This is a genomic window from Ralstonia sp. GX3-BWBA, assembly GCF_003290055.1.
Classification (GTDB): domain Bacteria; phylum Pseudomonadota; class Gammaproteobacteria; order Burkholderiales; family Burkholderiaceae; genus Ralstonia; species Ralstonia holmesii.
Map to the genome: position 1 here is coordinate 227,404 of NZ_QMKS01000009.1, position 225,273 is coordinate 452,676.

General features: G+C 64.1%; 214 protein-coding genes, 9 tRNA genes, 1 other RNA gene and 3 pseudogenes (1 of these 227 only partly in view). 104 read left to right on the forward strand and 123 right to left on the reverse strand.

The window, feature by feature from the left end:
- Positions 1 to 95 precede the first annotated feature (95 nt).
- Entirely contained in the window at positions 96 to 1,511 is a 1,416-nt protein-coding gene (locus DOD19_RS08565) for a 3-hydroxylaminophenol mutase (RefSeq protein WP_024975941.1), read from the reverse strand.
- A 470-nt stretch (positions 1,512 to 1,981) separates the two neighbouring features.
- On the opposite strand from DOD19_RS08565, the gene DOD19_RS08570 reads away from it, so the two are divergent.
- Positions 1,982 to 2,458 (forward strand): rhodanese-like domain-containing protein, encoded by a 477-nt coding sequence (locus DOD19_RS08570; RefSeq protein WP_024975942.1) that lies wholly within the window; start codon positions 1,982 to 1,984, stop codon positions 2,456 to 2,458.
- A gap of 16 nt (positions 2,459 to 2,474) precedes the next feature.
- On the opposite strand, the gene DOD19_RS08575 is transcribed toward DOD19_RS08570, so the two are convergent.
- From DOD19_RS08575 to hrpA, 6 genes are all read right to left on the reverse strand, one after another.
- Positions 2,475 to 3,293, reverse strand: coding sequence for a competence/damage-inducible protein A (locus tag DOD19_RS08575; RefSeq protein ID WP_112185117.1), 819 nt, complete (start codon positions 3,291 to 3,293; stop codon positions 2,475 to 2,477).
- A gap of 21 nt (positions 3,294 to 3,314) precedes the next feature.
- Positions 3,315 to 4,172 (reverse strand): EI24 domain-containing protein, encoded by an 858-nt coding sequence (locus DOD19_RS08580; protein WP_112185119.1) that lies wholly within the window; start codon positions 4,170 to 4,172, stop codon positions 3,315 to 3,317.
- Between the two features lie 77 nt (positions 4,173 to 4,249).
- Entirely contained in the window at positions 4,250 to 5,224 is a 975-nt protein-coding gene (locus DOD19_RS08585) for a sterol desaturase family protein (protein ID WP_024975945.1), read from the reverse strand.
- 1 nt (position 5,225) lies between these two features.
- Positions 5,226 to 6,056 carry a polysaccharide deacetylase family protein gene (locus DOD19_RS08590; RefSeq protein WP_112185121.1) on the reverse strand — a complete coding sequence of 277 codons (831 nt, stop codon included), beginning with the start codon at positions 6,054 to 6,056 and terminating at the stop codon, positions 5,226 to 5,228.
- Between the two features lie 11 nt (positions 6,057 to 6,067).
- Positions 6,068 to 7,063: a YncE family protein gene (locus tag DOD19_RS08595; protein WP_024975947.1), complete on the reverse strand. Its 996-nt coding sequence runs from the start codon at positions 7,061 to 7,063 to the stop codon at positions 6,068 to 6,070.
- A gap of 115 nt (positions 7,064 to 7,178) precedes the next feature.
- Positions 7,179 to 11,171 (reverse strand): ATP-dependent RNA helicase HrpA, encoded by a 3,993-nt coding sequence (gene hrpA, locus DOD19_RS08600; RefSeq protein WP_112185123.1) that lies wholly within the window; start codon positions 11,169 to 11,171, stop codon positions 7,179 to 7,181.
- Between the two features lie 71 nt (positions 11,172 to 11,242).
- Between hrpA and argA the strand changes: the two genes are divergently transcribed.
- Both argA and DOD19_RS08610 read left to right on the forward strand, forming a co-directional pair.
- On the forward strand, positions 11,243 to 12,640 hold the full coding sequence (gene argA, locus DOD19_RS08605; RefSeq protein ID WP_024975949.1) for an amino-acid N-acetyltransferase: 1,398 nt from the start codon (positions 11,243 to 11,245) through the stop codon (positions 12,638 to 12,640).
- A 107-nt stretch (positions 12,641 to 12,747) separates the two neighbouring features.
- Positions 12,748 to 13,023, forward strand: a complete 276-nt coding sequence (locus DOD19_RS08610) for an oxidative damage protection protein (protein ID WP_004626344.1) — start codon at positions 12,748 to 12,750, stop codon at positions 13,021 to 13,023.
- 138 nt (positions 13,024 to 13,161) lie between these two features.
- Here the strand turns inward: DOD19_RS08610 and rpiA are convergent, their stop codons facing one another.
- Positions 13,162 to 13,848, reverse strand: coding sequence for a ribose-5-phosphate isomerase RpiA (rpiA, locus tag DOD19_RS08615; protein WP_024975950.1), 687 nt, complete (start codon positions 13,846 to 13,848; stop codon positions 13,162 to 13,164).
- A gap of 149 nt (positions 13,849 to 13,997) precedes the next feature.
- Between rpiA and tal the strand changes: the two genes are divergently transcribed.
- Positions 13,998 to 14,957, forward strand: coding sequence for a transaldolase (gene tal / locus DOD19_RS08620; RefSeq protein ID WP_024975951.1), 960 nt, complete (start codon positions 13,998 to 14,000; stop codon positions 14,955 to 14,957).
- Between the two features lie 15 nt (positions 14,958 to 14,972).
- Here tal and DOD19_RS08625 read toward each other — a convergent pair whose 3' ends face one another.
- Genes DOD19_RS08625 through rnr form a run of 3 tightly spaced genes read right to left on the reverse strand, consistent with a single transcriptional unit; the run spans position 14,973 to position 19,108 of the window.
- Positions 14,973 to 15,722 (reverse strand): NAD-dependent deacylase, encoded by a 750-nt coding sequence (locus DOD19_RS08625; RefSeq protein ID WP_024975952.1) that lies wholly within the window; start codon positions 15,720 to 15,722, stop codon positions 14,973 to 14,975.
- Complete coding sequence (gene rlmB, locus DOD19_RS08630; RefSeq protein ID WP_012761781.1) at positions 15,722 to 16,474, reverse strand: 23S rRNA (guanosine(2251)-2'-O)-methyltransferase RlmB; 753 nt, start codon at positions 16,472 to 16,474, stop codon at positions 15,722 to 15,724. Before rlmB ends, DOD19_RS08625 begins: the two co-directional genes overlap by 1 nt.
- Positions 16,475 to 16,513: 39 nt before the next feature.
- Positions 16,514 to 19,108, reverse strand: coding sequence for a ribonuclease R (gene rnr / locus DOD19_RS08635; protein ID WP_112185125.1), 2,595 nt, complete (start codon positions 19,106 to 19,108; stop codon positions 16,514 to 16,516).
- A gap of 70 nt (positions 19,109 to 19,178) precedes the next feature.
- Here rnr and DOD19_RS08640 point away from each other — a divergent pair.
- A tRNA-Leu gene (locus DOD19_RS08640) sits at positions 19,179 to 19,263 on the forward strand.
- Between the two features lie 375 nt (positions 19,264 to 19,638).
- Here DOD19_RS08640 and DOD19_RS08645 read toward each other — a convergent pair.
- The 17 genes from DOD19_RS08645 to ndk form a co-directional block, all read right to left on the reverse strand.
- Positions 19,639 to 20,211, reverse strand: coding sequence for a phosphoribosyltransferase (locus DOD19_RS08645; RefSeq protein ID WP_024975954.1), 573 nt, complete (start codon positions 20,209 to 20,211; stop codon positions 19,639 to 19,641).
- Between the two features lie 117 nt (positions 20,212 to 20,328).
- Entirely contained in the window at positions 20,329 to 21,669 is a 1,341-nt protein-coding gene (locus DOD19_RS08650; RefSeq protein ID WP_024975955.1) for an adenylosuccinate synthase, read from the reverse strand.
- Between the two features lie 95 nt (positions 21,670 to 21,764).
- Entirely contained in the window at positions 21,765 to 22,928 is a 1,164-nt protein-coding gene (locus DOD19_RS08655) for an ATP phosphoribosyltransferase regulatory subunit (RefSeq protein WP_024975956.1), read from the reverse strand.
- Positions 22,929 to 22,987: 59 nt separating this feature from the next.
- Positions 22,988 to 23,188 carry a DUF2065 domain-containing protein gene (locus tag DOD19_RS08660; RefSeq protein WP_024975957.1) on the reverse strand — a complete coding sequence of 67 codons (201 nt, stop codon included), beginning with the start codon at positions 23,186 to 23,188 and terminating at the stop codon, positions 22,988 to 22,990.
- Between the two features lie 76 nt (positions 23,189 to 23,264).
- Positions 23,265 to 24,179 (reverse strand): protease modulator HflC, encoded by a 915-nt coding sequence (hflC, locus tag DOD19_RS08665; protein ID WP_024975958.1) that lies wholly within the window; start codon positions 24,177 to 24,179, stop codon positions 23,265 to 23,267.
- Between the two features lie 12 nt (positions 24,180 to 24,191).
- On the reverse strand, positions 24,192 to 25,568 hold the full coding sequence (hflK, locus tag DOD19_RS08670; protein WP_112185127.1) for an FtsH protease activity modulator HflK: 1,377 nt from the start codon (positions 25,566 to 25,568) through the stop codon (positions 24,192 to 24,194).
- A gap of 55 nt (positions 25,569 to 25,623) precedes the next feature.
- Positions 25,624 to 26,877: a GTPase HflX gene (gene hflX, locus DOD19_RS08675; protein WP_112185129.1), complete on the reverse strand. Its 1,254-nt coding sequence runs from the start codon at positions 26,875 to 26,877 to the stop codon at positions 25,624 to 25,626.
- Between the two features lie 72 nt (positions 26,878 to 26,949).
- Positions 26,950 to 27,189, reverse strand: a complete 240-nt coding sequence (gene hfq, locus DOD19_RS08680; RefSeq protein ID WP_004626316.1) for an RNA chaperone Hfq — start codon at positions 27,187 to 27,189, stop codon at positions 26,950 to 26,952.
- A gap of 301 nt (positions 27,190 to 27,490) precedes the next feature.
- Complete coding sequence (der, locus tag DOD19_RS08685) at positions 27,491 to 28,834, reverse strand: ribosome biogenesis GTPase Der (RefSeq protein WP_024975961.1); 1,344 nt, start codon at positions 28,832 to 28,834, stop codon at positions 27,491 to 27,493.
- A gap of 195 nt (positions 28,835 to 29,029) precedes the next feature.
- Positions 29,030 to 30,208 (reverse strand): outer membrane protein assembly factor BamB, encoded by a 1,179-nt coding sequence (gene bamB / locus DOD19_RS08690; protein WP_112185131.1) that lies wholly within the window; start codon positions 30,206 to 30,208, stop codon positions 29,030 to 29,032.
- 48 nt (positions 30,209 to 30,256) lie between these two features.
- Positions 30,257 to 30,892 carry a tetratricopeptide repeat protein gene (locus DOD19_RS08695; RefSeq protein ID WP_024975963.1) on the reverse strand — a complete coding sequence of 212 codons (636 nt, stop codon included), beginning with the start codon at positions 30,890 to 30,892 and terminating at the stop codon, positions 30,257 to 30,259.
- A 64-nt stretch (positions 30,893 to 30,956) separates the two neighbouring features.
- Positions 30,957 to 32,279 (reverse strand): histidine--tRNA ligase, encoded by a 1,323-nt coding sequence (gene hisS / locus DOD19_RS08700; RefSeq protein ID WP_024975964.1) that lies wholly within the window; start codon positions 32,277 to 32,279, stop codon positions 30,957 to 30,959.
- A gap of 95 nt (positions 32,280 to 32,374) precedes the next feature.
- Positions 32,375 to 33,661, reverse strand: a complete 1,287-nt coding sequence (gene ispG, locus DOD19_RS08705) for a flavodoxin-dependent (E)-4-hydroxy-3-methylbut-2-enyl-diphosphate synthase (RefSeq protein WP_112185133.1) — start codon at positions 33,659 to 33,661, stop codon at positions 32,375 to 32,377.
- 50 nt (positions 33,662 to 33,711) lie between these two features.
- Positions 33,712 to 34,794, reverse strand: coding sequence for a RodZ family helix-turn-helix domain-containing protein (locus DOD19_RS08710; RefSeq protein ID WP_112185135.1), 1,083 nt, complete (start codon positions 34,792 to 34,794; stop codon positions 33,712 to 33,714).
- Positions 34,787 to 35,584 (reverse strand): type IV pilus biogenesis/stability protein PilW, encoded by a 798-nt coding sequence (gene pilW, locus DOD19_RS08715; RefSeq protein ID WP_112185137.1) that lies wholly within the window; start codon positions 35,582 to 35,584, stop codon positions 34,787 to 34,789. Before pilW ends, DOD19_RS08710 begins: the two co-directional genes overlap by 8 nt.
- Positions 35,581 to 36,732 (reverse strand): 23S rRNA (adenine(2503)-C(2))-methyltransferase RlmN, encoded by a 1,152-nt coding sequence (rlmN, locus tag DOD19_RS08720; protein ID WP_112185139.1) that lies wholly within the window; start codon positions 36,730 to 36,732, stop codon positions 35,581 to 35,583. The genes pilW and rlmN overlap by 4 nt, the downstream gene beginning before the upstream one ends.
- Before the next feature lie 43 nt (positions 36,733 to 36,775).
- Positions 36,776 to 37,201 carry a nucleoside-diphosphate kinase gene (gene ndk, locus DOD19_RS08725; RefSeq protein ID WP_004626298.1) on the reverse strand — a complete coding sequence of 142 codons (426 nt, stop codon included), beginning with the start codon at positions 37,199 to 37,201 and terminating at the stop codon, positions 36,776 to 36,778.
- A 369-nt stretch (positions 37,202 to 37,570) separates the two neighbouring features.
- Between ndk and DOD19_RS08730 the strand changes: the two genes are divergently transcribed.
- Positions 37,571 to 38,272, forward strand: coding sequence for a Bax inhibitor-1/YccA family protein (locus tag DOD19_RS08730; RefSeq protein WP_112185141.1), 702 nt, complete (start codon positions 37,571 to 37,573; stop codon positions 38,270 to 38,272).
- A 103-nt stretch (positions 38,273 to 38,375) separates the two neighbouring features.
- On the opposite strand, the gene rlmD is transcribed toward DOD19_RS08730, so the two are convergent.
- The gene (gene rlmD / locus DOD19_RS08735) at positions 38,376 to 39,728 is read right to left on the reverse strand and encodes a 23S rRNA (uracil(1939)-C(5))-methyltransferase RlmD (RefSeq protein WP_112185143.1); all 1,353 of its coding nucleotides are present in this window, start codon (positions 39,726 to 39,728) and stop codon (positions 38,376 to 38,378) included.
- Between the two features lie 160 nt (positions 39,729 to 39,888).
- On the opposite strand from rlmD, the gene DOD19_RS08740 reads away from it, so the two are divergent.
- Positions 39,889 to 40,752 (forward strand): endonuclease/exonuclease/phosphatase family protein, encoded by an 864-nt coding sequence (locus DOD19_RS08740; protein WP_112185144.1) that lies wholly within the window; start codon positions 39,889 to 39,891, stop codon positions 40,750 to 40,752.
- A gap of 35 nt (positions 40,753 to 40,787) precedes the next feature.
- On the opposite strand, the gene rpoS is transcribed toward DOD19_RS08740, so the two are convergent.
- Genes rpoS through surE form a run of 4 tightly spaced genes read right to left on the reverse strand, consistent with a single transcriptional unit; the run spans position 40,788 to position 44,477 of the window.
- Positions 40,788 to 41,924 carry an RNA polymerase sigma factor RpoS gene (gene rpoS, locus DOD19_RS08745; RefSeq protein WP_112185146.1) on the reverse strand — a complete coding sequence of 379 codons (1,137 nt, stop codon included), beginning with the start codon at positions 41,922 to 41,924 and terminating at the stop codon, positions 40,788 to 40,790.
- Between the two features lie 8 nt (positions 41,925 to 41,932).
- A complete protein-coding gene (locus DOD19_RS08750; RefSeq protein ID WP_112185149.1) occupies positions 41,933 to 42,760 on the reverse strand; it encodes a peptidoglycan DD-metalloendopeptidase family protein in 828 nt (275 codons plus the stop codon).
- A gap of 1 nt (position 42,761) precedes the next feature.
- The gene (locus DOD19_RS08755) at positions 42,762 to 43,706 is read right to left on the reverse strand and encodes a protein-L-isoaspartate(D-aspartate) O-methyltransferase (protein ID WP_024975974.1); all 945 of its coding nucleotides are present in this window, start codon (positions 43,704 to 43,706) and stop codon (positions 42,762 to 42,764) included.
- A 15-nt stretch (positions 43,707 to 43,721) separates the two neighbouring features.
- Complete coding sequence (gene surE, locus DOD19_RS08760; protein WP_024975975.1) at positions 43,722 to 44,477, reverse strand: 5'/3'-nucleotidase SurE; 756 nt, start codon at positions 44,475 to 44,477, stop codon at positions 43,722 to 43,724.
- Positions 44,478 to 44,687: 210 nt separating this feature from the next.
- On the opposite strand from surE, the gene DOD19_RS08765 reads away from it, so the two are divergent.
- Entirely contained in the window at positions 44,688 to 45,662 is a 975-nt protein-coding gene (locus DOD19_RS08765; protein ID WP_009238416.1) for an NADPH:quinone oxidoreductase family protein, read from the forward strand.
- A 74-nt stretch (positions 45,663 to 45,736) separates the two neighbouring features.
- Here DOD19_RS08765 and DOD19_RS08770 read toward each other — a convergent pair whose 3' ends face one another.
- From DOD19_RS08770 to DOD19_RS08800, 7 genes are all read right to left on the reverse strand, one after another.
- A complete protein-coding gene (locus DOD19_RS08770; protein ID WP_112185151.1) occupies positions 45,737 to 46,843 on the reverse strand; it encodes an alkene reductase in 1,107 nt (368 codons plus the stop codon).
- A 98-nt stretch (positions 46,844 to 46,941) separates the two neighbouring features.
- Positions 46,942 to 47,571, reverse strand: coding sequence for a TetR/AcrR family transcriptional regulator (locus DOD19_RS08775; RefSeq protein ID WP_024975977.1), 630 nt, complete (start codon positions 47,569 to 47,571; stop codon positions 46,942 to 46,944).
- A gap of 91 nt (positions 47,572 to 47,662) precedes the next feature.
- Positions 47,663 to 48,454 carry an ABC transporter permease gene (locus tag DOD19_RS08780; RefSeq protein WP_024975978.1) on the reverse strand — a complete coding sequence of 264 codons (792 nt, stop codon included), beginning with the start codon at positions 48,452 to 48,454 and terminating at the stop codon, positions 47,663 to 47,665.
- Between the two features lie 23 nt (positions 48,455 to 48,477).
- A complete protein-coding gene (locus tag DOD19_RS08785; protein WP_112185153.1) occupies positions 48,478 to 49,290 on the reverse strand; it encodes an ABC transporter ATP-binding protein in 813 nt (270 codons plus the stop codon).
- Between the two features lie 64 nt (positions 49,291 to 49,354).
- Complete coding sequence (locus DOD19_RS08790; RefSeq protein WP_024975980.1) at positions 49,355 to 50,404, reverse strand: ABC transporter substrate-binding protein; 1,050 nt, start codon at positions 50,402 to 50,404, stop codon at positions 49,355 to 49,357.
- 89 nt (positions 50,405 to 50,493) lie between these two features.
- Positions 50,494 to 51,702 carry a CaiB/BaiF CoA-transferase family protein gene (locus DOD19_RS08795; RefSeq protein ID WP_024975981.1) on the reverse strand — a complete coding sequence of 403 codons (1,209 nt, stop codon included), beginning with the start codon at positions 51,700 to 51,702 and terminating at the stop codon, positions 50,494 to 50,496.
- A gap of 22 nt (positions 51,703 to 51,724) precedes the next feature.
- Positions 51,725 to 52,639 carry a LysR substrate-binding domain-containing protein gene (locus tag DOD19_RS08800; protein WP_024975982.1) on the reverse strand — a complete coding sequence of 305 codons (915 nt, stop codon included), beginning with the start codon at positions 52,637 to 52,639 and terminating at the stop codon, positions 51,725 to 51,727.
- Between the two features lie 164 nt (positions 52,640 to 52,803).
- On the opposite strand from DOD19_RS08800, the gene DOD19_RS08805 reads away from it, so the two are divergent.
- Positions 52,804 to 54,162: a carbohydrate porin gene (locus DOD19_RS08805; protein ID WP_112185155.1), complete on the forward strand. Its 1,359-nt coding sequence runs from the start codon at positions 52,804 to 52,806 to the stop codon at positions 54,160 to 54,162.
- 17 nt (positions 54,163 to 54,179) lie between these two features.
- On the opposite strand, the gene recR is transcribed toward DOD19_RS08805, so the two are convergent.
- The 4 genes from recR to DOD19_RS08825 all read right to left on the reverse strand — a co-directional run bounded on the left by recR (position 54,180) and on the right by DOD19_RS08825 (position 57,757).
- On the reverse strand, positions 54,180 to 54,800 hold the full coding sequence (recR, locus tag DOD19_RS08810; RefSeq protein ID WP_024975984.1) for a recombination mediator RecR: 621 nt from the start codon (positions 54,798 to 54,800) through the stop codon (positions 54,180 to 54,182).
- Positions 54,800 to 55,099, reverse strand: coding sequence for an antibiotic biosynthesis monooxygenase (locus tag DOD19_RS08815; protein ID WP_112185157.1), 300 nt, complete (start codon positions 55,097 to 55,099; stop codon positions 54,800 to 54,802). The genes recR and DOD19_RS08815 overlap by 1 nt, the downstream gene beginning before the upstream one ends.
- A 23-nt stretch (positions 55,100 to 55,122) precedes the next feature.
- On the reverse strand, positions 55,123 to 55,470 hold the full coding sequence (locus DOD19_RS08820) for a YbaB/EbfC family nucleoid-associated protein (RefSeq protein ID WP_024975986.1): 348 nt from the start codon (positions 55,468 to 55,470) through the stop codon (positions 55,123 to 55,125).
- An 85-nt stretch (positions 55,471 to 55,555) separates the two neighbouring features.
- Positions 55,556 to 57,757: a DNA polymerase III subunit gamma/tau gene (locus DOD19_RS08825; protein ID WP_112185159.1), complete on the reverse strand. Its 2,202-nt coding sequence runs from the start codon at positions 57,755 to 57,757 to the stop codon at positions 55,556 to 55,558.
- 126 nt (positions 57,758 to 57,883) lie between these two features.
- Here DOD19_RS08825 and ffs point away from each other — a divergent pair.
- Positions 57,884 to 57,982, forward strand: an RNA gene (gene ffs, locus DOD19_RS08830) — signal recognition particle sRNA small type.
- Positions 57,983 to 58,037: 55 nt separating this feature from the next.
- Here ffs and DOD19_RS08835 read toward each other — a convergent pair.
- Entirely contained in the window at positions 58,038 to 61,559 is a 3,522-nt protein-coding gene (locus tag DOD19_RS08835; RefSeq protein WP_112185161.1) for an exodeoxyribonuclease V subunit beta, read from the reverse strand.
- Entirely contained in the window at positions 61,556 to 64,399 is a 2,844-nt protein-coding gene (locus DOD19_RS08840; protein ID WP_112185162.1) for a PD-(D/E)XK nuclease family protein, read from the reverse strand. The genes DOD19_RS08835 and DOD19_RS08840 overlap by 4 nt, the downstream gene beginning before the upstream one ends.
- Positions 64,400 to 64,615: 216 nt before the next feature.
- Here DOD19_RS08840 and trxA point away from each other — a divergent pair, with 216 nt between their 5' ends.
- From trxA to DOD19_RS08855, 3 genes are all read left to right on the forward strand, one after another.
- Positions 64,616 to 64,942, forward strand: coding sequence for a thioredoxin TrxA (trxA, locus tag DOD19_RS08845; RefSeq protein ID WP_004626253.1), 327 nt, complete (start codon positions 64,616 to 64,618; stop codon positions 64,940 to 64,942).
- Between the two features lie 189 nt (positions 64,943 to 65,131).
- A complete protein-coding gene (rho, locus tag DOD19_RS08850) occupies positions 65,132 to 66,394 on the forward strand; it encodes a transcription termination factor Rho (RefSeq protein ID WP_004626250.1) in 1,263 nt (420 codons plus the stop codon).
- Between the two features lie 267 nt (positions 66,395 to 66,661).
- A complete protein-coding gene (locus tag DOD19_RS08855; RefSeq protein WP_112185164.1) occupies positions 66,662 to 68,035 on the forward strand; it encodes a sigma-54 dependent transcriptional regulator in 1,374 nt (457 codons plus the stop codon).
- A 295-nt stretch (positions 68,036 to 68,330) separates the two neighbouring features.
- On the opposite strand, the gene DOD19_RS08860 is transcribed toward DOD19_RS08855, so the two are convergent.
- Positions 68,331 to 68,765, reverse strand: a complete 435-nt coding sequence (locus DOD19_RS08860; protein WP_239497980.1) for a hypothetical protein — start codon at positions 68,763 to 68,765, stop codon at positions 68,331 to 68,333.
- Positions 68,766 to 69,141: 376 nt separating this feature from the next.
- Here DOD19_RS08860 and DOD19_RS08865 point away from each other — a divergent pair, with 376 nt between their 5' ends.
- From DOD19_RS08865 to DOD19_RS08890, 6 genes are all read left to right on the forward strand, one after another.
- Positions 69,142 to 69,810 carry a response regulator transcription factor gene (locus DOD19_RS08865; RefSeq protein WP_112185166.1) on the forward strand — a complete coding sequence of 223 codons (669 nt, stop codon included), beginning with the start codon at positions 69,142 to 69,144 and terminating at the stop codon, positions 69,808 to 69,810.
- Between the two features lie 63 nt (positions 69,811 to 69,873).
- Positions 69,874 to 70,740, forward strand: coding sequence for a zinc-dependent peptidase (locus DOD19_RS08870; RefSeq protein ID WP_112185168.1), 867 nt, complete (start codon positions 69,874 to 69,876; stop codon positions 70,738 to 70,740).
- Complete coding sequence (locus tag DOD19_RS08875) at positions 70,737 to 71,294, forward strand: hypothetical protein (RefSeq protein WP_112185170.1); 558 nt, start codon at positions 70,737 to 70,739, stop codon at positions 71,292 to 71,294. Before DOD19_RS08870 ends, DOD19_RS08875 begins: the two co-directional genes overlap by 4 nt.
- 203 nt (positions 71,295 to 71,497) lie before the next feature.
- Positions 71,498 to 71,758 carry a type B 50S ribosomal protein L31 gene (locus tag DOD19_RS08880; RefSeq protein WP_004626237.1) on the forward strand — a complete coding sequence of 87 codons (261 nt, stop codon included), beginning with the start codon at positions 71,498 to 71,500 and terminating at the stop codon, positions 71,756 to 71,758.
- A gap of 169 nt (positions 71,759 to 71,927) precedes the next feature.
- Positions 71,928 to 73,718, forward strand: a complete 1,791-nt coding sequence (locus DOD19_RS08885; RefSeq protein WP_112185172.1) for a glycosyltransferase family 39 protein — start codon at positions 71,928 to 71,930, stop codon at positions 73,716 to 73,718.
- 18 nt (positions 73,719 to 73,736) lie between these two features.
- Positions 73,737 to 75,083 carry an MATE family efflux transporter gene (locus DOD19_RS08890; protein WP_112185173.1) on the forward strand — a complete coding sequence of 449 codons (1,347 nt, stop codon included), beginning with the start codon at positions 73,737 to 73,739 and terminating at the stop codon, positions 75,081 to 75,083.
- Between the two features lie 104 nt (positions 75,084 to 75,187).
- Here DOD19_RS08890 and DOD19_RS08895 read toward each other — a convergent pair.
- The 4 genes from DOD19_RS08895 to gltX form a co-directional block, all read right to left on the reverse strand.
- Positions 75,188 to 75,264: transfer RNA gene (locus DOD19_RS08895), tRNA-Asp, on the reverse strand.
- Positions 75,265 to 75,328: 64 nt separating this feature from the next.
- Positions 75,329 to 75,404 (reverse strand) — tRNA-Glu (locus DOD19_RS08900).
- A 118-nt stretch (positions 75,405 to 75,522) separates the two neighbouring features.
- Positions 75,523 to 75,598 (reverse strand) — tRNA-Ala (locus DOD19_RS08905).
- Between the two features lie 126 nt (positions 75,599 to 75,724).
- Positions 75,725 to 77,122: a glutamate--tRNA ligase gene (gltX, locus tag DOD19_RS08910; RefSeq protein ID WP_112185176.1), complete on the reverse strand. Its 1,398-nt coding sequence runs from the start codon at positions 77,120 to 77,122 to the stop codon at positions 75,725 to 75,727.
- Positions 77,123 to 77,326: 204 nt separating this feature from the next.
- Here gltX and DOD19_RS08915 point away from each other — a divergent pair, with 204 nt between their 5' ends.
- Positions 77,327 to 78,283 (forward strand): patatin-like phospholipase family protein, encoded by a 957-nt coding sequence (locus DOD19_RS08915; RefSeq protein ID WP_112185178.1) that lies wholly within the window; start codon positions 77,327 to 77,329, stop codon positions 78,281 to 78,283.
- Between the two features lie 62 nt (positions 78,284 to 78,345).
- Here the strand turns inward: DOD19_RS08915 and DOD19_RS08920 are convergent, their stop codons facing one another.
- From DOD19_RS08920 to DOD19_RS08940, 5 genes are all read right to left on the reverse strand, one after another.
- On the reverse strand, positions 78,346 to 78,993 hold the full coding sequence (locus DOD19_RS08920) for a C40 family peptidase (RefSeq protein ID WP_024975996.1): 648 nt from the start codon (positions 78,991 to 78,993) through the stop codon (positions 78,346 to 78,348).
- Between the two features lie 241 nt (positions 78,994 to 79,234).
- Positions 79,235 to 80,890: an ABC transporter ATP-binding protein gene (locus DOD19_RS08925; RefSeq protein WP_112185180.1), complete on the reverse strand. Its 1,656-nt coding sequence runs from the start codon at positions 80,888 to 80,890 to the stop codon at positions 79,235 to 79,237.
- Positions 80,887 to 82,011 (reverse strand): ABC transporter permease, encoded by a 1,125-nt coding sequence (locus DOD19_RS08930; RefSeq protein WP_024975998.1) that lies wholly within the window; start codon positions 82,009 to 82,011, stop codon positions 80,887 to 80,889. The genes DOD19_RS08925 and DOD19_RS08930 overlap by 4 nt, the downstream gene beginning before the upstream one ends.
- Before the next feature lie 14 nt (positions 82,012 to 82,025).
- Positions 82,026 to 83,078, reverse strand: coding sequence for a microcin C ABC transporter permease YejB (yejB, locus tag DOD19_RS08935; protein ID WP_024975999.1), 1,053 nt, complete (start codon positions 83,076 to 83,078; stop codon positions 82,026 to 82,028).
- A gap of 16 nt (positions 83,079 to 83,094) precedes the next feature.
- Positions 83,095 to 84,981, reverse strand: a complete 1,887-nt coding sequence (locus DOD19_RS08940; RefSeq protein WP_112185182.1) for an extracellular solute-binding protein — start codon at positions 84,979 to 84,981, stop codon at positions 83,095 to 83,097.
- 309 nt (positions 84,982 to 85,290) lie between these two features.
- On the opposite strand from DOD19_RS08940, the gene fabI reads away from it, so the two are divergent.
- On the forward strand, positions 85,291 to 86,085 hold the full coding sequence (gene fabI / locus DOD19_RS08945; RefSeq protein WP_024976001.1) for an enoyl-ACP reductase FabI: 795 nt from the start codon (positions 85,291 to 85,293) through the stop codon (positions 86,083 to 86,085).
- Positions 86,086 to 86,269: 184 nt separating this feature from the next.
- On the opposite strand, the gene DOD19_RS08950 is transcribed toward fabI, so the two are convergent.
- The 6 genes from DOD19_RS08950 to cysS all read right to left on the reverse strand — a co-directional run bounded on the left by DOD19_RS08950 (position 86,270) and on the right by cysS (position 92,563).
- Positions 86,270 to 86,363 (reverse strand) — tRNA-Ser (locus DOD19_RS08950).
- 150 nt (positions 86,364 to 86,513) lie between these two features.
- Positions 86,514 to 87,764, reverse strand: coding sequence for an aspartate kinase (locus tag DOD19_RS08955; RefSeq protein ID WP_024976002.1), 1,251 nt, complete (start codon positions 87,762 to 87,764; stop codon positions 86,514 to 86,516).
- 96 nt (positions 87,765 to 87,860) lie between these two features.
- Positions 87,861 to 89,279: a tRNA lysidine(34) synthetase TilS gene (gene tilS / locus DOD19_RS08960; protein ID WP_112185184.1), complete on the reverse strand. Its 1,419-nt coding sequence runs from the start codon at positions 89,277 to 89,279 to the stop codon at positions 87,861 to 87,863.
- On the reverse strand, positions 89,248 to 90,216 hold the full coding sequence (locus DOD19_RS08965) for an acetyl-CoA carboxylase carboxyltransferase subunit alpha (protein ID WP_112185186.1): 969 nt from the start codon (positions 90,214 to 90,216) through the stop codon (positions 89,248 to 89,250). The genes tilS and DOD19_RS08965 overlap by 32 nt, the downstream gene beginning before the upstream one ends.
- A gap of 86 nt (positions 90,217 to 90,302) precedes the next feature.
- Positions 90,303 to 91,187 (reverse strand): DNA-3-methyladenine glycosylase, encoded by an 885-nt coding sequence (locus DOD19_RS08970; RefSeq protein WP_204360046.1) that lies wholly within the window; start codon positions 91,185 to 91,187, stop codon positions 90,303 to 90,305.
- Positions 91,172 to 92,563 (reverse strand): cysteine--tRNA ligase, encoded by a 1,392-nt coding sequence (cysS, locus tag DOD19_RS08975; protein WP_112185190.1) that lies wholly within the window; start codon positions 92,561 to 92,563, stop codon positions 91,172 to 91,174. Before cysS ends, DOD19_RS08970 begins: the two co-directional genes overlap by 16 nt.
- Before the next feature lie 254 nt (positions 92,564 to 92,817).
- On the opposite strand from cysS, the gene DOD19_RS08980 reads away from it, so the two are divergent.
- Genes DOD19_RS08980 through DOD19_RS08995 form a run of 4 tightly spaced genes read left to right on the forward strand, consistent with a single transcriptional unit; the run spans position 92,818 to position 95,456 of the window.
- Positions 92,818 to 93,468: a hypothetical protein gene (locus DOD19_RS08980; protein WP_112185192.1), complete on the forward strand. Its 651-nt coding sequence runs from the start codon at positions 92,818 to 92,820 to the stop codon at positions 93,466 to 93,468.
- Between the two features lie 55 nt (positions 93,469 to 93,523).
- The gene (locus DOD19_RS08985) at positions 93,524 to 94,105 is read left to right on the forward strand and encodes a peptidylprolyl isomerase (protein WP_024976008.1); all 582 of its coding nucleotides are present in this window, start codon (positions 93,524 to 93,526) and stop codon (positions 94,103 to 94,105) included.
- Positions 94,106 to 94,134: 29 nt separating this feature from the next.
- Positions 94,135 to 94,641: a peptidylprolyl isomerase gene (locus DOD19_RS08990; RefSeq protein WP_024976009.1), complete on the forward strand. Its 507-nt coding sequence runs from the start codon at positions 94,135 to 94,137 to the stop codon at positions 94,639 to 94,641.
- Positions 94,638 to 95,456, forward strand: coding sequence for a UDP-2,3-diacylglucosamine diphosphatase (locus tag DOD19_RS08995; protein WP_112185194.1), 819 nt, complete (start codon positions 94,638 to 94,640; stop codon positions 95,454 to 95,456). The genes DOD19_RS08990 and DOD19_RS08995 overlap by 4 nt, the downstream gene beginning before the upstream one ends.
- A gap of 22 nt (positions 95,457 to 95,478) precedes the next feature.
- Here DOD19_RS08995 and cysE read toward each other — a convergent pair whose 3' ends face one another.
- Positions 95,479 to 96,225, reverse strand: coding sequence for a serine O-acetyltransferase (cysE, locus tag DOD19_RS09000; RefSeq protein WP_024976011.1), 747 nt, complete (start codon positions 96,223 to 96,225; stop codon positions 95,479 to 95,481).
- Between the two features lie 147 nt (positions 96,226 to 96,372).
- The gene (locus tag DOD19_RS09005; RefSeq protein ID WP_112185196.1) at positions 96,373 to 97,221 is read right to left on the reverse strand and encodes an RNA methyltransferase; all 849 of its coding nucleotides are present in this window, start codon (positions 97,219 to 97,221) and stop codon (positions 96,373 to 96,375) included.
- Positions 97,222 to 97,391: 170 nt separating this feature from the next.
- Here DOD19_RS09005 and DOD19_RS09010 point away from each other — a divergent pair, with 170 nt between their 5' ends.
- Complete coding sequence (locus DOD19_RS09010) at positions 97,392 to 98,204, forward strand: inositol monophosphatase family protein (protein WP_009238457.1); 813 nt, start codon at positions 97,392 to 97,394, stop codon at positions 98,202 to 98,204.
- Between the two features lie 66 nt (positions 98,205 to 98,270).
- On the opposite strand, the gene DOD19_RS09015 is transcribed toward DOD19_RS09010, so the two are convergent.
- Entirely contained in the window at positions 98,271 to 98,729 is a 459-nt protein-coding gene (locus DOD19_RS09015; RefSeq protein ID WP_024976013.1) for a DUF2846 domain-containing protein, read from the reverse strand.
- A complete protein-coding gene (locus DOD19_RS09020) occupies positions 98,726 to 99,121 on the reverse strand; it encodes a hypothetical protein (RefSeq protein WP_024976014.1) in 396 nt (131 codons plus the stop codon). Before DOD19_RS09020 ends, DOD19_RS09015 begins: the two co-directional genes overlap by 4 nt.
- A 322-nt stretch (positions 99,122 to 99,443) precedes the next feature.
- Between DOD19_RS09020 and DOD19_RS09025 the strand changes: the two genes are divergently transcribed.
- Together DOD19_RS09025 and DOD19_RS09030 are read left to right on the forward strand one after the other, a co-directional pair.
- Positions 99,444 to 100,148 carry a glutamine amidotransferase gene (locus tag DOD19_RS09025; RefSeq protein ID WP_024976015.1) on the forward strand — a complete coding sequence of 235 codons (705 nt, stop codon included), beginning with the start codon at positions 99,444 to 99,446 and terminating at the stop codon, positions 100,146 to 100,148.
- Positions 100,145 to 100,849, forward strand: coding sequence for an MOSC domain-containing protein (locus DOD19_RS09030; RefSeq protein WP_024976016.1), 705 nt, complete (start codon positions 100,145 to 100,147; stop codon positions 100,847 to 100,849). The genes DOD19_RS09025 and DOD19_RS09030 overlap by 4 nt, the downstream gene beginning before the upstream one ends.
- Before the next feature lie 12 nt (positions 100,850 to 100,861).
- Here the strand turns inward: DOD19_RS09030 and DOD19_RS09035 are convergent, their stop codons facing one another.
- Positions 100,862 to 102,679 (reverse strand): methyl-accepting chemotaxis protein, encoded by a 1,818-nt coding sequence (locus DOD19_RS09035; protein WP_112185198.1) that lies wholly within the window; start codon positions 102,677 to 102,679, stop codon positions 100,862 to 100,864.
- A 74-nt stretch (positions 102,680 to 102,753) separates the two neighbouring features.
- Positions 102,754 to 104,610: a methyl-accepting chemotaxis protein gene (locus DOD19_RS09040; RefSeq protein WP_112185200.1), complete on the reverse strand. Its 1,857-nt coding sequence runs from the start codon at positions 104,608 to 104,610 to the stop codon at positions 102,754 to 102,756.
- A gap of 239 nt (positions 104,611 to 104,849) precedes the next feature.
- Between DOD19_RS09040 and DOD19_RS09045 the strand changes: the two genes are divergently transcribed.
- From DOD19_RS09045 to DOD19_RS09055, 3 genes are all read left to right on the forward strand, one after another.
- Positions 104,850 to 105,746 carry a LysR family transcriptional regulator gene (locus DOD19_RS09045; RefSeq protein WP_112185202.1) on the forward strand — a complete coding sequence of 299 codons (897 nt, stop codon included), beginning with the start codon at positions 104,850 to 104,852 and terminating at the stop codon, positions 105,744 to 105,746.
- Between the two features lie 106 nt (positions 105,747 to 105,852).
- On the forward strand, positions 105,853 to 108,507 hold the full coding sequence (mutS, locus tag DOD19_RS09050; protein ID WP_112185204.1) for a DNA mismatch repair protein MutS: 2,655 nt from the start codon (positions 105,853 to 105,855) through the stop codon (positions 108,505 to 108,507).
- A 5-nt stretch (positions 108,508 to 108,512) separates the two neighbouring features.
- Positions 108,513 to 109,589: a hypothetical protein gene (locus DOD19_RS09055; RefSeq protein ID WP_112185205.1), complete on the forward strand. Its 1,077-nt coding sequence runs from the start codon at positions 108,513 to 108,515 to the stop codon at positions 109,587 to 109,589.
- A 48-nt stretch (positions 109,590 to 109,637) separates the two neighbouring features.
- Here the strand turns inward: DOD19_RS09055 and DOD19_RS09060 are convergent, their stop codons facing one another.
- A complete protein-coding gene (locus DOD19_RS09060) occupies positions 109,638 to 110,165 on the reverse strand; it encodes a peptidylprolyl isomerase (protein WP_112185207.1) in 528 nt (175 codons plus the stop codon).
- Between the two features lie 11 nt (positions 110,166 to 110,176).
- On the opposite strand from DOD19_RS09060, the gene DOD19_RS09065 reads away from it, so the two are divergent.
- Together DOD19_RS09065 and DOD19_RS09070 are read left to right on the forward strand one after the other, a co-directional pair.
- Complete coding sequence (locus DOD19_RS09065) at positions 110,177 to 111,406, forward strand: cupin domain-containing protein (protein WP_112185209.1); 1,230 nt, start codon at positions 110,177 to 110,179, stop codon at positions 111,404 to 111,406.
- Between the two features lie 238 nt (positions 111,407 to 111,644).
- A complete protein-coding gene (locus tag DOD19_RS09070) occupies positions 111,645 to 111,887 on the forward strand; it encodes a hypothetical protein (protein ID WP_112185211.1) in 243 nt (80 codons plus the stop codon).
- A 155-nt stretch (positions 111,888 to 112,042) separates the two neighbouring features.
- Here the strand turns inward: DOD19_RS09070 and DOD19_RS09075 are convergent, their stop codons facing one another.
- The 8 genes from DOD19_RS09075 to DOD19_RS09110 form a co-directional block, all read right to left on the reverse strand.
- Entirely contained in the window at positions 112,043 to 112,828 is a 786-nt protein-coding gene (locus DOD19_RS09075) for an MBL fold metallo-hydrolase (protein ID WP_112185213.1), read from the reverse strand.
- A gap of 34 nt (positions 112,829 to 112,862) precedes the next feature.
- Positions 112,863 to 114,059 (reverse strand): outer membrane protein assembly factor BamC, encoded by a 1,197-nt coding sequence (gene bamC, locus DOD19_RS09080; RefSeq protein ID WP_112185215.1) that lies wholly within the window; start codon positions 114,057 to 114,059, stop codon positions 112,863 to 112,865.
- Positions 114,060 to 114,130: 71 nt separating this feature from the next.
- Positions 114,131 to 115,015, reverse strand: coding sequence for a 4-hydroxy-tetrahydrodipicolinate synthase (gene dapA / locus DOD19_RS09085; RefSeq protein WP_024976031.1), 885 nt, complete (start codon positions 115,013 to 115,015; stop codon positions 114,131 to 114,133).
- A 118-nt stretch (positions 115,016 to 115,133) separates the two neighbouring features.
- On the reverse strand, positions 115,134 to 115,700 hold the full coding sequence (locus DOD19_RS09090) for a class I SAM-dependent methyltransferase (protein ID WP_112185216.1): 567 nt from the start codon (positions 115,698 to 115,700) through the stop codon (positions 115,134 to 115,136).
- A gap of 10 nt (positions 115,701 to 115,710) precedes the next feature.
- The gene (locus tag DOD19_RS09095; RefSeq protein WP_024976033.1) at positions 115,711 to 116,913 is read right to left on the reverse strand and encodes a tryptophan--tRNA ligase; all 1,203 of its coding nucleotides are present in this window, start codon (positions 116,911 to 116,913) and stop codon (positions 115,711 to 115,713) included.
- A gap of 21 nt (positions 116,914 to 116,934) precedes the next feature.
- Positions 116,935 to 117,600: a site-2 protease family protein gene (locus tag DOD19_RS09100; protein ID WP_112185218.1), complete on the reverse strand. Its 666-nt coding sequence runs from the start codon at positions 117,598 to 117,600 to the stop codon at positions 116,935 to 116,937.
- A 66-nt stretch (positions 117,601 to 117,666) separates the two neighbouring features.
- Positions 117,667 to 118,290 (reverse strand): L-threonylcarbamoyladenylate synthase, encoded by a 624-nt coding sequence (locus DOD19_RS09105; protein ID WP_024976035.1) that lies wholly within the window; start codon positions 118,288 to 118,290, stop codon positions 117,667 to 117,669.
- 13 nt (positions 118,291 to 118,303) lie between these two features.
- The gene (locus DOD19_RS09110; protein ID WP_112185220.1) at positions 118,304 to 119,164 is read right to left on the reverse strand and encodes a 3',5'-nucleoside bisphosphate phosphatase; all 861 of its coding nucleotides are present in this window, start codon (positions 119,162 to 119,164) and stop codon (positions 118,304 to 118,306) included.
- A gap of 151 nt (positions 119,165 to 119,315) precedes the next feature.
- Between DOD19_RS09110 and DOD19_RS09115 the strand changes: the two genes are divergently transcribed.
- From DOD19_RS09115 to DOD19_RS09125, 3 genes are read left to right on the forward strand one after another with little or no spacing between them, the layout of a single operon-like run.
- Entirely contained in the window at positions 119,316 to 120,392 is a 1,077-nt protein-coding gene (locus tag DOD19_RS09115) for an NAD(P)/FAD-dependent oxidoreductase (RefSeq protein WP_112185222.1), read from the forward strand.
- A gap of 9 nt (positions 120,393 to 120,401) precedes the next feature.
- Positions 120,402 to 120,947: a DUF4166 domain-containing protein gene (locus DOD19_RS09120; RefSeq protein ID WP_024976038.1), complete on the forward strand. Its 546-nt coding sequence runs from the start codon at positions 120,402 to 120,404 to the stop codon at positions 120,945 to 120,947.
- Entirely contained in the window at positions 120,944 to 121,333 is a 390-nt protein-coding gene (locus DOD19_RS09125) for a thiol-disulfide oxidoreductase DCC family protein (protein WP_024976039.1), read from the forward strand. Before DOD19_RS09120 ends, DOD19_RS09125 begins: the two co-directional genes overlap by 4 nt.
- A 9-nt stretch (positions 121,334 to 121,342) precedes the next feature.
- On the opposite strand, the gene DOD19_RS09130 is transcribed toward DOD19_RS09125, so the two are convergent.
- Together DOD19_RS09130 and DOD19_RS09135 are read right to left on the reverse strand one after the other, a co-directional pair.
- Positions 121,343 to 122,260: an alpha/beta hydrolase gene (locus tag DOD19_RS09130; protein WP_112185224.1), complete on the reverse strand. Its 918-nt coding sequence runs from the start codon at positions 122,258 to 122,260 to the stop codon at positions 121,343 to 121,345.
- 79 nt (positions 122,261 to 122,339) lie between these two features.
- Positions 122,340 to 123,182 (reverse strand): ferritin-like domain-containing protein, encoded by an 843-nt coding sequence (locus DOD19_RS09135; protein WP_024976041.1) that lies wholly within the window; start codon positions 123,180 to 123,182, stop codon positions 122,340 to 122,342.
- A gap of 115 nt (positions 123,183 to 123,297) precedes the next feature.
- Between DOD19_RS09135 and DOD19_RS09140 the strand changes: the two genes are divergently transcribed.
- The 3 genes from DOD19_RS09140 (at position 123,298) to DOD19_RS09150 (ending at position 125,354) form a co-directional block, all read left to right on the forward strand.
- Positions 123,298 to 123,825 carry a gamma carbonic anhydrase family protein gene (locus tag DOD19_RS09140; RefSeq protein ID WP_004626140.1) on the forward strand — a complete coding sequence of 176 codons (528 nt, stop codon included), beginning with the start codon at positions 123,298 to 123,300 and terminating at the stop codon, positions 123,823 to 123,825.
- The gene (locus DOD19_RS09145) at positions 123,822 to 124,835 is read left to right on the forward strand and encodes an Hsp33 family molecular chaperone HslO (RefSeq protein ID WP_024976042.1); all 1,014 of its coding nucleotides are present in this window, start codon (positions 123,822 to 123,824) and stop codon (positions 124,833 to 124,835) included. Before DOD19_RS09140 ends, DOD19_RS09145 begins: the two co-directional genes overlap by 4 nt.
- Positions 124,836 to 124,940: 105 nt before the next feature.
- Complete coding sequence (locus DOD19_RS09150; protein WP_112185991.1) at positions 124,941 to 125,354, forward strand: hypothetical protein; 414 nt, start codon at positions 124,941 to 124,943, stop codon at positions 125,352 to 125,354.
- Positions 125,355 to 125,411: 57 nt separating this feature from the next.
- Here DOD19_RS09150 and ftsB read toward each other — a convergent pair whose 3' ends face one another.
- From ftsB to DOD19_RS09220, 14 genes are all read right to left on the reverse strand, one after another.
- Positions 125,412 to 125,747 (reverse strand): cell division protein FtsB, encoded by a 336-nt coding sequence (ftsB, locus tag DOD19_RS09155; protein WP_024976044.1) that lies wholly within the window; start codon positions 125,745 to 125,747, stop codon positions 125,412 to 125,414.
- A gap of 91 nt (positions 125,748 to 125,838) precedes the next feature.
- Positions 125,839 to 127,122, reverse strand: a complete 1,284-nt coding sequence (gene eno / locus DOD19_RS09160) for a phosphopyruvate hydratase (RefSeq protein WP_024976045.1) — start codon at positions 127,120 to 127,122, stop codon at positions 125,839 to 125,841.
- Between the two features lie 47 nt (positions 127,123 to 127,169).
- The gene (locus DOD19_RS09165; protein WP_024976046.1) at positions 127,170 to 127,460 is read right to left on the reverse strand and encodes a DUF1330 domain-containing protein; all 291 of its coding nucleotides are present in this window, start codon (positions 127,458 to 127,460) and stop codon (positions 127,170 to 127,172) included.
- Positions 127,461 to 127,534: 74 nt separating this feature from the next.
- Positions 127,535 to 128,389: a 3-deoxy-8-phosphooctulonate synthase gene (gene kdsA, locus DOD19_RS09170; protein ID WP_024976047.1), complete on the reverse strand. Its 855-nt coding sequence runs from the start codon at positions 128,387 to 128,389 to the stop codon at positions 127,535 to 127,537.
- Between the two features lie 21 nt (positions 128,390 to 128,410).
- Positions 128,411 to 130,075, reverse strand: coding sequence for a CTP synthase (locus DOD19_RS09175; protein WP_112185227.1), 1,665 nt, complete (start codon positions 130,073 to 130,075; stop codon positions 128,411 to 128,413).
- 91 nt (positions 130,076 to 130,166) lie between these two features.
- Positions 130,167 to 130,988 (reverse strand): alpha/beta hydrolase, encoded by an 822-nt coding sequence (locus tag DOD19_RS09180; RefSeq protein ID WP_112185228.1) that lies wholly within the window; start codon positions 130,986 to 130,988, stop codon positions 130,167 to 130,169.
- Positions 130,989 to 131,003: 15 nt separating this feature from the next.
- Positions 131,004 to 131,906, reverse strand: coding sequence for a peptidase (locus tag DOD19_RS09185; protein ID WP_024976050.1), 903 nt, complete (start codon positions 131,904 to 131,906; stop codon positions 131,004 to 131,006).
- Positions 131,907 to 131,989: 83 nt separating this feature from the next.
- On the reverse strand, positions 131,990 to 132,835 hold the full coding sequence (locus DOD19_RS09190; RefSeq protein ID WP_112185230.1) for a transglutaminase family protein: 846 nt from the start codon (positions 132,833 to 132,835) through the stop codon (positions 131,990 to 131,992).
- Positions 132,836 to 132,892: 57 nt separating this feature from the next.
- Positions 132,893 to 133,843: an alpha-E domain-containing protein gene (locus tag DOD19_RS09195; RefSeq protein ID WP_024976052.1), complete on the reverse strand. Its 951-nt coding sequence runs from the start codon at positions 133,841 to 133,843 to the stop codon at positions 132,893 to 132,895.
- 65 nt (positions 133,844 to 133,908) lie between these two features.
- Entirely contained in the window at positions 133,909 to 135,393 is a 1,485-nt protein-coding gene (locus DOD19_RS09200; RefSeq protein WP_024976053.1) for a circularly permuted type 2 ATP-grasp protein, read from the reverse strand.
- Positions 135,394 to 135,496: 103 nt separating this feature from the next.
- Positions 135,497 to 138,019, reverse strand: coding sequence for a DNA internalization-related competence protein ComEC/Rec2 (locus DOD19_RS09205; RefSeq protein ID WP_112185232.1), 2,523 nt, complete (start codon positions 138,017 to 138,019; stop codon positions 135,497 to 135,499).
- Between the two features lie 9 nt (positions 138,020 to 138,028).
- Positions 138,029 to 138,841 carry a TatD family hydrolase gene (locus DOD19_RS09210; RefSeq protein ID WP_112185234.1) on the reverse strand — a complete coding sequence of 271 codons (813 nt, stop codon included), beginning with the start codon at positions 138,839 to 138,841 and terminating at the stop codon, positions 138,029 to 138,031.
- 84 nt (positions 138,842 to 138,925) lie between these two features.
- Positions 138,926 to 139,654, reverse strand: a complete 729-nt coding sequence (gene lolD / locus DOD19_RS09215) for a lipoprotein-releasing ABC transporter ATP-binding protein LolD (protein WP_024976056.1) — start codon at positions 139,652 to 139,654, stop codon at positions 138,926 to 138,928.
- A complete protein-coding gene (locus DOD19_RS09220) occupies positions 139,647 to 140,897 on the reverse strand; it encodes a lipoprotein-releasing ABC transporter permease subunit (RefSeq protein ID WP_112185236.1) in 1,251 nt (416 codons plus the stop codon). The genes lolD and DOD19_RS09220 overlap by 8 nt, the downstream gene beginning before the upstream one ends.
- A 71-nt stretch (positions 140,898 to 140,968) precedes the next feature.
- On the opposite strand from DOD19_RS09220, the gene DOD19_RS09225 reads away from it, so the two are divergent.
- The 5 genes from DOD19_RS09225 (at position 140,969) to DOD19_RS09245 (ending at position 144,620) form a co-directional block, all read left to right on the forward strand.
- Complete coding sequence (locus DOD19_RS09225) at positions 140,969 to 142,048, forward strand: hypothetical protein (RefSeq protein ID WP_112185238.1); 1,080 nt, start codon at positions 140,969 to 140,971, stop codon at positions 142,046 to 142,048.
- 12 nt (positions 142,049 to 142,060) lie between these two features.
- Positions 142,061 to 143,755, forward strand: a complete 1,695-nt coding sequence (gene recJ, locus DOD19_RS09230; RefSeq protein ID WP_112185239.1) for a single-stranded-DNA-specific exonuclease RecJ — start codon at positions 142,061 to 142,063, stop codon at positions 143,753 to 143,755.
- Positions 143,756 to 143,933: 178 nt separating this feature from the next.
- Positions 143,934 to 144,263, forward strand: a complete 330-nt coding sequence (gene fdxA, locus DOD19_RS09235; protein WP_004626101.1) for a ferredoxin FdxA — start codon at positions 143,934 to 143,936, stop codon at positions 144,261 to 144,263.
- Between the two features lie 110 nt (positions 144,264 to 144,373).
- A tRNA-Asn gene (locus DOD19_RS09240) sits at positions 144,374 to 144,449 on the forward strand.
- A gap of 80 nt (positions 144,450 to 144,529) precedes the next feature.
- A tRNA-Leu gene (locus DOD19_RS09245) sits at positions 144,530 to 144,620 on the forward strand.
- A gap of 42 nt (positions 144,621 to 144,662) precedes the next feature.
- On the opposite strand, the gene DOD19_RS09250 is transcribed toward DOD19_RS09245, so the two are convergent.
- The gene (locus DOD19_RS09250) at positions 144,663 to 145,397 is read right to left on the reverse strand and encodes a thioredoxin family protein (RefSeq protein WP_112185241.1); all 735 of its coding nucleotides are present in this window, start codon (positions 145,395 to 145,397) and stop codon (positions 144,663 to 144,665) included.
- Between the two features lie 148 nt (positions 145,398 to 145,545).
- Positions 145,546 to 146,649 (reverse strand): YeiH family protein, encoded by a 1,104-nt coding sequence (locus DOD19_RS09255; RefSeq protein ID WP_112185243.1) that lies wholly within the window; start codon positions 146,647 to 146,649, stop codon positions 145,546 to 145,548.
- 92 nt (positions 146,650 to 146,741) lie between these two features.
- Here DOD19_RS09255 and DOD19_RS09260 point away from each other — a divergent pair, with 92 nt between their 5' ends.
- The 3 genes from DOD19_RS09260 to DOD19_RS09270 all read left to right on the forward strand — a co-directional run bounded on the left by DOD19_RS09260 (position 146,742) and on the right by DOD19_RS09270 (position 148,052).
- The gene (locus tag DOD19_RS09260; RefSeq protein ID WP_024976074.1) at positions 146,742 to 147,668 is read left to right on the forward strand and encodes a LysR family transcriptional regulator; all 927 of its coding nucleotides are present in this window, start codon (positions 146,742 to 146,744) and stop codon (positions 147,666 to 147,668) included.
- Between the two features lie 39 nt (positions 147,669 to 147,707).
- Positions 147,708 to 147,783 (forward strand) — tRNA-Lys (locus DOD19_RS09265).
- 146 nt (positions 147,784 to 147,929) lie between these two features.
- The gene (locus DOD19_RS09270; protein WP_316684342.1) at positions 147,930 to 148,052 is read left to right on the forward strand and encodes a hypothetical protein; all 123 of its coding nucleotides are present in this window, start codon (positions 147,930 to 147,932) and stop codon (positions 148,050 to 148,052) included.
- Between the two features lie 14 nt (positions 148,053 to 148,066).
- Here DOD19_RS09270 and DOD19_RS09275 read toward each other — a convergent pair whose 3' ends face one another.
- The 5 genes from DOD19_RS09275 to gudD form a co-directional block, all read right to left on the reverse strand.
- Positions 148,067 to 149,008, reverse strand: a complete 942-nt coding sequence (locus DOD19_RS09275; RefSeq protein WP_112185245.1) for an aldose 1-epimerase — start codon at positions 149,006 to 149,008, stop codon at positions 148,067 to 148,069.
- The gene (locus DOD19_RS09280) at positions 149,008 to 150,216 is read right to left on the reverse strand and encodes a porin (RefSeq protein ID WP_024976080.1); all 1,209 of its coding nucleotides are present in this window, start codon (positions 150,214 to 150,216) and stop codon (positions 149,008 to 149,010) included. The genes DOD19_RS09275 and DOD19_RS09280 overlap by 1 nt, the downstream gene beginning before the upstream one ends.
- A 94-nt stretch (positions 150,217 to 150,310) precedes the next feature.
- Positions 150,311 to 152,722 carry a glycoside hydrolase family 31 protein gene (locus tag DOD19_RS09285; protein ID WP_112185247.1) on the reverse strand — a complete coding sequence of 804 codons (2,412 nt, stop codon included), beginning with the start codon at positions 152,720 to 152,722 and terminating at the stop codon, positions 150,311 to 150,313.
- A gap of 10 nt (positions 152,723 to 152,732) precedes the next feature.
- Positions 152,733 to 154,025 (reverse strand): MFS transporter, encoded by a 1,293-nt coding sequence (locus DOD19_RS09290; RefSeq protein WP_112185248.1) that lies wholly within the window; start codon positions 154,023 to 154,025, stop codon positions 152,733 to 152,735.
- A gap of 86 nt (positions 154,026 to 154,111) precedes the next feature.
- Positions 154,112 to 155,482 carry a glucarate dehydratase gene (gene gudD, locus DOD19_RS09295; protein WP_112185250.1) on the reverse strand — a complete coding sequence of 457 codons (1,371 nt, stop codon included), beginning with the start codon at positions 155,480 to 155,482 and terminating at the stop codon, positions 154,112 to 154,114.
- 87 nt (positions 155,483 to 155,569) lie between these two features.
- Between gudD and DOD19_RS09300 the strand changes: the two genes are divergently transcribed.
- The gene (locus DOD19_RS09300; protein WP_112185252.1) at positions 155,570 to 156,325 is read left to right on the forward strand and encodes a FadR/GntR family transcriptional regulator; all 756 of its coding nucleotides are present in this window, start codon (positions 155,570 to 155,572) and stop codon (positions 156,323 to 156,325) included.
- A 306-nt stretch (positions 156,326 to 156,631) separates the two neighbouring features.
- Here the strand turns inward: DOD19_RS09300 and DOD19_RS09305 are convergent, their stop codons facing one another.
- The 9 genes from DOD19_RS09305 to DOD19_RS09345 form a co-directional block, all read right to left on the reverse strand.
- Positions 156,632 to 156,883, reverse strand: a complete 252-nt coding sequence (locus DOD19_RS09305; RefSeq protein WP_112185254.1) for a GlsB/YeaQ/YmgE family stress response membrane protein — start codon at positions 156,881 to 156,883, stop codon at positions 156,632 to 156,634.
- A 26-nt stretch (positions 156,884 to 156,909) separates the two neighbouring features.
- Positions 156,910 to 157,617, reverse strand: coding sequence for a response regulator transcription factor (locus DOD19_RS09310; protein WP_024976086.1), 708 nt, complete (start codon positions 157,615 to 157,617; stop codon positions 156,910 to 156,912).
- Between the two features lie 34 nt (positions 157,618 to 157,651).
- Positions 157,652 to 157,852, reverse strand: a complete 201-nt coding sequence (locus DOD19_RS09315) for a hypothetical protein (protein WP_024976087.1) — start codon at positions 157,850 to 157,852, stop codon at positions 157,652 to 157,654.
- Between the two features lie 176 nt (positions 157,853 to 158,028).
- The gene (locus DOD19_RS09320; RefSeq protein ID WP_112185256.1) at positions 158,029 to 160,362 is read right to left on the reverse strand and encodes a CHASE2 domain-containing protein; all 2,334 of its coding nucleotides are present in this window, start codon (positions 160,360 to 160,362) and stop codon (positions 158,029 to 158,031) included.
- Positions 160,355 to 162,034 carry a FecR domain-containing protein gene (locus tag DOD19_RS09325; RefSeq protein ID WP_112185258.1) on the reverse strand — a complete coding sequence of 560 codons (1,680 nt, stop codon included), beginning with the start codon at positions 162,032 to 162,034 and terminating at the stop codon, positions 160,355 to 160,357. Before DOD19_RS09325 ends, DOD19_RS09320 begins: the two co-directional genes overlap by 8 nt.
- Positions 162,018 to 162,731, reverse strand: coding sequence for a response regulator transcription factor (locus tag DOD19_RS09330; protein WP_024976090.1), 714 nt, complete (start codon positions 162,729 to 162,731; stop codon positions 162,018 to 162,020). The genes DOD19_RS09325 and DOD19_RS09330 overlap by 17 nt, the downstream gene beginning before the upstream one ends.
- Positions 162,732 to 163,127: 396 nt before the next feature.
- Positions 163,128 to 164,279: an MFS transporter gene (locus DOD19_RS09335; protein WP_239498004.1), complete on the reverse strand. Its 1,152-nt coding sequence runs from the start codon at positions 164,277 to 164,279 to the stop codon at positions 163,128 to 163,130.
- A gap of 321 nt (positions 164,280 to 164,600) precedes the next feature.
- Positions 164,601 to 164,674 (reverse strand) — tRNA-Cys (locus tag DOD19_RS09340).
- A 497-nt stretch (positions 164,675 to 165,171) separates the two neighbouring features.
- Positions 165,172 to 165,672, reverse strand: a complete 501-nt coding sequence (locus DOD19_RS09345) for a DUF305 domain-containing protein (protein ID WP_003098996.1) — start codon at positions 165,670 to 165,672, stop codon at positions 165,172 to 165,174.
- A gap of 451 nt (positions 165,673 to 166,123) precedes the next feature.
- Between DOD19_RS09345 and DOD19_RS09350 the strand changes: the two genes are divergently transcribed.
- The 19 genes from DOD19_RS09350 to DOD19_RS09440 all read left to right on the forward strand — a co-directional run bounded on the left by DOD19_RS09350 (position 166,124) and on the right by DOD19_RS09440 (position 183,527).
- Entirely contained in the window at positions 166,124 to 166,870 is a 747-nt protein-coding gene (locus DOD19_RS09350; protein WP_003120040.1) for a hypothetical protein, read from the forward strand.
- A 118-nt stretch (positions 166,871 to 166,988) separates the two neighbouring features.
- Positions 166,989 to 167,201, forward strand: coding sequence for an AlpA family transcriptional regulator (locus DOD19_RS09355; protein WP_003090093.1), 213 nt, complete (start codon positions 166,989 to 166,991; stop codon positions 167,199 to 167,201).
- Between the two features lie 42 nt (positions 167,202 to 167,243).
- Complete coding sequence (locus tag DOD19_RS09360) at positions 167,244 to 168,119, forward strand: ParA family protein (protein WP_003090095.1); 876 nt, start codon at positions 167,244 to 167,246, stop codon at positions 168,117 to 168,119.
- Positions 168,103 to 168,372, forward strand: a complete 270-nt coding sequence (locus DOD19_RS09365) for a hypothetical protein (RefSeq protein WP_003050422.1) — start codon at positions 168,103 to 168,105, stop codon at positions 168,370 to 168,372. Before DOD19_RS09360 ends, DOD19_RS09365 begins: the two co-directional genes overlap by 17 nt.
- A complete protein-coding gene (locus tag DOD19_RS09370; protein ID WP_042178612.1) occupies positions 168,365 to 170,044 on the forward strand; it encodes a ParB family protein in 1,680 nt (559 codons plus the stop codon). Before DOD19_RS09365 ends, DOD19_RS09370 begins: the two co-directional genes overlap by 8 nt.
- Before the next feature lie 14 nt (positions 170,045 to 170,058).
- Positions 170,059 to 170,619: a DUF2857 domain-containing protein gene (locus DOD19_RS09375; protein WP_003090097.1), complete on the forward strand. Its 561-nt coding sequence runs from the start codon at positions 170,059 to 170,061 to the stop codon at positions 170,617 to 170,619.
- A 3-nt stretch (positions 170,620 to 170,622) separates the two neighbouring features.
- Positions 170,623 to 171,855 carry an STY4528 family pathogenicity island replication protein gene (locus DOD19_RS09380; protein WP_042178611.1) on the forward strand — a complete coding sequence of 411 codons (1,233 nt, stop codon included), beginning with the start codon at positions 170,623 to 170,625 and terminating at the stop codon, positions 171,853 to 171,855.
- Between the two features lie 429 nt (positions 171,856 to 172,284).
- Positions 172,285 to 173,079: a PFL_4669 family integrating conjugative element protein gene (locus DOD19_RS09385; RefSeq protein ID WP_023087322.1), complete on the forward strand. Its 795-nt coding sequence runs from the start codon at positions 172,285 to 172,287 to the stop codon at positions 173,077 to 173,079.
- Positions 173,076 to 173,603, forward strand: coding sequence for a DUF3158 family protein (locus DOD19_RS09390; protein WP_023087321.1), 528 nt, complete (start codon positions 173,076 to 173,078; stop codon positions 173,601 to 173,603). The genes DOD19_RS09385 and DOD19_RS09390 overlap by 4 nt, the downstream gene beginning before the upstream one ends.
- A 73-nt stretch (positions 173,604 to 173,676) precedes the next feature.
- Positions 173,677 to 174,129 carry a single-stranded DNA-binding protein gene (locus DOD19_RS09395; protein WP_013391788.1) on the forward strand — a complete coding sequence of 151 codons (453 nt, stop codon included), beginning with the start codon at positions 173,677 to 173,679 and terminating at the stop codon, positions 174,127 to 174,129.
- A gap of 276 nt (positions 174,130 to 174,405) precedes the next feature.
- Positions 174,406 to 176,436: a DNA topoisomerase III gene (locus tag DOD19_RS09400; RefSeq protein WP_013391789.1), complete on the forward strand. Its 2,031-nt coding sequence runs from the start codon at positions 174,406 to 174,408 to the stop codon at positions 176,434 to 176,436.
- 531 nt (positions 176,437 to 176,967) lie between these two features.
- Positions 176,968 to 178,578, forward strand: coding sequence for a DNA cytosine methyltransferase (locus DOD19_RS09405; RefSeq protein ID WP_042178607.1), 1,611 nt, complete (start codon positions 176,968 to 176,970; stop codon positions 178,576 to 178,578).
- Between the two features lie 243 nt (positions 178,579 to 178,821).
- Positions 178,822 to 179,379 (forward strand): hypothetical protein, encoded by a 558-nt coding sequence (locus DOD19_RS09410; RefSeq protein ID WP_041652386.1) that lies wholly within the window; start codon positions 178,822 to 178,824, stop codon positions 179,377 to 179,379.
- A gap of 333 nt (positions 179,380 to 179,712) precedes the next feature.
- On the forward strand, positions 179,713 to 179,934 hold the full coding sequence (locus tag DOD19_RS09415) for a hypothetical protein (protein WP_003120032.1): 222 nt from the start codon (positions 179,713 to 179,715) through the stop codon (positions 179,932 to 179,934).
- 21 nt (positions 179,935 to 179,955) lie between these two features.
- Positions 179,956 to 180,348: a hypothetical protein gene (locus tag DOD19_RS09420; RefSeq protein WP_003050375.1), complete on the forward strand. Its 393-nt coding sequence runs from the start codon at positions 179,956 to 179,958 to the stop codon at positions 180,346 to 180,348.
- Positions 180,349 to 180,530: 182 nt separating this feature from the next.
- Entirely contained in the window at positions 180,531 to 181,217 is a 687-nt protein-coding gene (locus tag DOD19_RS09425) for a hypothetical protein (protein WP_003116830.1), read from the forward strand.
- A gap of 83 nt (positions 181,218 to 181,300) precedes the next feature.
- Positions 181,301 to 182,038, forward strand: a complete 738-nt coding sequence (locus tag DOD19_RS09430; RefSeq protein ID WP_003116829.1) for a hypothetical protein — start codon at positions 181,301 to 181,303, stop codon at positions 182,036 to 182,038.
- 97 nt (positions 182,039 to 182,135) lie between these two features.
- Entirely contained in the window at positions 182,136 to 182,414 is a 279-nt protein-coding gene (locus DOD19_RS09435; protein WP_003116828.1) for a hypothetical protein, read from the forward strand.
- A 288-nt stretch (positions 182,415 to 182,702) separates the two neighbouring features.
- Positions 182,703 to 183,527 carry a hypothetical protein gene (locus DOD19_RS09440; protein ID WP_003098941.1) on the forward strand — a complete coding sequence of 275 codons (825 nt, stop codon included), beginning with the start codon at positions 182,703 to 182,705 and terminating at the stop codon, positions 183,525 to 183,527.
- A gap of 261 nt (positions 183,528 to 183,788) precedes the next feature.
- Here the strand turns inward: DOD19_RS09440 and merR are convergent, their stop codons facing one another.
- Positions 183,789 to 184,196: an Hg(II)-responsive transcriptional regulator gene (merR, locus tag DOD19_RS09450; RefSeq protein ID WP_003098939.1), complete on the reverse strand. Its 408-nt coding sequence runs from the start codon at positions 184,194 to 184,196 to the stop codon at positions 183,789 to 183,791.
- Positions 184,197 to 184,267: 71 nt separating this feature from the next.
- On the opposite strand from merR, the gene merT reads away from it, so the two are divergent.
- The 17 genes and pseudogenes from merT (at position 184,268) to DOD19_RS09535 (ending at position 197,827) form a co-directional block, all read left to right on the forward strand.
- A complete protein-coding gene (merT, locus tag DOD19_RS09455) occupies positions 184,268 to 184,618 on the forward strand; it encodes a mercuric ion transporter MerT (RefSeq protein ID WP_011804695.1) in 351 nt (116 codons plus the stop codon).
- Positions 184,619 to 184,630: 12 nt separating this feature from the next.
- Positions 184,631 to 184,918 carry a mercury resistance system periplasmic binding protein MerP gene (gene merP, locus DOD19_RS09460; protein ID WP_003116826.1) on the forward strand — a complete coding sequence of 96 codons (288 nt, stop codon included), beginning with the start codon at positions 184,631 to 184,633 and terminating at the stop codon, positions 184,916 to 184,918.
- Between the two features lie 10 nt (positions 184,919 to 184,928).
- Entirely contained in the window at positions 184,929 to 186,617 is a 1,689-nt protein-coding gene (merA, locus tag DOD19_RS09465; RefSeq protein WP_003098932.1) for a mercury(II) reductase, read from the forward strand.
- A gap of 24 nt (positions 186,618 to 186,641) precedes the next feature.
- Positions 186,642 to 187,633 (forward strand): annotated as a pseudogene (locus DOD19_RS09470) (Tn3 family transposase); the annotation flags it as partial.
- 33 nt (positions 187,634 to 187,666) lie between these two features.
- A pseudogene (locus DOD19_RS09475) lies at positions 187,667 to 187,963 on the forward strand (DUF3085 domain-containing protein); the annotation flags it as partial.
- 141 nt (positions 187,964 to 188,104) lie between these two features.
- Positions 188,105 to 188,555 (forward strand): annotated as a pseudogene (locus DOD19_RS27875) (XF1762 family protein).
- A gap of 310 nt (positions 188,556 to 188,865) precedes the next feature.
- Positions 188,866 to 189,771, forward strand: coding sequence for a DUF3577 domain-containing protein (locus DOD19_RS09485; protein WP_003098919.1), 906 nt, complete (start codon positions 188,866 to 188,868; stop codon positions 189,769 to 189,771).
- Between the two features lie 145 nt (positions 189,772 to 189,916).
- Positions 189,917 to 190,744, forward strand: a complete 828-nt coding sequence (locus DOD19_RS09490; protein WP_013391792.1) for a DUF932 domain-containing protein — start codon at positions 189,917 to 189,919, stop codon at positions 190,742 to 190,744.
- 94 nt (positions 190,745 to 190,838) lie between these two features.
- Entirely contained in the window at positions 190,839 to 191,528 is a 690-nt protein-coding gene (locus DOD19_RS09495) for a DUF3275 family protein (protein WP_003116823.1), read from the forward strand.
- A 94-nt stretch (positions 191,529 to 191,622) separates the two neighbouring features.
- Positions 191,623 to 191,964, forward strand: a complete 342-nt coding sequence (locus DOD19_RS09500) for a hypothetical protein (RefSeq protein WP_003116822.1) — start codon at positions 191,623 to 191,625, stop codon at positions 191,962 to 191,964.
- Positions 191,965 to 192,068: 104 nt separating this feature from the next.
- On the forward strand, positions 192,069 to 192,476 hold the full coding sequence (locus tag DOD19_RS09505; RefSeq protein WP_003116821.1) for a hypothetical protein: 408 nt from the start codon (positions 192,069 to 192,071) through the stop codon (positions 192,474 to 192,476).
- A gap of 16 nt (positions 192,477 to 192,492) precedes the next feature.
- Entirely contained in the window at positions 192,493 to 192,753 is a 261-nt protein-coding gene (locus DOD19_RS09510) for a hypothetical protein (protein WP_003090124.1), read from the forward strand.
- A gap of 76 nt (positions 192,754 to 192,829) precedes the next feature.
- Entirely contained in the window at positions 192,830 to 193,477 is a 648-nt protein-coding gene (locus DOD19_RS09515; RefSeq protein WP_042178598.1) for a hypothetical protein, read from the forward strand.
- A gap of 40 nt (positions 193,478 to 193,517) precedes the next feature.
- A complete protein-coding gene (locus DOD19_RS09520; protein WP_223224654.1) occupies positions 193,518 to 194,651 on the forward strand; it encodes a DUF6094 domain-containing protein in 1,134 nt (377 codons plus the stop codon).
- A gap of 50 nt (positions 194,652 to 194,701) precedes the next feature.
- A complete protein-coding gene (locus DOD19_RS09525; RefSeq protein ID WP_003116818.1) occupies positions 194,702 to 195,022 on the forward strand; it encodes a hypothetical protein in 321 nt (106 codons plus the stop codon).
- A gap of 83 nt (positions 195,023 to 195,105) precedes the next feature.
- Positions 195,106 to 195,411: a hypothetical protein gene (locus DOD19_RS09530; RefSeq protein ID WP_003116817.1), complete on the forward strand. Its 306-nt coding sequence runs from the start codon at positions 195,106 to 195,108 to the stop codon at positions 195,409 to 195,411.
- A 136-nt stretch (positions 195,412 to 195,547) separates the two neighbouring features.
- Positions 195,548 to 197,827: a helicase-related protein gene (locus DOD19_RS09535; protein WP_013391793.1), complete on the forward strand. Its 2,280-nt coding sequence runs from the start codon at positions 195,548 to 195,550 to the stop codon at positions 197,825 to 197,827.
- Between the two features lie 59 nt (positions 197,828 to 197,886).
- On the opposite strand, the gene arsH is transcribed toward DOD19_RS09535, so the two are convergent.
- Genes arsH through DOD19_RS09560 form a run of 5 tightly spaced genes read right to left on the reverse strand, consistent with a single transcriptional unit; the run spans position 197,887 to position 200,963 of the window.
- Positions 197,887 to 198,609, reverse strand: coding sequence for an arsenical resistance protein ArsH (gene arsH / locus DOD19_RS09540; protein WP_013391794.1), 723 nt, complete (start codon positions 198,607 to 198,609; stop codon positions 197,887 to 197,889).
- Positions 198,602 to 199,024: an arsenate reductase (glutaredoxin) gene (arsC, locus tag DOD19_RS09545; RefSeq protein ID WP_013391795.1), complete on the reverse strand. Its 423-nt coding sequence runs from the start codon at positions 199,022 to 199,024 to the stop codon at positions 198,602 to 198,604. Before arsC ends, arsH begins: the two co-directional genes overlap by 8 nt.
- Before the next feature lie 16 nt (positions 199,025 to 199,040).
- A complete protein-coding gene (arsB, locus tag DOD19_RS09550) occupies positions 199,041 to 200,117 on the reverse strand; it encodes an ACR3 family arsenite efflux transporter (RefSeq protein WP_013391796.1) in 1,077 nt (358 codons plus the stop codon).
- 10 nt (positions 200,118 to 200,127) lie between these two features.
- Positions 200,128 to 200,622 carry an arsenate reductase ArsC gene (locus DOD19_RS09555; protein WP_013391797.1) on the reverse strand — a complete coding sequence of 165 codons (495 nt, stop codon included), beginning with the start codon at positions 200,620 to 200,622 and terminating at the stop codon, positions 200,128 to 200,130.
- 2 nt (positions 200,623 to 200,624) lie between these two features.
- Complete coding sequence (locus DOD19_RS09560; protein WP_013391798.1) at positions 200,625 to 200,963, reverse strand: helix-turn-helix domain-containing protein; 339 nt, start codon at positions 200,961 to 200,963, stop codon at positions 200,625 to 200,627.
- Positions 200,964 to 201,113: 150 nt separating this feature from the next.
- Between DOD19_RS09560 and DOD19_RS09565 the strand changes: the two genes are divergently transcribed.
- The 7 genes from DOD19_RS09565 to DOD19_RS09595 are packed head-to-tail and all read left to right on the forward strand — an operon-like array spanning position 201,114 to position 207,131.
- A complete protein-coding gene (locus DOD19_RS09565; protein ID WP_013391799.1) occupies positions 201,114 to 201,680 on the forward strand; it encodes a PilL N-terminal domain-containing protein in 567 nt (188 codons plus the stop codon).
- Entirely contained in the window at positions 201,677 to 202,321 is a 645-nt protein-coding gene (locus DOD19_RS09570) for a hypothetical protein (RefSeq protein WP_042178590.1), read from the forward strand. The genes DOD19_RS09565 and DOD19_RS09570 overlap by 4 nt, the downstream gene beginning before the upstream one ends.
- A 12-nt stretch (positions 202,322 to 202,333) precedes the next feature.
- Positions 202,334 to 203,071, forward strand: a complete 738-nt coding sequence (locus tag DOD19_RS09575) for a TIGR03759 family integrating conjugative element protein (protein ID WP_042178587.1) — start codon at positions 202,334 to 202,336, stop codon at positions 203,069 to 203,071.
- A complete protein-coding gene (locus DOD19_RS09580) occupies positions 203,053 to 203,643 on the forward strand; it encodes a transglycosylase SLT domain-containing protein (protein WP_003109780.1) in 591 nt (196 codons plus the stop codon). The genes DOD19_RS09575 and DOD19_RS09580 overlap by 19 nt, the downstream gene beginning before the upstream one ends.
- Positions 203,640 to 204,188: an integrating conjugative element protein gene (locus tag DOD19_RS09585; protein ID WP_003109779.1), complete on the forward strand. Its 549-nt coding sequence runs from the start codon at positions 203,640 to 203,642 to the stop codon at positions 204,186 to 204,188. Before DOD19_RS09580 ends, DOD19_RS09585 begins: the two co-directional genes overlap by 4 nt.
- Positions 204,189 to 204,192: 4 nt before the next feature.
- Positions 204,193 to 206,385, forward strand: a complete 2,193-nt coding sequence (gene traD / locus DOD19_RS09590; RefSeq protein WP_042178583.1) for a type IV conjugative transfer system coupling protein TraD — start codon at positions 204,193 to 204,195, stop codon at positions 206,383 to 206,385.
- Positions 206,382 to 207,131, forward strand: coding sequence for a TIGR03747 family integrating conjugative element membrane protein (locus DOD19_RS09595; protein ID WP_042178580.1), 750 nt, complete (start codon positions 206,382 to 206,384; stop codon positions 207,129 to 207,131). The genes traD and DOD19_RS09595 overlap by 4 nt, the downstream gene beginning before the upstream one ends.
- A 40-nt stretch (positions 207,132 to 207,171) precedes the next feature.
- Here DOD19_RS09595 and DOD19_RS09600 read toward each other — a convergent pair whose 3' ends face one another.
- Genes DOD19_RS09600 through DOD19_RS09635 form a run of 8 tightly spaced genes read right to left on the reverse strand, consistent with a single transcriptional unit; the run spans position 207,172 to position 214,410 of the window.
- On the reverse strand, positions 207,172 to 209,796 hold the full coding sequence (locus DOD19_RS09600) for an AAA family ATPase (RefSeq protein WP_042178577.1): 2,625 nt from the start codon (positions 209,794 to 209,796) through the stop codon (positions 207,172 to 207,174).
- 9 nt (positions 209,797 to 209,805) lie between these two features.
- Positions 209,806 to 210,531, reverse strand: a complete 726-nt coding sequence (gene nucC / locus DOD19_RS09605; protein ID WP_003050273.1) for a CBASS effector endonuclease NucC — start codon at positions 210,529 to 210,531, stop codon at positions 209,806 to 209,808.
- 38 nt (positions 210,532 to 210,569) lie between these two features.
- Positions 210,570 to 211,472 carry a CBASS oligonucleotide cyclase gene (locus DOD19_RS09610; protein ID WP_003105624.1) on the reverse strand — a complete coding sequence of 301 codons (903 nt, stop codon included), beginning with the start codon at positions 211,470 to 211,472 and terminating at the stop codon, positions 210,570 to 210,572.
- Positions 211,472 to 211,972: a type III CBASS phage resistance system CD-NTase-associated protein Cap7 gene (gene cap7, locus DOD19_RS09615; RefSeq protein ID WP_003090159.1), complete on the reverse strand. Its 501-nt coding sequence runs from the start codon at positions 211,970 to 211,972 to the stop codon at positions 211,472 to 211,474. The genes DOD19_RS09610 and cap7 overlap by 1 nt, the downstream gene beginning before the upstream one ends.
- Positions 211,969 to 212,439, reverse strand: coding sequence for a type III CBASS phage resistance system CD-NTase-associated protein Cap8 (gene cap8, locus DOD19_RS09620; protein WP_003105626.1), 471 nt, complete (start codon positions 212,437 to 212,439; stop codon positions 211,969 to 211,971). Before cap8 ends, cap7 begins: the two co-directional genes overlap by 4 nt.
- The gene (locus DOD19_RS09625) at positions 212,436 to 213,350 is read right to left on the reverse strand and encodes an AAA family ATPase (protein ID WP_042178573.1); all 915 of its coding nucleotides are present in this window, start codon (positions 213,348 to 213,350) and stop codon (positions 212,436 to 212,438) included. Before DOD19_RS09625 ends, cap8 begins: the two co-directional genes overlap by 4 nt.
- Positions 213,351 to 213,367: 17 nt before the next feature.
- Positions 213,368 to 213,943: a PIN domain-containing protein gene (locus DOD19_RS09630; RefSeq protein ID WP_003109777.1), complete on the reverse strand. Its 576-nt coding sequence runs from the start codon at positions 213,941 to 213,943 to the stop codon at positions 213,368 to 213,370.
- On the reverse strand, positions 213,940 to 214,410 hold the full coding sequence (locus DOD19_RS09635) for a helix-turn-helix domain-containing protein (protein WP_003050245.1): 471 nt from the start codon (positions 214,408 to 214,410) through the stop codon (positions 213,940 to 213,942). Before DOD19_RS09635 ends, DOD19_RS09630 begins: the two co-directional genes overlap by 4 nt.
- Positions 214,411 to 214,613: 203 nt before the next feature.
- Here DOD19_RS09635 and DOD19_RS09640 point away from each other — a divergent pair, with 203 nt between their 5' ends.
- From DOD19_RS09640 to DOD19_RS09700, 13 genes are all read left to right on the forward strand, one after another.
- Positions 214,614 to 214,997, forward strand: a complete 384-nt coding sequence (locus DOD19_RS09640; protein ID WP_003120001.1) for an RAQPRD family integrative conjugative element protein — start codon at positions 214,614 to 214,616, stop codon at positions 214,995 to 214,997.
- Complete coding sequence (locus tag DOD19_RS09645) at positions 214,994 to 215,227, forward strand: TIGR03758 family integrating conjugative element protein (RefSeq protein ID WP_003050225.1); 234 nt, start codon at positions 214,994 to 214,996, stop codon at positions 215,225 to 215,227. The genes DOD19_RS09640 and DOD19_RS09645 overlap by 4 nt, the downstream gene beginning before the upstream one ends.
- A 16-nt stretch (positions 215,228 to 215,243) precedes the next feature.
- A complete protein-coding gene (locus DOD19_RS09650; RefSeq protein ID WP_003090173.1) occupies positions 215,244 to 215,603 on the forward strand; it encodes a TIGR03745 family integrating conjugative element membrane protein in 360 nt (119 codons plus the stop codon).
- 11 nt (positions 215,604 to 215,614) lie between these two features.
- Complete coding sequence (locus DOD19_RS09655) at positions 215,615 to 216,013, forward strand: TIGR03750 family conjugal transfer protein (RefSeq protein WP_003105639.1); 399 nt, start codon at positions 215,615 to 215,617, stop codon at positions 216,011 to 216,013.
- Positions 216,010 to 216,702: a PFL_4703 family integrating conjugative element protein gene (locus tag DOD19_RS09660; RefSeq protein WP_003105641.1), complete on the forward strand. Its 693-nt coding sequence runs from the start codon at positions 216,010 to 216,012 to the stop codon at positions 216,700 to 216,702. Before DOD19_RS09655 ends, DOD19_RS09660 begins: the two co-directional genes overlap by 4 nt.
- Complete coding sequence (locus DOD19_RS09665; RefSeq protein WP_003105643.1) at positions 216,699 to 217,610, forward strand: TIGR03749 family integrating conjugative element protein; 912 nt, start codon at positions 216,699 to 216,701, stop codon at positions 217,608 to 217,610. The genes DOD19_RS09660 and DOD19_RS09665 overlap by 4 nt, the downstream gene beginning before the upstream one ends.
- Complete coding sequence (locus DOD19_RS09670) at positions 217,600 to 219,018, forward strand: TIGR03752 family integrating conjugative element protein (protein ID WP_042178570.1); 1,419 nt, start codon at positions 217,600 to 217,602, stop codon at positions 219,016 to 219,018. Before DOD19_RS09665 ends, DOD19_RS09670 begins: the two co-directional genes overlap by 11 nt.
- Positions 218,999 to 219,448 (forward strand): TIGR03751 family conjugal transfer lipoprotein, encoded by a 450-nt coding sequence (locus DOD19_RS09675; protein WP_042178567.1) that lies wholly within the window; start codon positions 218,999 to 219,001, stop codon positions 219,446 to 219,448. The genes DOD19_RS09670 and DOD19_RS09675 overlap by 20 nt, the downstream gene beginning before the upstream one ends.
- On the forward strand, positions 219,448 to 222,330 hold the full coding sequence (locus DOD19_RS09680) for a conjugative transfer ATPase (RefSeq protein WP_042178564.1): 2,883 nt from the start codon (positions 219,448 to 219,450) through the stop codon (positions 222,328 to 222,330). The genes DOD19_RS09675 and DOD19_RS09680 overlap by 1 nt, the downstream gene beginning before the upstream one ends.
- Before the next feature lie 24 nt (positions 222,331 to 222,354).
- Positions 222,355 to 223,119, forward strand: a complete 765-nt coding sequence (locus tag DOD19_RS09685) for a thioredoxin domain-containing protein (protein ID WP_023098544.1) — start codon at positions 222,355 to 222,357, stop codon at positions 223,117 to 223,119.
- Positions 223,120 to 223,294: 175 nt separating this feature from the next.
- The gene (radC, locus tag DOD19_RS09690) at positions 223,295 to 223,789 is read left to right on the forward strand and encodes a DNA repair protein RadC (protein WP_009518518.1); all 495 of its coding nucleotides are present in this window, start codon (positions 223,295 to 223,297) and stop codon (positions 223,787 to 223,789) included.
- 163 nt (positions 223,790 to 223,952) lie between these two features.
- Positions 223,953 to 224,399, forward strand: coding sequence for a TIGR03757 family integrating conjugative element protein (locus DOD19_RS09695; RefSeq protein WP_009518519.1), 447 nt, complete (start codon positions 223,953 to 223,955; stop codon positions 224,397 to 224,399).
- On the forward strand, positions 224,396 to 225,273 hold the 5' portion of the coding sequence (locus tag DOD19_RS09700) for a TIGR03756 family integrating conjugative element protein (protein WP_009518520.1). 70 nt of this gene lie beyond the right edge of the window; only the first 878 of its 948 coding nucleotides appear in the window; its start codon is at positions 224,396 to 224,398; its stop codon lies off the right edge, out of view. The genes DOD19_RS09695 and DOD19_RS09700 overlap by 4 nt, the downstream gene beginning before the upstream one ends.

Sequence of the window (225,273 nt, forward strand, 5' to 3'; positions counted from 1 at the left end):
AAAACTCCGCTTCATAAAAAGGAAGGGCGACCTGCGCCGCCCCTCCTTTCACAACCGTCTCTTCGCCCCGACATATCGCTCGGGGCGCTCGCAGATTACAGCGAGTAGTACATCTCGAACTCGAGCGGGTGCGTCGTCATGCGGAAGCGCGTGACTTCTTCCATCTTCAGTTCGATGTAGGCGTCCAGCATGGCGTTGGAGAACACACCACCGCGGGTCAGGAATTCGCGATCCTTGTCCAGGTACTCGAGGGCCTGATCCAGGCTCGAGCACACGGTCGGGATCTTTGCATCTTCTTCCGGCGGCAGGTCGTACAGGTTCTTGTCGGCGGCTTCGCCCGGGTGGATCTTGTTCTGCACGCCATCCAGACCGGCCATCAACAGAGCCGAGAAGCCCAGGTACGGGTTCATCAGCGGATCCGGGAAGCGCGTTTCGATACGACGGCCCTTCGGGTTCGCAACGTACGGAATACGGATCGAAGCCGAACGGTTGCGAGCCGAGTAAGCCAGCTTGACCGGAGCTTCAAAGCCCGGCACCAGACGCTTGTACGAGTTCGTGCCCGGGTTGGTGAGGGCGTTCAACGCACGAGCGTGCTTGATGATGCCGCCGATGTAGTACAGCGCGAATTCCGACAGGCCAGCATAGCCGTTGCCTGCGAACAGGTTCTGGCCGTCCTTCCACACGGATTGGTGCACGTGCATGCCCGAACCGTTGTCGCCCACGACCGGCTTCGGCATGAACGTGGCGGTCTTGCCGTAGGTGTGTGCGACGTTCTGGATCACGTACTTTTGCAGTTGGGTCCAGTCGGCGCGCTGCACCAGCGTGCTGAACCTCGTGCCGATTTCGTTCTGGCCTTGGCCTGCCACTTCGTGGTGGTGCACTTCAACCGGAATGCCCAGCGATTCCAGGATCAGGCACATTTCCGAGCGCATGTCTTGGAACGTGTCGATCGGGGCAACCGGGAAGTAACCGCCCTTCTTGCCCGGACGGTGGCCCGAGTTGCCGTGTTCGAAGTCCTTGCCCGACGACCACGGAGCTTCTTCGGACTGGATCTTCACGAAGCAACCCTGCATGTCGATGTTCCAGGTCACGCCGTCGAAGATGAAGAACTCGGGTTCCGGACCGAAGTAGGCGGTGTCGCCCAGGCCGGTGCTCTTCAGGTAGGCTTCAGCGCGCTTGGCGATCGAGCGCGGGTCGCGATCGTAGCCCTTGCCGTCCGACGGCTCGACCACGTCGCAGGTCAGAACCAGGGTCGGCTCTTCGTAGAAAGGGTCGACGTGTGCGGTGTTTGCATCCGGCACCAGCAGCATGTCCGACGCTTCGATGCCCTTCCAGCCGGCGATCGACGAGCCGTCGAATGCGTGACCGCTTTCGAACTTGTCTTCGTCGAAGTGCGAAACGGGGACCGAGACGTGCTGCTCCTTACCCTTGGTATCTGTGAAGCGGAAATCGACGAACTTCACGTCGTTTTCCTTCACGAGCTTCATCACGTCTGCAATGCTTTGGGACATGCCATTCTCCTGGTAGCGCAATAACGCAAAGTATTGTGAGCCGGTTGTGTGACGGATCGCTGCGCATCGGCTGCAACTCCGCTTTCACTCCGAAACATCTTCTTTCCAGCAAGGTCGTCCGACAAACGGACGCCCCCGAAAAAGACCGCGGGAATCTTAGCAGAAACTATGCCAATTCCGGGCCGACAATGGGCAAGCACTCCCGCAAACAGTGCAGTGCCGCGCCAACCCATGTCTGACACGGTGCGCGCACCCGGCGGTCCGGCCGAACCGCGCCCCGCCGAATCCCCCGTAGAGAGGCCCGAGGCTGTTCAGGCAGCATAGTCAACGCACGCGAAAGGTGCACAAAAACCTCATCAGCACCGTTTCAGTGCATATAAGCACTACGCGCACCGTTTCGGGGATTTCCGCCCGACCCATGTGACGGCAGCGCTAAAATGATTGTTTCCCATTTCACACGCTCAATCGCCATGACTGCCACCACGCTCACCCGCGAGTCCCTGCTCGAGGCCGCCGCCGCCCGCCGCGAGGCAGATCAGCTGCCTTACTTCGGCGCACTGTCGCCGCAAGAGGCTGCCGCATTGTTGGCCGCCGACCCGCAAGCGCGACTCGTGGACGTGCGCACGCGTGCCGAACTCGATTGGGTGGGCACGCCGGACATCTCCCCAAGTCAGTTCGTGCATGTGGAGTGGAATCAGTACCCGGGCGGCGTGCGCAACGCCAACTTCCTGAGCGCGCTGGAAGCCGCCGTGCCGAAGGATGTGCCGGTGTTGTTCCTATGCCGTAGCGCCGCGCGCTCCAAGCATGCTGCAGTGGCGGCCGCGCAGGCGGGCTATGCGGCAGCGATGGATGTGCTCGAAGGTTTTGAGGGCGCCAAAGACACCGAGGGCCATCGCAAGACCGTGGAAGGCTGGTGCTTCCGGGGCCTGCCCTGGCACGGCGCCTGAGGCACGCTGCTGAACGTCAGGACGCCGCGGGGGCGTCCGCCTCGAAGATCTCGCCGCCAAGCGCCAGCGCGCCCTCTCGCAGCACCGCATAGGCGCGCGTCACAGCCTCCGGTGAGCCCTTTACGCCCAGGTCGATGTGCGAGCGGGCATAGCGCTCGCCGCGCGCGGCATCGCCCACGCTGGGCAGGCTGAAGACCTTCACGCCATCGAACTCGGCTTCGACGCGCTCCATCAGCGGTGTGAGCCGCGACTCCGGCAAGCCGAACACCAGGAACGAGCGCTCTTCGCGCGGCGCGCGGTGAAATTGATCGGCGTAATAAGTGTCGAGCACCCACTCCATCATCGGCCACGCCATCACCGGAAAACCCGGCATGAAATGGTGATGCGCCACCGAGAAACCGGGGATGCGGTTGTAGCTGTTCGGGATGATGCGTGCGCCCTGCGGAAACTCGCCCATCTTGAAGCGGTGCTGGTTTTCGGGCGTGGAGACATCCGCCTTGACCGGGTCACCGTTGGCCGACTCGGAAATGCGCAACGTGATCTGCTCGCGCGCTTCCGGATGCAGCTCCAGCGGCACGCCCAGCGCAGCAGCTGCGCATTGGCGTGTGTGGTCATCGGGCGTCGCGCCGATACCGCCAGTGCAGAACACCACGTCGTCGGTGGCGAAGGTACGCTTGAGGACGCTGGTGATGCGCGCGGGTTGATCGCCGACGTATTCCGCCCACTCCAACGCCAGGCCGCGCTCGCCGAGCACTTCGATCAGCTTGCGCAGGTGTTTGTCTTCGCGGCGACCGGAGAGAATCTCGTCGCCAATGATGATCATGCCGAAAGCCATGTCAGTTCCGATGGTTTCTGATTATTCGCGAGGCAATTCAATGGTAGTGACTTCGATCTCGCTGGCCTCGACCATGCGCGCAGGCGGCGCTTCAGCGCGAAGGCGTGTAAGCGCGCGCAAGCAGAAATGGCCGAACCACAGTGCCGAGAAAATGAAGATCAGGACGTACAGCCAGATGACGGCGATGGCGATAATCGGGAACAGCACAATTGTCACCACCGACGACACCCACAGCAGCGTTGGCGCCGAGCCCAGCATGCCCACCGCCACGCCAATGCCAAGGAGCGGCAGCCGGTAGCGCTGCATGATCGCGCGGCGCTCTTCGGCCGTTGCGTGGTCAGCCAACGCGTCGTACGTCATCAAACGGTACGTGAGCCAACCCCACAGCAATGGGGGAATCAGTGCAAAAAACGGGGGGATCAGCCACAACGGCAGCGTGACGATCGCCACCAGAATGACCACCAGCGTGCATAGCAGCGCATGCATCAGACTGCCCAGCACCGTGCCGCCCTTGCGACGCTCAAGCTGCGGATAGCTGCGATCAAGAAAACGCATGACCACCGGCACCGACGCCACGCTCACCAGCACGAGAATCGACACGACAATCACCGGCACCAGCAAGGTGATCACCAGCAACGGCGCAATGGCCGACCACAACCCGGCCATGCCGATGGCGTTGAGGCCGCTCTTGATCCAGCCCATGAAGGCCCAGCCTTCCACGGCGTTGCGGGCCATGCCGTTCATGGCATCCCAGCCGAAATACAGCACTCCGCCCCAGACCACCACGGCCACGACGAAAGGCAGCACCGTCAGGAACAGCATGCGCGGATGCAGTTGCGAGAGCAGCGCGCGGCCAAATGAGCGAATCAGGTCGTTCATGCAGAAATCGGGAAATCAGGGAGCGAACAGCCTAGCACAGCGTGCAGAAATGACGCAGGCGCCGCCGCGCGAGAGCTTTATGCCCGGCCGAACAGGCGCTTGAGGCCGAGCCACTGCTGACGCAGCACGCCGCGCCCGTAGTCGCGCGAGCGCCCTTGCGGTGCGGGAAGTTGATCGCGGATGCCGGTGACGTGGTACTCCGGCGAGAAGATGGCGGTGCCGAACAGCATGTCCCACCAGGGGAACAGCACGCCAAAATTGCAGCCGCCCAGCACGCCAGGCTTGCCCGGCACCTCGTGCCCCAGCCCAATGGCGTGATGCAGCCGATGAAAGCGCGGCGAGATCAGCAGCCGGTCGCCGAGCCAGCCGAAATGCAGCCGCACGTTGGCGTGCTGCAAGCTTTGCAGCAACTGCGAAATGGCGACCAGCAGCACATACTGCGAGGGTTCCACCCCAATGACCAGCGCTGCGACGGCAAACACCGCGCCGCGCAGCACATCGTCGAGGATGTGGTTGCGGTCATCGGACCAGAGCGTCATCTGCTGCTGGCTGTGATGCAGCGAATGCAGGTTCCACCACCAGTGGAACTTGTGTGAAAAACGGTGATACCAGTAGTCGAGCAAGTCGAACAACACCAGATAAATCAAAAAGCTGACAACGGAAACTGACGTGACGCCCGGCCACCAGTCTTCCACATTCAGATGCGCCCAGCCCCAGAACCGCAGCTTGCCGTCGAGGTGGTCGATCAGCGGCTGCAGCGTGAAGAACAGCAGCAGCGGAAAGAATCCCAGGCGGTGGAACAGCGTGTAGAAAATGTCGGCACGCACAGCCTTGCGGTCTTGTACCGGTTCCACCGGGCGCCAGCGCTCCAGCGGGCGGAAGATCAACAGCAGCACTGCAATCTGCACCAGCCCCATCAGCAGCCATTCAGTGCCGGGGTAGGCATCTTCGACGTAACCACCCAGGCCGACCGCGTAAGTGATCGGCATCACGACGTGCTGAAACAGTACGTCCTGCGCTTGCGTGAAGGTGTCGGCGATCCAGTCGAACATGTCAGCGGGCCGCCGCGTGTGCCGGGTGAGCGGCAAACCAGGCTTGGTACTGCGGATGATCGCGCAGCGTGGCGAAGCAGAAACCCTTGTGCTCCAGGCCGGTGATCAGCGGCTCCAGATCCGCTGGTGCCCACGGATCCTTGCGCGACCAGATGCCCAGATGCGCCATGGTGATGTCGCCATCGCGCAAGTTGGACAGGGCCTTCTGTAGCAACGCGTCGTTCGGATAGCGCTCGGACGGCAACTCATCGCCCAGGAAACCGGCAGGCGCCCACGCGACGTGGGCAAACCCGCATTGCTTGGCCCAGGCCTCGGTCGTCGCCGAAAGGTGACCGCCCGGCGCGCGCCACAGCGGGTCCATCGGCTGACCAGTCATGGCTTTGAAGCGCTCGGCGCTGTGTTTCAGTTCCGCACAGAATTCAGGCTCGCTCCACACGACGTTGCGGCCGCCCTGCTCGCCAAACTGCGGGCGGAAGCGGACCTTGCCCGCACCCGCCTCGCCTTTGTAGTAGACATGATCGAAGGTGTGCGTACCGAAGGCGTGGCCGTCGGCAGCGAGTGATTTCCAATATGGAGCCCAGCCGTCATCCAGCGTGCTGTCGCCGTGGATGGTCTTCTCGTTGGCGAGGAAGAACGTAGCGTGGATGCGATGGCGGCGCAGCGTGTCGGCAATCAACTGCGCCTGGCTCATGCTACCGGTGTCGAACGTCAGGTAGACGGTGCCCTTGCACGCACCGGCATTCACACCACCGGGCGCAGCCGTGGCCAACGCGCACAGCCCCAGCGCCGCCATGGCAGCGGCCGTACGTAACATCGACAGGCCGGATTTCATGGTAGTGATGCTCAAATCAGTGGAGCACGCGTGCGGAAGTAAATGCCGTGCGGAGAGCGCCCGACCTTGATCTCTTCCACGACCTTGCGGCTTGCCACGTCGACGATCGCCACGCGTTTGGCCCAGCGGCAGGTCACCCAAAGCTGCTTGCCGTCGGCGGTCAATTCCATGTCGTCGGGGCCAGGCGGCAGGCCAGTGATGTCGCCCACCTTGGTCAGCGTTTGCTGATCGATGATGCTGATCGTGCCCGACACGCGGTTCGACAGGAACAAGTGGCGCTTGTCGCCGAGCGCGCGGAAGTTGTGCGCGCCCTTGCCGGTCGGGATGCGCTTGACGCTGGTGCGGTTGTGCCAGTCGATCACTTCGACGTAATCGGCGCCGGTCATGCCAACCAGCAGGTATTTCTGATCGGTCGTGACCCACACCCCGGCCGGTGCGGAGCCAATGGTCATACGCCACATCACGGTCTGCGTGGGCAGGTCGATGGCCATCACCTCGTTGGAATCCTGCAGGGTGATGAACGCGATCTTGCTGTCAGCGGTAAAAGCAATGTGGCTGGGCGTCTTGGCCGCAGGCACCTGCTTGGCGATGGTCAGCGCGTGACCGTCCCAGCGGTAAATATCAATGCGGTCCAGCCGGTTGCCGGTGGTCAGGAACCACTTCTGGTCCGGCGAGAAGCCGATCTGATAAGGATCGTCGATGCGCGGCACACGCTGCTGAATCTTGCCGGTCACGGGATCGAGGAACACCAGTTCGTTGCCGACCGCGTTGGCGACGATCAACGATTTTTCGTCCGGCGTGGCAATCAGGTGGTGCGGCTCCTTGCCGATGGGGAACGTCTCCAGCACCTTGCGGGTGTCCTTGTCGATCAAAGAGACGCTTGCGTCGCCCGAGTTGAGCACGGTGACGACTTCGGCACGCGCCGCATGCGCTGCCATCAAAGCAGCGGCCGACAGAACAAGCGTGGAAAACCAACGGGAGGCAAACGAGGCGCGCAAGGCAGACATATCGAGAAGATTCAGCAACTTAGCCAACCATTTTAACGCTCGCATTTACGCCGTCGCTGACACAAATCAAAAAAAGAAAACGGGAACTTTCCGCGCTCCCAACAATGCATTGCAGCTATCGCTGCATTGATTCCCACACCTTCTGAAGCCGCTTGACCGACATCGGCACCGGCGTGCGCAACTCCTGCGCAAACAGGGCGATGCGCAACTCCTCCAGCATCCAGCGGAATTCCTCCATGCGTGGATCATTGCCGCCCTGCCCTTGCACGCGCAGGGCCTTTTCCGCGCGTTGGTATTGCTGGACGAGCGGCGCCATCTCCTGCATGCGCTGGGTGTCACGCGTCGGGTCAGCCTTGAGCTTGTCGATGCGTAGCGCGATGCCCTTCAGGTAACGCGGAAAGTGCGTCAACTGCGCGTACGGCGTCGCCTCGATAAAGCGCTTGTGCATCAGCGTCTTGAGCTGCGCGTCGATATCGGCGGTGGCGGCGGCAAACGGCTTGGCAATCTGCAGCTTGCGCGGCAGTTGCGCATATTCGGCCAGGATGGCGCCCACCAGCCGCGCGATCTCCTGCGCCAGCAACGTCAGGCGCGCGCGGCTTTCGTCCTTGCGGGCACCGAAGCTGGCGTCATCGGTCGGCAGCGGGTCTTGCAGGCAGGCGCGCTCCAGCGTGGCATCCAGGATCTGGTCGCGCAGATCATCCTGCGTGCCCAGGTTCATGAACTGGATTGCCATCTGCGACAGGCCCGGGATGTTCTTTTCCAGATACTTCAAAGGCTCGCGCAGCTGGATTGCGAACAAACGCCGCAAGCCCAGGCGATGGATGCGCGTGGCTTCCGCCGGATCATCGAAGACCTCCACATCGCAGTGGTCACCCGCATCGACGAGTGCGGGATAGCCGAACAGCGTCTGGCTGCCTTTGCGAACTTCCAGCAGCTCCGGCAGCTCGCCGAAATTCCAGGTGGTCAGGCCCGAGTACAGCGCGGCGTTTGCCGGAGCTTCAGACTTGCCTGACTTGCCGGGCTTGGCGCCCTCGTTCTGTGCTCCAGCCACGGCAGCGTCCTGCGCGGCGATCGACTGGAATGTCTGCTGCGCGCGTCCGCCCAGTTCCGCGCGCAACTGGGCCAGATTGCGGCCCATGTCGAGCTGGCGGCCGTGCTCGTCGATCACTTTGAAATTCATGAAGTGATGCGCGGGCAGCGTTTCGAGTTTGAAGTCGGCGCGCTTGAGCGCAATGCCGGTCTGCTCGCGCACGTCGGCGATCAAGCGGTCGAGCAGCTCGCCATCCCCCAACCGCACGCGCGAGACGAATCCGGCCGCGTAGTCCGGCAGCGGCACGCAATGGCGGCGCAGCTTTTGCGGCAGGCTTTTCAGGAGCAGATGCACCTTCTCCTTGAGCATGCCCGGCACCAGCCATTCGGTGCGTTGCGCGGGCACCTGGTTGAGCGCGTACAGCGGCACCGTGAGCGTTACGCCGTCACGCGGGCTGCCGGGCTCGAAGTGGTACGTCAGCCCCATGTCGATGCCGGCAATCGGCAGCACCTTCGGGAATAGGTCGGTCGTGATGCCGGCCGCTTCGTGCCGCATCAGGTCATCGCGATTCAGGTACAGGAGCTTCTGGCCACTCTTGCCGCTTGCGTTGGCGGCTTCGGCATACCAGCGCTCGAACGAGACAGTGTTGTAGATGTCCGTCGGAATCTGGCTGTCGTAGAAGGCGTAGATCAGCTCGTCGTCCACCAGCACGTCTTGCCGACGTGACTTGTGCTCGAGGTTTTCGATCTCACGCACCAGGCGCTGGTTGTGCGTGAAGAACGGCAGGCGCGTTTCGAATTCGCCATCGACCAGTGCACGACGGATGAACATCTCGCGCGCTTCCTTCGGCTGCATCGGCCCGAAGTGCACGCGGCGCTGCTGATAGATCGGCAGGCCGTACAGCGTGCCACGCTCGAAGGCCATCACCTGCCCGGCCTTCTTTTCCCAATGCGGATCGCTCCACGACACCTTCAACAGGTGCGCCCCGACCTTCTCCACCCATTCCGGCTCGATGCGTGCCAGCGTGCGGCCGAACAGGCGGCTGGTTTCGATCAGCTCGCCACCAACGACCCACTTGCCCGCCTTGCGCGCAATGACCGAACCCGGCCACAGGAAGAACTTGATGCCGCGCGCGCCGAGGTATTCCCGGCCTTTTCCATCCGCCTCCTCGATGCGCACACCGATGTTGCCGAGCAAGCCCGTCAGCAGCGCCAGGTGCAACTGCTCATAGGTCGGATCGGAGTCATTGAGCTTCCAGCCCTGCTCCGCCACCGTGGTGTGCAGTTGCGAATGCACGTCGCGCCACTCACGCAGCCGCACATGCGACAGGAAATGCGTGCGGCACTGGTCTTGCAGCTGCTTGTTCGATTTCTTGTGCGCGACGGCCTCTTCAAACCACTTCCACAGCTTCACCCAGCCCAGGAACTCCGACTTCTCATCGGCGAACTGGCGATGCGCTTGATCCGCCTGCTGCTGCAGTTCTTGCGGGCGCTCCCGTGGGTCTTGCACGGACAAGGCGCTCGCGATGATCAGCATCTCGCGCAGGCACTGATAGTCGCGGCCAGCCAGAATCATCCGCGCCACACGCGGGTCCAGCGGCAGCCGGGCGACCTGCTTGCCCAGCGGGGTCAGCGCGTTTTCATCGTCGACGGCACCGAGTTCTTGCAGGAGTTGGTAGCCGTCGGCAATCGCACGGCCCAGCGGCGGCTCGATGAAGGGAAACTGTTCGACGTCCGTCAGCCGCAGCGCCTTCATACGCAAAATGACGGCGGCCAGCGACGAACGCAGGATTTCCGGATCGGTAAAACGCGGCCGCGCAATGAAATCCGCTTCTTCATACAAGCGGATGCAAACGCCATCGGCCACCCGGCCGCATCGACCGGCACGCTGGTTGGCCGCGGCTTGCGACACCGGTTCGATCTGCAGTTGCTCGACCTTGTTGCGATACGAATAGCGCTTGACGCGCGCCAGCCCCGTATCGACCACGTAGCGAATACCCGGCACCGTCAGCGAGGTCTCGGCCACGTTCGTCGCCAGCACGAGGCGCCGCGCGTTGGACGGCCGGAACACACGCTCCTGCTCCTGCACCGACAGCCGCGCAAACAGCGGCAGGATCTCGGTATGCGCTGGATGGTGCTTGCGCAGCGCCTCGGCCGCCTCGCGAATCTCGCGCTCGCCCGGCAGGAAGATCAGCACGTCGCCCGAGCCTTCGCGGGCAAGCTCATCCACCGCATCGACGAGCGCTTCGTAGAGATCGCGCTCCTTGTCCTTGTCGTCGCGCTGAATCGGGCGGTAGCGCACCTCGACCGGATACAACCGGCCGCTGACCTCGATAACGGGCGCTGGTCCCTTGGGGCCCGCGAAGTGCTCGGCAAACCGCTGCGCATCGATGGTCGCCGAGGTAATGATCACCTTCAGGTCGGGCCGGCGCGGCAGAAGCTGTTTGAGATAGCCGATCAGGAAATCGATGTTGAGGCTGCGTTCGTGCGCCTCGTCGATGATGATCGTGTCGTAGGCGCGCAGCAGCGGATCGTTCTGCGTCTCAGCCAGCAAAATGCCGTCGGTCATCAGCTTGACCGACGCACCAGCCGACAGCGTGTCGTTGAAGCGCACCTGAAAGCCCACGTGCTCGCCCACCGGCGTGCCGATTTCCTGCGCGATGCGCTTGGCAGTAGACGTTGCTGCAATCCGGCGTGGCTGCGTATGGCCGATCAGCCCGGTGCCGCCTGCGCCAATGCCTCGCCCGATCGACAGGCAGATCTTCGGCAACTGCGTGGTCTTGCCCGAGCCGGTCTCGCCCGAGACGATCACCACCTGGTTGGCGGCGATGGCCTGGGCGATCTCGTCGCGCCGGGCCGACACGGGCAGCGCTTCGGGAAACGTGATCGGCGGGACGCGGTTGGCCCGTGCGCGGCGCGCCTCCAGCGCCGCGGCGAGTTCTTCCGGCGTGGGCTTTGGGCGGCGCTGCGGACGACCATTGCCTTCGGGCTTGCGCTCGGGCGGCGGCGTGTCTTTCGGCGATTTCGGGGAAGGCGCCGCCGGGCATGGCCGGGGCGGCTGGGCGTGGGAATCTGACATCGGGCGGGATTATAATCCGCGCATCTTTCCTACGCCGGCCCGCGCCCCGTGCCGCTTTTCCTCCTCCGTCCGTGACCGCTCGCTCCTCCGCCCCCGCCTCCGGCGTTTCGCTGGCGGCGCACACGCCCGCCCCTGTTGATGTCGCCCCGATTCCGCCCACGCCCGAACAGCAGCAGTTCGTGGACTGGCTGCGCGAGGTGGCGCCTTACATTCACTCCTTCCGCGACAAGACCTTCGTGATCGGCTTTGGCGGCGAGCTGGTCCAGGCCGGCATGCTGGGCGCACTCGTCAACGACGTCGCGCTGTTGCATGCGATGGGGATGCGCATCGTGCTGGTGCACGGCTCGCGCCCGCAGGTGGAGGAACAGCTTGCCCTGCGCAACGTGAAAACCCAGTTCGTGGATGGCGTACGCGTGACGGACGCCGCCGCGCTGGAATCCGCCAAGGAAGCCTCCGGCGAACTGCGTCTGGACATCGAAGCGGCCTTCAGCCAGGGCCTGCCCAACACACCGATGGCCGGCGCGCGCATGTCGGTGGTGTCCGGCAACTTCGTGACGGCGCGGCCGGTGGGCATCGTCAACGGCGTGGACTTCCAGCACACGGGGCTGGTGCGCAAGATCGATGCGGAGTCGATCCAGCACTCCCTGTCCAACCGCAAGATCGTGCTGCTCTCGCCGCTGGGCTTTTCGCCGACGGGCCAGGCGTTCAACCTGTCGATGGAAGATGTGGCAGCCAACACCGCCACGGCGCTTAAAGCCGACAAGCTCATCTTCATCACGGAGCTGCCCGGCATCATGGACCGCGTGGGCAAGCTGCAGCAGGATCTGTCGATGGAAACTGCCATCGAACGCCTGCGCGACGGCAGCCTGTCACACGACACCGCCTATTACCTGCAGCACATCGTCAAGGCGATGCGCGGCGGCGTGCGCCGGGCGCACGTAATCCCGTTCGCGCTGGACGGCAGCATCCTGCTGGAGCTGTTCCTGCACGATGGCGTGGGCACCATGGTGTCGCACACCGATCTGGAATACCTGCGCGAGGCCACGCTGGACGACGTGGGCGGCATCGTCTCACTCATCGAGCCGCTGGAAGCCGACGGCACGCTGGTGCCGCGCGAACGCCGTCTGCTGGAACGCGACATCGCCAACTTCTCCGTCATCGAGCACGACGGCATCATCTTCGGCTGCGTGGCGCTGTATCCGTACCCGAAGGACGGCATGGCCGAAATGGCCTGCCTGATCGTCTCTCCAGACAGCCAAGGTACCGGCGACGGCGAGCGCCTGCTCAAGCACACCGAAGTGCGCGCCCGTGCGCTGGGCCTCAAGCGCCTGTTTGTGCTCACCACGCGGACGGAACACTGGTTCCTCAAGCGCGGTTTCGTGCGTGCCAGCGTGGACGACCTGCCGGAAGACCGCCGCAAGCTCTACAACTGGCAGCGGCGATCGATGGTGCTGATGAAGAAGCTCTAAACCCTTGGCGCGCGTCGTGGAATCCTAGCCCGGCGGCGCGCGGCCTTTACAATAGCGGCACCTGCGTCGCGCTTGAGCGGCGCTCCCGCCACACAAGAGGAATCCCCATGGCCCGCATGGTCCACTGCGTCAAGCTCAACAAGGAAGCCGAAGGTCTCGACTTCCCGCCCCTGCCCGGCGAACTGGGCAAGAAACTCTGGCAAAGCGTCTCGAAGGAAGCCTGGGCCGGCTGGCTCAAGCACCAGACCATGCTCATCAACGAAAACCGCTTGAACATGGCCGATTCGCGCGCACGCCAGTACCTGCTCAAGCAGACCGAGAAGTACTTCTTTGGCGACGGCGCAGACGAGGCTGCCGGCTACGTGCCGCCGCCCTCGGCCTGATCTGCCGCGACAAAAACAAAGCCGTTCAGCGCAAACTGAACGGCTTTTTTGTTTGGGCAACCCCAATTCAAAGTACTGCAGCAAGCACAAAAAAAGCTGCCCATTTGCATGAGCAGCTTTCCAATAAGCGAACAGCGATCAAAAATCGCGGCGCTGCACACCCGCTTCGGTACCCAGCAGCAGCACGTTGGCACCGCGCTTTGCAAACAGGCCGACCGTCACCACGCCCGGAATATCGTTGACGATCGATTCGAGGCCCTTCGGATCGGCAATACGCAGGCCCACCACATCGATGATCACGTTGCCGTTATCGGTCTTGTAGATCTGGCCTTCCTTGGTCATGCGCAGACGCGGCTGGCCGCCCAGCGCAGCGAGCTGGCGGGCCACGGCGGCACGTGCCATGGGCACCACTTCCACCGGCAACGGGAATGCACCCATCGTCTCAACGAGCTTGCTGCCGTCAGCAATGCAGACGAACACGCTGGCAACCGACGCAACGATCTTTTCGCGCGTGAGCGCACCGCCGCCGCCCTTGATCATGGCGCCCGAGGCGTCGATTTCGTCAGCGCCGTCCACGTAGACGGGAATGGCATCGACTTCGTTCAAATCGAGCACCGTGAAGCCGTGGCCCTGCAGCCGACGCGTTGACGCCTCCGAGCTGGACACCGCGCCAGCAAAGCGCGCCTTGTGCGGCGCCATCGCGTCGATGAACAGGTTGGCCGTCGAGCCGGTGCCAACACCCAGAACTGCGCCCTCAGGCACGTTGGCCAATACGTAATCTGCTGCGGCCTGCGCCACCAGCGCCTTCAGTTCATCCTGCGTCATCGCAAAAACTCGGTCGGATCGGAAAACCCGGTAGTGTACCGGATCAATGCGGTGGCTCTCGGCCGGCTGGCGGAGCCAAACCCGCGGAGTACAATCGATTCACCTTTCCACCTCCAGCGCAACGTTGGAACGTACTTCGGACTCGCTTCATGACTCAGCTCGATCAACTCAAGCAGTTCACCACCGTCGTCGCCGACACAGGCGATTTCCAGGCCATGCGCGCCTACGCGCCGCACGATGCAACGACCAATCCGTCGCTGATCCTCAAAGCCGTGCAGAAGGCTGAATATCGCCCGCTGCTGGAACAAGCCGTGCGCGACGCCCGCAGCGACAGTGTGGAAGACATCATCGATGCCGTGCTCGTGGCATTCGGCTGCGAGATCCTGTCGATCATCCCGGGCCGTGTGTCGACCGAAGTCGATGCGCGCCTGTCGTTCGACACCGAGGCGACGGTCGCCAAGGCCAAGCATCTGATTGCGTTGTACGAAGCACGGGGCGTGGCGCGCGAGCGCGTGCTGATCAAGATCGCGTCGACGTGGGAAGGCATCCGCGCGGCGGATCAGCTCCGCGCCGAAGGCATCCGCTGCAACATGACGCTGCTGTTTTCGCTGGCCCAGGCGGTGGCTTGTGCGGAAGCGGGCGTGCAGCTCATCTCGCCCTTTGTCGGCCGCATCTATGACTGGTACAAGAAAGATGCCGGCGCCAACTGGGACCCTGTCGCGCAAGGCGGGGCGAACGACCCGGGCGTGCAGTCCGTCCTGCGCATCTACAACTACTACAAGAAGTTCGACTACCCGACCGAAGTGATGGGCGCGAGCTTCCGCAACATCTCGCAGATCGTTGAACTCGCTGGCTGCGACCTCCTGACCATCAGCCCGGATCTGCTCGCCCAGTTGCAGCAGTCCGACGCGCCGGTCGAACGCAAGCTCTCTGCGGACAATGCCAACGCCGCCAACATCGTGCGCCTGCCGGCCGACGAGAAATCGTTCCGCTGGCACATGAACGCCGATGCCATGGCCACCGAAAAGCTGGCCGAAGGCATCCGCCTGTTTGCGGCGGACGCAGTCAAGTTGGAAGCGTTGATTGAGCCGCTGCGCGTGGCAGCGTAAGAAGAACGCCGCGCCTTATCCCAGCATGGCGGGCAAGCACACGCCCGCCGGCTGGTGGATCACCAGATCGGCCGTTGCATCCAGCGCGCTCGGCTCCGGATTCACGACGATCACCTTGGCGCCGTGGTCCTTTGCCAACCCCGGCAGTCCGGCCGCCGGATACACCATGCCGGACGTGCCCACCACCAGGCATACGTCACACGTGTTGGCGGCCTCTTCAGCGCGGTAGTTCGCCACAAGCGGGAGTTGCTCGCCAAACCACACCACGCCTGGGCGCAGCATCGCGCCACACGTCGCACAACGTGGCGGCCTGCCTGGCACGGCCGTGGCGACATCGCATTTGCCGCAGCCACCCAGCCATTTGTTGGCGAACAGGTTGCCATGCAGCTCGACCACGCCTTCGCTGCCGGCGCGCTGATGCAAACCATCCACGTTCTGTGTGACGAGCGTCACCGTCTTGCGCTTGGCCAGCGCGGCAATCGCAAGATGGGCGGGATTCGGCTGCGCCTGCAGCACGCGCTCGCGGCGCTCCTGATACCAGTCCCACACCATGCGCGGGTGCTTGCGGTACGCGGCCTCGGTGGCCATGTCTTCAGGGTTGAAGCGCGACCACAGGCCGGTCAGCGCATCACGAAACGTGGGCACGCCGGATTCGGCCGAGACGCCAGCCCCCGTCAGCACCATAACGTGCTGGGCGGCCTCGACCCAGGCGTGGGCCTGGGCCAATGCAGCCGCATCGGATGCGGCCGTGGGTTCGACACGCATTACTTCTTGGCAGGTGCCGCTGCCCGCTGGCGCACAGCTTCAAACAGGCACACGCCGCTGGCCACCGACACGTTCAGGCTTTCCACGCTGCCCGCCATTGGAATGCTGACCAGCGCGTCGCACGTTTCGCGCGTGAGGCGACGCATGCCCTCACCTTCGGCGCCCATCACGATGGCAATGGGGCCTTTGAAGTCGGCTTGGTAGAGATCCTGTTCGGCTTCATCAGCCGTGCCGATAACCCACACGCCCCGTTCCTGCAACTCACGCAGCGTGCGCGCCAGGTTGGTCACGGTGATGTAGGGGACGGTTTCCGCCGCGCCGCTGGCCACCTTGGCGACCGTCGTGTTGATTCCAACGCTACGGTCCTTCGGCGCAATCACGGCGTGCGCGCCAGCGGCATCGGCCACGCGCAGGCACGCGCCCAGGTTATGCGGATCGGTCACACCGTCAAGCACCAGCAGCAGCGGCGTGCCTTCGATACCGTCGAGCAGTTCATCAAGATTGAGCGCCAGCGACAGCGACTCTGCCTTGGCAACCACGCCCTGGTGACGATCGGTGCCGGCAATCCCGCGCAAGCGGTCGGCGTCAGCAGGAATGAGGCGAACGCCCGCAGCTTCCGCCGCTTTCAGGAAATCCTGCATGCGGCGGTCGCGGCGGTTGGCCTCGAAGTAGATTTCGTCGATCGACTTGGCGCCGTGGCGCAGTCGGGCGGTGACGGCATGAAAGCCGATGAGGAGCTTGGATTTAGACATGGCGCGATTGTACCCGTCTGCCCTCGCTCCCCGGCCGCTTTAACGCCCCTTGGTCTTATGCGAGGCCTTGCCTGCCACCTTGCGCGGCGCAGCAGTCTTGGCACCACCCTTGGGCTTCGTGCCACGCGCCGGCTGCTTCTTACGCGCCGGCTTGGCATGGGCATGGCCCGGGGGCAGTGCACGGCCACCCGGCTCGAACACCGGCTGCTCTTCGATGACGCGATCGAGCGTCTCGTCGAACGATTCCTCCGGCTTGGCCGTACCGCCCAGCAATGCGGCCAACTGGCGCGGCTTCTTGCGGCCGACCGATGGCGCCGACGTTGCGCCGGCAGGCTGACGCGCGGTCGCGGCTTCCGGCACGCCAGTCACCTTGGCCGGGCGCAGCGCCTTGGTTGAGGGCTCCTGGATCAGGCGGAAATCCATCTTCCGGGCATCCAGATCCACGCGCAATAACTGCACGCGCACGCGATCAGTCAGCCGATAACGGATGCCCGTGCGCTCTCCGCGCAGTTCGTTGCGGGCTTCGTCGTATTGGAAGTAATCGCTGCCCAGCTCGGTCACGTGTACGAGGCCTTCCACGTACAGCTCGTCGAGCTGCACGAAGATGCCGAACGAGGTGACCGCGCTGACGGTGCCCGAGAACTCGTTGCCGAGCTTGTCGCGCATGAAGTAGCACTTGAGCCAGGCTTCGACGTCGCGCGAGGCTTCGTCGGCGCGACGCTCGTTGGCCGAACAGTGCACGCCCAGTTCATTCCAGATCGCTTCCGCCTTGGCCTTGTTGACCACCGCTGCCGGCACGCCTTTCTCGGCTTCGGCTTGCAAACGACGCGCCTTGGGCGACAGCGCGCTATTCAACTGCACGCCCGGTGCAAGCCCAGGCACGTAACGCGTGCGGTGCAGGATCGCTTTGATGGAGCGATGCACCAGCAAATCCGGGTAGCGGCGGATCGGGCTCGTGAAGTGCGCATACGCCGGATACGCCAGGCCAAAGTGGCCGATGTTGTCCGGGCTGTAGACCGCCTGCTGCATCGAGCGCAGCAGCATGGTCTGCAGCATCGGAGCGTCGGGGCGTGCGGCCACCTTTTCCATCAGTTCGGCGTAATCGGCTGCCTGCGGTTTGTCGCCGCCACCCAGGGTCAAGCCGCTGGTTTTCAGGAAGGCCCGCAGCGCCTGCAGCTTTTCTTCCGTCGGGCCAGCGTGGACGCGGTACAGCGCCGGATGTTTGTACTTCTCCAGCATCTCGGCCGCGCAGACGTTGGCCGTCAGCATGCACTCCTCGATCAGCCTGTGCGCATCATTGCGGGTGCGCGGCAGGATCTGCTCGATCTTGCCCTGCGCGTTGCAGACGATGTACGTCTCGGTGGTATCGAAGTCGATCGCGCCGCGCTCGCGGCGGGCCTTGAGCAGCGTCTGATACAGCTCGTACAGGTCTTGCAGGTGCGGCACCAGCGGCGCCCGTTTGGCAGCTTCCGGGCCTTTCACGTTCGACAGAATCGCCCAGACCTCGTTGTAGGTCAGGCGCGCCTTCGAGTGCATCACCGCCGGATAGAACTGATAAGCCTTGACCTCGCCCTTGGCCGTGATCACCGCGTCGCAGACCATGCACAGACGGTCCACTTCCGGGTTCAGTGAGCACAAGCCGTTGGAGAGCTTCTCCGGCAGCATTGGGATCACGCGGCGCGGGAAATAGACCGAAGTCGCGCGATCAATGGCGTCCGCATCCAACGGGTGCCCAGGCCGCACGTAATGCGACACGTCGGCAATCGCCACGATCAGACGCCAGCCCTTGCTGCGGCCGATCTTGACGGGCTCCGCGTAGACAGCGTCATCGAAGTCGCGCGCGTCTTCGCCGTCGATGGTGACGAACGACACATCGCGCAAGTCGATGCGACCTGCCAGATCGACATCGCGGACCAAGTCGGGCAGCGCTTCCGCCTCGCGCTGCGTCGGCTCGGAAAACTCGTGCGGCACGCCGTACTTGCGCACGGCAATTTCGATCTCCATACCAGGGTCGTCAATCTCACCCAGCACTTCGACCACGCGGCCAATCGGTTGTACGTAGCGGTCCGGATATTCCAGGATCTCAACGCTTACCACCTGGCCAACCTTGGCCTTGCCCTGCCCCTTCGGCGCAATCAGGATGTCGCGGCCGAGACGCTTGTCTTCAGGCGCCACAACCAGCGTGCCACTTTCCGACAGCAACCTGCCGATGACGCGCTTGTTGGCCCGCTGCAGGATCTCGACGATCTGCCCTTCCGAGCGCCCGCGGCGGTCGTAGCCCACGGCGCGCACCAGGGCGCGATCACCGTGCATGGCCTTCTGCATCTCACGCTCGGGCAGGAAGATATCGGGCTCGCCGTCATCGCGCACGAAGAAGCCGAAGCCGTCGCGATGACCGATCACGCGGCCTTCGATGAAATTGGGCTGGTGCGCCAGTTCGTAGCGCCCCTTGCGGTTGAGTTCGATCTGACCATCCCGCTCCATGGCGGTCAGACGCTTGATAAAGCCGTCATGCTCCTTGCGCGTGACAGACAGCGTCTTGGCAATATCGGTAGCAGACAACGGAGACCCCGACGTGCGCAGCACACCGAGGATTTCCTCGCGGCTTGGGATCGGATAAGTCGGTTGATTCAATTTTTTCTTCTAGAGTGTTGACAGGATCGCTGGATCCCGTAATAATTGCAGCTTCGGTACACGCACACCTGCCCAGGTGGCGGAATTGGTAGACGCACTAGTTTCAGGTACTAGCGGGTAACTCCGTGGAGGTTCGAGTCCTCTCCTGGGCACCAGAGTTTAGGAACGGCGCAACGCAAGTTGCGCCGTTTTTCTTTTCCGCGGCCGGATTGCTGTTGTTCAGTTGCTGATGCGACATTCCGCGAAGTGCGACGTGCATTGTGTCTTGGCTATCGCGCCAGGGCCGAGCCGGGATCACCGGACTCACCTGCCCCAAACGCTGGGTGGGCTCGAAGCCCAGTGCATCCACAAAGACACACCTCGCTTCGATCAACCGCGCACCTCGCATTGGGCCACTCCTGCAAAGCCAATCCGTACGCGGGTTTCGGGGCAATATTGCGGCCCGTGACAGCAGGTTACCGAAGTGGCACGCACGACGCAAGCCGCACACGCCACTCCGTTAGCGTCTCGACGCAATCGCGACCAACGCCTCAAACTGATGGCGCCTCGCCGTTGCCGGCCGAACGTGACTTGCCGCGCTTGATCCAGGCCGCCAAGTTATGCGGGCGCAGCGTGTCGTACTCCTCGAACGGCTGATGGATCCACGGATTGGTCGCAAGAAACTGCACGGCATAATCAGGCTTGATCTTCGAGCACGCCTTGTGCCACAGCACAGCAGTACGCACGTCGGTCACGGCCGGATAGCGCTCCTTCAGGTGACGCCCAACGCGCTCCAGCGTGATGCCCGAATCCACCAGATCATCCACCAGCAGCACGCGGCCCGACAACTCGCCACGGGTCATGGTGATGTATTGCGCGATGTCGAGATCGCCCTGCTGCGTGCCTGCGGCTTCGCGATAGCTGCTGGTCGCCAGGATGGCCAACGGCAGGTCGTAGATGCGTGAAAGCTGATCGCCAACCCGCAAGCCGCCGCGCGCCAGGCACAGAATCTTGTCAAACTTCCAGCCCGACTCGTGCACGACGAGCGCCAGGCGCTCGATCAGGCCGTGGTAGTCATCCCACGACACCCACAGATGCGAGTCGTCGTTGATCGGCTGGTTCATGGTGTACCTCTTCGTATCGTGAATGCGGCGTGAGTTGCCGCTATCGTGTTCTATGAAAAACGGCGCTCCATGCAAATTCGCCCGGCGAATCACCGGGCGAATCTGGGAGCTATCGCGTCAGTCCTTGTAGGGATGACGCAGCAGGATGGTCTCGTCGCGGTCAGGACCAGTCGAGATCATGGCGATCGGGACGCCGGCCACCTCTTCGACGCGCTTCAGGTAAGCCTGAGCGGTCTCGGGCAGCGCATCCCACTCCTTCAGACCGAAGGTCGAGGTGTTCCAGCCCGGGAATTCTTCGTAGATCGGCTGGCAACGCGCCACGGCATCGGAGCCACGCGGCAGGATGTCGATTTCCTTGCCATCGAGCATGTAGCCGACACACAGCTTGAGGGTTTCCAGACCATCCAGCACATCGAGCTTGGTCATGCAGAGGCCCGACACACCGTTGATCTGGATCGCACGACGCAGAGCGGCGGCATCCAGCCAGCCCGTGCGGCGCGGCCGGCCCGTAACCGAGCCGAATTCCTTGCCGACATTGGCCAGACGCACACCGATCGGATCTTGGCGCGCCGGGTTGTCCGCGTCATACAGCTCGCTCGGGAACGGGCCTGAACCCACGCGTGTGCAATACGCCTTGGTGATGCCAAGGATGTAATGCAGTTGGCCCGGGCCGACGCCTGCACCTGCGGCGGCATTGCCCGCCACGCAGTTGCTCGACGTGACGAACGGATAGGTGCCGTGATCGATATCGAGCAGCGTGCCTTGCGCACCTTCGAACATCAGGTTCTTGCCGGCTGCGTTTGCGGCAAACAGTTCGGCCGACACATCCGTCACCATCGGGGCAATGCGGCCTGCATACGACAGCATCTCGTCCAGGGTCTGCTGGAAGTCCAGCGCCGGGTGATTCAGGTACTGCGTCAGAACAAAGTTGTGGAAGTCCAGGTTTTCGCGCAGACGCTCGGCAAAGTAAGCCGGATCGAACAGGTCCTGCACACGCAGCGCGCGGCGGGCTACCTTGTCTTCGTATGCCGGGCCGATACCGCGGCCGGTGGTACCGATCTTGGCGGCGCCGCGCTTGGCTTCGCGCGCCTTGTCGATGGCCACGTGATACGGCAGGATCAGATTGGTGGCTTCTGAAATGCGCAGGCGGTTCTGCACCTGCACGCCGGCCGATTCCAGCTCGTCGATTTCCTTGAACAGCGCTTCAGGCGAAAGCACGACACCGTTGCCGATGTAGCACGCGACGCCGTCGCGCATGATGCCCGACGGAATCAGACGCAGGATCGTCTTCTTGCCGCCGATGATGAGGGTATGGCCTGCGTTATGTCCGCCCTGGAAACGAACCACGCCTTGCGCATGATCGGTCAGCCAATCGACGATTTTCCCTTTACCTTCGTCACCCCACTGGGTGCCGATGACGACGACATTGCGTCCTTGGCTCACTGCTGGTGCGGACATGTTGAATTTGCAGATGGGTTAAAAACGTATTCTACCCTTGTTGCCAGGGCCTTCCCTGGAATTACCGGGTATTTACACAACGTTATGCAACAACTTCAGACCGAAGCGTTGCGGGGCTTGACGATCCAGCGACCGCCCTCTTCGACGAGTTGCCGATCATAAGCGAACTCCTCCAGATCTTCCGGGTGGCCCGGCAGCGACTGGATAACAATCTCGCCCGCCGCGCGCAGCGCAGCGATCGCCTCACGAAGCTTGGCATCGCCCGACCAGGGCGCGTGGATGGCAGCGGCGCGCGCCTCCACCGGCGAAATGCCGGCGACCTCGCGCAGATCCAGCGAAAAGCCGGTCGCCGGGCGAGCACGGCCGAAAGCCTCTCCGACCTTGTCATACCGACCGCCACGCGCCACGGCATTTGGCACACCGGCCACATAGGCAGTGAACATCACACCACTGTGGTAGTGGTAGCCGCGCAGGTCGGCCAAGTCGATGTTGACGGTCGCACCGCCTGCGCGCTCGGCCAGCGTAGCCAAATCGTCCAGCGCACGGCCGATGGCGGGCAGCGCGGGCAACTGCTTGCGCGCACGGCCCAGCACATCGACACCACCGTACAGTGCTGGCAGCAGGTTGATGGCGTCGCGCTGCGCCGGCGGCAGATCGGCCGTGATGGCGCGCAGAGCAGGCACATCTTTGGCTGCGAGCGCCGTGAAGAGGTCATCCTGAAGGCCGACGGCAACCGGCGATTGCTCCAGCAACGCCGCCACCACCCCAACGTGGCAAAGGTCCAGGCGTACATCGGCCAGCCCCGCGGCCGACAGCGCGGCGAGCATCAGCTCCTGAATTTCCAGATCGGCTTCCAGACCGGCATGGCCATAGATCTCAGCGCCGATCTGCAGCGGCTCGCGCGTGACGTGAAACCCACTCGGGCGGGTATGCAATACCGACCCCGCATAGCACAGGCGCGTCACGCCAGCGCGGTTCAGCAAATGGGCGTCGATGCGGGCGACTTGCGGCGTGATGTCGGCGCGCAGGCCGATGGTGCGGCCTGAAAGTTGATCGACCAGCTTGAACGTCTTCAGGTCCAGATCGTGACCGGTGCCCGAGAGCAGCGACTCGATGTATTCCAGCATGGGGGGCATGACCAGTTCGTAGCCGTAAGTACGGAACAGGTCGAGCATGCGGCGGCGCAACTCTTCAATCTTGCGCGCCTCTGAAGGCAGCACATCAGCAATGGATTCAGGCAGCAGCCAATTGGTCGGCATGGCGGTCTCGCTCGGGAGTCTTGGTACGGCAGAAATTCGTAAAAAACGCAGGCAGTGCGCTAGCGATGCAGCAACCGCAGGAGGATCAGTCCGATCGCCATCGACACTAAGCCGATCGCGCGAAGCTTTTCGTCCGGCAGTTCGGTCAGCGTCTGGAAGGCGCGTCGCCAAGCCCGCGGCGCCACGAACGGCAGGATGCCCTCGAATACGAGCACCAGCGCGCACGCTGCCAGCAAAACGGTGGGGAGTGACTCTTCCATGGGATGCGCTTGGAGAACGAACAAAACCCCGGCAAGCCGGGGTTTGTCCGCCTCAAATGATCAGCGACGCATTGTACTAGCGATGGCGCCCCGTCTGGGCAGCCGGTGCTGCCGCCGAGCTGCCGCCGTTCGGGCTACGCATGTATTTGAAGAAATCGCTGTTCGGCTGCAGCACCATCACGTCCTTCCGATCGCGGAACGACGCGCGATACGCCTCCATGGAGCGCCAGAATGCGGCGAACTGCGGATCACGGCCAAACGCATCGGCGTAAACGTCAGCGGCGCGGGCGTCGCCCTCACCCTTGATCTTCTGCGCATCGCGGTAGGCATCGGCCAGGACGACTTCGCGCTGACGATCGGCATCGGCACGGATTTTCTCGCCCTCTGCAGCACCCGTCGAACGCAGCTCGTTGGCCACCCGCTTGCGCTCGGCTTCCATGCGGCGGTAGACCGATTCGGTCACGCTGGCCAGCAGGTCCACCCGCTTCAGGCGCACGTCGATGATGTCTACACCAACCGACTTGCCGTACTCCTGCACACCCTTGAGGATGCTCTGCATCACGGCTTCACGATCCGTCGATACCACGTCAGACACAGTGCGGCGCGCAAACTCATCGCGAGCGATGGAGTTGATCTTCTGCGTCATGCTGTCCTGTGCGAGGCGGTTATCGCCCTTGAAGCTCACGTAGAACAGACGCGGATCGGAGACGCGCCACTTCACAAACCAGTCGACCAGCAGGTTCTTCTTCTCTGCCGTGATGAAACGATCGGCGCCGGCCACATCGATGGTCTGCAGGCGCTTATCCATGAACACCACGTTCTGCAGCGGCGGCGGAAGCTTGAAGTGCAGCCCCGGCTCCTTGATGACCTGCTTGATCTCACCAAAGGCGAACACCACGGCGTACTGCCGCTGGTCCACCACGAACACCACCGACGAGAACACCGCCAGGGCAATGACCAGCGCCACGAAGGCCGAAATCAGACGATTCATAGTGCCCTCCTGTTAGCGCGAATCGCGGTCACGGTTGCGCAGTGCTTCGCGCGAGCGCGAGTCTGCGTCATTGGCCGGTGACGGGTTGGAGGGAGTCGGCACGCCCTGCGCAGAACCACTGTCCTGAGGCGACGCACCCGGCGCGACAGCGGGACGCGATGTATCGCCCTGCGTCTGCGCGATCAGCTTGTCCAGCGGCAAATACAACAGGCTGCCGTTGCTCTGGTCGACCAGCACCTTGGTCGAGTTGGCGTAAATGTCCTGCATGGTTTCCAGATAGATACGGTCGCGCGTGACCTGCGGCGCCTTCGCGTATTCGCGCTGCACTGAGGCAAAGCGAGCCGCGTCACCTTCCGCACGTGCGATGACCCGTGCCTTGTAGCCTTGCGCCTCTTCACCCAGACGTGCGGCCGTACCCTTGGCGCGCGGCACCACGTCGTTGGCATACGCCTGACCTTCGGAGATAGCACGCTCGCGGTCTTGGCCCGCCTTGGTCACATCGTCGAACGCAGCCTGCACCTGCTCGGGCGGCTGCACGCTCTGCACGTTGACGCTAAGGATTCGGATGCCAGTCTTGTACGCCGACAAGATGCGTTGAATCGATTCGGCCAAGTTGCGGCCAACGGCATCGCGACCTTCGTACAGCACCGCGTCCATCTTGTTACGGCCGACGATCTCGCGCACCGACGTCTCAGCCGCCTGCGTCACCAGTTCTTCATCGCCGCCGCGGTCCGTACGGTTGTAGAACAGGTAGTCGACCGGGTTGGCAATGTTGTACTGAACCGAGAACCGCACGTCGACGATGTTCTCGTCCTGCGTGAGCATCGACGAGTCTTTCAGGTTCGTGTCCTTGATCTGCGTCGTACGACCGATTTCAAGCGTACGCACACCCGACAGGTTCACGATCTCGTGCGATTCGATCGGATACGGCAAGCGCCAATTGATACCCGGCGTTGCCAGATACTTGAAACGGCCGAACTGCAAGATCACGCCCGTCTGGCCTTCCTGCACGATGAAGAAACCGCTGGCCAGCCACAGACCAACGAGCACCGCCAGCAGCACGCCGACGCCCAGGCCCGAACCACCTCGGCCGTTACCCGGACGCAGCGGCGTGGGGCCGTCATTACCGTTACCGCTGTCCTTGCGACCGAACAGGTTGTTCAGCCGGCGATTGAAGTCGCGCCACAACTCGTCGAGGTCCGGGGGGCCTTCCTGAGGCGGCTTGCTTTGACGCTTCGGTTCGTCTTTGTCTTCGCGCTCGGCGTTGTTGTCATCGCCGCGACCCCAGCGCGGATCGTTCAGCGAAAGCAGCACACGCAAGCGGTGCCACAAACCTCGCACATTACGCGGCGAGGCTATGGAAGAAGGCTGGGTCGAAATCTCGGGCATGAGCGGTCGGGCTTGTCCTGATTGGCTGACTGCGAAGGAGTAACGGGGCATTCTATCAGCCCTCTTCGTCACCTTTGGCGGAAGAACCGCTGCTCGGCAAGCTTTGCGACAGTTCGTCACGGTGCGCGGGCAGCGAATCACGACGGGTATCGAAGCGCGGATCGAAATCGTCACCATGCGACGCAGGGTTCTCCCGCAGGCGGATCGCGGTCTCGACCAGCGCCTCGCGCAATAGATCAAGCCCGCTGCCTTCGATGGCAGAAACGAACACACGCCGCACGGCGCCGGTTTCGTCGCGCTCGATGCGCGGGCCAGCCGCACGCAACTCCTCCGCCGCGTCGATCTTGTTCATCACCAAAATCTGCGGGATGCCACTGGCGTTGATTTCATCCAGCACGCGATCGACCTGCTCCATCTGCTCGTGCTTGACGGTGCTGGCGGCGTCCACCACATGCAGCAGCACGTCGGCGTGGACGGTCTCTTCCAGCGTGGCGCGGAAAGCAGCCACCAGTTGCGTAGGCAAATCGCGGATGAAGCCGACCGTATCCGACAGCACCACATTGCCCAGCCCTTCCAGGTACAGCCGGCGGGACGTCGTATCCAGCGTGGCGAACAATTGGTTGGCCGCGTACGCACGTGCCTTGGTCAGCGCATTGAACAGCGTCGATTTGCCGGCGTTGGTATAGCCGACCAGGGAGACAGAAAACGCGTCGTTGCGGCTGCGCGAACGGCGCTGCGTGTCATGCTGACGCTGCAGCTTGTCCAACTCGGACGACAGCCGTTTGGCGCGTTCATCCAGCATCCGCCGGTCCAGTTCGAGCTGACGCTCGCCCGGGCCGCCGCGCAGGCCGACCCCGCCTTTCTGGCGCTCCAAGTGGCTCCACGCCCGCACTAGGCGGGCCGCCTGATATCGCACACGCGCAAGTTCCACCTGCACCTTACCGACGTGGCTTTGCGCGCGCTGGCTAAAAATATCGAGGATGAGGCCGGTCCGGTCCACCACGTGGCGCCCGAAAAAGCGCTCAAGGTTACGCTGCTGAGCAGGACTCAGCGCGTGGTTAAAGATGACGATTTCCGCGTCTTCCTCGTCTGCGGCAATCCTCACCTCTTCTGCCTTGCCTGCGCCGATGAACAGCGCTGCATCAGGCCGGGAACGCTTGCCCGTAACCGCGCGCACAGGTTCAGAGCCCGCTGTGGAGGCTAGCAGCGCCAGTTCACTCAGACTTTTCTGGAAATCGTGTTTGCCGAAATCGACAGCGACCAAGATAGCGCGCGTCGGCTCCGAGCTGGAGGTGGGATGAGATGCCAAACGGGGAAATAGAGAAGGGAGAAACGGGTTGGTGCGTCCCGCCGCGCGGACGGCGGCGGGAGCGAGGCAGAATCAGGCGTCAGGCGCTTCGTCCACGCGGAAATTCACGGCACGGGCCGGCACCACGGTGGAGATCGCATGCTTGTACACCATCTGCGTCACGGTATTACGCAGGAGCACGACGTATTGGTCGAACGACTCGATGTTGCCTTGCAGCTTGATACCGTTGACGAGGTAGATCGACACCGGCACATGCTCCTTACGCAGCGCATTCAGAAACGGGTCTTGTAGCAATTGCCCTTTGTTGCTCATGGCACACTCCAGATTTATAGGTTTAGTGATGGGTTATGGGGCTAGGAAGCCCGGGTTCAAGCAGGCGACGCAAAAAAAGTTCGTCAAAAAGAGTCGGCCAGACGCGTCCAAATGACGCCGATGGCGCCTGGGTTTGCAGACACCAAGCGCCATGTCTCGAGAATTTAGCCTTAGAAATCAGGGAAAGCAAACGGAAAACCGATGACCCCGCCATATGAAATGGCTCGGCCATTTTGGTGATCCCCCGTTCGAATGCCCCCACGTCACACGCCCCCGCCGTCGAGCACCGCCCGTGCGATGCTCAATCGTTCGATTGAGCGTACGGGTTTTTGTTCGTACGAAATTCGATCCGAAGCGGCGTGCCTTTCAGTTGGAAGGCCTCGCGGAAACGCCCCTCCAGGAAGCGGCGATAGGTCTCGGGGATATTCGACAGCGCGTTGCCGTGAATCACCACGATCGGCGGGTTGGAACCGCCCTGGTGCGCGTAGCGCAGCTTCGGCCGCGAGACGCCTGCGCGACGCGGTTGCTGATACTCCACCGCCTCCATCAGCACGCGCGTGAGCTTGGGCGTCGGCAGCTTGACCATGGCGGCTGCGTAAGCGGCGTCCACGGACTTCATCAGCGCGCCAATGCCCGTGCGCTCCTTGGCCGAGATGTAATGCACGTTGGCAAACGACAGGAACTGCAGCTTGCGCTCCATATCGTGCTTGATTCGATCGCGAGCATGGCCGGTCAGACCATCCCACTTGTTCACGCCAATCACCAGCGCGCGCCCGGACTCGACGATGAAACCAGCGATATGCGCGTCCTGGTCGGAAATGTCCTGCTGTGCGTCGAGGATCAGCACAACCACGTTAGCGTCGGCAATCGACTGCAGCGTCTTCACCACCGAGAATTTCTCGATTGCCTCGAACACCTTGCCACGCTTGCGCAAGCCGGCCGTATCGATGAGCGTGTAAGGCTTGCCGTTACGCTCGAAATCCACGTAGATGGCATCGCGCGTAGTGCCCGGCATATCGAACGCGATCACGCGCTCTTCGCCGATGAGGGCGTTCACCAGAGTCGACTTACCGACGTTCGGACGGCCAACGATGGCAATACGAGTGCCGTGGTTGTGCGCGTCGGCTGCCTCGGCAAGCTCGGGGCGCTCGGCAAACGCCAGGTCGAGCGCTTCGGCCACCAAGTCATTGACACCATCACCGTGCGCCGCCGAGATAGCAGCCGGATCGCCCAGACCAAGTTCGTAAAAATCGCTGGCGACGGCGGTGTAGCGCATGCCTTCAGCCTTGTTGACGGCCAAAAGGATGCGGCGCCCGGTTTTGCGCAAGTAATCGGCAATCACGCGATCCTGCGGCGCCAGCCCCAGACGACCATCGACGATGAAGATCACGACATCGGCTTCGACCACGGCCTGGCGCGTTTGCTTCGCCATCTCCGCAACGATGCCGTCCTTGGCGACGGGTTCGAAGCCGCCGGTATCGATGGCGATGAACGGACGGTCGCCCACACGGCCTTCGCCGTAGTGACGATCGCGCGTCAGGCCAGGGATATCCGCGACCAACGCGTCACGCGAGCGCGTCAGACGGTTGAAGAGGGTCGATTTGCCGACATTCGGCCGCCCTACGAGGGCAATGACTGGTTTCATGCTTGTGTGCCGCACGCGAATGGCGCCACGGCAAATTCTGATTGTTGCAACTGCGGTTGGCATCTGCACGGCTGAATGCCTGATGACACAGATGCAAGACGCCCGCGGAGTACGCGGGCGCAAGTCCAAGGCGGCGATGCCGCCCCGATGTGATGCGTGTGCCGCCACAGCCCATCCGGGCCGCGGCGGCCAATGTTATTTCGGCAGATAGCCGTAGACACCGCCACCGCGGGTTTGGACGACCAACGTCTGGCCAACCACCACGGGTGCTGCGCCAATGGCACTGCTGTCGGTTTTCACGCGGGCGACGAACTTGCCGTCGTCACGCGACAGGAAGTGCAGCCAACCTTCGGAATCGCCCACGATGACCGCACGGCCAAACGCCAGCGGCGTACCGAGGTCGCGCCACAGCAGTGCGTCGTTCTTCCAGAGATCGGCACCGTTTTGTGCGTTAAAACCGTAGACCACCGACTTCTCGTCCGCCGCGAACAGCCCGTCATCATCCTGCGTCACACCGGTCGGCGACGAGAAATCACGACCCCAGCGCGGAGCGCCGGTGCTCAGATCAAAACAAGCCACGCGCCCCTGGAAGCTGGCCGCACAGACTTGCGAACCGTTGATCGTCGGTGCACCGGTCACATCGTTCAGGCGCTCGATTTCCGATACACCACGCGGATACGACACGGCAGCTTCCCAGCGCAACGCGCCATTGCTGGCCGACAGCGCACCGAGCTTGCCACCGGCAAAACCGAGGACGATGTTATCGCCGGCGAAAATCATCGGCAGACTGCTACGCAGGTTCAGCGCCGACGGAGAACGCTGATAAATCCACTTGCGTTCACCGTTGCTGGGGTCCAGACCCAAGACGCGGCCATCGGTCGTGCGAACGATCACCAATCCCTGACCCACCAGCGGCGCCGTCAGGACTTCACCGTTAACGGCGATCTTCCACTTCTGCGCGCCCTTTTCGTCGAACGCGATGACCGCGCCCTTCTCACCTGCCACCGCCGTCAGCGTGCCATCGCTGCCAGGGCCGGAGGTCAGGTCGACGTCCGCCTTGCCTTGCCAGACCGTGCGACCGGTGGCGCCATCCAGGGCGGTCACAGTACCGCCAGCGGCCGACACATAAACATTGTTGCCTGCCACCGCCGGCTGCATCACGTAGCGGCCGCTCTTGCCGACGCTCACGCTCCACACCTGGCGCACGGCCAGCACTTGCTGAACTTCCGTCAGCTTGGCTGGTTCATGCTTGTTCTTGCTGCTGAACAGCGAGCAACCACCAAGGACAGCCGTCGCTGCCAGCGCCAGCACTGCCACGCGTGCCGCCTGTGCAACACCGCGCGCGACACCACCCTGCTCAAGTGCGTGAATCATGAAATCGGGATCCTTTTGTTATGCGTTGAATTGCACCGGGTGCGCCAATCAGGCGCCGCCCAGGGCATCCAGCTTGAACTGCACGATCTGGCGCGCGGAAGCGTCGGCCGGACCAAACTTTTCCAGCGCCAACTTGTAGGCAGCACGGGCGTCTTCGTTCTTGTTCTGCGCGGCCAACAGGTCACCGCGACGATCGGCGTACAGCCCGGCGAACGCCGGCGCAACGTCGCCGGAGACTAGCGCGATGCCCTGATCGTAGGCTTTCTCGTCGAGCAGAAGGCCAGCCAGGCGCAGCTTGGCGAGCGCCTTGTATTCATCGTCGCGCGCATGATCAACCGTCCATTGCAGCTGCGCCTTGGCGCCCGCCGCATCGTTGGATTCGTACAGTGCCTTGGCTGCGGCCAGCGCGCTCATCTGCGCGTAGGCCGTGCCGCCAAACTTGGCTTCCATGTCAGTCGCGGCGCGCTTGATCTTCTCAGCGTCCTTGCCATCAACGGCCTTCTGCACCTGTTCGTACAGCACGGACGCTTCGCCGGCCTGCTTGCGCTGCCAGTTTTTCCAGCCAAACCAGCCCGCCACAGCGAGCAGCACCACGATGGCGATCCACGTGATCACATTGCCGTTATCACGCCACCAGTGCTTGAGACTCTCTATTTGTTCCTGTTCTTCGAGATCGTAGGCCATGCTTTGCAGAGCTTGAATATTGGATGTGGGTCGCGGTGGTTCGCTGCCGAACGCACTGCCGCGGTTAGTCGTTGTTGGCCACCATGGCATCGATCAGGCGGTCGACCAGTTGGTCCGACGGCACGGTCTGCTGGGCATCCGCGGTCGGATCGCCACGCAGCGGCTTGATCTGCGCAACACCTTGGGTGACTTCATCGTCGCCAATGATAACCGCATAGGATGCGCCACTTGCGTCAGCGCGCTTGAACTGCGACTTGAAGCTACCGTTGCGGCCTTCCGGCGAGGCGTGAAGGATGACGTCGAGGCCGGCATCGCGCAGTCGCTCTGCCGCGATCAGCGCCTGCACCTGCGCCTCATCGCCCTGGTGGACGATGTAGACGTCACAGCCTTGCGCTTCGGGCTCAAGCTTTTCCTCACGCAACAGTTCGATGATGCGTTCTACCCCCATCGCCCAGCCGCATGCGGGGGCAGGCTTCCCGCCGATCTGCTCGATCAGCGGGTCATAGCGGCCGCCGCCGGCCACCGTTCCCTGCGCGCCCAGCTTGTCCGTCGTCCACTCGAAGACGGTGAGGTTGTAGTAATCCAACCCCCGCACCAGGCGCGGATTGATGGTGAACGGAATGTTGTTCGCCTTGAGCAGCTTCTGCACGCCTTCAAAGTGCGCGCGCGACTCGTCGCCCAGGTAGTCGATCAGCTTCGGCGCGCCGGCGGCCATTTCCTGCAGCGCCGGGTTCTTCGTGTCGAGTACGCGAAGCGGGTTGGTGTACAGGCGGCGCTTACCGTCCTCATCCAGAATGTCCTGGAAACCTTCCAGGTACTTGATCAGGTCGGCACGGTGCGCGGCGCGCTCCTCTGCCTGGCCAAGCGAGTTCAGCTCCAGCTTCAGGCCGACGAGGCCGAGGTCGTCCCACAGACGCTGGCACATCAGGATGACTTCTGCGTCGATGTCCGGGCCCGCAAAGCCAAGCGCTTCCACGCCAACCTGATGGAACTGGCGATAGCGACCGCGCTGCGGACGCTCGTGGCGGAACATCGGGCCGGTGTACCACAGGCGCTTCGGACCGTCGTACAGCAGGTTGTGCTCGATCACGGCGCGCACGGCGGCAGCGGTACCTTCGGGGCGCATGGTCAGTTGCTCGCCGTTCAACGCATCGGTGAAGGTGTACATCTCCTTCTCGACGATATCCGTCACCTCGCCGATGCCACGCACAAACAATTGCGTCTGCTCGACGATCGGCGTGCGAATCTGCTGGTAGCCATAGGCGCGCAGCATGCTGCGCACCGCGTTATCAAAGTGCTCCCACAGGGGGGCGTCACTGGGCAGCAGGTCGTTCATGCCTTTGACGCCGGCGATCTTCTGCACGCGTTGTTTTTGTGTATCGCTCATGATGTCACGTTGAAAACCGGCTCTCGCATCTATCTCGATGCGGGCCGGCCAGTCGTTTCGTGCTTCGGCTTCGGGCTCCGAAGCCTGATGCTGCTTTAGACCGTCGCCGCAGCCTGTGCGCCGTAATGCGTGCGCACGTACTCGTCGACGATCGTCTGGAATTCTTCTGTGATGCGTTCGCCGCGCAGCGTTTTCACCTTCACGCCGTCCACGAACACCGGCGCCGCCGGAGATTCGCCCGTGCCTGGCAGCGAAATGCCGATGTTGGCGTGCTTGCTCTCCCCGGGACCGTTGACGATGCAGCCCATCACGGCCACGTTCATCTCTTCGACGCCGGGGTACTGCATCTTCCACATCGGCATCTGCTCACGCAGGTATGACTGGATGCGCGCCGCCAGCTCCTGGAACACCGTACTGGTCGTGCGCCCGCAACCCGGGCACGCGATCACCATGGGGGTGAAATTACGCAGGCCCATGGTCTGCAGAATTTCTTGCGCGACGATGACTTCCTTCTCGCGTGGCGCACCCGGCTCCGGCGTGAGCGAAATGCGGATCGTGTCGCCAATGCCTTCCTGCAGCAGCACCGACAACGCCGCCGTGGAAGCGACGATGCCCTTGCTACCCATGCCGGCCTCGGTCAGACCCAGGTGCAGCGCGTAATTGCAGCGACGCGCCAGCTCGCGGTACACAGCAATCAGATCCTGCACTGCCGAGACCTTGCATGACAGGATGATCTGGCTGCCTGGCAAGCCCAGTTCTTCAGCCTTCTGCGCGGACTGGATCGCCGAGGTAATCAACGCCTCAACCATCACGGCACGGGCATCCCACGGAGATGCGCGTTGCGCGTTCTCGTCCATGATGCGGGCGAGCAAATCCTGATCGAGGCTGCCCCAATTCACACCGATACGCACCGGCTTGTCGTAGCGGCAGGCGATCTCGATCATCTGCGCGAACTGCGTGTCGCGCTTGGCACCCTGCCCGACATTGCCCGGGTTGATGCGGTACTTGGACAGCGCCTGCGCGCACTCCGGATAGTCCTGCAGCAGCTTGTGGCCGTTGTAGTGAAAATCCCCCACCAGCGGCACATCCACACCCATGCGGTCGAGCTGCTCGCGGATGGCCGGCACCGCCGCGGCGGCGGCCGGCGTATCCACTGTGATGCGCACCAACTCAGAGCCGGCACGCGCCAGTTCCTTTACCTGGATTGCGGTACCGATGGCGTCCGACGTGTCGGTATTCGTCATCGATTGCACACAGACCGGCGCGTCGCCGCCAACATGCACGACGCGATCGCCCCAACGGATTTCCGCAGCGCGCGAGTTCCGGCGCGGCAACGGGCCCACCAAGGCTGGAGCGCAATCGAGAGGCGTGGTGATTTCCATGATCAGACAAGGAGCGCCGCCCACAGGTGCCGCGCCATTTACAAAACGGTTCAGGGCAACGTAGCCCGTGCCACGCGATTGCGGGCGTACTTCTGAAGATCGACGGTGGCACCGCCCACAGCCAGCGATTCAACGGCTTCCGCATTGCCGAAGACGACCTTGAATGGCGGCGTACCGGTCAGATCGCGTGCGTCACCTTCCTTGGAAATGCCACTGGCAAGCGTCTTCCCAGTCTTGTCCTTGATCTCGTACCAAGACGAGCCGGAGAAGCGTACCGAGACCGTACCGCCGCCCGATGCAGCCGGCTTGGCGGCTTCCGTCGGCAGAGCGGAGACCGGAGCGTCGACGTTGATCACAGCCGGCTTGGCACCCGCAACGGCTACAGCGGGCGCCGGCGCGGCGCCATTGTCCGAACGTGGCAGCGTGGGCGGCGGCGCCAACGGCGCAGTCACCACACCGGAGGCCGGAGCGGCCGGCGTAACGGGCGTCAACGGTGTCGGCATCGAAGCGGCCGGTGTTTCTGCCGGGGCCTGCTCAGCCGCTGGAGCCACTTGCGCGGGCGCGGCCTGCTCCACCGCCGGTGCTTCCTTCGCGGTGGAGTCGGTATTTTGCGTAGCCGCGGTTTGCGTGGCAAACCACTGCTTGAGACGGTCCATACCGACCAGCGCGCCGGCCGCCACAATCACCGCAACCAGCACGCCGATCAGCCAGCGGCCACTGCCGCTCCGACGCTTGGCAAAGCTCGGTTTGTCGGAGAACGATTCACCGAGCCCACCCTCGGGACGCAAGCCAATGTTGGTGACCGGCGCACGCGCGTTCAAACGCGCAAGCTGATCATCGACATCGACCTGCAAAGCGCGCGCATAGGCACGGATGAGCCCCTTGGTAAACGTCATGTCGGGCAACGCTCCGACATCTGCCGATTCCACCGCCAACAACTTGCCCGGCGCCACTTTCAAGCGCGTGGCCAGATCGTCGACCGTCAGACGCTGATGCTCACGGCCGGCGCGCAGACGTTCGGCAATCTGACGCAACGCATCGTCGCGCTCAGGCGACGCGGCGGCAGGCGGATTCGAGGCAGGCGCCGTGCCGTGAGAGAGGTCGGCAGCGCTTGCCACGTCGCGGTCAGTCATCCCAGGCTCCTCGTTCGAATGCCGCCTCTTCGGGCGCATTGGGGAAACGGCGCTGCAATTGCGCGCTCCACGCGTTCTGCTGCGAAGCGTCACCCAGGCGGCGCGCGATGCGAGCGCCCAGCCACAGGCTTTCCGCCGTCGCATTGCCACGACCATTCACACGTTCGATAAACGGCATGGCACGCGCATATTCGCGGCGTTTGTAATAAAGCTGCGCCAACGTGAGGTTGGTCAGCAGATTGTTTGCGTCGATGTAGGTGGCGCGCGTCAGGCTCTTCTCCGCGCCATCCAGATCGCCTTGGCGCATCTGGCAAACACCCAGGTTCGTCCACGGCTTGGCCGGGCTGGCGGCGGCCGGCGCCTCGATAGCCTGGCGCAGCATCGTCATGCCTTGATCTGGCTTGCCGCCTTGCGAGCACAGGAACCAGCCGTAGTTGTTCAGCAGGTCACCGTCTTGCGGTGTCGCGGCCAGAGCGCTGCGGAAACTCTCGTCAGCTTGTTCGCGTTGACCGAGATTCATATAGGCCAGCGCGCGGATGTGATACGCATTCGGGACGTTCGGATCGATCGCGATGGCGTTCTTGATTTCCTCAAGCGCTGTCGCATTCTGGCCCGCTTCCAGGTATTGCGTCGCGAGTTGTAATCGGATCGCGGCCCGGCGACCGGCGTCGGCCTTTTGATCGGGTACTGTTGCAACTTCTCGTGTCTGTGTCTGGACCGGCGGCGACAACGCGCACCCGGCGGCTGCCAGCGTGAAGACCAGACTGACAGCAGTCGACCAACGCTTCATGCGGTACCCATGCGGTGAGTTGAGTCGGCCCCGACCACGGGGATCTCGACGATCTTGCCGAACTTGCCGCGCTCGGCCAGGCGTGTGCGATCTTTGACCTCGCCAGCGAGCTGGCCGCAGGCCGCATCGATGTCGTCGCCACGCGTCTTGCGGATGGTGGTGACAATGCCAGCATCCAGCAGCACTTGTGAGAAGCGGCGGATCTGCTCATTGTTCGAGCGCTTCAACCCTGATTCCGGGAACGGGTTGAACGGGATCAGGTTGAACTTGCACGGCACGTCAGCCACGACGCGCAACAGTTCACGGGCATGCTCGACGGTGTCGTTGACGCCATCGAGCATGCAGTATTCAAAGGTGATGAAATCGCGCGGCGCGAACTCAAGATAGCGGCGGCAGGCAGCCATCAGTTCGGCCAGCGGGTACTTCTTGTTGAGCGGCACGAGCATGTCGCGCAACGCATCGTTGGACGCATGCAGCGACACTGCAAGCGCCACGGGCACATCGCGCGCAAGACGGTCCATCATCGGAACCACGCCGGAGGTGGATACGGTTACGCGCCGGCGCGAAAGGCCATACGCGTTGTCGTCCAGCATCAAAGCCAGCGCCGGCACCACGGCGTCGTAGTTCAGCAGCGGCTCGCCCATGCCCATCATCACCACGTTGGTGATGACGCGGTCGTCCTTGGGGCCGCGACCGAGTTGCTTGCGCATGGCGAACTCGGCCATCCACAGCTGACCGATGATCTCGCCAGTGCTGAGATTGCGCGAGAAGCCCTGCTTGCCGGTCGAACAGAACCGGCAGTTGACGGCACACCCCGCCTGAGACGATACGCACAACGTGCCACGCGTCTCTTCGGGGATGTAGACCGTCTCGACGGCATTGCCCTGCCCCACGTCGACCAGCCATTTGCGCGTGCCGTCCGACGATAGGTGATCGGTAATGACCGCCGGTGCCTGGACGTTGGCGCGGGTCGCGAGCTTTTCGCGCAGCGACTTGGCGAGATCGGTCATCTCGCCAAAATCGGACGCGCCCGACTGGTGAATCCAGCGCTGCAACTGCTTGGCGCGAAACGATTTCTCACCCAGACTCTCGCAGTACGCGAGAAGACCCTGTGCGTCGAAATCGAGGAGATTCACCACATCGCTCATGACTTGCAACCCGAAACCACCAATTCCAGTCTAGTGTTGACGCTTAGCGGCTGTAAATGTTCAAGCCCGGGAAGAAGAAAGCGACTTCCACGGCAGCCGTTTCGGCAGCGTCCGAACCGTGCACGGCGTTGGCGTCGATGCTGTCAGCGAAGTCGGCGCGGATCGTGCCCTTCTCAGCCTTCTTCGGATCGGTTGCACCCATCAGGTCACGGTTCTTGGCGATTGCGTTTTCGCCTTCCAGCGCCTGCACCATCACCGGGCCCGAGATCATGAAGTCCACCAGATCCTTGAAGAACGGGCGCTCCTTGTGCACGGCGTAGAACTGCTCGGCTTCTGCGCGCGACAGGTGGATCATCTTGGCTGCGACGATCTTCAGGCCTGCACCTTCGAAGCGGGCGTAGATCTGGCCGATGACATTCTTGGCCACGGCATCCGGTTTGATAATCGACAAAGTGCGTTCGAGCGCCATCAAAAACTCCAAAAAATGAAGGTGTTACGTGAAAGATAAACGTTAGATTCTAACACGGGAGGGAGCCAGATTGGATGTCAAGCGGTGCAACCCGACGCCGCGCATGCCGGGAGAGACGGGAGGCGCAACGATCACTTCGCACTGAGCACGCTGCCAGCCCGATGTACGCGCCTTAGGATCCCCTTATTGGGGGCACGGAAAGTCACCTGCAATGAACACTTTCCGCCGCGATTGCCGGCCAGCGACCGGAACCGCGTGGCATGCTGACTCTCCAAGTAAGGACGGCGCGGCTTGCAAAAGCCCGCTTTGGATGCCACATTCGCTGTGTCGTCGCATTGTCTGCAATGTCATTCACCCCAAGGAGTTCGCATGGACAACCAACTCAACACGTACGGTTTTGGCGCTTCCGGCACCGCCGGCGCGTTGGCCGTCCGCAACCGCGTGCTGCGCAATACCTATTGGCTGCTCGCACTTTCCATGATCCCCACCATCCTCGGTGCCTGGATCGGCGTCGCTACCGGCTTCAATCTGATGGGGCGCAACCCGCTGATGGGTTTCGTCATCTTCATGGCAGTGGCCTTTGGCTTCTTCTACGCCATTGAGCGCTTCAAGAACAGTGGCTTGGGCGTAGCGCTGCTGCTCGGTTTCACGTTCTTCATGGGGCTGATGCTGTCGCGGCTGATCGGCATGATTCTGGGCTTCTCGAACGGCGCGTCGCTCATCATGACGGCGTTCGGCGGAACAGCGATCATCTTCGGCATGATGGCAACGGTGGCCACGGTCAGCAAGCGAGATTTCTCGGGCCTGGGCAAGTGGCTGTTCATGGGCGTGCTGGTGCTGATCGTTGGCTCGGTGGCCAATATCTGGCTGCAACTGCCGGCGATGATGCTGACGATCTCGGTGCTGGCCATCGCGATCTTCTCTGCCTACATCCTGTTCGACGTGCAGCGTATCGTGAACGGCGGCGAGACCAACTACGTGACCGCCACCCTGGCGATCTACCTGGACGTCTACAACATCTTCACAAACCTGCTGGCGATCCTGGGCATCTTCGGCGGGAATCGCAACTGAGCCAAATTTGGCCCGCAACGCGCTAGCAATAGCACGGAGCAACTAAAAAACCGGCGCTTGGTGCGCTGGTTTTCTTTTGCACGCAAGGCTACGTGACGAGCGATCAGACGCGCTCAAATACCGCCATCGATTCCACATGTGATGTGTGCGGGAACATGTTCACTACGCCCGCGCCGGCCAGCCTGTAGCCCGCTTCATGCACAAGCAGACCCGCGTCGCGCGCCAGCGTCGCCGGATTACATGACACGTAAACAATGCGCTTCGGCAGCAAATCGGCCGCCTCGCCGCCGCGCTGAGACAACTCGGCCAGCGCCTTGGACACGGCCAGCGCGCCTTCGCGCGGCGGATCGATCAGCCAACGATCAAACTTGCCCAGCGCGGCAATATCGTCAGCCGTCACTTCGAACAGATTGCGGCAAGCGAATGTCGTCTTCGCATCCAGGCCGTTGTGCTGGGCGTTGGCAAGCGCACGCGTCGTCAGCGCCTCGCTGCCTTCGATCCCCATCACCTCGCGGGCACGCGTAGCCATTGGCAGCGTGAAATTGCCGATACCGCAGAACAGGTCGAGCAGCCGATCGCCCGGTTGCGCGTCAAGCAGCTTCAGCGCCCGCGACATCAGCGCCCGGTTGATCTGGTGATTGACCTGCGTGAAATCCGTCGGCTTGAACGGCATGGTGATGCCGAACTCGGGCAGCGTGTACGTCAGCGTACGATCGAGCGGATGGAACGGATAGACCGTATCCGGCCCCTTGGGCTGCAGCCAGAACTGAACGTTGTGATGATCGGCGAAAGCGCGCAGTTCCGCCTCATCTTCAGCGGTGATTGGCTCCAGGTTACGCAACACCAGCGCGGTCACATCCTGGCCGACTGCCAGCTCGATCTGCGGCATACGCTGCACGATCGACAGGCGCCCCACCAACTCGCGCAACGGCACCAGCAGCGCGGACACGTGCGGCGGCAACACCTCGCACGACGTCATGTCGGCCACATAGCTGCTTTTGCGCTCGTGAAAACCCACCAGCACGCCACCTTTGGCCGCAACATGGCGCACAGTCAATCGCGCGCGATAGCGGTAGCCCCAATCCGGGCCGGCAATGGGTCGGAACACCACGTCCGGGCGCAGCTTGGCCAAATGCCACAGATCGTCTTCCAGCACACGCTGCTTGATCGCAACCTGCGCGCGCGAATCCAGATGCTGCATCGAGCAGCCACCGCACACCCCGAAAAACTTGCACCGCGGCGTCACGCGCGAAGCGGACTGGCGCAGAATGTTCACGACACTCGCCTGCTCGTACGACGACTTGACGCGGTGACTGCGGTACATCACCCGCTCGCCCGGCAATGCGCCTTCCACGAAGACAACCTTCCCCGGCGTGCCATCCTCGTTCATCAAACGCCCGACGCCCCGCGCTTCGCCATCGAGCGAGACGATGTCCAATGGGCCCGCCACGGACATTTCGGGCTTACGGCGCCCACGGGTTTTGGCCGGCGGCGTGTCCGGCGCGACCGTTGCTGGAGCGGAAGAGGAAAGCGTGACGTTGGGTGCAGCTTGAGACACGAGCGAGCCTGGACAAAATGAGGACAAGGGCGGCATTGTAAGACACCGGAGGACCAGCATGGGCACCGTCATCCTGACGTGGAATATCCAGTGGGGCCGTGGCGCCGACGGGCACGTCAGTCTCGCGCGCCAACTTAAGCAAGCGCGGGAGATGGCCGAATTCGACGTGCTGTGCCTGCAGGAAGTCACCTCCGGCTTCAGCGATCTGCCGGGCCGACCGGGCATCGACCAATGGAGCGAGCTCGCCGACGCGCTTGGCAGCGAGTACACCGTCATCACTGGATTCGCGCTGGAGCGCCACAACCGCGCGCATGCGCAGCGCTTCGGCAACGCCATTGCCACGCGCCTGCCCGTGCATTACATCCGGCGCCACGCATTGCCCTGTCCGCCCGATGCCACACCGTACATGCCGCGCATGGCCATTGAGGCGGTCGTGCAGGCACCGTTTGGCGCGTTGCGCGTCGTCACGACGCATCTGGAGTACTACTCGGAGCCGCAGCGTGCGGCGCAAATCGATGCGCTGCGAGCGATCCACACGGAAGGTTGCGTGCGTACGAATCAACCGTCCGTGCTTGGCACGGAGCCCGAAGCCGGCCCTTTCCGCCCGCTAGCGCAGACCACGGCAACCATCGTTTGCGGTGATTTCAACTGCAAGCCAGATTCCATGCCCAAGCGCTTGGCCACCGTGCCATTCACTCGCGAACCTGCTTTGCATGATGCGTGGGAGATTGCGCACGGCACGACGCCGCAGCCACCGACTTTCGGTGTGCACGACCGCGCTGGCTGGACCGAACCGGCCTACGCGTGCGATTTCATGCTGGTCAGCGAGCCACTGAAGCCGCGCGTGCTGCGCCTGGAAGTCAATAGCGCGACCCAGGCGTCGGATCATCAACCGATACTGCTGGAGCTTCGGAACGACTGAAAAAGAGGAAGGAGAGACAAAGAGACAGCGGTGCTTTACAGCACCGCGTCCTTGCGCACGCCCTGCGAGGCGAAATGACGCTTGAGCTTGACCAGCGCCTCCTGTTGGATCTGACGCACGCGTTCACGCGTCAAACCCATCTCCGCGGCAAGTTCTTCCAGCGTGGCGGGCTCGATGTAGTTAAGGCCAAAGCGGCGCTCAACCACATAGCGATGCTTGTCAGACAAGCGTGCGAGCCACGACTTCATCAACAGCGACAGCTCGCGATGTGCCACCTCCTGATCGGGCGAGGCGCCATGCTCGTCCGACAGGAAATCGAGCAGACTCGTGCCGGGATCAAGATCGAACGGCGTATCCAGCGAAGTCGTGTGCTCGTTGAGCGAGAGCACGTCCTGCACCTCCTCCGTCGTCTTGCCGAGCAGGTGAGCGATATCTTCGAGGCTTGCGTCGCGGCCATCCACGCCGCTCTTTTCCAGATGACGCTTGGCGCGCAGCACCTGGTTGAGCTCGCGAATCACGTGCACCGGCAAACGAACCGTGCGCGCCTGATTCATGATCGCGCGCTCAATGCTCTGGCGGATCCACCACGTGGCATACGTGGAGAAGCGGAACCCGCGTTCCGGATCGAATTTTTCGATCGCGTGCATCAGACCCAGGTTGCCCTCTTCGATCAGGTCGAGCAGCGGCACACCGCGATTCAGATAGCCTTTGGCAATGCTCACGACCAAGCGGAGATTGCGCTCGATCATGACTTGGCGCGCTGCAAACTCGCCCGCCTTGGCCTGCGTCGAGAAATGCAGTTCCTCGGCCGGCGTCAGAAGCGGCTTGATGCTGATGCGATTCAGATAGTGCTGAACGGTGTCGGCGGCCAGTTCGGCCTGCAGCACTTTGCGGAAATCTTCCTCGGGTGCGGCTTCCTCTGCCTCTTCAGCCTCCTCCTCTTCTTCATCGGGCTCGTCTGCACTGTCCGACGTGTCGTTGAGCTCGGCGGAATCGGAAGCAGGCAGGTCGTCGACGAGCGCGTCGACGACTTCGATCTCTTCAGCAGGGGGCTGTGCCTCGCTGCGCGCACGCCGCCCAGCGCGCCCATTCGGGGTGCGCTGGCCCTCTACAGCAGCGTCGATGTTGTCATCGGCGGGGGTGACGGGCGTGGCGGCTTTCTGGCGCGGCATGCATTCCTCTATTGAGGCGGCAAGTAGCGCATCGGATCGACCGGCTTACCATTGCGGCGCACTTCAAAATGAAGCTTCACGCGATCCGCATCGGTACTGCCCATTTCGGCGATCTTCTGCCCTTTCTTGACCGTGGATTGCTCGGTGACCAGAACCTTATCGTTGTTGCCGTAGGCGGTCAGGAACGTGTCGTTGTGTTTGATGATGACAAGATTCCCGTACCCACGCAAGGGTCCAACGTGGATCACTTTTCCATCATCGGCAGCGACCACCGCGTCACCGCGTTTGCCACCAATGTCGATACCCTTGTTGCTCTTGTCATCGAAACGGTTGATGAGCGAGCCGCGTGCCGGCCAGGCCAGCGAGATTGCGCTGTCAGTTGCCCCGGCAGGAGCGCCGGACGACGCTGCGGACGCCGGCGTAACCGGTGTGGAATCGGCCGGCGGCGTGGTCGTGTTGGCCGGGCGAACCGGCGTGACCACGGCCCCGGTGTTGCTGACATCCGCATTCGGCGGAACGACACGTAGCAGCTGATCGACTTCGATCTGATTCGGGTTGGCGATGTTGTTCCAGGCCACCAGGTCGCGCGGCGCTTGGCCGTTACGCAAGGCGATGCTGTACAAGGTATCGCCACGCTTGACCCGATAGTAGCCGGGGGGCGGCGGCTCTTGCGACACGGTGCCAGCGCTGCCAGCACGCGAGGTGCGATCGAGAACAGGGGCTTGGTTGCCGGAGGATGCGCAAGCCGCCAGAAATGCGGCCGACACCATCGCCACGGCGAGCCGGCCTGCGCGTGCGGGGCTTGGACGGTTCATGGAGCTCCGGGAAATGAACATGCTAAACAGTTCCTGATTTTAACGGGACAAAGAAAACGCCTTCAAGCGCGGTACTGTGAAACTGGAAGCGGCTGCGGCGCTCGATGAGAACGAGCTGCTGCGCGGGGCCGCTGTTGCGATCGGTAGCCACCGGGGCGATCAGCCGTCCGCCGACGGTCAGCTGGTCGAGCAGCGCCTGCGGCACCTCCAGACCCGCCGCAGCCAGGATGATGGCGTCGAACGGCGCGGCCTTCGGCAGCCCCAGCATGCCGTCTCCATAGTGCAGACGGATGTTTGGCACGCGGAGTGGCCGCAAGTTCGCTTTGGCTTTTTCATGCAGCGGGCGGACGCGCTCGATCGAGTACACCTCGTCGGCCAGCTGTGCCAGAACGGCTGCCTGGTAGCCGCAGCCGGTGCCAATCTCCAGCACGCGAGCGAGCGGCATGCCAGTGCGGCCGGACCGTCCACTCAACAACAACTCGATCATCCGTCCGACCACTGACGGCTTGGAGATCGTTTGCTGATGTCCGATTGGCAAAGCGGAATCTTCATATGCCTGCGAGGCAAGGCCGGCATCGACAAACAGATGGCGCGGTACCGTGCCGATTGCAGCGAGCACGCGCTTATCACTCACGCCTCCCGCCTGCACACGGCCAACTAACGCCTGACGCGCACGGTCCGATGCCATGCCGCCGGCAGCCGCGTGCGCTGCCGCCGTGCGTGCCTGTACAGCGCTCGCGGCGACAGCGCCGACAACAGCGTCGACACCCGCCACACGCTGTGGCGCAGGTGCAGGAGCGGATGCAGGCGACGCGCGCTCAACGGATACCGCACGCACCGGCGTGGGGCGTGACACCGCGCTCACTCCTGACGAGATACGCGTTTCACGCTGGCGCTCCACGGGCTTGCGCTCGACCACTGCGTCAAGCGTCAACGGAAAGCGCCGGTCTCGCGGGCGCTCAGACATGAGCCACCGTGACGATCATGGCGTCTGCCAGCGGCGCACGGTGCGCAGTTGGGCCGTATCGGTCAGATCGAGCTGCAGCGGTGTCAGCGAAACGAAGCCATGCGCGACGGCATGGAAATCGGTGCCCTCGCTGGCGTCTTTCGCATCGCCGGCGGCACCGACCCAGAAGATCGGCTCGCCGCGCGGATTGGCTTGGCGGATCACCGGCTGCGATTGGTGCCGCTTGCCCAGACGCGTCGCGCGCCAACCAGCCAGCTCGGCGTACGGCAGATTCGGGATATTGACGTTGAGCAGGACCGGGCCGTCCAGCGGATCGGACAGATAGCGCTCGACCACCTCGCGGGCAACACGCTCGGCAGCGTCGAGGTGCGTCCAGCCCTTGTCGGCCTGCGAGAACGCAATCGACGGAATACCAAACAGATAGCCCTCGATGGCAGCGGCGACGGTGCCGGAATAGAGCACGTCCTCGCCCATGTTCTGACCCTGGTTGATACCGGAGACGACCAGATCGGGCTTCTCTTCAATCATGCCGGTCAGCGCGATGTGCACGCAGTCTGTCGGCGTGCCGTTGACGAAGCGAAAGCCCTTCTGGGCACCGTCGGTCGCTTCGAACACCGAAAGCGGTCGCTGCAGCGTGAGCGAGTTCGACGCGCCGCTGTGGTTCTGCTCCGGTGCGACCACCGTCACGCGGCCCAGGGGGCTCAGCGCACGATGCAGCGCCGCGAGCCCGGGCGCGAGGTATCCGTCGTCGTTGGCAATGAGAATATGCATGGCGCGGATTGTAACCGAGCAACGTTCGCGAATCGTGCTCGCGCGCACGTTCTACACGCTTACAAAAAATGCATCGACAAGCCGCACGATCCATCGCATCTGGTTAAATCGAACGATCGTGCTTTTATTCGGTTACACTGCCAGCCGAGATCGCGTGCAATGCATGCGAGATGGCGAACAATCCAACGCAAAACTGTTGAGGAGACACTGATGAAAGCCGTCGTCTGCAAGACCTGGGGCCCGCCCGAATCGCTGGTGATCGAAACGCTGCCGGACCTCTCGCCCGGTGCTGGTGAAGTGGTTATCGACGTGAAGGCTGCGGGGGTGAATTTCCCTGACGTGCTGATCATCCAGAACAAATACCAGTTCAAACCGGAGTTGCCGTTTACACCCGGCTCGGAAGTGGCGGGCGTTGTTAATGCCGTAGGCGAAGGCGTGTCGCACCTCAAAGCCGGCGACCATGTGATCGCCTTCCTCGGCCAGGGCGCCTTTGCTTCACAGGTCAAGGCGTCGGCCAAGGTGGTGATGCCGATGCCGCCGGGCATGGCGTTCGACACCGCAGCAGCATTCACGCTCACGTATGGCACGTCGCACCACGCGGTGGTCGATCGCGGGCAACTGAAGGCCGGCGAGACAATGCTGGTGCTCGGCGCGGCCGGCGGCGTCGGGCTGGCGGCCATCGAGATCGGCAAGGCGATTGGCGCACGCGTGATCGCGGCGGCATCGAGCGACGAGAAGCTGGCGGTCTGCAAGGACCACGGCGCCGATGCGCTCATCAACTATTCGACCGAAGACCTGCGCGAGCGCATCAAGGAACTGACCGACGGCAAGGGGCCGGACGTGATCTATGACCCGGTCGGCGGAATCTATGCGGAACCGGCGTTCCGTTCGATTGCCTGGCGTGGCCGCTACCTCGTGGTCGGATTTGCCAACGGCGAGATCCCGAAGATGCCACTGAACCTGGCGCTGCTGAAAGGCGCGTCGCTGGTCGGCGTGTTCTGGGGCGAATTCGCGCGTCGCGAGCCGAAGGCGAATCTGGCGAACATGATGCAGATGCTCGGCTGGATGCAGGAAGGCAAGATTCGCCCGCATATCTCGGCGCGCTATCCGCTGGAGCAGACGACACAAGCGCTGCTGGACATGGCGGCGCGCAAGGTGACGGGCAAGGTGGTGATCCAGCCTTAAAAAACGCACGCTGGAGACAAAAAAGCCGCGCAGGTTGATCGCCTGCGCGGCTTTCTCTTTGGTGCAACGGATTATCAGGCTGCTTCTTCCAGCGTCGGATAGTCGGTGTAGCCCTTTTCCTGGCCGCCGTAGAACGTTGCGCGATCCGGCTGGTTGAGCGATGCGCCGGCACGGAAGCGCTCCACCAGATCGGGGTTCGCGATGAACGGACGACCGAACGCAACGGCATCAGCCAGACCGGAGGCAATCATCTGCTCGCCCTCCTCCGCCGTGTATTGGCCGCACACGATGAGCGTGCCCTTGAAGGCGTCGCGGAGTTGGCGGCGGAAATCGTTGGTCAGCTCGGGACCGCCGGCCCAATCGGGCTCGGCGATATGCAAATAGGCGATGCCACGCTTGGTCAGCTCGCGGGCGAGGTACAACGCGCTTTCTTCGGCTTGTGCGTCGGCAATGTCATGCGCGACGAAGTGCGGCGACAGGCGGATGCCGACGCGGTCTGCACCAATCTCGGCGATGGCGGTATCGACCACTTCGAGAATCAGTCGGGCGCGATTTTCCAGGGAGCCGCCGTACTGGTCGGTGCGCTGGTTGCTGTTGGTCGACAGGAATTGGTGCAGCAGGTACCCGTTGGCAGCATGGATTTCAACAAAATCGAAACCAGCGCGACGTGCACGCAGCACGGCTTGACGATATTGTGCGATCACGCCAGGGATTTCTTCCGTGGCGAGAGCGCGCGGTTCGCTGGTCGGCACATTGGCGGGCGTGCCGTCGGGCTGCACGACAAAGCTCTGCGCCCCCTTGGCGACGAGGGCCGACGGCGCGACAGGTGCCTGGCCGTTTTCCTGCAGCAACGTATTGGAAATACGACCCACGTGCCAGAGCTGTTGCGAGATGCGGCCGCCCTTGGCGTGCACAGCATCCACCACCGCCTTCCAGCCAGCTTCCTGTGCGTCGGTGTACATGCCCGGCGTCCAGGCGTAGCCCTGGCCCTGGCGGGAAATTTGCGTCGCCTCCGTAACGATCAGGCCCGCGGTTGCACGCTGCGCGTAGTAAGTCACGTTCAGTTCGGTCGGCACGTCGCCCGGCTGGCCAGCGCGCGAGCGCGTGAGCGGCGCCATCACGACACGATTGGCGAGGGTCGTACGTCCGGTCTGGACCGGGGACAGCAGTTGTTGGGTCATATCAGCTCCTGGAAGAGGCACTATTCGACCGGTCATCTAGAACCGGAATCAAAGAAAAAGCGAGGAACATGCCTCGCCGGCAATGGTTTGGGTTGCAATCAGTGTTTGGGCTTGGCCAGCAGGATTTCCGTTTGCGCCACACAGCTCTTGAACGCGGCGACAGTGCGATGCGACTTGGCCAACAGCGCGCCGCCCATCCACATGGCGTACAGCCCTTCGGCCAGATGGTGTGCATTCTCTACAGGTGCCAAGGAGCCGTCGGTGACGCCTGCCTCGATTGCCGTAGCGATACGCTCGACCATGCGCGTCATGCCGGTCGAAAGCACCTTGCGCATCGGCTCGGAGAGGTCCGACACCTCCCCCGACAGCTTGACCGCTAGGCAGGTGACCTCGCACGCGCTGCGCTCATGCAGATCGATCCAGGCCATGAAATAGCGCAGCAGCCGCTCGCGGGCGGTAATGCGCGTGTCGTTGAACAGGCTGACAACGCCCGCGTCGTAGTCCTGGAAATAGCGCTCCAGCATGGCGACGCCAAAGTCTTCCTTCGACCCGAAATAGTAATAAAACGAGCCTTTGGGTACCTGAGCGCGGCCGAGGATTTCCGCCAAGCCGACGGCCGAGAACCCGCGCCCGAGGATCAACTCGGCACCGGCGTCCAGAATGCGGTCGCGGGTGTCGTGCCGGGCTTCGGCGCCTTCAGCGGTGACGGGTTCGGGGTGCTTGCTCATGATGGATCGCATTGTAGTAGACCGACCGTCTAGTCGCATGACCCTGCTATGAGCAGGGTCGATGTGACGTTCGCGTCGTTGGCGCGCTCGCTCAGAGCTTCTCTGTCTCGCCGCTCTTCGGTTGCCAGCGCATCAGGCGTTTTTCCATCAAGCCGACGAGCCAGTCGAGCACCAGCGCAAAGACCGTCAACACGACGATGCCCGCAAACACGGTATTGATGTCGAAAGTGCCTTCGGCCTGGAGGATCAAGTAACCGACACCGCGGGCCGAGCCGAGATACTCCCCCACCACCGCCCCCACGAAGGCCAGACCGACCGACGTATGCAGCGACGAGAACACCCAGCTCGTCGCGCTCGGCAGGTAGACAAAGCGCAGCAGTTGCCGCTGCGATGCGCCCAGCATGCGCGCATTGGCCAGCACGACCGGGCTCACTTCCTTCACGCCCTGATAGACGTTGAAGAAGACGATGAAAAACACCAGCGTCACCGCCAGCGCCACCTTCGACCAGATACCCAGTCCGAACCACACGCCAAAGATCGGCGCCAGGATCACGCGCGGCATCGAATTGGCAGCCTTGATGTACGGATCAAGCACCGCCGATGCGGCCGGGCTCAGCGCCAGCCACAGCCCCGCCCCCAGGCCAGTGGCCGTGCCGATGGCAAATGCCAGCACCGTCTCGGCCAGCGTCACGCCAAGGTGCTGATAGATATCGCCTTCGGTGACGAACCAGGCCCAGACGCGCTGGGCAACGATGAGCGGTTCCCCGAAGAAGAAAGCAACTTCCTGCGAGCGCGTGGCGAAGTGCCACACGCCTAACGTGACGACCAGCAGGCCAAGCTGCCAGGTGCGCAGCGCGAATAGAGAAAGCGGACGGTTAGCCATGGATGCAATCGATCAGATTCAGGTCAAGCCACGCGGCGGTGCTGCGCATAGCCCTTGAGCACTTCTTCGCGCAGCACATCCCAGATGCGCGAATGCAGGTCGACAAAGCCTGCCTGGTCGCGAATCTCGGCCACATCGCGCGGGCGCGGCAGGTCGATCCTGAATTCGCCGATCGGGTGCGTGCCGGGGCCGGCGGCCAGCACGACCACGCGGTCGCTCATGGCAATGGCTTCGTCCAGATCGTGCGTGATGAACAGCACGGCCTTGCGCTTGGCGGCCCAAAGATCGAGCACCTCGTTCTCCATCAGCTGGCGCGTCTGAATATCGAGCGCCGAGAACGGCTCGTCCATGAGGATGATGTCGGGATCGAGCACCAGCGTTTGCGCCAGGCTCACGCGCTTGCGCATGCCGCCGGAAAGCTGATGCGGATAGCGGTCTTCAAACCCTGACAGACCCACGCGCGCGAGCCACGACATGGCAAGGTCACGCGCTTCCTTGTCGGGCATGCCCCGAAACTGCAGCCCTGCTATCACATTGTCGAGCGCGCTGCGCCACGGCATCAGCGCCTCTGCCTGGAACATGTAACCGGCGCGACGGTTGATGCCGAGCAGCGGCTCGCCGAACACCCGCACCTGCCCGGAAGACGGCTGCAACAGGCCCGCAGCCAGATTCAGCAACGTAGATTTGCCGCAGCCGGTCGGGCCCACCACTGAGACGAACTCGCCGGCCTGCACCTCCAGCGAGGTGTTTTGCACGGCGGTGTAGCGCTGGCCCGGTGTGTCGGGTGAGATGAACGTACAGGTGATCTGATCGAACGAAAGCGCGGGATGGGGCATGGTCTGCGGTCCAAAAGCAATGCGCCCGGGCGGAACCGGGCGCGTTGCTGAAAGCCTGTCGAAATTACTTGTACTTGGCGTTGGCCTTCTGCACGAAGGCGTTGGTGAAGGTCTGGTCGAGCTTGATCTGCTTGCCCTTCACTTCCGCATCAAACTCCGACAGCGTGCGCAGTGCTGTGGCGGGGCCGTCGACGGGCATCGTGCCATCCGGCGAGATGGCCTCGCGCACCTTGTCCCACGCCGCCAGATACAACGCGCGGTCACCCAGCAGATAGGCTTCCGGCACCGTCTTGACGATGTCCGAGGGGCCCGCCTTCTGCAGCCACTTGAGCGCGCGCACCATGGCGTTGGTCATCGCCTGTGTCGTGTTCGGATTCTTCTGGATGAACGCGGTAGATGCATACAGGCAGCCGGCCGGCATGTTGCCGCCGAATACCGCCTTGGTATCGGCCAGCGTGCGGGTATCCGAGACCACGCGCACTTCATTCTTCTGCGTGAGCATCGACATCACTGGGTCCAGGTTGGCCAGGGCGTCGATTTGGCCCGCACGCACGGCGGCAATCGCCCCACTGCTCGGACCCACGCCAATGATCGACACTTCGTTCGGCTTGATGCCGGCGCGCGCCAGCACGTAGTTGACCATGATGTTGGTCGACGAACCCGGAGCTGTCACGCCGATCTTCTTGCCTTTCAAGTCGGCAATCGACTTGTAGTTGGGCATCGTCTTGTTGTTGACCGCCAGCACGATCTGGGGCGCCCGCCCTTGCAGCACGAACTCCTGGTACATCTGGCCCTTGGCCTGCAATACCAGCGTGTGCTCATACGCGCCGCTCACCACGTCGGCGCTGCCACCAACCACGGCCTGCAGGGCTTTCGCGCCACCGGCAAAGTCGACGATTTCAACGTCCAGACCTTCGTCCTTGAAGTAGCCCAGGCGCTCGGCAATCGTCAGCGGCAGGTAGTAGAACAGCGCCTTGCCGCCCACCGCGATGGTGATCTTGCTCTTTTCAGGCTTGCCCTGTGCCAGAACGGCGGGGCTGGCAGCCACCAGGCTCGTCGCGCACAGTGCTGCGCCCATCCATTTTGCCCAGCGCCCAATGACTCGTGTCCCCATGCCTGTCTCCTGTTTTGTGGCGTTCACTGCCTCGGCGGCGATCTTACCGCAACGATTTGCAACACAACATGCGGGATCGTCCTAGCTGTTTAGCTTTTGGCTTCGGCAATGATGCCTTGCGAAACCAGCGCGTCGATCTGCGCGTCGGTCAGGCCGTGGCCGCGCAGTACGTCGCGCGTGTGCTGACCCAGGCGCGGCGCGCTCGCCTGTACGGCGCCCGGCGTGGCGGAAAGCTTGGGTACCACGCCCGGCATCTCTACATCGATGCCCGACTGCGCGCGCACCGTTTCGATCACGCCGCGGGCGCGGTAGTGCGGGTCGGCGGCAATGTCGGCGACGGTGTAGATGGGGCCGCTGGGCACCTCGGCCGCATGCAGCGCGGCCAGCACATCGGCGATGGGCAGCGTGCCCGTCCAGGCGTTGATGGCGGCATCGATTTCGTCCGCCCGGGCGGCGCGGCCGTCGTTGCGGGCCAAATCGGGATCGTCGGCCAGATCTTGCCGGCCCATGTGTTGCATCAGGCGGCGGAAGATGTTGTCACCGTTGGCGGCAATCAGAACGTATTCGCCACCGGCGCAGCGGTAGGCGTTCGACGGCGCGATGCCCGGCAGCGCCCCACCCGCGGGCTGGCGAATTGCGCCGAACACGGAGTACTCCGGCAGCAGGCTCTCCGTCAGGTTGAACACGGATTCATACAGCGCCACGTCGATCACCTGCCCCTTGCCTCCGCGCGCATCGCGTTCGTACAAGGCCAGCAACACGCCTAGCGCGCCGTGCAAGCCGGCGATCGTGTCGCCAAGTGACAGCCCGGCGCGGGCAGGCGGCCGCCCCGGCTCACCGGTCAAATAGCGCAGGCCGGCCATGGCTTCAGCAATGGCGGCAAAGCCGGGTTCATCGCGTTTGGGGCCCGTCTGGCCATAGCCCGACACGCGCAGCATGATCAGTTTCGGATTAATGGCGGACAGTGCCTCATACGACAGCCCCCACTTTTCCATCGTGCCGGGGCGGAAATTCTCGATCAGGACATCGGCTTCGGCGGCCAGCTTGCGCACGACTTCCTGCCCTTCCGGCACACGCAGGTCCACACAGACGGACTGCTTGTTGCGCGACTGCGCTTCCCACCAGACTGACGTGCCCTCATGCAGCATCCGCCATTTGCGCAGCGGATCGCCCTGCCCGGGCGGCTCGATCTTGACGACCTGCGCGCCAAAGTCGGCGAGCGTCTTGGCTGCAAACGGCCCGGCAATCAGTTGCCCGAGTTCGAGCACGCGGATGTCCTGCAAAACCTGTGTCGGCATGGTTGTGTAGAAAGCGTTGAATTCAGAGTGCAGCGGGGTTGCCAAGCAGATACGTCATCAACAGGCGCGCGGAGCTGGTCAGCGCGTCGGGATCGCGCACGCCGACCAACAGGCGGCGATGCGCCCATTCGTCTTGCAGCGACACCAGTGCTAGACCCGCACCCGGCAGGCTCGATACATGCCCTTGTGCCGCGATGCGCGGCAACACGCCCACGCCCAGGCCGGAAGCCACCATGCGGCAGACGGCTTCGAAGCTGCGCACCTGGATGCGCAGCCGCAGCGGCTTGCCCAAGCGCAGGCTTTCGTCGACCAGTTGCGCAGCCAGCGAGGTGCCCGGCGGAAGGCTGACGAAATCGAAATCTACGGCGTCGGCGAAGTGGACCTGCTTGCGCCCGGCCAATGGATGCCCGCGCGGCGTAACCAAGGCGAGATCGTCCTCGCGATAGTCGAACGATTGCAGCCCATCGCACGGCGTACCGGCCGCGAAGATGCCAAGGTCTGCCCGATTTTCACGCAGCGCGGCAACGATATCGCCGCTGTCCTGCTCTTCCAGCGCGATGCGGATGGCCGGATTGGCCAGCATGAAGGCGGCCAGGTCGTCGGCCAGGAATTGCGTAATCGATGAGGTGTTGGCCCACACGCGCACCAGCCCGCGCGTGCCGGCGGCAAAGTCCGATAGCGCACCGGCCATACGCTCGACGTCCTGCAGGATGCCCACAGCATGGCGGAAGCACGCCTGGCCGGCCTCGGTCAGCTCCACGCCGGCGGCATGCCGATAGAGCAACGGCGCGCCCACGGCTGCTTCCAGATCGGAAATCCGCTTGCTTGCCGCAGCTACAGCCAGGTGTGATTGGCGTGCCCCGGCCGAGATGCTGCCAAGCCGGGCCACCGCCACGAACAAGCCGAGGGTGACAAGATCGAAGCGGGCGAGATTCATCGTGGAAAGCTGAAGGTGGGAAATACACAACATCGGATGTGACATCGTGGCACGTTCCGTGCGTGTTTCATCCGGCCGTCACCCGCCCACGTTTAACATGGCGGACTTTTGCCGTTCCCGGATCCGAAAAAGGGATTCTAACGGCGTTCTCTCTGCTTGCTGCCATGTTGCTTCCGTTCCGTCTTGCCCGCTTGACCGCCCTGTGCGCCCTCTCCTTGAGCGCCGGCCATGCCTTGGCAACCCAAAGCAGCACAGGCGACACCGCCAGTTGGGCGATCAACGATCCCGACCGCTTTGCCGTGCATGGCCAGGCGACCTACGTGTGGCAGCACGACCTGTCGTTCCACTCGCCGTACAGCGGGCCGAACAGCCTGTCAGCCAAATCGACCACAAGCTATTCGGTCACGACGACGCTCGATCTGGGCATGCGCCTGTGGCAAGGCGCTGAAGTGCACATCAATCCGGAAATGGCGCTCGGCCAGCCTTTCTCGGGTCTGCATGGCCTGGCCGGATTCACCAATGGCGAGCTGGCCAAGACCGCCGGCCCAAACCCGACGCTCTACCGCGCACGCGCCTTCTTCCGCCAGACGGTCGGGCTAGGCGGTGGCACCGAAGACCGGGAAGCCGAGATGAACCAGTTTGCCGGCCAGGTCGACAAGCGTCGCCTGGTGTTCACGGCAGGCAACTTCTCGGTGCTGGACGTATTCGACGGCGTGACCTACTCGCATGACCCGCGCACGCAGTTCCTGAACTGGTCGTTCCTCACGCACGGCGCGTTCGACTACGCCGCCGATGCGCGCGGCTACACCTGGGGCGCCGCCCTCGAGTATTACGACGGCGATTGGGCCTACCGCATTGGCCGTTTCATCCAGCCGGAAGAATCCAACGGCCTGCCGCTGGACACGCGTATCGGCCGCCACTACGGCGACGTGTTTGAAGTGGAGCGCAGTCACACACTCGCCGGCCAGCCCGGCAAGCTGCGCGTCATGCTCTTCCGCAACAGGACCGACATGGCGCGCTACGACGATGCCCTCGCCGTTGGCCAGTCGACGGGCAGCGCACCGGACATCAGCCTCGCGCGACGCGACAACACCAAGGTGGGGATCGGCATTGGCGGCGAACAGCAGATCAACGATGACATTGGCGTCTTCGCACGCGCATCGTGGGCGGATGGCAAGACGGAAACCTACGCCTTTACGGAAATCGACCGCTCAGTGTCGTTTGGCACGCTGGTCAAGGGCAGCAAGTGGGGCCGCTCGGATGACACGGTCGGGCTCGCGGCCGCCATCAACATGCTGTCGCCGGATCACCGCCGCTACCTGCAGCAAGGCGGCCTGGGCGTATTCTTAGGGGACGGCAAGCTGAACTATGCGCCCGAGCAGATCGTCGAGGCGTTCTATAGCTTCCAGGCGACCAAGCACTTGTGGATCAGCGCCGACGCGCAATGGATCCGCAACCCCGGCTACAACGCCGATCGCGGCCCTGCGGTGTTCTTCGGTACGCGCCTGCATACCGAATTCTGAGGTTCGTTTGTGCCAGCTCAGAGCTGGCGCCGATCCAGCACCGCGCGAGCAATGGTGCCCGCGTCCACATATTCCAGCTCGCCGCCCACCGGCACACCACGCGCCAGACGCGTCGCCTTGATGCCGCGCGCCTTCAACATCTCGCCGATGTAGTGGGCAGTCGCCTCGCCTTCGCTGGTGAAGTTGGTAGCAAGGATGACCTCAGCGCAGGGCCCACCCAGCGCAGGGTCAGTGGCGCGGGCCAGTAAGCGTTCGAGGTGAATCTCTTTCGGGCCGATGTTGTCCAGCGGCGAGAGCCGCCCCATCAGCACAAAATACTGGCCGCGATAGGTCAGCGTCTGCTCGATCATCATCTGATCGGCTGGCGTTTCCACCACGCACAGCACCGACGCATCGCGACGCGCATCCAGGCAGGTTTCGCAGATTTCCTGCTCGGTGAAGGTATTGCACCGGCTGCAATGCTGGATCGATTCCGTCGCCTCGGACAGCGCCTGCGCCAGTTGCGCAGCGCCCTCGCGGTCATGCTGCATCAGGTGATACGCCATCCGCTGGGCCGACTTGGGGCCGACACCCGGCAGCACACGCAAGGCTTCAACCAGCATCTGCAGCGCCGACGGCGTGCCTGGAGCGTTACGCATCACGCATGCTCCAGAACCGTCGTGTGGTGCAGCACTTCCGGCATCGGGTCATAGAAATGATGCAGCAGCGCTCGCCACCGCTGGTACTCGGGCGACTGCCGAAAGCCGATGGTGTGGTCTTCCAGCGTCTGCCACTGCACCAGCAGCAGGTAATCGCTGGTCTTCTCCATGCAGCGCGACAGCGACAGCGAAACGAAGCCCCGCATCGCACCGATGATGTGGCGAGCCTCGCCGAAGGCCGCCTCGAAGGCAGCTTCCTGGCCGAGCCTGACGTGCAGCAGCGCGGATTCCAGCACCATGGCGCGATCCTGATGAGCGTCGTTTAGAACGGCAGCTTGAAGCCAGGCGGCAGCATGCTGGCCATGCCGCCCAGGCCGGAAGTGAGGGAACCCATCTTTTCTTGCGCGGTGGCCTCTGCCTTGCGCACGGCGTCATTGAACGCGGCGGCGATCAGGTCCTCCAGCAGATCCTTGTCTTCGCCTTCGGCCAGCAGGCTCGGGTCGATCGACACGCGCTTCACGTCGTTCTTGCAGGTCATCACCACCTTCACGAGGCCAGCGCCGGACACGCCTTCCACCTCGATCAGAGCGAGTTGCTCCTGCGCTTTCTTCATGTTTTCCTGCATCTGCTGGGCCTGCTTCATCAGCCCGGCGATCTGGCCTTTCATCATGGTCGTTGCTCCTTGAAATGGGTCATGCAAGACGCGCCGCTCAGCGGTGCGCGCCGGTGTTCAATGTTTAGTCTTGGAATGCGATTCAGTGCGCGTGCGGTTGGATCGAACCGGGGACGACCTGCGCGGCAAAGTCCCGGACCAGCGCCTGCACAAACGGGTTGGCGGCGATGGCATCTTCGGCATTGCGTTGGCGCTCGGCGCGCTGCTCGGCATCGACAGCCGCCGCGGTAGCGCGTGCGGGTCCGATATCGCACGCCACGCGAACGGGCGTGCCGAAGTGTTCCGTCAGTGCCGCCTCCAGACGCTCGACGACGTTGGCATCGGTGAGGGGGGGCAGCGGCACGCGAAGGCGCACCGTGACGCCTTCCACGGCTGCCAACTCGCTCTGGTAAGCCAGCTGTTGGGCCAGACCGCGGATCGGCAGGCTCGCTGCCAGCGCCGGCCAATTGCCGTCGAACGTGGTAAGACCGCTGGCGCTCAGATCCGGCGGCGTAGCAGCGGCTAGCGGCTCCGGGGCGACCGTCTTGGCCGTCACGGGTGCAGCTGCCGACGCCTCGATCTGTGCAGGACGTGTTGCCGGTTCAGACGCGCCGGGGCGCCCGCTCGAAGCGGAATCCCAACCGGCAAAGGCCGCGTCCATCTCTTCAAGCGACGGCGAAGCAAATTCGCCCGGCATTTCATCCCAGGGCGGCGGGCCATCATCGGCGGGCGTGGCAACTGCAACCGGCTGCTCACGGCGCTGCGGCGGAGAGGCCGCTGCCGCGGCCGGATTCGGACGCGGGCCCGCGACGGGAGCAACAGGAGCAGCAGGACGAGCCGCTGGCGCAGGCGCGGCTACCGGTGTAGCAGCGGGCGCGGAAGCACCACCGCGGCCACGGCTTGACGCCTGACGCGCAGCGGCCAACGCTTCCATTGCCGGCGAGCGACGTGCTGGCGCCGCAGCCGGCGTCTGCACAGCCTCTTCAACGGGCGCTGGCGCAGGCGGAGTCGCCTGGTAAGTCGCACGCGGCGCCTCGACCACCGGCTCCGGACGCATCGCCACCGGCGCAACCTCAGCAACCGGTGCCGCCACAGGCGTAGTCGCCGTGACCGCTGGACGCGTCGATCCGGCCGGCGTTACCGCCAGCGGCATCGCCCGCTTCCCGCCGCCACCGCCCGAAGGCGGCGGCGCGTCCCCACCCGACTGTCCGGGCTGGAACGCCAGCATGCGCAGCAGCGTCATCGTGAAGCCGGCGTACTCATCCGGCGCCAGCGCCAGTTCGTTCCGGCCCAGGTTGGCAAACTGGTAGAACAGTTGCACCGCCTGCGCGTCGAACCGCTCCGCAAGGCGACGTACATCGTCGGCCTCGGGCCAGTCGCCCTGCACAGCGGCGGGCACGACCTGCGCCAGCGCAATCTTCTGCAGCAGGGATGCAAGATCCTGCAGCGCGCCCGAGAAGCTCAGACTGCGCCCGGCCATCTCGTCGGCAATCTCGATGAGCGCCGCGCCGTTCTCGTCGGCCAGCGCATCGAGCAGACGCACGAGGTAGCTTTGATCAATCGCGCCAAGCATGCCGCGCACGGCAGCCTCACTCACCTCGCCAGCGCTGTACGCGATGGCCTGATCGGTAAGCGACAGTGCATCGCGCATCGAACCCTGCGCGGCGGCCGCCAACAGACGCAGCGCATTCGGCTCGTGAGCGATGCCCTCTTCGCCAAGAATGCGGTCCAGGTGAGACACGATGTGCCCCGGCGGCATCTGCTTGAGGTTGAACTGCAGGCAACGCGACAGCACCGTCACCGGAATCTTCTGGGGATCGGTCGTCGCAAGAATGAACTTGACGTGCTCGGGTGGTTCTTCCAGCGTCTTCAGCATCGCGTTGAAGGCGTGGTTGGTCAGCATGTGCACTTCGTCGATCATGTAGACCTTGAAGCGGCCGCTGGTTGGTGCGTAGACCGCGCGGTCCAGCAACTGCGCCATCTCGTCGACGCCGCGGTTGGAGGCGGCATCCATCTCGATGTAATCGACAAAGCGCCCGGCATCGATCTCGGTACAGGCGCGGCACACGCCGCACGGCTGCGCGGTGATGCCGCCCTGCCCATCCGCGCCGACGCAATTGAGCGATTTGGCAAGGATGCGCGACAGCGTCGTCTTGCCGACACCGCGCGTACCCGTGAACAGGTATGCGTGGTGCAGGCGCTGCTGTTCGAGCGCATGCGTGAGCGCTTTCACCACGTGTTCCTGACCGACCAGCGTGGTGAAATCGCGAGGGCGCCACTTGCGGGCGAGCACTTGATAACTCATGCGGCGGATTGTAGCAAAGCGAGGTGGATTTCCGACGCGGTTTCGGTGGGGTCAACCGCCATGCGCGCCGAGCGAATTGCAAGGATATTCAGGTGGGGACGTGGGAGTCGGTTACAATGGCGGTCGGACGGGCCTCCTCGCATGGTGGCGCGGTCAACCTGGTCAGGTCGGGAACGAAGCAGCCACAGCCGTTTTCCGCCAGTGCCGAGGGTCAGGCTCGTCCCCCTTCTCTTTTCCCCTCCGCATCACCCCTCCCCGTTTTTTGTCTGTGCCGCTCGCGTCAGAACAACGCGCCTTGGCTGTCGTCATATGATGCCTGGACCGGCTTCGGCAACGATTCCAGATCGATCCATTCGCCCTGTGCGGTAGCCACGCCTGCGCGCACGGTGCGCCCTGGATACATCGGCGTGACGGCAGCCACGTAGCCGCGCAACTGATCTGCATAGGCGGCGCGTTCGACCGGCAGCAAGCGCAGCTTGTAATCGACCACCAGGACGTCGTTGCCACGTTCGATCAGGCGATCGATGCGCAACAGCGCACCGTCGGGGCCAAAAAGTTCGATCTCGTTATGCGCGACGTCGAAGCGCGCGGGGTCGAAGACATGCGCCAGCGTCTCGGCTGAGAGCATCCGGCGCACGGCTTCGGCGGCGCGTGTGGCGTCGGCTTGCGTGACGCCGGTGGCACTGAACCAGCGCGCGATCGTCTCGGCGTCGGGCGCCTGTTCGGGCAAGCCCCGGCGTGTCAGGCGCTCAAGCACCGCATGCAGCAATTCGCCCTGTGCGACGGCGCCTTGGTCAAAAACGATATCGGCAGCCCCCTCGGCGACAGCGCCGGCAGCACCAACACGCACCGTCACAGTCAGCGGTGCGCGGAAATCGTGATACGAGACCGCCTCCTGCCCCGCAGCGCTGACAGCCAAATCGGCTGCGCCGTCAACAACCGGAGCGGGTGACGCTACGCCTGCCGCGGCGAGCAGCGTGTACCAGCTCGCCGTGCCGTCCACCTCAGGCGCATCTCCTTCATCGACAGATTGGGCCGCCGTGGCATCACGCTTGTTTGCGACGCCGGACACGATCAGCGCTTGCCGTGCACGCGTCATCGCCACGTAGAGCAGGTTCCAGTTCTCGCGCTCGGCAAGGTCGTTTTCTTGCTTGAAAAGAGGCTCGCGCGCAAGGCCGCGCTCGGACGTCTTGCCGAACGCGGAAAAATGCGCAGGCGCTTGCGCGCCGGGCGGCCAGTCGATCAGGATGCCGGCCGTATCGACACGCGCGTCGCTGTGGTGGCTGTCGAGCAGCACGACGAACGGCGCTTCCAGCCCCTTCGAGGCATGCACGGTCAGGATCTGTACGGCATCAAGACCTTCGCTGGCGACTTCGGCGTCGATAGCATCCGGCGCGTCCGTGTCGCCCTGCGTGCCTTCGTCAGGGCTTTCATCCTCATCGCCCTGGCGGATGGCGCGCAGTTCGGCCATGAACTTCGGCAGACTCGGATAGCGGCCGCCGTCCAGATCGAGCGCGAGCTTCAAAAACGCATCCAGGTTGGCGAGCACCTGGTCGCGGTTTGCGGCCGGTGCGCGCTCGGCATAACGGCGCTTGAGTTCGCCGGTGTAGACGATGTGATCAAGCAAGTCGTGCACGGGCAGCGTGGGCGCCACCGCCAGCCAGCGCGAGAGCATGCGATGCGCGTGGCGCAAGGTGTCCGCCGCATCAGCCTGGCCGGCCAGCGCTGTCAGCCGCTCCCACCAAGTCAATGCGACCGTGCCTTCGCCAAACTGCGCCAGTGCGATGAGGTGGTCGTCCGTGGCGGCGAAGATGGGGCTGCGCAGCACATGCGCGAGCGACAAGTCGGCCTGCGGCGTCATCAGAAAATCAAGCAGCGCGCACAGATCAAGCGCTTCGAGCGTAGCCAGCAGACCGCCACGGCGCGGGCTCAGATACGGCACGCCGGCATCGCGCAGCGCACGTTCGTAATCGGCGAGATAGCGTTTGCGGCGGACGAGCAGCTGGAAATCGCTCCACCGCACCGGGCGCTCGACGCCGCCTTCGCGAATGCGCTCATTGGCGTGTAACGCGCGCAGGCAAGCGGCCACTTGGCGGCCCTCTGCATATCGCTGCGAATCGCCGGTCTCTTCGCGCGGTTCGGTGAGCGTATCCCGGGGTGCGGCTTCGTCTGCCTGCTCGGCTTCGGACACCGGCACCAGCGGCAACAGCAGCGCCTGCCCAATGGGTGCGTCCACGGCGGTACTTTGCTCGGCGTAGATGGGATAGTCGCCGCGCGCCCGCGCTTGCAGGAACACGGCATTGACCCACTCCAGCACGGCCGGTGCATTGCGACGCGTGCGATTGGTACGCAGCACGGTCGCGTTGAATTCGGCGACCAGCATTTCACGCGCAGCGTCGAACAGCCGTGCATCGGCGCGCCGGAAACGGTAGATCGATTGCTTAGGATCGCCCACCAGAAACACGCTCGGCTGCGTGCCAGTGCCCGCGTAGCCTGCCAGCCAACCTTGCAGGATGCGCCACTGCATGGGGTTCGTATCTTGAAACTCGTCGAGCAGCAGATGCTTGTAGCGCGCGTCGAGCCGCACCTGCAGGTAAGCAGCTGTGTCCTCTTGCTGCATCAGGCGCGCCGCTTCCCATTCGAGATCGGTGAAATCCATCGCGCGCGCCTGGCGCTTGTACGCCTGATAGCGATCGATCAGTGCGTCGCCCAACGCAAACAATGCTGCGTTGACGGCGCGCACGAGGGCTTCCTGCCGGCGCGCCTGAATTGTCGTCAGCGCTTCGCATAGCGTGGTGTGCAAGGTCACCAGCGTTTGTGCGTGCTCGTCGCCGATGGCTTTGATGAGCGCCTTGGTCGGCTTGCAGGCGCGTGCCTTGCCGGCCTGCGTATGGAAGGCGACGAAGAGCGCATCAAATGCTTGCGCGCGCGCGGCCTCGTCCGACACATTCGTTCCGCGCGCAGCAGTCACCGCCGACTCGATGGCCACGGCGCGCTTGCCCTCGGCCGCACCACCCTGCCCAAACCAGCCGGACACGCGCAGCATGTCGGCCAAAAACACCGCATCCTGGAGCGCTTCGATCAACGGATCGACCGTCGCATCATCGCCAAGCAGTGCGTCCAATGCATCCAGCGGACGCCCGCCGGCCTGCGTCTTGTACGCCCACCAGTCGCTGCGCTGGTGGAACATTGCATCGAGCAGGCGACCGGCCTGGAAATCGCCGACCAGATCGGCAAGCGTTTCATACGCGGCGCGCAAATCAGCATGATCTTCGGCCAGCAAGCCGCGCCAGAAAGGCGCCCAAGCTTCACGCCGCAGCCGCCCGGCATCTTCACGCAACGACGCGCCCTGCTGCACGCCAGACGACAGCGGCGCCCCGCGCAGCAACGACCCAAACCAGCCGTGGAACGTATCGATCGCCATGCGCGATGGCGATTCCAGCACGCGTGCATACAGCCCACGCGCGGTCTCAATCAGCGCCGGCGCATCGCGCTCATCCACCGTACGCGCGATCAGCTCGCGCACGACACCCTCATCGTCGGCACCGGCCAGTTGCGCGAGGATGTCGAGCAAACGCTGACGCATCTCTTCGGCGGCCTTGCGCGTAAACGTGATGGCGAGAATGTCCGACGGCGCGGCGCCCGCAAGCAGCAAGCGCAACATGCGAGTGACCAGCAACCAGGTCTTGCCGCTGCCCGCGCACGCCTCCACCACGACCGAGCGCTGCGGATCGCATGCGGCGCGCGAAAAGGCCTCGGGCGAGACGGCTGCGCCGTCGCGTTCGTAAGCGTGATCGCTCATGCCGCGCCCTCCGGCTCGCGGGGCGTACCTTCGGTCCAATACCCCTTGCGGCACAGGCCACGCGCCGCGCAGTAGCGGCACGCCGATTCATCACCGAAGGCCGGCAGCGGCGCACCGGCTGCGAGAGCGGTCATGTCCTTTTGCATCTGTTCGATCAACCAGTCAACGACTTGCGTGAAGTCGGGCAACGCAACGTCGCGCTTGTCGCCGCGCGCCTCGCCGTCGAGCGAAACCCAGCCGCCCGAATCTGCGCGCGCATCAAGCACGCCGTAAAACGGGAGTTGGCAATCCTCAAACGGCGTCTTGGCACGACGCACCAGCACCATTTGCGATTGCGTTTTGTAATCGAGCACTGCCACGCCGTGTTCGTCATGCACATCAATGCGGTCAATACGGCCGCGCAAGCGCAGCGGACGCTCGTCCGGCAACGTGATGGACGTATCGACATCGACTTCACCCGCCTCAAAGCGCCAGCCATCTGCCTCACGCGCGGCCTGCCACGCCAGGTACGAGGGCATCACACCGAGCCAGCGCCGATAGAAGCGCAACGCGTTGCCGTCCTCGGCCAACAGCGGGCCAAACAGTTCGTCGGTAATGCTCTGCAGCAGCCCCTGACGATCGGCCGGATCGTGCATTGGCGCTTCCAGCAACTGCCGGTGAAAGCGATGCAGGATCGCGTGCAGGATCTCGCCAATGTCGCGTTTCTCCAGCTCGTCGGAAACCTCTTCCAGCTCGCCCAACCGCAGCATGCGACCGACGAAGAACTGGTAAGGACAGCGGCGCAGGCTGTTGTAAGCGGCTGCACTTAACGTAGACGGCACCAGCGTCGGCGCAGCGGGCGCGGGCATGTCGGTTGGCTGGCTCGTGGTCTGCAGGCTGGGCAACGTCACTGACGTATCAATACGCACGCCGCTCACCGCCAAGCGGCGCTGCAAGCGTTCGAGCCAGCCGGAAAGGCGATGCGGCTCGCCGCGTCCGCCGTGACGTTGCCAGGTCAACACCACCTCGGGCTGATTGAGCAGCACTTCGGCCAGGTCGCGCGCCTGCTGCGCAAAGCGCTGTGCCCGGTCGGGCAAACCGAGTTCACGTCGCACGTCGTTGGAGAAGAACAGCCACTCCGGCTGCGCCGACGGCAACTGCGCATCATCGCAACCCACCACCACAACGCCATCAAACCGCCGCATGCGCGCGCCATTCAGCGGCAGGATGACAACACGCCGATCGGCAGGCGGTGAAGGCTCGCTGAAGACGGCGGACTCAAGCAGCATCGAGAGCAACGCGCGCCACTCCGTGAGCGAAAAACGCGCGCCCGCATCGGTGCTGCCGTGGATGGAGGTCCGCAGGCGGTCAATCCAATCCAGCAACTGGCGGCCTGCATCGTCGTTCTGCAAACCGGTGCGCATATGCAGACGATCGAGCGTGCCTGCCAGCAGCGTTACCCATGCGTCGAGCGTGGCGCTGCCGGCACGGCGCCACAGCGCCGCCTCATCAGCCAGCACGCCCAGGCGATCGGCCAGGCGGCTAACCTTGACTTCGCCCTCGGCTTCATTGGCGGGGCGATCGGCCACTAGCCGGCGCAACCGTCCCCAGCCACCAGAAACGTTGTGCCGGCGCACTCGGCGCTCCAGTTCGGCAACCCATGCGGGCGTGGCAGTGCCGGCGTCGGCATCGCGCAAACAGAACGGGCTTTTGATGAGATCGAGCAGCGCTGCGGTATCGCCGTCGCCCTGCACCACGTCGACCCAGCGCATAAGTGCCGCAGCGGCGCGCGTCGTGGAGAGCTTCCAGCCAGTCTCGTCGCGCACCGGCACGTTCACCCGCGCCAGCAACGCGCGAACACGCCGCGCGACGATGCGATCCTGCGCCACCAACGCCAACGAGCGGCGTCCGTCGTTCAACCAATCGACCAGCGTATGCGCAGCGAAGGCGGCTTCGTCCTCAAAGCGCGCAGCGCCGGCAATGCGCAGGGTTGGTGCGGGAATCTGCGCATCGGCAGCATCATCCGCTGCCTGGGCGGGCGTACCGCATTCGGGCCAGGCGTGCAGCAGCAGATCGCGGAAATCCGCGTGCGTGGAAGGCGCCGAAGGGGCGCCAGTTTCAGGCGCATTCCAGTCGTAGCCGATGTTGAGCACCGGCACGCGCTCGGCGGCGCGCTGCAGAAAATCCAGATCGACTGTCTCGGGATTGGTCGGGCTCATCCATACGATCGGCCCGTGCAGTTCGTCCAGCAGGCGCCGCATGGCGCGCAACCGCATTGGAATCGGGTCCGCCGCGCCCGAAAGCAACCGCCAGAACGTCAGCACGATGCGCGATTCGGTACCGAGAAAACGTTCGGACAATTGTGCGTAGATACGCTCCAACGCCTCCGCCAATGCCGACTCCAACTCGTCGGGTCGCCCATCTGCGCCACTGTGTGCTGCATCCAGCGTCAGCCAACGCTGCGACAACTCATCCGACACCGTCACGAGCACCTGCGCCACGCCCCATAGAGCGGCATCGTCCTGCGCGCCGAGGGCTTCACGCAGCCATGCCTGCGTCTTGAGGGCCTGCTGCACGGCAAGCAGCCGCGACAGCGGCGTGCGCGTGGCGGGTACACCCGCTTCGGGCTGCAAATCGAGCAGCCAATGCCCCAGCGTCAGAATGCGCGGAAGCAAACGCGGCGTGCCGGCCGCTTGCGCACTGGCATGCAGGGCACTGCGCACCCCCGGAATCTGCGCGGCTGTCGGCACAACAACGGTGGCGGTACCCGAGGATTGGGCGTGCGCATCCAGAAAGCGCCATGCAGCGTCGGCGGCACGGGAAAGGAATGCTGGGCCAGGCGCGAAGGCAAGCGTCTGCATGCGTGGGGATAAGCGATATACCGGGAATCGAAGACCTGCGGCTATCGGCGTGATAGGCAGAATCAACGGTTGAATCGGTTGAAAATGAGAGCGTGGGTACTATATCAGCAGCATCCGCGCCGACAGTGGTCCTAATACACGCCGGTTCGTGTAATCGTGTAATGTATGGGTTCGGCGCACGTCGCCAGCTTTTACGAAATAACAGAGGTTCCCGCCATGAGCGAACAGATCAAGTATGTGAGCGACGCGTCCTTCGAGGCAGACGTGCTCAAGTCCGACAAACCCGTGCTGGTCGATTTCTGGGCCGAATGGTGCGGTCCCTGCAAAATGATCGCCCCGATCCTGGACGAAGTTTCCAAGGACTACGGCGAGAAGGTGCAGATCGCCAAGATCAACGTCGATGAGAACCAGGGCGTGCCGGCCAAGTTCGGCATTCGCGGCATCCCGACGCTGATTCTGTTCAAGAACGGCGCTGTGGCCGCGCAAAAGGTGGGCGCACTGTCCAAGTCGCAACTGACCGCGTTCCTGGACAGCCATCTGTAAGCTCTTTTTCGGCTGAGGGCGACCCTTCGCGTTGCCCCTCACCCACGCTGGCGCACTTCCGCCTGGAAGCTCGCCAGCGTTGTGCTAAGATTGCAGCCAATCTGTTTCTCCGAGCGTTCGCTCGACCTTTCCCCCTCCCCCCGTTTCTCGTTTCGCCGCCCGTTCGGGCCCTTCCCTCATCTTTCGTCTATGCATCTGACAGAACTGAAATCCTTGCACGTGTCCCAATTGCTGGAAATGGCGGGGCAGTTGGAGATCGATAACGCCCAACGCATGCGCAAACAGGAATTGATGTTTGCGATCCTGAAAAAGAAGGCGAAACAGGGGGAAACGATTTTCGGTGACGGCACACTTGAAGTGCTGCCCGACGGCTTCGGTTTTCTGCGCTCGCCGGAAACCTCGTATCTGGCCAGCACCGACGACATCTATATCAGCCCGTCACAGATCCGCCGATTCAATCTGCACACCGGCGACACCATCGAAGGTGAAGTCCGCACGCCCAAGGATGGCGAGCGCTACTTCGCGCTGGTGAAGGTCGACAAGGTCAACACGCAGCCTCCCGAGGCGGTCAAGAACCGCATCATGTTCGAGAACCTGACGCCGCTGCATCCGAACAAGCCGCTCACGCTCGAACGCGACATCAAGGCCGAAGAGAACATCACCGGCCGCATCATCGACATGATTGCCCCGATTGGTCGCGGCCAGCGCGCGCTGCTGGTGGCAAGCCCGAAGTCGGGCAAGACCGTGATGCTGCAGCACATTGCGCACGCCATCGCGACCAACCATCCGGAAGCCGAGCTGTTCGTGCTGCTGATCGACGAACGCCCGGAAGAAGTGACCGAAATGCAGCGCACCGTGCGCGGTGAAGTGGTCGCCTCGACGTTCGACGAGCCTGCCGTGCGTCACGTGCAGGTGGCCGAAATGGTCATCGAAAAGGCCAAGCGCCTGGTCGAACTGAAGAAGGACGTGGTGATCGTGCTGGATTCGATCACGCGCCTGGCACGCGCCTACAACACCGTGGTGCCAACCTCTGGCAAGGTGCTGACCGGCGGTGTCGACGCCAACGCGTTGCAGCGTCCGAAGCGTTTCTTCGGTGCTGCACGTAACCTGGAAGAAGGTGGTTCGCTCACCATCATCGGCACGGCGCTGATCGAAACCGGCAGCCGCATGGATGACGTGATCTACGAAGAATTCAAGGGCACCGGCAACATGGAAGTGCACCTGGAACGCCGCCTGGCTGAGAAGCGCGTCTACCCTGCCATCAACCTGAACAAGTCAGGCACGCGCCGCGAAGAACTGCTGATCAAACCGGACATCCTGCAGAAGGTGTGGATCCTGCGTAAGTTCATCCATGACATGGATGAAGTCGAGGCAATGGAATTCCTGCTCGACAAACTCAAGACGACGAAGAACAACGCCGAGTTCTTCGACATGATGCGACGCGGCGGCTAAGTCTCCTGCCTGCATAGCGAAAAGCGCACCCATTGTGGTGCGCTTTTTTATTGCTGAGTCAACTGCCTGTTTTTCCAGCGGATTTTCTCGCCAAAGTTGTGAAATTCGCTAGTTCATTTGCATTACAGGGCTCGCGCGCAAGCGTTTGCTTCCATCGTCCTTAAACTTCATCGCAAAACAGAAACCCGGCAACCATACTGCAAGCCTGCCCTGGCCGAGCCGCCTCGGCAAAGAACGAACCACACCAAGAATGGAACGGGGGAAACCATGCGCGAAGAGTCGCTGGAATGTACTGCTGCGTGCCGAACCGTCGTGGTGGCGTCGCGCGCGGGGATGGGGGAGATTGACGAGACGATTCTGGGTGCGGAGTGGCACGTGCGGCGCGTAACGTCGATGCGTGAACTGGGTTGCGCCATTCGCGACGGCGTTCCCGTGGCGGGGTTGGTCGATTTCAGCAGCGCGTTCTCGGCTGCGGAGCTGGATTTGCTCGAACGCTGCATGCAGGTCTCGCACGTGGGTTGGGTGGCAGCGCTGCCGCCAGCCATGCTGAACCACGAGCGCGTACGCCAGCTGGTGCGCGATTACTGCGTGGACTACGTCCAGATGCCGCTGCGTACGGACGAGGCTGCGTATTCGCTGCGTCACGCCTGGGGCATGGCCTCGCTCGCCCAGGAAGCCACGCCGGCGCCCAAGGCAAATCATGCGCGCATGCTGGGTGAGTGCCCGGTCATGCATAACCTGTTCCGCGCCATCCGCAAGGTCGCGCAGAACAGTGCGCCAGCCTTTATCGCGGGCGAGTCTGGCACCGGTAAAGAGCTGACTGCGCAGGCCATTCACGAAGCTTCTTCGCGCGCAAGCGGGCCGTTCATCGCCATCAACTGCGGGGCGATTCCGCCGCACCTGATCCAGTCCGAATTGTTCGGCTACGAAAAAGGCGCATTTACCGGCGCGCATCAACGTCATATCGGCTGGGTCGAGCATGCCAATGGCGGCACGCTGTTCCTCGATGAAATCGGCGACCTGCCGCTCGAGAGCCAGGTCAGCCTGCTACGTTTCCTGCAGCAAGGCACGATCACGCGGCTCGGCGGGCATCAGGCGATTCCGCTGGACCTCCGCATCATCTCGGCAACGCACGTGGATCTGGAAGCGGCCCAACATCACGGCGGATTCCGCACCGACCTGTTTCATCGACTGTGCGTGCTGACCTTGTCGGTGCCACCGCTGCGCGAGCGCGGCAGCGACATCGTGTTGCTGGCAGAACATATCCTCGCCCAGCACGCCAGCGAAGCGTCGCACCGCATCCGCGGGTTCACGCCCTGCGCGTTGCACGCGATGATGCATTACCCATGGCCGGGCAACGTGCGCGAACTCATCAACCGCGTGCGCCGCGCGCTGGTGATGACCGACAACCGCAAGATCTCCGCCGCTGACCTGCACCTCGAAGGCTATGCATCCGTGTCGGGCCAGACGCTGGAAGAAGCGCGCGAAGGCGCCGAGTCGGATGCCATCCGCACGGCCATCGCGCGCAACGGCTTCCATATGGGCATGACGGCGCGCGAATTGGCAGTGTCTCGCGTCACGCTGTATCGGCTGATGCAGAAGCACGGCATTCGGGCAGAGCATCCGCTGCATACGGCCTAGGCTCGGTCTCATCGGTTTGATTCCGTCCAGGGGGCGGCTGGACAGGGCCCACTTCCAGCACTGCTCATCCGACCCATCAATACTTGGTTCAGTGCACTGAATTCTGCGGCTGGCGCCCGAAGGAACCTGAGGCGCCAGCGCTGGAAACGCTGTCAGATTGACTTGCATCGGGATCCCGCTCGAGGATGGCTATTGAGAAAAGAGTGCCCGCCGGGGGACGGAGCACGAAACCGTTGAACAGCCGCCATGTCGGGCTGTTCGGCGTACGTTGCGAAAGCGCCACATTTTGGTGCACCTAGGGCCGCGCAACCAGCGACAACCTTTGCCAAGAGACTGTTGCGGCGCAGGCTATCTGGCGCGGTAGCTGGCACAACCCGGCAGCACCCCACTTCCGGGGGGATTGCGCAAGCCACGTCGCCGTTGGATTGTTAAGCCACGCATGCGACGTACTCAGTTCGCCGTCCGTGAGTGCGGACACGACAGAACAGGTGGATGGATCGAATGCGCGGGTGGGAATGAGACCGAATGCGAGTCGCGCCGGCAACGTATCGGCGAGAACGCTTCGAAGGGCGATCAGCAGCGTGATTGCACGCCGCACGACGAGATCCCCGTCTACCGCGAGCACCGGCATCATGACGATCATGGCCGTGCGATTCGCGACCACTCCGGTCTTCTCGACCGTCCACCCGAACGGCAAACGTCGAGCACAGCGCTGCGCGATTGTCGGCATGGCTCGCTCCTCCCCGACGGGTATAGAGCGACATCCATGCCATGACGGCTAACGCCTTGTTTTAACGGGATATTTTCCATACGGAGAACCGCCCAACCCGGCATGGCATGCGATTTTCGTGTCGCGACTGAAACAGCTGTCGCCATAAAAACCGCTGTTAGTGGACGCGGGTTCTCCGGTGGTCGAATTGCTCGCCCTGGCAAACGCTGGGCTACAGTACCCAGGACGCAGCAATGAGGGTCCCGAGGCATGGCCGTGGCGCCTGTCATTTTTGACTTCCGCCACTAAAATGATTCGGAACGGGGGTCTGCTCCGGCCTGCATCTCGCCTGGGCGACAAGGATGTTCGCAAGATCGGTAACAGGTCGAGAACAACGATGAACACTGTTTTGATCGAAGCCCATCCGTTGGTGCGTACAGGCATTGCGCACCTGCTACGGACGCTCAAAGGCGTCACTGGCGTCACAGTCGTCGAACCGGACGAAGGGATGTTCGACGCCATCGAAACCAATGCCGACGCCGGTCTTCTTGTGATCGGCCTGCCGCTGCCACATCTGGACGAGTTGTCGGCCATCGGCGAGATCATGCACCGGCCTCACGCGCGCCACGTGGTCGTGCTGGCCGAATCCGAATCGCCCGACATCATCCGCACGCTCATGCAGATGGGCTTGTCAGGCTACACACTCAAGCACTCGCCGGGCGAAGTCATCGCGGCTTCGCTGGAGCTGGTTCTGGTGGGTGGTCAATACATTCCGGCCAGCGCGCTGCTGCCGGAATCGCGCCTGGACGGCGCGCCCAACCCGGCGCTCGCGGGCGATCCGCAGACCGATCCGAAGCTGCTCGGCATTACGCCGCGGCAGTACGAGATTCTGGTGCTGCTCTCACGCGGGCATCCGGTCAAGACCATCAGCCGCATGCCGAACATCTCCGAGGCAACAGCCAAGGCGCATATCAGCACGCTGTATCGGCGCCTTAAAGTCCGTAGCCGCACCGAGGCCGTGTATGTCGCCAATCAGCGCGGTGCACGACTCCTCTCAGTCGCCTGATCCTCCGACAAGGGCGCAAGCGCGCGTCGCAAAGCTGCAAGCGACGGCCGATATACTGGACGCATGCTTTCGTCCGTCCTCCGGTGGTTCTCCGGCCGCGCACGCACGCGGCGCCTGACCCGTTACGCCATCTCCGACGCGCTGTGGTCACGTGCGCTCGATGGCCTGCCCTTCCTGCTCGACTGGTCCGACGCGGACCTTGCACGTCTGCGTGAAACGGCCACGCTCTTCATCGCCGAAAAGGAATTCACCACCGCGCACGATTTGCCGCTCACCGACGACATGGTGATCAGCGTTGCCGTGCAAGCCAGTGTGCCGATCCTGGAGCTGGGCATGTCGTGGTACGGCGGATGGCACGGCGTGGTCATCTACCCCGGCGAGTTCGTCATCCGCAAGGAAGTCATGGATGAAGACGGCGTCGTGCACAACGTGCGTGAAGAAGCTGCCGGGGAGGCATGGGAGCACGGCCCCGTCATCCTCTCGTGGCAGGACATCGAACTCGGGGGCGCACTAGCTGAGCCAGGCGTGCAGCCGTACAACGTGGTCGTACACGAGTTTGCACACAAGCTCGATATGCTCAACGGCGAGTCGGACGGCATCCCGGCGTTTTCATCGCGCCTGCATGCCAATGTTGACCGCGAGCAATGGGCCGATGACCTCTATGCCGAGTACGACGCCTTCGCCAATCGTTGCGAGCAGATTCCGGAGCGCCGGTGGGGCGACGACCCGATCCTTTCATTGCTCGACCCTTATGGCGCACAGCATCCGGCCGAGTTCTTTGCGGTAGCGTCGGAAGTGTTCTTCGTTGAACCGGTGGCCTTGCTTGAGACGCTTCCTTCGTTGTACTCGCTCCTGCAAGCCTTCTACCTGCAAGATGCGGCACGGCGCATGCTGGACGCTGAGCAACGCCAGGAGGGATTCCTGCCATGACGATTCACCAAGCGCTTCGCACAACGCTGCTCGGTTGTTGCCTCGCTGCCGGCACCGCATTGGCGCAACCGACCGTGCCTGTGATCCTCAGCGTCACCGCGCAATTCGATGGGCAATCCGAGACCAAACGCGTCACGCTTTCGGCCGATACATCCGCCACGGGCCAGCACGTCGCACTACTCGAACGTACCCATACATACGACGTGGGTGGCTCAATGCCTCGCAAAGAATGGGAGGCGCGCTTCGCCGCCGGCCTGCCCGATGACACGATCCCGCTAGGCTGCGACACCACTACCTGCCAATTCATGCGCCACCGCTGGGCCAAGACCGGCGTGGACGTCACCCTGCGGCCGATGGTCGTGTCTGGCGAGTTCCAGACGCTGTCGATCGGCGTGACGCTGCATCGGTTCCAGCCGTCGCCCGACACCGAGGCCCCTGCACGCGTCGACACCTGGGCCCGCAATCTCGACACCTCGTTGCGCGTCGGCGACACCAAGATCATGGATCTGGACGGCCACGGCGTGCTCACGATCGAACGCTTGGCCAAACCTTGATCGAAATAGGCCTCCCGAGTCACTTTTCGATGCGCCGACACGACGGATTTTGCGGCAAGCGCGTTGCCCAAGCCTTTGTTTCTCTGGCATAATCCTCGTTTCTCCACCCGGCAAGTGATTCGAGGGCTGGTCGCACGGTGGCTCCTACCATGTGAGCACCTGAAGCGCGCCGCGAATTGGCTACCTCTACCCCAGGGCCCATCATGAAAGAAGGCATTCACCCGAATTACCGCGAAGTCGTGTTCCAGGACATGTCCAGCGACTTCAAGTTCATCACCCGCTCGACCATCCAGACCAAGGAAATGATCACGCTGGACGGCAAGGAATATCCGCTGGCAAAGATCGAAGTCTCGTCCGAATCGCACCCGTTCTACACGGGCCAGCAAAAGGTTCTGGACACGGCAGGCCGCGTGGAAAAGTTCCGCAACAAGTTCGGCAGCAAGATCGGCAAGGCTGCCAAGTAATACCGGCGCCGGAGACGGCTCACCAGATGGCCCGTCTCATTGGTCAGAAAAAGGCAGCTCCGGCTGCCTTTTTTGTTTCTCGGCACATGGTAGGCCGTTGGCTCGGCCCCTCTTTACGATCCGCACGTCGCTGTGCAACCCCGACCGGGCTCGCCCGGTCTGACACTCGATGAACACCACCCGCGTCTCGCGCATCCGCCTGACTGCTGCCGCCACCCGCGAGTTACCGCGTTGGCTGCTGCTCGCCATCTGCGTGATCTACGGCCTGTCAGGGCTATTCTCGCGCGACCCGTGGAAGAACGAAGACGCCGCCGGCTTCGGCGCGATGTGGACGCTGGCCACCGGCAACGCGCAGGACTGGCTAATGCCGAACATCGTCGGGCGCCCCATCGTGCAATCGGGGCCGCTGGTGTTCTGGATCGGCGGCGCGTTCATTCGCCTCTTCGGACAATGGCTCGGGCCGGCGGATGCGTCGCGCCTGGCCACCGCCCTCTTCTTCTTCGTCACCAGCGCATGCATCTGGTATGGCGCCTATCTGCTGGGTCGCCGCGCGGAAGTTCAACCGTTTGAATTCGTCTTCGGTGGCCAGCCCAACACGCGCGACTACGGCCGTACGCTGGCCGATGGCGCGCTGCTGATCTTCCTCGCCTGTGTGGGCCTGGCACAGCGCGGTCACGAAACGACACCGCTGGTCGGGGCGCTGTGCTTCGTGGCGGTTGCGGTGTATGGCTTGATCCGGGCGCTCGACAAGCCGGTACACGGCAGCCTCATCTATGGCATCGGCATCGGCTGCCTGTCGCTGGCGGGCGGCCCAATCCTGCCACTGACAATCATGGTGGCCGTGTTGATCGCCGCGCATGCCACGCGTGTGCTGCCGCTACGGCCGCTTCTGACAGTTGCGCTGCCCGTGTCGCTCACGCTGGGATGCTCATGGCCGGCGATGGCGTACTTGCTGGCAAATAATCCGACTGACGCGGTGACGTACGTCCGCGAATGGGCGCGCTTCGATCGCCACCAATACGCTGGCCCGACGGCTCATTCGCTCGGCTTTGTCGCTCGCAACCTGCCACTATTCGCATGGCCAGTCTGGCCGCTGGCTGCATGGGCGTGGAAGAGCTGGGGCGGCATGCGCACCGCTCCGCATATCACGTTGCCGTTGGCCGTCCTGCTGCCGCAGCTAGTGCTGCTGCTCATGCAGCCCCACCCGGGCGACGACGGATTCCTGCTGCTGATTCCACCGATGGCCGTGATGGCGACGTTCGCGCTGCCGACGCTCAAACGAGGCGCCATCAGCGCAATCGACTGGTTTGCGCTGCTGGCCTTCACCATCCTGGGCGGGACGCTATGGCTGCTGTGGATCGCCAAGATGACGGGCTTTCCGCCTCAGCTCGCGCGCAACGTGTATCGCATCGTGCCGGGCTATCGACCCGAGTTCAGTTGGACAGCGCTGATCAGCGCGCTGCTCGTGACCGCGGCGTGGGTGCTCATCGTCGTCTGGCGCACATCGCGGGCGCCCAAGGCCATCTGGCGTGCAGTGGTGATCTCGGCCGCCGGCACGACACTGATGTGGGTGCTGATGATGACGCTGTGGCTGCCCACCATCAACTACGCCAAGACATATCGCGACGTCGCGCAGTCGGCCGCCCTTGCACTGCCGCGTACCTACACGTGCGTGCAGCCGATCCGCATGGGCGATGCGCAACTTGCCTCGTTTGCGTACTTCGGCCACATCCGTTTTGGTAGCGCCGAAGACAACTGCGACATCCTGCTGCGCCACGACCCGTACGACTACGGCGCACCGACGAGCGTCTCCAACTACGAGTGGCGCCTGGTCTGGGAAGGCCGCCGTCCCGCCGACCGCGACGAGCACTTCCGCATGTACCGCCTGACCGAGGCTGCTGCCGCCACACATCCGCCGCCGACACCGGCAACCACACGCCGGCGCAAGCTACGCCAATAACGTTTCCGTAGCACCCACATGTTTGTCGCCGACGTCCGCCGCATTACCGAACTGGCTTGGCCGGTACTGATCGGCCAGTTGGCTGTCATCGCCTTCGGCGTACTCGATACGGCGATGGCCGGCCGCGCCTCTGCGGCAGACCTCGCGGCCATCGGGCTCGGCGGGTCGATCTACGTGACGGTGTACATCAGCTTGATGGGCGTGCTGCAAGCGCTCTCGCCTATCGCCGGACAACTCTACGGAGCGCAAAGGTACGGCGAGATCGGCGAAGAAGTGCGCCAGGCAGTTTGGCTCGGACTGGTGCTCGCGGCAATCGGCATGCTGATCCTGTGGTTCCCAGCCCCGCTGCTGCAACTGGCAAACGCCACGCCGGAACTCACCGAGAAAGCCACCGCCTATTTGCGGTATGAAGCGCTCGCATTGCCTGCGGCGCTCGGCTTCCGGATCTACTCTGCGTTGAACAACGCGCTGTCGCGCCCGGTGATGGTGACGATGCTGCAGCTCGCCGGCCTCGCCATCAAGTTTCCTCTCAACGCCTTGTTTCTCTATGGAGGCATGGGCGTCCCTGCGATGGGCGGCCCGGGCTGCGCACTCGCCTCGATGATCATCAGCTGGCTGTGGTTCGTCGCAGCGGCCGCCATCCTGATGCGCAATCCGGCTTATAAGCCCTTCGCGATTTTCGCGCACTACTCGCCCCCTAACCGTGCGCGGCTGTGGGCACTGGTACGCCTGGGTGTGCCGATGGGCTTCACCTACCTGATCGAGATCACGTCGTTCACGTTGATGGCGATCTTCATCGCGCGCCTTGGCACGGTGGCACTGGCCGGGCATCAGATTGCCGCCAACCTTGGAGCGGTTGCGTACATGGTGCCGCTGTCGCTATCGATCGCGACATCCACGCTGGCAGCGCAATCAATCGGGGCCCGCGATCGCGTAGCAGCTCGGCGCATCTCGCTGAACGGCATCAAGTTGGCGGTGATGTGTGCGGTCATCGTTGGCGCGGCCGTGTTGTTCTTGCGGCGCGAGTTGGTCAGCCTCTACACGCACGATGCCGCTGTCCTGGCGATTGCGGTGCCGCTGCTGCCTTTCATCGCCTTCTATCAGATGTTCGATGCGCTGCAAGTCATGACAGCGTTCATCCTGCGCGCATACAAGATCGCTCTCATCCCAACCGTCATCTATGCGCTATCGCTGTGGGGTGTTGGCCTTGGTGGCGGCTATGCGCTCGGATTTGGGCTGTTGGGGGACGTTGCCGCGGCACTGCGCGGGGCAGCCGGCTTCTGGGCCGCCAATGGACTCAGTTTGATGGTGGCTGGCGCGTTGCTGGTCAGCTATTTCAATCGCGTAAGCCGCGTTGCCGATTAAAGCGAGCCATTCACACTCACTTTAAAGCAGCATCAATCTTGATTGGCTTGCATTGAATGCAAAGCGCAAAAGAAAAAACCCGCTGCAAGCAGCGGGTTTTGATTTGGCGGAGCGGACGGGACTCGAACCCGCGACCCCCGGCGTGACAGGCCGGTATTCTAACCGACTGAACTACCGCTCCGTGTCGGTTGCAAAATCAGCTAGAGACTGATTTTGCTAATGAGCTTCTGGTTAAGCTCTTGTTTTGGCGTCCCCTAGGGGATTCGAACCCCTGTACTCACCGTGAAAGGGTGATGTCCTAGGCCTCTAGACGAAGGGGACAGAAACTGTTTTGCAACGCTTTCTGTCTTACGCTGCGAAGTCCGCTACTATAACGAACTTTTTTGCGTTTTGGAAGCCTCTTTTCAAATTATTTTTTGAATCGAATCTTCCGGCATTTTGGTGGAGCTAAGCGGGATCGAACCGCTGACCTCTTGCATGCCATGCAAGCGCTCTCCCAGCTGAGCTATAGCCCCGAGGTACTGCCTTTTACTGCTTGCTTCTCACTGCATTTCGCTTCGTGTTGCAGCGAAAACAAGAGTATAGGGGATGTATTTAGCGCTTGGCAATACCCTTCCGCAAAATTTTTTGCGCCGCACACATCACGCCGTTAGACGACGCAGAACAACGTCGCGGCCGAACAATTCCAGCACCGCATCAATCGACGGCGTTTGCAGTTGTCCTGCCACCAGCAGGCGCACCGGCATCGCCAGCTTCGGCATCTTCCAACCCTGTGCCGCGAGCACTTCCTTGAAGGCGGCGCCAATGGCCTCGCGCTTCCACTCAGGCAGCGCGCCGAGCTTCTCAGCCAGTGCGGCAATGCCCGGACGCACATCGTCGGTGAGGTGCTGCGCAGCCAGTGCCGGATCGACAGCCAGATCCGTGCGATAGAACAGCAGCGCCGTTTGGGCGACTTCACGAAGCGTGTTGGCGCGATCCTTCACCAGCGCAATCACGTCGGCCAACACGGGGCCGCCATCCACCTTGCCACCCAGCTCTTCGATGAACGGCTTCACCAGACCAGACAGATGCGCGTTGTCGGCCTGCTTGATGTAGTGGTTGTTCAGCCAGGCGAGCTTCTCAGGGTTGTATTGCGCGGGCGACTTGCCCAGGTGCTCGAGATCGAACCATTCGATGAACTGCTCGCGCGAGAAGATCTCCGCGTCGCCGTGCGCCCAGCCCAGGCGGGCAAGGTAGTTGACGATGGCTTCTGGCAGATAGCCCGCATCACGATAGCCCGTAACAGCCATGGCACCGTGGCGCTTGCTCATCTTCTCGCCCTGCTCGTTGAGCACGGTCGGCAAGTGAGCGTAAACCGGCGGCGTACCGCCTAGCGCGCGCAGGATGTTGATCTGGCGGGGCGTGTTGTTGACGTGGTCGTCGCCGCGAATCACATGGGTGATCTGCATGTCCATGTCATCCACGACCACACAGAAGTTGTACGTGGGCGTGCCATCAGGGCGGGCGATCACGAGGTCATCGAGTTCGTCGTTGGAGATCTCGATGCGGCCCTTCACTGCGTCGTCCCACACGACACTGCCCCCGATGGGGTTCTTGAAGCGGATCACAGGTTGCACGCCCGCTGGCGGCGTCGGCAAAACCTTCCCCGGCGCGGGGCGCCAGGTACCGTCGTAACGGGGCTTCTCGCCGCGCTCGCGTTGCGCTTCGCGCAGGGCGTCGAGCTCTTCGGTGCTCATGTAGCACGGGTAAGCCAGTTCCTGCTGCACCATCTGCGCGACCACGGCGCGGTAACGGTCCATGCGCTGCATCTGGTAGAACGGGCCTTCATCGATGTCCATGTCCAGCCAGTCCATCGCCTCCAGGATCACGTCGACGGCTTCCTGGCTGGAACGCTCCACATCGGTGTCTTCGATGCGAAGGATGAAGTCTCCCTTCATCTTGCGTGCGAAGGCCCACGGATAGAGTGCCGAGCGGATGTTGCCGAGGTGGATGAAGCCAGTGGGGCTGGGGGCGAAACGAGTGCGTACGCGCTGTGTCATAGGAATGGCTGAACGAATAAGGCCGCGTGGTCGGACCCTGAGCGCGGATCCTGAGCGGCCTCTATCAAAACCGAAATTATAGCAACCGCGCCACGCATATCCGGCCGACCTGTCGCTGAACTTTGGCACAATGGCGGCCAGCCGCAGTGCGCTCGGTTACGACTGAACATCACTGCGCGGCATACCAAACCGCCCAACCTCCTCATGCAACGCCGCCTCTTCCTGGGCGCCGCCGGCGCCTCCATCCTCTCCGCCTGCACCGTGACGGGTTTCTCGTCCAGCAAAACTGAAACGCCAGTCACCCCGGCCTCGGCCGTGCTGCCGCCCACGGCCCAGCCGGCCACACAACCCGTGCGGATCGGGTTGGCACTGGGCGGCGGTGCCGCGCGTGGTTTTGCGCACATCGGCGTCATCAAGATGCTGGAAGCCCAAGGCATTCAGATCGACTTCATCACCGGCACGAGCGCGGGTAGCGTGGTGGCGGCGATCTACGCGTCGGGCATGTCAGGGCTGGAAATGAACCGCATGGCGCTCAAGATGGACGAGGCCATGATCGCCGACTGGGCGCTGCCCTTCGGCACGCGCTTCGGCGGCTGGCTCAAGGGCGAGGCGCTGGAGAAGTACATCAACCGGCTGGTCAAGCAGAAGCCCATCGAACAGATGCACATTCCACTGGGCATCATCGCGACGGACCTGGCTAGCGGCAAGCCGATCCTGTTCCGGCGCGGCAATACCGGGCAGGCTGTGCGTGCGTCGTGCAGCATCCCAGGCGTGTTCCAGCCGGTAACGATCAGCGGCCGCCAATACGTGGACGGCGGCCTGGTGGCGCCCGTGCCGGTTACGTACGTCAAGCAGATGGGCGCTACGTTCGTGATTGCGGTGAATATCTCGGCAGACCCGTCCAACCAGGCGGTATCGGGGCAGGCGAGCATGCTGCTGCAGACGACGGCCATCATGGGCCAAAGCATCAACAAAACCGAGCTGGCCCAGGCGGATGTGGTGATCACACCGTCGCTGCCGTTCGTTAAGGGCAGCGACTTCACCGCGCGCAACGAGGCGATTCTCGCGGGCGAACAGGCTGCCCAGGCTGCCATGCCACTGCTGCGGGAGAAGCTGCATCTGACGCAAACCATCGTCGGCACCCCGCTGCCGCCGCACTGATACCCCTCACAGGCAACAAAAAAGACCGCCAAGGCGGTCTTTTCTAATTGGGCAGCAGCGAATCAACCGCCGTACATTGCCAGCGGCTTGCCGGCAGCGTTCGGATCGACGCGCTTGAGTTGCTCGACAAAGTTGTCGGCGCCGTCCTTGATTGCGGCGCCTGAGTTGCCTTCGATGCGGCGAGCGCCGTTATAGCGCGTCACCCAGTACGAGGCGGTCATGTCATCCACGCGGATCTTGCTGCCCGTGGACGGCGCATGTACAAACTTGTTATCGCCGATATAGATACCGACGTGCGAAAAGGTGTGGCGCATGGTATTGAAGAACACCAAGTCGCCGGGACGCAGTTCAGCTGTTTCTACGCTGGTGCCGACACGGCTCATTTCCACAGCGCGGCGCGGCAGCAGGAAACCGAAGGTGTCGTTGAAGACGTAGCGGACGAAGCCGCTGCAGTCGAGGCCCGATTCCGGCGTGTTGCCGCCGAAACGGTAGCGCAGGCCGATCATGCCCAGTGCGTTCATGACCACGTCGCCGGTCTTGCTCATCACGTTCGAGATGAGGCCCGATTTGGCTTCGGGCTTGACGTCGGCGCGGACTTCCGTGTCCTTGAAGACCGTATCAGCATGCACTGCATTCGACACGATCACGCCGCAGCCGATCACAACCCCTACCGCCAGACGCGCCATGGAATGAAGTACGAAATGCTGCATTGGTTCTCCCTCGGAAACTCGTAATGATGCGGCCAAGATATGGCACCGCAAATGAGAACAGTCCGAATCTTGTTAAAACAATCTCGCAGGATGATAAAAGTGACACTTTGACTTGTCAAAGGTCGTTACAAATTCTCCGGAATCCACAGGCAAATCAGGCACTTAGACATGACTTTAGATGCGCATTCTTACAAAAACAGCGCATCAGAACTGCACTGATTCGGGGCAAAAGCATTGGGTTTTAGGGGTTATCCCGCGCAGGGATGAGTGAGGCAGCCGCCATCAGCTTGCAGGTATAGGGGTGTGAGGGGGACGCCAACACCGCTTCAGTGTCGCCCTCTTCCACCACTTTTCCATCCTTCATCACCACCACGCGATGTGACATCGCGCGGATGACAGCAAGGTCGTGGCTGATGAATAGATACGACAGGTTGTACTTTTTCTGAAGGGCGGACAGCAGCGAAAGCACCTGCTGCTGGATCGACACATCAAGTGCGGAAGTCGGCTCATCGAGCACCAGCAACTGCGGCTTGAGGATCAGCACGCGGGCAATGGCGACGCGCTGGCGCTGCCCGCCCGAGAATTCATGCGGATAGCGGCCCAGCGCCGTGCGGTCCAAGCCGACCTCGCGCAGGGCTTCGATCACGCGGTGACGGCGCTCTGTGACGTTGACATGGGGTTGGTGCAGCGCCAGCCCTTCGCCGACGATCTCCTCGATCGTCATGCGCGGCGACAGCGAACCGTAGGGGTCTTGAAACACCACCTGCATGCGCGCCCGCACAGCGCGACGCTCGTCGCGCGAAATGCGCAGCAGCGAGTTGCCAAGGAAACGCAGGTCACCGCTCTTTGCCGCTTGCAGACCCAGCAGCGTCTGCGCGAGCGTGGTCTTGCCAGAGCCCGATTCGCCCACGATGCCGAGCGTCTCGCCTTCGCGCAGTTGCAGCGACACAGAATCGACCGCGGTAAACGGATCGGTTCGAAACCAGCCGGCAAACCCCGGGCGATGGCGTTCGTAGGTGACCGTCAGCTTGTCGGCTTCGAGCAGCACGGGCGCAAGCGGCACCAGCGGCAGCACGTCCCGCTGCGGGCGGCTCTCAAGCAGGCGCACGGTGTACGGATGTTGGGGTGCGGCAAATACGTCGGCCGTGTTACCGATCTCGACCAGGACGCCCCGCTCCATCACGCCAACGCGCTCGGCAAAGACGCGCACCATGTTCAGGTCGTGCGTGATCAGCATGATGGCCATGCCGAACTCGGCCTGCAGCTCGCGCAGCAATTGCAGGATCTGCATGCGCACCGTCACGTCCAGCGCGGTGGTTGGCTCGTCGGCCAGCAGAAGCTTCGGCGAGCACGCCAGCGCCATGGCGATCATTGCGCGCTGGCGTTGGCCACCCGATAGCTGGTGCGGGAAGGCGTCAAACCGGCGCGGCGCCTCGGCAATGCCGGTGCGTTCCAGCAGCGCAATCGCGCGTGCCTTGGCGGCGCGCTTGTCCAGGCCTTCGTGCAGCTCCAGCGTTTCGACGATCTGGTTGCCGATCGTGTACAGCGGATTGAGCGCCGTCATCGGTTCCTGGAACACCATGGCGACATCGGCCCCACGCAGGCCGCGCATCTCCCGCTCGCTCGCGGCAAGCAGGTCACGGCCTTCGAGCAGGATGCGGCCGCTGTATTGCGCGTCAGCCAACAATCGCATGATCGATAGCGCGGTCACTGACTTACCCGAGCCCGATTCGCCCACCAACGCGAAGCGCTCGCCAGCGTGCAAGTCGAACGAGACATGCTTGACGGCTTCCGTGACCTCGCCGTGCTCGGATTCGAAATGCACGCATAAGTCATCCAGCCGCAGCAGCGGGCCGTCGTACTTCGGCGCGGAGGAACGCAGATCGACGCGGGTCATTTCACCCCCGCGGGTTTCTGGCGCGTGCGCAGTTGGGCGAACGACAGGCGCGTGTCGAAGGCATCGCGCAGTGCGTCGCCCATGAAGGTCAGCAGCACGAGGGTCAGCACGAGCACCACGAAAGTCGACAGCGAGATCCACCACGCATCCAGGTTGGCCTTACCCTGCGCGAGGAGTTCACCAAGGCTCGGTGTGGATGGCGGTACGCCAAGGCCCAGGAAATCCAGGCTGGTAAGCGCAAGAATGGCCGCGCTCATGCGGAACGGCAGGAAGGTGATCACAGGCGTCAGGCTGTTGGGCATGATGTGGCGCCACATGATCTGCCAACTGGACAGGCCCATCGCGCGCGCGGCCTTCACATAGTCGAGCGAGCGGTTGCGGTAAAACTCGGCGCGAACGTAATCCGACAGGCTCATCCACCCGAACAGCGACAGCAGGATGATGAGCAGCCCGAGGCTGGGGGTAAAGATCGACGCGAAGATGATCAGCAAGTACAGCTCAGGCATCGAACTCCAGATTTCGATCAGCCGCTGCGACACCATGTCGAAGCGCCCGCCGAAGAAGCCCATCAGCGCGCCAGTCAGCGTGCCGACCAGCACGCCCAGCACCGTGAGCGCCAGCCCGAACAGCACCGAGACGCGGAAGCCGTACAGCAGCCGCGCGAACACATCGCGGCCACGGTCATCGGTGCCGAGCCAATTCTCGGCCGAGGGCGGCGCCGGGTTGGGCTCCTTCGAAAAGTAGTTCAGCGTCTCGTACGAATACGGATTGGGCGGGTAAATCGCAAAGCTTCCCGGCTCCTTGAACTTGTCTCGGATGAACGGATCGAGGTAATCCGTCGGTGTTGGAAAATCCCCGCCGAAGGTCGTCTCGGGGTATGCCTTCACGATCGGGAAATACCAGTTGCCGTGATACTTGACCACCAGCGGCCGGTCATTGGAGATGCATTCAGCGCCCAGACTGAGCACGAACAGCACCACGAAGATGAGCAGGCTCCAATAGCCAAGCCGATGCTGCTTGAAGCGGCGCCACGCACGCTTGAGGGGCGACGGCGAGTGTCGCACCGGATGCGGCGCTGCCGTATTGGATGGATGCGTGGAAGTGCGCGAATACTGGGTCATGGTTGCCGGCCCGCCTATCGCCCAACCGAGCCGAAATGGATACGCGGATCGACCAGCACATAGCACACGTCGGAAATCAACCGTGCAGCCAGCCCAATCAGCGTGAACAGGTACAGCGTGCCGAGCACGACCGGATAATCGCGCCGCATCACCGCCTCATACGACAGCAGGCCCATTCCATCGAGCGAGAACAGTTGCTCGATCAGCAGCGACCCCGTGAAAAATGCTCCAATGAAAGCCGACGGGAAGCCCGTCACGAGCGGCAGCAGCGCGTTGCGGAAGATGTGCTTCCACAGCACGCGCCGCTCCGACAGCCCCTTGCTACGCGCCGTCAGCACATACTGCTTGCGGATTTCCTCCAGGAACGCGTTCTTCGTCAACATGGTGATGACGGCAAAGCTTCCCACCACCGACGCCATGACGGGCAGCGTGATGTGCCAAAGGTAATCCGTGATCTTGCCGAGCAGGCTGAGCTGATCCCAGTTGTCGGATGTGATGCCCCGGATAGGGAACCACTGGAAGAACGTGCCGCCGCCAAACAGCACAAGCAGCAGCACCCCGAGCACGAACCCCGGGATGGCGTAACCGACCAACACGATGATGCTTGTCACCAGATCAAACCGGCTGCCCGCCCGCACGGCCTTCGCAATGCCGAGCGGTACCGCTATCAGATACGTGAGAAAGAACGTCCATAACCCAATCGAAATCGATACCGGCAATTTCGACTTGATGAGGTCCCACACGCTACGGTGCTGAAAATAGCTCTCGCCCAAGTCGAAGCGCGCAAAACGGCCGAGCATCAGGAAATAGCGCTCGACGGGGCTCTTGTCGAAACCATACAGCGCGCGGATTTCCTTGATCTTCTCGGGATCGACGCCGCGACGGCCTCGATAGTCAAACGCGCCGCCACCACTGGCCTCGCCGCCGGCGCCGCGCCCTTTCATCTCCATCATCATCTGTTCGACCGGGCCACCGGGCACGAACTGGATCACGACAAACGTGAGCGTGATCACGCCGATCAGCGTCGGGATCAGAAGCAGCAACCGTTTGATCAGGTACGCGAACATGGTGTCACCGATGCGGTCATTTGGCAGCCGATTGGGCGGATTCCGGTGTCCGCCACCAGGCCGTCAGCACCCAGGCCTCGGCCGAGTAGTAATACGGCAGACGATCCGGGTACATCAGGTTCTTGTTGTAGGCCACGCGGTGCGAAGCCGAATACCAGTGCGGAATCACATAGCAGCCTTGCATCAATACGCGGTCGAGCGCGCGCGAAGCGATGACCAACTCGTCGCGGCTGTCAGCGCGCAGCACATCGTCGATCAGTGCGTCGACGGCGGGCGATTTCAGGCCGATCACGTTGTCCGAGCCAGCCTCGTCAGCCGCAGCCGAGCCGAAGCGGTCCTTCAGCTCATTGCCGGGGCTTTGCGAATCGGGAAAGCGCAGCGAGATCATGTCGAAATCGAACTCTTCCAACCGCTTCTGGTAAAGCGCGAAATCGGTCATGCGCTGGTTGACCTGGATGCCGAGCTTCTCAAGGTTGCGCGCATACGCCGCCATGACGCGGCTCATGGCGCCGCCGTCGTCGAGCATCTCGAAGACGAACGGTTCGCCCTTGCTGTTGCGCAGCGCGCCGTCAGCGTACGTCCAACCGGCCTGGGCCAATAGGCGACGCGCCTGCCGCAGGTTGTCACGCAGTGAGCTGGGAGGGTCAGTCGAAGGCGGCGCGGACAGCACGCCAAACACCTCCGGATCGAGCTTGCTGCGCAGCGGCTCCAGCAACGCCAGCTCGCCCTTGCTGGGCATGCCCGTGAGCGAATCCGACGCGGCCAGTTCGCTATTGGCGAAGTAGCTGTCGAGCCGGCGGTAGGCGCCATAGAAGAGTTGGCGATTGAGCCATTCGAAATCAAGCGCCAGCGCCAGCGCCTTGCGCACCCGAAGATCCTGGAACAGCGGCCGCCGCAGGTTCATCACAAAGCCCTGCATGCCCGCGCCGTTGCGATGCGGGAATTCGCTCTTGATCAGCTCGCCGCTGCGGAACTTCACGCCGACGTAACTCTTGGCCCAGTTCTTGGCGCGGTACTCAACCATGGCGTCGTACTCGCCGGCCTTGAAGGCTTCCAGGCGGGCGGTTTCATCCTTGTAGAGCTTGTACTGGATGCGCTCGAAATTGAACGAACCACGACGCACGTTCAGGTCACGGCCCCAATAGTCGGGATTGCGCCGAAAGGTAATGCCGCGCGATGGATCGAAACGCTCGATCACATACGGGCCGCTGGCAACCGGGTCCTGGAAGGTCAGTTTGTCGAACGCGACATCCTTTCCGCCGTCCGGGTCATCGGGCTTGCCGCTGCCCTTGCCCCACTTTGGCGAGAACACCGGCAGCCCACCGACGATGAGCGGCAGCTCCTTGTTCTTGCGCTTGAACTCGTAGCGGATGGTGCTCGCGTCCACCACCGTCACCTTGGCCACATCCGCTGTCATGCTGCGGTAGGCGGGGCTCGCGCCCTTGCCCATCAGCATGTCGTAGGAGTACTTAACGTCCGACGCGCGTACGCGATCGCCGTTGGAGAATCGCGCGCGGGAGTTGATGTGGAACGTAACCGAAAGCTCGTCGGGGGCGACCGTCACATCGTCCGCAAGCAGCCCATAGCCGCTGGCGGTTTCGTCCCAGCTCGTAATGAGCAGGCTTTCGAAGACAAGCTGATTCAGCCCCGGCGCCGACGTGCCCTTGATCGTGAACGGATTGAACTTGTCGAAACTCGTGCGCCGGTCGGGGTTGCCGAGCAGCAGCATGCCGCCGATGGGCGCCTTCGGGTTCAGATAGCCGAAGTTGGAGAAACCGGCCGGATATTTGAGGTCGCCATATTCGGCGTAGCCATGGGCCGCCCAGGCGGGCGTCACGCAGATCGCCGCCAGCAGGCTGACCAGCGCTATGGCTCGCTTGTGTGTCGCAACGCGCACGCTCATTGCGCCCCTTGCCCCCAATATCCTTGCATGCGTTGATCCGATTGATCGCTGTCTGAAAAACTGTTTTGGACGATTCTAACGCCCTCACACCGCAATCCCACCAATTCCGGCCCGGGGATCGTCCCGCATTGACAAGGCTGGCAGGGGTTGTGCGGCACTGCGCAAATGCGGAGCCGCCCCTCGCTTTCCGGTATGATCGCGCCCACCTAATTGCCTCGCGCCCCGGATACCGCCGCTGCGTCACCGCAGTGACGAGTAACCACGGCAACATACGGGCGCGACGTTGCCCCACATTTGTACGGAGAAACCATGGGATTCCTCGCTGGCAAGCGCATTCTGATTACCGGCCTTCTGTCCAACCGCTCGATCGCCTACGGCATCGCCAGTGCGTGCAAGCGCGAAGGCGCGGAACTGGCCTTCACCTACGTCGGCGAACGCTTTAAAGACCGCATTACGGAATTCGCCACCGAGTTCGACAGCAAGCTGGTGTTCGATTGCGACGTCGGCAGCGATGAGCAGATCGCCAAGGTCTTCGAAGATCTCGGCCAGCACTGGGACCACTTCGACGGCCTCGTGCACTCGATCGGCTTTGCGCCGCGCGAAGCGATTGCCGGCAACTTCATGGACGGCCTGTCGCGCGAATCATTCCGCATCGCGCACGACATCTCGGCGTATAGCTTCCCCGCGCTGGCGAAGGCCGCGCTGCCGATGCTCTCGCCCAATGCTTCGCTCCTCGCCCTGACCTACCTGGGTGCTGAGCGCGTGGTCCCAAACTACAACACGATGGGCCTGGCCAAGGCGTCGCTCGAAGCGAGCGTGCGTTACCTGGCCAGCGCTCTGGGTCCGAAGGGCATCCGCGCCAACGGCATCTCGGCGGGTCCGATCAAGACGCTTGCTGCATCCGGCATCAAGGATTTCGGCAAACTGCTCAAATACATGGAAGACGTGGCACCACTGCGCCGTAACGTCACCATCGAGGAGGTTGGCAACGTGGCGGCGTTCCTGCTGTCGGATCTGGCCAGCGGTATGACTGGCGAGATCACGTACGTGGACTGTGGCTTCAACGTGACCGCCGGTGTGCCGGACGTCGTCGGCCAAGGCTGATGCGTTAATGCACTAACGCATGCGCGCGCCATCTTAGGAAGGCGCACGCGTGCGGAGCAGACAAAGAAAAAGCCCGCATGGCGCAAACCATGCGGGCTTTTTGACGTGCAGTGCAATGCGAGCCGTCACGTCAGCTCAACTCGCATCCGCCTGTTGTGTGCACTTCCCGCGAGAAGCGCCAAACTGGCGGAGACGGAGGGATTCGAACCCTCGATCCAGGTTTTGGCCCGGATGCTCCCTTAGCAGGGGAGTGCCTTCGACCTCTCGGCCACGTCTCCCAAACTTGCGTCGCACGAAGGAGCCCGTGCAACGAAGCGCGTATTCTAGCCACTTCACCCCACCCGGTCAACGACAACTGCATGACACGCGGTGAGAATCTGTGGCCCCTTGGGGTCGCCACCCCGGCCATCCGGTGCCAGCTCAGCCGATTACGCCTGATCCAGCTCGAACGCCTTGTGGAGCGCGCGCACGGCCAGCTCCATGTACTTCTCATCGATCAGCACCGAGATCTTGATTTCCGAGGTGGAGATCATCTGGATGTTGATGCCCTCTTCCGACAGCGTGCGGAACATCTTGCTGGCGATACCCACGTGCGAGCGCATGCCCACACCCACCACCGAAACCTTCGATACCTTCGGGTCGCCCGACACGCTGGCCGCACCAATATGCGCCTTCACGCTGTCGTTCAGGATCGCCAGGGCGCGCTGGTATTCGCCACGCGGCACGGTAAAGGTAAAGTCCGTCTTACCTTCCACCGACTGGTTCTGGATGATCATGTCGACGTCGATATTGGCATCGGCGACCGGGCCCAGGATCTGATAAGCGATGCCAGGCTTGTCCGGCACACCGATCACGGTGATCTTGGCTTCGTCGCGGGCAAAGGCGATGCCGGAAATGGCGGCGGCTTCCATGTTCGAATCTTCCTCAAAAGTAATCAGCGTGCCCGAGTTCATCTCGACGTCGAGCGGCATCAGCGGGTCGGTCAGCGACGACAGCACGCGGGTCTTCACGCGGTACTTGCCGGCAAACTCCACCGAGCGAATCTGCAGCACCTTGGACCCAAGGCTGGCCATTTCCAGCATCTCTTCGAAGGTGATCTTGTCCAGGCGACGGGCGTCGTCCACCACGCGCGGGTCGGTCGTGTACACGCCGTCGACGTCGGTGTAGATCAGGCATTCGTCGGCTTCGAGCGCCGCGGCAACCGCCACGGCCGAGGTATCCGAACCACCACGGCCCAGCGTGGTGATGTGGCCTTCGCCGTCGATACCCTGGAAGCCGGTAATGACGACCACGCGACCGGCGTCCAAATCAGCGCGCACGCGCTCATCGTCGATCGACTGGATGCGTGCCTTGGTGTAGGCCGAATCGGTCTTCACCGGCACTTGCCAGCCCGTGTAGCTGCGGGCATCGATGCCTTCGGCGTGCAGCGCGATGGCCAACAGACCCACGCTCACCTGCTCGCCGGTCGAGGCAATCATGTCGAGTTCACGCGGGTCGGGCTGGGCCGAAATCTCTTTGGCCATGCCCAGCAGGCGATTGGTTTCGCCAGACATGGCCGACGGAACGACCACGATCTGGTGACCTGCACGGTGCCACTTGGCAACGCGCTTGGCGACATTCTTGATGCGTTCAACCGAACCCATCGAGGTGCCACCGTATTTGTGAACGATGAGAGCCATCTTGGAAAGATCTGGAGGAGGCGGAGCGGTGCAAAAGCCTTTGAAAATACAGCAATTTGCATCGATCGGCAAGCAATCCGCCAGTGACGATGTGTGTCAGGAGGCACTCCCCCCCGTCGCTGACCACGTGATTTCCCAGCCAGCGCCGCCATGCGTGGCCGCCCGGTTCATCCCCAACCCCGCCGCAAATACGAGCACTTCGCCCGCATACAGGAGCGGCAAACGCTGGCGTCCCCAGGCAGGAATGCCGGCCTCCTGATACGCCTGTTTGAGCGCGCGGGACGGCCCCCCAGGGCGCAGTACGATACGTTCTCCACCGCGGCGGGACTCCAGCGACAGCGGCGCCTGCAAGGTTTGCACCGCAATGCCATCGCTTGCCACGGGGGCAAACAGCAGCGCCCCACCCCATGCGGCCACATTCACGCGTTGCTCAGTTCGATGCACCGGCTCGAACTGCGTCGCCCCAATGGGTACCGCGACCGGCTCCGATGCATCGTTGGCGCCAGCGTCGAGCCATGCAACGCCGCGGTAGCGCCTGACTTCCCCCGTCGGCAATTGAATGCGCAGCGCACCGTCGTCTCGCGCATCAATCAGTTGCGTACGCAGATCCTCGAGGCGCCGACTCGACAGCGCACGCATGCCCGCTTCCGCCAACCACGCTCGCAGCACCGCACGCTGGCGCGGCTCGGACAGCGCAATCAACGCCACCACATCCAGGCCATCCGCGGAAGCGATCTGCATCAAATCGGCCCGTGCAATCTCGTCGATCAGCGCGGCCGCATCCGCCAGATGCGTCGCGCTGCGCGAAAGCGCTTCGCGATACGCCGGGAAATGATCCGCCATGCCCACAAGCAGCGGACGCAACGCATTCCGTGCGTAGCGTGCGTCGGTGTTGGACGGATCCTCGACCCAGCTGAGCGCGTGCGTATGTGCGTACAGCTCGATCTCGCTGCGCGGCGCATCGATCCACGGACGCAGCAATGTAACAGTGCCCGCCCGAGCCATCGGCATGGCTGCGAGGCCGTCGAGGCCAGCGCCGCGCATCAATTGCAGCAGCACCGTTTCGGCTTGGTCATCCTGATGATGCGCCGTCAGCAGAATGGAGGCGCCTGTTTCCGCGCAAAGCGCTTCGAGCGCGGCGTATCGGGCTTCGCGCGCCGCTTGCTCAACGCCCTGCCCCGCATCGACCGCCACATGGACGCGACGTGCATGAAACGCGACGCCAGCTGCTTCTGCCATGCGTTGGCAGGCGCATTCCCAGACATCGGCATCGGCCTGCAAACCGTGATGGATATGCAGTGCAACGAGCTGCACGCGTGCGCCCGAATCACGCCACGCAGCACTTGCGTGCAGCAGCGCGGCGGAATCGCGCCCGCCCGACAGGGCAATCGCCACGATTGGCGCTTCGGCCCCGCCAGAAGCAACAAAGGCCGCACACGCGGCAACGCGTTGTGCGACCTTGTTGACGAGCTCAGCCGACGAATCAGCGAACTTCGGTTTCCTTGAACTTGCCATAAGCCATCAGGCGCTCGTGACGGCGCGTCTGGAGTTCCGATGTCTTCATGCCCTGGAACTGGCGCAGCGATTCGGCCAGCGCGCGCTTGAGCATCGTCGCCATGTTCTTCGGATCACGGTGTGCGCCGCCCAGCGGCTCGTTGACGATCTTGTCGATCAGGCCCAGAGCCTTCAGACGATGCGCGGTCAGACCCAGTGCCTCAGCGGCTTCCGGTGCCTTCTCTGCGGTCTTCCACAGGATCGATGCGCAGCCTTCCGGCGAGATCACAGCGTACGTCGCGAACTGCAGCATGATCACGGAATCGCCCATGGCGATGGCCAGTGCGCCGCCCGAACCGCCTTCACCGATGATGGTGGCGATCAGGGGCACCTTCAGGCCGGCCATCACAAACAGGTTGTGACCGATGGCTTCGGATTGACCGCGCTCTTCCGCATCAATGCCTGGGAATGCGCCCGGCGTATCGACGAACGTGAAGATCGGCAGGCCGAACTTGTCCGCCAGCTCCATCAGGCGCTTGGCCTTACGGTAACCCTCGGGCTTGGACATGCCGAAGTTGCGCAGCGCGCGCTCCTTCGTGTCGCGGCCCTTCTGGTGACCGATCACCATGCAAGGTTGACCATTGAAGCGCGCCAGACCGCCCACGATCGACAAATCATCGGCGAAAGTGCGATCACCGTGCAGTTCGTGGAAGTCGGTGAAGATCTCGCGGACGTAATCGAGCGTGTATGGACGCTGCGGGTGTCGGGCGATCTGCGCGACCTGCCATGGCGTCAGGTTGGCGTACAGATCTTTGGTGAGCTGCTGGCTTTTCGAAGCCAGGCGGGAAATTTCTTCAGAAATGTCGACAGCGGAATCGTCTTGCACGAAGCGAAGTTCTTCGATCTTCGCCTCAAGTTCTGCGATCGGCTGCTCGAACTCCAGGAAGGTTGTTTTCATGGATCTTCTGAAAGGCTCTTGAAGGCGCGCATTCTACCGGATTTTGACCGCCCGGCGACGCGCTCCGTTTCATCGAAATGAACAGCTCAATAGGTGGTTGCCGTATCGAGGCTGCGCCACATATACCAAGTCGCCACGGTGCGCCAAGGTTCCCAGTTGGCGGCAACTTCCCGCGCTTCGCTGCGAGTGACGGGTTCGCCACTGAAATAATTCTGTGAAATCGCGTTGATGAGTCCGATGTCGTCCAGCGGCAGCACATTCGGACGCATCAGGTTGAACATCAGGAACATCTCGGCCGTCCATCGACCGATGCCCCGGATTTGCGTCAACTCAGCAATCACATCCTCATCTTCCATCTCGGCCCATTTGGCGACGTGCACGGTGCCGTTACGAAAGTGATCGGCCAAGTCAAGGATGTATTCCGCCTTGCGCTTGGACAGGCCGCAACCCGCCAGCTTCTCCTGGCCGGCGCGCAAAAACTGCGCAGGCACGAGCTTCGGGCACACAGCCACGACCCGTTCCCACACCGACTGCGCTGCCTTGACCGAAATCTGCTGCCCGACAATCGACCGCGCCAGCGTGACGAACGGGTCGCCGCGGGAAGCCAAGTGCGCCGGACCATACGTCGGGATGATCTTGCGCAGGATACGGTCACGCTTCATTAGGTCTGCGCAAGCTTCTTGCCAGTATTCGGGCGGGCCCGAAAGCACCACTTCCGCCGACACAGGCAGCGCCTCGTTGGTGGCGAGCGTTTCAGGCAGCGGTACCTTGCTCACAGGCGCGCGTTTGGCCGGCGCCTTGGTGGCCTTGATCGGCGCGCTCTTGGCAACGACCGTCTTGCTCGCCACCCCGTCGACTTTCCTGGCGACCGCTTTTTTGGCAGCCGGCACCTTCACCGCCGGCGCTTTCTTGGCGGCGGTGCTGCGCACTACGTTGGCTTTCTTGGCCACCGCGTTCATGCGCGTCTCCATTCGGTCAAGCCACCCGGTTTGTCTTCCAGAACGATGCCGGCGGCAAGCAACTCGGCACGGATGGCATCGGCGCGGGCGAAATCGCGGGCAGCCTTGGCCGCGCGACGCTCTTCGATACGCGCTTCCACTTCTGCGGCGTCCAAGCCATCGGCCGACACGCCGCCCTGCAGGAACGCGTGCGGATCGCGGCCCAGCAGGCCCAGCACACCGGCCAGCGCAGCCAGTTGGTTGGCCAGCTCGGGCGAGCGCGTCTTGTTCACTTCGCTCGCCAGCTCAAACAGCACCGACACGGCAACCGGCGTGTTGAAGTCGTCGTTCATCTCTTCGAGGAAGCGCTTGCCGTGCGACTCGCTCCAGTCCGGCTTTGCGCCCGCAGCGGCGGGCACATCCTTCAGCGCGGTGTACAGGCGCGTAAGCGCATGGCGCGCGTCGTCAAGGTGCGCGTCGCTGTAATTCAAGTCGCTCCGATAGTGCGAGCGCAGGATGAAGAAACGCATGACCTCCGCGTCGTACACCTTCAGCACGTCACGGATGGTGAAGAAGTTGCCGAGCGACTTCGACATCTTCTCGTCATTCACGCGCACGAAGCCGTTGTGCATCCACGTGTTGACGAACGTCTTGCCGGTCGCGCCTTCGGACTGGGCGATCTCGTTTTCATGGTGCGGGAACTGCAGATCGGCGCCGCCGCCGTGCAGGTCGAAATGTTCGCCCAGCAGTTCGCAGCTCATCGCGGAGCACTCGATATGCCAGCCTGGGCGGCCCTCCCCCCACGGCGAGGCCCAGCGCGACTCAGCAGGCTCGTCAGCCTTGGCGGATTTCCACAGCACGAAGTCGAGCGGATCCTGCTTGGCATCGTTGGCTGCCACACGCTCGCCGGCACGCAGGTCTTCGAGCGACTTGCCCGAGAGCTTGCCGTAACCGGGGAACTTGCGCACCGCGTAGTTCACGTCGCCGTCGGTAGCCTGATAGGCGAGGCCATTCGTCTGCAGCCTGCCGATCATGCTCAGCATCTGCGGCACGTATTCAGTGGCGCGGGGCTCGTGGTCGGGGCGCTGCACGCCCAGCGCATCGGCGTCTTCGTGCATGGCGGCGATGAAGCGGCCGGTGAGCGCACTCATCGTCTCGCCGTTCTCGACCGCACGCTTGATGATCTTGTCGTCGATGTCGGTGATGTTGCGCACGTAGGTCACCTCGTAACCTGCCGCGCGCAGCCAACGCTGCACCATGTCGAACACCACCATGACCCGCGCATGCCCGACGTGACAGTAGTCGTACACCGTCATCCCGCATACGTACATGCGCACGCGGCCGGGCTCGATGGGGACGAACGTCTGTTTCTCACGCGCGAGCGTGTTGTAGATCTTGAGTGATTCCATGAAGCGGTGTCGGGAGACTCAGCGCGCCGCGCATGCGAGGTACAACGTTGCGGGGCGGACCAAATTGGAGGCAATCGGCGCCGGCGCGGCGCCTGCAAAACTAGCGGCATATCTTACCGGAACTGCGCTGACGAGGCGGCCTGCCTGTGCGTCTGGCATGCTCCCCGTCAAGAACCTCCCCCGGCGCGCAAGGCCGCTGCTGCGCACAAAGACGGTTTGTTAGAATGCGGCGGAGTATAACGGAACCGATTCTCATGAACAGACCGCTGCGTCAGACCGCTGCAACCCTGGCTTGCCTGCTTGCCATGTCGGCGGCACCGGCCTTCGCCCAGACCGCCGGCTTCGCCTTGCCGGCCGATTTGATGCCCAGCACGCAGCAAGCGCCGCAGGTCGCGCGCCAGAAGCGTATCGACGACGCGTTGGCCAAGAAGCAATACACCGAGGCACTGGCCGAGCTGGACAAGGACGTCGCCTCCCAGCCGCGCAACGCGCAGGCACGCTTCCAGCGCGGCGTGGCACTGGCCGGCCTGGGCCGCGCCGACGATGCCATCGTCGCCTTCAGCCAGATGACGCAGGACTTTCCGGAACTGCCCGAGCCCTATATCAATTTGGCTGCGTTGTATGCCGAGCGCGGCGAACTGCTCCGCGCCCGCGACAGCCTGATCATGGCGAACCGCGTGGCGCCGGAAAATGCGCTGGCGCAATCCAACCTTGGTGACGTCTACGTCCGCCTGGCCGCGCAGTCGTATCAGAGCGCGATCAAGCTGAACCCCAAGAATGCAGCCGCGCGCGCGCGTCTGGATGCCCTGCCCGATCTGCCGGGCGTGCACCCTGCGTCCAAACCCGCCACGACCACGCTGCCTGCAGCCAGCGGCGTGAGTGCCAAGCCGGCGAAGCGTCAATAAGAAGAAGACGCGGCCGATCCTGCTTTTCCCACCCCCCAGTTCTCTCTTTCTGACCATGCTCCGTATTCGCTCCCTCTTTGCCGGGCTCGTGTGTGCACTGGCCGTAACCGCCACCGCAGCCACGGCAGCCACCGCGTCCGCGCCACGCGTCCAGTTCAAGACGTCGATGGGTAACTTCACCGTTGAGGTGTATCCGGACAAGGCACCCAAGACGGTCGCCAACTTCCTGCAATACGTGAAGGACGGCTTTTACAAGGGCACGATCTTCCACCGCGTGATGGATGGCTTCATGATCCAGGGCGGCGGCTTCACGGCCGACATGAAACAGAAGGACACTCGCCCGCCGGTCGAAATCGAATCGAAGAACGGTCTGAAGAACGACAAGTACACGATCGCCATGGCGCGCACCATGGACCCGAACTCCGCCACCGCGCAGTTCTACGTGAACGTGGTGGATAACAACATGCTCAACTACCCTGGTCAGGACGGTTACGGCTATACCGTCTTTGGCAAGGTGGTCGATGGCACCGACACCATCGACAAGATCAAGGCGGTGGAAACCACCACCAAGTTCCCGCACCAGAATGTGCCTGTGAAGCCGATCGTGATTGAATCGGCCACCGTCGTCTCCAAGTAACGCTTTTTGCCCCACCCAAGGAATTCACTATGACCCAAGTCAAGCTGCACACCAACCACGGCGACATCACCCTGGCGCTGGACGCTGAGAAAGCACCCAAGTCGGTTGCCAACTTCGTCGCCTATGTGAAGGATGGCCACTACAACGGCACGGTGTTCCACCGCGTCATCAAGGGCTTCATGATCCAGGGCGGCGGCTTTGAGCCGGGCGAAAAGATGAACCAGAAGCCCACCAAGGCGCCGATCGACAACGAAGCCAACAACGGCCTGAAGAATGAGCGCGGTGCCATTGCCATGGCACGCACCAACGATCCGCACTCGGCCACCGCTCAGTTTTTCATCAACACGGTCGACAACGACTTCCTGAACCACACCTCCCCGACGCCGCAAGGCTGGGGCTACGCGGTGTTCGGCAAGGTGACCGAAGGCATGGACGTGGTCGACAAGATCCGCTCGGTGCGCACGGGCAACCGCGGCTTCCACCAGGACGTGCCGATGGAAGACGTCATCATCGAAAGCGCCGAAGTGATCGAATGATCGACGCAGCGCACGCCTCACAGGCCTCCGCGCTGAAGACACCGGTCCGGGTTTCCGGGCCGGTGTTTTTTATTTCGGATCTGCACCTGACGGCCAGCATGCCGGCCACCGCCGCCGCGTTCGAGCGCTTCCTGCGCACACGCGCCCGCGAGGCACGCACACTCGTCATCCTGGGTGACTTCTTCGAATACTGGGTCGGCGATGAAGAATTGGCTGATCCGTTCCACCAGCACATCGCCGGCCTGCTCGCAGAGCTTTCAGCGGCCGGCACGCGCGTGCTGTTCATGCATGGCAATCGCGACTTCCTGCTCGGCAAGCGCTTCTTGAACGCCGCGCACGCTACGCTGCTACCTGATCCCACCGTGCTGGAAGCGGATGATGGCCAGCGCATCGTGCTTGCCCACGGCGACGCCCTCTGCACGCGCGACACGGCCTACATGCGCTTTCGCCACTGGACGCGCAAGCGCTGGGTGCAGCGGATATTTCTGTCGATGCCGCTGCGCTGGCGGCTGAAGATCGCGCAGAAGATGCGCGCAGAGAGCGAAGCCGGCCGCGCCATATCCGCCAATGTCGCCGGCGAGCCCCGCGCCGCCGCGATGATGGGCGACGTCGCTCCCGAAGCGGTGGACGCGCTGCTCAAGGCATCAAACACATCCACGCTGATCCACGGCCACACGCACCGACCGCAATTGCATCACGAGCCGAGCGGCTGCCGCTGGGTACTTTCCGACTGGGATTTCGATCAAGCGCAACCGCGCGGCAGTTTCCTCAAACTGCAAGACGGCGCGCTGACGGTCGAGCAAGTGACGACATAAGCTGTCGCCACCGGCCCTTTGCTTACTTGAGCATCCGCTTCAGTTCGCTGGCATCGAACGGATCGTTCGGCGAGTTTTCCAGGTGTGCGCCCAGCCGATCGAGTGCAGAAAGAATCGACTCGATGCGCTCCTGCTGAAGCTCGCTGTGGTCGATCAGCCGTTTGAGCGCCAGCGATACCGGATCGTCCGCATCCGGCGTGATGCCGTAAGCAGAAAACTCCTGCTTGAGCGCAGACCGGGCCTCGGTAGCGACATCGCGTTCGATGATGCGCGCTGGAATGCCAACCGCCGTTGCGCCCGGCGGCACCGGCTTGAGCACGACCGCGTTGGACCCAACACGCGCCCCATCCCCGATGACAAAGCCGCCGAGCACCTTGGCACCCGCGCTCACCACCACGCCCTTGCCGAGCGTCGGATGCCGCTTGGCGCCCTTGTAGAGCGACGTGCCGCCCAGCGTGACGCCCTGGTAGATCGTGCAGTCGTCACCAATTTCGGCCGTCTCGCCAATGACGACGCCCATGCCGTGGTCGATGAACACGCGCCGGCCAATTGTCGCGCCGGGGTGGATCTCGATGCCTGTGAGGAAGCGGCCAAGGTGAGAGAACCACCGCCCCAGCAGTCGGAAGCCGCCGTGCCAACACGCATGCGCGATCCGATGGACGATGATGGCGTGCAGACCTGGGTAGCAGGTCAGCACTTCCCAGCGGCTGCGTGCGGCCGGGTCTCGCTCCATGATGGCGCCGATATCTTCGCGAATGCGTGTGAACATCTTGAGGTGTGTGGATCGTTATATCTATGTGCGCAATGCGCTGAGGGCAGTGTAAGGCATTGACTTACCGCGCTGCGGCAAGGGTTTTAACCAGACATGCAGGGGATGCCGCCCGTTTTGATCAACAACGGGCGGCGTTCAAGGTGATCAGCGACAGTCGTCGGCTGCGCCGGTGGGCGGCGTGGCTGCTTCGGCGTGGCGGCCGAGCATGCGCTTGGCGATCCCGCGCAGGATGTTGACTTCTTCAGCCTCCAACTGCGTGCGGGCAAACAGACGTCGCAGGCGCGGCATCAGCTTTTTCGGCTGGGCGGGGTCGAGAAAGCCAATCTCAACAAGACCCTGCTCCAGATGTTCGAACATTCCGTCGATCTGCTCGGCGGTGGCCGGCTCACCGACAAAGCCGACGCCTTCCATGCGGGTGTCCCCCGTACCGGTGCCGGCCAGCAGCGCCATACGCACTTCGTACGCAATCAACTGCACCGCCTGCGACAGGTTCAACGAGGCATACGCCGGGTTGGCAGGGATGTGCGTGACCACGTGGCAACGCTCCACCACCTCGTTGGGCAAACCAAATCGCTCGTTGCCGAAGACGAAAGCGACGGTGGTGTCCGGGGCGGCCAGCAATGCGGCCGCTTCTTCTGCAGCGGCACGCGGGCCGATGCGACGCGGCCCGAATTCGCGCGGGCGGGCGGTGAGCGCAATGGTGAGCGAGGCACCGGCCAGCGCCTCGCCAACGTCGTCGACCACGCGGGCGGCGGCCAGCACATCGTCGGCGCCGCTTGCCATGGCAACGGCATCGGCGTGGCGTTGGGCGTCGGGCTCGCGCGGGCGCACGAGCAAGAAGCTGCCGGGCTCGCCGAACCCCATCGTCTTGAGCGCACGTGCCGTGGAGCCGACATTGCCGGGATGGCTGGTCTCGACCAGCACGAAACGGCACCGCGCGGCGCGCTGGCGCAGCGTTTCCGGGTCGGTAGGAGTTGTGTTCGACGTGCTCATTGGCGCAATTCGCGGGGCGCCTGGGGCGGGGTTCATATACAATACGGCCACTCTTTTGACGGCGGGCAGGATCGCGAGATTGGCCCGCCGCTCGTTCTTCTACAATTCGTTGTGTTGTTTCGCCTGCGGCCGCTTCCGAAAAATCGGCGCGCCAGGCGCGGAGATCCCACATGCATCCGATGCTCAATATCGCCGTCCGGGCTGCTCGCAAGGCCGGCACCGTCATCAACCGCGCGTCCTTCGACGTCGATAGCCTGCGCACCGAGCGCAAACAACACAACGATTTCGTCACCGAAGTCGACCGCGCAGCTGAAGCGGCGATCATCGAAGTCATCAAGACTGCCTACCCCGATCACGCGATTCTAGCGGAAGAGTCCGGCCAATCCTGGGCCGACGGCGAAACCGCCAGCGAAAACGTCTGGGTGATCGACCCGCTGGACGGCACCACCAACTTCATCCACGGCTTCCCGCAATATGGCGTGTCGATCGCGCTGATGCAGCGTGGCGTCGTCACCCAGGCCGTGGTGTACGACCCGACGCGCGACGAACTCTTCACCGCCTCCAAGGGCGCCGGCGCGTTCCTGAACAACCGCCGCATCCGCGTCACGCGTCGCGACAAGCTGGCCGACTGCCTGATCGGCACCGGTTTCCCCTACCGCGATCTGGAAGGCCTGTACGACTACACCCGCCTGTTTGCGACCATGACGGAAAACTGCGCCGGCCTGCGTCGCCCAGGCGCCGCCGCGCTTGACCTCGCCTACGTCGCCTGCGGCCGCCTCGATGGTTTCTTCGAGCAGGGCCTGAGCAAGTGGGACATGGCAGCCGGCTCGCTGCTCGTGACGGAATCGGGCGGTCTGGTGGGCAACTACACCGGCGAATCGGGCTACCTTGACCAGGGCGAAATCCTGGCCGGTAATCCGAAGGCCTTCGTGCAGATGATCAAGTTCACCTCGCCGTTCTCGCGGTCGAAGGCTGAGGCTTGATCGCTGCTAACCGGTAGCTGCCAATAAAAAAGCCCGCGCGAAGCGGGCTTTTTTTCACCTTCCGGCTTACTTCTTGGCGACCGGCGGCTGATTGGGCGCAAAGCTCAACGACGGAAGTTCGGCCTGTGCCTTTTCCGGTGTTTCAAGCTCCGGCACCACGCGACCGACAATCAGACCCAGCGACGGCGACGTGCGCACGTACTTTGTCTCACCGGCGTCCAGCGCGAAGCTCAGCGTCTTCTCGGTCTCGGTGGCCGTTGACACGACATACTTCCCAGCCGGTCGGTCAACGAAGAAGAAGCCGCCCGGTTTGGATTGACCGACCACTTCGTTGTTCAGCTTGATGTCCGGCTGCAGTGCCGCGCCCATCAGCGACGACGAGCGGAAGAAGTACACGCGTCCCTGATCCTGCTTGATCGTCGGAATCGACGAAGCCATCTCGGAATACTTCACGCCTGAGGCACAACCTGCCATCAGAACCGTGATACCGATGGCCGAAGCCAATGCGCGCAAAACTCCCTTCATTGTGATTCTCCTGTTGTGATGGATACAGCCGTGGAAAGCGGGGAGAACGCCTGCTCACCGGGCAGGTAGAACCCGACCAGACGTTGACCGGCAATGACGAGATAGGCCTCATGGACTTGTCGGCCTTCAATCGTGAAGATCGTACCGACTGGGCGGTAGACGGCACCTTGCGGCAGCGTACCGACCCGCTGCCAGTTTGAGCCGGCCGCAAGCATGCGTGTATAACCAGTCTCCAGGCGGATCTCTGTTGCCGATTTCAGTTGAATCCGCGACGGCCCGGTCCCGCTGTCGGTGGCCAGCGCGGCTGGCGCGGTAGATACCATCGGCGCGCAGGCGCCCAGGCAAGCCACGGCAATGCATGCCATAGCCCAATGCAGCATTGGCTTTCGCACAACTCCCTCCAGAATTTTCTTATCGGTACCGAGGCGGCACTCTGTGGGAAGCGATCTTAATAAGATGACGCGAGACTGGCATCCCCTCGAATGAGGTTTTTCGTGGGGGTTGCAATGCACGTTACTAACAACCGATATAAGCAACACTTAGTCGGTATGTCAGAGCCGATGCCGTCGACCCTTTCACGCTGGGCGCAGGGCGCCACCGCGGTCACACCCGCAGCTCCCCAAGCCCAGAGACAAACCCTCGCCACCCACACGGGTTTTGCGAGCCGCGCCCGTCATTCACAATGTGCTTCGCCTTCAACCGCCATCGCAAGCCATGAAAACCGCCCTCGCCCTGCGCCACGTTCCGTTCGAGCATCTCGGCATCCTGCAGCCGCTGCTGGAAGCGCGCGGCTACACGGTGCGCACCGTGGACGTGGGCGTACAACCCGTGCCGGCCGACGACATGGCCGCGGTCGATTTGCTGATCGTGCTGGGCGGGCCCATCGGCGCGTATGACGATGCAACGTATCCGTTCGTGGGCGATGAAGCCGCCGCCATCGCGCAGCGTCTGGCCGCTCGCAAGCCGTTGCTTGGTATCTGCCTGGGGGCGCAGTTGATGGCACGGGCGCTCGGTGCGGCGGTCAAGCCGATGGGCGTGAAGGAGATCGGCTTTGCGCCCATCACGCTCACGGCCGAAGGCGCAGACTCGCCGCTTGCGCCGCTGGCCGACGGCACGCCGGTGCTGCACTGGCACGGCGACCGGTACGACTTGCCGCCGGGCGCGCAACGGCTGGCATTCACGGCAGTCTGCGCAGAGCAAGCCTTCGCCATTGGCACCCACGCCCTGGGCTTGCAATTCCATCTGGAGGCAAATCTGGAGGAGCTGGAAGCGTGGTTGATCGGGCATGCGGCGGAGCTCGGTGCGGCAGGCATCGACCCACGCGCGCTGCGTGCGCAGGTGCCTGCGCTTGCGGGGCGCCTGTCGCAACGCGCACGCGAGGTCTTCAACGCCTGGCTGGATCGCGCGGAGGCTGCATGACGCTGCCCGGCCCCATCCGCATCGACGCCCTCCTCACCGGGCGCGCAGTCGACTACACGCGCCCTGGCTCGCGCAGCGCCATCGATAAGCGCCCCGTGAGCGACGTAGTGAAGGTGGACATCAACGGCATTGTCGGTGATGAGCAAGGCGATCTGCGTGTGCACGGCGGCCCCGACAAGGCAATCCACCACTACCCGTTCGACCATTACGCGGCCTGGCAAACGGACATTGGCGCGCAGCCCGTGCTCGCACAGCCCGGCGCTTTCGGCGAGAACCTGAGCACGACGGGCATCATCGAAACCGACATCTGCGTGGGTGACCGCCTGCGTGCAGGCAGCGTGGTGCTGGAAGTGTCGCAACTGCGTCAGCCGTGCTGGAAGCTCAACGACCGCTTCAACGCGCGTGACATGGCGCGCCGCGTGCAAAACACAGGGCGCACAGGTTGGTACTACCGGGTGTTGGAAGGCGGCACACTGCGCGCGGGCGATGCGCTGGAATGGCTCGAGCGCCCATGGCCACAATGGCCGCTGGCGCGTGTGCTCGACGTGCTTTACCGCAACATGCTCGATCATGCGGCGCTGGCCGACATGCTGACGCTGCCGCTCACGCCGTCATGGCGCAAGCTGGTGGAGGGCCGCCTCGCACGCGGCGAGGTGGAAAGCTGGGCCAAACGCATCGATGGCCCAGCGCTCGATGCCTGAATTCTCAACCGATCAGAACGTTTCCCAGTCGGCGTCGGAGCCGCCACCGGCCACGGCCAGAGGTTGCTTGCGGGCGGCAGCGGGCGCAGAAACGGCGGCGGCGGGTGCGACCGGCGCAGACGTCGCCGGCTGAGCAGCGATCTTCGGTTCACGCTTGCGCAGAGCCGCGCGCACGGGCTTGGCCGCGCCGACCGGCTTTGTCACGCCCTTGGCCGCAGGCTTGGCAGCCTTCTCAGGTTTCTGCGCGGCCATCACAGTGGTCTCTGCCCCATCCAGCCGAAACTGCGACACCACCTGCGTGAGATTCTGCGCCTGCTCTTCCAGCGACTGCGCGGCGGCGGCCGCCTGTTCGACCAGCGCAGCGTTCTGCTGCGTCACCTGCTCCATTTCCGTCACGGCTTGGCCGATCTGCAGGATGCCCTGCGTCTGCTCGACCGATGCGGAAGCAATGTCTTCAACGATATTGGCGACACGGCGTACGGCTTCCACGGTCTCGGTGATGGTCTCGCCGGCCTGCGCAACCTGCGTGTGGCCCGCTTGCACGCGCGATACCGAATCGTCGATCAGCGTCTTGATTTCCTTGGCCGCGGCAGCACTGCGCTGAGCCAGCGCGCGCACTTCGCCAGCCACCACGGCAAAGCCGCGACCCTGCTCGCCGGCGCGAGCGGCCTCCACGGCAGCGTTGAGCGCCAGGATGTTGGTCTGGAACGCAATGCCATCAATCACGCCGATGATGTCGGCCATCTTGCGCGAGCCCGCGCTGATGTCATCCATGGTGGCCACCACGCCGCGCACCACGTCGCCGCCGCGCGAAGCCAGGTCTGCTGCGTTTGACGCCAGCGCGCTGGCCTGACGGGCGTTCTCGGAGTTGTTGGTCACGGTGGAGGTCATCTGCTCCATGCTCGCGGCAGTCTTCTCCAGCGAGGCCGACTGCTGCTCGGTACGCGTGGACAGATCGAGGTTGCCGCTGGCGATTTCGTGCGCGCCGGTGTTGACCGAATCCGAGCTGTTGCGCACCTGGCGCACGGTGTTCACTAGGCTCTCGCGCATGCGGCCCACGGCGGCCAGCAGCCGGCCGAGTTCATTGCGACCACCCGTTTTGACATGGACGGCCAGATCGCCTTCTGCCACACCGCTCAGCACGGTCACGGCTTCGTTGAGCGGCGTGATCACGAAAGCCTTGAGCCCGTAGAACACTGCCACGATCAATGCGAGCGCCATGGCAATACCGAGCGCCACAAACTTGAGGATCGTTTCATAGCGCGCGCGGCCATTGTCGGCCTCGTCCTTGGCCAGCTTCTTGACGAGCTGCTGGAAATTCTCGATCTGCACCGACCACGCCGCACCGGTATCGGTCACGTCCTTGTAGTTGATCGGGGCATAGGCTGCGGCATCACCGGCGCGCAAGGCCGCGAGAGCGCGCTGCACGGCTTCGATGTGCGTCTGTGCGGCCTGGACGATCGCCTGGTGCAGCGAATCGTCAACACCTTCGATAGGCGGCGCATTCTTGAATGATTCCACCTGTGCGATGGACTTCTTCAGGCCTTTCTCGGAGCTGGCAAGCGCTGCCGTCTTGGCCGCCTCATCCATGTTCTCGCGCAGAACGCTGTACAGGCGCGACATGCCGGTGCGCGCACGCTGCATGTCCTTGTACGCGTCATTCAACAGCATGCTGCGGTCGGAAATCTCGTGCACGCGCTCGGTGGCAGCGTTGGTGGTGCGCAAGGCCAGCACACCCACCGCCGCCCCGACCACGATCATCAGTGCAAAGGTGATCAGAATCGCCAGCAGGCCAGCGCGTACGCTGGTGTTCTTCAAAATGCGGTCCATCTTGTCTCCGGAATCCGGGCAGGCAAGCACGCGATTGCGTGCGTCAAATCAACGAGGTGAAAGTCAATCGCGGATCAGAACGTTTCCCAGTCCGAATCGTCTCCGGCGGCCACCAGCGGCTTCGCTTTGGTCAGGCTTGCCGGTATGACTGCCGGTGCGGGCGCACTCTTCTCGGCTCGGGCGACCGGCTTGGCCGCCGCCTTGCGCAGCACAGGCGGCTTGCGCGAGGTCAGCCTGGGCTTGGCGGCATCGGTGCTCGGCTTGGCGGCATCGCGGCGCGGTGCTTCGCCCTTGGGTGCTACCGGCGCTGCAATTGCGACCGGCTTGACCGGCGCAACAACCGGCTCAACCTTGGCCACCATGGTCGGAGCGCGCAGCGCGTGCGCATCGAGGCGGAATTGCGCCACCACCTGCGTCAGGCTCACCGCCTGCTCTTCGAGCGATTGCGCGGCCGCGGCGGCTTCCTCGACCAGCGCGGCGTTCTGCTGCGTGGCGTCGTCAAGCTGCGTGACGGCGTGGCTCACTTCTTCAATACCCGAGCGCTGTTCCTGGCTCGCGGACGAAATCTCGCCAACGATGTCAGTCACGCGCTTCACGCTCGCAACAATCTCGCGCATGGTCGTGCCGGCCTCTTCCACCAGCGCGCTGCCCGCATCCACGTTGACGACGGAATTGTCGATGAGCGCCTTGATCTCCTTGGCGGCAGCGGCACTGCGCTGCGCAAGGCTGCGCACTTCACCGGCCACCACGGCAAAGCCGCGGCCCTGCTCGCCGGCGCGGGCGGCTTCCACCGCGGCATTCAGCGCGAGGATGTTGGTCTGGAAAGCGATGCCATCGATCACGCCGATGATGTCGACGATCTTGCGCGACGATGCGTTGATCGAGCCCATGGTTTCCACCACGCGCGTCACCACATCGCCGCCGCGCACGGCCACATCCGAAGCGGACGCGGCCAGTTGGTTGGCCTGCTGGGCGTTGTCGGCGTTCTGCTGCACGGTCGACATCAACTGCTCCATGGCCGAAGCCGTTTCTTCCAGCGAGCTGGCCTGCTGTTCGGTGCGCGACGACAGATCGAGGTTGCCGCTGGCGATCTCGCGCGTGGCGGTGCCGATGGTTTCCGAGGCGCCCTTGATGCGGCCGATGGTCTGCACCAGCGCGCCGCGCATGCGGCTCATCGCGTAGAGCAGGCTGTGGTTGTCATCGGCACGGGTGGCGATCTCGACCGTCAGGTCGCCACCGGCGATGCGGGTGGCTACATCGGCTGCATAGGCAGGGTCGCCGCCAAGCGTGCGCTGCAGGCTGCGGTTCGCGACGCCGCCCAGCAGCAACAGCAAACCACCCACCAGCACCAGCAGGCCGCCAGTCTGGTACAGCGAAGTCATAAACGCGGCGTTGATGTCATCCATGTAGACGCCGGTCGAGAAGACCCAGTCCCAGGGCTCGTAGCGCATCGCGAAAGCCGTCTTGGGCACCGGCTCCGTGCCACCGACTTTCGGCCACACATAGCTGGTAAATCCGCCCTTCGGGTCTTTGGCAGCGTTGGTCAAGCCCACGTAGACGGCATTGCCCTGCGCATCCTTGAAGCCGGATTGATCCTTGCCGATGAACTCAGGCTTGATCGGGTGCATAACCACCACGTTGTTGGAGCTGGTGATGGTGAAGTAACCGTCCTTGTCGTAGCGCAGCGCCTTGAAGCGGTCGAGCGCCTCCTTCTGCGCGGCGTCTTTGCTCAACGTGCCGTTCTTGGTCAGATCGTCGTACTGCTTGACCAGGTTCATGGCCATGGTCGTCACGCTGACGAGGTTGTTCTTGCGCTCCTCCACGCGGATCTCGCGCGCCTGATACGCGTTGAATACCGAGATCAAGGTCAGCGCGACGAGGCTGATGACCAGCGGCAGCCAAAGCTTTTGGCGAAAGCTGAGCTTGCTCATTCCAGAGTCTCCGGATGTGGAACCGCCAAGCGCCATTTGCGCAAACGCGTTCCCACTATGGTTTTAGGGGTCCGGATGGTCTATCGGCAGGCAGACCGCCAATCTTGAGGGGAGCGCCCCCACCCGAGCGGCGACGGCGCTGCATTTACGCCCTAGCAGAGCGGCCGCCGCCGGCAGCGATCTTTGCAAATGGCGCCACATTAGGCAGAATTCTCTTGATTTGGAATTGACAATCGACAATGAAAACCACGCTCGAAGAACTGCTCGCCTTTCGCACCGTGGTCGATACGGGCTCCGTCACGGCGGCCGCCGAGCAGCTCGGGCAGACCGTGTCGGGCGTGAGCCGCGCGCTGCGCCGCCTGGAAGAGAAGCTGGACACCACCCTGCTCTCGCGCACCACGCGGCGGCTGGCGCTCACGGACGAAGGCGCGACATTTCTGGCGCAGGCACGCAGCATCCTCGCCGCCGTCGACGAAGCGGAGGAGCAGATCGCCCTGCGCCGCCAACAGCCCGCCGGACGCCTGCGCATCAACGCTGCCATGCCGTTCATGCTGCATGTGGTGGCGCCGCTGGTGCCGGACTTCCGCGCGCAGTATCCGCAGATTGACCTGGAGCTGAACACCAATGACCTGATCATCGATCTGCTGGAAGAAGACACCGACGTGGCGATCCGCATCGGCACGCTGCGCGATTCCACCCTGCGCGCGCGCCTGCTCGGCACGCGGCGACTGCGCGTGCTGGCGAGCCCCGCTTATCTGAAAGCGCACGGCCGGCCCCGCAACGTGGACGACCTGCAGAAACACGCCCTGCTCGGTTTCGTGCAGCCGGAATCGCTGAACCTGTGGCCCCTGCGCGGCACGCACGGCGACCGACTGCGTGTCGAACCCACGCTCAAGGCCTCAAGCGGCGAAACCTTGCGCCAGCTCGCACTGCAAGGCACGGGCATCGTCTGCCTGGCCGATTTCATGACCGCTGAAGACCGGCGCACCGGCGATCTCGTGCAGGTGCTTCCGGACGCCACGGTGGAGGTGCTGCAGCCAATTCACGCGGTGTACTACCGCAACACGCAGTTGGCTTCGCGGATTGCGTGCTTTCTCGACTTTCTGGAAGCCCGGCTCGCCGACGATGTGCGGTGATGCGGCATCGCGGGTGTGCAACAATTGCGCGATTCAACACCTTCCGCGCGCGACCCAATCCGATCTGAGCGGGTCGCACGCCGCGCTTTAGTACTCATTGCACCGCATGGCTGAACACTCCGCTCCTGTTCTGGAGATCGACCCGAAATACGGCCCCTTCGACAAGCACACCCCGATGATGCAGCAGTATTTACGGCTGAAATTGGGGCATCCGAACACGCTTGTCTTCTATCGCATGGGCGACTTCTACGAGCTCTTCTTCGAAGATGCCGAAAAAGCCTCGCGCCTGCTCGATATCACGCTCACCGCACGCGGCAGTTCCAACGGGCACCCGATCCGAATGGCCGGTATCCCGTTCCACGCTGCCGAACAATACCTCGCCAAGCTGGTTAAGCTGGGCGAATCCGTTGCCATCTGCGAACAGATCGGGGACCCTGCCACGACCAAGGGACCGGTCGAGCGCAAGGTCGTACGTGTCGTCACACCCGGCACGTTGACGGACGCCGCGCTGCTCTCCGACAAGGTCAACAACCACCTGCTGGCCATCGCGCACCTGCCGGGCAAGCGTGGCACCGCACCGCTGATCGGTCTGGCCTGGCTTAACCTTGTCGGCGGCGAACTGCGCGTGATGGAGTGCAGCCCCGACCAACTCGACCGCGAACTCGAACGCATCCGCCCCGCCGAAGTGCTGGCCGACGATGCGACGCTCAACACCATCCAGGTGGATGTTGCCCGCACGCGCCTGCCCGATTGGCACTTCGACGTGGAAGCCGGCACCCGCCGCCTGCGCGAACAACTCGGCGTAGCAAGCCTCGTTGCTTTCGGTGCGGAAACGTTGACGGCCGCGCTCGCTGCTGCAGGCGCACTGCTGAATTACGCAGCAGCCACGCAGGGCCAATCGCTGCGTCACGTGATAGGCCTGACCGTCGAGCATGAGAGCGAATTCATCGGCCTGGATACCGCCACGCGCCGCAATCTGGAGCTGACCGAAACGCTGCGCGGGCAGGAATCGCCGACGCTGTTCTCGCTGCTGGACACCTGCGCGACGAGCATGGGCAGCCGCCTGCTGCGCCACTGGCTGCATCATCCGCTGCGGGATCGCGCAGTGCCGCAAGCACGGCAGCAGGCGATCGAAGTGCTGCTCGGCAGCGATTGGCAAACGTTGCGTGCAACGCTGCGCACGCTGTCGGATGTGGAGCGCATTACCGGGCGACTGGCGCTGCTGTCGGCGCGCCCGCGGGATCTGTCTTCGTTGCGCGATACGCTCGCGCGCCTGCCTGAGATTCGCGAAGAGCTACCGCAAAGCGATGCTGCCCCGCTGCTTGCCGATCTGTACGCCGCGCTCAGCCTGCCCGAAGACGCCCACGCCTTGCTCCAGAGCGCCGTGATGGCAGAGCCGGCGGCGATGGTGCGCGACGGCGGCGTCATCGCCCGCGGCTACGACGCCGACCTCGATGAGCTGCGCGACATCTCTGAAAACTGCGGCCAGTTCCTCGTCGATCTGGAAGCCCGCGAGCGCGAGCGCACCGGCATCGCCAACCTTCGCGTCGAATACAACCGCGTGCACGGCTTCTACATCGAAGTCACCAATGGCCAAGCTGCCAAGGTGCCCGACGATTACCGCCGCCGCCAGACGCTGAAGAACGCCGAGCGCTACATCACGCCCGAGCTGAAGGCGTTTGAAGACAAGGCCTTGTCAGCGCAGGACCGCGCGCTGTCGCGCGAAAAGCTCCTCTACGAAGAACTGCTGCAGAAGCTGCTGCCGCATCTGGCCGAGTTCAAGCGCATTGCCGCCGCACTAGCGCAGGCCGATGTGCTCGCAACGCTCGCAGAGCGTGCGCATGCGCTATCGTGGTCCCGCCCCATGCTGACGGATGCACCCGGCATTGAACTGACGCGCGCACGCCATCCCGTGGTCGAACAACAAGTCGAACAGTTCGTCGCCAACGACTGCGTGCTGCAGGACGCGCGCAAGCTAGTGCTGATCACGGGCCCGAACATGGGGGGTAAATCGACCTTCATGCGGCAGACCGCGCTGGTCGTGCTGCTCGCCTACGTGGGCGCATTTGTGCCGGCGGAAGCCGCGGCCATCGGACCGATCGACCGCATCTTCACGCGCATCGGGGCGGCCGACGATCTGGCGGGCGGTCGTTCGACCTTCATGGTCGAAATGACCGAAGCCGCTGCCATCCTGCACCGCGCCACACCAAATAGCCTGGTGCTGATGGACGAAATCGGGCGAGGCACAAGCACGTTTGATGGCTTGGCGCTTGCCTGGGCGATTGCGCGCCACTTGCTGTCGCACAATCGCAGCCACACACTGTTCGCCACGCACTATTTCGAGCTGACGCAACTGCCGCAAGAATTTGCGCAGGCTGCCAACGTACACCTGTCCGCAGTCGAACATGGCGACGGCATTGTTTTCCTGCATGCCGTGCAGGACGGTCCGGCAAGCCAGAGTTACGGCCTGCAGGTCGCGCAGTTGGCGGGCGTGCCGCAGCCGGTCATTCGCGCCGCACGCAAACGGCTCGCATGGCTGGAGCAGCATTCCGCAGACACCGGCGCCACGCCCCAGCTCGACCTGTTCGCACTCGCCGCCGATGCGCCCATCGACGACGAAGACGATGCCAACGCCGAAGCGACGGCCAACGCCAACGCGCTGACAGATGCGCTAGCCGGGATCGATCCCGACGACATGACGCCGCGTGAAGCGCTCGATGCGTTGTATCGCCTCAAGGCGCTGACGAGCCCGTCCGCCTGATTCCGATGATCCGGCCCGGCGCAGTTTCCCGCACGCTTCAATGCATTGCCATGACCTTGGCGATGCTGCTGCCGGTGGCTGTACCGGCGGCGCCCAAAGGCGCAAAGCCTGCAACTGACGCGCCGGCAGCTTTCACCTTTACGGTGATCGGCAACGTGCCCGAGCGCGCCGAAGATGTTGCCCCCGCGCGCGCGCTGCTGGACGCCATCGACGCCGAACACCCTGCCTTTGTCGTCCACCTGGGCAACCTCAAGGGCCGCGATGAATCATGCTCCGACACGCTGCTCGAAGCCCGCCATGACCTGCTCGACAGCCTGATCGCGCCCGTCGTCTACATCCCGGGCGACCACGACTGGAGCGACTGCCAGCGCCCCGCAGCCGGCAGCTTCGACCCCGTGGAACGCCTGTTGCGCCTGCGCGAGCTGTTCTACCCCGACGACAACACGCTCGGCCAGCGCACCATGACCGTCATGCGCCAGTCCGATCAGGCCAAGTTCCGCAGCTACCGCGAAAACACGCGCTGGACGATGAACGACGTGCTATTCGTCACCCTCAACGTGCCCGGCGACAACAACAATTACAAGATCGCGGGCGGGCGCAACGGCGAATACGAAGATCGCCTAGAAGCCAATCGCCAATGGCTTGCCCGCGCCTTTGCCGTCGCACGCCAGCGCAAGATGGCCGGTGTGGTCATCATGATGCAGGCCGATCCGCTCTTCGAAGACGGCTGGGAGCGGCGCCGCGCGCCCAACCTATTCGACGGCTTGCTGCGGCGCCGCTCGCATGACGGCTACCTGGCACTCAAGCGCCAGTTGCGAACGCTCACACGCGAGTACGACGGCGCCGTCCTACTCATCCACGGCGCGAGCCAGACCTTCATGCTCGACCGCCCGCTCAGGGACGAAGACGGCCGCCCGGACTCGCACGTCATGCGCGCACGCACCTACGGTTCGCCGGTGCTCGATCGCTGGCTGGAAGTGTCTGTCACGCCAGGCCGCACGCCACTGTTCCATATCCGCAGCCGCCGCCTTGACAACACCCCCGCCCCGGCACCGGAAATCACGCCGGCGCCGGTGCAATAAAAAACGGGAGCCGAAGCTCCCGTTCTCGCATCTCGATGGACTTGCCGATCAGTGCAGCGTGTGCGGCTTGTCGTCGTCTTCGTCCTCATCCACCACTTCAAGACCGTTTTCACCGTGCACGTGGCCGTGCTCGATTTCTTCAGCGGTGGCTTCACGCACATCAGTCACCTTCAGGTCAAAGCGCAGCGCCATGCCGGCCAGCGGGTGATTGCCATCTAGCACGACCTTGTCTTCCGCCACGTCGGTGACGGTGTAGACAATGGCGTCTTCCTCGTCGCCATCTTCCGGCACGCCCTCGAACTGCATGCCAACTTCGAGCGGTTCCGGAAAGCGATCACGCGGCTCGATCTTGATCAGCTCTTGATCGTAGTCACCGAAGGCGTCGTCCGGTTCGAGCTGCAGTTTGGTCTCAAAGCCTTGCTCCTGGCCGTCCAGCGCTTCCTCGATCTTGGGGAACGTGCCATCATAGCCGCCGTGCAAATACACCATCGGCTCATCGGATTCCTCGATGACGTTGCCCTGCGCGTCGGACAGTTTGTAAGCGACCGACACCACCGTATTCTTCGCGATTTTCAATTGCGCACTCCATGAACGAAGTCCCATTATACGCTGCCGATGGCGGCGTCCAACCCGCTCTTCCGGCAGAGCGTCCGGCGCAACTCCTGGGCGGGTTGTCGCCACGCGATTTCATGCGCACGCACTGGCAGAAAAAACCTCTGCTGATTCGGCAGGCACTCTCGCCCGAAGAGATGCGTGCGCTGCACTTTCCACTATCGCCGGAGCGTGTACTTGCCTTGGCCGAGCGCCCCGACGTCGAGTCCCGCCTGATCGCGCAATCGCGCGGGCGCTGGACGTTCAATCACGGCCCCTTCGACGAACGTCCGCTGCCCTCGCGCAAGACACGCAACTGGTCGGTGCTTGTGCAAGGCGCGAACCTCGTCGAGCCCGCGGTCGAAGCCCTCATGCAGCGTTTCCGATTCGTTCCCGACGCGCGGCTTGATGACGTGATGATCAGCTTCGCCACCGACGGCGGCGGTGTCGGCCCCCACTTCGATTCGTACGACGTGTTCCTGCTGCAAGCCCACGGCAAACGCCACTGGCGCATTTCCGCCCAGGACGATCTCACGCTCGTCCCCGATCTGCCGCTCAAAATCCTGGCCAACTTCCAGCCTGAAGAGGAATTTGTGCTCGAGCCCGGTGACATGCTGTATCTGCCCCCCCACTACGCACACGATGGCGTGGCAGAGGGCGACTGCATGACGTACTCGATCGGTTTTCGCTCACCGTCGTACCGTGAACTGGCCGGCCACTTCTTGGGCTTCCTGTCGCAAACCCTGGAAGACGACCCCAACTTCGAAGGCCGTTACGCCGACCCCGAACAAAAACCCACCGCCCGCCCCGGTGAATTACCGGCTGCCATGGTCAAGGCTCTTGCCCAGAAGCTCAACGCGCTGCGCTGGACGCCCGAACTCGTCGGTGAATTCCTCGGCGCGTACCTTTCCGAGCCCAAGGATCACGTCGACTTCGTCACGCAGCCCCGTTTGCCGCTCGCTCGCTTCACAGCCCGCGCGCGCAAGGAAGGCATCGTGCTCGACGCACGCACGCAGGCGCTGTATGACGCGCACCGCTTCTGGATCAACGGCGATACGTTCGAGCCTTCGGGAACGTTGCTTGCGTGGCTTTCCGCGTTGGCGGACGCACGTCGTGCGAGTGCTGCTACCGTCGATGCGGCGGCCGGTTTGCCGGATCTGATGGATACGCTGCATGCATGGTATGAAGAAGGCTGGCTGAGGCTGGCTGGACCCGCGAAGCGATGATTCCGCGTTGAAACAGATCGTTACAAAAGCGTCTGAATCGAACGTGCGTCAGCCCCGACTCCGCTACACAGGGTAGGTAAAGGTCGCTATAATCCGACGCTAGCTTGCAGGCCGAGCAGCCCTCGTGCGACTTGGCTGCCAGCATAGAAGAAGGTGTAGTACCTGAGCGATAATTACCGGTAATTATTCATCGCCTTTCTGTTGTCCGCTTTCCATATTCAGTTTAAGGATCGAAAAAATGAAAAAGTCTCTCCTGATCGCCTCGCTGATGGCTGCTGTGGCTCTGGCTGCTTGCGGTAAGAAGGAAGAAGCTGCTGCTCCGGCCGCTGCTCCGGAAGCTTCGGCTCCGGCCGCTGCTCCGGCTGCTTCGGCTCCGGCCGCTGCTCCGGCTGCTTCGGACGCCGCTGCTGCTCCGGCTGCTTCGGACGCTGCTGCATCGGCTCCGGCTGCTGACGCTTCGGCTCCGGCTGCCAAGCAATAATCGCGTTTCTCGCGAGACAAAAAAGCCGACCTCTGGGTCGGCTTTTTTCATGGGCGAAATCTGGCGCTGGAGCATTCGGGCAACAACTATGCGGCCCATCCGCCATTCAAAGTTGTTTCTGAATCTTACAAGCTGCTCGATTTGTCCTAGCGCACTCAAACGGTGCGCCAGATCAGCCCCTCTTCCTGATCCGCGATCGGCACGTCTTCGGCACTAGCCCCCAGCGGCACGGCGATCGCCTCAGCAGCCAATAACGGCGTGTTGTTCTGCTTGGACAGATGCGCGGCCACGACCGTATGCAAGGCGTCGTGGCGCACGCGGGTGAGGATCGCAGCGGCAATGTCATTGGCCAGGTGGCCAAAATCCCCGCCGATACGACGCTTCAATGACCAGGGATAGGCTGAATTGGCCAGCATCTCCCGGTCGTGATTGCATTCGAGCACGAGGGCGTGCATGCCCGTCAGATGCGTGCAGAGGTATTCCGTCGACATGCCGGCATCGGTCAGCACACCCAGGCGCCGTGCACCGTCATTGAAAACAAACTGCAGGGGCTCCCGCGCGTCGTGCGGCACGGTGTACGGCAATATCTGCAAATCGCCAACACAGAACATATCGTCGGCGCGGCAGAAACGCACGGCCGCACGGTCGGCGCCGCGCAGGTTTTCCGTGGCGCGATATGTGCCGTGGCTGGTCCAGACGGGGATATTGAACTTGGCGGCAAACGCATAAGCGCTGCCAACGTGATCGCTATGCTCGTGCGTAACGAGGATGGCGGTGAGGGATTCCGGCGCACAGCCCAAGCGTTCGAGCCGCCGAACGGTCTCGCGGATACCAAATCCGCAATCCAGAAGGATGCGCGTGCACGTCGCTCCGCTCGCGGATTCGACGAGCAGCGCATTCCCTTCACTGCCGCTGCCAAGGCTGGCGAATCTCAGTGTCATCGCCCACCCAGGCAGCCGTACTGCATGACGCCGATTACCGCAGTTGCTCGTCGAGCAGCGACAGGATGCGCTTGCCGATATCGCCGGTCTGCGCGGAGCCATCATCGTTCTGCACCAGCACCGTCGACGACGTACCTGCGTCCTTCACAACCACGCGGTAACGCTTGGCGCGCTTGAGGTCCTCGATCTTCGTGCCAGAGAACAGGCGCGAGAAGAAGCCCGGTGCGTTGGCTTCGGCACGCGTATCAGCGTAGCGGACGAAGTACACGCCTTGCGAGCGGTCGCGATCATCCACGGTGAAGTTCACGCGGTCCAGTGCCAGGCCCACGATACGCCAGGCGCGATCGAAGGGCTCCGGCACCTGCAGGACCGGTTGGCCATTCGATTGCGTCAGCAGCGACGGGCCGGTACGCGGGGCCGGTTCAGCCTTCGTGCCGTCTTGCACCGGATGCGCAGCCTGCGTTTGCGCAAGCTTCTGCTGCGCGGCTTCCTTGCTGGCGCCCAGACGCTGCATCAGGCGCGAGAGGAATTCGGCCTCGAGTTCCGGATCGGCCGGACGCGGTGTCCACACAGTCTGGTCCTTGGACGACCCGACCAGTTGTTCCTGCGCGCCGCGGTGTGAGATGTAGACCTCGACCATGCCATTCGGTCCCTTCTCGATGCGGGTGCGGAACTTGTCGCGCTCCGACGTCGAGTACAGGCCATCGAACACCTTGCCGACGGTGCGGCGGATGATGTCCTGCGGAATCTTCGCGCGGTTCTCGGCCCAGTCGGTTTCCATGATGCCGGTCTCGGGCGAGTCGATCACCAGCAGGAAGCCCAGTTCTTGCCAGAAGGTGCGCAATTGCGGCCACAGAGCATCTGGCGTGGTCTTCACGACCAGCCAGCGCTGATTGCCATCACGCTCGATGCGCATGTCGGACACGGCGGGCAGCACGTTGTCGGTGCCCGAACCAGGCGTCGTGACCTTGGGCGCCGTCGACGTGTAGGCCGAGAGCGTGGTCGTGCCCGTATCAGGCGCGGCATAGCGGCGGTCAGCCTGGATGCCGGTCAGGTCGGGCGGGACTTCAAGCGTCGGGCCCTTCTTTGCCTGCGATTTGTAATCGATGCGGTCCGGCTGCATCACCTCATTGACGGTATCGCAACCGGAAATCAGGGCAACCGACAGCGCGGCCAGCAACAGTTGAGCGGACGTCGCCACAGCCCCGCGACGGGTTTGGTGCAGTTTCATTGACTTGCGATCCTTCAGATGAGAACGATGGCTTAAGGGCCCAGAAGCGCCTGGAAGGGGCCTTGAAACAATCAGGAGAGTAGCCCAGCATCCTTCAGGGATGCGCGTACAACCTCGTGATACTGGGGTGCCAGCGGCGTCAACGGCAGGCGGATGCCGCCCTCCATCTTGCCCATGGCTTGGAGAGCCCACTTGACGGGAATCGGGTTCGACTCGACGAACAGGTTCTTGTGCACCGACAGCAATTGCATGTGAATGCGGCGAGCCGTTTCCACATCGCCGCGCATGGCAGCCGCGCACAGTTCGTGCATGGCGCGCGGCGCCACGTTGGCTGTCACGGAAATGTTGCCGTGGCCGCCCAGCAGCATCAGCGCGATGGCCGTCGGGTCATCCCCGCTATAAATCTTGAACGAGGCCGGTGCGCCCTTGATGAGGTGCGCCGCGCGGTCGATGTTGCCGGTGGCTTCCTTCACGCCGATGACGCCCGGCACTTCGGCCAGACGCAGCATGGTTTCGACCGTCATATCGGCCACCGTGCGGCCCGGCACGTTGTACAGAATGACGGGCAGATCCACCGACTCGGCTACCTTGCGGAAGTGCAGGTACATCCCTTCCTGCGTCGGCTTGTTGTAGTACGGCACGACCTGCAGGGAGGCATCGGCGCCCACTTGCTTGGCATAGGCCGTCAGCTCGACTGCCTCGGTGGTGGAGTTGCCGCCGGTGCCCGCAATGATGGGGATGCGCTTGTTGGCCTGCTCGACCGCCACGCGGATCAGCTCACGGTGCTCTTCCACCGACACGGTCGGCGATTCACCGCTGGTGCCGACGATCACGATGCCGTCGGTACCTTCGGCGATGTGCCAGTCGATGAGCTTGCGCAGGGACGGGAAATCAAGGCTGCCGTCCTCGTGCATGGGCGTGACGATGGCGACGAGACTGCCGGAAATCTGGATCATGGTTTCGAAAGCAGACAAAAGCGTGAACGTAAACAGTCGGATTGTACCGGATCGTCAGAACGGATTCGCCACATCTGGGACCCGCCAAGAGACGGGTAAGCCGCCGTCCTCAGCAACTTCAAAGTGCATAGCGCGGCGCAACCGTCCCCGCAAGCTCGCGAACCGCGCAAACCCGCTGCACGTAAGCATCTCGAGGCGACGCGAGAAAACCATCTTCGTAGCCGATCACCCGCAGTTGGCCGCGCACCGCATCGAGCAATTCGCCCGGCGCCAGCAGGAATGCCGGATTGGACGGCTTCCCGACGGTTTCGTTTCCGACGGCGAAGGTTTCGTAGATCAGGCGGCCGCCCGGCGCGACGGACGCCAGCAAACGCGGCCAGAGCGGTCGGTGTAAGTAATTCGTGACGACGACGGCATCGAAAGTGGCCCCGGCGGGCAACGGCCACGGGTTGCCTTCGATGTCGGCGACGATGGTTTGGGCGATGCCAGCGAGACCCGAAAGCGCTGCCGCGTCACGGTCGATGCCCGTCACTTGCAGGCCACGTGCAGCGAGCCAACGTGCGTGGCGGCCGCTGCCGCAAGCCACATCCAGCACGGAGGCGCCGGCCGGCAGTTCAGCCGCCCAACGCGCCACCCACGGTGACGGCGCAGCAAGCGTGTGCGGATCCAATGCGGCGGCAGACATCAACGGCCCATCAGCTATACGTCAGACCCATCGCCTCGCGCACCTCGCGCATGGTCTCTTGCGTGACCTTACGGGCGTTGTCGCAGCCATCGGCGATGATGGCGCGCAGCAATGACGGATCGTCCATGTATTTCTGGGCGCGTTCGAGCATCGGCTGCTGTTCGCGCAGAATGCCCTCGATCACGGGCTGCTTGCATTCCAGGCAGCCGATGCCGGCGCTGCGGCAGCCCTTCTGCACCCACTCTTTCGTGTCGGCGTCGGAGTAGACCTGGTGCAGTTGCCAGACCGGGCACTTGTCCGGGTCGCCCGGATCGGTGCGGCGCACGCGGGCCGGGTCGGTCGGCATGGTGCGGACCTTTTTCTCGACGGTTTCCTTGTCCTCGCGCATGCGGATCGTGTTGCCGTACGACTTGGACATCTTCTGGCCGTCGAGACCCGGCATGCGCGATGCCTCGGTCAGCAGCACCTGCGGCTCGGGCAAGATGATCTTGCGGGCACCTTCCAGGTAGCCGAACAGGCGTTCGCGGTCGCCCATCGAGAGGCTCTGGGATTCGGCAAGCAGTGCGCGAGCCTGCTCCAGAGCCTCATCTTCGCCACGCTCCTGGTACGCGGTGCGCAGTTCCAGATACAGCTTGGCGCGCTTGCCACCGAGTTTCTTAGCCGCTTCCAGCGCTTTCTCTTCGAAGCCCAGTTCGCGGCCATAGAGGTAGTTGAAGCGGCGGGCAACTTCGCGCGTCATCTCGACGTGCGGCACCTGGTCTTCGCCCACCGGAACGAAGCCGGCGCGGTAGATCAAGATGTCAGCGGCCTGCAGCAGCGGGTAGCCGAGGAAGCCGTAGGTGGAGAGATCCTTCTCCTTGAGCTTCTCGATCTGGTCCTTGTACGTCGGCACGCGTTCGAGCCAGCCCAGCGGTGTGCCCATCGAAAGCAGCAGGAACAGCTCGGCGTGCTCGGGCACACGGCTCTGGATGAACAGCGTGGACTGCGTCGGATCGACGCCGGCAGCGAGCCAGTCGATCAACATTTCCCACACGGATTGCGCGATCACCTCGGGTGACTCGTAGTGCGTGGTCAGCGCATGCCAGTCGGCGACGAAGAAGAAGCACGGGTACTCGGCTTGCAGCCGGACCCAGTTTTTCAAGACGCCGTGGTAATGCCCCAGGTGCAGAGCACCGGTCGGACGCATGCCGGAGAGAACGCGGTCAGGAAACATGTGGGAAATGGAGTTGAAGACTCAGGAAAACAGCATCTGCAGCGGGCTCAGAATCCACTGCAGCAGTTGAAACAGCAGCGCCATGATCGGGCGCATCCAGACATTCGTGATGACGTTGGAAATGATCAACGCCATCACGATGAAGAAGCCGAACGGTTCGATGCGCGACAGACCGAGCGCCATCCGAGGCGGCAGGAGTGCTGCCAGCACGCGCCCGCCATCAAGCGGCGGCAGCGGAAACATGTTGAACGCCGCCATCACCATATTGACCAGAATGCCGGCGCGCGCCATGCCGATCAGGAACGGCTCATTCACACCGCCCACCGCGAACACAACCGCCAACACGCCCCAGAAGATCGCCTGGACAAAGTTGGTGGTGGGCCCCGCCAGCGCCACCCACATGCCGTGCCAGCGCGGATCGCGTAGACGGTCGAAGCGCACCGGCACCGGCTTGGCATAGCCAAACACGAAAGCGCCCTTGGTTGCGAAATACAGCAGCAGCGGCATTGCGATTGTGCCGATGGGATCGATGTGCCGCAGCGGATTGATGCTGACGCGGCCCATGACATAGGCTGTATCGTCGCCGAAATGCTTGGCGACATAGCCATGCGCCGCCTCATGCAGCGTGATGGCAAACAGGACGGGAATCGCGTAAACCGCGATGTTCTGGATCAGTGTGGGGTCCATAGGCGAGCTATTGTAGCAAGCACGCGCCGCGGCAAGGCGCCACCGAAGCGCGCGCCAACGGCTGGCCTACAGGCCCACGCGAGCCGGATCGCCCCGGCCTTGGCGCACAAGTTCGGGCTCGCCGCTCGTCAGGTCGATGACGGTGGTCGGTTCAGCCGGCGCCGGACCGCCGTCGATGACGAGTTCGAGCTGCTTTTCAAGCCGGTCCCGAATGGTTTCGGCCTCGTTGAGCGGTTCGTCGTCGCCGGGCAGTTGCAGCGTGGCCGAGAGCAGCGGCTCACCCAACTCCGCCATCAGTGCCAGGGGAATCGCGTGTTCCGGTACGCGCAGGCCGATCGTCTTGCGCGACGGGTGCGAAAGCCGGCGCGGCACTTCCTTGGTCGCCTCGAGCAGGAAGACGAACGGCCCCGGCGTCGCCGCCTTCAGCACGCGGTACTGCTTGTTGTCGACGCGCGCAAACGTGGCCAGCTCGGAAAGGTCGCGGCACATCAGCGTGAGGTGGTGCTTCTCGTCGATGCCGCGCACGCGGCGCAGGCGCTCGACGGCCGATTTGTCGTCCAGATGGCAGGCGAGCGCGTAGCAGGAATCGGTGGGCAGCGCGACCAGGCCGCCGGCGCGGATGATCTCCACGGCCTGGCGAATCAAGCGCCCTTGCGGGGTGGTCGGGTGAATCTGAAAGAACTGGGACATGGCAGCCGCGCGCTCAGGACATCCACCGGCTCCACACCGGCGTCAGGTTGTCGGGTAGCGGCGGCAGCGTGCCGAGTTCGACGCGGCCCTCACCTGGACCATGGAAGTCTGAACCGCGCGACGCCAACAGGCCGTAACGGCGGGCCACGTCGGCGTACAGCGCGTATTGGTCGGGCGTATGGCTGCCGGTGACGACCTCGACGCCCTCCCCGCCCAGCGCCTTGAATTCGTCAAACAGCGCGCCGTGCTCGACCAGCGACAGCGTGTAGCGTCCTGGATGCGCCATCACCGCGACGCCACCCGCGCCCTTGATCCAGTTGATCGCATCGGCCAGGCGTGCCCAGCGATGTGGCACGTAGCCCGGCTTGCCGTCGCCCAGATAGCGGTCAAATACCTCGTGGATGTCGCGGCAGTGACCGTGCTCGACCAGGAAGCGCGCGAAATGGGTGCGTGAGACCATGTCGGGATTGCCGGCGTAGCGCAACGCACCTTCATAAGCGCCTTCGATGCCGAGCTTGGCCAGCGCGGCGCTGATGTCTTCGGCGCGCGCGCAGCGGCCGGAGCGTGTCCGTTCGAGCCCCTGCACCAGATCGGGGTTATCCGGATCGATGCCAAGACCGACGATGTGCAGCGTGCGCCACGCCCAAGTCACGGAAATCTCTACGCCCGAGAGGTAATCCATGCCCAAGGCCGTTGCCGCTTCGCGAGCAGCGGCCTGCCCACCCACTTCGTCGTGGTCGGTCAACGCCCAGAGCGTCACACCGTGCGCGGCAGCGCGGGCAGCCACTTCCTGCGGCGCAAGCATGCCGTCCGACACCGTGGAATGGCAGTGCAGATCGGCATTTCGGGCGGAGGCGGCGGAGATGTTTGGCATTTCGCCATTTTACTGCCGCGTCGCGCAACCGGGGGACCTCACCCCGCTAAAGATCGGCATTCGGAAGACCCGACTGCCCGTGGCGGTGTTCGCGGCGAGGCGCTTGCTGCAGGCTATAGTGGCCGCATTGTTTCGTTCTCGACGCTTTGCCATGACTTCCGCCAAATTCCCCGCCGATCTATCTCAGCCCTTGCAGCAACGCATCGACGTGCTCGTCGTGGGTGCGGGGCCAGTGGGGCTATTTGCAGCCTTCCAGGCAGGCGTGCTCGGCATGTCGTGTGTGCTGGTGGATGCATTGGACCGCCCGGGCGGCCAATGCACGGAGCTGTACCCGGAAAAACCGATCTACGACATCCCGGCGCTCGTCTCGTGCACGGCGCAGGAACTCGTCGACCGGTTGATGGCTCAGTGCGCGCCGTTCAACTACCCCATTCTCTGCGGTCGCCGCGCGGAAACCGTGGAAACGCTGGAAAGCGAGCACAGCCAGCGCTTTCGCGTCACCACCAGCGCCGGCGACGTGTTCGACTGCGCCGCCGTACTCATCACGGCAGGCAACGGCGCGTTCACCCCACAACGTGTGGCTTTGCCTGAAGCGGCCGCACTGGAAGGGCGCCATCTGCACTATGCCGTGCGCGACACTGCGCGCTTTGCGGGCAAGCGCGTGGTTATCGCTGGCGGCGGGGATTCCGCGCTCGACTGGGCGCTCGCGCTGCGAAAAGTGGCCGCACGTGTAACGCTGGTCCATCGGCGAGAGGGCTTTCGCGCAGCCGATGCGAGCGTCGCTGAAATGCGCGCCGCCGTCACCGCCGGCGAAATGGATTTCGCGCTGGGCATGCTCTCGCGTCTGGACAGCACGCCCGACGGCACACTCACCGGCGCGGCCATCCGCGGGCGCGATGGCGAAACCGTTCTGCCCTGCGATGAACTGATCGCGCTGTATGGCTTGGTCTCCGAGCCCGGCCCGATTGTCAACTGGGGCGTAGAGATGCGCGCGGGCCGCATCACGGTGGAAACGACGGCGTACGAGACGTCGCGCCCGGGCGTGTTTGCGGCGGGCGACATCGCGCTGTATCCGAACAAGCAGAAGCTGATTCTGTCGGGTTTCCACGAGGTGGCGATGGCGCTGCGCCGCGCGTACCGCTACGCGAATCCGGACAAGACGCTCGTGCATACGCATTCGAGCAACGACGCGGGGCTGCAGACAAAGCTGCATGTGGCTGCCGAGTAGGTCGTCCGCATGCGCGCGCCGTCGCTCTACGAAACCGTGCTTGGCGGGCGATACGCGCAACTGGCGCCGGCGGTGCAGACGTTCCACCGAATGACCGGCGCAGTGACGCTGCACGGTGAAGTCGAAACAGAGCCGCCCGCCTCGCGCCTCGCACGCGGGCTTGCCTGGTGCATCCGCACGCCGCGCACATCGACACGCGGCCCGATCCGAATCACGCTCAACGCCGCAGCCACGGAAGAAACCTGGACGCGCCATTTCCCGCGCCACACGATGCGCTCAACGTTGTCGCTGCATCAGGGGCGCATCACGGAGCGGCTCGGTGCGGTGCGTCTGTTCTTTGCGCTGGAAGCGGAGCACGGCGTATTGCGGATGCGCCTGGCGGGCTTGCGCTTCCTCGGCATCCCTTGCCCGGCGTGGCTGCGGCCGGCCGTGTTGGCAGAGGAATCCGGCGAGGGTGATCGCTTCCACTTCAACGTACGCGCCAGCGTGCCATTGTTGGGTGTGGTTGCGGCGTATCGAGGTTATCTCGACCTGACGACGATGGAGCACGAATGATCGTTGTCTACGATGCGCACTGCCTGCTGTGCAGCGGCTCCATCCAATTTCTGCTGCGACACGATCGGCAAGGCGTGCTGCGCTTCGCATCCATGCAGGGCGAGACCGGACGGCAGTTGCTCGCGCAGGCCGGCGTGAGTCCGGATGGCGTGGATACCGTGCTGTTCGTGCGGGACGGCCGTGCGTGGCGTGAAAGCGCCGCCGTCCTGCGCATCCTGCATGCGCTCGGCTGGCCCTGGCGGTTGGCATGGATCGGCTGGTTGATCCCGGCAGCACTGCGCGACACGCTGTATCGCCGCGTTGCGCGCAATCGCTATCGATGGTTTGGGCGGTCAGACACTTGCATCCTGCCGCCACCCGGCGCGGCGCGGCGATTTCTCGATTGACTCTGTCGCTCAGCGCTGCAAGCAGAACTCTTCGATCAGCGCGGCCACCTGCTCCGGCTGATCGTGGTGCAGCATGTGCCCCGCGTCTGCAATCAGCACCTCACGGAAATCAGGAAACGCCGCAAAGCGTGTCTTGAACTCGGCCAGCGGCACGTCGCCCGCGATGGCCTTCAGCGTGGGTGAATCGACTGCCTCGACGTGCAGCACGGGCGCGGTAACACAGCGCCAGATTTCCATCACCTCATCCAGCCGATAAAGCTGCGGATTGATAATCTTGTGCGCCGGGTCGCCGAGAATTTCCCAGCGGCCCTCGGCGTTCTGGCCCGACCAGTGTTGCGCGAGGAATGCGGCCTTGTCGGACGGCAGACGCGGATTGGTCTTCTGCAGGCGCGCGGCGACGTCTTCAACGGTGGCGTAGGTGTTCAGGCGCGGCTTGTCCTTTAGCTCGTCGAGCCAACGTGCATAGCGCCGCGGCGCCTGTGATGCCTTCGATGCCGACATACCGAAGCCCTCCAGATCCACCACGCGCCGCACGCGCTGGGGCCGGATACCCGCGTACAGGCAAACCACGTTGGCGCCCAGGCTGTGCCCGACCAGCGTCACCTGCCCTTCCGGCTGGTAGTGATCGATGATGGCTTCGAGGTCGGCCACGTAATCGGCAAACCAATAGCTCTCGACGCCGGGGCCCTGGGTGGGTCGGGCGGTCTGGCCGTACCCGCGCCAATCCGGCGCCACGATATGCCAGCGCTCGCGCAGCGCATCGACCAGAAACTGGAACGACGCCGACACATCCATCCACCCATGAAACAGGAAGAGGATGGGCGCACCGGGTTCGCCCCATTCGCGGATGTGATAGCGCAGGCCGCGCACGGGCAGATATGTCGAGCGGGAGGCCTGGCGCACGGCAGGCTGTGTGGTGGAGTCCATGGTTTCCGTCACCCAATAGAAATCGAACGATCGTTCTTTTTCTGAAGATTATAGCGGCGGATGGGGAACGCCGTTGCGCTTAGAACGAGGCTTCCAGGGCGGCAATTTCGTCGTCGTCGAAACCGGCCTGGCGGCGCGCCTCGAGGTTGAATGGACCGCGCAATCGCGGCGCACCGTATTGCTCGGCCAGCTTGCGATACGTTGGCACGGGGTCCAGGCCGGCGCGCTCGCACAGCCAGCGGTACCAGCGATTGCCGACCGCAACGTGGCCGATCTCGTCGCGCAGGATGATGTCGAGGATGCCAGCGGCCGCCATGTCTCCTGCCTGGGCCAGCTTGGCACGAATCGGCGGCGAGGCGTCGAGCCCGCGCGCCTCAAGCGTGCGCGGCACCAGCGCCATGCGCGCGAGGGGATCGGCAGCAGTTTTCTCCGTCATCTGCCACAAGCCGTCGTGGGCGGGGTGATCGCCGTAGCGGCAATCGAGCGTTGCCAGGTGGGCCGCAAGCAACGAAAAGTGCGTGGCCTCTTCAGCGGCCACACGCGCCCAGTCCTGGTAGAACGCCACGGGCATCCCCGCAAAACGCCACACGGCGTCGAGCGCAAGATTGATGGCATTGAATTCGATGTGCGCGAGTGCGTGCAACAACGCGCCCCGGCCACGTGGCGTATCGATCGCACGACGGCGGGGAACCTCGGAAGGCGGCACGAGCACCGGCGCGCCTGGGCGGCCGGGGACACCGCTTTCCGGTGCCGCCATGGCTTCGTCAATGCCCCAGCTCGCGTCGTCGGCACACTTGGCGCGCTCGCCCAGACGCAGCGTGGCGTCCACCTTGCTGGCCGGATCAGTGAGACACAGCGCGGCCAAGGCGGCGTGGCGCAGCGTGTTGGGGAGCGTTTTGGGGCAAGGCTGCGAAGCGGTCATCAGCGTACAATTTGGACTTTCCGCCATTTTAATTCGACGCATCGGCCTGCCTCGCTCGGCAAGCTTGAAGACGCGCCCATTCCCCCCATTTACGCAGACTCTGGAGACCGATCGCATGGCCCTCTACCAACTCGGCGATGTTGCCCCGACCATTGACGCAAACGCCTATGTGGCCCCCGAAGCGACCGTCATCGGCCGCGTGGAGCTGAAAGCACGTGCGAGCGTGTGGCCTGGCGCCGTCATCCGTGGCGACAACGAGCCGATTACCGTGGGCGAGGCCAGCAACGTGCAGGAAGGCTCGGTGCTGCACACCGATCCGGGCTGCCCGCTGAACATCGGCGACCGAGTGACGATCGGCCACCAGGCCATGCTGCACGGTTGCACGATCGGCGAAGGCTCGCTGATCGGCATCCAGGCGGTGGTTCTCAATCGCGCGGTGATCGGCAAGAACTGCCTGGTGGGCGCGGGCGCGATCGTCACCGAAGGCAAGGTCTTCGAAGATGGCACGCTCATTCTGGGTGCGCCCGCCAAGGCTGTGCGCAAACTGACGGAAGACGACATCGCCAAGATGCACCTGAACACCGAAACGTATGCGGTGCGTCAGGCGATGTACAAGCAGCAACTGAAACGGATCGATGGATGACTGACGAGCTGAAGAAATTTGTATTCGACGCCGCGCCTGTGCGCGGTGAACTGGTGCGCCTGGAAGGGACATGGCAAGAGGTGCTGAGCCACCGCCGCTACCCTGCCCCGGTCAGCACGCTGCTGGGTGAGATGATGGCCGCCGCCGCGCTGCTGTCAGCCAACCTCAAGTTCAACGGCGCGCTCGTCATGCAACTGCACGGTGACGGCCCGGTGCACATGCTGGTCGTGGAGTGCAACTCCGACCTGTCGATGCGCGCCACCGCCAAGATTGCCGAAGGCGTCGAGATTGCCGACGACGCCACGCTGGCTGCCATGGTCAACGTGCACGGCAACGGACGCTTCGCCATCACGCTCGATCCGCAAGACAAGTTGCCGGGCCAGCAGCCGTATCAAGGCATTGTGCCCCTGTCGGATGAGAACGGGCCGCTTGCCAGCATCACCGAAGTGCTTGAGCACTACATGCAAAGCTCTGAGCAGCTCGACACGCGCCTGTGGCTGGCCGCCGACGGCAAGGTCGCGTCGGGCATGTTGCTGCAACGCTTGCCTTCGTATGGCGGCACCATGGAAGGCCGCACGACCCACGTCCCTGCGCAAGTTGGCGAGACGGGCCAGCCGCTGCACCACGACGTGCAGGAGCAAGATCTCGACACGTGGGAGCGCGTTTGCCAGCTAGGCAAGACGCTGCGCCGCGACGAACTGCTCGAACAGCCGATCGACACGCTCATCAAGCGCCTGTACTGGGAAGAAATGGAAGCGGCCGGCATCCGCATGTTCGAGCCGCAAACCCCGCGGTTCCGCTGCTCGTGCTCCCGCCTGCGAGTGGGATCGATGCTGCGTACGCTGGGCCAACCCGAGGTCGATAGCATTCTGGAAGAGCGCGGCCAGGTGGAAATCGACTGCGAATTCTGCGGCCAGCACTACAGCTTCGACGCCGTGGACTGTGCACAGCTCTTCGCACAGGAGACCGTCGCGCAAGGCATCCAGGGCGCGTCCGACCAGCGCCACTGAACACGGCGACATAGTATGAAGTGCACGTGGCGCGCGGCACTTATCGGTGCCGCCCACGCTCTAAGTCGCCAGTTTCTTCATCTGCCGCTTGCTGCGGAGCGCATCATGTCTGAGCCCACTTCCTCGTCCTTGCGATCGTTGAGTCTCTCTCGCGCTGGTGCGCTGGCGTTGCCGATTGGCGCGGCGCTGCTGGCGTCGGCCTGCGTTGCCGTGCCGCGCGGCCCGGGCGGTACCCCCTACACCGCCCGGCTGTCGGACGATACGCAGGCTGCGGCATCCGCGCCGTTGTCGGCGGAAGACCGCAAGAAGCTGGATGCGCTGAATGCCAAGGCGCTGCGCGAATCGGATCAAGCCATCAGACGCGATGCCGAAGCGCGCGCCTATGCGGCCACGCCGTACTACGCGCCGTATCCGTACTACGGAGGCTATTCGGTGTACTACGGCAGCGGATGGCGGCACCGTGGCGGCTGGGGCGTCAGCTACGGGGCACCCGTGTGGGGCTATCCGTACTACTGGTAAATCCCGGAAATTGTCTTGAAGACGAGCGCATCTGCAGGATGCGTTCGCATAGCTGGCTCAGTGATGCGCCTGCTGGCCCGCAGGAGGGGGCGGCGGTGGCGGAGTTTCGCTGGTTTTCGGGGCCGGCGCGACGAACTGCACGAAGCCTTCGTCGTCTTTCACCATCCCCAGCTCATAGCGCGCGCGCTCTTCAATGGCGCCCGTGCCTTCCTTCAAATCCTTCACTTCGCCTTCGAGCTTGGTGTTGCGCTGCTTCAGTTCAGCGTTGCGCTGATTCTGCGCCGTCACCTGCTTCTGCATGTCCCACACGCGCAGCCAGCCGCCCTTGCCCAGCCAAAGCGGGTACTGGATAGCAAGCAGCAACAGCAGCAGGAACAGCGTAATCAGGCGCATAGAGACAAGCGTTGGCGGTACTCGGGCCCCAAATACCATGCGACCGCCAAAGCGGCGGTCGCACAGTCATGCGGAGCGAAACTGCGAGGGATTATCGCAGGTTATAGAACGCCGACTTGCCCGGGTAGCTGGCGATATCACCGAGGTCTTCTTCGATACGCAGCAACTGGTTGTACTTGGCCATGCGATCCGAGCGCGACAGCGAGCCGGTCTTGATCTGGCCAGCGTTCGTGCCAACGGCAATATCGGCGATCGTGCTGTCTTCGGTTTCGCCCGAGCGGTGCGAGATCACAGCGGTGTAGCCGGCGCGCTTGGCCATCTCGATGGCTGCGAACGTCTCGGTCAGCGTACCGATCTGGTTGATCTTGATGAGGATCGAGTTGGCGATGCCCTTCTCGATGCCTTCCTTCAGGATCTTGGTGTTGGTAACGAACAAATCGTCGCCAACCAGCTGCACCTTCTTGCCGAGCTTTTCGGTCAGGACCTTCCAACCGGCCCAATCGCTCTCGTGCATGCCGTCTTCGATCGACACGATCGGGAACTTGTCAGCCAGATTTGCCAGGTAGTTGGCGAAATCTTCCGACGACAGCTGCAGGCCTTCGCCTTCGAGGTGATATTTGCCGTCCTTGTAGAACTCGGAAGCAGCGCAGTCCAGCGCCAGCAGCACGTCTTCACCGGCCTTGTAGCCAGCTTGCTCGATGGCCGACAGGATGGTGTTCAGGCACTCTTCGTTGCTGGCGAAGTTCGGTGCGAAGCCGCCTTCGTCGCCAACGGCCGTGCTCATGCCCTTGTCAGCCAGGATCTTCTTCAGTGCGTGGAAGATCTCTGCGCCGCAGCGCAGGGCTTCACGGAAGCTCGACTGGCCGACCGGCATCACCATGAATTCCTGGATGTCCAGGCTGTTGTTGGCGTGTGCACCGCCATTGACGATGTTCATCATCGGCACCGGCATCTGCATCGCGCCCGAACCGCCGAAGTAGCGATACAGCGGCAGACCGGCTTCTTCGGCAGCAGCCTTGGCAACAGCCATCGACACGGCCAGCATGGCGTTTGCGCCCAGGCGGCTCTTGTTCTCGGTACCGTCCAGATCGATCAGGGTGCGATCCAGGAAAGCCTGTTCCGACGCGTCCAGGCCCATGATGGCCTCGGAGATTTCGGTGTTGATGTGCTCGACGGCCTTGAGCACGCCCTTGCCCAGGTAGCGCGACTTGTCGCCGTCACGCAGTTCGATGGCTTCGCGCGAGCCGGTGGATGCGCCCGACGGCACCGCGGCACGGCCCATCACGCCCGATTCCAGCAGCACGTCGCATTCGACAGTCGGATTGCCGCGCGAGTCCAGCACTTCGCGACCGATGATATCTACGATGGCACTCATGAAAATCCCTCTTGGTGTCTTAAAGCTAACGCAAGCAGTCGATGGGCTTAGATGCCTTCGACCACAATCATGTTCATCTTGGCGGCCTTGGCGCGCGCATCGCGCGCAGCCAGGTATTCCTCGCTGTCATAAAACGCCTTCGCAGCATCGTAGCTTGCAAACTTCAGCACGACGATACGCGTCGGGTTCCACTCGCCTTCCAGCTGCTCGGTCTTGCCGCCGCGCACCAGCGGCTCCGCGCCATGAGCCTGCATGGCCTTGGTCGACAGCACTTTGTATTGTTCGTATTGCACGGGGTCTGTCACGTCCACGTACGCGAGGATGTAGCCAGCGGCCATGTGTCTCTCTCCAGAAGCTGCAACAAACGACGACGGCAGCATACGCTGCCGCCGGTCGGGTTGGGATCAGTCAATCAGTCGAACTGATTTTCCAGGAAACCGCTGCGCTTGGTGAGCACATCCAGTTCTTTCAGAACCGACAGCAAGTCTTTCATGCGACGCAGCGGTACGGCATTCGGACCGTCTGATTTCGCGCATGCGGGATCGGGGTGCGTTTCCATGAAAACGCCCGACACGCCCGCGGCGATGGCCGCACGTGCCAGCACCGGCACGAACTCGCGCTGGCCGCCCGAGCTGGTGCCCTGGCCGCCCGGCAATTGCACCGAATGCGTGGCGTCGAACACCACCGGCGCCCCCGTCTCTCGCATGATCGCGAGCGAGCGCATGTCTGACACGAGGTTGTTGTAACCAAACGAGGCACCGCGCTCGCAGGCCATGAAGTTGTCTTCCGGCAGGCCGGCATCGCGGGCAGCATGACGCGCCTTGTCGATGACATTCTTCATGTCGTGCGGCGCGAGGAACTGGCCCTTCTTGATATTGACGGGCTTACCGCTCTGCGCGCAGGCGCGGATGAAATCGGTCTGGCGACACAGGAACGCCGGCGTCTGAAGCACGTCCACGACTTCGGCTACAGGCTTGATCTCATCAATCTCGTGGATGTCGGTCAGCACAGGCACGCCCACCTGGCGACGCACTTCCGCCAGAATGCGCAGCCCCTCTTCCATGCCCAGACCGCGGAACGAGGCGTCCGACGAGCGATTCGCCTTGTCGAACGACGACTTGTAGATGAACGGAATGCCCAGCTCGCCGGTAATCTCCTTGAGCGTGCCGGCGGTGTCGATCGCCATCTGCTCGGATTCGATCACGCAGGTGCCGGCAATCAGGAAGAACGGTTTGTCGAGGCCGACTTCGAAATCGCAGAGTTTCATGATGTTCCCGTGTGCCGGCGCTTAGGCGACAGCGCGTTGCGTGTTCTGCTGGTGATGCGCCAGCGCGGCTTCCACGTAGGCCTTGAACAGCGGGTGGCCATCACGCGGCGTCGAGGTGAATTCCGGGTGGAACTGCACGCCGACGAACCACGGGTGCATCGACGCCGGCAGCTCCATCATTTCCGGCAGGTTTTCCGACGGCGTGCGCGCGGAAATGATCATCCCGGCCTTTTCCAGCTGAGGCACGTAGTGATTGTTCACCTCGTAGCGGTGACGATGGCGCTCGTTGACTTCCGCGCCATAGATTGCCGCTGCCTTGGTGCCAGATTGCACCGGCACGCGCTGCGAGCCCAAGCGCATGGTGCCGCCCAGGTCGGAGTCGGCCGAGCGCTTTTCAACACGGCCATCGCGATCCAGCCATTCGGTAATGAGCGCGACCACCGGGTGTTCGGTCTCGTCGTTGAATTCCGTGCTGTTGGCGTCTTTCATGCCGGCCAGATGGCGGGCGAATTCGATCACTGCCAACTGCATCCCCAGGCAGATGCCCAGGTACGGCACGCCCTTTTCACGTGCGTACTGAATTGCGCGGATCTTGCCTTCCGTACCGCGCTTGCCGAAGCCGCCCGGCACCAGAATCGCGTCCAGCGTGTCCAGCACCTGCGTATGGCCCGATTCCAGTTCTTCGGAATCGATGTACTCGATATTGACGCGCGTCGAGGTATGCAGGCCGGCGTGGCGCAGCGCCTCGATCAGCGACTTGTACGACTCGGTCAGGTCAACATATTTGCCGACCATGCCGATGGTGATCTCGTGCTGCGGGTTTTCCAGCGTGTGCACCATATGCGCCCACACCGACAGGTCTGCCGGCGGCGCTTCGATGCGCAGCTCTTCGCAGATGATGCGATCCAGCCCCTGCTCGTTGAGCATTTGCGGGATCTTGTAGATGGTGTCGACATCCCACACTGAGATGACCGCGTCCTGCGGCATGTTGGCGAAAAGCGAAATCTTCGCGCGCTCATCGTCGGGAATCGGGCGGTCGGCGCGGCACAGCAGCGCGGTCGGCTGCACGCCGATTTCGCGCAGCTTCTGCACCGAGTGCTGGGTCGGCTTGGTCTTCAGCTCGCCGGCGCTGGCAATGAACGGCACCAGCGTCAGGTGTGCGAACGCCACCTGGTTGCGACCCAGGCGCAGGCTCATCTGACGTGCGGCTTCCAGGAACGGCAGCGATTCGATATCGCCCACCGTACCGCCGATTTCCACGATCGCCACATCGGCCTTACCGCTATGCGATGCAGCAGCACCGCGCTCGATGAACGCCTGGATTTCGTTGGTGATATGCGGAATCACTTGCACCGTCTTGCCGAGATACTCGCCGCGACGCTCCTTGCGGATCACGGATTCGTAAATCTGGCCGGTGGTGAAGTTGTTCGCCTTGCGCATCTTGGCCGAGACGAAACGCTCGTAGTGGCCAAGATCGAGGTCGGTTTCTGCGCCGTCCTCGGTCACAAACACTTCGCCGTGCTGGAACGGGCTCATCGTGCCCGGGTCGACGTTGATGTAAGGATCGAGTTTGAGGAGGGTGACTTTGAGGCCGCGCGACTCGAGAATGGCCGCGAGCGAGGCGGCGGCGATGCCCTTGCCGAGTGAGGACACTACGCCACCGGTAACGAATACGAACTTGGTCATGACCTAGCTTGCCGGGGAAAGCCGGATTATAGCAAAGGTCCCCTCTCCGATCCGTGACAGAACGGTGGAATTTGCCCCAAGGCAGCCTCGCCTATGCGGCGTGCCGCATGGCGCCTGCGTTGGCGCGCATTTCGTTGATCAACTCGCGGATCAACTGGGCCGTTTCGAGCGGCTTTTCCATCGGATAAAGATGACTGCCCTCGATCCAGCGCAGCCTCCCGCCGACGATGCGCCGGGTCGCGCCCAGTCCGACTTGGCGAATCTCGCGCGAACGCGTGCCAGCCACAAAGCTGACGGGGAACGCGGTGCCACCAGCGACTTTGCGCCCCATGTTGGTCGGCAATGTCCGATAGATTTGGTATTCGATTTCGCGCGAGAAGCGCAGTGTGCGCTCGTGGTCACGCCCGGTAGGCTCGGTGCCGTGCTCGACATAGTCGCGCAACACCTCTTCGTCCCAACGATCGAACTTGCGTTTGGCCTTGAAGTGGCTCCAGACGGAGTCGAGATCGGGCCACAGATGGCGCCGGTTTTTCGTCGCTGCGGCAGGTGATTGGCTCTCGTCGATGTCCAGCCATTGCGCCACGCGCAGCAGCTTGGCGCGCCATCCCGCGATGATCGGCGAATCGAGCATCACGACGCCACGCACGCGCTCGGGCCGGCGCAGCGCCGCCATCAAACTCAAGAAGCCACCCAGCGAATGACCCACCAGCCAGACAGGCTCGGCCTGCGCGTCGATTTCGGCGAGCAGCTCTTTCACAAGACCGGGCCAGGAACGGGTGACAGGAAACCTCGGATCATGCCCAAAACGCTCCACGGCGCGGATGTCGAATTCGTCACCCAGCACGCCTAGCATCTTGCGATACGTTCCCACGGGAAAGCCGTTGGCATGCGAAAAAAGCATCACATCACGCATCGCAGATCCTGTGCCTCAGTGCGACTTCTGCGATCCGCCGGCCACGCGCTGGATCGTGGATACCTGCTCCAACGCAGGACCGGGCGCGCGCTCCGGCACTGCGGGCGCGTCAGCGGCGGGCGGCGCGATGCGCACGGGCCCGACCTCCGCGGAGGGATGACCCTCGCGGCGCAACGGGTACGAAGGCGAAGTGCCGGTTTCCCAATCCGGATCGTCGATTTCGGCAAACACCTGGCGCAGGCGCTTGCCCCATGTGCCGCGAATCATCGTGAAATATGGGTTCTCTTCGTCGATGGCGACAAAGCGCGTCACACGCAGGGAGTCGGTCTCATAGACAAGTAGATCCAGCGGCAAGCCCACGGAAATATTCGATTTCAGCGTTGAATCCATCGAAATCAGCGCGCATTTTGCGGCTTCGTCCAGCGGCAGCCCCGGGCTGACCACGCGGTCGATGATCGGCTTGCCGTACTTGGCTTCGCCGATCTGGAAATAGCAATTCTCGGGCGTGGCTTCAATGAAGTTGCCTGCCGCGTAGACGTTGAACAGGCGCGGCCGCTCTGCGCCGATCTGCCCGCCGAAGACGATGCTGACGTTGAAGTCGATTTTGGCCTTGGCCAGCGCTGCCGCGTCGCGGTCGTAGACGTCGCGCACGGCCTCGCCAACAATCGTGGCGGCCTCGAACATGTCCCGCGCCGTCCACAGCGAGCGCGGCTTGCCGCGCGCTTCGGTCAGCACTTGGCGCACCGCCTGACTGATCGCCAGATTGCCGGCCGTCAGCAGCACCATGACACGATCGCCTTCGCGCTCGAAGACGGTCATTTTGCGGAACGTGGAAATGGCGTCCACGCCCGCATTCGTGCGGGAGTCGGACAGGAACACAAGGCCTGCGTCCAGGCGCATGGCGACGCAATAAGTCATGGGCGAAGCAACAAACGGAAACGGTGGGTTGAAGGCATTCTAGCGCGCCGATCGGAACCCATCTGCGCGCTTGGAAGAGATGCTCAATTCACTCGGGTAGCGTCGGCGGGCAATGGCTCGATGGAAATGCTGACATCCAGCGTCTCGGCACCCCCGCCCTGCCGCACACCGCGAACCGGAGCCGCGGACTGGTAATCGCGCCCGACTGCCAGCCGGATGTGGCGGGCATCGGTAAAGCACTGGTGGGTGACATCGATGCTGCACCACGTGTGCGATTCGGCGTCGAGGCAAACGTCGGCCCAGGCGTGACTGGCAAGATCCTCTTCGCCCACGGCATGGAAATAGCCGCTGACATAGCGCGCCGGGACACCCAGCGCCCGGCAGCACGCGACCATCACCTGCGCCTGGTCCTGGCATACGCCCGTGCCCAGGCCAAACGCCTCCGCAGCGGTGGTGCCAACGTGGGTGGTGTTCGGCTTGTAGCTCACGCGCGTGGCGATGGCTTGCGCAAGGCGTACTGCAGATTCCGCGTCTCCGTGCACCAGCGCATGCTCGCGCGCAAAGTTGATCATCTCGGGCGGCGCGGAAGTCAGCGACGTAGCACTCAGAAAATACAGCGGCGACACGCGATAGCGCCCTTGCCCGGGCGCATCGACAAACCGATGGCTGCCGGGCGCGCCCGCAGGAAACACCTCGACAATGCCACGCGCGTCGATGACGACGTCATCCGTGCGGTTGCCGAGGGTGAAGTGATGGACGACATTGCCGAAACCGTCCGTGGCACGCGTGAGGTTGCCAGGCGCGTGGATCTGCCAGCTGTCCACCTGCTGCAGCTCGCCGCTGCGAGGCGTCAGCCGCAGCTCATGCACGCTGTGGCGCAGCGGCTCGGCATAACGGTAGACCGTCGTGTGTCGAATTTGGTATTTCACGATGACACGGGCACCACCCGAAAATAGCGCCCCGATGTATGCACATTGTCCTGCACGTCACGCCACCTCGAGCGGCACCAGGAAATCCTGGCTGATGCCGTTGCCCAAGTCGCCGATCCGCTCCAGGAAGTTGGTCAGCCAGGCATGCAGGCCGACCGCAAAAATATCTTCGATGCGGGCGTACCGCAGGTCGGCGTGCAGTTTACCAGCGCGACGTTCGGTCTCTGCCGATTGACTGTTGCGCACAGTCGCAAGAATCTCAACCACCTCGTCCATGCTGGCCAGCAGCGAACGCGGCATGTCGCTGCGAAGAATCAGCAACTCCGCCACGCGCGTCGGCGTAATGACGTTGCGATAGATCTTGCGGTAGACCTCGAAGCCCGACACCGAGCGCAGCGTGGCGGCCCAATGGTAGAAGTCGCCCTGCTCCGCCGCGGTTTCATCGCGGGTGGGCGTGGACTGGAACTTCACATCCAGCAGCCGTGCAGTGTTGTCTGCGCGTTCCAGGAACGTGCCCAGGCGCATGAAATGGAACGCGTCGTCCGTCAGCATGGTGCCGACCTGCACGCCGCGCGACAGATGCGAGCGGAACTTCACCCATTCAAAGAATTGCGACGGATCGTCCCTCAGCATGCCTTCGGCAATCAGGCGCTGAACGTCCAGCCACGTGGTGTTGATGGTCTCCCAAACCTCGGTCGTGATGGAGCCGCGTACCGCCCGGGCGTTCTCACGCGCGCCGCGCAGGCAACTCATGATCGACGACGGGTTGGTCATGTCACGCACCATGAAATCGATCACATCATCGCGCGAGAGCAGGCCATAGCGTTCGTCAAAGACCTGCGTCAGTTCGCAGATGTCGAGCATTGCCCACCAGCCCTGCTCGGCCACTTCCGCGGATTGCGGCAGCAGCGAGGTCTGGTAGTTCACGTCGAGCATGCGGGCGGTGTTCTCGGCGCGTTCGGTGTAGCGCGCCATCCAGAAAAGGTGGTCTGCGGTGCGGCTGAGCATGGCGTTCCCTTCTACGTATTCGATATGCAATTGATCGACTGCCAGTTGCGACAATGCGCGAGCGTTCAGCGCTCCAGCACCCACGTATCCTTCGTCCCGCCTCCCTGCGACGAGTTGACCACCAGCGAGCCCGCCCGCAACGCCACGCGCGTGAGGCCGCCCGGCACCATGCGCACATCCTTGCCGGACAGCACGAACGGCCGCAAATCGATATGGCGCGGCGCGATGCCTGCTTCCACATACGTTGGACAAGTCGACAACGCCAGCGTGGGCTGCGCAATGTATTGTTCCGGGCGAGCCTTCACCACCTCACGGAAGGCGGCAATCTCTTCCTGCGTGGCGGCCGGACCGACCAGCATGCCGTAGCCGCCTGCACCGTGCGTTTCCTTGACCACCAGTTCGCCCATGTGGTCGAGCACGTATTGCAGGTCGTCCGGCCGGCGGCACATGTACGTCGGCACGTTATTGAGGATCGGCTCTTCGCCAAGGTAGAAGCGGATCATGTCCGGCACATACGGATAGATCGACTTGTCATCCGCCACGCCGGTGCCGATGGCATTGCAGATCGTGACGTTGCCCGCGCGATAGACCGACAGCAGCCCTGCCGCACCCAGGGAGGAATCCGGCCGGAACACCAGCGGATCGAGGAAATCGTCGTCCACCCGGCGATAGATGACGTCGATGCGCTGCGGACCCTGTGTCGTGCGCATATAGAGGTGATCGTCCTGCACGAAAAGATCGTGCCCCTCCACCAGCTCAACGCCCATCTGCTGCGCAAGAAACGCATGCTCGAAATACGCCGAGTTGTACATGCCGGGCGTGAGCACCACCACCGTCGGATCGGCAATGTTCTGCGGCGACACGCTGCGCAGCATGTCGAGCAGCATGTCGGGGTAATGCGCGACGGGCGCCACACGATTGCGCGCAAACAATTCCGGAAACAGCCGCATCATCATCTTGCGGTTTTCCAGCATGTACGACACACCGGAAGGCACACGCAGGTTGTCTTCCAGTACGTAGAACTCGCCCTCGCCGGCACGCACGATGTCAATGCCGGCCACGTGCGCGTAGATGTCGCGCGGCACGTCCACGCCGAGCATGTCGGGGCGGTATTGGGCGTTGTTGTAGATCTGATCGGGCGGGATAACGCCGGCACGCAGGATGTTCTGCTCGTGATAGATGTCGTGCAGAAAGCGGTTGAGCGCATCAACGCGTTGCCGCAGGCCGCGTTCGAGCTTGGCCCACTCACTGGCCGGGAAGATGCGCGGAATGATGTCGAACGGGATCGTGCGTTCGGTGCCGCTGTTCGATTCGTCTTTGTCGCCGTACACGGCAAAGGTGATGCCGACGCGGCGGAAGATCAGGTCTGCCTCGGCGCGCTTGTTCTGCAGCGTCGTGGCGGACTGCGCGCCCAGCCATTCGGCGAAACGTCCGTAGTGGCCGCGCACCTCGCCTTGCTGGACGAGGGCTGCCGGGGCCGGTTCGGCGGCGTGAGGGTTGCGGTCCCCGTCATGCCAGTTGAGCATTTCATCGTAGAACCGGACTGCCATGCTTTTCTCCCCTGACGGCGCCGCGCGATGTACGCGGCACGTGGTTTTTATAGCACAGCGGTTTTGACCCCCACAATGGGGCCAACCCGTTATGCCTCCAAGTTTACGGCTGGGCGTCGAAGGCGCCGGTGGCCGTTGCCAGGGATTCCACTTCCTGCGCGGAAGACCAGTACCGCGGCCGCATGGTACGCGCAGTCTGGACGTCCAGCACATCGCCGTCGGTCTCGATAACGACGGCACCGGTCCTGTCCGTGCGCAAACCGCCTATGTCGCGCGCCACGTAGCGCTGCCAGACCTGCGGATGCGGATGTCCGTACCGGTTGCGGTAGCCGACCTGGAAAACTGCCACCTGCGGAGAAACTGCGTCCAAGAACGCGCCGCTGGAGCTTGTCTTGCTGCCGTGATGCGGCACAAGCAAGATGTCTGCCATCAGTCGCCCGGGCGTTTCGGCAGCGATGAGGGCGCTTTCCTGGGCGGCTTCAATATCGCCAGTCAGCAACGCAGCGTGTCGGCCATTGGCGATGCGCACCACGCAACTGCGGGCGTTGCTGGACACGTGCTCGCTTTCAGCAGGCTGGCGCAGCGGGTGCAGCACCTCAAAGACAACGCCATCCCACGTCCATGCTTGCCCAGCCAAACAATCGGTAAAGCGGATGCCGTTTTCATCGGCCACGCTGCGCAAGGCGTGCCGTTGAGGCAAAGACGCCAACATGGTGCGCACTGGCACCGCATCGATCACCGTTTCGGTGCCACCGGCGTGGTCGCTGTCTTCGTGGCTGACGACGAGCGTGTCGAGCAATTCGACGCCGTGGCTGCGCAGGTAAGGAGTGATGACGCGGGCGGCGGCATCCGCCTGATCGCTGTAGCGTGGACCGGTGTCGAACAGGAGGCGATGGTTGGCGGTTTCGACCAATGCAGCGGCACCTTGGCCGATATCGAACGCGATGAGCCGGAATTCGCCGGGCGGTGGAACTGGCACACGCGCCAGCACGAGCGGCAAGAGGAGCAAGGCCCCTTGAGCGCGCCATACCCATGCGCGCATGCCGCCAGGCAACAGCAATAGCGCTACGCCAACCATCGACAGCAGTAAGGCCCACACGGGCGCGACCGGCGCAACCCACACCGACCAGCGCGGCTGTGCCAGCCATTCAAGCCAAATGGCCAGCCAGCGGAAGCTCGCCTCGGCCAACATCAGCACCGGCCGCGCTACCGGATCAGGGAGCGCCGCGCCGATCAGCGCCAGCGGTGTCGTCACGAAACTCACCGCGGGAATCGCCAGCCCATTGGCCACCGCGGAAACCACCGACGTCTGCTGGAACAGCAGCAAGGTCAACGGCAGCAGCCCGAATGTGACTGCAAGCTGAATCCGCGTGCCGCCCACCAATGCGCGCTGGGTGCGTTCCCTCCGGCCGTCTGCTTTGCCATTGCGACGGCCGTCGAGGGCCATCTGCGCGGCGATGAAGATGATCGCCACCGCGCCAAATGACAGCCAGAAACCAGCCGACATGACCGCCCACGGGTCCACCACCGCCACCACGACGGCCGCCCAGCACAGCGACAGGCTGGGCGGCACATTCCGATCGGTCAACCTGGCGATGGCCACGGTGGACAGCATCAGCAGCGTGCGTTGCGCCGGCACGCCCATGCCGGCAAGCAGGCAGTAGCCGAACGCCCCCAACATGGCCGCGATGGCGCCTGCGCGCGGGGTGGGCATGCGCAGCGGCAATGGCGTGTGCTGCCAGCGCGCCAGCCCGAACGACCGGCGCCACAACGCCATCCACAACGCGGCAAACAGCCCGGCGATCATCGTAATGTGCAGCCCTGAAATGCTGACGAGGTGACTGATGCCTGTGCGGCGGAACAGGTCCCAGTCATCGCGGGCGATGCCGCTTTGGTCGCCCACCACGAGCGCCACCATGACGGCCGCGTAGCGTGCATCGGGCAACGTCGCGAGGATGTGGCGCCGCACGCTGGCACGCCAGCGCTCTACCTCAACGCCGAAACCGGTGCCGGCCTCATCCAGCGCGACGTTCTGCGCGCGCTTTCCCGTACGGACGTAGCCGATGGCGCGGATGTTGTCGGCCAGCATTGCGTATTCGCCATCGAAGCCACCGGGGTTGGTCAGGCTATGCGGGCGCTTTACGCGTAGCGTCAGCTGCCAGCGCTGGCCGGGTTTCAGATCGGGGATGCCGGCACGTTGGTCGGGCTTTGCGCCCTCCTCGCTTACGTTGCCCCAGGTTCGCGTGCCATACCAGGACAGGCGCACGCGTGGCGGCACGGCATCACCCGCATTACTGGATTCGATGTGGAAGAGAAAACGCGTGGCGTCGTCGCCATTCTGCGGCAGCTCGGCAACCACCCCGGTTGCAATGATGTCCTTGCCTTCCCACGCAGGGCTGAGGGCCACAGCCATGCGCTGCTGCGCGCGCCAATCGCTCCAGCCAAAACCCGCCGCGATGGCGCTGGCGACCAGCAAGACGAGAAACAGCATTGGCCGACGTCGCGTGACAACTGCCAGCAACAGGCAGAGCAACACCGCGCCCAGCGGCTGCCACACCGGCGCGAGCGTCGCCTGCATCTGCAATGCCATGCAGCCGGCAACAAAGCCGATCAGCCACAGACGCACGCGCGGCCGTCAGGCTTGCAACAGCGCTGCCAGGCGAGGAATGGCTTCGATGCTGTTGCGGCACGCCTGCTCGGCCAACGCCTCAACGGAGATGCCACGCAATTGCGCCATCGCGTCGGCGATGCGCGCGACTTCTGTCGGAACATTGCGCACACGACCCTGCTCGCCGAACTGGTCGTCGGCCAGCCAAGCGGGCGCGAGGTCGGGCGCGTCGGTTTCCAGCACGATCGACTCGATCGGCAATTCCTGCGCCAGCCGACGCACGCGATTGGCGCGCGAGAAGGTAAAGACGCCGCCGAATCCCAGCTTGAAACCGGAATCGACAAAGCGATGCGCCTGTTCCGGGCTGCCGTTGAACGCATGCGCAATTCCGCGTACGCCCGCCTTGGCGGCGGCGCTATGCACCTGGTCCTGCGACTTGCGCACGTGCATCAGCACAGGCAGGTCGAATTCGCGAGCGATGCCCAGTTGCGCACGGAAGACGGCGTTCTGCCGCTCAACATCGTAGTCGGGAATGAAGAAATCGAGGCCGATCTCGCCGACGGCCACAAAGCGCGGGTCGTCCATTGACGCGGCGACCTGGCGGCGCAGTTCGAGCAGGTCGTCGTCGGTGGCCTGCGCGGCGTAGATCGGATGGATGCCCAACGCATAACTGCAACCGGCATGCCGATGCGCCAGCGCCCGCACCGTATCGAAATTCCAGCGCGCGACCGCCGGCACGACGATGTGGTTGACGCCCGCCGCATGCGCCTGCGCAACGACTGCATCACGGTCGGTATCAAAGTCGCTGGCGTCGAGGTGGCAATGAGTGTCGATCCACATGGTCAGTTCTGCGCTAGAAAAGGCGGCAACGTACCGGAAAGCGCGGTGTTCTGGAATCCGCCTTTTCCGATTGTGCCGCCCGGCTCAGCGCTCTTGGTGCAAATGGCCTTCCCGCAGGCGGAAAATGCGGTCGCAGCGGCCCGCCAGTTCGATATCGTGCGTGACGATGACAAAGCTGGTGCCCAGCGTGCGCGTGAGTTCCAGCATCAGATCAAACACTTCACCGGCGGTGTGGTCGTCGAGGTTGCCGGTGGGCTCATCAGCCAGCACGCAAGCCGGGGACCCGACCAGCGCACGCGCAATCGCCACGCGTTGGCGCTCGCCGCCGGACAGCTCGCCCGGGCGGTGCGCCGTGCGCGGGCCCAGGCCCACGCGCTCGAGCATCGCCTGTGCGGTGTGGCGCGCTTGCGCTTCTTCCACGCCACGAATGCGCAGCGGCATCGCGACGTTGTCCAGCGCGGTGAATTCCGGCAACAGATGGTGGAACTGATAGACAAAGCCCAGCGCCCGATTGCGCAGGGTGTTGCGCTCGCGCTCCTTCATTGCGGTGAAAGGCTTGCCGAGCAACGAGACGCGGCCCGACGTCGGCTCATCCAGCCCGCCCAGCACATGCAGCAACGTACTCTTGCCGGAGCCCGACGCGCCGACGATGGCGACCTTCTCGCCCACGCCGATGCGGATGTCCACGCCCTTGAGCACGTCGACATTCAAGCCGCCCTGGTGGAACGACTTGGATAGTCCTTCGGCCTGCACCACCACACCCTGCGGCGCTGCGGCCGGCGCTTCCATGGAAGTCATGACGGCCTCACTCATAGCGCAGCGCCTCCGCCGGATTCACGCGCGAGGCGTGCCAGCTCGGATACAGCGTCGCCACCGACGCAAGGATGAAGGAAATGATGCCAATGGTCGCAATGTCGTTCACGCGGGGGTCCGAGGGCAGTTCGCTGATGAAGTAGATGTCACGCGGCAGGAATTGCACGTGGAAGAGACGCTCGATGAAAGGCACGATCACGTCGATGTTGTACGCGATGAGCGTGCCGAAGCCCACGCCCAGCAATGTGCCGATAAACCCGATCGCCACGCCTTGCACGATAAAGATCTTCATGATCGAGCCCGGCTGCGCGCCCATCGTGCGCAGGATGGCAATGTCGGCCTGTTTGTCCGTCACCGTCATCACCAGCGTGGACACCAGGTTGAATGCCGCCACGGCGATGATCAGCGTGAGGATGATGAACATCATCTTCTTCTCGGTCTTCACGGCGGCAAACCAGTTGCGGTTCTGGCGCGACCAGTCGCGGATGTACAGCTCGCCGGTCAGCGTGCGCGACAGGGCTTCGGCCACCTGCGGGGCACGGTCCATGTCCACCAGCTTCAGGCGCACGCCGGTCGGGCCGTCCAGGCGGAACAGGCGCTCGGCGTCTTCCATATTGACCAGCGCCAGCGAGCTGTCGAACTCGTAGTGGCCCGATTCGAAGATGCCCGTCACCGTGAACTGCTTCAGGCGCGGCAACACGCCCGCCGGGGTGATGGTGCCCTGCGGCGCCACCAGCGTGACCTTGTCCCCCTGGTGCACGCCCAGGCCGTTGGCCAGTTGGCTGCCCAGGGCGATGCCGAATTCGCCAGGTTTCAGGTCGTCGATCGTGCCCACCTTGAAGTCCTTCGCAATATCCGAAACCTTCGGCTCGTCCGCCGGCGACACCCCGCGCAGCAGCACGCCGCGCACCGCCTCGTCGCGCGTGATCATGGCCTGCGCGCCCACGTATGGTGCCGCCCCGATGACTTCCTTGTTCTGCATCGCCTCATTGGCGGTACGCTGCCAGTCCGGCAGACTGTTCGGCGCCATGACCTCGATATGTGCCAGCACCGACAGCATGCGGTCCCGCACTTCCTTCTGGAAGCCGTTCATGACGGAGAGCACGATGATCAGCGCCGCCACCCCCAGCGCAATGCCGAGCATGGAGATGAGCGAGATGAAAGAGATGAAGCTATTGCGGCTGGCGCGCTTGCTTGCGCGCGTATACCGCCAGCCGATCTGCCATTCGTATGGAAGTTTCAAAGGGGATTCCCCGTGGGTGTGATTTGTCCGGCTCACTGGCCGACGAGCCGGAAGTTTACAATCTCGGAGCCATGATTCCTGAACTCACCCTGATTGTCCCGTTTTGCGCGCCCGCTGCCGAGGTGGCGGACGACGCTTACCGTCAATTGACCTTGCCAGGCCTGGAAAGGTTGCTCGCGCGTGCACGCGAGGCGGAACGCGAGCGCCACGACGACGCCTACCTGCCCACGCTGCCGCACGAGCGCTGGCTGGCTGCGCATGCCGGGCTACCCATTTCTCCGCTGCCGTCGGCGCCGTACATGCGACTGGCGGACGGCGGCAGCGCCGACACGCGCACCTGGGCCTGCCTGCAGCCGGTCCACATCCACGCCGCCCGGGACCATCTGGTGATGCTCGACCCGGCCCAGCTCCGCCTGGAAGCCGCAGACGCCGACGCCCTGCGCGCCGCCATCACCCCCCTGGTCGCCGAAATGGGCATCACGCTCGATGCCACGCACGCCGCCCGCTGGTACGTCGCCGATTCACCCTTTGGCGACCTCATTGCCGCCGCGCCGCAACGCGCAACCGGCCACAACATCGACATCTGGATGCACAAGGGCGAGCAGGAGCGCGCCTGGCGCAAGTTCCAGAACGAGATCCAGATGACCTGGTACGACCACCCCGTGAACCAAGCGCGCGAGGCGCGTGGCCTGCTGCCGGTCAATTCGGTCTGGCTATTCGGCCAGGGCGCGCTGGTCGACGCCCGCCCCATTGCCGAGCGCATGATCGGGGCCGATCCGTTCTTCGCCGGCCTGTGTCACGCCGGCAACGCCACTGAACTGTGCGCGGAAACGCTGGCCGCCGTGCCGTTCGACGACACGAGCGCCGCCGCGCTGCTGGACAACGCCGGCAAGCCGTATCTCTCCGCCGACTGGTACGACTGGATCGAAACCCTGCGCGCGTACGACCGCGACTGGTTTGCCCCCGCCGCCGATGCGCTGGCTGACGGCCGCATCAATGCCGTCTCGCTCGTGCTGACCGGCGACTCGCACTACGCCCACTACCGCGTCACCCGCCGCGAACTCGCCAATGGCCCGTTCGGCTGGCTGCGCCGCTTCAGTCGTCCACGCACCTTGCGTGATGCGCTCTCCCCGCTTTCCATGGCCGCTTGAGGCTAATCCTGCATGACCCGCATCGCTGTCCGTTCGCATTCGGCCGACGCCGCCACCACGCTGGCCGGCCACGGCATTCACCCTGTGCTCGCACGCATCCTCGCCGCCCGGGGCGTCGCCCGGCCCGACGAACTGTCGACCGAGCTGACCGACCTGCTGCCGCCCGCGCAACTCAAGGGCATTGACGACGCAGCGCGCTACCTCGCCGATGCCATCGCCGCCCGCAAGCGCCTTCTGATCATTGCCGACTACGACTGCGACGGCGCCACCGCCTGCGCCGTCGGCGTGCGCGGCTTGCGCATGCTCGGCGCGCAGGTCAGCTACATCGTCCCGAACCGCTTTGAGTATGGCTACGGCCTGTCGCCCGAAATCGTGGCACTGGCCGCGCGCGAGAAGCCGGACGTGCTGGTCACCGTCGACAACGGCATCGCCGATGTGGCGGGCGTGGCTGCGGCCAATGCGCTGGGCATCGATGTTGTCGTGACAGACCACCACATGCCCGGGGCGCAGTTGCCCGAGGCGCGCGTGATCGTCAACCCGAACCAGCCGGGCTGCGGCTTCCCGAGCAAGAATCTGGCGGGCGTGGGCGTGATGTTCTACGTGCTGCTGGCGCTGCGGGCGGAGTTGCGCAAGCGGGGCGTGTTCACGCCGCAAGATCAGCCGCGCCTTGATGCGCTGCTCGATCTGGTAGCACTCGGCACCGTGGCCGACGTGGTCAAGCTCGACGCCAACAACCGGCTGCTGGTCGCGCAAGGCCTCAAGCGCATGCGCGCCGGGCGGATGTGCCCGGGCATCGCCGCGCTGTTCCGCGTGGCCGGCCGCGAGGCGCGTCGCGCGTCGACGTTCGATCTCGGCTTCGGCCTCGGCCCCCGTCTGAACGCCGCCGGGCGCTTAGCCGACATGTCACTGGGCATCGAATGCCTGCTCACCGATGACTACGACCGCGCCATGGCCATCGCCGCGGAACTCGACGGTATGAACCGCGAGCGCCGCGAGATCGAAGCCGGCATGCAGCAGGAAGCGCTCGCCATCCTCGACAGCATGAATGCCCTGGACGGCGCGGGCCGCCACACCATCGCGGTCTACAACGAGACGTGGCACCAGGGCGTGATCGGCATCGTCGCCTCTCGCATCAAGGACAAATTCCACCGCCCCGTCTTCACCTTCGCGCCCGGCGACGATGGGGTCATCAAGGGCTCGGGCCGTTCGATTCCCGGCTTCCACCTGCGCGATGCGCTGGACGCCGTGCACAAGCGCAGCCCGGGCCTGATCGTGAAGTTCGGCGGCCATGCCATGGCGGCTGGGCTCACGCTGCGTGAAGACGGGTTCGATGCATTCGTCTCGACCTTCGAGGCCGTCGGCCGCGAATGGCTGACCGAGGCGCTGCTCTCACGCGTGCTCGAAACCGATGGCGAGGCGGACCCCGAATGCTTCACGCCGCAGTTCGTCGAGCTGCTCGAAACCCAGGTCTGGGGTCAGGGCTTTCCGGCGCCAAGCTTCTGCGGCGAATTCGATGTGCTGTCGCAGGCCGTGCTGAAGGAGAAGCACCTGAAACTCAAGCTTGGCCGCGGCAAGCAGCATTTCGACGCCATCTGGTTCAACCACGCGGAGCCGCTGGGCGCCTCGGCGTATGTGGCCTACCGGCTCGACAACAACACCTTCAACGGCATTACGCGCGTGCAGATGGTGATCGAGCATGCGCAATAGCAGATTGGTCAAACCTTGCGCGAACGCATAAACACATGCCAAAACTGTCTGACGGCACACAGATGACGCAGCAGTCGGGCACGGCCGGTGCGTTACAATGCGGGACTGCCGGCATGGGAACGCACAAGCATCCATGACCGCGCGCCCCACGAATTCCTAGCATCAACTTCCAAGCGAAATGACTCACGTCGTTACCGAAAGCTGTGTCCGCTGCAAGTACACCGACTGCGTGGACGTCTGCCCCGTCGACTGCTTCCGCGAAGGCCCGAACTTCCTGACGATTGATCCGGACGAGTGCATCGACTGCGCCGTCTGCGTGGCCGAATGCCCGGTCAACGCCATCTATGCCGAAGAAGACGTGCCCGCTGATCAGCAGAAGTGGATCGCCATCAATGTCGAGCTTGCACAAGCCGGCTGGCCGTCCATCACCAAGACCAAGCAACCCTTGCCCGACGCCGACGACTGGAAGGACGTGAAGGACAAGGAGCAGTACCTCGACCGCGGCTGAACTAGTTGAGTGAACTTGTCGGACACATTTTTGTAGTGCATCGCAAAAAAAAGGTGTTGACGGGCAGATCGAAAACTAGCTAGAATTCATTTCTTCGCTGTTGCAGCGATTCCCCGATAGCTCAGTCGGTAGAGCGCCGGACTGTTAATCCGTAGGTCCCTGGTTCGAGCCCAGGTCGGGGAGCCAAAATAACAAAACGCCTCGCTTCGTGCGGGGCGTTTTCATTTGTGGCGGCGGTCTCGTGTATTGTTTTGCACCCGCCCCAAGCCCGAGTGGTGAAATTGGTAGACACCGCGGACTTAAAATCCGCTGCGCCCTAATCGGCGCGTGCCGGTTCGATCCCGGCCTCGGGCACCAATCCTTTCTTCTCTTCCCCCCACTCCTTTCCGCTCCTGCGCCTTACGACGCGCAGCACGCGTGCGCCTTCGGTGCATCTTCGTATTCATCGTGACGGCGCACCCACGACAAAGGACCCGCCTCGTTGCGGCCGAGCGGCGCGCGATCGAGCAGCAGCAGCGTACCGACCATGTCTTCCAAGCCGCGCGCATACGTCGAGTACGTGTGGAAGACAGCGCCCGTCTCGTCCCTGTAAAACGCGCTCAATCCGGGCAGTTCGTCATGGGCTTCTTCACGGGGCGTTGCGGTGTAGTTGTAGTCGACCGAGCCGCTTGCGAGTTCGTCTTGCGAGAAGCTCACGCGATAGTCATGGTTGAACGTCGTGTCGAACGACGATACCCACGGGAATCGCCAGCCCATGCGCTTTTTGTAAGCCGCGATTTTGTCCATCGGCGCGCGAGACACGGCGACGAGCGTCACGTCATGGTGGTTCAGATGCGTGAGCATTCCGCCAACATGATCGGAGAAGAAGGAGCACCCTGGGCAGCCTGCATCCCAGTCGGGGCCGAACATGAAGTGGTAGACCACCAACTGGCTGCGGCCGTCGAACAGTTCGGCCAGCGTCTTCTTGCCTTCCGATGATTCAAATACGTATTCCGTATCGACCTTGACCCAAGGCAGTGCCTGGCGTTCGGCGTTGACGGCGTCGCGCAGGTGGATGACATCCTTCTCGCGGGCCAGTAGCGCACGGCGTCTGATGAGCCATTCGTCTCTTGAAACTACCGGATGCGTTTGCATGGCTGCCCCTCTGTCTAAGACTCAGGACTTCATACTAGGCGGCCTCACGCGAATGAAAAGCCGCGGCGCGCAAGTCGCCAACCGGATGCGACTTGCGCGCCATGGAAGAGAATCAGCCGCCTCTACACATGCCACTTCAGGTGCCGGATCAGCCCACCAGCCAGCGCACGCCCACGTTGATGAGCGCGCCGCCGCCCACCAGCCCCACCCACAGCACAGCGGCGCACAGCAGCGGACGCACACCGGATTTCAGCAGCATCGGCACATGCGTTTGCGTGCCGATGGCAAACATCGCGCAGGCCAGCATGGCGGTGTCGATGGCGTCGATGGGGGCGTGCCAGGCGGCGGGGATCGCACCGGCGGAATTGAGCAGCGTCACGATCAGCAACCCCACCGCAAACCAGGGCATCGCTTTCCAGGCGTGGCCGGCGGCTTTGCGAAGCGCATTCTCAGGAGACGTCGAAGCGGTACCCCGAGCTTCACTGGGCGTTGTGCAAGCCAGCACCACAAGCAACGGGGCCAGCGCCAGCACACGCACCATCTTGCTGACGACCGCCGCGTTGGTGGCGTCGTCGCCCAGCGGACGCGCCGCGGCAATCACCTGCGCAACCTCGTGCATCGTCGAACCGATGTAGACGCCAAAGTGCTCCGGCGTGATGGCCACACCGGCATGCGTAACAAGCGCGTACAGCCACGGATACAGAAAGATGCCAATCGTGCCGAACAGCACCACGCTGGCGATCGCCACGGCCGTTTCGCGTGGTGAGGCCTTCACGGCTGGCGCAACGGCCAGCACGGCCGCTGCCCCACATACTGCACTGCCGGCCGCCACCAGCACGGCTTGTGAGCGCGTGAGGCGAAACCAACGTGTGCCGATCCACGTACCGGCCAGCATCGTCGCTGCCAATACGACCAGCGGAATCACCACGCCCGAAGTACCGAGATCTTGGATCTGCGCCAGCGTCAGTCGGGCGCCGTAGAGAATCACGCCAGCGCGCAGCAGTGTATGGCGCGCAAACTGGATTGCCCCTGGCGTCAGCCAACGCTGGTGCCCAGGCACATGACCGACAGCCATGCCGAGCAGGATGGCGAGCGTCAGCGCACTCAAGCCCAGGTGCCCAGCCCACGGCATTGCCCCGAGCGCCACCGCAATCCCCGCACACCCGAACAACACCGCCACGCTGGCGAGCGTTCGCCCATCCAATCCCGCTGCCACACCCTGGGGGGCCAACTGTTTCTGTGCAATCGTCATCACGTTCGCCTTGCTTATTCGCTATGCGCATAACGATATGCGGATCGTGATAACATGTAAAACAGGTAATTTTCGTAATTTCAACCACTTTTATGGATAACAAAGCGCCTCGGGTCACACTGCGACAGTGGGCCGTCTTCGCCGCCATCGCCCAAAGTGAGACGACCACCGCTGCCGGTGAAACCCTTGGCCTGTCGCAATCGGCCGTAAGCGCGGCGCTGGCGGAACTGGAATCCACGCTCGGACATCCGCTGTTTGACCGGCATGCGCGCCGTCTGCATCTGAATGCGCTGGGCCGGCAGCTTCTGCCGCAAGCGCAGGCGCTGCTTGATCACGCCGATGCGCTGGAACACGCAACCGCCCAGCCAAACGTGCGCCTGAAGCTCGCGGCCAGCAGCACGATCGGCAACTACGTGCTGCCCGCCCTGCTCGCGGGCTTCCGGCACGAGATCGCACCTGACAGCCAGCTCGACGTGCTGATCGGCAACACGCAAGACGTGGTCGATGCCGTGCAGCGTTTCGAAGTCGACATCGGCCTGATTGAAGGCACCTGTCGCGGCGAGGCGCTGGAAATCGAAACATGGATCGATGATGAGATGGTGATCGTGGCCGCGCCCGGGCACCCACTCACGCAAGGAACAGGGCCCGTCTCCCACGCAGCGCTGCGCGAAGCGGGCTGGCTGATGCGCGAACCCGGCTCCGGCACGCGCGAACTGATCGATAGCCGCATTGCTTCGGTGGTCGGGCCGCTGCATGTGGCGCTTGAACTCGGCCACTCCGAAGCCATTCAGCGCACGGTGGCGGCAGGCTACGGCATCAGTTGCCTGTCGCGCCACGTGGTGGCCGATGCGTTGCGCGATGGCCGCCTTGTCGAGGTCGCCAGCGGCCTGCCGCGCATCGCCCGACCGCTGCTGATCGTGCGCCATCGCGACAAGCATCCGACGCACGGGCTCACGCAATTCATCGACGTGCTACGCGGTCACACAACCGATTCGAAAAAAATTCGCGCAAAGGACTAGCGTGATCCAAAAAAGGTTGATATAGTCTCGTTTCTTCGCGGGGCGTTAGCTCAGTTGGTAGAGCAGCGGACTCTTAATCCGTAGGTCGAGTGTTCGAGTCACTCACGCCCCACCAGAATATGGAAGGCCCGACAGGCAACTGTCGGGCCTTTTTCATTTGCGCGATTTGCGACGCGCTTTCGCTTCAGTGCGCGGAAAACAAAACGGCCGACGCTCGTGGCGCCGGCCAATCGTTCCGCGGAGTCCTCTCCCCCGCTGCCCGTGGCAGACATCTTCGCGGTGTATCCGGAACGCGCCAACCTGTCGGCCAAGGTGAGCGCATTCATCGACTTCCTCACGGAGTGGTTCGGCAAAGAAGCGCCGTTGGCCGGCGAGCGCCACTAACGCGGCGTCGCATTTCAGGCCGTGGTTTCGATGCGCAGTTGCATGCGCATCTGCAGCGTCTCGCCGGGCGCCAAAGCGCGCAGGCCCGTGCCTTCCCATCCCTGGGCCGCCAGGTTGATCGCGTCGGCCACGTGCGAAACAGGCTCCAGACAGAAATACGGTTGCGCGTGGGGTGCGTGCAGGATGAAGTGATCGAGCGGGTCGTCGGCGGTGAGCGTGAGCACACCGCCTGCACACGACACCACGGCACGCTGCTGCCATTCGCTGTAGTAGACGCTGAGCGCTGCGTCCGGCAATGCGCGGGCGTGGCGGAAATCTTCCTGCGGCGTGATCGGCTCGCGGCGGACGGCAACTTCACCCACGTCGGTCGGCCACATCGTCGCAGCGTCGAACTGCACACGTGTATCGGGCGTGCGGGCGAAGTACGGATGAAAGCCGCCACCTGCCGGCATGCTGCTGTCGCCGTCATTGCGCAGCGTCATGACGGCATCCAGGCCGGACTCGCTCAGCAACAGCGTTTGCGTGGCGGTGAAAGGCCACGGCCAGTTGTCTGCCTCGGGCACATAGCGCAAACCAAGTTCGATCGACGAGGCGGTAACCTGCTTCACCGTCCAGGCACGTGCATGCGCCAATCCATGCATGGCATGCGCCTGGCCTGGGTGCGGTGCGAGACGAATCTCGCGCCCGTCCCATTGGAAGCGCCCATCGCGGATGCGGTTGGAGAACGGCAGCAGCGGATAGCATCCGGCCTTGGGCCATGCCAGCCCCTCGAAGCCGTCACGCAGGCAATCGGTCGACATCGGCGCCAGCCAGTCGACACGATGGCCGCCCTCGCCGGCCGAAGCCAGCGAGGCGATGCGGCCCCCTGCCGCCGGCGCGACATCCATCGTCAATGCGCCGGCCTGCAGCGTATGCACCGGCCCCGGTGCGAGCCAAGTTTTGGTGTTGCTGTCCATCAGAACGAATGCCGAATGCCGACCATGCCCACAAACTGGCTGCGCCCGTTCGACGGCGTACCGTTCTGCGAGTCGCCCACCGACGCCACCGCATCCACGATTGACGTGCTCGCCCCAGAAGCGCGCAGCGTCTGGCCGTTGGCGCGCTGATACGCCTGAATCGCATAGAACGCGGTGCGCTTGGACAGCGAATACAACTGCTCCATCGAGAACTGGTTGTACTTGGCCGGCGAGCTGATGCCGTTGCGTGCCTTCTCAGCCGTGTAGCTGTAGCCAAAAGCGAGCCGCAATGCGGGCGTCAGATCGTAGGTGGCAATCGCGCCCACCGTATTGAACGTGGCCGACTGCGTGAACAGCGAGAGCGCACCCGGCTTGTACTGAACATTCGAGTAGTTCAGGCCCACCATCAGCTTGCCGAACGTATACCGCGCGGCCGTAGCGATGAGCTGGGCGGAATCTGCCGTGGCGTAGCCGGAGTTGACCGGCGAGTTGTTGGCGAACGTCCCGACGTTGCTGAAGTTGCCTGCCGTCGTGCCGCTTGATACGTTTTTCAGGCGCGTGTAGCCCACGCCCCACGAGAAAGCCTGGTAGTCGTAGCGCAGCGCGGTACTCACGCTGCTGCCGTTCGAAACGCTGCCCGCTTGTTCACCAAAGCCGTATTGCACACCCGCTTGCAGACCGCCCCACACCGGCGTGGTGTAGGTGATGGAGTTGTTGAAGCGCAGCGTGGTGTCCAACGCATCGACGTCGCCGGGGTGTGCGCCAGTGGCACCCGTCAGCACGTTGGTCGGGCCCAGCGATGCGACGTATTGGAAGTACGGCGTGTACGCACGGCCCAGCGTGACCTGGCCGTAGTTCGTGTTGCTCAGGCCAACGTAGGCCTGACGGTTGAAGATGAAGCCGGCCTGCGCTTGCTGACCCGTGTCGGCATTGAAGCCGCTCTCCAGCCGAAACAGTGCGGTGTTGCCGCCGCCCAGGTCTTCCGTGCCATACAGGCCGAACTTGCTGGCCAGCAAGGCGCCCGAATTGATGTAGGCGTTGGAGTGGCCGCCCTGGTTGCTCGAATAGGCAAAGGCATTGTCGACCACGCCATACAGCGTGACCGACGTTTGCGCTGCGGCATGCATCGAAGCGCCCGCGCAAAGCAGCGCAACCGACGCATAGACCGGCGTGAGGGAACGGGATCGTTTGGCTCGTGTGGTTTTCATCGTTGTTATCTCGGAAATCTCCTGCACCAAGGGAACACCGTGCATCCCGGGGTCTCTCCGGACCCCGCACGTGATGCGCAGCGAGGATGCGGCACTAGGCCAGCAATTGCAACTTCAGGCGGCGCCAGCCGCCCGCAACATCGGTTGCCAGCACGCGGGCACGCGGCGTCTGCACTTGCCGTGCATCACCCGCGGGCAGGTGAATCTCGACCGTGTCGGCGTGCGTCGGCATCTTGCCTTCGCGCGAGACGTGCAGCGTGATGGCCTCGGCGTCAGACACCGCACGCACACTCCAGCGGCCCTGCTCGCCATTGCGCCACGCTTCGGTTTCGCCGTCGTCTTCAATGCAGCCTCCAACCGCCTCGCCAACACCTTGCATGGGCACGACAAGGAAGCCGCGTTGATCGGCGCGCTGATCGAAATGCTGCTCCGCCACGTTCAGCGCGATCACGCCGCCTTCGCGAATCAGCATGACGGGTTGGTCCCACGGCGAAGGCAGCGTGATGGTCTGTCCGCCCTCGAACGCCCCGCCGCTCCAGTACGACACCCAGCGCGCGCCGGCCGGCAGATAGACAGTGCGCTCGGTCTGCCCTTCCTCCACGGTCGGCGCCACCAGCAGCGACGCGCCGAGCATCATGTCATCGCACTCGGCGTAGCAGCGGCGGTCGTTCGGGAACTCGGCAAACGTAGGCCGCAGCACAGGCTCATAGGCCTGCGTGGATTGCCACAGCAGTTCGTACAGATACGGAATCAGCCGATAGCGCAGCTTGATCAGCGAGGCAATTTGCGAGGTGACCTGCGGATACATCCAGGGCTCGTTGACGGTCTTGTCGTCGTTCCAAGAGTGGATGGAAAAGCGCGGCATGAACACGCCAAACGCCACCCAGCGCACCAGCAGCTCCTGCGACGGCGCCGGGCCGGCAAACCCGCCGATGTCGTGACCGATGTTCGAGACACCCGACAGCGCAAGCCCCAAACCCATCTTCAGGTTGTAGCGCAGCGTTTCCCACGAGGTGTAGTTGTCGCCGGACCACGTCTGCACATAGCGCTGCATACCGACACCACCTGAGCGCGACACAAGAAACGGCCGACGCTGCGGCGCAAACTCAAGTTGCGCCTCGCGCGAGGCGCGCATCATCAGCATCGTGTGCAGCACCTTGGCTTCGCGGATGGGCGCCTTCTTGCCGAACCCGTGGGCGAAAGCGTCGGGCGTCCAGACTTCGAACTCGTTGTTGTCGTTCCAGGTCGACGCCATACCGTACTCGAGCAGCGCGCTCTTGACGTTGGCCTTCCACCAATCGAGCGTTTTCGGGTTGGTGAAATCGAGATACGCGCCGACCTCATCCCAGAATTGCACCCACGCCGGCTCACCCTTTGCATCGCAAATCAGCAGGCCGGCCTCTTTGGCTTCTTCAAACTTCGGGTGGTCGCGCAGCAGGCACGGCTTGATGTTCGGACACAGGCGGATGCCGGCGTCCAGATAGCTCTGGACGAAGCCGCGTGCATCCGGAAACTTATCGGTGTTCCAGTTGAAGACGTAGCGCTTCGGGCCGATCGACGTATAGCCCGACGAAAGGTGGAACGAGTCGCACAGGATGTCGTGCTCTCGACATCCCTTGATGAACTCGGCCATTTGTTCCTGCGCATCGGGCGCATCGGTGTACGTCATGGTCGAGCCGGAGTACCCAAGGCCCCACTTCGGCATCCACGCGGGGCGACCGGTCATCCACGTAAAGCGGCGCGTGGCATCGAGCGGCGTGTCGGGCGAGGCGATGAAGTAATAATCGAGATCCCCATGCGGCGCCACAAAGTAGCGATAGAGGCCGTGATAGTTGTCCAGCTCGCGGCCCATGTCGAAGCTGCAGTCGGACAGCGTGTCGTAGAACAACCCAAAGCCAGTGCTGTTTTCCGGTTGCCACGTCACGTAGAACGGGATGTGCTTGTACAGCGGATCGGTCGTGCGCGCGCTGTAGCCCATCGCATCGATGTTGCGCATCTCGTAGCGCTGGTGGGCACGGTTCATGTCACCGGCGCGCTCGCCCAGGCCAAAGTACATTTCGCCGGGTTCGCGGCGCACGTAGTGGTAGACCTGCTCGTCCCAGTAGCAAAAGTTGTAGGCCTGCGTGGGGCGATCATTCAGCACCGTTTGCCATTCGCCGGCCCTGCGGATCTGCCATGTGCAAAACCCGCCGGCGAGCGCAACGCTCAGGCGGATCTTGCTGGTTTCCACGCGCAGCGTGTCGGCATCGCTCAGCAATTGGAATGCCGGAAGCGAGAAGCCGGCGAGGTCTCGGCGGTCGCGCCCTTCGAGCGGCGTGTCATCACCGCCGGGTGCAATCGACCACGTAGCCGGGCCACGCAAATCGCCCTGCGGCAGCACCAGCACGCGAATGATGTCTTCTTCCAGCACGAAGAGTTCAATCGCAGCGTTGGTGCTGCTGGCCAGGCGCAGCCGGTTGCCTTCGTGCGCCTGGAGTTCGAATCGAGGGGGATGCAACATGGACATCGGTTTCAACTCAGTGTGAAGCAGAAAGACTCATCTGACGCGCGGCGCGCTCTTCCTGCGATTGCCCGCGAATCAACACGATCAGCAGCACCGCGCCGATCAGATCAAATGCGCCCAGCATGCCGAACAGCGGGCCATAGCCCACCTTGTCGGCCAGCGCGCCCACCAGCAGCGAGAAACCCAAGCCACCGATCCACGCTGCCATGCCGGCAAAGCCGCTCGCGGTGCCCACCTCTTCCGGGTCGAACACGTCCGCAGACAGCGTGTTGACCAGGCCAGAGATCATCTGGTGCGCGAAGCCGCCCACGCAGAACAGCGCAATCGCCGTATAGGGAGACGCCACGAGCCCGACGCACGCCGGGCCAATCATCATGAACGCACCCAGCACGACCCCGCACACACGCGACCACACCAGCGGAATGCGGAAACGCTTGATCAGGAACGGCGACAGATAACCGCCCGCCAGGCCGCCCAGGTCAGCCGCCAGGAACGGCAGCCACGCGAACATGGCGATCTCCTTCAGATCGAGGTGGCGCTCGTTGACGAAATAGAGCGGAATCCAGAAGCTGAAGGTTTGCCAGGCCGGCTCGGCAAAGAAGCGCGCCAGCGCAATCGCCCAGAAGCGGCGCGACGTCACAACATCCTTGACGGGGCGCTTGCCGCGCTCGGCACTCACGGGACGGAGCTGCCCGCTGATGATCTTTTCGCGTTCAGCATCCGACAGTGCAGCATGGTCCTTCGGCGAACGATAGAACGCGAACCACAACGCGGCCCACAAGAAGCCGAGGGCGCCAGTCACGACAAATGCCGACTGCCAGCCGTAACGCAGGTGCAGGAAGATCACCAGCGGCGGCGCCAACATCGCACCGAGCGACGTACCCGAATTGAACCAGCCGACGGCAACGGATTTTTCCTTGTCGGGAAACCATTCCGCCACGGCCTTCATGCCCGACGGAATGGCAGCGGCTTCGGTCAGCCCCATCAGGGCGCGAAAACCCGCCAGTGACAGCCACCCGCTTGCGCCCGCATGCAGCACGCCAGCAAACGACCACAACACACCAAACAGCGCAAAGCCGATACGCAAGCCAACCAAGTCAACGATAAAGCCGCAGACCGGCTGCATGACGGTGTAGCCGACCTGGAAGGCGGCCACCACGTAGGAATACTGCTGGGTGCTCATTCCCAGTTCATCTTTGAGCGTGGGCGCAAGCACACCCAGCGAGTTACGCGCCAGATAGTTGACGATCGTGCCCAGGCACACCAGCACGATGATCCACCAGCGCAAGCCCTTGATGGTCTTCACGGTGTTGTCTCCGATGTCTTCTTATTGGTTATTGATCTACGAGGCGGCGTAATACCGCTTGCGCCGCCTCGGGTTCGCCGTAGCGGTCAGCGCACCATGCAGGGGCGCTTGTTGTCGAACTGCCAGTTGGGAATCAGCTGGCGCATGGCGATCGCATCGTCGCGTGCGCCCAGGCCGTGCTGCTTGTACAGCGCGTGGGCCTTCTCCAGTTGGTCCATGTCGAGCGTGACCCCCAGGCCCGGCGCCGCCGGTACGGCAATCTCGCCGCCCACGATCTGGAACGGCGCGCGGGTCAGGCGCTGGCCGTCCTGCCAGATCCAGTGCGTATCGATGGCGGTGATGTTGCCCGGCGCGGCTGCGGCCACGTGCGTGAACATCGCCAGCGAAATGTCGAAGTGGTTGTTGGAGTGCGAGCCCCAGGTCAGGCCCCAGTCGTCGCACATCTGCGCCACGCGCACCGAACCCTGCATCGTCCAGAAATGCGGATCGGCCAGCGGAATGTCGACCGAGTGCAACTGAATGGCATGCCCCATCTGGCGCCAGTCGGTGGCGATCATGTTGGTGGCCGTCGGCAAGCCGGTGGCACGGCGGAACTCGGCCATCACCTCGCGGCCCGAGTAACCGCCTTCCGCGCCGCATGGGTCTTCGGCGTAGGCGAGCACGTCGTGCTTGTCGCGGCACAGGCGAATAGCCTCTGCCAGCGACCACGCGCCGTTCGGGTCCAGCGTGACACGCGCCTCAGGAAACGCTTCGGCCAGTGCCGTCGTGACGACCATTTCGTCATCGCCGCTCAGCACGCCACCCTTGAGCTTGAAATCCTTGAAGCCGTAGCGCGCATGGGCCGCCTTGGCCAGGCGCACCACCGCTTCCGGCGTGAGCGCCTCTTCGTGGCGCACGCGGGTCCAGTCGTCAGTGGCGTCGCTGCCGTCTGCGTAGTCCAGGTCGGTACGTTTGCGATCGCCCACGAAGAACAGGTAACCGAGCACCGGCACCTTGGCGCGCTGTTGCCCCTGCCCCAGCAGCGCCGCCACGGGCACGCCCAGGTGCTGGCCGAGTAAGTCGAGCAGCGCGCTTTCCAGCGCCGTCACCGCATGAACGGTGGTCCGCAGATCGAAGGTCTGCAACCCGCGGCCGCTGACGTCGCGATCGGCAAATTGACGGCGCACGCTGTTGAGCACGTTGTTGTATGCGCCGATCGGTTGTCCGACAACCAGCGGCGTCGCGTCCTCGATGGTCTTGCGGATGGTCTCGCCACCCGGCACCTCGCCGACACCGAGATGACCCTCGGAGTCTTCCAGGATGACGATATTGCGGGTAAAGAACGGGCCGTGTGCGCCGCTCAGGTTCAGCAACATGCTGTCTCGGCCGGCCACGGGAATGACCTGGAGGCGCGTGACGCGCGGCGTGTGCAGTGGGGGTTCGGAAGCTTGGTGATTCATGGTCATCACGTATGTCATCAGTCGTCGTACAACATGGAACGGGACTATAATTGACACATTCCTGCTGAACTACCCCTGGTAAACCCGCCCCTTTCCGGAGATTGCATGCCCACCCCCAATCCGCCCGCAACGCTTGTGCGCCGCACCCAAAGCTTGGCGGACGTCGTGGTGGACCACATCAAGGGGCGTATCGCGAGCGAATCCCTGCGCGTTGGCGACAAGCTGCCGACGGAATCCGCTTTGATGGAAGCACTGGGCGTAAGCCGCACCGTGATACGCGAAGCCATTTCGCGCCTGCAGGCCAAGGGGCTGATCGAAACACGTCACGGCATCGGCAGCTTCGTGCTGCCACCGCGCACAGACAACAGCATCCCGCTGGGCGACGCATCCACAATGCACGACATCCTGAGCATGCTGGAACTGCGCGTCGCCATTGAGACGGAGTGCGCGGGCCTGGCCGCCCAGCGCATCTCTCCCGCCGAGATCGACGCCCTGCGCATGGCGCTCGAAGCCATCGAGCAGGACCAGGCAGACGGCAACGACAGCGCCACCTCCGACCTGCAATTTCATCTGAGCATCGCGCGCGCCACGGGCAATGAACACTTTGTTGGCGCCCTCGCCCAGCTCGGCAAAACGCTCATCCCTCGCACGCGGATGGGACTGGAGCAGGTGGGTTACCTGAACGCTCCGGAACTGCGCGCCACCGTCAACCGCGAGCACCACAGCGTCTTTGAAGCCATTGCCCGCAAAGACTCTGAAGCCGCGCGCGCTGCCATGCGCATGCACCTGTCAAACAGCCGCGAACGCCTGCGCCGCGCGCACGAAGCGGCCGGCACGCAAGCAGCGGCAACGGCGGGCTGAGTTGGCCCGAAGACCGTACAGTTGTACGACGTCTTATTACCCAGCACCAACCATCTCCCGCCCCAACGTATTGGCGCCGTTGATAAAGATTTGCATTCCCTCGCTCTCAGCCACGTAACCTGAGCTTGCACCGACCCCTCGTGGGTGCGCTCCGGTCGCGGAAGAGAGAGCCGCGGCCTTCTTGGCCCTGATGCTGCTGTCCCGAGTATCAGGGCGTTTCTTTTTGGCAGCCGTCACTCGGATCCGCCTGCTCGAGCAATAAAAAAGCCCCGACTCGCGGGGCTTTTATGTTTTGGAGCGCTGCACTCAGCGATCGCGAGCCATCAGATGATAGCCGGCCAGCAGGATGACAGCGCCGGCCGCCGAACCGACAAACCCCGCCGACTGGCCAGGCTCATACCAGCGCATCAACTGCCCGAGAAAGGCGGCCGCCAGCGCGCCGGCAATGCCAACCATGATCGTGAGGAGGAAGCCGCTCACACCCCGCCCTGGCGTGATCCACCGGGCCACAAGCCCGACCAGAAAGCCGATGAGGATGGTGATGCAGAGCAGTTGCATGGCAGTGGCTCTGTGGGTTGAGGCTGTCAGTGCGTTGCAGCCACATCCATCACGCGCTCCAGGCAGAAGCCCTGCCCGTAGATGGCGCGCAGGCGCAGGCCGTTCTCCGTGCCAAGCCGCAACTTCTTGCGCAGGCGTGAGACATGCGTATCGAGCGTGCGTGAATACGGGCTCAGCTCGCGGCCCCAGAGCGCGAGTTCGATGTCGGCGCGCGAGAGAACACGCCCCGCATTCGCGAACAGCAACAGCGCCAACTCAAATTCACGCGCATGCACTGACACCGAAGCATCATGCAGGCGGATGGAACGGTTCTGTCGATCGAGCGTGTACGGCCCCAGGCGAATCTCCGACGCTCTCACAGCCCGGCTCACGGCAAAGCGGCGGATCAACGCATCGAGCCGCGCCAGCAACTCAGGCGGACGGATATCACCTTGGAAGCACAGGTCTGCACCGTGGTTGAGCGCCTCTGCGGTTTCGGTATCGGCCTGGCCGTCGGCAAGGTAGACGATCGCCATACCAGGGCCGACGCGCTCGCGCACGGTACGCACCAGCGACAGCCCGGGCATGTCGTGCGCATGGGCGCCGACCATCAACAGGTTGATGCCGTGCACATCAATGGCTTCAAAAACTTGGCGGGAGAGAAACAGCGGCACACATTCGAAGCGCGTGGGCTGCAGAGCGGAGTGGATCGCCTGCTGGCGGGCGAGGTGCGTGTCGATCAGACCGATTTTCATGGCTCGGTTTCGAGGTTGACTGCGTGCGGCGCGGTCAAGCGGTGGTGCGACGATGGTGCTGTGCATTGCCGTCGTCGCGACCACCGCCGCGCCACATGGATACATGCCGACCAGCCAGCCAGAAGCGTTCGACCTGCGGCGGGTTCCCGTCGCCGCGCAGGGCTTGATGCAGTTGGGCGCGAACGCGTTCGTAATCGCATTCGCTCAAAACATCGGTTGCAGTCTGGCTCAACATTCGTGGCGCCTCGGGCGTGTCTGTGCTCGGTTTTCCAAGGTGCCGTCGTCTCTCGACCGGCGTGTCACCGGCGCATGCTGTGCGGGTCGGCCAATGAACTGTAGGGCCGCCGCAATGCCAAAATGCAAATGATTGAAAAGGAAATGTGGCAAAGGCCACACGAGACCGCGATGGCCTCAGGCGTCGTGGCGATGTGTGCCGCGCGGCAGCCACAACGTGAAGGTGGAACCCAGCCCCGGCGCGCTCTGCACGGCAATGCGGCCGCCGTGCCGGTCAACCACCGTCTTCACGAACACGAGGCCCAGCCCACTGCCGGACGGCGCATTGGCCGCGCCCTCATGCAAGCGATGGAACGGCTGGAACAACCGCGGCTGATCGGCAAGGGCAATGCCGGCACCCTGATCGGCCACGGCCACCGAGAACATCGCCTCGTCCTGCTCCACCGACACCGTCACCACAGAACCGGCCGTGCTGAACTTGATGGCGTTGTTAAGCAGATTCACCAGCGCGCGCACCAGCAAGCGCGGCTCGCCTCGCACGGTCGCTTCGATGTCGGCTACCACGCGCACTTCCACCTGGTGACGATTCGCGAGCGGCCAGACCTCATCGGCGGCATCGAGAACAAGGCCCAGCAGATCCACATCCACCAGCTTCAGTGTTTGCGATTCGGCACGCGCCAGGTCGATGAAAGCATCGGCCAGTTCGAGCGTGCGCGACGACAATTGCCCGATGCGCGAGAGCAGCGCCTCGCGATCCAACGCGCGGGATGTGTCGCGCTGCAGTTCAATCAGGGCGAGGATGGCACTCTGAGGCGAACGCATGTCGTGTGAGATGAAACGCAGCGCTTCCTCGCGGTGGCGCTCGGCCTGTCGCACCGGCGTGATGTCGGCAAAACTGACGATGATGTCGACGGGGCGACCCGCTTCGTCGCGCAACGCGGCAGCGTGCATCAACATCGAGCGGCCGTCGTGCGTTTGTAGCTCGACAGGTTCGAGCCCGGTGGAGTCGGCCAGCCAGCGCGCCCAGTAGTGCTCGCCAGCGGCGGGGTCGGGAAACGCACGCGCCAGCAGCGTCGGCAGGTCGCGCAACGCGGCCGCGCGGTTTTGACCGGGCGTCTGCAACTGGCCGGCGAGGTCCGCGCTGCGGCCATTCGCCAGGCGGATCGTGCCGTCGCGCGTGCAGACAACCGTGGCATCGGGCAGGCTCTCCAGCGCATCGGCCAGGAAACGGCGCAGCGCGCGCAGCTTGTCCGTGAGCGCGGCGACGGCATCCATGTGCGCACCCAGGGTGCGGCCGGTGCGAGTCAGCGGCGCGGTATCGCCCAGCAGGCCGGGCTCGCGCGCCAGGCGCTGCATCTCGTCGCGCAGAAAGCGCAACGCGGCTTCCTGCTGACGCCAACTCCACAGCGGATACAACACCAGTGGGCCAACCAACGCGGCAAACGGCGGCAACCAGCGATTGCCGAACACGAGCACGCCAATCGCGCTCAACAACAACACGGCGGCACCCGTCACCGCCACGGCAAGCGCCATCCGCGGCGTGAGCCAACGCACCGCAAACGCGGTCATCAGCAGGGGAAGCAGCGTCATCGCCCAGAACACGCCTGGCGGCACCGGCAGGATGGCGCTGCCGTCGAGTACCGTCTGCGTGGCATTGGCCAGCACTTCGACGCCGCTCATCGTGCGCGAAGGCGGCGTCGCAAAGATATCGGACACGCCCGATGCAGTCGCCCCGATCAGCACCAGCTTGCCGGCAAGCGCCTCGGGCGGCACGTGGCCGTTGAGCACGTCCAGCGCCGGCACATGCCGGTATGTACCGGCCGGCCCGGCAAAATTCAGGCGGATATGCGCCCGCCGCGTCCAGCCGCCGGCATCGGTTTCCACATCAGGCAGCGCCGGTATGAAGGCCGGCGGTCGCAGCGCCTGCCGCGCGAGCTGCACGGCAAGATGGTCCAGCACATGCGCACGCGGGCCCTCGGCCAGGTATATGCCGCGCACCACGCTGTCCGCATCGGGGGCGGCATTGATATGCGCGACGGACGCGTTGATACCGAGAAACGGATAGTGATACACGCGCCCGTGCTCCGTCCGTTCAGGCAGCGCAGGCAGGATGACGTGTCCAGCCTGCTCGATGGCGGCGGTCAAAGCCCGATCCCCTTCGGGCTGCGCAAGATCGGGTTCGATCAACAGAATATCGACACCGATGGCGCGTGGCTGCGCCTGCCCGACGCGCGCAATCAGATCGGCCAGGCGGGCGCGCGGCCAGGGCCAGCGTCCCACCGCATCGAGACTTTGGTCATCAATGGCAACGATGACGATATCGTCGCGCGGGGCATGCCCATGCAGCGTGACGGCGGTGTCGTACAGGGCGGCGTCAAGCCGGGCGACCACGCTCCAGCGCACCGCACCCAACGTCAGCAGCGCAGCCAGCACCACCAGCACACCCCACTCCATCAGCGCGCGCCGCCCAAGGCTGCGCACGTCCGATTTGACGGGTACGGGTTCAGTCATTGAGAAGGAGATTGCTGCCGCCGCTCTGCACCGGGCTGCGCGCGGAATCGCCGACGAAGGTGCCGACGTCAATGCGCTGCGGCTTGGCGTAGACCACCGATGCTGCATCGCCCAGGTCTACGCCGGTGCGGATGTAATACACGCCGGACGGCGGCCGCGGAATGGTGGCCTCGTTGCCTTCGCTCACAACGTCGGCGATGGGCTTGGCGAAGCTTGTGTCGCCGGCCAGTTGCACACGCGTGCGCGCGCCAGATGCCGCCAGCTCGGGCGACAGCGCAGACCAGTGGGCGTGCAGTTTGCCATCGTTGCCCGCTTCCACTGCGGCTGTCGGCACGGCATCCGGCGGAATGTCGAGCACGCGAAAACGCAGCGCGTCGCTCCACGGGCCAGTTTTGCCGTCCGCGGCCACGGAGCGCACACGCCACCACCATGTGCCTGCCGTCAATGGCTTGGTCAGACGCACATCGTTGGCATGCTGCTGAATGGCTGGCGAGGCGAAGGTCTCAGTGTCCGCGACTTCCATGTCGTAGCTGCCGGCATCGGACACGGCAGCCCATGCGAACGCCACGTCGCCGCTGCGGTAGGTCCGGCCGCTAGCGGGCTGGATCGTATATGGCGCTTCCGGGTGCAGGCGCACGGTGAACGGCCGCGTGGCCGACTCGCTTGTCAGCCCGAGCGCATCGATGCTTTGCACGACGAGCGTGTAGTCGCCGTCCTCGTCGCCGCAGAGCGTTACCGCGGGCGTCTTGCTCGATTGATAGGCGCTGAGTTCGGACAGCGCGGCATCGCGCGCCACGGCAGCGCGATAGCCGACCGCGCCCTTGACCGGCTGCCACGTCGCGCGCAAGCATGGTGTCTGCACAAGTTCGGGAATGGCGTTCAGCTTGGGCGCCGCGGGCAGCGCTGCCCGCTTGAGATGCCCAGCCGATGCCTGCACGCCAAAGCCGGCCTTGATCGCCTGCTTCTGGCGACCGGCGGTCGTGGCCACCTCGCCTTCGAGCACGGAACTCGTCGATACGGCTTCGCTCGCCTGCACGCGGAAACGTGTACCGCGCACACCCGTCACCAGCGCCGGCGTGGAAATCTCGTACCGGCCCACGCCGTTCTTCCTGGGCGAGACATTGGATTCGGCCTCGCCCTGCTTCACGTGCACGCGCACATCGATCAGCCCGGCACGCGCAAATGCTCGCACACGCGACAGCGCCACGTGGCTGCCCGGCGGCACCGTAACGCGCGTGCCGTCATCAAATGACAGGGTAACGGCGCCCTTGTCGCCGGTATCAATCTGCGACGCTTCTGCGAGCTTCATGCCCGCTTGCAGCGGCTTGCCCCCGGACGTTGCATCGCGGGCAAACACGACCTGCGCAGTCGCCGGCACCACCGGAATACGATCGAACGGAATCCGAAGGAGCGAGCCAGGCTTCAACCGATACGGATCTGCCACATGGTTGCGCTGCTGCAGCAAGCGCCAGCCTTCGACGCTGTCCATGTAACGCGCCGCGAGGTTGATCAGCGTGTCGCCCTGCTGCACGCGATAGAGGAAATCGGTGCCATCGGCGCCGGAAGGCTGAGCCGTCGCCGCCTGCCACACGCCGCCAAAAAGAACGAACGCGCCGACAAACGCGGCGCGCCCAATCAAACCACCCCAGATTGCGTCAGCTTGCTTCACCATCTTCCTGCGTGGTTTCGAGGCGATAGCCATGCGAATACACCGAGACCAGCCGCACGCCATTCTTCTGATTGAGATCGAGTTTGAGCCGCAGCTTGGAGATATGCGTGGCCAGCGTGCGCGAATCCGGGCCAATGCTGCGCCCCCAGACCGCCTGCTCGATCAGCTCACGCGGCACCAGCTTGCCGACATTACGGAACAGGTAAAGCCCAAGATCAAACTCGCGCGGCGACAGCTCGACCTGTGAGCCATTCAGCGTCAGCACGCGCCCGACCGGGTCCACCGCATACGGGCCGACGCGAATGCGCTCAAGCGATTCGCCCGTGCGCGGTGCAGCGCGGCGCAGCAGCGCACCCACGCGCGCCACCAGCTCGGCGCGGCGCACCGGCTTGATGACGTAATCGTCCGCGCCGGCGGCCAGCCCGCGCACCACATCGTCTTCGAGCGACCGGTTGGTCAGGAACAGCACCGGCAGCGCCGGGCCGACTGTCTGCCGCACCCAGCTCACAAGCTGAATGCCGCTGATATCAGGCAACTGCCAGTCGAGCAGCAGCAGGTCGAACGTGCGATCCCGCAGCGCCTTGACGAAGGCATCCCCGTTACTGAAACACTCGCATTCGTATCCGGACGAAACCAGGATCTCGCGGATCAAATCGGACTGCGCCTGGTTGTCTTCTACCGAGGCAATTCGTATCGCCATCTGGACTGCCCTTTCCCCGTAACGGGTCCGGCTATCGCTATGCGGAATGCCGGGTCACTCCCTTGGTCGTTGTGATCGGGGTCCCGGACCGGTGCATCGGTGTTCGATCCACCAGCCACCATTGGCGCGACATGTGCCCGCCGCGCAAGACCTTACCCACGCCCCACCAGCATGTGTCGCACACCGGCTTGAGCCCAGCTCATGCTAAAAGGCCGCCCCCGTCATATTGCAAACAATTGTGAAAAGCTAAGCGCAGAGCCGAGTTTCCATGGCGTTCTATCATTTTTTATCACGCCATTACAAGGTGCGAGTTCTCAGGAAGTACAGGAGCGGGCCCACGGGCTGGTGGGGCTACCGGGTATACGCTGCCCGGGATCCTCGTTGCCGAACCTTCCGCTAGCGCGCTTGCCCGCGCGTCCAAGCCGCGGTCGCCGCCCAGAATGCAAGCGCCGCCAAGCTGAGCACCGCCCCCAGGACACACACTCCCGACCACCCTGCCGACGCATACACCGCAGTCGAAGCCATCGCCCCCAGCCCGCTTCCTGCCGCGTAAAAGAGCATGTACGCCCCAACCAGCCGGCTGTGCGCTTCCGGCTGCAAGCGGAAAATCAGACTCTGATTCAGCACGTGCACGGCTTGGCCACCCAGGTCCAACAGGATCAAGCCGGCGATCAGCCACGCCAGATGCTGCAATCCGAGACCGAGCGGCCACCACGCGAGCAGCAACAAACCCAGCGCGACGCCCGTGGCCGTCTGCGCCCAACCACGGTCCGCCAGATGGCCGGCTCGCGCGGCAGCCAGTGCACCAATCGCTCCAACCAAACCGAATGCACCGATGCCTGCCGGTGAGAGCGCATAGGGAGGAGCGCTCAAAGCGATCGCCATCGCGCTCCAGAACACATTGAACGCCGCGAACATCAACAAACCGATCAGGCCGCGTACCTGCAACACACGTTCGGTCAGCAAGAGTTGCCACATCGAGCGCAGGAGCGCGGCGTATCTCATGGGCGAAAGCGCAGTCGGCGGCGCAGGCAACGAGCGCCAGAGCATAAAGAGCATCGCTGCCGAGAGGCCGGCTGACACCGTATAGACAGCACGCCAGCCGGCGGCATCCGCGATCCAGCCAGCAACGGCCCGCGCCAGCAAAACACCGATCACGACCCCACCCTGTACCGCGCCAACCACACGCCCGCGCTCTGTCGATTGCGCCAACGCGGCAGCGCAGGCGATCAGTCCTTGCGTCATCGCTGTGCCAAGCAAACCAACGGAGAACATGCCGAGCAACAACCACCAGCGCACCTCTGCAAGTGCCACCGCGAGCAACGCCAGCGTGAGCAAGACGAGCTGCACCAACAGCAGCGGCTTGCGCGGCCAGCGATCCCCCAGCGGCACGACGAGCGCCAGGGCAAGTGCACAGCCAGCTTGTGTCGCGCCGATGATGCCGCCCGCCCATGCATCGCTAAGTGCGAACTCACGGGCCAATGGTTCGAGCAACGGCTGGGCAAAGTAGACATTCGATACGCTAGCCGCTGCGCAAAGCGCCAGCATGGCAACCCACGCGCGGGGCAGCGCTCGGGAGGGAACGGCACGCTCGGTCGACGAATGTTCGGCAACGCAATCAGAGGGCATTGGTTGTCTCATATGGTTTCAAATTAAAACCATTTGAGTCTAGGTAACCCAGTTTTTTCATGCAACCACTTAACCGAGGGGGGATTGGCTGGCGATACCGTCTGGGTCTGCGCCAACGCCGCGGTGACGCACTGTCCAAACTGAGGAATGCAGGACGGAGACGTTAAGCCGAAGCACGCGCATCGCGCACGGTGCAAAAACAAAAAGCCCCGAACCAGTCGGGGCTTTTTTCTTGCATTCTGGAGGCGGAGGCCGGAATCGAACCGGCGTACACGGCTTTGCAGGCCGCTGCATAACCACTTTGCTACCCCGCCAGGGGCTCAGCACCGCATTGTAGCAATTCGTGAAGAACCGCGTGCTTGCCGTGCCGATAAAGAAAAAGGGAAGCAAGGCTTCCCTTCGGGATTGGAGCGGGAAACGAGTCATGCACTAGAGCGCTAAGTCTCTGTTTCCCAATCACTTTCTTCACTGTGGTGATCAGTGAAGAACTCAATTATAGCCTTGTTTTTCGCCCTCGGCAACAAAGTTCATCCAACCACTTCCACCAGCGTCCAAGGATGATCCATCCACCCGTCGTTACGCCTGATGCGTCCAGCTGCTGAGCGGGTTCGCTATCGAACTCCAACTTGCGACGATCATGACTTGCGCTCGCTCCGCAGGCAGCGCGGGGTGGTGTCGCGTGGACTGCCTGGCACCTGGACGGCTGTAGGACACGACCGCCGGCATCGGAACACCGCAAGTACTCATCTTTACATCGCTGCGGCTAACTTCGCCGGAGCGCAACGCGGCGCCAGTGTAGTGGCAGCCAGCCTCAACGAAGGCGTGCAGCAATCCGGTTCATCTGCTCGATCTCCGCGCGCTGGCCATCGGAAATCGCTTGGCATAGGTTGACGAGTTCCGGATCTGAGAGCTGCGCCTCGCGGCACATGAGGATCGCTCCCGAATGGTGCGGGACCATAGACGCGATGAACTGTCGATCGCCGATTCCGGTTTGAGCACGGGTAGCGGCAAAAGAACCGAGTGTGAGAACGGCAAACAAGCCGTACAGCACGAGATTGAGCCGCCGGTTTGGAAACATGCCGGGCATTGTCGCTAGCATGAAGATACCCATTGGCGCCCACATAGTGACCGCCATGTAGAGCATGTTGAGATTGTTTCTGAAGTCCCTGGCGCCGTCGATCATGCTGAACATTACGAAGTACATGACGACGAGGCCCAACACCATGTTCACCCAGAACTTGGCGTATGGTCGGCCGTGCTTACCCATCTGACCGGATGTGTGATGTTGATGTTCATGGGAATGTTCAGCCATCTCCGTCTCCTATGTGCTGGGGCAACTTGGCAGGGTCACTGGTACTGCGGCAGATACTTTGTCGATATATCAGCATGTGGAGCGATGCATCACTAACCGCTGATTTCCAGTCCCCAACTGGACGTTGGGGGCGTCGAACGCTTCAACTCGCGGGTCTTGAACCGTCTGGATATCAGACTATACCAAATCGGTCTTGATGGGCTTTGCGCCACCTATGACGCTGGTACCGTGAGCGCCAATATCGAGCTTGCGTCCTCATCGCTCGATGGGCCGGCAACTGATCGATTCTTGCATATCAAGCAAGACAAGGCCACCTGCGGCGGACGCCAATGGCCTCCTCAGCCTTCGCTTATGGCATCGCCTCAAGCGTCCGTCGCAGGCCATAACGACACAACAGCCCTTGGGCAAGAAAGGAGCCGGTGATGTAGCGCACCCGAAAGGAGACGAAGACATGCACAAGGACATTTCAACATCAAAGGTGTTCTATCGTCCCATCGAGGCGGCCATCCGATGGGCTGGGTTGCTGCGGTATCTCCCGATGATCCTGGCCACGATCGCGTCACCGCGTGTCCTGCCTCGGTCGCTAAACTGCCCTCGATGGAATGAGTGCCGGCTGCACTCGGAACGTATCTATGACGGCATCCTCAACGGAGAGCTGCCCTACGGCAAGAACGGGATCACGCTCAATGATCCGAAGCTGCTCAATTCTCTGGATCTGACTGTTCGCCATGTCGATCTAAAACGCTGGATGCGCACCCACTATCCCGAGCACAGGCCAGGATTTCTGTTCAGCCGTGGCGAACGCATGGCGCATCCTTTCATCACCATGGAAACAGGACAGGCGATCCTCGTGGAGCGGCTGGCCCTTCAGGCCGCGCTTGAACAAGCCCGACGTGAGATGCGAGAACTGCAGGAGCAGCACGACACGCTACTCAAGCAATCCTCGGTGCTGTTGGCATCCAAGCAATGCGAGATCAGCGAACGGGCGGAAACGACCTATCTCAACATCATTGGAGGGATGTTGACGCTGATGCTGAGCCAGTCGCCTTCAGGCGTGCCCTATTCCAGCTTCAAAACGCAGGAGGCCCTTGTCTCTGCATTGGTCGCCCACTACGGCGGCACCATGGGCATCACTGAGCGCACCTTAAACGGAAAGTTCGCCAACGCTAAGAGGTACGTCCGTAGCGCAAGCGCATGAGGTTATCCAGCTTGTATGTGCAATCGCGGAGATTGCATTTGCAATGTCTTTCCGCAGCCAGGTCTATTGAATAGAGGTCACGCCAACAAACGCCACCGAGCGTTCAGGAGTGACCGCCATGTCGCAGACCCCTGTACTCCCGCCGAACGAGCGCCGCATCCTGCGGCTCGATGAAGTCGAAGCGAAGTCCGGCTTCAAACGCGCCCACATCTACAACCTGATGAAGAAGCGCCAGTTCCCTCAGGCGCTGCGCCTGGGCGTGCGCGCTGTCGGCTGGGATTCGATCGAAATCGACCAGTGGATCGCCGAGCGCCTCAACCACCGGACCTGACCCGCCCTCCCGCGGACTTCCCATTCCCAGCCGGAGAGCGCCATGCAGGTCGTGTCCATCATTTCAACGAAGGGCGGCGTCGGCAAGACCACGACGGCCGCCAACCTGGGCGGGCTCGCCGCGGACGCGGGCCTGCGCGTGCTGCTGCTCGATCTCGACGTGCAGCCCACCTTGTCCTCCTACTACGAACTGACCCAGCGCGCGCCGGGCGGCATCTATGAGCTGTTGGCCTTCAACGAGCGCGACCTTGGCCAGCTCGTGTCCCGCACGATCATCGCGGGCCTGGACCTGGTGCTGTCCAACGACCACCGGGGCGAGCTGAACACGTTGTTGCTGCATGCGCCGGATGGCCGCCTGCGGTTGCGGCATCTGCTGCCAGCACTTGCTCCCCTCTACGACCTGGTGCTGATCGACACCCAGGGCGCGCGTTCCGTGCTGCTGGAGATGGCGGTGCTCGCCTCCGATCTCGCGCTGTCGCCCGTCACGCCGGAAATCCTCGCGGCACGCGAGCTGCGGCGCGGCACCATGCAGTTGCTCGAAGACATTGCGCCGTACCGGCACCTGGGTATCGAACCGCCGCCGCTGCACTTGCTCATCAACCGCGTCCACCCGGTGTCCGCCAACGCACGGCTGATCCAGCAGGCCCTGCGCGACCTGTTCCAGGACAGCGCCGGCATCCGCGTGCTCGCCACCGACGTGCCGGCCATAGAAGCGTATCCACGCGCCGCAACGCGCGGCCTGCCAGTGCATCGGGTCGAGCACCGCCAGCCGCCCGGCAGAGTCGCCCCTGCCGCGCTCGACACGATGCGCGCGCTCGCCAGCGAGTTGTTCCCGCAATGGCAGGACCGACTGGCTCAAGTATCCGGCCGCCCGCAGCGACCTCTTGATCCTGGGAGGCCCCATGGCGAACGCACATGAGCTGGCCCGCGGCCACAAGCGGCTGCGCGCCCTGATCGAGTTCGCGGTCGGTGAGGGTTGGCACGTCAAGCGCACGCCGGGCGGGCACCTCAAGTTCACCAAGGCCGGCTGCGCGGCGATCTACACGAGTTCGACAGCGAGTGACCACCGGGCCGAATTGAACGCCCGTGCGCAGATCCGCCGCGCCGAGCGAGAGGCCCGCATGGCGCCGGCCGGCGGTCGTGGGGACTGCGAGGGGTGCGGCCATGGCTGACATGACCTCGCAGGACATGGCCGGCAAGCTGCTCGCGGCCGGCTTCGAGCGCAGCGGCCCAGCGGCTACGGCCTTGAGCGACCCGATCGCGGACACGCCCATGGTCGTGACGCTGGACCAGTTGCGGCCCTACGACCATGACCCGCGCATGAAGCGCAACCCGGCTTACGAGGAAATCAAGGCGTCCATCCGCGAGCGCGGCCTGGACGCGGCGCCGGCCATCACGCGCCGGCCCGGCGAGGACCACTACATCATCCGCAACGGCGGCAACACGCGACTGGCGATCCTGCGCGAACTCTGGTCGGAGACCAAGGAAGAACGCTTCTTCCGCATATCGTGCCTGTTCCGGCCATGGCCCCAGCGCGGTGAAATCGTCGCGCTAACCGGGCATCTTGCGGAGAACGAACTGCGCGGCGGCCTCACATTCATCGAGCGCGCGCTCGGCGTCGAGAAGGCACGAGAGTTCTACGAGCAGGAGAGCAGCGCCGCCCTGAGCCAGTCGGAACTGGCCCGTCGCCTGGCGGCCGATGGCTTCCCCGTCCAGCGGTCACACATCACCCGCATGGCCGACGCGGTGCGCTACCTGCTGCCCGCCATTCCCACTGTGCTCTATGGCGGCCTGGGGCGCCACCAGGTCGAGCGGCTGTCGGTCATGCGCACGGCCTGCAAACGCACCTGGGAGCACTATGCCAAGGACCGCACGCTGCCGCTGGAATTTGACAGCTTCTTTCAGGAGGTGCTGGCGCAGTTCGACACGCAGGGCGACGAGTTCGCGCCGCAGCGCGTGCAGGACGAGCTGATCGGCCAGATGTCCGAGCTGCTGGGCGTCGGCTACGACGTGTTGGCGCTGGACCTGACCGAATCGGAAAGCCGCCACCGGGCGCTGGTCAGCGACCCGACGCCACCTGCGGCGCCGCCGGCGTTGCCTTCGCCCACCGCCAGCACGCCGACTCCCCCGGGCGCAGCATCGTCCATCGCCACGCCTGCAGCGGCGGCCGGTCCTCCACCCGCCAGCCCAGCGGTGTCCGAGCCCACCTTGCGCCACGACGACACGGCGGCTGGCGAAGCGGCCACGGGAAGCCCGGCGGCTGCACCGAGCGATCTGCTTCGCGAGCACATCGTCTCGCCGGCACCGACGACCGAACGGCTGCAGTCGATCCAGCGCATGGTCGCCGACCAGTTGGGCGATGCGCTGCCGCCCGACTTCTCGGCGAGCGTGCTGCAGTCCATCCCGGTGCAAGCCGGCGGACTCTATCCGATCTCCGACGTCTGGTACATCGACGCCGGCCTGGACACGCCCGATCGGCTGCGCATCCACATCGCGCAGTTCGCGCGCGAGATCGCCGGGGAGGCAGGCCTGGACGAGTGCATCGAGGATCGCGCCGATGGCATCGGGTTTGCGTGCCGCGCCCGCGGCCAAGCCCCGTCGCCGCTCGGCCGCGCGGTGCTGACGCTGCTCGCTTCCCTGACGGGTCAGCCCGTCGCCGAAGCGGGCCTGGACGGCGCGCAGCTCGCCGCCGACCTGCCGACCCTGTTGCACGGCCAGAGCCAAGGCCATGGCAGCGGCGCAAGGCGCTTGAGCGACACGGCGTTGGTCAAGCTCTTTCGGCTGCTGCGCCTCGCCCGGCGTCTGCTGGACCTGGAAGCCGGCACCACGGCGCCCGGGACGTGAGCGAGGGAGGCCGCATGTCCACATCGCATCCGCTCAACCAGGCCGTGATTGCCCAGGCGCTGTATGACCTTCGCAACGGCCAACTGCGCCGCTGCAAGGCCATGGGCTTCGGCGAGGCCGAGCTGGATGCGCTCAAGCACCCCGCGCTGATCAGCGTGCTGGCCAACGCCAGCGTCTCGTGGTGCTCGGTCACGGTCAACCGCGAAGTGCTGCAGCGCCTGCTCAACCAGGCACAGGACGTGGAGAAGGAAATCGCCACGGTCGATCGCATGCTGCGGCTGGGGGCCAGCACGGAGATGGTCAGCCGCTTCTATGGCCTGACCCATCAGGAAGTCGCCCTGCGGCGGGAGATCCTCGGCCTGCCCAAGCGCAAGGGGCGCCACCCCGTCCTGGACGAGACCCAGGACACCGAACTGTGGCGGCAATGGAAAGCCGTGACCAGCAGCAGGAACGTCGATCTGGAGGACGAGACCTCGATTCTCGATGCGGCCATGGACCTGGCCGAGGGCATGTCATTGCCGCTCTCGGTGGTCTGGGCCGCGATCAGGAACTGGGTCGATCAGGGATTGGGCTAGGCCATGGCCGTGGACGACACCGCCCCACGAGCCCCGCGTCAAGGCCCCATCGCACTCGCCGACCTGTTCGACGCTGCGCTGAAGGACCTCACGCCCAAGCCAAATCCCAGCGCGCCAGCGCCCATGGCAGTGCCCACGCCTGCCGCGTCCGGCGACGCCTTCCTGTTCAGTGGCAATCGGCACGAGAGCGTGCCGCGGCGGCTGTTCCTCGACCGCCGCCTGACACCGCTGGAGCGCAACGCCTGGCAGGTGTTCCGGCTGATGCTCAACGACGACGGCGTCACGGCGTTCCCGACCTATGAGCAGTTGCGCCCCTGGCTGGCGTCCATGCCCTGCGCGGGACAAGCCTCCCACGAGACCGTCGCGCGGGCGCTGACGCTGCTGCGCCTGACGCGCTGGCTGAGCCTCGTGCGACGACGGCGCGACGCCAAGACCGGCCGCATCCTCGGCAACCTCTACGTCCTGCACGACGAACCCCTGACACCGTTCGAGGCGATGCAGCTCGACGCCGACTACCTGGCCCTGGTCAGCCAGTCGCTGGGGCATTCGGCCAAGGCCGTTCAGGTGGTGGGACTCAACACCCTCCAGGAGATCGCGGACGACCCGATGTTGTCCGGACGCACCTTGCCGTCGCGGCTGCAAGTGCTCGCCGAGCGCCTGGCCGACCAGGGCATCACCGCCACCGAAAGTTATCCACAGGAGGATGCGATCCACGATTCCGAAGAAGGGCCCGCGAGCCTTCTTCGGAATGGCGAACGCCCCTCTTCGGAATCCGAAGCAGGGCCGAAACCCGCGCCAGACGGCGCTCTTCGGAATCCGAAGCAGGACCGTACAGTACGTAGTAGTCGTATTGATGAAGTACGTACTACCGCGCAGGCGCGTGCGCTGGGCGACCTGCAATGGCCCAAGCGCTTCGCGGAACTGAAGGCGGAACAGCAGGCCGGAGCCAGGATGGCGTTGCAGCAGGTGGACGCTGCCCTGCGGCAGGCCGTGCTGGACGAATGGGCCGCACGGTGCGGCAAGCATGGCATCCGCAACCCCGCCGGATATCTGTTCGGCATCATCCAGCGCGCCATGCGCGGCGAGTTCAATGCGTGGGCCAAGCAGACCAGCCCGGCACCGCCAACACCATCGGCGGCGCGAGCGCCACCATCCGAGCCGCCGCGCAACGTCGTGCCGCCCGAGGTGGCCCGGCAGCACATCGAGCGCCTGCGCGACCTGCTGCGCAAGACCTGAGCGCAGGGCTTGGCAAAGCCGTGAAGTAGACGTCTATGGCGGTCAACAGAACGGTCCCCAGGGGACGGCTGTGCGGTGAAGCGCCGGGCGACGGCGCGACCCGCTGCGCGAAACCTGGGCAAAGCGCCTTGGCAAGGCCATGAAGCAGACCTCCATGGCGCTCAACGGAACGGTCCCCTGGGGACGGCTGCGCGGCGAAGGATCGTGTCGAACGGCAGCGCGACGTGCGGTGCAGCACGCATACCGTCAACAACCGAGGACGGGAACGCCGACGTGAGTGCCTATCTGCGGAGCGGTCCCCAGGGGACCGTTGCGCGCTGCACCGCCAGCGCGCACAGAACCGGGGCCGGCTCATTTCGGTTTGTTGACTGACTGCCTTCCGCCGCATGCGGATGCTGGCGGCTCCCTGTCCACCAGCGAGCGATCACCATGGCAACCAGCAACGAACCATTGCAACTCAACCTCGGCTCCCTGCGCAGCGCGATGTCGCTGACGCTGCACACCCACCACGCCTCGCGCATCTGGCATGGCCGCGCCGCCGCTGAGGGGCGACCTGGCATCGTCGGCCTGAACGGCTACATCGCCGTCATGAACAAGATGAAGCGCGGCTCGGAGCAGGACGACCCGTACAGCGACTGGTGGATGCTGCGCATTGAAGACAAGCTCGACCAGACCAAGACCACGCTGCAGACGCTGCGCGAACAGGTGGACCAGGCCCTGGCCGGCGTGCCCGCCGCGTTGACCCTGGGCGAGAATCTCAACGTGCAGCCCGTCAAGCTGCCGCTGTTCGTCAATGCGCAGTTGGGCTTTGCCGCCGTCTATCTCCTGGCCGACTACGACGACATCGCGCGCAAGCTGATCCTCGCCCACCACACCGCGCTGATCGACCGCAGCACTTTGGAGCGCTGGCTCAACGAGGGCGCGCACGCGCTGCGCAGCCTGTTCTCGCTGGCCCAGCAGTACCGCTACTCGGGCTGCACGCGCGACGACTTCGCGGCGAAGAATGCCGCAGCGCGGGCCGCGCTGGAGAAGTTCGGCGAGTTGCCGCAGGACGTCCTCGAAGGCACGCACCGCTCGAAGTTTGCGCCACCCATCGTGCGCCGTGGTCTACAACAGCGCGGTGAGAGTCCTGCCGCAGCCGCTACCAGCGCCGATGGTGATGCGGCCGCTGCTGCCGACCCGTCCGAAGGCGCAGCCACTGCCGGCGAGGACGAATCCGCATGAGCGATCTGTACCAGCCGACCCGCTACTTCCGGGGCCTGCAACAGGGAGCCTTCATGCGCCTGGAGCACGCGGCCTCTCTAAAAGGCCTTTTAAAGCCTTTTAAAGGTAAAGGGGACTTGGAGGCCTGGGCCAGCCAGTGCTTCGCCATGCGCGACGAGTTGATCGGCCTGGCGCAGCGACAAGTGCTGCAACAGGCCAGTGGGCATCCCTTCCACCTGCTGCCCGTGGAACTGGCCCAGCAGACCACTGGCGCGGGAACGACGTTCCTGCGCTGGCGCAGGCACGACCGCTCGGCCATGGGCGTGGCCCTGTGGCAGGAGCTGATGGCGAGCACCAGCACGCCGGTCAACCTGCTGGCCGACCTGCACGCGATCGAGCTGCAGCGCATCACGCTGAACATGCAGATCAGCCTGTTGCACACCCTGGGCAGGCAGGCCCAGGAGTGCGCCAGCAAGGCCGCCGAGGCGGAAGACGCCTACCTGCGCCGGCTCGCGTCCATACCCCCCGCAGTGCGCGATCGGTGATCGCGTCGGGCACCCCAGCACGCGCCCGGCGGCAGTGAGGCGCGGGTATTTCAACCACCACGGAGATCACACCATGAGCACGCATTTTTCCGGCGAAGGCAACATCGGCTCGCCCCCCGAGTACCGGGAGTTCCCCAACGGCAACGACGAACCGCGGCGCTTGCTGCGGCTGAACGTCTATTTCGACAACCCCGTTCCCACCAAGGGCGGCGACTATGAGGATCGCGGCGGCTTCTGGGCGCCGGTGGAAATCTGGCACCGCGACGCCGCGCATTGGAAGGACCTCTACCAGAAGGGCATGCGCGTGCTGGTCGTCGGCCGCATGGAGCGCGAACCCTGGACCGACAACGAGGAGCAGCCGCGCGAGACCTGGCAGATCAACGCGCGCAGCGTCGGCATCCTGCCGTTCCGCATCGAGTCCGTCGTCCTCAGCCCCAAACCGCAGGAGACCGCGCAGGACGCGCAGCCCAAGCCCCAGCCCGCCCAGGAACCGGCTGCGCCGAAGGAGACCAAGAGCAGGAAGTGACCCAGCATGGGGGCGGCCGCGGCTCTTCGCCGCCCCCCATGTCCTCGCGAGCTATCCCCTGGGGATAGCTCCACCGACGTCCACCGGCTTCCACGCGCTCCCGAACATCGCGGCTCCCGGCCAGCACACCACCGGCTGCACGCCATCCCCGCCGCAGCCATCCCATCTCGTGAAAGCGGTCGCCACCGCATGCGGCTTGTTTGCTGCTGCTTCCGCAGGCGCTCGGCATCCTCGATCCCGGCAACTCCATGAACAACGGGAAGCGGATGGACGGACATGCGGCTGTTTCTGTGCGAGAAGCCCTCCCAGGGCAAAGACATCGGCCGGATTCTCGGCGCCACCCAGCGCGGTGAAGGCTGCCTCAATGGCTCCGGCGTCACGGTCACCTGGTGCATCGGCCATCTCGTCGAAGCAGCAGCACCCGAGGTCTATGACGCGGCGCTCAAGCGCTGGTCGCTGGAGCAGTTGCCCATCATTCCCCAGCAGTGGCGGGTCGAGGTCAAGCCGAAGACCGCCACGCAGTTCAAGGTCGTCAAGGCGCTTCTGGCGAAGGCGACCCACCTTGTCATTGCCACCGACGCCGACCGCGAGGGCGAGCTGATCGCCCGCGAGATCATCGACCTGTGCGGCTACCGCGGTCCCATCGAACGCCTGTGGCTGTCGGCGCTCAACGATGCGTCCATCCGCACCGCGCTCGCCAAGCTGCGGCCCTCGGCCGAGACACTGCCGATGTATTACTCGGCGCTGGCGCGCTCGCGCGCCGACTGGCTTGTGGGCATGAACCTCAGCCGGCTGTTCACCGTGCTCGGGCGGCAAGCCGGCTACGACGGCGTGCTGTCGGTCGGGCGTGTACAGACCCCGACGCTCAAACTCGTGGTGGACCGTGACCGAGAGATCGCGGCCTTCGTGTCCGTGCCGTACTGGGCCATCGACGTGTCCTTGTCCGCAGGCGGTCAGACGTTCACCGCGCAGTGGGTGGCACCCGATGCCAGCGCCGACGACGCCGGCCGCTGCCTGCAGCAGCCCATCGCACAGCAGGCCGCGCAGCAGATCCGCGCCGCGGGCAGTGCCCAGGTGGTGTCGGTCGAAACCGAGCGCGTGCGCGAAGGCCCGCCGCTGCTGTTCGACCTGGGCACCTTGCAGGAAGTCTGTTCCAAGCAGCTTGGGCTGGACGTGCAGGAGACACTGGAAATTGCCCAGGCCCTGTACGAGACGCACAAGGCCACGACGTACCCGCGCTCGGATTCGGGCTACCTCCCCGAAAGCATGTTCGCCGAGGTGCCCACGGTCCTGGACAGCCTGCTAAAGACCGATCCCACGCTGGCCCCGATCATGGGCCAGCTCGACCGCACCCAGCGCTCGCGCGCCTGGAACGACAGCAAGGTGACGGCGCACCACGGCATCATCCCGACGCTCGAACCCGCGAACCTCTCCGCCATGAGCGAGAAGGAGCAGGCGGTGTACCGGCTGATCCGGGCGCATTACCTGGCCCAGTTCCTCCCGCACCACGAGTTCGACCGCACCGTGGCGGACCTCTCCTGCGGCCAGCAGAAGCTGGTGGCCACGGGCAAGCAGGTCGTCGTCAAGGGCTGGCGCCTGGTGCTGGCCGAGCCAGAACGTGAAGGCAGCGCCGACGAGGACGGCGATGCCCCGCGCAGCCAGGTGCTGCCCGCATTGCGCGACGGGATGGCATGTCAGGTCGCCGGGGCCGACATCAAGGCCCTCAAGACGATGCCGCCCAAGCCCTATACCCAGGGCGAACTGGTCAAGGCGATGAAGGGCGTTGCGCGTTTCGTGACCGACCCGCGCCTGAAGCAGAAGCTCAAGGACACGACGGGCATCGGCACCGAGGCGACGCGGGCCAACATCATCAGCGGGCTGATCGCCCGCGGCTACATCGTGAAGAAGGGACGCTCCATCCGCGCATCGGATGCGGCGCTCACGCTGATAGACGCCGTGCCCGCGGCGATTGCCGACCCCGGCACCACCGCCGTCTGGGAACAGGCGCTGGACATGATCGAGGCCGGACAACTCACCCTGGATGTGTTCATCGGCAAGCAGGCTGCATGGATTTCGCAGTTGATCGCGCAGTACGGCAGCACGTCCCTGTCCATCAAGGTTCCCCAAGGACCGGCTTGTCCGCAGTGCGGCGCACCCACGCGCCAGCGCACCGGCAAGAGCGGCCCGTTCTGGTCGTGCAGTCGCTACCCCGCCTGCAAAGGCACGCTGCCGGTGGCAACCGGCACGTCCAGGCGTGGTGCCTCGCGTCCACGCCGTACCAGTGGCGGTGGCTGCAAAGGCGCCTGACCGCCCCCGTTCCCCGTGAGCCATGCCCGCCATCGGCGGCGTGGCCCGTGTCCCGCATGCCCTGCGGGACGCCCCAGCGCGCAACGCCTTCTTGCTCCGTGTGCGCGTCCCGTCCGGCCGTCCCCGGCCGCGGGACCTGAAGGTGGCTTCTCCGCGAACCGCACCCCGCGCGTTCTCCTCGTCTGCATTCCTTCCGCCGCTGCGAAGGGTCCCCCGATGGCTTGCCTGTGCGAGCCATCCGGAGACCCTTCGCGGTCAGCGGTATTCGGTGCCGGTGCCCGCCGGCGCAAAAACGGGCTCCCTTTGTGCGCGGATGTGCGCCAGACGATGCCGGCCCCAGCCACGACATGGGCCGGGTGTGATTGCTTGATGAGCAGACGGTTCTAGCGACGACCGGGCCTGCCAATCAGCCCACGGGTGGTTCTTCTTTCCTCCCGAGCCGAAGGCCCCTGGGGCCTTCGGCGCCTTTCTCCTGCCTTTCAACGCCCCGGCCAGGGCGATGGCCCTGCGCCATACGAACAGGAGACCGACATGCACCCGAATCTTTGCGCACCGCCGCGCAACACGCCGCTGCTCTACGGCAGCGTCTGCAGCGGCATCGAGGCCGTGAGCCTCGCCTGGCAACCGCTCGACCTCGAAGCCGCGTGGTTCGCCGAGATCGAGCCGTTCCCGAGCGCCGTGCTCGCCCACCGTTACCCCCGCGTGCCTAACCTGGGCGACATGACCGCGATCGCCCGCCAGGTCCGCGCCGGCACCGTGCCAGCGCCCGACATCCTGGTCGGCGGCACGCCGTGCCAGTCGTTCAGCGTGGCCGGCGCGCGCCAGGGGCTGAACGACCCACGTGGTGCCTTGACCCTTGCCTATGTGGAGCTTGCAAATGCCATCGACCAAACCCGCCACCAAGACCGCCGCCCGGCGGCAACGCTCGTCTGGGAAAACGTCCCCGGCGTCCTCAGCGACCGCAGCAACGCCTTCGGGCACTTCCTGGGAGCACTGGCTGGAGAAAGCCGTGCGCTCGAACCGCCAGGGCAAAAATGGGCGCACGCAGGTTGTGTGTCTGGACCCCGGCGCCGCATCGCCTGGCGCGTGCTCGATGCTCAATATTTCGGCGTCGCCCAACGGCGCCGTCGCGTGTTTCTTGTGGCAAGTGGTGGAGGTGGCGTCGATCCCGCCGAGGTACTTTTTGAGCGCGACGGCGTGCGCGGGGATTCTTCGCCGGGCTTCGTGCCGTGGCAAGACGCTGCCGGCGCTGCTGGATCGGGCGCTGCGGCAGCAGGCGGGTACTCGGGATATGCAGGACTGAAGCAGCCCTACGGCAAGGCCACGGTGACGTTCGGATTCGGCGGGGGCAACACCGCAGGCCCCATTGACGTCGCGGCCTGCCTGACCGCGGCACCTGGCCCGAAGAACGACTTCGAGGTCGAGACCTTCGTGGCGCAGTCCATCGCGGGCAGCATCAGCCACACGCTCAGCACCGCCAACGGCGGCAAGGGCTGCAGCGAGGACGGCACCGGCAAGGGTGTGCCGATCATCGCCTTCACCGCCCAGGGCTGCGGAGCCGATGCAACGATGGCCTGGGCACCGACGCTGCGCGCGGGCGGGCATCGCCTCAGCCACGCGAATGCCGGCGTCGTGCCGGCCATCGCGTTCGCGCAGAACTCGCGCGGCGAGCTGCGGCTGGAATCCGGCCACGGCCAGCTTGCCGGGACGCTCTCCACGGGTGGCGGCAAGCCGGGCCAGGGCCGGCCGATGGTGATCGGCGTGGCGCTGCGCGGTCGCACCGAAGGCCTGGCCGCTGAACTGGGCGATGGCGTCTCGACCGCGCTGCGCACCAGCAGCGGCGGTGCCGACAAGCACCATGTGCTGGCACCGGACTTCGAGGCACATTTCCGCTACGACTGGAACGACCCCGGCCCGGGCGACTGGTCGCAGTGGCGGGTACGTCGGCTGATGCCTGTGGAGTGCGAGCGGCTGCAAGGCATGCCCGACGACTACACGCTGGTGCCGTACCGCGGCAAGCCCGCCGCCGACGCGCCCCGCTACAAGGCGATCGGCAACTCCATGGCCGTGCCGTGTGTCGCGTGGCTGGGCCAGCGGCTGTTGCAGTGCCCGCACAAGACGGGATCGAGCGCTTCGGATTGATGCACGACGCGGCCGGCGGGCCGCGTGATCCTCCCTCCTGCATTGCCGACGCATCGGCAACAGCCAGCAGCCAGGGTGTCAAGGCTGCCGTGGGTTCCTCCCACGCCACCCGCCAGTTCGCCCCGGCATCTCTCCGGCGAACGCTGCCCACCGGGCATCGATGCCACCTTCCTCCAACCCACGGGATGTATGCCGCGTCCCGTCAGGGGCGTGTCGTCAACCCGGTCGATAACAGGACTTCCTATGGACACCATCACCCGACAAGACCGCATCACGCTCAAGAACCTCAAGGTCGCGGATTTCGCGAGCGAGGAAACGCTGTGCTTCACCGCCACCGTCATGTTCGACGGCAGGCCCATCGCCGAAGCCCGCAATGACGGACACGGCGGCTCGACGTTCGTGCGCCCGCTGCAAGGCCAGGCCGCGCTGCTGGCCCAGGCCGAGGAATTCGCCAAGAGCCTGCCGCCGGCATCGCTCGACGTCGAACGCGAGGACGACGAGCCGCTTCTCATCGACATGACGCTCGACTTCCTCGTGGACCAGTTGGCCGATGCCATGCATGCGGAGCGCAAGCTGCGCACCGCGTTCAACCGCGACATCGGCAACAAGGTGCTGTTCATCAAGGACGGCCGGCTGCTGTTCCTCAAGGGCATCAAGCTCAAGGCCATTGCCGACCGCGCGGCGTATTTCGCAAAGCTGCGCAGCCGACAGGACCAGCCCATCATCATCCTGGCCGAGCTGCCAGCGGACGAGGCATTCGCCATCTGGAAGCAGCATGTCCTGGGTGACAAGCCCCGCTGATCCAGCCTCACCGCACCGTCATGACCGCCCCGCACTCGTTGCGGGGCTTTTCTTTGTCCTGCGCACATCAATCGGGGCTGGACCAGATGCCGATTTCCAACTGACGTGGCGCGGCACCCTCACGAAGCTGTCCGCATGTCCGCTGATTCGTCAGCACATGCCAGCAGCCAGGGTTTCAGGCTGCCGCGGGGTTCTCTCCGCGCAACCCACCAGTCCGCATCGCATCCATTGCGCGGACGCGCGTTCCCAAGACGCTGATGCTTTTTTTTCAACCGCGTGCGGGAGCTGCCATCCCGTGAGGGACAGGGCCCCGCTTTTCCAAGGAGCCCATCCATGTCCCAGCAAGCCTCTTTCGGCCGATTCGGTCAATTGGCCTTGACCTACTGCGGCAAGTTCCTGCCGCTCGAAGTCCTGCACAGCGCCGCCGGCCACTACATCGGCACGCGCGATACCGAAGGTCCCGTTTCGCGGGAATCTCGTGAGTACTTCCGCAGCCATGCTGCGGCTCAACGTGCCCTCGAAAGAGGCGGCTGGTCCCAGCTCGCCATTCCCTGATCCAACTGGAGGAATCACGTCATGAACCAGCTACTGCCGCAGGAAGTCGTCGATCAGATCGTTCGGGAAGAACGGCATTTCAGCGCTGCGCCCCAAGCCTTTTTTGAGGCCTGGAAGCGTGGTGTCGAAATCGCCGGCCCGCAATGGTTTGGCGATGGCACCCGTGAAGGTCTGAACCAGGCCAAGAGCAAGTGGGATCTGCGTCCCGACATGCTGCGGCTCAACGACGCCCTCGGCGTCCTGAGCAGCGGGGAACGCATGTTCCTGTCCGCGATGGTCAGCTTCTACAACGCGCGCGAGGGCGGTGCCATGCTCAAGCGCTGCCACTTCAACGGGTTGTCGGACTTCGACGGCCTCGATCTGCCACGTCGCCAGGTGATCGCCGACCTGCTGCTGAACTACAGCGGTTGGTGAGCCGGTCCCTGGCACACCTTCATCACTGCGTTCACGGGACCCCATGAGGGACATGCGCCTCGTTCGAGGCCATGTCCCTCGCGTTTTCTCCCCGCCCAGCGCCATCCGGCATCAGGCGGTTTCCCCTGCGGATGCCATCGTCCGCAAGGGCTGGCTCCGTTCATTCATCGAAAGGAGCCTTCATGGCCAACAACTACTACGAAGCCACCGGCGTTCTCGTGCTCGACCGTGTGACGCCCGTCATCCAGGCGCTGTTCGGCGCCTTCGCGCTGGACGAGAGCCACCCCGGCAACGGGCAGGCCTACATCGCCCAGATCGCCGAGACCACCAATCCGCAATGGCCGGACGTGCTCGATGGCCTGGAAGACCTGGCCACGCAACTCGGTATTCCGATGCCGGACGACGAAGGGCTGTCGATCCCGCCGCTGCTCGAACTGCTCGCCGTGCACTTCCGTGCCGATGAGGACGAAGAGCTGGGGAACTTGATCGACCGTCATTCGTTCGAGGACACCGCCGATCTCGACGCATTGTTTCTGATCGCCACCCGGTTCGATGACGGGCACCACCTGACCGCCATCCAGTTCGAGGGCTGCTGGTACTGCAGCAAGCCGCGGCTGTTCGAGTTCGGCGGCAACGGCTGCTACCTGAGCCGCGAGGTCCGCTTCATCAGCTCCTCCTCCCAGGCCCTCCAGCTCGGCGACCAATTGCGCAAGACCATTGTGGCCGCCGACATCGAAGAGGCTTCGGCCCTGATCGCGCTGGAGACCATCAATCTGCTGGCGGGCGTCAGCGACGAGCCATTCCGCATGAATTTGCGCCGGCGCGTCGCCGAGCGATTGGCCCAAACGCCAACGATCAGCGTCACCTGACGCTGTTTCCTTTCTTTCCACCCACCGGGGTCAATTCCCGGTGGCGGGGATTTGCTCCATCATTATTCTGTTGGAGAAATCCCATGTCCCAGAATCCCAATCCCTTTCTACGCGGCTACTGGAATCTGAAAATCGTCCGCACGCTGTCCATCAGCTACGAGGACGGAAGCCCGCATGTCTGGCGAAACATCCACCCGAGCCAGCAGCACCTCTGCGACGCGGCGCTGGTTTCTTCTCCTTGCATCATCACCAGCGACTTCGCGGTGGTCAGGACTGGCACCGAACCTGTCGGCGCCGCACTGATCGCCGAATGCGACGCGGCTGAAGGGGGCAGCGGCGAAGGCATGGTGGGTGCCGTGGTGTACGCGATCCACGGCGACGACTTCGACGGCCGCCCCGTCCACATTGGCGACACCTATTCGGCCGAGGCCGCACGGGAAGTCGTGCAGCGGTTGAGCTTCGAGACCGGCTACTACAGCCGGTGCTGGGAAATCAGCAGCGCGCACATCAGCCGCGAAACCGGCCAGTACCTGGCCAACCTGGCTGACCTCGCGACGCCGGAGGCCTTTTTGTTCATCGCGTTCCGGATTCCCTACAGCCCGGCGATCGGCGTCAAGCTGATCTCCACGCCCTGGACGGACCAGCACCTGCAGGACGTCGAGGGGATCGCCGCCGAGCAGCTTCGGCAGGAGCACCGCAGCAAGGGCATGCCGGACGAGCTGGCACAGATCCTTGAACTGGCCGGCCAGGCCGACGTGCGCATCCTCATCCTCGATGCCGACGCACCCGTGTTGCCGGGCCTATCGCTGGCCGGCGAATAGCTGCCACACACATCCCCGGCCTTCCTTGTCCTCACCGCATGCCGGCCCGGTCTCCCGCCAGAGAGCCGGGCCGGCGCACTTTCACAGGAGCGATCCCATGTTCCCCGACCTCATCACACCCGCATCCGACTTCGAGCACCAACTCGGAGCCTGCGTCAACGCCATGAGCCAGGAAGATGCCATCGGCCAGATCCTGGTATTCGAGCGCATGAGCGGCACGCTGCACATGCGCCATATCGCCAGCGCCGACCTGGTGGACACCGACGTGGACGACTACGAAATGGTCGTCTTCGACGGTGGCAACACAAGCGGCGACACGTGGAAACACGTGTTCTTTCCGCGTCAGCGCGAGCACTACTTCGTGTACCAAGCCTGATTCCTCCAGCCCCTTTCGAGGGGCTTTTTCTTGCCCGCAGCACAGGAAAACGGTTGTGGTGCGGTGCCGTTTCCTGCGGGCAGGCAGACCGCCCCAGGGCCATGCTTGCCCCATGTTCGTCGGCGTTGCCGGCACATGCCCAGGCAGTCGAGACCTTCGAGGCTGCAAGCGCGGGAAACCGTGCTGGTCGTTTCTTCCTACGGACCTACCGCGTCCATCCACGCCACCCACAAGGGACCTCTCCCTTGCGGGCGGGGAATCCCTTGTTTTTCCTCAAGGAGTTTCCCCATGGATCGTTCCCTCATCAAATCCATGATGCCTTCGCTGGTCGCAGGCCATGTGCCCCGCAACGTGCGGTCGTTCAAGTACCGCGTGTTCGATGATCAGCCGCTGTCCTCAACGCTGGGCTTCGCCATCGACCCCCAACCCTTCGACGGCAAGGTGGTCGCCGCGACCGACGATGCCATCGTCGTCAAGCTCAAGCCTTCCGAGTTCGCGGTGCTCGATCCCAGCCTGGTGACCACGGTTCCTGCCGAAGGCGCCAAGGTGCATGTCCAACCCTATGCCCGTCGTCGCTTCGACGGACTGCGCGCGGACACGCCGGAGGTCATCACCGAGGAGACTTCGGACGGCACGCCGTACACCATCACGAGGCACATCCTCGGCTCGGCGCCGGCCAAGCTGCCCATTCCCACGCCGCAGTGCATGGAGTTGGGCCAGCTCATCGAGCAGTTGGAGGAGATGCCGGCCCCCGATCGCTTCCGGCGCATCACCCACATGCTGGTGGATGCCGGTGCCCGCGACTTCACCTGGGTCGATCCCACGCCCTCCAAGATCATCGAGACCCCGCCGGCGATCAGCTTCACGGTCTCGACCGCGAAGTTCGAGGGCCGGGTGACGATCCTCTACGACCGCGGCGGAGACACCTACGTGGTGGAACTGCACCGTCAGAACGGTGAATCGGTCGAACTGGTCGATCGGCACGACGAGGTGTATTTCGACATGCTCGGCGAAGTGCTGGAGAGGCTCATCGACGACGGGCGCTGGCGCCAGATCGACGTGAGCATCCTCGACGCGAAAGCGGCCCGCAAGCGCCAGGCCGTCCCGGCATGACGCCCCGCAGCGAAACCGGGCGGTCCTGCGGCTGACCCGAGGCATCCGCCACGGCGTTCCAGCCGTTCCGGCCGCGTGCACTACAGGCCCTTCATCCCATCGGATGGAGGCCTTTCTCATTCTTCCACACAGGAGATTTCATCCATGTCACTGCGATTCAAAGGCGCTGACCTGCGCCCCGTGCTGACCGAAGCCATCGCCAATCAGGGGTCGTCTCAGAAAACGGAAAAAAATCGTACGCTAAGAGCCGAAGTGGGCCCTTTAGCAGCAATGCAAAGCTGCGATCAACGGGCAGGAAACATTGCCATGGTGCGCGTTGCACTCTCTCACTAGCGTCGACAGGGCCTCTTCCATCCGCGTGAGGTCCGCCATGCGTGCGCGCACATCGGCCAGCCGGTGAGCAGCCAGTTCGGCCGCCTCGCTGCAATGGGTGCCGTCCTCCAGTTTCAGGAGCTGGCCGACTTCATCCAGGCTGAATCCCAGGCGCTGGGCTGACTTCACGAACTTCACCCGCGCCACGTCCGCCTGCCCGTAGCGGCGGATGCGACCGTAGGGCCGCTCCGGCTGGGGTAGCAAGCCCTTGAGCTGATAGAAGCGGATCGTCTCCACGTTGACCCGGGCTGCCTTGGCGAAGGCCCCGATGGTCAGATTCTCTTGAGCGTTCTCCATGGCGCTTGACTCCGTAGTTGACTACGGAAGTAACGTTACAGCATCAAGCGAAGTCCCGGAAGGAGAACCTTATGTCGGAACCCAAGAACGGCCGCGGCGCACTGGCGACCGGCGGCGTCGCGGCCGTCCTCGCCTCGGCCTGCTGCCTCGGCCCCCTTGTCCTGGTCGCGCTCGGCTTCTCTGGCGCGTGGATCGGCAACCTGACCGTGCTGGAGCCGTATCGGCCGATCTTCATCGGCGCAGCGCTCATCGCGCTGTTCTTCGCCTGGCGCAGCATCTTCCGACCAGCCCATGCCTGCAAGCCCGGCGACGTTTGCGCCGTGCCCCAAGTGCGGACTGCCTACAAGGTGATCTTCTGGATCGTGGCCGCCCTGGTTCTGGTTGCCCTCGCGTTTCCCTACGTCCTGCCGCTGTTCTACTGAAAGGAGATCACCATGAAGAAACTCACCACCCTCACCACCCTCATCGCCCTGGCCGCCGCTCTAAGCGCGCCCGCCTGGGCTGCCACCAAGACCGTCACCCTGTCGGTGCCCGGCATGACCTGCGCCGCGTGCCCGATCACGGTCAAGACGGCTCTGTCCAAGGTCGCCGGCGTCGAGAAGGCCGAAGTCAGCTTCGAGAAGCGGGAGGCCGTCGTCACCTTCGACGAGGCCAAGACCAATGCCGACGCCTTGACCAAGGCCACCGCAAACGCGGGTTACCCGTCCAGCGTCAAGCAGTGAGGGCGTAATCATGGCCGAGGCGATCACCCTCCACATCGAAGGCATGACCTGCACGTCGTGCGCCGAGCACGTCCAGCAGGCTTTGACGAACGTGCCCGGCGTGCGCGCGGCCTCGGTGTCCTATCCGCAGCGGCAGGCCGAAATCGAGGCGGATGCAGGCGTGAGCGTGGCCCCGCTGGTTGCCGCAGTGGCCACGCTCGGCTATCGCGCACGGCTTACCGACACGCCGAACAAGCCTGCCGGCCTGCTAGACAAGGCGCTGGGCTGGCTCGGTGGCGAAACGAAGCATGTTGGCGGTGAACAAGCGCTGCACGTGGCTGTGATAGGCAGCGGCGGCGCGGCGATGGCGGCTGCCTTGAAGGCCGTGGAGCAAGGCGCCCGCGTCACGCTGATCGAGCGCGGCACCATCGGCGGCACCTGCGTCAATGTCGGCTGCGTGCCGTCCAAGATCATGATCCGCGCCGCGCACATCGTCCACCTGCGCCGCGAAAGCCCGTTCGATGCTGGCCTGCCGGCCGCAGCGCCCGCTGTACTGCGCGAGCGGCTGCTGGCCCAGCAACAAGGCCGCGTCGAGGAGCTGCGCCATGCCAAGTACGAAGGCATCCTGGCAAGCACTCCGGCCATCACCGTGCTGCGCGGCGAGGCCCGGTTCAGGGACACGCGCACGCTGACCGTGGCGACCGCTGACGGCGGCACGCACGAGGTGAACTTCGACCGCTGCCTGATTGCCACCGGCGCGAGCCCGGCGCTTCCGCCAATCCCGGGCCTTGCGGACACACCCCACTGGACCTCCACCGAGGCGCTGGAAAGCAGCTCGCTCCCCGAGCGGCTGGCCGTGATTGGTTCCTCCGTGGTGGCGGTCGAGTTGGCGCAAGCCTTCGCCCGGCTGGGCAGCCAGGTCACGATCCTGGCGCGCAGCACGCTGTTCTTCCGAGAAGACCCGGCCATCGGGGAAGCCGTAACAGACGCCTTCCGCGCCGAGGGCATCGAGGTGCTGGACCACACCCAGGCGAGCCACGTTGCCTATGCGGGCGGGGAATTCGTGCTCACCACCGGGCAGGGGGAAGTGCGCGCCGACAAGCTGCTGGTCGCCACCGGTCGCGCGCCGAACACGCGCAGCCTGAACCTTGAAGCGGCAGGCGTCGAAGTCAATGCGCAGGGAGCCATCGTCATCGACCGCGCCATGCGCACGAGCGCACCGCACATCTTTGCTGCCGGCGACTGCACCGACCAGCCGCAGTTCGTCTATGTGGCGGCGGCGGCCGGCACGCGCGCCGCGATCAACATGACCGGCGGCGACGCGGCGCTGGACCTGACGGCGATGCCGGCGGTGGTGTTCACCGATCCGCAGGTGGCGACCGTGGGCTACAGCGAGGCGGAAGCGCACCACGACGGCATCGAGACCGACAGCCGGCTGCTGACGCTCGACAACGTGCCGAGGGCGCTCGCCAACTTCGACACGCGCGGCTTCATCAAGCTGGTGGCGGAAGCTGGCTCAGGGCGGCTGATCGGCGTACAGGCGGTCGCGCCGGAAGCGGGCGAACTGATCCAGACGGCCGCGCTGGCGATCCGCCACCGGATGACCGTGCAGGAGCTGGCCGACCAGTTGTTCCCCTACCTGACCATGGTCGAGGGACTGAAGCTCGCGGCGCAGACCTTCAACAAGGACGTGAAGCAACTGTCCTGTTGCGCCGGATGAGGAAAAGGGAGGTGTTCGATGAACGCCTACAGCCGCGCCAACCGCCGCATCTACGCGGCCTTGTCCGATCCCCTGTCGGCCACCCACCGGCACCGCCTCGACGATCTGCTCAAGCGCCACGACAACGGCAAGACGACCTGGCTGGCCTGGCTGCGCCAGTCGCCCGTCAAGCCGAACTCGCGCCACATACTCGAACACATCGAGCGCCTCAAAGCCTGGCAGGCGCTCGACCTGCCTTCCGGCATCGAGCGGTCGGTGCACCAGAACCGCCTGCTCAAGATCGCCCGCGAAGGCGGCCAGATGACGCCCGCCGATCTGGCCAAGTTCGAGGCACAGCGCCGCTACGCGACCCTGGTGCGCTCGCCATCGAGGGCATGGCCACCGTCACCGACGAAATCATCGACCTGCACGACCGCATCCTGGGCAAGCTGTTCAACGCTGCCAAGCACAAGCATCAGCAGCAGTTCCAGGCGTCCGGCAAGGCGATCAACGCCAAGGTGCGGCTGGCCACCTCGATCAAGCAGGGCACGGTGACGGCCTCGCTGATGCTCAGGAAACTCGGCAGCTACCCGCGCCAGAACGGCCTGGCCGTGGCGCTGCGCGAGCTGGGCCGCATCGAGCGAACGCTGTTCATCCTGGACTGGCTGCAAAGCGTCGAGCTGCGCCGCCGCGTGCATGCCGGACTGAACAAGGGCGAAGCCCGCAACGCGCTAGCCCGCGCCGTGTTCTTCAACCGGCTGGGCGAAATCCGCGACCGCAGTTTCGAGCAGCAGCGCTACCGGGCCAGCGGCCTCAACCTGGTGACGGCGGCCATAGTGTTGTGGAACACGGTCTATCTGGAACGGGCCTCAAACGCCTTACGCGGTCACGGCCAGACTGTCGATGACGCCCTGTTGCAGTACCTGTCGCCGCTGGGCTGGGAGCACATCAACCTGACCGGCGATTACCTCTGGCGCAGCAGCGCCAAGATCGGCGCGGGCAAGTTCAGGCCGCTACGACCGCTGCAACCGGCTTAGCGTACGATTTTTTCCGTTTTCTGAGACGTCCCCAATCAGTGCCGCATTGTCCTGGTCAAGGATCAGGGCGTGTACTTCCTCGCCGAGCGTGGGGAGCGTCGCCCGGATGGGCGCCAGGCACTGCTCGCCTACGCCGTCGGATGCAACCCGGACACCGACCCGTTCGATGACTGGTGGCACCTCGCCGGCCGCGAGCTGGGCGGCGATGACTTCGCGGAGTATTTCGACCCGAAGGACGGCCTGTTCACGCGCCTCCAGCACTCGGCGGACGATCTCGTGCTTTCCGCCACCGCCACGCACCTGTCCTTAGCAGTGGTGCCTCCCGCCTGACGCGGCAACCGCCTCGCAGCCCCCGCATCGGGGGCCTTCTTTTGTTCGCACCGCCGCCATCGCCGCGCGTGCGCGTTTGTCTCCAGCCGCCGAGGCACGCCCCGCCGGCCACAACGCCGGCATGCCACCGGAGACAACCGCATGAACACGCCATCGACCTCGCCGAGGCTGCACCTCCTACCGGTGTCGCTGCGCACGGCCAATGCATTCGTTCTGTCGCACCATCGCCACCACCGCCCGGTCCAGGGCGCGAAGTTCGCCCTGGCCGTCACGCTGAGCGACAGCGACCTGATCCACGGCGTGGCCATTGTCGGCCGCCCGGTCGCGCGGCACCTGGACGCTGGAAGTCACGCGGCTGTGCACCGACGGCACACCCAGCGCCTGCAGCAAGCTCTACGGCGCGGCCTGGCAGGCGGCAAGGGCGCTGGGCTACATACGCCTGCTCACCTACACCATGCCCGACGAAGGTGGCGCCAGCCTGCGCGCCGCCGGCTGGCGGCTGATCGGCGCGCGCGGTGGCGGCGCCTGGAGCCGTCCCGGCCGTCCGCGCGCCGATACCCCCGAGCACCTGCGCGGCGCCAAGTGCCTGTGACAGGCGCCGGGTGGCGCGGACAAAGGGAAGCGCCCGGGTGCCGATTGATTGCTGCCGCGCGCGCGAGGCCCCGCCATGCTGGCCCCATGCCTGCTGACGTCGTCAGCGACATGCCAGGCAACCATCGGTCTTCGAGGTTGCGGCGCAGTTCCCACTGCGTGACCGAGCCAGCTCGCACCGCATCCTTCCGCGAGCGGCCACCAGCCTCTGGTGGCGGATGCTTTCGCCTTATCAACCCACCGCGGGGTCACGCACCTTCCCCGCATGCGTGGGCCGGTGTGTCTCCGCTTCATCCCAATGGAGATTCACCATGAACACCACGTCCAACGAGAAATCGTATTTCGACCTCCACACCTCGGGCATCGGCTACATCCAGCGTGTCCGTGAAGTGCCCGTCCGGGGCGGCCGCCGTGCGCAGCCTTTCCTGGCATGCACCATCGCCGCGCTGGTCGGCCCCGCCCGGGACCCCAGCTACCGCTACTTCGACGTCAAGGTCTCGGGTGCCGAGGCCAAGAAGCTCGTTCAGCGCTACATCGGCGTTGACGATCCCAAGCAGCGCCCGCTGGTGCGCTTTCGCCTCGGTGACCTGTGGGGCGATGTGTACATCCGCGACAAGGGTGAGCAGAAGGGTCAGGCCGCCGCGTCCCTCAAGGCGCGACTGCTCAAGGCCGAACTGATCGACCGGGCCGAACTGGCTTCGATCGAGCAGCACGAGTTGATCACCCGCGGCATCGGCTATCTCAATCGTGTGAAGGACGTCACCCCAAAAGCTGGCGACTCGTTCCTCTCTTGCACCGTCGCGGCACTGGCCGGGCCTGTCGATGAACCGGAGTATCGGTACTTCGACACCATCGTCGCCACCCCGGAAGCCGAGCACCTGGTTCGCCGGTGCGTTCAGGCCATCGAGGGTGACCGCAAGGTGCTGATCGCCTTCCGTCTGAACGACATGAAGATCGATCCGTACATCCGCACCAAGGGTGAGCACGCCGGGGAACCGGCCGCCAGCCTGGAATCGACGCTGGTCCACATCGGTCTCATCAAGATCGACGGCACCCAGGTCTATCCGACGAGCCAGGCGCAAGCCGAGGCGCCGCCGGCCGAAGACGCATCCGCGTCCGAAGCCGACGATGCCATCGACACGGCCACCGAGCCCGCCGAGCGCGAGCCCGAGGCGCAAGTCCAGGAGCAGGAGCCGGCATTGGCTGCTTCGTTCTGATCCGGCACGGCCTCTCACGGGGCCTTGTCGCTTTTCCTCCCCACGTACGCCGCGTCCCCAGGACGCGTGCTTGCGCATTTCATCCCCCGAGTTCCGCGTGGTCTCACGGCCACGCGGTTGTCGAATTTCTCAAAGGAGATCAGCCATGTCTCTGGTATCCCGCTTTGCTCCGCAATCCCCGATCCTGCGCTCTGATCGCCCACTCTCGGACGACCGCATTCGTGCCGTCGTTCCGTCGATCTTCGCCGACGCTCCACATGGGAGCCGGTCCGATCGGTATGCCTACATACCGACCTCGACCGTGCTGACCAAGCTGCGCCAGGAGGGCTTCGAGCCCTTCATGGTGTGTCAGACGCGCGTGCGCAACGAAGACCGGCGCGAGTACACGAAGCACCTCATCCGACTTCGCCATGCAAGCCAGATCAACGGCGACGAGGCGAACGAGATCATCCTGCTCAACAGCCATGACGGCACGAGCAGCTATCAGATGCTCGCCGGCATGTTCCGGTTCGTCTGCCACAACGGCCTGGTTTGCGGTGACACCACCGCAGACATCCGCGTTCCCCACAAGGGCGACGTGGCCAGCCAGGTGATCGAAGGTGCCTACGGAGTCCTCGAAGGTTTCGAGCGCGTGCAGAACGCGCGCGATGCGATGCGCACCATCACCCTCGATGAGGGCGAAGCGGAGGTCTTTGCGAACTCTGCGCTCGCACTCAAGTACGACGATCCGGCCAAGTCCACGCCTGTCACCGAGAGCCAACTGCTGGCCCCTCGGCGATGGGACGACCGCAAGAACGACCTGTGGGCCGTCTTCAACCGCGTCCAGGAGAACCTAGTCAAAGGGGGCCTGAACGGACGCACGGCCAACGGCCGCAATCAGCGCACCCGTCCGGTGCAAGGCATCGACCAGAACCTGCGCCTGAACCGGGCGTTGTGGCTGCTGGCCGAAGGCATGCGCCAGCTCAAGGCGTGATGCCACGCGGACCTCGCCCACCTCGGGCGAGGCCATTTCCTCTCATCCACCGGGTGCCGTCGGCGGCCCGTCATTCATCATCAGGAGAACCATCATGGCAACCCCATCGGCTTCCGAGAAATCTGTTGCGCCCATCGTCGTCCCCGGCCAGCTCACGCTGCGTACCATCCGCGGCAAGAACGGCCCGTTCACGGTTGGCCGCCTCGCGACGCACCTCGGTACTTTCGAGGTCAAAGACCCGGAGCTGGAGCAGTACCCCGAAGGCAAGTACGACGGGGAATTCATCATCAGGTACATCTTCCCGAAGTCCTATCCGGTCGGCGGCGGCATGCGGTTCGAGATCCGTGCCAGCCTCGACGGCATGACGCTCAACGGCATCGACAAACTCAGCCGCGACGAAGCCCGCAGCTTCGCCACCCAGGACGTCGATCCGCTCGATGAAGAGCAAGGGGCGCAGCCTGCGGCAACGCCGGCCAAGCCCACCAAAGCGTCCAGGCCCGCCAAGCCCGCACCCGTGCAGGCGTCCGCGGACCCGCTGGTCGATACCACGCCCTTCGGCGTGGATGCGCCACCGCCTGCTACGGCCGCTGCCCCCGGCAGCACCGAAGACGGTGACGCCGCGCTCTTCGGCCTGCTGTGGCCGCTGGGCGAGTCCGTGAAACTGGATTCGACCATCGACCGCCGCACCCTGCGCGCGCAGATCGCCCGCCTGGGCGAGCTGGGCTACGCGCTGGACTTCAAGACGCAGGAGTGGAGCCGCCAGGCCGAACCAAAACCTGCGTGATCGCAGACGCCGCATGCGCGGTGTTCTTCATCCACCCGCCGGGGTTCCTTTCCCATGCGGGGGAGGCCCTGGCCATTTTCTGGAGGTCTCCATCATGTCCACCATCGCTTGCGATACCCCGCGTTCAACGCTGGATGAACCCGCGTGGCGGGACCTTTGCAAAGCGGCCGCCGCACACGCCCAGCGCGGTTGCGGCTTGTCCTACGACCACTACGTGACGCTCTTCAGTTCGGCGATCGACGCACAGGCCAATCGTTTGCCGGATGAGCAACGTGCTCAGGCTCTCGAAATCGCGGCCCAGGAATGGGACTACGCAACACCTGCCGAACGGCAGGAAACCCAGGACTGGAATGCGGAGCATGGCTATTGCTCGCACGGGATCGAGTTCGGCTACTGCCCGGCCGGTTGTGATCGAGACGATGACGACTGGGATTGAGGGCGACGCATAGGTTCCTTCGCCGCAGATGCGGCATTCCATCACCCGCTGGGGGTTCTTCCCCACGGGGAGGCCTTCAGCTCAACTTTTCGAGGAGGCCTCTCATGGGCTGGTATTTCTCAAACCAATCGCGGTCCGAACTGATCGCGGAACTGATCGCACCGCAAGAGACCGAGCGCGCCAGCGTCAAGGTCATCGCTCACACCCTGCGCGGCAACGTGCTGTGGTCCGTCGCCGAAGTGACCGCCAAGGTCGAAGGCGTGCATCGTGATCTCGCACCGGGCCAGTCCCTGCGCTACATCCGCTGCGATCTGCTTGAACGAAGCGGCGGCCAGTGGGGCTACAAGTCCTTGGACGAGTCCATGCACCCGTACTACTACACGTGCCCGCTGTCCTATCTGGACCTCGCACCGGAGCAGTCCGCCGACTGGCGTGCAGGCGTTCGCGCCTACCACGCCCGGCGGCGCACACCCACGGCATCCGCGGCATCCGCCGCGGCGTCGATGGCCTGAGCCAGGAGGAACCGACATGGACCCGATCCTGGCAACGCTTCCGCCCTCGTTGCTGGCACTCGTTGAAGGGAGTTTGTCCAACGACGAAGTGTCCTCCGACGAGGAAATGCTGGCGTACTTCATCGACAACGGCCTCACCGAGGACCAGGCACGGCAGGCACTGACCTACCGCGACCAGTACCTCAACAACATCTACCTGGAAGGCTTCACGCCGATCACTTCGGCGGACGAGCCGCTTCACTTCAACCCGCACACCCGGCAGTTCGAGCCGGACTGAGCGGTTTTCTTCCACCCCCTGGGGCAGTACTTGCCCCAGCGGGCGGTGCTGTTCCCGTTCATCCGAGGACACCACCATGCCCGCAAACACTTCTTCCACGCTGTACCGCATCGACGAATGCCCGGACGTGATGGCCGACGCCTGCGTCGGCGATGACCAGGGCAACCTGATCTTCCTGTCCATCTGGGCGCGGGACACCGCCGTCCAGCAGTTCCTCGCTCGCCTGACCCTCGGGCGCGACGAGCAGGGACTGGACCAGTTCCACGTCATCACCGACCAGGGCGGCAGCGTCCCGGTATTCATCGGCAACGTCGATCGCCTGGAAAAGCGCATCACGCGCGCGTACCGGCGGACGCTGTTCGGCTCGCTGTCCAACGTGTGGCTGTTCGACCGGCGCTGCGTCAAGCCCGACAAGGCCAACGCCAGCGCATTGGCACTGCTGCCACACGACAGCGCCCACAGGCTTGACCGCCTGTGGATGCTGGTGCGGGACACCTGCCCGTTGCCGCTGCTCGATCACTGGCGCGAGACCGTGCTGGAACTGCTGGAAACCCGCGAGATGCTGGCCCGCCTTCCGTTCGCCCTCGGGCCGCTGGAAGGCCATCGGCTCGCCATCGACGTGCCGGCGCTGACCCTGGCGCTCGGCTCCCTGATCCGCAGCGACGCGCTCACCGCCTATCCGTATCCGGCCAAGATTTGGACGCCGGAAGCGGTAGCGGCTTGACCCACCCTCGGAGGCACGCCTTGGCGTACTTCCGTGTTTCATCCCCGCCAACCAGGAGACTTCCATGGCCCTCATGTTCCCGCGGCTCGCCCGCAATTTCGTCAAGAACGGATATTTCCCGACCGACGAACCCACGCTCGAAAGAGCGCTCAACGCACTGATGCCCAGCGACGGGCCGATGTGCATCCTCGATCCCTGCGCCGGCGAAGGCGTGGCGATCGCCGAAGCCGCCCATGCCCTCGGGCGCGAGCAGGCAAAGGCGTTCGCCGTCGAGTTCGACGCGGAGCGGGCGCGCCATGCCCGCGGCCTGGTCGATCACTGCCTGCACGCGGACCTGATGGACACGATGGTCTCCAAGCAGTCCTTCGGGCTGCTCTGGCTCAACCCGCCGTATGGGGACCTGTCCAAGGACGTCAACGGCAACATCGGCTATCAGGGCCAGGGCCGTGCCCGCCTTGAAAAGCTGTTCTACCAGCGCACGCTCTCGCTGCTGCAATACGGCGGCGTGCTGGTTTTCATCGTCCCCGGCTACGTGCTCGACGCGGAGTTGGTCGGCTGGCTGACGCGCCACTACACGGACCTGCGCATCTACCGAGCGGTGGAGACGCAGTTCAAGCAGGTGGTGATCTTCGGACGCCGGGTGCGCCAGCGCGAGCAGGTGCCCGATGGCGTCAAGGCCGTGCGCAATCTGCTGTTGCAGGTAGGGCAAGGCGAAGTCGAAGCCGAGGAACTGCCGAGCGAGTGGCCGTTCCTGCCGTACATCGTCCCCGCCAGCCCGGCCGAGCCAGAGCATTTCTTCCGCGTGACGATGGAGCCCGAGCAGTTCGCCGATGAGGTTGGCAGGCTGCAAGGCTTGTGGCCATCGCAGGACACGCACCTGGGGGCTGCGCAGCAATCGCTGCGTCCACCGGCGCGGGCCTTGTCCCGCTGGCATCTCGCCCTGGCTCTGGCCGCGGGTGCGATCTCGGGGGTTGTGCGCTCCAAGACCGGGCGCGTGCTCGTCGTCAAAGGTGACACCCACAAGGACAAGACGCTCCAGCGGGAGTTCACCGAACGCGAAGACGGCTCCATCGCCGAGACCCGCATCCTCACCGACAAGTTCGTTCCCGTCATCCGCGCGTGGGACATGACACCTGGCTCCGCGACACGGGGCGAGGTGTTGACCATTCGCTGATCCACCGGACGCGCTGCCGTCCTGCTGTACCAACTCGAAGGAGAAACACCATGATCCCCAATCCGTTCAAGCGGCCTGCGCCGCACAAGCAACCGTTGTTCGCACCGAGTACGTTGAAGTTGAGCGAGAAGGTGCATTGGCTGGCCCGGCGAGGCCTGATCGACCCCTTGGCCTATGTCCAGCGCCATGTGCGCGGGGACTGGGGCGAGATCGATGAGGCCACACGCCAAGCCAACGACGTGGCGATCCAACAGGACAACCTAATGATCTCGCAGTTCAGGATCACGCCGGACCTGGCGCTGATCGTCAAGACCAGCGAGGACCACCAGACCACGGTGGTCCAGCTTCCCGAAGAGCGGGACCTGATCTGAGGCCCCACATCCTCATCCACCTGACGGAGCCACTTCACTCCGGCAGGGGTGTCGTGGCTCAATGACTCATCAAGGAGGAGCCCATGGCATCGCATCGCATCGAAACCTACTGCCAGCGGCTGGCGTTCCCCATCGGGGCGCTCATCTTCAGCAGAGGTGTTGACCGCCTGGTCCGCGCGGGTCGCCTGGACCCGATCCCGTACTTCAGGCGCCACACCCGTGGCGACTGGGGCGACGTCAACATCCAGCAATGGCAGACGAACAGCAGCGCGCTTCAATCGGGCGCGTCGCTGGAATCGCACTACGTGATCCATCCGGGGCTCGCCATTCGCATCGTCACCGATTCGCAGCGCTGCGCAACCGTCATCGTGCTTCCGTCCGAAGACTGAGCACGGTTCACCTGCGGGCCGCCCAGGCCAGCACCTTCAACCACCCTCAGCCACGCGTCGATTCTCTTCCCACCACGGGGCATGCCATTGCCCCGCTGGGGGTGGTGCATGCCCCATTTTTCTTTGGAGCATCACCATGTCCCTCGATCTCGAAACCACTGCCGCTGAATCCGCGCCCGTACAGGGCGAACTGCTCGACGCGGAATCTTCCCCTCTGACCCTGAGCCTTCAGGATTTTGTCGGCGAGTTCGGCGACGAACTACTCGACGCCCTCAACAGCGCTAATCCGCCGGTCTATACCGGCCAACCGCAGGCGCACCGGCAACTGGTGGTCGCCAGCCTCAAGCGCAAGCTGTTCCCAGCCCAGGCCGAAGTCGTCCACGCCGCCGCCGAGCTGCTGATCGACCGTGGCGAACGTGCTGCGATCGTCAATGGCGAGATGGGCTGCGGCAAGACGACCGTCGGCATTGCCACGGCCGCCGTGCTCAACGCCGAAGGCTATCGCCGCACTCTGGTGCTGTCGCCGCCCCACCTGGTTTACAAGTGGCGGCGCGAGATCCAGGAGACGGTGGCCGGTGCCAAGGTGTGGGTACTCAACGGGCCGGATACGCTCGTCAAGCTCATCAAGCTGCGCGAGCAGTTGGGCGTGCAGCCCACGGGCCAGGAGTTCTTCGTCCTGGGGCGCGTCAGGATGCGGATGGGCTTTCACTGGAAGCCTGTCTTCACCACGCGGCGCACCCGCCACGGCGACGTGGCGGCCTGCCCGGACTGCGGCACGGTCATCACCGACCTCGACGGCGAGCCGGTCAACCCGATCGCGCTCCAAGCCGAGGAGTGCCGCAGGAAGTGCGGCCACTGCGCCGCGCCCCTGTGGACACTGATCCGCCCGCGCAGTCTGTCCGGCAGCGACCAGTCCTCGGCCGTGCTCAAAGCCTTAAAGCGCATACCGACCATCGGAGAGGTCACCGCGCAGAAGCTGATGCAGAAGTTCGGTGACGGGTTCCTGGCGTCGATGCTCGGCGACAACATCCATGAGTTCATCAACCTCATGGATGGCAACGGCGAGCTGGTGTTTTCCGACCGTCAGGCCACGCGCATGGAACGTGCGATGGCCAACATGGAGTTCGGCTTTGGCGAGGGCGGCTATCAGCCGTCCGAGTTCATCAAACGCTACCTGCCGCAAGGCACGTTCGACCTGCTCATCGCCGATGAGGCACATGAGTACAAGAACGGGGGCAGTGCCCAGGGCCAGGCCATGGGCGTGCTGGCGGCGAAGGCTCGCAAGACCTTGCTGCTGACCGGCACGTTGATGGGCGGCTACGGGGACGACCTGTTCCACCTGCTGTTCCGAGCCCTTCCGGGGCGGATGATCGAAGACGGCTACCGCCCGACCACGAGCGGCAGCATGACCTCGGCTGCGATGGCGTTCATGCGCGATCACGGGGTGTTGAAGGACATCTACTCCGAGAGCACCGGCACGGCGCACAAGACGGCCAAGGGCACCAAGGTATCGGTGCGCACGGTCAAGGCCCCGGGGTTTGGCCCCAAGGGCGTGCTGCGCTGCATCCTGCCGTTCACGATCTTTCTCAAGCTCAAGGACATCGGTGGCAACGTCCTGCCGCCGTATGACGAGGAGTTCCGTGAAGTCGCGATGGACACGGCGCAAGCCGCGGCCTACCGCGATCTGGCGGGTCGGCTGACCGCGGAGCTGAAACAGGCTCTGGCGCGACGCGATACGACCTTGCTGGGTGTGGTCCTCAACGTGCTGCTGGCCTGGCCGGATTGCTGCTTCCGGTCGGAGACCGTGGTGCATCCGCGCACGCGCAACACCTTGGCGTTTGTCCCGGCTCAGTTCAACGAGTTCGAGATCAGCCCCAAGGAGCGTGAGCTGATCGACATCTGCAAAGCGGAGAAGGCGCAGGGCCGCAAGGTTCTGGCCTACACGGTCTATACCGGCACGCGGGACACCACGTCGCGCCTGAAGGTGCTGCTGGAGCAAGAAGGCTTCAAGGTGGCGGTGCTGCGCGCAAGCGTGGATGCCAGCCGCCGCGAAGACTGGATCGCTGAGCAACTGGATCGTGGCATCGACGTGCTCATCACCAATCCCGAGCTGGTCAAGACGGGATTGGACTTGCTGGAGTTTCCGACGATCGTGTTCATGCAGTCGGGCTACAACGTGTACTCGCTCCAGCAGGCGGCACGCCGCTCCTGGCGCATCGGGCAGAAGTTGCCGGTGCGCGTGATCTACCTCGGCTACGCCGGTTCTTCGCAGATGACCTGCCTGGAACTGATGGCCAAGAAGATCATGGTCTCGCAGTCCACCTCGGGCGACGTGCCCGAATCGGGGCTGGATGTCCTGAACCAGGATGGTGATTCCGTCGAGGTCGCACTGGCCCGGCAACTGGTCGCCGCCTGAACTTCACGCAATGCCGACGACCGAGAGGTCGTCGGCTCTTTTTTCAGCGCCTCGCAGCGTCAAATTGCACCTTGCCGTACACGCCTGGACAGTGATTCAGCGCTTTCCTTGCGCTCGCTGTAACGATCCACCAGATACGGCGCCACGTCGCGCGTGAGCAGCGTGAACTTCATCAGTTCTTCCATCACGTCCACCACGCGGTCGTAGTAGGCCGAGGGCTTCATGCGTCCGGCCTCGTCGAACTCCTGGTACGCCTTGGCGACCGAGGACTGGTTCGGGATGGTCAGCATCCGCATCCAGCGGCCCAGCACGCGCATCTGGTTGACGGCGTTGAACGACTGCGAGCCGCCCGATACCTGCATCACCGCCAGCGTCTTGCCCTGGGTCGGGCGCACCGCGCCGACCGACAGCGGAATCCAGTCGATTTGGGTCTTCATCAGGCCGGTCATCGCGCCGTGGCGCTCCGGCGAACTCCACACCATGCCCTCGGCCCATTGCACCAGTTCGTGCAGTTCCTTGACCTTCGGGTGATCGGCCGGCGCATCGTCCACCAGAGGCAGCCCGGACGGATTGAACAATCGGGTCTCGCCGCCCAGCGCCCGCAAGATGCGTGCGGCTTCTTCGGCTGCGAGGCGGCTGAACGAGCGTTCGCGCAGCGAACCATAGAGCAGCAGGAAGCGCGGCGCGTGCGTGGCCCGTGCCGGCGCGAACAGATGTTCGGTGTCCGGTTGCTGGAACAGCGCCGTGTCGATGTTCGGCAGGTCGAGACGAGATTCAGACACGGCGGCCGTCCTGATCGACCACCGGCTCGCCGTCTTCCTTGTTGAACGCGCCGCGCTGCGGCTGCGGCAGCAGGTCGAGCACGGCTTCCGAAGGCCGGCACAGGCGCGTGCCTAGCGGCGTGACCACGATAGGCCGGTTGATGAGGATGGGATGCTGGAGCATGAAGCCGATCAGGTCGTCGTCGCTCCACTTCGGGTTGCCCAGGTCGAGGTCGGCATAGGGCGTGCCTTTCTCGCGCAGCACGTCTCGCACCGGCACGCCCATCGCCGCGATCAGCGCCTGGAGCGTGTCGCGGTCGGGCGGCGTTTTCAGGTACTCGATGATGGTCGGTTCCTCGCCGCTGTTGCGGATCAGGCCCAGCACGTTGCGCGAGGTGCCGCAGGCTGGGTTGTGGTAGATCGTGATGGTGCTCATGGATGCCTCTTGGAGGTTACGAAGTGGTCGCGCGGCGTTCGTACCAGCCGCGTGAGCGATTGACCACGCGCACCACCAGCAGCATGACCGGCACCTCGATGAGCACGCCGACCACTGTTGCGAGTGCTGCGCCGGAATGGAAGCCGAACAGGCTGATGGCGGCGGCCACGGCCAGCTCGAAGAAGTTGCTGGCACCAATCAACGCGGATGGCCCAGCGACGCAGTGCTTTTCGCCCACCTGGCGGTTGAGCCAGTACGCCAGACCGGAATTGAAGAACACCTGGATCAGGATCGGCACCGCCAGCATGGCGATCACCAGCGGCTGCCGGATGATGGCCTCGCCCTGGAAGGCGAACAGCAGCACCAGCGTCAGCAACAGCGCGGCGATGGACAATGGGCCGATGCGTTCCAGTGCCCTGTCGAACACGGCCTGCCCCTTGCGCAGCAGCGCCCGGCGCCAGAGCTGGGCCAGGATGACCGGAATGACGATGTACAAACCCACCGACACCAGCAAGGTGTCCCACGGCACCGTGATCGACGACAGGCCCAGCAGCAGGCCGACGATGGGTGCGAAGGCGAACACCATGATGGTGTCGTTCAAGGCCACTTGCGACAGCGTAAATACCGGATCACCGCCAGTCAGCCGACTCCAAACGAAAACCATTGCGGTACACGGTGCAGCAGCCAGCAGGATCAGGCCGGCGATATAGCTGTCGAGCTGATCGGCGGGCAGCCAGTCGGCAAAGACGTGGCGGATGAAGATCCACGCCAGCAACGCCATTGAGAACGGCTTGACGGCCCAATTGATGAACAGCGTGACCCCCATGCCCCGCCAATGCTGGCGCACCTGGCCAAGCGCGGCGAAGTCCACCTTCAGCAGCATGGGGATGATCATTACCCAGATCAGCAGGCCGACCGGCAGGTTGACCTTGGCAATCTCCATGCGGCCGATGGCCTGGAATGCGGCGGGCGCGAACTGGCCCAGAGCGATCCCCGCGATGATGCACACCGCCACCCATAGCGTCAGGTAACGCTCAAAGCCGCTCATGGCGGAGTTTGCTGGCGCGGGGCCGGCAGTATCGGTTGCGCTCATCGGGCGGGCCTCACTGGCGGCCGATGTCGCGCAGTTCACGCTGCAACGACATGGCATCGAGACTCTTGATCGGAAGCGACAGGAACAACTCGATACGTCGGCGCAGCGTCATGGCGGTATCGAAGAACGCCTTGCTTTGTCGTTCCAGGGTGCCTTCCACGGCTGCCGGGTCAGGCACGCCCCAATGCGCCGACACCGGCTTGCCCGGCCACAGCGGACACGCCTCGCCGGCTGCGTTGTCGCAGACGGTGAAGATGAAATCGAACACCGGCGCATCGGGCTTCACGAACTCGTCCCAGCTCTTGCTGCGGTAGCCCGTTGTCGGAAGGTGCAGCCGCTCCAGCGTGGCGAGTGCCAGCGGGTGAACTTCGCCTTTCGGATGGCTACCTGCCGACCAGGCGTGAAACCGCCCTTGGCCCATGTCGTTGAGGATGCCTTCGGCGAGGATGGAGCGGGCCGAATTGCCCGTACAGATGAACAAGGCGTTGTAAGTGGTATCGGTCATGGTCAGCAGCAGGTCTTGGATGGAGAAACCTCGCATACGCCACCTTGGCAGCAATGCTCGGTCAGGTAACCGATCAGACCGTCCATGCGGCCGTACTCGGCGCGATAAATCAGGTTGCGGCCCTGCTGCTCGATGCTGACGAGGCCAGCATGGGCCAGTTCCTTCAAGTGGAAGGACAAGGTGTTGCGGGCCACGTCGAGCTGGTCAGCTAGCGTGCTCGGCGTCAGTCCGCCCGGGCCAGCAACGACCAAGGCGCGGAACACGCGCAGGCGCTGGGTGTGAGCCAGGGCGTTTAAGGCGGAAATGGCTTGATCCTCTTTCATGATTCGATAATACAACATTTATAGAATTAATGTGCAAACCACAGTTGGATTTGCGGGTTGCGCTATGTGTTGGACTGCAAAAGCGGGCACCCCCCAGTTCGCATTCCTGACTGACCGCGCAGCCGCGCGCAGCCAAGGTATCGGCATCGCAACAGAAGAGCCGATGCCATGCCTGCAATCCATGTATCCCGGTGTCTGGTCGGTACCAGCCTCCTGGCCGCAGCCTTGGCCAGCGGCTGCGCGACCACGCCACCGCCGCTGGCCGCCAGCACCGTCGAGGACGTCCCACCCGCGCCCGAGGCTGCACCGCCCGAGTTCATTCCCGTCGTGCGCTATGGCCGCTACACCCTGGTGGAGCTGGCGCCGATGGCGGCGCAGCGCGATCTGCTGGTGCAGACCATCGACGTGTCCATGCCCGAGGAGGTCCGCGCCACGGTCGGCGACGGGCTGCGGCATGTGCTCAAACGCAGCGGCTACCAGCTTTGCGAGACCCCGCATGCGGTGATCGAGCTGTACGCGCTGCCGCTGCCGGCGGCGCACTTGCATCTCGGCCCCATGACCTTGCGCGATGCACTGCTCACCCTGGCCGGTCCGGCTTGGGAACTGCACGCCGATGACCGGACGCGGCAGGTCTGCTTCGAGCGGCCTGGTCGCGACACCGGTGCCGAGCCGGTGTCCGAGCCGCCTGCTGCCGAGGCCGTGCAGACGTTCCCCTTTGCGGGAGGCCAGCCATGAACGCGGCACAGCCGCTCCGGCGCCCGACCGCCGCCGTGGTGTTGCAAAGCCTGCTCTGGCTTTGGCTGCTGGGTCTCAGTGTCTTCGCGATCCTGGGCCACCAGACGATGACCGATCAGGCCGACCAGCAGCAGCTCGATGTCCGGTTGCAGCGCCTCGAAGCCCAGGTGACCGGGCTGGCCGAGACCACGCGGGCCTTGCAGCAGCAGCCCGCAGCCGCCACCGCCGCAGGCCTGCAAGACGCTCGGCAGGCAATGGAGGCGCGCATCGTTCAAGCCGAACAGGCGCTGGGTGGCTATGCCACCGCCGAGGACGTTCAGGCGCTGCGTACCGAAGTCGAGCAGATCAAGGTGCGCCAAGCGACTGCGCGTGCAGCGGCGCCTACCCAGCGGCGCACCCCGAGCCAACCGGCCACCGCCAAGTCCGAACCGCCGCCGCTGCCATTTCGCGTCGTCGGCGCCGAACTGCGCGCCGGCCAGCGCAGCGTGTCCGTCGCGCCGAGCATCGGGGACTTCACGCCCGCCCAACTTCAGGTGCTGCTGCCCGGGGATGCGGTCGGCCCGTGGCGCCTGCAGGCGATCGAGGGCAACACCGCAGTGTTCCAGGCCGGCAACCAGACCCGCCGCGTGGCGATTCCCTGACCGGAGCACCCCATGAAGCCGTCGATCCTCCTTTTCGCGGTCCTGGTGGCGTCGTCGCAATGGCCCGCCTGGGCGCAGCAGCCCGCAACGACCTCGGCGCGCAACGCACAGAGCCAGGAGCGCCCGCTGGCCGCCCGCGTGCTGGACGACCGGGTGGCAACCGAATGGGGCTTGCAGCCACAAGAATGGGCACGCTACCGCGAGCTGATGGATGGGCCGCTGGGTATCTACTCGCCCAACCTGGACCCGCTGTCCGCCCTGGGCATCGAAGCTCGCACGGACGAAGAACGGCGCCGCTATGCGGAACTGCAGGTGCAGGTGGAAGCGCGCCGCGTCGAGAAGCTGCTCGCCTACCAGCGCGCCTACGACGAGGCCTGGCAGCGCCTGAATCCGGGGATGCAGCGCGTGAACCTGCCCGACGACAAGCCGGGCGCCGGCACATCCAGCAGTCCCTTGCGCGGCAGCGGCCGCATGGCGGTGTTCGTCAAGGACGGCTGCGCAGCCTGCGGACAGCTCGTGCAGCGCCTGCAATCCTCGGGCGCGGAGTTCGACCTGTACATGGTGGGCAGCCGCCAGGATGACGCGCGCATCCGCGACTGGGCCAAGCGCGCGCAGATCGACCCGGCGCGCGTGCGCGCCGGCAGCATCACGCTCAACCACGACGGCGGCCGCTGGCTGTCACTGGGCCTGCCCGGCGATCTGCCCGCCGCCGTGCGCGAAGTGAACGGCCAATGGCAGCGCCAGCCGTAGCCATGCCCCTGCGCGCACTGGTGCTCACTGCGGGCCTGTATGCCGTTGCCGCCCTGGCCCAGGAGGTTCCGCCACCGGCTTACCAGCTTGCCGCCCAGCGCGCAGGCATCCCCTCGACCGTGCTCTACGCCGTGGCCTTGCAGGAGAGCGGCATCCGGCGCAACGGGCGCCTGGTGCCGTGGCCGTGGTCCCTCAACGTCGCCGGCCAGTCGCGCCGCTTCGCCACGCGCGCCGACGCCTGCGCTGGCCTGCAGCAGGCGATGCGCGCCACGCCGCACACGCGCATTGATGCGGGCCTGGGCCAGATCAACCTCGGCTACCACAAGCACCGCTTTACCGGCGCGTGCGACCTGCTGGATCCGTATCGCAACCTGGCCGTTGCCGCCGAGATCCTGAAGGAGCAGCACACCCCCGGCGAGGACTGGCTGCTGGCGATCGGCCGCTACCACCGCCCCGCAGGCGGCGAGCCCGCCGCCCGCTATCGGCGCAGCGTGTCGCGCCACCTTGCCCGCGTGCAGGGCACGCGACCAGCCGCCGCGGTCCTCGCGGCGCGCCAGGAGACCTCCCCATGACGAAACCCCATCCCGCCCATCTCGCGTTCACGGGCCTACTCATGCTGCTGTCAGGCCTGCCGCTGGCCTCGCGTGCCGGCGAGCCACTGATCGTTGTCGAGGACCGTGGCGGCACGTCGGCATTGCCGTACTACGAAGCCCTGAATCTCCAGCCGCGCGCCAACGCACCGGCGCGGCCGTCCATCCCGACGCCCCAGGTTCCTGCCACACGGGCGGACGAAGCCGCGATGCTGCCGGTGCGCAGCGCCAAGCTCACGCCTGGCACCGTGGCGCGGCGTGTGATTGAAGCGCCCGGCCTGCGGCCGTTCGTGGTCATCGGCGACGACGAGGCTTCCCGGGCCTGGTTGCAGCGCCGCGCCGCCGCTTTGCGCGAACGTGGCGCGGTCGGCCTGGTCGTCAACGTCGAGACCGCGCAGGGCCTGGCGCGGCTGCGCGCCCTGGTGCCGGGCGTGCCGCTCGCGCCCGTGGCCGGCGACGACCTGGCCGATCGCCTGGGCCTGCGGCACTACCCGGCGCTGATCACGGCCACCGGCATCGAGCAATGAAGCCATGTCGGGCAAACAGCCGGTCGAGGTTCTGCTACGCCCAGCGGTGGAGCTATACACCGTCGCGGCGTGTGCAGGCGCCGCGTTTCTGTGCCTGGTGGCCCCATGGTCGGTCGCGCTGAGCCCGGCCATGGGCATCGGCAGCGCCTTGGCGTTCGGCGCCTACGGCGCGATCCGCTACCGCGATGCCCGCATCATCCTGCGCTACCGGCGCAACATCCGCCGTCTGCCGCGTTACGTGATGACCAGCAAGGACGTGCCGGTCAGCCAGCAGCGCCTATTCGTGGGGCGCGGCTTTCTCTGGGAGCAGAAGCACACGCATCGGCTGATGCAGACGTACCGGCCCGAGTTCCGCCGCTACGTCGAGCCGACGCCGGCCTACCGGCTGACCAGGCGCCTGGAGGAACGGCTGGAGTTCGCGCCATTGCCGCTCTCGCGCCTGCCGAAGCTCACCGGCTGGGACGCGCCTTTCAACCCCGTGCGCCCGTTGCCGCCTGTCGGCGGCCTGCCAAGGCTGCACGGCATCGAGCCCGACGAAGTGGACGTCAGCCTGCCGCTGGGCGAGCGCGTCGGGCACTCGCTGGTGCTGGGCACCACGCGGGTGGGCAAGACGCGCCTGGCCGAGTTGTTCGTCACGCAGGACATCCGCCGCAGGAATGCTGCCGGCGAGCATGAGGTCGTCATCGTCATCGACCCCAAGGGGGATGCCGATCTCTTGAAACGGATGTACGTCGAAGCCCAGCGCGCTGGCCGCGAAGGCGAGTTCTACATCTTCCACTTGGGCTGGCCGGAAATCAGCGCCCGCTACAACGCCGTGGGCCGCTTCGGTCGGATCTCGGAAGTGGCGACACGCATCGCGGGGCAGCTCTCCGGCGAAGGCAACAGCGCGGCGTTCCGCGAGTTCGCATGGCGCTTCGTGAACATCATCGCCCGCGCCCTGGTGGAACTGGGGCAGCGCCCGGACTACATGCTGATCCAGCGCCACGTCATCAACATCGACGCGCTGTTCATTGAGTACGCCCAGCACTACTTTGCCAAGACGGAGCCCAAGGCCTGGGAGGTGATCGTCCAGATCGAGGCCAAGCTCAACGAGAAGAGCATCCCAAGGAACATGATCGGGCGCGAGAAGCGTGTGGTGGCGCTGGAGCAATACCTCTCCCAGGCGCGCAACTACGACCCTGTGCTCGATGGCCTGCGCTCGGCGGTGCGCTACGACAAGACCTACTTCGACAAGATCGTTGCATCGCTGCTGCCGCTGCTGGAAAAGCTCACGAGCGGCAAGATCGCCCAGCTCCTGGCGCCGAACTACTCCGACCTGGCCGACCCGCGCCCGATCTTCGACTGGATGCAGGTCATCCGAAAGCGGGCCATCGTCTATGTGGGTCTGGATGCGTTGTCTGACGCCGAGGTCGCCGCAGCGGTCGGCAATTCGATGTTCTCTGACCTGGTTTCGGTGGCCGGACACATCTACAAGCACGGAATCGACGATGGCCTGCCCGGCGCAGTGGCTGGCGCTCGCGTGCCGATCAACGTGCACGCGGACGAATTCAATGAACTGATGGGCGATGAATTCATCCCGCTCATCAACAAGGGCGGCGGTGCCGGCCTGCAAGTCACGGCGTACACGCAGACGCTCTCGGACATCGAGGCCCGCATCGGAAATCGCGCGAAGGCCGGCCAAGTGATCGGGAATTTCAACAATTTATTCATGTTGCGCGTGCGCGAGACGGCCACCGCGGAACTGCTGACGAGGCAGTTGCCGAAGGTCGAGGTCTATACAACCACCATCGTCTCGGGCGCGACGGACAGCTCAGACATCCGCGGCGCGACGGATTTCACGTCGAACACCCAGGACCGCATCAGCATGGCCAGCGTGCCGATGATCGAGCCGTCACACGTCGTCGGCCTGCCCAAGGGCCAGTGCTTCGCGCTGCTGCAGGGCGGCCAGCTCTGGAAGGTGCGTATGCCGCTGCCGGCGCCGGACCCGGATGAAGTGATGCCGGCGGACCTGCAGCAACTGGCCGGGTACATGCGCCAGAGCTACAGCGAGGCCACGCAGTGGTGGGAGTTCACCAGCTCGTCGGCCTTGCAGGATGCGGCCTTGCCCGACGACCTGCTGGACGATGCCGCTGCGGCCGAGCCCGGCGCGGTGGCCACCGGCGCCGACGATGGCGCGGGCAACGAGGCCGTGCCATGAAGGATGCCGCCTCGACCGCGCAGCGGGAGCAGAACCATCGCCAAGGCTTGATCGTCGGCACCATCACCTTACCGTTCCGGCTGCTCGGGGTGCTCATTGGCTCGCTGCTGTTTTCGATCGTGGTGGAGTGCGCCGGCATGCACATGTTCTGGAAGGACCAGGGCTGGCGCCACTCCCAGCAGATGCTGCGGTACGAACTCGGGCACCTGTCCAACCACTTCACGCGCAGCGTGGTGGTACAGGAGCCCGGGCGCACGGCGCACGAGTTGGTGGATACCGGGTACGAGTGGGTGTTCGTGCGCTCGGGGTTGCTGGAGCGCATGAGCCAGACCGCCGAGCGCGTCCGCGCGCCCAGCCACGGGCAGAGCCGCAACTTCCGCTACTACATCAGCCAAGTCTATGTCTGGGCCGAAAGCTACCTGATCGCTGCGGCCTTCACGACGCTCACCTTCCTGGTGCGCCTGCTGGTCCTGGTGCTCACGCTGCCGCTGATCCTCACGGCGGCATTCGTCGGCCTGATTGACGGCCTGGTGCGACGGGATGTGCGCCGGTTCGGCGCGGGCCGCGAATCCGGCTTCATCTACCACCGCGCGAAGGCCAGCCTGATGCCGTTGGCCGTGCTGCCTTGGGTCACCTATCTCGCTCTGCCCATATCGGTGCATCCTCTGGTCATCCTGCTGCCCAGCGCGGCGTTGCTGGGGATGGCAGTCAGCCTGACCGCAGGCAGCTTCAAGAAGTACTTATGAGGTGACACGGGCGGCACGGCTCTGCAAAGCCGTGTGCCGTTCATCGGTTCTGCAGGGTATCAAGAGCAGCATCCAACGCCGTAACCGCCTCGACGACCGTTCTTACCGTCGCCCGATCAAACTCATGATCGCGCTGAGCGTCGTGCACACCGCTATTGAGGTAACCCCATTCAATACTCGTACCGCTGACATTGAGCAGCCGGACCAACGCCCCTACGGCATCCGGCGCACCCGCATGTTGCGCCGCGATACGCTCGACGGCCGACCGCAACTTGGTGCATTTATTGTTCAGCTCCCAAGGCGCGCGGGGCCCGCTCAGCTTGATGTCGATCCGGCCGTCCGCCCGCCGACCCAGCCACGTCCACAGGCGGTCCGTCAGACTCTCCAGCGCCGGCCGGGCCTGACGCAGTGCCTCGCGTTTCTCGTCAGCCGCCAACGCCTGCTGGGCCAGAAGAACATAGTTCTTCGCTGGCGGGTCGCTGTCGACCCGCAGTTCGTGCTCTCCCTGATGCGGGAGAAACTTGTAGCGCTTAATGGCCGCGGCGCGGCGCACGCCCAACTCCTGCTGGATGCGGTGCAGGAACTCCTCTGCGTGCGAGGTGAGGATAACCTGCTTGCCGTGGAGCAAACCGTCCTCGAAGAAGGTACGCCAGATGCCATCGCGATGGTCGTCGTCGATCGCGTTGACGACGTCATCGAATATGACCACGGGGCAGCCCTGCGCGAGGTTCTTGGCAAGCAGAATCGCCAGGCCCAGGCATTTGATGTGCCCTTCGCTGAAGACGATCAACGCGTCGTAGCGCGCGCCCGGCTCGCCGGCGAACTCCACCTCGATCTTGCCGTTCTCGGCCACGGGCAACCACAGCGCGTGCAGCAGATCGCCGGGCGGATCGGCCCGGTTGAATGCGTTGTAGAGATGGCGGGCTTGGTCTCCCAGCCCCTGTAGCAGAACCCCCGGCAGAGCGGTTAGGTATGCCTGAATCTCGGGCAGGAAGCCGTCGTAGGCGGCCTTGACCCGCTGATGGTGCACCACCACCGGCATTTCGTCCGTGGCCGCCTGGATTAGGCCGCGGTTCGCGTCGTCGAATTGGGCCACGGTTTGGCGGGCGGCCGCCAGCTCCTGATCCGCAGTCGTGCGCATGGTCCGCAGCCGTTCGATCTCCAGCTGATGCTGTTGCAGGCGGTCCCGCTCCTGGGCTATCGCGCCGCGCTGGGCATTCACGTCGCGCGCCTGCGCGTCGAAGCCTTCGATGATCTGTGCGATCCGTAAGAGGGCTTGCCAGGCGCGCTGGTCCCCATTCACCCCGCCGCCGAGCCAATTGCCCGCCGACGTGGGAGGCAGCAGTGGCAGGCCCGCGGCCTGCGATTCGGCAGGACAAGCGACCCCAGCCGCCGCCACCACGCGGCGCATTTCGTCACACAGCGCTCGGACCGCCTCGCTCAACTGCGTCCGATGCCCGGCCTCCTGCTGCTGCAGGACGGCCAGTTGCGCGAGCTGCTCCAGGCCCATTCGCGCCCTGGCGAACGGGTCCTGCGCCACGGCGGCCAGTTCGGTTCCACATGCCGGACACGCGGTCGCCCCGTCCGCCAACGCTTGCACGGCCTCGTAGAGCTTCGCGTACGACACCTCGCCGGCGCGGGCCGCGAGTTGCGCGGAAGACGCTTGCCACAGTCCCTGGACGCGGTAGGCCTCTGCCAGCAACGCTTGCAGGCGGGCCTGGGTCACCTCGTGAATGGCAGGCGGGTTGGCGTCCAGCTGAGCCTGGACATACGGTAGCCGTCCTTGCTGCTGCGGCGTACCCAGCAGCCAGTCCACGCAGGTTTGATAGGTCGCGCCAGGTGACATGCGCTGCGCCAAAGCTTGTTCCAGGCCCTCGACCGCTGCGATCTTCTGCGGGTAGGCGGCGATGGTCTGTTCGGAGTTCGCCAACTGCAGGCGACGCTGCGCCAGCTGCGCCGCCTGCACGCCGGCAAGCATCAGGTCCTGATCGAGCGAGGGGTTGAAGCCGCGCACGAACTCGCTGAACTGGTCCACGCCGAACAGGGTGGCGATGAGCTGGCGCTGATCGCTCGGGGTCCGCGCGGCGATTCGGGCGAAATCGTCGAGGCGGTTCTTCTCGATGAAGCAGAAGCGATACTCAGCTTCGTCGGGCTGGACGGCCTGCGCCTCGCCCGCCGCCGTAGACGACAGGACTGGCGCGATGTGGCGGCGCAGGCGAGCGTTGTTGCAGTACGTCCGCTGGTCGACCCGCTTGGCCTGCGCTTCGCTGATCGAACCGAGCATCGCCACTTCCAAGGCTTCGCAGAAGCTGCTCTTGCCGGTGCCGTTGGCACCGTAGACCAAGGTGATGTCATGGCTGAGGTCGAACGTCTCCTGCCGCATGAATCCTCGAAACGGCCCGACTTCGAGCTGGTGCAGTCGCCCGAGCGCCGGCCCGTTTTCGGGGCCGCGCGCGTCCCCGTCGTAGGCGACAGGCATCTGCGCCAGATGCGCGATGGCCAGCGGCGCCAAGCGCGTGGAGCGCCCCCGGCGTGCAGCACCGACCTCGGCCAGTGGCTGCAGGTGATCGAGCACCAGGTGCGCCAGCCGGCGCACGTCGTCGTGCACGTGCCGCTGCGTCAAGTGCGCCAGGAACCGGTGGTACTCCGAACGTATGCTTGCCACAGCGACCCCTCACTTGGTCAACCACTGACCGTAAGCCTCCACATCGATCATGGGGACCGTTCCACTGAACTGAAGCTGCGCGATCAGCTTGAAAAGAAACGCGGTCGCCGGCTTGTTTTCGTTGGTGTAGCTGTACGCGCCGCTGGCTTGGTCATAGAAAAAGTGCCCGTGGGCGGCAACGCATCCGATGTCCAGACGCCCCTCGGTGAGGTTTGCGTTCAGCGCCTTGTCCATGGATGGGCCCAATGCAGGACTCCATTCGCTCTCGAAGGTGAGCAAGCCACCCAGAATCGGAATCAACGGCTTCGCTGGGTAGGTCCCGCCAGCGTGCGGGATCGGCAGGCTCGTGCGGTGCAGCCTGCGCACACTGGCGACCTTCTCCTGGGCATAGGCCACAAGCCCCGCGTCAGCCGTCTGCTTGGCCTCGAACACGGCGTACACGCTTTCGGCTGGAATGATCGTCTCGTTCTCGTAGGTGAAGATAAAAGGCGAATATTGCCGATCAAACACCACCACATCGATCTGCTGGCTGAAGTTCCCCAGGCTGTCCACCACATGCGCCTTCGCCGCCTGGTACCGTTTGGGCAGATAGGTATCCAGCATGTCGATCCAGACGTTCTCGCTCGCATCCCCCTTCGTACCCGGGTGACCGAAGGTCTTGCGTACTACGGACAAGCGCTGCTGGATGTCTTCATGCAGGGACGACAGGAGCTGGGAAAGCGACCACTGGGACATGCTGTACCTCGATGGGACGTGTATGGAAGCCGATGGAATCAGGACAGTGGGAACTTGGGGCCAAACAGTGCGCGCCAGGCGCGAAGCGCTTCGATATTGCGACCACGACGCGCGTGGTCGATGGCGATGCTTGCGTCCTGGCTCGCCTGGAACAGCAGCTGCTGCGCGCGCTGCTTGCGCGCGGCATCCATATCGTTGCTGATCGCCGGGCCAAGTCCGGCGGGATCCGGCCACTCGTCATGAACACGATCGGCAAGCGTGGCAAAGAACGACTGGATCTCGCGATCGAACGATCCTCCCCAGCCGCCGTAAAGACACTCAAGGGCCATTACCTCGATCAGGAACGAGGGCTTCACCGGCTTCTGATCGCCGTGCTTGGGATTGTTGTTCCAGTACTTCACCATGCGCACGAGACCTTTCCACTCATTGCCATAGGCTTGGTGCGCTGCGGTCGCCTTGTCCTTATGGATCTCCGGGTCCGTCTTGATCCACTTTCCGGACGCCGTATCGGGGATCTCATACTGGTCGCCGGTGTCGAATGCGGGCACCGCATCCACGCTGACCACCCGGTAGTCCGTGTTGTCCTCCGCGTCGATGTGAACACCGAAATCCACGTTGATCGAGCGCGCCTGTTTGCGCACGGCCGCCGAACCGTATTTCTCCACCAATGCAGAGTGGAAATCATCCAGCACTACCGATGCGGCCTTGCCGTGGTAATGCTTCTCCGAGTCCTTCAGCACGAAGAAGATGTCGATATCCTTGAGCGGCTTCGTCTTCGTGTATCGAGCATAGGACCCGGTCAGGAAGCTGCGCGCAATGCCGAACTTGGTCTGCAGGTAGTCCCGCACTTCGTTCTGGCGTTGCGAGGCATTCTTCTGCTCGCGTTCGTTGAGTTCCAGACGCGACTTGAACTTGCGAAAAGCTTCATCGATCGACAGCATCAGCGTTGCCTCCAATATCCGGCCTGACCCGCCAGGCCGCTGTGTTCGACAGTCGAGCCTAGGCTCTGCTTGACCATTCCATCCGTCGAGCGATAACTTCCTTTGCTCCACCCCTCCACATCAGGCCGCCCTGGCTTTGTATCGAGCATTAACTTGTACTTGGCCTGCGATGGCAGCAGCCCAGCTTTCTTGATCGCGTACTTCAACTGCTCGGTATCTGTCCAGAAGCTGCCGTCGCCATCGGACCACCCATACACGATGTCGATATCCCATCGGGTCACGAGTTTGTCGGTTGCCGGGTTGTAGATCTCCAGAATCACCTTGCGCAGATCACCGGTCCCGAGCCACGTCTTGATGGCTCGGGTATTGCTCTCCCAGCGATCCGCGAAGTGCTCGGGGTCCAGCCCACTGAGCAGGATGATGTCTTTCAAGCTCTTGAGGATGTTGTCGGTCACATAGGTAACCGAGTGCGTGTACGAGTAGGTGGCGACGGTGCTCATGACTTGAGGAAACCTCCGAGGTCGAGCGACAGCGCTTGTCCAGCATCGGCCTGCGCCTGCGTGGCAATTCCTTGGCTCAAGTCCCGTGCAATGATGCGAGAACTGTGCTTTTTGAGCGCGGTTTGCACCCAGCCGAGCTGCTCCTTCGGACACGGCAGCGAGACTCCCCAGTCTCCCTTCAACGGCTCGAACCCCAAGACTTCTTCGTTGGCATCATCACCATCGATCGCGTCTTCGTCGAAGAGGCAGTAGATCCTGGTCCGTGGTCCATCGCATGTCGCAACGATGGGCGCGCTCTTGGGTGCCTGGTCGGCGATCAAGCTGGCGGCCACGCCCGCCACGGCCCTGAGTTCAGAGCGAGCCGTGCCGTCCTTGCCCTGAGTGAGCAGTTCGACAATGGCATCCCACGTCTGCAACGCATCGCGGTGCGGCGAGCTGCGAAACGTCCGGCTGACAACGGTGGTCATTTTTGCTTCCCTCCTTGAAGGCGCATTTGCGTTGCCTGTCGTATCGCACTGCGCAGGTGCTCTACGGAAAGCTTGTTCGGATCGATAGCCACTTGCGGGTCGGCCGCGAGGGCGTTGGCTACGACCTTGCGAATGGCCCGACCATCCAATCCGACGCACTCGCCAGCGCACGCGTCGAACTGGTGAGCCGAGGAAAGCTTGCCAATCCCCGGAAATGTCTTTGCCAGGCCATTCAGGCAGTCCACCAGGATCTGCTTGCAGGCATCCTTGCTGGGCAGTGGCACCTCCATCACCATGTCGCAACGAGATAGGAAGGCACTGTCGACGGCCTGTGGGAAGTTGCTGGTGGCCACGAACAGCAGATGCGGGTTGCGTTCGGCCAACATGTCCAACTGCACCAACACCGCGTCGGTGGCCCGGTGCACATCAACCGGGTTGGCTTCCAGGCTGAGCTTGGCTCGATCAGCCGCAAGCGTTTCGACCTCGTCCAGAAGGACGATCGTCGGGCCCGCCGCTGCGGATTCTGCGATCGATTGCGAGAACAGGTCTGCCACGGCGCGTTGAGTCTTTCCCATTGCAGAGCTCGTCAGCGTGTGAGGCTCTACTTCCAGCAATCGAAACTTCGCAGAAGAAAAAGATTCGGCCACACGATGCGCCAAGCCCCGTGCCAAGGAGGTCTTCCCAGTCCCCGGCGGGCCGACCAACAAGATCACGCCGTGCAGGGGGAGTACCGTGCGCTCCACCTTGGGGCGCACCGTGAAGTTGACGATCGCCTGTGACAGCAACTGCTTCTTGAGAGCTTCGTCCATGACGATGGAATCCCACAGGGCGCCCAGCGACGTGTCCGGCAGCTTCCAGCTTCGATGGATGCCTTTCGGCAAAGTGGCGTCTGATGAAGGATTCTTGGTCATCCGTGGCTCTCGGCGGGTCAGAGAATGGTGCGATAGGTCGCCAGCACCTTGGTCGTTTGCACAAGGCCTTGGCGCAGCAGGATTTCGAGATAGCGGTCCACCTCGATCGGCGGATGCTTGAGTTGGGCACGCTGGCGCTGCGCAGCCGACACCACGGCGGCCGCGTCCAGATCCAGTAGGTTGTCCACAAACTCATCGGGGTGCTGCGATTCGATGCCGTACGGAGCCAGCAGATCGTTCGGGAAATCCCGTTCGTTGAACGTCACAATCACGCTCGCACCGCAGCGAATCGCCGCAGCCAGGACGTGCCGGTCGTCCGGATCGGGCAATGTCAGGCCTGCCACGAGCGCTTCGTAGCCCTCCACCAAGCCGTCCGGAATTGCCCGGTCCATGAGATCCGACGTCCTGTCGACCTGAACCCGGGTGAGATCGGGGCGGTTGATCAACAGGTTGCGTTTCCACTCCTCATGAATGGCTTGGCTCCACCGCGCCCGGAAGCGGCCAGACAGGCCGAGCCACATCAGGAAATCCCGCAGTGGCGCGGGATATAGAACGCACGCGTCGTAGACGGCGGTGAATGGGGAATGCCTCATTCGTATCCCATTCCCAACTCTTGCGACTGCTGAGCGAGTTCGGCCATCGCCTGCTCACTGGCGCGCTCGCGCGCTTCCTTGTACTGCATCAGATCGGCGAACCTCACCCTGCGGTGCTTGCCGGTGCGATGAAATGCCAACACCCCATCTTCGAGCAGCTTGACGAAATGGGGACGGGACACGTTGAGCAAGTCCGCCGCCTCTTGGGTCGTCAGCTCTGCATGGACGGGCACCACCTTTACTGCATTGCCATCGGCCAACTCGGCCAGGATGTCGACCAGCAGGCGTAAAGCCGAGGTAGGCAGTTCCACCTGATGAGCCTGTTTGTGGTCATCAAAGATCTGGATGTGCTGCGTCTCGAACTGGGTTGCGAGGTAAGCCGCCAAGGCACGTTGACCCTGGACGGCTGCCTTCACCTCTCCCGCGGCGGGAAGGGTCATCTTGGATTGGGCAGTGGCGGTGGTCATGGGTAGCTCCTAAGCGAAAACGGTTGCAGAGCCGATCATATTCGAAATACTCGAAAAACGCAATAATCGAAGCGCGACCCGGGCTTTTGTAGGTTCGCTCGCAGCATGCCCAATCCGGTCGTCCGCCAGTTCCTATTGTTTGCGGCCTGAAACAGCCCTGATCTCCACGATCAACCCATTGCTGATCACACAGGAATGGCGCGATGGTGGCTTCGATCTGGCTGCGCGCCGCGCATCGCGGCGTGCCCACTTTTTTCGTGACGGCCCTCGTGCTGGGCCAGTCCCCGATGGCATTGGCCGAGTCCCCGGCGCAGCGCCAGGAGTTGGTCGCCGCGCTGCGCCAGCTCGACGCGCTGGAACGCACCGTCGCGGACAGCGCCGCGCATGCCCCCATCCAGCCGGGCGAGCGCTACCACTTCGATTACCCACGGCTGCTGGCTGACCTGGCGCGCGTGCGCGCCGGCATCCAGTTCCACCTGACGCCATCACGCGCTCAGCCGCGCGACCCCTCCGAACTGGCCGGCGACTACCGCACCGAGCGGGCCGCTTCGCCATCGCCGAAGACGACTGCGGAGGGCGAGCAATGAACGGCGCCCAGGTCTCGGCATTTCAAGCCAACAGCGGTATCGCGCCTTCCGCGATGGCGACCGTCCTGGTCGGCGTCGTGTTCGCGGTCCTGCTCGTGTGGGGCGTCTGGGCCATCCGAACGGCCTATGTGGGGTGGTCCGAGAGCCGCCTCAACCAGCGCCAGTTCCTCGGCGTCTGCATCCGCTTCGTCGCGATGTACCTCGTCCTGAGTTTCTTCCTCCTGTCCTGACATGAAAGGCCCGACCATGCACAACCGCAACCTCACTTCCCGTTTTGCCCAGCGCGCCGCCGTGGCCCTGGGCGCCGCCGCGCTGCCCGCACTGTCGTTCGCGCAAGGTCTGCCGCAGTTGGAGAACCCGACGCGCGGCACCGGCAACGGCATCATGGAGACCATCCGCAACTACGGCTACGACATCATCATGCTCGTGGCCCTGCTGGTGGTGGCGTCGATGTTCATCGGCGTCTGCTACCACGCCTACGGCACCTACGCGGAGATCCACACCGGCCGCAAGACGTGGGGCCAATTCGGCCTCACGGTCGCCATCGGCGCCGTGCTGCTCGTGATCGGCATCTGGCTGCTCACCGAAGCCACCGGCATCCTGTAAGCGAGGCCGGTATGTCCGAGCAGCAGCACGTCCGTGCGGACGGGACGGTCACGTTCCTTCCGCACCGGCTCAACCGCCATCCCGTGGTCGTGCGCGGCCTCACCGCCGACGAGCTGTGGATCTGCTGCGGCCTGTCCGGCGCGGCCGGCCTGCTGGTCGGCGCGCCGCTTTCGTGGGTGTTCCGCACGATCGCCATCGCACCGACGTTCGTTGTCCTGGGCGTGGCCTTGGGCGTGTTCATCGGCGGCGGCATCCTGCGCCGCCTCAAGCGTGGGCGCCCCGACACCTGGCTGTATCGACAGTTGCAGTGGCGCATCGCAACGCGCCATCCGCTGATGGCCGGCTGGGTGGGCGGCCACGTGCTGATCTCGCGCTCGGGCTTCTGGTCCACCCGCAGGAGCATGCGATGAGCCGCTTCAAGAACGAGATCGCCCACCTGCAGGCGCACATCAAGACCTTGCGCCTGGGCGCGGGCGCGCTGGTCATTGTCGCCCTGGTCATGGGCGGCGGCTGGTGGAGCGCGCCGCGCGACCTGACCATCCACGTCCCGCCCGACCTGCGCTCTGGCAGTACCCGCAAGTGGTGGGAAGTGCCGCCCGAATCGGTCTATGCGTTCACGTTCTACGTGTTCCAGACGCTGAACCGCTGGCCGACCAATGGCGAAGAAGACTACTCGCGCAACCTCCATACGCTCTCGCCGTACCTCACCCCGTCCTGCCAGGCCTTCCTGCGGGCGGACTATGACTACCGCCGCTCCACGGGCGAGCTGCGTCAGCGCGTGCGCGGCATCTACGAGATTCCCGGCCGCGGCTATGGCGACGACCCCACGGCGCGCGTGCGCACCGTATCCGATCGCGACTGGGTGGTGACGCTGGACATCACGGCGGACGAGTACTACGGCGCCGAGCAGGTCAAACGCGCCCTGGTGCGCTATCCGATCAAGGTCACGCGGGTGGACGTCGATCCCGCCCGCAACCCGTTCGGCCTGGCGCTGGACTGCTACGAAGGCGCGCCCCAGCGCATCAGTGCACCGGAGCCGGCGCGCCCGGCGCCGAGTGACCTGAATCCGCAAGCGCCTCAAGGAGGAAACACCCCATGAAGCATCCTGTACTCGCGCTGCTGGGGCTACTGGCCGTGGCCGCGGCACCCGTCGCCCAGGCGGTGGAGATCCTGCGTTGGGAACGCATGCCACTGGCAGTGCCGCTGAAGGTCGGTCAGGAACGCATCGTATTCATCGACCGGAACGTGCGCGTGGGCGTGCCCGCAGGCGTGGGCAAACGCCTGCGCGTGCAGAGTGCGGGCGGCGCGGTGTACCTGCGTGCCAGCGAGCCGATCGAGCCCACGCGGTTGCAACTGCAGGACGCCGACACGGGCGCGCTGATCCTGCTGGACATCGCAGCCGAACCGCCCAAGGACGGGGAAGCCGAGCTGGAGCCGGTGCGCATCGTCGAGGGTGACAGCGCACCGGGACGCTATGGCGAGCAGGCCGACAGTGCCGAGGCCCCGGCACGCGCCCAGGGCCAGGCAGGTGCGCGGACCGCGCGGCGCGAAACTCCGGTCCCTGTCGTGCTGACGCGCTTCGCCGCGCAGAACCTCTACGCACCGCTGCGCACCGTCGAGCCGCTTCCGGGCGTCATGCGGGTCAACCTTCCCCGCGACCTCGACCTGGACACACTGATGCCAACGCTGCCGGTGCGCGCGGCCGTGCTCGCGTCGTGGCGCCTGGAAGACCAATGGGTGACTGCCGTGCGCCTCACCAACACCGGCGCCGACTGGGTCGCGCTCGACCCGCGCGTGCTGCAAGGCGATTTCCTCACCGCCACCTTCCAGCACGAGGCGCTGGGCCCGCGCGGCACGACCGAGGACACGACCGTGCTGTACCTGGTCACGCGCGGCCGCGGCCTCGCGCAGTCGCTGCTGCCGGCGATTCACCGCTTCGACCCTGCCGTGCATCTGCCGCAGCCGGACGGCGACGAGAACGCCAAGGAGGCCCGCCATGCGCAGTAACGGCCTGCTCAAGTGGCTGATGATCCCTGTCGCCATCCTGGTGCTGTTCGCCGGTATCCGGCTGTTCTCGGGTGGAGGCGGCACGGCGCCACCCGCGGCGGACAACGGCGCCCAGCTCACGCCCGAGGAAATGAAGGCGCTGGGCATCGAAGGCGACACCCCGCGCGACACCGTGGCGACGCTCGTTGCCCAAGTGAAGCAGTTGCGCACCGAGCTTCAGACCGCGCTCTCGGACAACAAGTCGCAGCGTGAAGAGAACCAGCGGCTGCGCCAGCGCGAGAACTCCATCGACCAGCGCATCAACTCGGCGCTCGAATCCGAGCGGTCCAACCTGCGCCGCGACCAAGAGCAGGCGGCCAGCGCGCGCCAGCAGACCGAAGGGCTGCTCGCCGACCTGCAGCGGCGCCTGGACAGCATCGGCGGGCGCGGCGGCGGCCATGCGGACCTGCCCGTGGGCCTGGGGCTGCAGGGCGGCGACGAGGCCGGCATGGAGGGCGGCGTGCGGTGGGTCGAGCCGGACGACGCAGAGCCCGCCGAGGGGCGCAACGGGGGGCGTGGCGCGAGCGGCGGCATGAGCTTCCCCACGAGCTTCGGCCCGGCGCAGAGCACGCTCGAAACCACCGCTGAAACCGTGGCCAACGCGGGCGCCCGCGCCGCCGGGGTCAAGAATGCCAAGCCGGTCTATACCGTGCCGACCAACTCGACGCTAATGGGATCGGTGGCGATGACGGCCCTGATCGGCCGCGTGCCGATCGACGGCACGGTCAACGATCCCTATCCGTTCAAAGTTCTGGTCGGGCCGGACAACCTGACCGCCAATGGCATCGACATTCCCGACGTGGCCGGCGCCGTGTTCAGCGGCACCGCCTCGGGCGACTGGACGCTCTCGTGCGTGCGAGGTCAGGTGCGCAGCATCACGTTCGTCTTCAACGACGGCACGATTCGCACGATCCCCGAAGACCGCGAGGGCAACCAGCAGAACAACCAACAGCGCGACGGCTTGGGCTGGATCAGCGATCCCCACGGCATTCCTTGCGTCAGCGGCGAGCGGCGCAGCAACGCCCAGCAATACCTCGGCTCGCAGGCCCTAATCACCGCGGCCGGTGCCGGTGTGGCCTCGCTCATCGAGAGTGGCAGCGGCCGCATGTCCTATGTCGGCTCGGACGGCTCCATCGGCACCGTGGGCATCACCGGCCAAGAAGCGGTCGGCCAGATTCTCGCGGGCGGTGTCCGGGACATGTCGGCCTGGGTCAACAAGCTCTACGGCCAAGCCTTCGCCGCCGTCTATGTCCAACCCGGCGCCAAGGTTGCCGTCCACCTCGAAAAGCCGCTCGCCATCGACTTCGATCCCGAAGGCCGCAAGGTCGATCACCGCGCAGGAGAAAGCCATGCCCTTGAACTTGACTAACCTGGCCCGTGGCCTAGCACTGGCCCTCGCCGTCGCGGTGCTCGCCGGCTGCGCCACCAGCAAGGAAAAGCTGTTGACCCACGGTGACCGCACGATGATGGACATCTGGCAGCAGGAGGCCGGCGACGGCGGTGGCGCAGCCGGACGGAACGCCGGCCGCCAGTTGCTCGATGCGCGCCAGAGCCTGCGTCGGCCCCTGACCGACGCCGACGTGCAGGCCGCACCTGTCGAGCAGATGCGCTACACGCGCACCGCGCGCAATGAGGTTCACCGCCAGTTCCAGCGCCTGCCCAATCCCGATCTCGTGATGTACGTGTACCCGCACCTGGCCGGCACCGATCCCGTGCCGGTGCCCGGCTACACGACCGTCTTCCCGCTCTACCAGCGCATCCAGTACGCGATGCCGGGCGAGCGCGTGGAGGACTACTGATGCGGTGGAAACTCCCCTGGCCGAAGCTGGCCGGCGTCGGCTCTAGCAACCCGGCCAGCGATGAGCAGCCGGACAGCTGGCAGCGCCACGTCGAGGCCTTGCGCCAGGCCGGCATCCCCGAACCCGGTTCGGCAGTCCACGGCCGCAAGCCAGCGACCCTGGCCGACGAGCAGGCGCTGTACGACGTTGCGCCGTCCTTCGTGGAACTGCTGCCCTGGGTGGAGTTCATGCCCGAGTCGAAATCGATGCTCCTGGAGGACGGCCAATCGGTGGCGGCGTTCTTCGAGCTGGTGCCGCTGGGCACCGAAGGCCGGGAGCCTGGCTGGCTCGCCCACGCCCGCGATGCCCTGGAAAACGCACTCCAAGACAGTTTCGATGAACTGGACGAGAACCCCTGGGTGCTCCAGCTCTATGCCCAGGACGAACCGAGCTTCGACCAGTACATGCAGACGCTGCGCGACTACGTGCAGCCACGTGCGCGCGGCTCGGCGTTCACCGAGTTCTACCTGCGCTTCTTCGGCCACCACATGCGCGCTGTGGCCAAGCCCGGCGGCCTGTTCGAGGACACGGTGGTCACGCGGCTGCGCTGGCGCGGCCAGACGCGGCGCGTGCGCATGGTGGTGTACCGCCGCGCGAGCGGTCAGGGACAGGCAAACCGCCGCGGCCAGACACCCGAGCAGATGCTGGGCATCGTTTGCGATCGCCTGTGCGGCGGGCTGGCGAATGCCGGCATCCAGGCCCGGCGCATGGTTGCAGCGGACGTTCACGACTGGCTGCTGCGATGGTTCAACCCGCGCCCCACGCTGCTCGGTCCTGGGGCGGAGGACCGGGAGCGCTTCTACTCGCTGGCGCGCTACCCGGACGAGACCGAGGCCGGCGAGATCGAGTTGGCGAGCGGGCGGGATTTCAGCCAGCGGTTGTTCTTCGGGCAGCCGCGCTCGGACGTGGCGCAAGGGGCCTGGTACTTCGACGGCATGCCGCACCGCGTGCTGATCACCGACCGGCTGCGCATGCCGCCCGGCACGGGGCACCTGACCGGCGAGACCCGCAAGGGGGACGCGATCAACACGCTGTTCGACCAGATGCCCGAGGACACCTTGATGTGTCTCACGATGGTCGCCACGCCGCAGGATGTCCTGGAATCGGATCTGAACCACCTGGCGAAGAAGGCCGTGGGCGAGACGCTGGCGTCGGAGCAGACCCTCAAGGACGTACACGAGGCCCGCTCCCTGATCGGCAGCGCGCACAAGCTCTACCGGGGCACGCTGGCGTTCTACCTGCGCGGGCGCGACGAGGCGGAACTGGATCGGCGCGGCCTGGACCTGGCGAACGTCATGCTCAACGCCGGCTTGCAACCGGTGCGCGAGGACGACGAGGTGGCGCCGCTCAACAGCTACCTGCGCTGGCTGCCGTGCTGCTACAACCCCGGCAAGGATCGGCGCCGCTGGTACACGCAGCTGATGTTCGCCCAGCACGCGGCGAACCTGTCGCCGGTGTGGGGCCGCGCCCAGGGCACGGGGCACCCCGGCATCACGATGTTCAATCGCGGAGGCGGCCCGATTACGTTCGACCCCTTGAACAGGTTGGATCGGCAGATGAATGCCCATCTGTTTCTGTTTGGCCCTACGGGCTCGGGCAAGTCCGCCACGCTCAACAACCTGCTGAACCAGGTGACGGCCATCTACCGGCCGCGGCTTTTCATCGTGGAAGCCGGCAACAGCTTCGGCCTGTTCAGCGACTTCGCGCGGCGCCTGGGCCTGACCGTGAACCGGGTCAAGCTGGCCCCCGGATCGGGCATCAGCCTGGCGCCGTTCGCCGACGCACGCCGGCTGATCGAAACGCCCAGCGACGTGCAGACGCTCGATGCCGATGCCCTGGACGAAGACCAGCCACCGGATGCCTCGGCCATGGAGGCGGATGAGCAGCGCGACGTGCTCGGCGAACTGGAGATCACGGCACGGCTGATGATCACGGGCGGCGAAGACAAGGAAGAAGCGCGGATGACGCGGGCCGACCGCTCGCTGATCCGCCAGTGCATCCTCGACGCCGCCGAACATTGCGTGGCGGAGAAGCGCACCGTGCTCACGCGCGATGTGCGCAATGCACTGCGCATCCGTGGCCAGGACCCGACGTTGCCCGAGATGCGCCGTGCGCGGCTGCTGGAGATGGCGGACGCGATGGACATGTTCTGCCAAGGCACGGACGGCGAGATGTTCGACCGCGACGGCACGCCGTGGCCCGAGGCCGACATCACGCTGGTCGATCTGGCGACCTATGCCCGCGAGGGCTACAACGCGCAGCTCTCCATCGCCTACATCAGCCTGATCAGCACGGTGAACAACATCGCCGAGCGCGACCAGTACCTGGGACGGCCGATCGTCAACGTGACCGACGAAGGTCACATCATCACCAAGAACCCGCTGCTCGCGCCCTATGTCGTGAAAATTACAAAAATGTGGCGCAAGTTGGGCGCCTGGTTCTGGCTGGCGACGCAGAACATCGACGACCTGCCACGTGCAGCGGAGCCGATGCTCAACATGATCGAGTGGTGGGTGTGCCTGTCGATGCCGCCGGACGAGGTGGAGAAGATCGCGCGCTTCCGCGAACTCTCGCCGGCGCAGAAGGCGCTGATGCTCTCCGCACGCAAGGAAGCGGGCAAGTTCACCGAGGGCGTCATCCTCTCCAAGAGCATGGAAGTGCTGTTCCGCGCCGTGCCGCCAAGTCTCTACCTCGCGCTCGCGCAAACCGAGCCCGAGGAGAAGGCAGAACGCTACCAACTCATGCAGCAGCACGGCGTCAGCGAGCTGGATGCCGCCTTCAAGGTGGCTGAGAAGATCGACCGGGCACGTGGCATCGAGTCGCCGACCCTGGACCTGCCCTGAATCTGCCGTACACCGGAGAACGCCATGGAACAGAAACGTCCTTCCATTCCGATGCAGGTGCAGGCGTTCCGCCGTCGGCACTGGCGGCCCAGCTGGCCTTGGACAGTGGCCGCAGCGCTGGTTGCACTGCTGCTGATCTGGCTCGTGTCCCGTTGGCCCGGGCAGTCCACGCCTCAGACTTCAGCGCCAGTCAGCGAGACGCAGGTGGCTGGGCCTCCGTGGCAGATGGGCAATCCGGAAGGACGCTTCACGCTGACGCTCTACGCGGACCTCGAATGCCCGTTCTGCCGGTCCTATTTCCCAGTGCTCAAGCGTTGGGTGGCCGGCAATGCGGACGTGGCCTTGCAATGGCATCACCTCCCGTTGGCAGCGCATGAGCCGGCCGCGTCCGCGGAAGCGCGCCTGGCGGAATGCGCGGGCCAAGCCAGCGGTCATGCCGCCTTCTGGCAGGCCGTCGAGTGGGTATATGCCCACACGCGCAGCGACGGTCAGGGCTTGCCCGAGGACCTGCGCTACCCCGACCTTACGCCACCCATCGAGCAGTGCATCGCGAGCGAGCGGCCCGACGCGGCGATTCGCGCCCAAACTGCGGAAGCCACGAACAGCGGCGTGACCGCCACGCCGTCGCTGCGGCTACACGATCGCGAAACCGGCAAGGCTATCCTGCTGCAGGGTCCGATCGAGGGCGATGCCTTGCTGTCGGCCATGGACATGCTCGCGGCCCGCGATCCCGCCGCCACACCTACATCGGAAATGCCTGCCGACGTCGTCGGCGACATGCCCAGGTAGCCCCGGTCTTCAAGGCTACGGCGCAGTCCGCTGCGCTGACCGCAACCCGTTCGCCTCGCATCCTGGCCGCGAACGATCACCGCTCCCGCGGTGATGGATGCACCTTGTTCGTTCCCCAGGAGGGCTTGCCCTCCCCGGGCGCGCGCCCTCCGATCTCACCATTTGGAGGTTCGCCATGTCTTTCGTCGTCAATGACTCCTGCCTGGAGTCGCTTTCCGCCATCGCTGCCCAGCACGAGGACTGGATCATCCAGCAAGCCATTGCACTGCTGGAGAAGCGGGTTTTCAAAGCGGGTCCGAAACTCCTCGACCCCACGGCCGTGCGCGACTACCTGCACGTGAAGCTGGTGGCCGAGCCCAACGAAATATTCGTCGCTGTATTCCTTGACAGCATGCATCAGGTGCTGGCCTACGAGCCGTTGTTCAGGGGCACGATCAACTCGACTTCGGTCTATCCGCGTGTCGTCGTACAGCGTGTGCTGGAATTGAATGCCGCTGCGGTGGTCTTCGCACATCAGCACCCCTCGGGCATGTCCGAGCCGTCGATCGCGGATCGCGTGCTGACCCAGCAACTGCAGGCCGCGCTGGCGCTCATCGATGTGCGGGTACTGGACCACATCATCGTCGGCCAGGGTGCCCCGTTCTCCTTTGCGGAGTCCGGCCTGCTGTAAGTGTTGCACTGCTTCGTTGATCAGCGCGGAGGCTTCGGCCTCCGCTTTTTCTTCGCGGCGACACAAGCAGGTATGCGGGGTGGCCGCGATGCGCATTGTTTGTTGGGACCGCATGGGGTTCGGCGTTTGACTATGGCCCTGATCAACTTCCGGGGCGCATGACATGCCAGCAGCTTTTACCCGGTTCGCACCAGGCTGGCGAACCCTTGGCCTGGCCGTGGCGCTGCCGGCGTCCCTGGCGGTGTTCAGCCCGGTCACCTTCGCCGCCGACGTGGTGGTCGTCACCGACGGCCACCACCCGGTCAAGACCATGGGCGGCGAACGGCTGATCGAGCTGGATGAAGCGCCGCGCATCGAGGCCGAGCTTTCGGCGAATCTGCCCACCGACCCCGACCAGGCGACAGCCCTGGTCAAGCGTCGGCTGACCCAGGGAGGCACTGACCTTCAGCGGCGCATCGCGACGGCCTACCAGGGCGTGACGGACGCATGGAGCCTGGGCATCACCGCCGTCCCGGCCGTCGTGGTGGACCAGCGCTATGTGGTCTATGGCGAGCCGGACGTGGCCCGCGCCATCGCGCGGATCGAACAGCACCGGAGGACCGAACCGTGATCCACCCATTCGACCTTCTGCGCCGCATGCGAGCTGCTGTCGCGTCCGTGCTGCTGCTTAGCGCCACGGGCAGCTACGCCCTGAACACGGCAACCATCGTGGGTTCAGTGGCTTCGCCCGATTGCCTGGAATACCGGGTGGTGGGTATCTGCTACTGGCTCTATTGCACCTGGACCGGCTGCACGGTGCGTACCTCCGTCAAGGTCAGGCACTACATCCCCGATGCAGTGGTGTCGTCGTACTCGAACACCGGCGAGAACCCCTGGGTTGAAGTGCGCGCCATGAGCACGCCCAATCCTTCGGCCCAGGCCGGCGGGGACGGCACCACGAACGAGGATCATGAAAACAACCTCGCCAAATTCAAGAACAGCGATGTTATCGGCCATCCCGGCGGCGAGGTGTTCAACCAGTTCGCCTCGTCCTCCGGCTACTTCTGCCAAGGCGCGGGCACGGCCTTCATGCCGTATCTGCTCAGCACCCTGGACACGCTGGCCTGGCGCTACAACGTGCCCGAGATGGCCTACCCGGAGGCGTTGATTCCGGGCATGCGTGAGGTCGGTGCGCGCACCACGATGAACCTCTGGGGCAATGTCTATCCACGCGGTGGCTTCCTGCACCAGACCGACGACCACAAATCCGGGGCGGTGGTGGCCCAGCGCGCGGGCGATGTCGTCACGCGCCGCGGGCAGTTGCACGTGTACCAGCCACTGCTCGCCAACGCCCGTGACGGCTACTGGCCGGCCGGGGCGCTGGTCGAAGGCGATACCTCCACCGGGAAGTGGCAGGAGCTGACCCCTCGTCTGTCGAACACCTGCGTGGTCTTCCCCCACAGCGGCACGCTGACCCAGGCCCAGCAAGGCGACTACGCCTGGGC

Coding starts and splice junctions, on each gene's coding strand:
- DOD19_RS08570 (WP_024975942.1), top strand. CDS start 1,982: ATGACTGCCACCACGCTCACCCGCGAGTCCCTGCTCGAGGCCGCCGCC.
- yejB (WP_024975999.1), bottom strand. CDS start 83,078: ATGTTCGCGTACCTGATCAAACGGTTGCTGCTTCTGATCCCGACGCTG.
- DOD19_RS09305 (WP_112185254.1), bottom strand. CDS start 156,883: ATGCAACTGCTCTGCATCACCATCCTCATCGGCTTTCTGGTCGGGCTT.
- DOD19_RS09045 (WP_112185202.1), top strand. CDS start 104,850: ATGAAAACCACGCTCGAAGAACTGCTCGCCTTTCGCACCGTGGTCGAT.
- DOD19_RS09625 (WP_042178573.1), bottom strand. CDS start 213,350: ATGACCAAGAATCCTTCATCAGACGCCACTTTGCCGAAAGGCATCCAT.
- bamB (WP_112185131.1), bottom strand. CDS start 30,208: ATGATTCACGCACTTGAGCAGGGTGGTGTCGCGCGCGGTGTTGCACAG.
- DOD19_RS09395 (WP_013391788.1), top strand. CDS start 173,677: ATGAGCACGCATTTTTCCGGCGAAGGCAACATCGGCTCGCCCCCCGAG.
- der (WP_024975961.1), bottom strand. CDS start 28,834: ATGAAACCAGTCATTGCCCTCGTAGGGCGGCCGAATGTCGGCAAATCG.
- DOD19_RS08780 (WP_024975978.1), bottom strand. CDS start 48,454: ATGGCTAACCGTCCGCTTTCTCTATTCGCGCTGCGCACCTGGCAGCTT.
- gltX (WP_112185176.1), bottom strand. CDS start 77,122: ATGACACAGCGCGTACGCACTCGTTTCGCCCCCAGCCCCACTGGCTTC.
- eno (WP_024976045.1), bottom strand. CDS start 127,122: ATGAGTGCCATCGTAGATATCATCGGTCGCGAAGTGCTGGACTCGCGC.
- DOD19_RS09070 (WP_112185211.1), top strand. CDS start 111,645: ATGAAAAAGTCTCTCCTGATCGCCTCGCTGATGGCTGCTGTGGCTCTG.
- DOD19_RS09125 (WP_024976039.1), top strand. CDS start 120,944: ATGATCGTTGTCTACGATGCGCACTGCCTGCTGTGCAGCGGCTCCATC.
- DOD19_RS09365 (WP_003050422.1), top strand. CDS start 168,103: ATGGCGAACGCACATGAGCTGGCCCGCGGCCACAAGCGGCTGCGCGCC.
- DOD19_RS09645 (WP_003050225.1), top strand. CDS start 214,994: ATGAACGGCGCCCAGGTCTCGGCATTTCAAGCCAACAGCGGTATCGCG.
- radC (WP_009518518.1), top strand. CDS start 223,295: ATGTCTTTCGTCGTCAATGACTCCTGCCTGGAGTCGCTTTCCGCCATC.
- DOD19_RS09495 (WP_003116823.1), top strand. CDS start 190,839: ATGGCAACCCCATCGGCTTCCGAGAAATCTGTTGCGCCCATCGTCGTC.
- DOD19_RS08755 (WP_024975974.1), bottom strand. CDS start 43,706: ATGTCTGAGCGCCCGCGAGACCGGCGCTTTCCGTTGACGCTTGACGCA.
- DOD19_RS09310 (WP_024976086.1), bottom strand. CDS start 157,617: ATGAAAATCGGTCTGATCGACACGCACCTCGCCCGCCAGCAGGCGATC.
- DOD19_RS08920 (WP_024975996.1), bottom strand. CDS start 78,993: ATGCAGCATTTCGTACTTCATTCCATGGCGCGTCTGGCGGTAGGGGTT.
- DOD19_RS09430 (WP_003116829.1), top strand. CDS start 181,301: ATGTCCCAGAATCCCAATCCCTTTCTACGCGGCTACTGGAATCTGAAA.
- DOD19_RS08820 (WP_024975986.1), bottom strand. CDS start 55,470: ATGATGAAAGGCCAGATCGCCGGGCTGATGAAGCAGGCCCAGCAGATG.
- DOD19_RS09630 (WP_003109777.1), bottom strand. CDS start 213,943: ATGAGGCATTCCCCATTCACCGCCGTCTACGACGCGTGCGTTCTATAT.
- DOD19_RS09285 (WP_112185247.1), bottom strand. CDS start 152,722: ATGTCCATGTTGCATCCCCCTCGATTCGAACTCCAGGCGCACGAAGGC.
- DOD19_RS09515 (WP_042178598.1), top strand. CDS start 192,830: ATGCCCGCAAACACTTCTTCCACGCTGTACCGCATCGACGAATGCCCG.
- DOD19_RS08770 (WP_112185151.1), bottom strand. CDS start 46,843: ATGACCCAACAACTGCTGTCCCCGGTCCAGACCGGACGTACGACCCTC.
- DOD19_RS09300 (WP_112185252.1), top strand. CDS start 155,570: ATGCCCACCCCCAATCCGCCCGCAACGCTTGTGCGCCGCACCCAAAGC.
- DOD19_RS08875 (WP_112185170.1), top strand. CDS start 70,737: ATGACGATTCACCAAGCGCTTCGCACAACGCTGCTCGGTTGTTGCCTC.
- DOD19_RS09410 (WP_041652386.1), top strand. CDS start 178,822: ATGGACACCATCACCCGACAAGACCGCATCACGCTCAAGAACCTCAAG.
- DOD19_RS08610 (WP_004626344.1), top strand. CDS start 12,748: ATGGCCCGCATGGTCCACTGCGTCAAGCTCAACAAGGAAGCCGAAGGT.
- DOD19_RS09655 (WP_003105639.1), top strand. CDS start 215,615: ATGTCCGAGCAGCAGCACGTCCGTGCGGACGGGACGGTCACGTTCCTT.
- rlmN (WP_112185139.1), bottom strand. CDS start 36,732: ATGAGCGATGTGGTGAATCTCCTCGATTTCGACGCACAGGGTCTTCTC.
- DOD19_RS08710 (WP_112185135.1), bottom strand. CDS start 34,794: ATGACTGACCGCGACGTGGCAAGCGCTGCCGACCTCTCTCACGGCACG.
- DOD19_RS08695 (WP_024975963.1), bottom strand. CDS start 30,892: ATGGCCTACGATCTCGAAGAACAGGAACAAATAGAGAGTCTCAAGCAC.
- DOD19_RS08980 (WP_112185192.1), top strand. CDS start 92,818: ATGAACAGACCGCTGCGTCAGACCGCTGCAACCCTGGCTTGCCTGCTT.
- DOD19_RS08785 (WP_112185153.1), bottom strand. CDS start 49,290: ATGCCCCATCCCGCGCTTTCGTTCGATCAGATCACCTGTACGTTCATC.
- DOD19_RS09405 (WP_042178607.1), top strand. CDS start 176,968: ATGCACCCGAATCTTTGCGCACCGCCGCGCAACACGCCGCTGCTCTAC.
- DOD19_RS09510 (WP_003090124.1), top strand. CDS start 192,493: ATGGACCCGATCCTGGCAACGCTTCCGCCCTCGTTGCTGGCACTCGTT.
- DOD19_RS09260 (WP_024976074.1), top strand. CDS start 146,742: ATGGATAACAAAGCGCCTCGGGTCACACTGCGACAGTGGGCCGTCTTC.
- DOD19_RS09180 (WP_112185228.1), bottom strand. CDS start 130,988: ATGCGTGATGTGATGCTTTTTTCGCATGCCAACGGCTTTCCCGTGGGA.
- DOD19_RS09065 (WP_112185209.1), top strand. CDS start 110,177: ATGAACGAAGTCCCATTATACGCTGCCGATGGCGGCGTCCAACCCGCT.
- DOD19_RS09130 (WP_112185224.1), bottom strand. CDS start 122,260: ATGGACTCCACCACACAGCCTGCCGTGCGCCAGGCCTCCCGCTCGACA.
- bamC (WP_112185215.1), bottom strand. CDS start 114,059: ATGAAACTGCACCAAACCCGTCGCGGGGCTGTGGCGACGTCCGCTCAA.
- traD (WP_042178583.1), top strand. CDS start 204,193: ATGTCGGGCAAACAGCCGGTCGAGGTTCTGCTACGCCCAGCGGTGGAG.
- DOD19_RS09490 (WP_013391792.1), top strand. CDS start 189,917: ATGTCTCTGGTATCCCGCTTTGCTCCGCAATCCCCGATCCTGCGCTCT.
- DOD19_RS08990 (WP_024976009.1), top strand. CDS start 94,135: ATGACCCAAGTCAAGCTGCACACCAACCACGGCGACATCACCCTGGCG.
- dapA (WP_024976031.1), bottom strand. CDS start 115,015: ATGATCCAGATTTCCGGCAGTCTCGTCGCCATCGTCACGCCCATGCAC.
- DOD19_RS09440 (WP_003098941.1), top strand. CDS start 182,703: ATGGATCGTTCCCTCATCAAATCCATGATGCCTTCGCTGGTCGCAGGC.
- DOD19_RS08805 (WP_112185155.1), top strand. CDS start 52,804: ATGTTGCTTCCGTTCCGTCTTGCCCGCTTGACCGCCCTGTGCGCCCTC.
- ndk (WP_004626298.1), bottom strand. CDS start 37,201: ATGGCGCTCGAACGCACTTTGTCGATTATCAAACCGGATGCCGTGGCC.
- DOD19_RS09275 (WP_112185245.1), bottom strand. CDS start 149,008: ATGGACAGCAACACCAAAACTTGGCTCGCACCGGGGCCGGTGCATACG.
- DOD19_RS09505 (WP_003116821.1), top strand. CDS start 192,069: ATGGGCTGGTATTTCTCAAACCAATCGCGGTCCGAACTGATCGCGGAA.
- recJ (WP_112185239.1), top strand. CDS start 142,061: ATGACCCGCATCGCTGTCCGTTCGCATTCGGCCGACGCCGCCACCACG.
- DOD19_RS09665 (WP_003105643.1), top strand. CDS start 216,699: ATGAAGCATCCTGTACTCGCGCTGCTGGGGCTACTGGCCGTGGCCGCG.
- DOD19_RS09200 (WP_024976053.1), bottom strand. CDS start 135,393: ATGGCAGTCCGGTTCTACGATGAAATGCTCAACTGGCATGACGGGGAC.
- DOD19_RS09185 (WP_024976050.1), bottom strand. CDS start 131,906: ATGACTTATTGCGTCGCCATGCGCCTGGACGCAGGCCTTGTGTTCCTG.
- merA (WP_003098932.1), top strand. CDS start 184,929: ATGGCCGAGGCGATCACCCTCCACATCGAAGGCATGACCTGCACGTCG.
- DOD19_RS08890 (WP_112185173.1), top strand. CDS start 73,737: ATGTTTGTCGCCGACGTCCGCCGCATTACCGAACTGGCTTGGCCGGTA.
- DOD19_RS08855 (WP_112185164.1), top strand. CDS start 66,662: ATGCGCGAAGAGTCGCTGGAATGTACTGCTGCGTGCCGAACCGTCGTG.
- DOD19_RS09685 (WP_023098544.1), top strand. CDS start 222,355: ATGGAACAGAAACGTCCTTCCATTCCGATGCAGGTGCAGGCGTTCCGC.
- DOD19_RS09005 (WP_112185196.1), bottom strand. CDS start 97,221: ATGAGCACGTCGAACACAACTCCTACCGACCCGGAAACGCTGCGCCAG.
- DOD19_RS08590 (WP_112185121.1), bottom strand. CDS start 6,056: ATGAAATCCGGCCTGTCGATGTTACGTACGGCCGCTGCCATGGCGGCG.
- fdxA (WP_004626101.1), top strand. CDS start 143,934: ATGACTCACGTCGTTACCGAAAGCTGTGTCCGCTGCAAGTACACCGAC.
- hflK (WP_112185127.1), bottom strand. CDS start 25,568: ATGCCCGAGATTTCGACCCAGCCTTCTTCCATAGCCTCGCCGCGTAAT.
- ispG (WP_112185133.1), bottom strand. CDS start 33,661: ATGGAAATCACCACGCCTCTCGATTGCGCTCCAGCCTTGGTGGGCCCG.
- DOD19_RS09280 (WP_024976080.1), bottom strand. CDS start 150,216: ATGAAAACCACACGAGCCAAACGATCCCGTTCCCTCACGCCGGTCTAT.
- DOD19_RS09425 (WP_003116830.1), top strand. CDS start 180,531: ATGGCCAACAACTACTACGAAGCCACCGGCGTTCTCGTGCTCGACCGT.
- kdsA (WP_024976047.1), bottom strand. CDS start 128,389: ATGAAACTCTGCGATTTCGAAGTCGGCCTCGACAAACCGTTCTTCCTG.
- hrpA (WP_112185123.1), bottom strand. CDS start 11,171: ATGTCAGATTCCCACGCCCAGCCGCCCCGGCCATGCCCGGCGGCGCCT.
- DOD19_RS09250 (WP_112185241.1), bottom strand. CDS start 145,397: ATGCAAACGCATCCGGTAGTTTCAAGAGACGAATGGCTCATCAGACGC.
- DOD19_RS09330 (WP_024976090.1), bottom strand. CDS start 162,731: ATGGCGATACGAATTGCCTCGGTAGAAGACAACCAGGCGCAGTCCGAT.
- DOD19_RS08575 (WP_112185117.1), bottom strand. CDS start 3,293: ATGGCTTTCGGCATGATCATCATTGGCGACGAGATTCTCTCCGGTCGC.
- DOD19_RS08795 (WP_024975981.1), bottom strand. CDS start 51,702: ATGCCGACACAGGTTTTGCAGGACATCCGCGTGCTCGAACTCGGGCAA.
- DOD19_RS08740 (WP_112185144.1), top strand. CDS start 39,889: ATGGGCACCGTCATCCTGACGTGGAATATCCAGTGGGGCCGTGGCGCC.
- DOD19_RS09680 (WP_042178564.1), top strand. CDS start 219,448: ATGCGGTGGAAACTCCCCTGGCCGAAGCTGGCCGGCGTCGGCTCTAGC.
- hfq (WP_004626316.1), bottom strand. CDS start 27,189: ATGAGCAACAAAGGGCAATTGCTACAAGACCCGTTTCTGAATGCGCTG.
- DOD19_RS08915 (WP_112185178.1), top strand. CDS start 77,327: ATGCAACGCCGCCTCTTCCTGGGCGCCGCCGGCGCCTCCATCCTCTCC.
- hisS (WP_024975964.1), bottom strand. CDS start 32,279: ATGAGCGATACACAAAAACAACGCGTGCAGAAGATCGCCGGCGTCAAA.
- DOD19_RS09535 (WP_013391793.1), top strand. CDS start 195,548: ATGTCCCTCGATCTCGAAACCACTGCCGCTGAATCCGCGCCCGTACAG.
- rpoS (WP_112185146.1), bottom strand. CDS start 41,924: ATGCCGCGCCAGAAAGCCGCCACGCCCGTCACCCCCGCCGATGACAAC.
- DOD19_RS08860 (WP_239497980.1), bottom strand. CDS start 68,765: ATGCCGACAATCGCGCAGCGCTGTGCTCGACGTTTGCCGTTCGGGTGG.
- DOD19_RS09675 (WP_042178567.1), top strand. CDS start 218,999: ATGCCCTTGAACTTGACTAACCTGGCCCGTGGCCTAGCACTGGCCCTC.
- DOD19_RS08790 (WP_024975980.1), bottom strand. CDS start 50,404: ATGGGGACACGAGTCATTGGGCGCTGGGCAAAATGGATGGGCGCAGCA.
- merT (WP_011804695.1), top strand. CDS start 184,268: ATGTCGGAACCCAAGAACGGCCGCGGCGCACTGGCGACCGGCGGCGTC.
- DOD19_RS09145 (WP_024976042.1), top strand. CDS start 123,822: ATGACTGACGAGCTGAAGAAATTTGTATTCGACGCCGCGCCTGTGCGC.
- cap7 (WP_003090159.1), bottom strand. CDS start 211,972: ATGAGCACCGTCGCCACCTACTCGTACACGCACTCGGTTACCTATGTG.
- DOD19_RS09390 (WP_023087321.1), top strand. CDS start 173,076: ATGAGCGATCTGTACCAGCCGACCCGCTACTTCCGGGGCCTGCAACAG.
- DOD19_RS08800 (WP_024975982.1), bottom strand. CDS start 52,639: ATGAATCTCGCCCGCTTCGATCTTGTCACCCTCGGCTTGTTCGTGGCG.
- DOD19_RS09370 (WP_042178612.1), top strand. CDS start 168,365: ATGGCTGACATGACCTCGCAGGACATGGCCGGCAAGCTGCTCGCGGCC.
- trxA (WP_004626253.1), top strand. CDS start 64,616: ATGAGCGAACAGATCAAGTATGTGAGCGACGCGTCCTTCGAGGCAGAC.
- DOD19_RS09595 (WP_042178580.1), top strand. CDS start 206,382: ATGAAGGATGCCGCCTCGACCGCGCAGCGGGAGCAGAACCATCGCCAA.
- DOD19_RS09195 (WP_024976052.1), bottom strand. CDS start 133,843: ATGCTCAGCCGCACCGCAGACCACCTTTTCTGGATGGCGCGCTACACC.
- recR (WP_024975984.1), bottom strand. CDS start 54,800: ATGCGTAACGCTCCAGGCACGCCGTCGGCGCTGCAGATGCTGGTTGAA.
- DOD19_RS09585 (WP_003109779.1), top strand. CDS start 203,640: ATGACGAAACCCCATCCCGCCCATCTCGCGTTCACGGGCCTACTCATG.
- DOD19_RS09660 (WP_003105641.1), top strand. CDS start 216,010: ATGAGCCGCTTCAAGAACGAGATCGCCCACCTGCAGGCGCACATCAAG.
- rpiA (WP_024975950.1), bottom strand. CDS start 13,848: ATGACGCAGGATGAACTGAAGGCGCTGGTGGCGCAGGCCGCAGCAGAT.
- DOD19_RS09565 (WP_013391799.1), top strand. CDS start 201,114: ATGCCTGCAATCCATGTATCCCGGTGTCTGGTCGGTACCAGCCTCCTG.
- cysS (WP_112185190.1), bottom strand. CDS start 92,563: ATGGAATCACTCAAGATCTACAACACGCTCGCGCGTGAGAAACAGACG.
- DOD19_RS08595 (WP_024975947.1), bottom strand. CDS start 7,063: ATGTCTGCCTTGCGCGCCTCGTTTGCCTCCCGTTGGTTTTCCACGCTT.
- tilS (WP_112185184.1), bottom strand. CDS start 89,279: ATGGCAAGTTCAAGGAAACCGAAGTTCGCTGATTCGTCGGCTGAGCTC.
- DOD19_RS09530 (WP_003116817.1), top strand. CDS start 195,106: ATGGCATCGCATCGCATCGAAACCTACTGCCAGCGGCTGGCGTTCCCC.
- DOD19_RS09555 (WP_013391797.1), bottom strand. CDS start 200,622: ATGACCGATACCACTTACAACGCCTTGTTCATCTGTACGGGCAATTCG.
- DOD19_RS09040 (WP_112185200.1), bottom strand. CDS start 104,610: ATGAGCAAGCTCAGCTTTCGCCAAAAGCTTTGGCTGCCGCTGGTCATC.
- DOD19_RS09035 (WP_112185198.1), bottom strand. CDS start 102,679: ATGGACCGCATTTTGAAGAACACCAGCGTACGCGCTGGCCTGCTGGCG.
- DOD19_RS08645 (WP_024975954.1), bottom strand. CDS start 20,211: ATGAACCAGCCGATCAACGACGACTCGCATCTGTGGGTGTCGTGGGAT.
- DOD19_RS09030 (WP_024976016.1), top strand. CDS start 100,145: ATGACGCTGCCCGGCCCCATCCGCATCGACGCCCTCCTCACCGGGCGC.
- DOD19_RS08870 (WP_112185168.1), top strand. CDS start 69,874: ATGCTTTCGTCCGTCCTCCGGTGGTTCTCCGGCCGCGCACGCACGCGG.
- gudD (WP_112185250.1), bottom strand. CDS start 155,482: ATGACATACGTGATGACCATGAATCACCAAGCTTCCGAACCCCCACTG.
- DOD19_RS09670 (WP_042178570.1), top strand. CDS start 217,600: ATGCGCAGTAACGGCCTGCTCAAGTGGCTGATGATCCCTGTCGCCATC.
- pilW (WP_112185137.1), bottom strand. CDS start 35,584: ATGAAGCGTTGGTCGACTGCTGTCAGTCTGGTCTTCACGCTGGCAGCC.
- DOD19_RS09095 (WP_024976033.1), bottom strand. CDS start 116,913: ATGTTTCCTGACCGCGTTCTCTCCGGCATGCGTCCGACCGGTGCTCTG.
- DOD19_RS08995 (WP_112185194.1), top strand. CDS start 94,638: ATGATCGACGCAGCGCACGCCTCACAGGCCTCCGCGCTGAAGACACCG.
- rho (WP_004626250.1), top strand. CDS start 65,132: ATGCATCTGACAGAACTGAAATCCTTGCACGTGTCCCAATTGCTGGAA.
- DOD19_RS08585 (WP_024975945.1), bottom strand. CDS start 5,224: ATGTTCGACTGGATCGCCGACACCTTCACGCAAGCGCAGGACGTACTG.
- DOD19_RS09140 (WP_004626140.1), top strand. CDS start 123,298: ATGGCCCTCTACCAACTCGGCGATGTTGCCCCGACCATTGACGCAAAC.
- merP (WP_003116826.1), top strand. CDS start 184,631: ATGAAGAAACTCACCACCCTCACCACCCTCATCGCCCTGGCCGCCGCT.
- DOD19_RS08835 (WP_112185161.1), bottom strand. CDS start 61,559: ATGAGCGATCACGCTTACGAACGCGACGGCGCAGCCGTCTCGCCCGAG.
- DOD19_RS08955 (WP_024976002.1), bottom strand. CDS start 87,764: ATGGCTCTCATCGTTCACAAATACGGTGGCACCTCGATGGGTTCGGTT.
- DOD19_RS09120 (WP_024976038.1), top strand. CDS start 120,402: ATGCGCGCGCCGTCGCTCTACGAAACCGTGCTTGGCGGGCGATACGCG.
- DOD19_RS09025 (WP_024976015.1), top strand. CDS start 99,444: ATGAAAACCGCCCTCGCCCTGCGCCACGTTCCGTTCGAGCATCTCGGC.
- hflC (WP_024975958.1), bottom strand. CDS start 24,179: ATGAATCGTCTGATTTCGGCCTTCGTGGCGCTGGTCATTGCCCTGGCG.
- DOD19_RS09610 (WP_003105624.1), bottom strand. CDS start 211,472: ATGCTGTCGATCGATGAAGCTTTTCGCAAGTTCAAGTCGCGTCTGGAA.
- DOD19_RS09640 (WP_003120001.1), top strand. CDS start 214,614: ATGGTGGCTTCGATCTGGCTGCGCGCCGCGCATCGCGGCGTGCCCACT.
- DOD19_RS08985 (WP_024976008.1), top strand. CDS start 93,524: ATGCTCCGTATTCGCTCCCTCTTTGCCGGGCTCGTGTGTGCACTGGCC.
- DOD19_RS08775 (WP_024975977.1), bottom strand. CDS start 47,571: ATGAGCAAGCACCCCGAACCCGTCACCGCTGAAGGCGCCGAAGCCCGG.
- DOD19_RS09090 (WP_112185216.1), bottom strand. CDS start 115,700: ATGTCTGCCGCCGCATTGGATCCGCACACGCTTGCTGCGCCGTCACCG.
- DOD19_RS08625 (WP_024975952.1), bottom strand. CDS start 15,722: ATGCGTGTCGAACCCACGGCCGCATCCGATGCGGCTGCATTGGCCCAG.
- DOD19_RS08565 (WP_024975941.1), bottom strand. CDS start 1,511: ATGTCCCAAAGCATTGCAGACGTGATGAAGCTCGTGAAGGAAAACGAC.
- rlmD (WP_112185143.1), bottom strand. CDS start 39,728: ATGTCCGTGGCGGGCCCATTGGACATCGTCTCGCTCGATGGCGAAGCG.
- DOD19_RS09325 (WP_112185258.1), bottom strand. CDS start 162,034: ATGGTGAAGCAAGCTGACGCAATCTGGGGTGGTTTGATTGGGCGCGCC.
- DOD19_RS08750 (WP_112185149.1), bottom strand. CDS start 42,760: ATGTTCATTTCCCGGAGCTCCATGAACCGTCCAAGCCCCGCACGCGCA.
- DOD19_RS08880 (WP_004626237.1), top strand. CDS start 71,498: ATGAAAGAAGGCATTCACCCGAATTACCGCGAAGTCGTGTTCCAGGAC.
- DOD19_RS09350 (WP_003120040.1), top strand. CDS start 166,124: ATGCACAAGGACATTTCAACATCAAAGGTGTTCTATCGTCCCATCGAG.
- DOD19_RS09635 (WP_003050245.1), bottom strand. CDS start 214,410: ATGACCACCGCCACTGCCCAATCCAAGATGACCCTTCCCGCCGCGGGA.
- mutS (WP_112185204.1), top strand. CDS start 105,853: ATGGCTGAACACTCCGCTCCTGTTCTGGAGATCGACCCGAAATACGGC.
- DOD19_RS08840 (WP_112185162.1), bottom strand. CDS start 64,399: ATGCAGACGCTTGCCTTCGCGCCTGGCCCAGCATTCCTTTCCCGTGCC.
- DOD19_RS08965 (WP_112185186.1), bottom strand. CDS start 90,216: ATGAAAACAACCTTCCTGGAGTTCGAGCAGCCGATCGCAGAACTTGAG.
- DOD19_RS09015 (WP_024976013.1), bottom strand. CDS start 98,729: ATGAAGGGAGTTTTGCGCGCATTGGCTTCGGCCATCGGTATCACGGTT.
- DOD19_RS09225 (WP_112185238.1), top strand. CDS start 140,969: ATGATTCCTGAACTCACCCTGATTGTCCCGTTTTGCGCGCCCGCTGCC.
- DOD19_RS09420 (WP_003050375.1), top strand. CDS start 179,956: ATGAACCAGCTACTGCCGCAGGAAGTCGTCGATCAGATCGTTCGGGAA.
- DOD19_RS08925 (WP_112185180.1), bottom strand. CDS start 80,890: ATGACCCGCGTCGATCTGCGTTCCTCCGCGCCGAAGTACGACGGCCCG.
- DOD19_RS09105 (WP_024976035.1), bottom strand. CDS start 118,290: ATGTCCCAGTTCTTTCAGATTCACCCGACCACCCCGCAAGGGCGCTTG.
- DOD19_RS09115 (WP_112185222.1), top strand. CDS start 119,316: ATGACTTCCGCCAAATTCCCCGCCGATCTATCTCAGCCCTTGCAGCAA.
- DOD19_RS09570 (WP_042178590.1), top strand. CDS start 201,677: ATGAACGCGGCACAGCCGCTCCGGCGCCCGACCGCCGCCGTGGTGTTG.
- DOD19_RS09355 (WP_003090093.1), top strand. CDS start 166,989: ATGTCGCAGACCCCTGTACTCCCGCCGAACGAGCGCCGCATCCTGCGG.
- DOD19_RS09360 (WP_003090095.1), top strand. CDS start 167,244: ATGCAGGTCGTGTCCATCATTTCAACGAAGGGCGGCGTCGGCAAGACC.
- DOD19_RS09380 (WP_042178611.1), top strand. CDS start 170,623: ATGGCCGTGGACGACACCGCCCCACGAGCCCCGCGTCAAGGCCCCATC.
- DOD19_RS09175 (WP_112185227.1), bottom strand. CDS start 130,075: ATGACCAAGTTCGTATTCGTTACCGGTGGCGTAGTGTCCTCACTCGGC.
- merR (WP_003098939.1), bottom strand. CDS start 184,196: ATGGAGAACGCTCAAGAGAATCTGACCATCGGGGCCTTCGCCAAGGCA.
- DOD19_RS09150 (WP_112185991.1), top strand. CDS start 124,941: ATGTCTGAGCCCACTTCCTCGTCCTTGCGATCGTTGAGTCTCTCTCGC.
- DOD19_RS09075 (WP_112185213.1), bottom strand. CDS start 112,828: ATGACACTGAGATTCGCCAGCCTTGGCAGCGGCAGTGAAGGGAATGCG.
- cap8 (WP_003105626.1), bottom strand. CDS start 212,439: ATGACCACCGTTGTCAGCCGGACGTTTCGCAGCTCGCCGCACCGCGAT.
- DOD19_RS08825 (WP_112185159.1), bottom strand. CDS start 57,757: ATGAGTTATCAAGTGCTCGCCCGCAAGTGGCGCCCTCGCGATTTCACC.
- lolD (WP_024976056.1), bottom strand. CDS start 139,654: ATGAGTGAGGCCGTCATGACTTCCATGGAAGCGCCGGCCGCAGCGCCG.
- tal (WP_024975951.1), top strand. CDS start 13,998: ATGACTCAGCTCGATCAACTCAAGCAGTTCACCACCGTCGTCGCCGAC.
- DOD19_RS08730 (WP_112185141.1), top strand. CDS start 37,571: ATGGACAACCAACTCAACACGTACGGTTTTGGCGCTTCCGGCACCGCC.
- DOD19_RS08655 (WP_024975956.1), bottom strand. CDS start 22,928: ATGCCGACCAATTGGCTGCTGCCTGAATCCATTGCTGATGTGCTGCCT.
- DOD19_RS08765 (WP_009238416.1), top strand. CDS start 44,688: ATGAAAGCCGTCGTCTGCAAGACCTGGGGCCCGCCCGAATCGCTGGTG.
- DOD19_RS09100 (WP_112185218.1), bottom strand. CDS start 117,600: ATGGACCCCACACTGATCCAGAACATCGCGGTTTACGCGATTCCCGTC.
- DOD19_RS09315 (WP_024976087.1), bottom strand. CDS start 157,852: ATGTTGAGCCAGACTGCAACCGATGTTTTGAGCGAATGCGATTACGAA.
- DOD19_RS09415 (WP_003120032.1), top strand. CDS start 179,713: ATGTCCCAGCAAGCCTCTTTCGGCCGATTCGGTCAATTGGCCTTGACC.
- DOD19_RS09320 (WP_112185256.1), bottom strand. CDS start 160,362: ATGACTGAACCCGTACCCGTCAAATCGGACGTGCGCAGCCTTGGGCGG.
- DOD19_RS09335 (WP_239498004.1), bottom strand. CDS start 164,279: ATGCTGGCGCTTTGCGCAGCGGCTAGCGTATCGAATGTCTACTTTGCC.
- DOD19_RS09110 (WP_112185220.1), bottom strand. CDS start 119,164: ATGCCAAACATCTCCGCCGCCTCCGCCCGAAATGCCGATCTGCACTGC.
- DOD19_RS09385 (WP_023087322.1), top strand. CDS start 172,285: ATGGCAACCAGCAACGAACCATTGCAACTCAACCTCGGCTCCCTGCGC.
- DOD19_RS09255 (WP_112185243.1), bottom strand. CDS start 146,649: ATGACGATTGCACAGAAACAGTTGGCCCCCCAGGGTGTGGCAGCGGGA.
- DOD19_RS08940 (WP_112185182.1), bottom strand. CDS start 84,981: ATGAGCGTGCGCGTTGCGACACACAAGCGAGCCATAGCGCTGGTCAGC.
- DOD19_RS08660 (WP_024975957.1), bottom strand. CDS start 23,188: ATGGAAGAGTCACTCCCCACCGTTTTGCTGGCAGCGTGCGCGCTGGTG.
- ftsB (WP_024976044.1), bottom strand. CDS start 125,747: ATGCGCCTGATTACGCTGTTCCTGCTGCTGTTGCTGCTTGCTATCCAG.
- arsC (WP_013391795.1), bottom strand. CDS start 199,024: ATGAGCACCATCACGATCTACCACAACCCAGCCTGCGGCACCTCGCGC.
- DOD19_RS09135 (WP_024976041.1), bottom strand. CDS start 123,182: ATGACCGCTTCGCAGCCTTGCCCCAAAACGCTCCCCAACACGCTGCGC.
- rlmB (WP_012761781.1), bottom strand. CDS start 16,474: ATGTCTAAATCCAAGCTCCTCATCGGCTTTCATGCCGTCACCGCCCGA.
- DOD19_RS09560 (WP_013391798.1), bottom strand. CDS start 200,963: ATGTTGTATTATCGAATCATGAAAGAGGATCAAGCCATTTCCGCCTTA.
- DOD19_RS09485 (WP_003098919.1), top strand. CDS start 188,866: ATGAACACCACGTCCAACGAGAAATCGTATTTCGACCTCCACACCTCG.
- DOD19_RS09345 (WP_003098996.1), bottom strand. CDS start 165,672: ATGGCTGAACATTCCCATGAACATCAACATCACACATCCGGTCAGATG.
- DOD19_RS08970 (WP_204360046.1), bottom strand. CDS start 91,187: ATGGAGACGCGCATGAACGCGGTGGCCAAGAAAGCCAACGTAGTGCGC.
- DOD19_RS09010 (WP_009238457.1), top strand. CDS start 97,392: ATGCATCCGATGCTCAATATCGCCGTCCGGGCTGCTCGCAAGGCCGGC.
- surE (WP_024975975.1), bottom strand. CDS start 44,477: ATGCATATTCTCATTGCCAACGACGACGGATACCTCGCGCCCGGGCTC.
- DOD19_RS09400 (WP_013391789.1), top strand. CDS start 174,406: ATGCGGCTGTTTCTGTGCGAGAAGCCCTCCCAGGGCAAAGACATCGGC.
- DOD19_RS09525 (WP_003116818.1), top strand. CDS start 194,702: ATGATCCCCAATCCGTTCAAGCGGCCTGCGCCGCACAAGCAACCGTTG.
- DOD19_RS09580 (WP_003109780.1), top strand. CDS start 203,053: ATGGCAGCGCCAGCCGTAGCCATGCCCCTGCGCGCACTGGTGCTCACT.
- DOD19_RS08815 (WP_112185157.1), bottom strand. CDS start 55,099: ATGGTGCTGGAATCCGCGCTGCTGCACGTCAGGCTCGGCCAGGAAGCT.
- DOD19_RS08650 (WP_024975955.1), bottom strand. CDS start 21,669: ATGTCCGCACCAGCAGTGAGCCAAGGACGCAATGTCGTCGTCATCGGC.
- DOD19_RS09435 (WP_003116828.1), top strand. CDS start 182,136: ATGTTCCCCGACCTCATCACACCCGCATCCGACTTCGAGCACCAACTC.
- DOD19_RS09650 (WP_003090173.1), top strand. CDS start 215,244: ATGCACAACCGCAACCTCACTTCCCGTTTTGCCCAGCGCGCCGCCGTG.
- DOD19_RS08865 (WP_112185166.1), top strand. CDS start 69,142: ATGAACACTGTTTTGATCGAAGCCCATCCGTTGGTGCGTACAGGCATT.
- DOD19_RS09375 (WP_003090097.1), top strand. CDS start 170,059: ATGTCCACATCGCATCCGCTCAACCAGGCCGTGATTGCCCAGGCGCTG.
- DOD19_RS08580 (WP_112185119.1), bottom strand. CDS start 4,172: ATGAACGACCTGATTCGCTCATTTGGCCGCGCGCTGCTCTCGCAACTG.
- DOD19_RS09210 (WP_112185234.1), bottom strand. CDS start 138,841: ATGTGGATCGACACTCATTGCCACCTCGACGCCAGCGACTTTGATACC.
- arsB (WP_013391796.1), bottom strand. CDS start 200,117: ATGAGCGCAACCGATACTGCCGGCCCCGCGCCAGCAAACTCCGCCATG.
- DOD19_RS09695 (WP_009518519.1), top strand. CDS start 223,953: ATGCCAGCAGCTTTTACCCGGTTCGCACCAGGCTGGCGAACCCTTGGC.
- DOD19_RS09055 (WP_112185205.1), top strand. CDS start 108,513: ATGATCCGGCCCGGCGCAGTTTCCCGCACGCTTCAATGCATTGCCATG.
- DOD19_RS08885 (WP_112185172.1), top strand. CDS start 71,928: ATGAACACCACCCGCGTCTCGCGCATCCGCCTGACTGCTGCCGCCACC.
- DOD19_RS09500 (WP_003116822.1), top strand. CDS start 191,623: ATGTCCACCATCGCTTGCGATACCCCGCGTTCAACGCTGGATGAACCC.
- fabI (WP_024976001.1), top strand. CDS start 85,291: ATGGGATTCCTCGCTGGCAAGCGCATTCTGATTACCGGCCTTCTGTCC.
- DOD19_RS09165 (WP_024976046.1), bottom strand. CDS start 127,460: ATGGCCGCTGGCTACATCCTCGCGTACGTGGACGTGACAGACCCCGTG.
- nucC (WP_003050273.1), bottom strand. CDS start 210,531: ATGTCCCAGTGGTCGCTTTCCCAGCTCCTGTCGTCCCTGCATGAAGAC.
- DOD19_RS08930 (WP_024975998.1), bottom strand. CDS start 82,011: ATGACCCAGTATTCGCGCACTTCCACGCATCCATCCAATACGGCAGCG.
- DOD19_RS09575 (WP_042178587.1), top strand. CDS start 202,334: ATGAAGCCGTCGATCCTCCTTTTCGCGGTCCTGGTGGCGTCGTCGCAA.
- cysE (WP_024976011.1), bottom strand. CDS start 96,225: ATGTTCACACGCATTCGCGAAGATATCGGCGCCATCATGGAGCGAGAC.